We start from the raw sequence: 230,686 nt of genomic DNA, 5'->3' as shown, positions 1-230,686 counted from the left end.
AAATTGCTTTTTATAAAAGGATAGATTTTCTCACCTAATTCCTACCATAGCCATAGCTTCCTAGTTCAAAAGTAAGTCTCGAACTAGGCCGTAAAACAATCTTTCATTCCAATATAATTTTTGGGAATCTGACCTTCCTCCCATACTCTTACGGTTTGATAACCCCCTAGTTCAACATTGGTAACATATTCAGAAAGAATCGCTAGCAATTGACCATCAGCGCCTAATTCTCCGAATAATTTTACGTAGGCTTTTTCGGGACTCATAGAAAGCTCACTTAGCGTAGCCAAAATATAAAAGAGTACGTCATTGGTCGACCTTGTCGGAAATCTATTACACAACTGCAATTTTCCATTATTGGTCACCACCACATTTATTGCGTCTTCTTTGATATAGACATACATCGCAGGTTGGAGACGAGACTCGGCTTTGGCAACTTCTAATAATATCTGACAAACAGGGATGTATTGAATCTCGACAAGCGGATACGTTTGTGAAAACCAATTTAATAACTCTGTTTCAACACTAAAAACATGCACTAATCCATAGGCTTCATCCATTTGAGAAAGAATCTGCTCTGAATTACTAATCAACTGACCTTTAGCCAATTGAAGATATTTTTGCAAAAATTCTTTTCTAAAATACGGCAAAGGCACTTGCACAAACGACTGAGAATCGCACTGAATATGAATTGAATGCCATTTGATAGACTTCAAAAATTCATGCGAAGAATAAATAAAACTAATATTGTCCACCACACTCGAATCGGCATCCAACCACGAAAGAGAATATTCTTCGACCCAAATAATTTGCGTTGTCACTGAATCCTTTACCCAAAAACAGAAACTCTTCGAAGAAATTTCGAAGAATAGCTGATAGGTTGGAATTTTCTCAACATCAAAATTTGGGAGAAAAAATTTTCCTTTAGGTTGAATATTTGAAATAATCGCCTCCAATTGTCGTATGGGGTTGAAGAGGGTAAAATCCATCATAAAGTACTAAATTGTATTTTCACTTCCAGAACCACTATCATTATTTCCTGTTATGACAAAATTAAATTTACATTAACAGGGATGCAAAAATACAATTCTGCTTCAAAATATGTGAAGAATTCTATGAATTGCAAACGATTATTCGTAATTTTTACTGACAATCAAGCGATTAGAATTCTGGTCAGTTGTAAAAAGATGTTTTGGCTAAATCAAAGCTGTGTTTATGGCTTTTTAGCACAAAATCCTTTGATAGAAAACAATTCATCCAAAGAGTTACAAAGAGAAAAAACTCTATGTGCTTGTGCAGTTGGCAATTGTTTGATTTCGTCAAAACTCATCCATTTAATTTCTTGAATTATTTGGTCTTTCATCTCTGGGTCAAAGCCCTTTTTGGCTTTTCCTTCTGTTATTTCGACCTTGAAAAATAATTCAATGGCATGAAGAGGAGGCTCTAGGAATTCATTTACAAAAAGCATCTCTCCTATCGATATTTCGGTTTGAGTTTCCTCTAAAAATTCTCTTTTCAGAGCTTCATTCACTGATTCGCCGTATTGAAGCCCCCCACCTGGCGGACACCAAAAGTCTGCTCCTTGCACTACACCAGCGTGATTAATCATTAATATTTTTTGGTCTTGGACACAAATTCCACATACTCTCAATCGTAGTTTTTGAGCATATAAATTCAAGACTTGTTCGTGTGCCACATCCGTAATGGTACTCATTATATTAGTTTGTTAATCAAGTGATTAAGTAAATTATTTATATATTGCTATATATCCATTTTAAAAGGCTTTGTTTCTATCAGTAATAATCAAATAGAGGCACATTTGCATCAGATACACCAAATTAATTAGGTAAAAATACAGCAAAAATTACTAGGATTTCACAAAATATCAGAATCATATTTCCGAATTGACAAATTTCTAAATCGTCATGTGTGATACATTCGTAGTGCCTCCCAAGTCAAGTAAAGATCATTGTTGGATTTTTGGAAAAAATTCCGACCGAGAACCCAATGAGGCTCAGTCGGTTGTCGATATACCTGCGCAAGAACATGCTATTGGGAGTATCTTGAATTGTACCTATCGAAGTGTCCCTCAAGCACGATTTACCAATCGAGTAATTCTCTCAAAACCCTTCTGGATGTGGGGTGCCGAAATGGGCGTCAACGAACAAGGTGTTGCAATTGGCAATGAAGCAGTTTTTACCAAGATTCCACTCAACAAAGAAAATACAGGACTAACAGGCATGGATATGCTCCGAATTGCCTTGGAGAGGAGTAATTCGGCTGAAAACGCCTTGGATTGTATCTTGGAACATCTCCACAATTTTGGACAAGATGCTTGTGGAGGGTATCAAAATCGGAATTTTTTCTATCATAATTCCTTCTTAATCGCCGATGCAGAAAAAGCTTTTGTTCTAGAAACAGCAGGTAAATTATGGGCTATTGAGTATGTAAAGGGTGCTCGTAGTATTTCTAATGGGCTTTCCATCGGAAACAATTATAATGAATTGGCACCTGATGCGATAGATTTTGCCAAAAAGAAAAAGTGGATAAAACCACATGAAGAGTTTAATTGGTCAAAAGCCTTTTCGTCGTCTTTTATGAGCTGGGCTAGCAGTTGTAAAGTACGACAAATACAAAGTACTTCTCAGGCACAGCAAGCTCATTTTGATTTACATCATGGTATCGACCTCTTGAGTTCTCACCATGATGATGAAGATTTTCGGGCGCACAAAGCCACCACCAAAGATATTTGTATGCACGCTACTGGTGTGCTTTGCCCAAACCAAACTGTTGGCTCAATGTTAGCATTTCTAAAACCACGCACCAATAGTTCGGTTTGGGTTACTAATACCTCTAATCCATGTTTGTCAGTTTTTAAGCCTTTATATTTTTACGATAAATCAGAACTACCGCTTCAACCAACGCAATCGGCTGATAATTCGATTTGGTGGCAAGCCGAAAAACTACATAGATTGCTCCTGTCGGGGAAAATTGAAGAACCTCATTTTCAACACATTATTCAAGATATTGCTAAAACGAGAGACACTATCCATCATCAAGCTATTGGGCACGATGTATTGGTAAAACAGGGATTAATGTCGCCCGTTTCAGCCACCCGATTTGCCTTTCAATCATATCAAAACCATTTGAAAGACTGGTTACAATGGGCAAATCAGTCTCCACAAAAGCGTTTGGTATATCCTCCTCTTTATAGTTTTTTCTGGAAAAAACAGGGTAAAAGTGTAGGGTTGTAAATAATTGCAGGGTTTTGGAAAACGAGTCATCTCCAATTTAGCGAATTGAGATTGAGTGATTATTCTTTAAATCTACGTTTCATCAGTAGAGACGCAATGCTTTGCGTCTAAATATGTCATTTTGGAATATAGTATCAAACATGAGTCATCCCTAATTTTAAGATTGGGATTATCCTCCAAGTTTTCATCAAAAAAGCGGTCGGAAAATATTTTCCGACCGCTTTTTGCTAGATATGACTTGGCTTAAGACGCAATCATTGCGTCTCTACTGCTAGAAGACAACATTTAACATAATCACTCATTCGTTCAATCACTCAATCTCTAAATTCAGGATGATTCAACTCACTATGTGCCTTTGTGCCTATTCCCTTATTTACTCCACTCCATGATATAGGTATATGGCGCCATACGTCCAATTAGGTCCTTCAAGATTTGGATAATTATATCTATCCATCATCAAAGCAACATACTTAAAAGGGTATCCATCTGGTAATTGTACAACGTTTGGCCAAACTCTTGTGCCAGCCTTCTCATCCCAAGGTGGCAAATCCATTTTCAACGTTCCTACACTTTGTAAATCTGGATAAGAATAAATAAAGATTTCTCTTTCTTGACTTCCTGAAAAGCAATAGCGCTGGTCACCTATTTTTTGAATAGATGTCCCAGTAGAATTATGACTAACTGGTCCTGCAATTTTCTGATAGTTTTTATTCCAGTCCTTTGACTCAAGCATTACAGCTTTATATCCACCTTGATTTTCACAGGTCAAAATCCTCCATTTCTTAGCTTTTGAATCATACAAGATATGTGGGTCCTCAATATCACCAACAATCCCAAAAGGCGTTGCCTTCATGATTGAAAAACCAAATCGAGGGTCTTTGGTACTTTCGATTGCGAGCAGTTGTTTCTTTTCTTGAGGATTGGCATACGCACTAAACCCAGTTGTCAAGCCACGCCATAATTTTTCTTTTCTATCATAAAAAATATGTGAAGCAATTTCATTGCGGAGTAAACCGTCATTTCTATCAAAGAGTACGATTCCTTCGAACTTTAGGTCAAACAAACTTGGATTCATACTGAATACGCCTTGAATATGATGAGGCAATGCCCTACCACGTATCGACATTGTATACCACAGACGTCCTTGGTCGAGCATAGGCTCTCCGTCTTCGTAGGTGATGGCTCGAATATCGGCAAGTCCCATACCCGCACCCAATACCGAACTTACTTTATTGACCTCTACCCTACCCGATTGCAAAGAGACAAACAAATGACTTTGATAGGTATGAAGACATTCTTTTTTTCGTAAATCCAAATACTGACTAAAATCGGATTGTCCAATCGGCATAATTTGTCCCTCCGACTGTGCAAATAAGGTCAGTCCGCTTCCTAGCATTTGGAGGATAATTTTTTGTGGTATCCCTCCTTTCTTAAAACCTTTATTGGTAATAGCCTCCTCTGACAACGTTTTGCCTTGGCTAATAATTTTTTGCTGAACTCCTGCTATTTGGTTATTTAAGAATTGAATTTTTATCAAAAATTGCGACGTTCTTTCTTGATTAGTAAACTCAAATCCAACGTCGCCATTGCCCTCCAAATGCCCTAACTCAATGCTGTAGGTAGCAAAAGGATTAAAACCTCCAAACCAAATAGAAGTTTGACTTTCGAGAGTTGATTGCAAAATTAACTGTTTATTTTTGAGCAAAATCTCTGCCTGAGTAGACAAATGGTGCTTCACAGGGTACATCGAAGGCATCCCGATTATTTCCTCAGGAATCAATGAGGCTAAGGGGAGCGCCAATTTTTCATCAAAAATAAATCTACGAACACCTTGTCGGACAAATTTGATTTTTTCTGGTGAAGGCGCATTTTGTGCTTGAAGATTTACAATAGAAAGCCAGAACAGCATCCAGATGGGTAATAATTTCGAAATTTTCATAGAATTGGGATAGTCGCAGAAAGGCCGTTAACCTTTCTGCGATTTGACATTTGTACTATACTACCGAAGTTATGGAAGACAAATGAGGTTTGGTAACCTTGTTTACACTGTTCCAATTCAAATGATTTTCTTAGAAAAGAGGTTTATTTTTCAAGAATCAACAACTCTGTGGTATCCTTTTTTATGCCACTGGCTGTTGTAATCTGAAACTGATATTGCAGTCCATTTTTGGTTAAGGAAAGTTTGCCTTCTCCCGTAGCTAACCTGCCATAGTCTCTTACTCTACCATGTACTTTCTCAAAAATCAAATATTTTTTTTCAGCTACTTCATATAGAAAGCGGTGTTTGACAATACCTTTTTTCCGATGATACAAATTCAAATTGCCATACTGTGAGGTAAGAGAATCTTGAAAAAAAGGAAAAAGAAATACCGTTGCCAGCAAATACACATACGCGCTTTTCAGGGTATTCAGCAATATAAAAATCAATCCTCCCACAAGGTAAAACATGTAATAAAAAGTAATCGCTCTGAGGGGTTTAACATGCAAGACAAATAATATAATTCCTGAACTGTAAAGCCCTAAATTGAGGATATAACTCAAGCTCGCATTCAATCTGTAGGTGCTAAAGTGTAACAGAAAGTTACACACAAATACTAGCAATAATCCTAGATGTAAAGTAGATAGTTTATTTAGGTGTTTCATAATATGTATATTTTAGTGTAAACAAATACTTTTTAAATTGATTTTAGTATCAAAACTGCCGCTTTGTCCTTCCACGGTGATTGATATGATTTGAACATCTGATAATCCGTTGCTTTTTCTTCCAAAGTCTCCCCTGTGAAGATATTAAACCATTTCGCTTCAAATTTGCCCTGAGATTGTTTGGGGACAACCACGTTGATTTGATAATTTTCGGCAGGAACAAAATACAAGTATAGACCTTTTCCATCGGTCAAAGGATACCCACTTGTCGAAAAATTATCATTTCCTATACGACTATTAATGGTTAATTTGGGTTTATAAGGTAACAAAGTATTGTAATCATACTTTGTAAACAGACTTTGGAGATGTTTGTAATAGTCAAATCTTGGGGTAGGAAATGGCTGTTTTCCGTTTAAAGCATCATGAATAACAATATCCCAAGAAGTGTTTTGCCAATAATAACTCGAATACACTCCTGCAAAAACACATTGATAGTTTCTGGTCAAACACACTTCTGGATTTACATAATTGCCTACAAATGACGGATAAGGTGCTTCTTCATAACCTCCATGCTCGATATTCATAACAGGTTTAGATGGATGTTTTTGGTAAGCTTCCAAACTAAGCGAATAGAGATCTGAACGCCAATTTTGTATTGAAATAATATCAACTTTATCAGGTTCGCGGGCACAATATTCGTAATCATGCACTGTCAGAAGATGTTTGTAAGCATCATTTCGGCGAATCCGCTCTATGCGCTCATTGATATAGGGTATATCGCAGCGTCCATAATCTAAAGCTTCTTTGGACACATCCCAAAGTACATTTGGATAGGCTTGATAACGCTTAATGACGTAATCAAAATACCGATTATCTTCGGCAGAATACATGGTTGGCCAATTAACTTTTTTATTCCAAACATAAATCATTAAATGTGCCACAATACCATTTTCATGCAAGTGCTGAATCACTCGGTCAAGATGTTGAAAAAAATCTGTATTAAGCTGACTAAAATCTGGATTTTCGTTGGTGCCTTTAAAAACGGTGTAAGGGGGCTTTTTGTAGCTATACTGTGAGGGTACATTATCAGGAACTTTCCAACCAACATCGTATGCATACACATTCATTACCACTTGATTAAAGCCATTTTCTTTGACAGAATGGATGATTTCTGTGGTTTTTGGTAACTCGTTTGTATTGTTTTTGTCGAGCGCAAAAAGCCAATCTAGTTCAAACGCTAAAGCAAAATAAGGCTTCCCGTCTTGATAAATCATTTTTTGTGGATTTTCGGGCGAAATAGCTATTGAACTGTGAATATTTTCGTTTGTGTTTTTCTCCGCCTTTATTGTACCTCTCAAGCCTGCAAGCGAATTTACCGTTGAAAAAGTTTGATATTGAAAAACGCCTATTTTTTCAGGAGTAAAGCGTAAAACATACTCTCCATTTCCATGATAAAATCCTTGAATCGTTAATTTTTTATTCGTCTCATCAGTAAATTCAGCGCCAAACGTAATATCGAAAGGATTTTCGGTAGGTAGTTTAGTGACCTTGAAAACAATATCCACAGGCTGATATTGGCTAGCAGTAAGCTTGGTATTTTTTGAATCGAATGCTACTTTTTTTTGACCAAAAATTGCTGATGGTAAGAAAAGTAAAATGGTTAATACAACCTTTATTAATTTCATAGCTGGTTATAAATTAGATACTAAAAATACAAACATAAGAGTTTGTCCATATTTCCCAATACAATTGAATCATTCAATAGAGAGGAAATTCACTACAAGTTTATCTCGTTTTCATATTTGAAGATATACATTTTGTCAAAAGCTGGGATAAGCGCTTTCTCGTCCATAAATTTCTTTTAATTTTGGCCTGACAACAATCCCTCCTCATGAACGCAGTTATCGACCATTTTCAAAAATATATTCTTTTAAATGACGAAGAAAGGAATCTTATTCTTCCCAAAGTTTCTCACAAAAAAGTAAAAAGGCGCCATACCATTCTTCAAGAAGGAATGGTGTGTAAGCATTATTCTTTTGTAGTAGGAGGCTGTTTTCGGATGTATGGTATCGACGATAAGGGCTACGAACATAATATTCAGTTTGCAGCCGAAGGAGATTGGATTTCGGATATAGGGAGTTTTCATTCGGGCAAAACGAGCCAGTTATATATCGAGGCAATAGAGCCTTCCGAGGTGATTCAGATAGAACAGCAAGATTTGTATTTTCTGTATAATCATATTCCCAAGCTAAATCGAATTTTCAAGGTTATCATGGAAAATAAATTCGTTGAGCTTCAAAATAGGGTGCTTCAAACATTTAGTTCTACGGCAGAACAACGCTATCTAAGTTTTTTGGAACAATATCCCAATTTATCAAGTAGGTTACCAAATACCCAAATTGCCTCGTATTTGGGTATAACACCAGAGTTTTTGAGTAAAATTCGGAAAGATATTACCAAAAAATAACAGAAATATATGAGTGCTGAATGATGAGTTGTGAATTTTGAATGTACTTTTAATTATCAATACTTTACATTCACAAAAAAAGCTAGTTCGAGATTACGTCTCGGACTAGCCAATATGTTTTGCCTACTGCCTAAAGCTTACTAATACAATCTTATTTTGCATCGTATTTCGTTACTTTCAAATCTTTGAAATATCCTTCTGTCCAGTTTCCTACCCAAAGTCCAATGCTGCCAGCGTTATTTTCCCCATGTTTTAAATCATTGACAATCAAAGATGGTTGTTTGTTATTATTCAAAAATAATTTTGCTTTTACCCCTTCAACTTCTATTCTCATCGTAATCCATTCGTTGAGTCCCATGTCAGCATAAGATTCGTATTTTTCTGGAGCTTCCTTTCTGAAGCGATCAAAGTCGTAATCTGGAAATGAGAAATACTGTATGCTATGATTTCGGCGAACTTGGTCGTCTGCTCTCCCATTCGTAGGACGAATATATATACTTTCGAATTTGCTATGATTTTCATTAATTCTAAAAGCCAAACCGATAAAACCTCTCGAAGTAGATGGAGCGTTTTTCATCAATCGACTCAAAACTTTTACCTCGATACTTCCATTTTTGAGCATCAAACCCTTCAATTTAACAAATGTTGGTTGGTCAGCTCCTTGGGTTGTAGTGTCATATTCTACTTTCACAACATCTTTACCTTGCATTTTCACCAAAGACAAATACACCTGACTAGGTTCGAGATTTTCCTTACTTAATTTTATATTCTGAGCTAAAACACTCATACTGAACAAGCTAATAATGAGGAGCAAAACACTTTCTTTCATAGTCGTTATCAACGTTTAGTTTTTCAAAAAAGGGACAATACTTGCCCAAGTTGCAGGAAAGTTTTCCGAAAAACAAACGTGACCCGTGTTAGGAATAATACTCAACTGAGCATTGGGAATCATATTATAGGCATTAATAACCGTAGGTAAAGGGGCATTTCTATCCAATTCGCCTGCCATTAACAACACAGGGCACTTAATAGAGGCAAACAATTCTTTACTGGCGGTCATTGTATTATAAAAAGTCTCCATACCAGCCCAGAACTCTTCTAATCGCTGAGGTTGTGGCATTAAGGCTTTTTGTTGGGTCCAATATGGCGGGTCTAAAGCAAGTAATTCTTTAGGATTGAAAACTACTTTGCGAAGCCCAGGAATTTGTTCGCCTGCTCCTATAGCAATCATTTTTTTGATACGCTCTGGATACATACTAGCCACTTTATAGGCCGTATATGCCCCATCACTAAAGCCCAAAATAATGGCTTTGTCGGGAGTTACGGCATTGATAACGGCCATAACATCATTGGCTTTTTTCTCATAAGTAATAGGTAACGAGCCAATTTCTGACTTTCCATGCCCACGAGTCGAAATTGCAATTACTTGAAAGTTCTGTTTCAAACTGTCAATAAAATTAGCCATTTCGATGGTTGAACCTAAAATCCCTCCATGTAGAATAACAATGGGTTGCTTTTTTCCGTGAGTAGCACCGCCATAAACTTCGTAATAGATTTTGGCATCGTTTGCTTGGACATAATGACCCGCAGAAGGATTATTGCCGTAAGGAGTTTTATGAATAGTATTGGGAGCTTGCATCGCACCTCTAAAAGGAGCTTGCGCTAAACTACTAAATCCACTCAATATGAAGAGTATTAGGATTGTTAATTTGTGCATATTCATGGCTTTTCAATAAATCTATTTAAATATCATTTACCTTTTCGCTCGTCTTCTTTAGCTTCAATGCTCTTTTCGTTACTTTCAAATCTTTAAAATAGCCTATTGTTGCAATATCAACAAATAATCCGATGCTTCCCTTTTTTGATTTGCCTAACATTTTATCTACAATAAATGAAGAGTATTTAAGATTGTTGATAAACATTTCAGCAGACTCACCATTCACTTCGATTCGCATTGTAATCCATTCATTCAAGGCCACTGGAGCAGAACCTTCATATTTGAAAGGAGCCATTTTTCGCAGCGTATCAAACTTGAAATTTGGATAAGCAAAATACTGAACTGTATGGCTCCTATACAATTGATTATCTGACCTTCCTACTTTTGGACGAAGATAAATAGACTCAAACGCCGAGTTGTTATCTTGGATTCTATAATAAAGCCCAATAAAACCTGCTGCTCCAGCAAATGGCGACGGATTTTGAATTTGACTATACATTTTTACTTCAATCGTGCCGTTTTCGAAATCATCCAAACCTTCAAGACGAGCATAATGAATATCGTCCACAGTAGCTTCCAATCGGTTTATATCAAATGGAAATGCTTTTAAATCTCTTTCGATTTTTAAAACATCTTTACCTTGAAATTTGACTACTTCTCCAGTTACATTAAAGAGCTTAAAGGTTTGCTTGCCAAATTGGAGGCTTTGTCCAAAACTATTAAGAGTAAGAAAATAAAATAAGCTATACAAAACATATTTTTTCATTGTCTGATTTATTTAAAATACCACGAATAACCTTTTGAAGATATTCGTGGCAATATAGTGATTGAGTTAAAACAACTTCTCCTGTGGAGGTTTCACACCAGCCAAACGAAGATAAACGGTAGATTGTCCTCTTTGGTGCGTTTGATGTTCAAAGCTTTTTTGTAAAACCATTTCTTTGGTCAAATCAAATCTACCAAAGAGCTTAATGTGTTCATTTAGTTGAGCTGGTGTCATGGTTTTGATGGCGGCAATTACATAATCATAGCCTTCCAAAACCAATTTGCTTACGTTAGCTTTTGATTTATCTGCTGATTTTTCTAACCCTGCAACTCCTTCTGGACTTTTTACCCCAGTCGCTGCCGATACAAAAGCATAATCTGTATCGGTCAAGTGCAACATTTGTTCAGCAAATGAACGCATTTCAGGTGTAGGTTTGAAAGCATATCCTGACTCAGGCATAGCATCCAAATATTCTTTGGTATATGCTTTGGCTCTTTCCCATTCCTTTACTATATCGTTGGTTGTTGTTTGCGCTTGCGAAAAAATTGTGCTTCCCAAAAGAAGGCAAATGGTGATGATAGATTTCATATTTGTTCGTAAAAAAGTTTGTTATGTTTCGTTCTAAGACAGCCTAATGATTATATCTTACTTTTTGCTTCTGCTATTGTAACGGTTTTTCCCAATGCACCAAACTCATGCAAATCGCCAAAAACCTCAATACGAATCGATTGGTCTAAACCTCCTACCCTTACAGGAGCAAAGCCATTGTCAAGAATAAGTTGTTCGACTGAGAAGTTAATATTGGTATCGTCGGTAGCATAAAACAGTACCGCTGCATCAGGCTGTTGGTTAGCAGAGTTTGCCAACGAAGCTGCCCCTAAAGTTCCCAAAGCTTTGGCAAGTTTGGAGCCATTAGGTAAAATAGAAGCATTGATAAGACCTGCAGACTCATTTTCTCCAATGATTTTATCAAAACCTCCTTTTTCATTTGGAGCAATAGGATTGGAAGGATCAATCACAATTTTACCTTGAAATAGAGATTCATATTGTTGAAAAAGCTCTTTAATGGCACTAAACCAAACCGCCAAAACAATTATATCTGCTTCTTTGATTGCCTCCTCAATACTCGAAGGCTTAGCCAGCGTACCTAACTCTGTCGCCAATTGTTGTGATTTTTCAAAAGTTCTATCTGCAACAATGATAGCGCGATGATGGTTAACAAGATTTTTTGCCACCACTTGACCAATATTGCCAAGCCCAATAATGGCTACTTTTGAAGGATTAGAATTTTCCATTGTCGTATATGTTTTGATTGATTGACAATGCAAAATTAGGGAGAAGGAGCAGCAGCCACCCTTAACCTATCTTAGGAAATAGGCTTAAACTAGATTAAGGGTAAATTTTAGTGCTGAATTGTGAGTGGTGAGCTGAAGTTAATAAAATTCTCTGTCGTGCCTAGGGAGCATCCATAAAGGAAAATAACATTTAAAATAATTTCAACTATTTGATAACCAAAACATTAAATATAAAATTACAAATCTCATCACTTCTCAAAACTTACAAAAAAAGCCTTTGGAGTTTCCAAAGGCCTACATTTTAACTATTATTTTTTTCACCCAAAAATGGCTGATTATAGTATCGCTTACCAGTCGACTTGTACAAAGCGTTGGCAACAGCACCAAATACAGGTGGAAATGGCGGTTCCCCAAGTCCTGTAGGATCTATGTCATTTTGAACAAAATGTACATCTATTTTTTTAGGTGCTTCGTTATGGCGAATCATACGATAGTTATGGAAATTGCTTTGTTCTGCTGCTCCATTTTTATGCGTTAAAGCCCCATAAAACGAATTACCAATCCCGTCAACTACTGCCCCTTGTATCATGTTGATTGCGGCATCGGGGTTTACAACCACCCCACAGTCGATGGCACTAGTTACGTGCTCTACATAAGGTTGTCCGTCACGTATTACCATATCAACCACATGACCTGCATAGGACGCATGGCAAAAGTAGGCGGCTACACCTCGTTTTTTGCCATTATTTTCGGGTTTGCCCCAGCCAGATTTTTCTTTGAGTAATTCTAATACACCTGCATATCTGCTAGCGTCATACTCATTATTTTTTCCTACGGGGTTTTCTTTAGCACGTTTTAGTAAATCAAGACGAAACTCAATCGGATCTTTTCCCATTGCTTCTGCTACTTCGTCTAAAAAGGACTGTTCTGCCGCAGCATTGAAGTTGGAACGAGGAGCACGAAAAGCTCCAATGGTAATATTGGAAGGAATTTCCCACCCTTCAACTAAGTAATTATCGACTGCTCCAGCGGGAAAACGATTGGCATGGATAGGATTTTCAGGAATACCTCCTCCTATTATATGAAACCCAATCAAATTTTTATTGGCATCCAACGCTGCTCGATAGGTTGCTGTGTACATGGGGCGATAAATGCCGTAAGTCATATCGTCCTCACGAGTATAGATCAATTTTATTGGCGCTTTCAATCGTTGAGAAATACGAGCCGCTTCATAGGCATATTGTGCATACGCTCTACGACCGAAACCTCCACCCATTCGAGTCATTTGGATTTCAATTTTATCGGCAGGTAAGTTCAGAATTTTTGCTAAAGTGGGCTCTGTCCAACCAGGTGCCTGTATTGGTCCTGCCACTAAGGCTTTATCTGCTTCTACATGAGCAAAGAAATTCATAGGTTCCATGCAGTTATGTGCCAGAAATGGCGCATTATAGGTACGCTCGATTACCATTGCTGCATTTTTGAAAGCCGTTTCGGGGTCGCCATCTTTACGATATTGCTGTGCTGTTTTTGCGGAGTGCCGCCCATTAGCATATTCAGCCATTAATGCCAATTGGTCACTTGTGGTTTCTAATCTGGCGGGAATGGTTACTTCTCTCTTACCGCCTCGTCCCATCATGGTTTCTTTGATCTCGCCAGTGGGTTCCCATTGAACTTTGAGTTTTTTACGAGCGTTCATTACTTCCCACGTAGATTTACCCACAATGGCAATCATTTCGTTGGAAGTACGAGTATCAAAACCTGCTTGTTCAAAACCATCATCGTATAGTTTAAAACTAAAAATGTCTTTGATTCCTGGCATTTTTAAGGCTTGAGAAGCATCAAAAGATTTGAGTTTCATCCCAAAAGCAGGTGGATGCTGAATCATCGCAATCAGCATTCCATCCACATGATAATCCATTCCAAAAAGTGGCTTACCTGTTACCACTTTCAATCCTTCTGTGTTTTTCTTTGAATTTCTTACAATAGAAAAATCTTTAGGCGATTTCAACTTTACATTTTTGGGAATAGGAATGCTTGAAGCTTTACTAGCCATTTCACCATATTTTGCCGATTTACCGCTTGAGTGAGCTAAAATGCCTCCTTTGGTTGTAATTTCAGAAGCTGGTACACCCCACGATTGGGCAGCAGCTTCAACGAGCATTTCTCTGGCAGTTGCCCCTGCATTTCGCAAAGGGTTCCAATACATTCTCACAGAGTTACTTCCTCCTGTAAACTGTGCTCCGTATTTTACATTATCATGAGTACTCATTTCTACCACGACGTTCTTCCAATCTACATCGAGCTCCTCTGCAACAATCATGGGAAGTGAAGTCATCACATTTTGCCCAAATTCTGGATTCGGACAAAGTATTTTGACTGTATTATCAGGAGTAATTTTGATGTATGCTGTTAATTCGTTCCATTGCTCAGCGTTGTTTAATGTGTGTTTTTTCTCAGCAGCTTTTGCTTCCGCAAACCAACTAAAACTAAGCATCAAGCCACCTCCTGCTAATGCAGAAGACCGTAAAAAATCTCTTCTACTGTGTGATTGTATATTTTTCATAGTCTTTTCTTATTTAGCATTTGATGTTTTAGCTGCCGTTTTGATTGCTTCTTTTATTCTGAGGTAAGTACCACAACGGCAAATATTTCCGCTCATAGCATTGTCAATGTCTTCATCAGTTGGCTTAGGATTACTTTTTAGTAAAGCTGATGCCGACATAATTTGTCCACTTTGACAATAACCGCACTGAGCAACATCGTGTTCGAGCCATGCTTGTTGAACAGGATGCTTACCAGTTTCAGATAAGCCTTCAATTGTAGTAATAGCAGATTTACCAATGGCTGATACAGGTAATACACATGAACGAGTTGCATTTCCATCCAAATGAATGGTACAAGCACCACACATCGCCATTCCACAACCAAACTTTGTACCTGTCATTTTTAGATGATCTCTCAACACCCAAAGAATTGGTGTGGATGGATCAACATCTATCTGCTGAGTTTTTCCGTTTATTTTTAGAGAATATTTTGCCATAATGCTAGTTAATTACTTTAGATGGATGATTAACAAAACTATACGATAAAGTCAAGGTTAAATAATGCTATTCAAATAAAAACTTACAATTTTCAAACATTCTGATGTATCTAAAATTATAAATTTTTACTGAGAAGTTTACAGTAAAAACACTTGTCTCTTCCACTGGATAAGGAATGGTACGATTCCTTACAAAAATTGTTGTTCGAATACCTAGATGATCTCCCCTCTTCTTCTTTATTACCTAGTATTTGCCATATTCAAATACCATTTCCTCTATTTTTCAATTTGATTTCGCTACACCTTTAGTTATATAAAATATCCAAAACACACAATATGTTAAAATAGCTTAATGATTGGTTAATATTCTTTCCATGGGATTTTTGTAATATATTTTCTTTGTATCATTCAATTTCTCAGAATCAAGGCCTTGTCAAAGTAATTGAATATTTCAAAGTAATCATTTGAAAATCAGCATTTTTCATTTATTGATTAGCAAAGTAATTCTATGGAGAACAAAATTTTACGTCATTGGAATGCTCTGATGCGATCATCGGTTGTAGTTTCATCACTAGCTTTAACCGCAGTGCCCTCAATAGCATCTTCTCTTAAAAAACCTTATTATGATAATAAGATTTTAAACACTCCTTCACAGGCAGTCCAAGACCGTACCGTTACAGGTAAGGTAGTTGACGAATCAGGTCAACCTTTGCCAGGGGTGAATATTAAGCTCAAAGGATCTAGTAAAGGAACTAGCTCAGATAATAGCGGAAACTTCAAAATTGTAGTTTCTGAGTCTGCCACTACAACACTTGTATTTTCTTACATTGGTTATAATACCCAAGAAGTTATTGTTGGCTCCAAAACGAGTTTAAACATTGTTTTAGTTTCGGCTAATAAAGCGCTTGAAGAGGTAGTGGTTGTGGGTTATGGTACCCAGAAAAAAGGTGAAATGACTGGGTCTATCGCCATCGCATCTGGAGAATTGTTGAATAAAAGAATTGCCACGAACCCTGCTACGATGCTTCAAGGACAACTACCTGGTTTGCAAGTAGTACAAGGTTCTGGAGAGCCAGGAAATGAAGGTGTGAGCTTACGTATTCGTGGTGTAGGAACGTTTAGTGGTGCTGGTAACGACCCGCTTGTCATTGTGGACGGTTTGCCAGGAAGTCTTACCTCTATCAACCCGAACGATATTGAATCCGTTTCGGTATTAAAAGATGCTTCATCTGCTGCCATTTACGGAGCTAGAGGGGCAAATGGTGTGTTACTCATTACAACGAAGAAAGGGAAATCTGGCAAATTGGTTTTCAATTATACCTACAATAATGGTATTACAAAAGCCACCAAACTTCCTGACCTAATTACGAATTCGGCTGAATTTATGGAGTTGAATAATGAGGCTAGAGTCAACTCAGGCTTGAACCCTATTTATTCTCAATCTACTATTGACTTGTACAGAAACGCCACTGACCGAGAGAAATATCCAAATCATAACTGGTTAGACGATGTTTTCAGAACGGTTAATGTTCAAAACCATTATTTGAATGTAAGTGGTGGAAAAGAAAATACCAACTACAGTGTAGGTTTGGGCTATACTAGCCAGCCGGGTGTGATGAAAGGTTTTGATTACAAAAAGTACACCCTACAGTTTAACCTCAATTCCAAAGTGAATGATATTATTTCATTCGGTACGAATACGCTACTCCGTTATGGAAAGCGTGCTGGTGCGAGACAAGGTTCTGGAGACTTATTTCTAGCAACCTTGGCTCAGTCACCACTATACAAGCCAAAGCTGTGGGATGGTAGCGGTCGTTATACTTACCGTGCTTTTGCGAACGAAGCGGGTAACAAAAATCCAGTGGCAATTGCAGAGAACGTAAACGCTACAACTGATGATTACTATGCGCAAGTAAACGGCTATGTGAATGTAAACTTGGCTAAAGGCTTGGTGTGGGAAACACGTGGTGGAGCAAACTTCAGCTTTTACAAAACATACGATTTCAGACCGAAAATTCCGATGTTTCTTTACTCTGATTTGAGTTCAGCAGGTAGTGTCGATGTTGGTACTTTAGGTTTGTACGTAGCACAAGGAAACAGCTTATACACAGTGGTATATAGTCAATTGAATTACGATAAAACATTTGGAAATCATCACATTAATGCCTTGTTGGGTACACAGCAAGAACAAAATAAAGATCAGTTTTTAAGCGCCTTTAGAAGAGAATATGCTTCCAATTTGGTACAAGAATTAGATGCCGGACCTGCTGAAGGAATGAACAACAGTGGTACTGCTTCAGAATGGGCTATTAGATCTTATTACGGTCGTTTAAACTACGATTACAAAGGGAAATATCTCCTAGGCTTGAGTACTCGTTACGACGGTACATCACGTCTTCCTACAGATACTCGTTGGGGTTTATTCTATGCGGTATCTGGTGGTTGGAGAATTTCAGAAGAGGCGTTTTTGAAAGATGTGAGCTGGCTTACAGACTTAAAATTGAGAGGCTCTTGGGGTAGATTAGGAAACCAAAATATCGGTACATATCCTTATCAAAGCGTATTGACTTCAACAGCTTATCCATTTGGAAGTTCACTTACCACGGGTTACTATGCAGGTGGTTTGGTAGACCCATCACTTACTTGGGAGACGACTCAAACCTTAGATTTTGGTTTGGATGCCTCATTATTGAACGGTCGCTTAAACATTACGGCAGATTGGTATGACAAACAAACTTTCAATATCCTTCGTAGCTATCAAGTACCGCTTTATGTTGGTCTAGGAGCACCTACAGTAAACAATGGTCGTGTGAAAAACACAGGTTTTGAATTGGATATTCAGTATCAGGATAAAATCACAGATGACTTGAGTTATAAAATTGGTGGTAATATCCAAACTTATAAAAACACGTTAGTAGAATATGGTGCTCGCGAAATCGGAGGTAATACCATTCGTGAAGAGGGTCGTCCTTTAGATGAGTTCTATTTATACCAATGGGATGGAATTTTCCAAAGTCAAGCTGAAATTGATAATTCACCTGCGCAACCAATTACGCCAAAACCAGGAGATTTGAAAATTAAAGATGTCAATGGCGATGGAAAAATCGATGCAAATGATAGAACGTACACACCAGGTCGTTACCCTATTGCTTCTTATAACTTTAACGTAGGAACTACTTGGAAAAACTTCGATTTATCAGCGCAGGTATTTGGTTCGTTCGGACAGAAAATCTATGTTTCTGGTTGGGGAGTAGAACCATTCAGACAAGGATCTGTGCCAACAACAGATTGGAGAAACAGATGGACGCCAACAAACCCATCTACCACGATGCCAAGAATTTATATTGCAGATGGTTATCCAGCAGTACAAAACTATGCTTCGACATTCTATCTGAAAGATGCTTCTTTTGTTCGCTTGAAGAATATCCAAGTAGGTTACAATGTACCAAAAGCAATTCTTGATAAAGTTAAACTTCAATCTTTACGTGTGTATTTCGCTGGAGATAACTTGTTAACTATCAGTAAATTTCCTGGACTTGACCCTGAACGTACTAGCATTAGCGGTAACTATGTGTCATATCCTCAAAATCAGGTATTTACATTTGGTCTAAATGCTCAATTCTAAAATTCGATTTTCCATTATGATGAAGACATATAAAAAGGTATCTTGTTTACTTGCATTATCGTTTACTTTACTTCAATCTTGTAAAGAAAACGCCTTAGAAGTAGCACCCCTTGATAGGTTATCGACTTCTGTTTTCTGGAAATCAGAATCAGATGTTCAAGCTGGCTTAGCCGCATGTTATGCTTTTCTAAAAACTGGCGGAGCTCCAGTATCGCTCTATTACCCAACAGGTTGGGATGCACTAACTGACGACGCTTTTAGCCAGTATCCTTGGGATGCTGCTATTCAAGACATTAGCTTTAGTGGTCCTACGCCAAGTACTGGTGGCTATGTGTACAACGTGTATTCAACTAATTACCAAGCCATTGCGGCAATCAACAATCTATTGACCAACGCAGGTAATATTCCGATGGATGCCACAGCAAAAACGAAGTACTTGGCAGAGGCTAGTTTTTTACGTGCTTATTTTTACTTTCAATTAGCGCAACTTTACGGAAATGTAATTATTACAACCTCTCCCGAGTCGACTACTTTTAAAGAGCCAAAAGGTAAATCTACCAGAGATGAAGTGTTGGCATTAGTAATACAAGATTTGGATAAAGCAATCGCTGGTCTACCTGACCAAGCGTACTCGGATGGTCATGTGGTAAAAGGTTCAGCACAGACTTTGAAAGCGAGAGTATTATTGTTCCAAAAGAAATATGCTGAAGCTGCGGCAATATCTAAAGCAGTAATTGATGGTGGAAAATTCAAATTGTCGGCCAACTTTAGTGAGATATTCTATAAACCCGGTCAAACAGGGAATAACGAAATTCTTTTCTCGGTGAAAAACTTACCTCCAAACTCCTATCCAGTACAAGGGATTGACTTGGTGATTGGTAACTGGCTTGCTTTACAACCAACGTTAGACCTAGCGAGCGAATTTGAATGTAAAGATGGTTTACCTACTTCATCGTCCCCTTTGTACAATGCTTCGAAGCCTTATGAAAACCGTGATCCTCGTTTGAGAATGACTGTTTTTGTAGACGGAGATGATGACTCGAAAGGTTGGAAAAAATACAACGGTTCACAATCGGTTTTCAAAGCTTATACCAATAGTAATACAACTGGTTTAGCCATTAAAAAGACCTTGGATCCAACACAAAGTGACCCAGGTTATAGTACAGTGAGTAGCCAAGACATCGTTTTGATGCGTTATGCAGAGGTGTTACTGAACTATGCGGAGTCAGAAAATGAGGCGAATGGTCCAGCGAATGCTTACTCAGCTATCAATCAAATTCGTGCTAGAGCAGGTATGCCAGCGTTACCAGCAGGCTTGAATCAGGCACAAATGAGAGATAGAATCAGACACGAGCGTCGTGTGGAGCTAGCACTTGAAGGATTCCGCTATTTTGACTTGAGAAGATGGGGAACTGCTGTACAAAAACTGAATGGTTTTGAGATTGTACCAGGAAATACCAACTTGAAAAAGAAAATTTACAAAACTACTTTTGACTACTGGCCAATTCCTCAAACAGAAATCGACCGTACAAAAGGTTTGGTTCAAAATACAGGATACTAGGCATTTACATAGAAGTGTTAGTAGGGAATTGTCCGGATTTCCTACATATAATTGATACACTATTCTTTTACCTAATTCTTTTACCTTTTCTTTCATTTGATTTATACATAGCTGACATTATTGTCAGCTATGTATTTTCTATTTGGAGGTAAGAAATAATTGAGAAAGAAAGTAATCATTAAATGCTCTAAGGCAAAATGCTTCTACTATTTGACTATTTCAAGATTTAGACTTGGACTAACGATTTAACAGGTTAGAAACAGATAAACACGCTAAGTATCGAACTAGATAATGCTACTTTCCATAAATTTTCAAATAGTTCAAAGGGCTAGAGCCAGTCATCAGTTTAAACTTCTCATAAAAACAAGTAAGATTGTTAAAACCACTTTCATAACATATTTGCTTGAGAGTCAAATGACCATTGAGTAACAATTTACACGCATAACCAACCCGCACCTCCAACAAAAACCGAGAATACTGTTTTCCTGTTATTGATTTAAAGTACCTACAAAATGAATTAGGTGCCAAACCAGCCAGCGACGCTACTTCTTCCAAACTTATTTTATTCTTAAAATTTTGTAGGGTGAAAGAATAAATCATGTTTATTCTTTCATTCTCACGGTTGGTAATTTCATGCCTAAATCCCATAGAAGCTAGAAGGCTTTTTTCATCTGTTTGATTTACAGTAAGCAGACATTCCATTAATAAAATGAGTCTGTAAGCACCTTCGGCTGTATAGAGTTTTTCGATAATTTGTGCTACTTTTTCTTTTAAACTATTGTCTAAAAATATGCCCCGCTTTGCTTTTTCTAGCGTATTTTTGATATGTTGGTTTTCAGGTAAATTAATAAATCTATCTCCCCAAAAATTTTCGGAAAAATGAATTACCGTAGCAAAAGGTTCTTCACTATAATTAGGTTCGTCTTCTAGTTCTTCATAGTGCCAATAATGAGGAAGGTCAGAGCCAATCAATACTACATCGCCAGCCTTAAAGTGACGAATACTATCACCCACAAATTGAGTTCCACTGCCTCGGTGAAATAAAACAATCTCCACTTCCGAATGACAATGCCAGCGGCTATTGACATTCGGTACCATTTCCTGACGAATACTAAATGAGCGATTGGGAACAGTCGCTACTTGTAAAAGATGAGGTTTCATAGCTTACAAGGGGTTAAGAAAATTTGACTAATAATTCGCTTGACCAACTTGCCTTTTAGACAATTAATCATTTGAATAGTGCAAATCTAAGGGGTGTATTTTCGAAAAGTCGGGGGGATATTATTCAAAAAGGCAGGGTAAATAATACCGATTCTGTTTTAATGGTAAATAATTGGAAGGAGTGACGACGGAAGTATCTCACTCGCATGAATAATGCAAGTTCATGAATTTAAAATGGTCCTTTGGGAAAAATTGGAAGTCCTATTTGATCGAAAAGCTTATATAAAAACTGAATATTTATGGCTCACGAATGGAAGATCGAGTGAAGTATGTTACCCTCACTCCTATATAGCTTTATTCTTTAGCTTTTTTGGTTTTAGCAAATTCAGAAGGAGCCATACCAAAGAGTTCTTGAAAATGTTGACGGAAGTATTTCAAATCCTCAATTCCTACCATGCTCGCAACCTCAGAAACTCGATAACTGGAAGTTCCTAGAAGCTGTGCTGCACGTTTTAATCGAATATCACGAATGAATTCAACACCTGATTTGCCAGTTATTCCTTTGATTTTTCGGTAAAAAACAGGTTGACTCATCCCCATTTCTCGTTGTAGGGCTTGCACATTAAAGGATTCTGTTTCAAGATTATCTTCCACAATTTTCATGGCTTTCTCCAGAAAAACTTTCTCCTCTTGAGGAATCACGACCTGTGTGGGTTCTTGCAATAATTGTTTGCTGTAATACTCTCGCAATCTCAATCTGTTTTGTAAAAGCATAGTAACTTTTGTCAACAAAACATACGGATTAAATGGCTTATGGATATAATCATCAGCACCAAGCTCTAAACCTTCAATTTCATGTACCGAAGCAGTCCGTGCCGTTAATAATAGTATGGGGATATGACTGGTTTTCGCATTTTGTCGTAAGGTTTTACAAAGTTCCAACCCATTCATTTCAGGCATCATAATATCGCTTAATACAACATCAGGTATCAACTGAAGCGCTTTTTCAACCCCTTCTCTCCCATTTGTAGCAACGGATACCTTGTACATTTTTTCAAATAATACCTGCAAGTACAAGCGAATCTCAGCGTTGTCCTCTACAATCAAAATATGTAAATCGTGATTAGGGGTATCTTGCGTTAACTCAATATTGGCTTGTGGTTGATGAAACACCTCCGTATTAGAGTTTTGCAAAAAAGACTCTTCTTGGACAAACTGATTTTCTGCAATACGTTCATTCTTAAGTGGAAGTAAAACCGTAAAAGTTGTTCCTTTCTGTGGCTCACTATGTACCTGAATGTATCCAGAGTGGGCATCTACTAATTGTTTTACCAAAGATAATCCAATCCCAGTACCAGTAACTTTGAGCGAATTACTATGAAGTGCTTGATAATAAGGGTCAAAAATTCGCGAAAGCTCAGTATTATTTATTCCGGTACCTGAATCTTGAATTTTAATAGATAAATAAGTCTCATCGTTAAGTATTTGTGTCTCAAGACTCATCCTGACAGAGCCATTCGAAGGCGTAAATTTGAAAGCATTTGACAACAAATTGATGACAATAATCTCCAATTTATCTTTATCTACCCAAATAGGAATTTCTTCTATTTGGCTGTTAAAAGTATATTCTATTTGATGTTCTTCTGCCTTTAGTTTAAATATGTGAAATATCTCTGAAAGAAAACTGACAGCTTTTACCTGATGATAAACGAGCGTAATTAATCCCGACTCCGCTTTACGAAATTCGAGTAACTGATTTACCAAATCCAATAGCTTTTTGGTTTGTTTTTGTACCAAATGTGCTTTTTCAGATAGACCTCCCGAAGTTTTGATAGCACTCACCAGCTCTTCAATAGGACCCAAAATAAGGGTCAAAGGAGTGCGAAGTTCATGAGAAACATTCGTAAAAAAGGTAAGTTTCATTTCAGACAACTCCTTCTCTTTTTCATATTTCATACTCTCCAGCAACACCTGATTTTTAAGGTTTCTTTGGGTTTCTTTCTCTTTGAAATAGTATCTGATAGAAAAGAAAATAAGGCTAAAGTAAAGTAAATAAGCCCACCAAGTTTGCCACCAAGGAGGTAAAATAATGATTTGAATGCTTGCCACTTTACTTGACCAAACTCCATCGCCGTTGGCTACTTTTACTTCAAACGTATATGTACCAGCGGACAAGTTAGCAAAATTGACAAGTCGTTGCTGCTGAATCGTAATCCAATTATCACTATTCCCAATTAGTCGATAAGCATAAATATTCTTGTGAGGATTGGCATAATTGAGACCTACGAATGAAATTGCAAAATCGTTTTCATCATGATGTAGCGTAATGGAAGTATTATTGTGAAATCTTTCGACCAATAAAACTCGTCCATCCAGTGTATCACCTGGGTTTATTTGTTGGTTTCCAACTCTCATCCCTACAATATGCGGAATAGGCGCACGCCTATCTTTTTTGATAACATTAGGCTGAAAATAGGATACACCGTTGATACCTCCAAAAAATAGGGTTCCTTGTGAGGACTGCCATGCAGCCCCAATTTTGAAAGAATTGCTTTGAAGTCCATCATTTATATCATAGCTAATATATTGATTAGAGCTAGGGAGAAAATGGTACAAACCAGTACCTCCAATCCAAAGTTCATTATTTCCATCCACTAGAATAGATTCTACATCTTGTTCTGGAAGCTGTTGATCATATCGGTAAATAAAATCCTGACCTTTCTGATTGGTGGTAAGTTTATGCAAACCACCTCCAATGGTTCCAATCCATAAATTTCCTATTTTGTCTTTACATAAAGCCCAAATGTAATTCATTTTCAAGGAGTTGAGATTTCCTTTTTCATGAATAAACTTTTTGACTAATACCACTTTTCCCAACCCAATTTGGTATTTCAATAACCCATTTCGTGTAGCTACCCACAAAATTTGCTTTTCTTGATCTACTAATAGACTGTTGATGATACCTGTTTGCGTTTCGATACCAATCTGTTTTCCTGAAAGTATAGTTTCCTTAGAAGGATTAAATAAGCATAATCCCAAGGTATTGGATGATATCCAAATTTGCCCTAAATGGTCTTGTGCAAGTGCAGAGATATTACCGATGGTAGTGGTCGACGGAATTACATGAAACTTATGATCTGAACCTAATTTTAGTAAGCCAGCAGTATATGCACTCACATATAAGCTACCGTTTTTGGCCATGAGTACGGAGGCAATATCTGGGTTGAAAGTTTGCGTAGAAGTATTGACAGCCTGATATTTTTCATACGAGTGATGTAGCATATCGTAAGAAATCATTCCTGACCAAGTACCCAACCACAACTTTTGGGTGGACTCATCTAGATAAATCGCTTTTATATAATGTGATGATTTGAAGGCTAAACCAGTTGTATTATCTGGGCAGATATAGCCAAACTGTTTTTGCCGTAAATCTAACCTACTCACTCCAACGGCCTGTGAAGAAATCCAAATAGTTTTGGAGGAGTCTTCATATAAATCACGAATTCTTTGATGGTGATAGCTTCCATTTCTCTGTGTCAATTGATTAAAACGAATGACTTTTACCTCATCAACAGGCAGTTCACCTGCAGACTTAGAGGTTTTTGCAGGTATCATAATAAGTCCCTCTGATTCGCTAGCAATCCATAAATTACCATCACTATCGGCGAGAAGATTTTGTACCTCAGGATACGAACCTTGTAATTTAACAGTTTGCCTAGGCGAAATCCAATAGAGCTGATTTTTTGAGGCTACCCAAATATTACCCGATTTATCTAAGGTAAATTGCTGGAGATTATCAAAGGAAAGTTGGTACGGAACATAATTTTCGACAGAACTTTTGCCAAAAAATAATCCACGCTCTGTCGCAATCCAAACTTGTTGAAATCGGTCTACTTTAAGATTAATTATGGGAAATGCTTCACTCGCTTGATTCCCTAATTTAGGACGGCTTATATCTGTAATATGACCTTTTGAGTCTAACTTTAATTTGAAAAGTCCCAACCTATACGTACCCACCCATAAAAAACCATACTTATCTGAAGCCAGGCTGCTGACATCAGCCCTATTGAGTACCTTAGCAATAGCTAGTTTTGAGGCTGATAAATCGCTAAAATCAAGGGTACAAAATTTATCTAATTTGCTATCGTACACATACAATCCATTACTTTCTGTACCCGCCAACAGTTTACCATCAGAACTGACATGCAATGTTTTTATGCGGTCATTGGGTAAGGCTAGTTCATCATCTTTGGGTAAAAGATAGTTTTTTAAACTATAACCATCATATCGGCAAAGACCTTTGTTAGTTGCAATCCAGATAAAACCTTCCTTATCTTGAACGCTCGCAAGGGCATCACTGTGTGGTAGACCGTCCTCTACCGTGAGTTTTTCAAATCTAAATTTATTAGGGTCAAATTGAGCAGAAGAAGGTAATACGCTCAGAGAAGCGCCAAGATTAAATATCAAAAATATAAAGCTGTAAAATCGTCCAAGTTTCTCACACATATTCTTCTCTGTTTATGAATAAGAAGCACAAAAGAGACAATTATACCTATCTTAGAATGAAATACCCATCTCTTTTGGATAATACTGCCCCTACTTTGAGAAGTACAATAAGGTATTTTTGCATAATTCTAATATAATACAGGACAACTCCATTTGTAGTAAAAATTACTTACCTCAATTCCATATCATGATATTTTACCCAAAAACTAAAAAAATGTTTTCAAAAACCCTCTTTTCTTGGGTCGTGTTGATAGTTTTTTCCAATCAAATTTTTGCTCAGCAAAGTAATCCTCCTTTATATGTATGGTACAAACAACCTGCCAATGCTAAGATAGCCGACGTAAACAAAGGATGGAACAATGACCCCGAATGGCTTAAAGCTTTCCCCATTGGAAATGGCTTCTTGGGGGGAATGGTATTTGGCGATGTCAATCAAGAACGTATTCAACTTAACGAAAAAAGCTTGTGGTCGGGTAGCCCAAGCGACAACAACAACCCCGACGCATCGGCTTATCTGAGCCAAATCAGACAATTACTTTTTGAAGGTAAATACAAAGAAGCCAACGAATTAACGAACAGAACACAAATCGCTAAAGGGGCTGGTACGGGCAAAGGAAATGGTACAAACGACCCTTATGGAAGTTATCAATTATTAGGCGATTTACAGCTTGATTTCGAGAAGAACACACCCTATACTAACTATACTCGCCGATTGGATTTAAGCAAAGGACTTGTACAAATTCGCTATAGCCAAGACGGTGTTGATTTTACAAGAGAAATATTTGTGAGCAACCCAGACCGTGCGATGGTCATTCGGCTGACAGCGAACAAAAAAGGAGCTTTGAGCTTCAAATCATCCCTCACACGTCCAGAACGCTTTACGATACAAACCCTCAAAGACCAGTTGTTGATGACTGGTAGCATGCATAATGGCAACAAAGGCGATGGCATGAAGTATGCTACTCGTTTGAAAGCCCTTAGTCAAGGTGGAAGTATCACGTATCAAAATGGTGTATTAGACGTAAAAAATGCTAACGAAGTGACGTTGTATGTCGTTGCTTCTACCGATTACAAGCAAGTGTATCCTACTTTTATAGGAGAAAATCCCGTAACAACTACGCAAAAACAATTGGCTCAAGTAATAGCCAAACCTTATGCTTTGGTGCTAAAAAATCATACCCAAGATTTTTCGTCTTTGATGAGCAAAGCGAGCTTAAACTTATCAAACCTAACCACTGATACCATTCCAACAAATGTTCGTTTGACCAATAATGCTTCGGGCAACGACTTACATATTCAAGAAGTATATTTTCAGTTTGGGCGTTATTTGTTGGTGTCGTCTTCAAGAAAAGGAAGCTTGCCAGCCAATTTGCAAGGAATGTGGTCGAATAAAATTCAAACGCCTTGGAACGGCGACTACCACGTGAACATCAATGCACAAATGAATTATTGGCCTGCCGACGTGACAAACCTTGCTGAATGCAATACGCCTTTACTCGAATTGATTCAATCGCTTGTAAAACCCGGCGAACGCACCGCTGCCATTCAATACAAAGCAAAAGGCTGGATTGTACACCCTGTAACAAACGTGTGGGGCTATACATCACCAGGCGAGCATCCAAGTTGGGGTATGCACATTGCCGCTGGCGGTTGGGTTTCTCAGCACTTATGGCAACATTATACTTACACCAAAGACAAAACATATCTTCAAAAAGTATATCCTGCTTTGCTTAAATCGGCTGAATTTTACTTGGATTGGTTGGTAAAAGACCCACGCACAGGAAAACTTGTTTCGGGGCCAACTTCTTCGCCAGAAAACTCTTTTTATGCTCCCGATGGCTCGGTGGCTTCGATGAGTATGGCACCGAGCCATGACCAAGAAGTGATTCAGGAAATTTTTAGTACTGTGTTATTGGCAGCCAAAGAACTCCAAGACAAAGACCCTCTTTTAGTCAATATCCAAACGGCCCTCGACAACCTTACACTTCCGAAAATTGGAAGCGATGGCAGATTGATGGAATGGACTGAAGAATTTAAAGAAAGAGACATCACACACCGCCACGTATCGCATTTGTATGCACTTTATCCGGGTTCATGGATAGATGCCTACAAAACACCAGCCTATGCCAAAGCAGCCCAAAAGTCCTTAGAAGTACGTACAGATGCGGGTACAGGCTGGAGTTTGGCTTGGAAAATTAGCTTTTGGGCGAGATTAAAGAACGGAAATAAAGCACACGTTTTATTACAAAATCTTTTAAAACCAACCTACAACAACAGCATCAATATGTCGGATGCTGGAGGAACGTACTATAATCTTTTCTGTGCCCATCCGCCTTTCCAAATTGACGGTAATTTTGGCGGAACGGCAGGGATTGCCGAAATGCTGATGCAAAGCCACAGCAACGAAATAGAATTATTACCCGCTTTACCAGAAGTATGGGCAAAAGGGGAAGTGAAAGGCCTAAAAGCTCGTAATGGCTTTGAAGTAGCGATTCAATGGGAAAATGCAAGCTTAAAACAAGCTACCCTCAAATCATTGGTGGGCGAACAATGTGTGATTCGTACTCAATCGCCAGTGGCTATCAAAGGACTTTCCGTAAAATCTGTAAAAGATACCTTTGGCTATACCACCACTTTTAACACGATTAAAGGCAAAATTTATTTTGTTACAGCAAAATAAAGATGTGTACTGAATAGAGGTGTCAATATTACGATTGGCACTTCTATTCAAGTATTTTTCCAAAACTAAAACATAGGCTCACTAATAGCTCCCATTTTTTGTTAACGATGAACTGTAATAAACACTTTATCCCTAAAATAGGGATTATGGCATTATTTTGCCTTTTTTGTGGCGTTTTAAACGCTCAATCGGTCAGAAGTAAAATCAATATCAACCGAGAATGGAAGTTCTTTTTAGGAGATACGACACAAGCCGAAAAAACAGCGTTTAGCGATAAGGCATGGAAAAATATCAATCTTCCACATAACTTTAGTTTACCGTATTATCAGGAAGCTCGTTGGTATGTTGGGTTTGGTTGGTATCGCAAACATATCACTATGCCAGCTTCTTGGAAGAACAAAAACGTTTCTTTGGAGTTTGAAGGAGCCTTCCGTGAAGCCGAAGTGTTTGTCAATGGTACATTGGTAGGTACACACGCCAGTGGCTACACGGGTTTTACATTCGATATTACCAAAGCCCTTAAAGTGGGTGATAATACCATTGCAGTTCGATTATCGAATCATTGGAGTCCAAGAATTGCCCCTCGCAATGGCGACCATAATTTTACAGGAGGTATATACCGTGACGTTTCGTTGATTGTCACCAATCCTACGCACGTAACATGGTATGGAACTTTCGTTAAAACACCGAAAGTTTCGGCAAAAGAAGGCCTTGTATCGGTTAGTACCGAAGTAGCAAACAAAAACAATAGTCCTAAAAAAATAACCCTTCGCACTTCAGTACTTGACCCAACGGGCAAGGTTGTAGATACTTTTTCGTCTAATCAAACGATTCCTGCCAACGGCGTAGTAACTTTTGAACAAACAGGCAATAGCATTCCTCAGCCCAAACTTTGGCATCCAACGCATCCATTTATGTATAAATTGGTGAGCAAATTGTATGAAAACGGCAAAGTATTGCTTGACCAGTACGAAACACCTTTTGGGTTTAGATGGGTTGAATGGACAGCCGACAAAGGATTTTTCTTAAATGGCGAACATTATTATTTCAAAGGGGCAAACGTACACCAAGACCACGCAGGTTGGGCGAGTGCCGTAACGAACACTGGTTTTTACCGTGATGTACAATTAATCAAAGACGCAGGATTCGACTTTATCCGTGGCTCACATTACCCACACGACCCAGCTTTTGCTGACGCTTGCGATAAATTGGGGATGTTGTTTTGGTCGGAAAACAACTTTTGGGGCGTTGGTGGAGCAACAGGCGAAGGCGGTTGGTTTCAAGGGCCTGGTACTTATCCTTACTATGACGAAGACAGCAAGCCTTTTGGCGAAAGCTTGAAAACCAGTTTAAGAGAAATGATTCGTGTCAATCGTAACCACCCTTCTATTATTACTTGGAGTATGTGTAACGAGCCTTTCTTTACACACCAAAGCACCATGCCAAAAGTACGTGAACTATTGAAAGAATTGGTAGCGTATAGCCACGAACTCGACCCAACACGAGCGGCGGCTATCGGTGGTTCGCAACGAGGAGAAATTGATAAATTAGGCGATATAGCTGGCTACAATGGCGATGGTGCAAGGTTGTTTATCAAACCAGGCGTAGCAAGTGTTGTAAGTGAATATGGTTCGGTGATTGATTTTCGTCCGGGCAAATACGACGCTGGTTGGGGCGATATGGAATCTCAGCCACAATTTGAATGGAGAAGCGGCCAAGCCATTTGGTCAGGTTTTGATTATGGTACGCACGCAGGTCAGTTAGGACAAATGGGAATCATTGATTATCAGCGTATTCCCAAAAACAAATGGTATTGGTACCGTAAAGCATACAGAGGCATAGAACCGCCAGCTCCGACTGTGGCAGGAACACCAGCCAAACTCAAATTGAGTGCTGATAAAACCGTGATTCAACAAGCCGACGGAACAGACGACGTACATTTATTAGTAACAGTATTAGATGCACAAGGAAGAGAATTAAGCAATTCGCCAGAGGTTACTCTTAGCTTGGTTTCGGGACCAGGTGAGTTCCCTGGGGGCTCGTCAATCACTTTCTCTAATCAATCTAATATTGCCATAAGAGATGGGAAAGCAGCCATTGAGTTTCGTTCGCATTATGCTGGTACGTCGGTCATCAAAGCATCAGCGTCGGGCTTAGAAGATGCCTTCATTACGATTGTTTCTAAAAATGCCCCTGCATTTTTGGCAAGTACGACGCCAAAAATCACTGAACGCCCTTATGTGAAATATGACGACATCGTACCTGCCGAACGCAAAGGAAAAGTCAATTTGGTATTTAACCGCCCTACTCGTGTATCAAGCGAAGAAGCCAACCATACAGGTCGCTATGTGAATGATGGGTCTTTACAAACCTATTGGAAAGCCAAGACAACAACGCAAGACACCTGGTTGCAAATCGACTTAGAGAATACTTACAAACTTACAGAAATAAAAGTCGCTTTCCCGCAAGATGGTATCATCAATTATAGCGTTGAAATCAGCAATGATGGCATCAACTGGAAAACTATTTCGACACATAACACAGAAGTACAAAAAGAAACCTTGCTTACGCATACGTTCAAAGAACCAACCAAAGCAGGGTTGATACGAATCAAATTTGACAGAAGAAATACGATTTCACTCATAGGTTTATCTGAGTTTGAGGTCTATGGGAATTGAAAAATGGAATTGAAAATTGGGAGACAAATAGGCTACGGGTTATACCTGTAGCCTATTTTATTGAAGTAGGATTTGATTTGTAGCACCATTCATTTTGAATATTGGGTTTCGAAAATACAACCCACTTTCCTAAATTGCATTTTACTGAAAATCAATCACTTTTCAATATTTTCAAAATCATTTTACTGAACAATATTGAAGTTCCTCGTTCAGGACTTAGTCTTAGACTTACTTTTTTAAACAGTTTAAAACTGTTTTGTGAAATTCAGTAATGCAGTCCAAACTCCTGAAGAACTCGTTTTGTCCAGTAATCAGATCCAAAATAAAATATATTTTATAATAACTACTAGAAAAAGGTTATCTCCCACCCTAAAAAATCTCTTATACTCAGAAGGCATCTGAATGCAAACTCGAATATCTATTTAATGTATCAATGATGAAAGTAATGAGGATTTTTTTGGTGAATATAATCTTATGGGTATTCTCTCAAATGACATTGAATGCGCAAGTATGGCAATGGTCAACAGTAGTACAAAACCCTGCCAGAAATAAAGGAACAGCAAAGGCTTATTTATGGATACCCGAAAAATGCAAACAAGTAAAAGGTATTGTGTTGGCACAGCACAATATGGAAGAAATATCGATTCTAGAAAGCAAAATTTTTAGAGATGCATTAACAAAGCTGGATTTTGCCGAGATTTGGGTTTCACCTTCTTTTGACCCTTTCTTTAACTTTGAAAAAGGTTCAGGAAAAACATTGGACACTATTTTGGCATATGTGGCTAAAATTTCTGGTTATGAGGAATTAAACTTCGTTCCCTATTTGGCAATAGGGCATTCAGCGGCAGCAAGTTGGCCTTATTATTTGGCGGCTTGGAATCCAGAAAGAACCATAGCTGCACTATCAGTAAGCGGACAATGGCCCTATTTTAGAGGAGAACCATTTGCTCCCAATATTTGGGGAAATCGCACTATTGATTTTATTCCCTCGCTTGAAACCATGGGAGAATATGAAGTCGCCGAAACATGGGCAAACGAAGGGTTAAAAGAACGTAATGAGCATCCTAATATGCCCTTGAGTATGCTAGCTTGTCCTGCTGAAGGGCATTTTGCTACAAGTGATGAAAAAACTTCCTTTCTGGCTTTTTATATCAAAAAAGCCGTACAGTATCGTTATCCCCAAAATTATAATGGGAAAATACCAGCCAAACTTCAACCCATCGATCCACAAAAGACTGGCTGGTTGGTCGAACGATTCAGATTGAATCGAGAACCTTCTGCAAAAGCAGCTTCCATATCAACTTTTCAAGGAAAAAAGGAGGATGCTTTTTGGTTTTTTGATAAGCAAACCGCAAAAGCGGTTGAGCAATACCAAGCTCGTTTTAGAGGTCAAAAACCAGCTTTAGTTGGAGTAGAACAAAATGGCGCTACCATTGCTCAACAGAATACTCATCAACAGCTTGATATATCCTTCCAGCCTCTTCAGGATGGAATATCGTTTCAATTAAAACCAACTTTCTTGGATACTGTTCCAGCTATAAGTCCGCGACTTGTCGATTGGACTAAAATGCCTGCGGGAGCTCCGATAAATCATCCAAATGATGCCTCCAGTATTAAATTAGAAAAGATTGCAGGTCCTTTTCGACAAATAAATCAAAGAACTTTTCAGGTCAGTTTTGAACGTGGCTACAACCATGAAACGGCTCATGATTTGTGGTTAGCTATTAAATATCCAGGAAATTCTACTTACAAACCAGCAGTACAACAAGCTAAAATTCGGATTCCAGCTAAGAATCTAGAAGGTATATCTCAGGAAATCACCTTCCCTAAAATAGAAGACATACCCACTTCCCTGAAATCCTTTGCACTAAAAGCTACTTCAAATGCAAATTTGCCAGTTCAATATTATGTAGAAAGCGGCCCTGCGAGGATAGTAGGAAATCGAATATTTATTACGGCAATCCCTCCCAAAGCGAAGTTTCCTATCGCTGTGACAGTGGTTGCTTGGCAATATGGTCGTACGCATTCGCCAAAGGTTAAAACTGCAGAATCTGAAAGTCAAACCTTTTATATCCATCAAAAATAGTTCTCGGTCATGCTTCATTTCTTACGCTTTATCGAAGGCTGTAAAAACTAAGACTATTCGTTATATCATCTTATCTCATATTAAACTTAGTATTAACTCATGAAAAAAATACTCCACCAACTTATCATATTTGGTATGATTGCCTTGATAGGACAGCATGCTGGGCTGTCTCAGACTTACAGGCTTGCTTCTCCTTCAAAGAAGACCGTAGTCCTAGTCAAAGTCAATGACAAAAAAGAGTTAGTTTATAAAATAGAGCAACAAGGTAAACCCATTGTCGATTGGTCAAATATGGGGCTGGGACTTCAAAAACAAGTCCTAGGACAACAAGTGAGTATTCTTAAACAACAAAAGCGTACTGTAAATGAAATGATTCAATGGAGATTAGGCGAAAACGCAAAAATTATGAATCATTATCATGAGCTAACGCTAAATTGTCAATCTAACTCATACCCTTTTCAGGTCATTTTTAGGGCTTTTGACAGCAGTATCGCATTTCGCTACGTACTTCCCAAGCCCACCAAAAATCAAGTAGAGGTGATTAAAAAGGAATATACTACCTTTAATTTGATTCAAAACTTCACTCTATATCAGTATAATGAAGAATCTGTTTTTAAACCTACGCTTATTGACTCTCTGACTAAAACCTCTGATTTTCCATCAACTCTGACTCACGAAAAAAAGTACTTGAGTATTGGCGAGGCTGATAATCGCAGCTATACCAAAGCCGAGCTTTGTAAAGGAATGGAACCTCATTCTTTAGGCATCGCATTTAGAAAAGATTCTGTTGTTTTTGACCGTGAATTTACTACGCCTTGGCGAACTATCAGCGTGGCTTCTTCGGCTGTAGAATTGCATCAATTTAGCGATTTAGCGTTCAGACTTACAACCGCTTACAACGACACTATTCCAAACTGGATAAAACCTGGCAAAGTACTTCGTTTATCACTTAATACGAAAGATGGACTTGCTGGAGTAGATTTTGCCGCAGCTCACAATTTTCAGTATATCATGTTTGATGCAGGTTGGTATGGCGCTGAGTTTAGAACTTCCTCAGACCCAACACAAATTATTCCTGAACTCGATTTGCATCAAGTAATTGCCCATGGAAAAGAGAAAGGCGTTGGCGTGATTTTGTATGTCAATAAAATAGGCTTACTGGCTCATTTAGACGAAATTTTACCGCTTTACAAAAAATGGGGCGTTGCAGGATTTAAGTTTGGTTTTGTAGATGGTTTAAGTCAAAAAGGAATTACTTGGCTGAACTATGCCATTAAAAAAACGCTTGATTATGGTTTTATCCTCAATATACATGACAATTACAAACCCACAGGCTTGAGTCATTCTTACCCAAATTTGCTCACACAAGAAGGTATTCGAGGCAACGAAAATGCACCCGATGCATTCCATAATATGGTACTTCCTTTTACCCGTTATTTGGCTGGCGCTGCTGATTATACGTACTGTTATCCTAATAGCATAAAATCTTTTTCTAATAAATTATTGGTAAGCAGAGGACAGCAGTTGGCGTTGTCGGTAGTATATTTTAGTCCCCTCCAAGCCATTTTCTGGTATGGGAATCCCGCAGACTATAAAAACGAAGGTGAAATAGAGTTTTTTACGCACGTTCCTACTGTTTGGGATGAAAGTCGCTATTTACAGGGTGAAATTGGTCAGCATATTAGCGTAGCCAGACGCAAAGGAACAACTTGGTTTGTAGGAACAGCAACAGGCTTCAACGACTGGTCAGGAAAGTTGACCTTAGACTTTTTATCTGCTGGGAAAAAGTACAAAATGTCAATCTATGAGGATGATGAGAATTTCAAAACGATTCATAAACGAGTGATGACAATACAGAAAAACAGTGTAGTTCCTTTTAACATCAAAGCCAAAGGCGGACAAGCCATTATACTGGAAGAAATCAAGTAGATGAGGTATTTCAAGCTTCAATTTTGGTCCATCTTAAAATTTAAAGAAATCTATTTACAGAAAAATCATGCACTATATACTATTAGCAAAGCAAAGACTTCTTGGAATATTTACCTTGGGATGGTTCCTTCTATCTCAAACTTTAAGTGCTCAAATAAGCATATATTCAGTACCAAAAGCTTTGTATTATGGAGCTCACAATGATGACTTTACCGTCCGAGTTCGTTCAAAGGGAGGGCAATGGCAAGATCTTTACGAGTATAAAGTCAAAGTAGATGCCGATAATGTGCAAGAAGCATCAATGGTATATTTTGATTTTGAAAAAGAGGTAGAAGTTGCGGTTACAAAGAACAATGGCAATATTCAAACGCTTAACATCCGACCAAAACCTAAAGGATTGAACTACAAACTGGTGAATAATACTATATTTTTTCACTTAAATTCACCCGCAAATTTGTCGCTGGAAATCAATGGTGATAAACTTCACAACCTTCATATTTTCGCAGGCAATCTCTTAAAGGACATTCCTCAATCGACGGATAAAAATGTCCTATATTTTGGACCTGGTCTACATAACCCAACAGATTCTCTCAGAAAAGGGTTTGTGATTCCAAGTAATACAAAGGTATATATTGATGGTGGAGCAGTTCTGAAAGGTAAACTCATTTGCGATAAGGTAGAAAATGTAAAGATTTTTGGAAGAGGAATCATCGATAACCCACATCGAGGTTTGGAAATCACCTTCAGTAAAAACATCGAAATTGAAGGCATCATTTTTAGAAACCCAGATCACTACACGATCCTTGGCGGACAAAGCAAAGGGATCCGTATCAAAAATATCAAATCCTTTAGTTGTCGAGGCTGGAGCGATGGTATAGATTTAATGAGCTGTTCAGATGTGAATATTGATGGTATTTTTATGCGAAATTCAGATGATTGTATTGCCATTTACGGTCATCGATGGGATTATTTTGGGAGCGCAAAAAATTATACTATTACCAATGCCACGCTTTGGGCGGATGTAGCGCATCCCATTAACATCGGTATTCACGGCGACACTTCCTATGCTGGAGACACCATTGAGAATATTCATTTCAAAAACATACACATCCTTGAACAGGATGAAGATGACCCCGATTATGAAGGATGTATGGCAATTACTGATGGCGATTTTAACTTGGTAAGAAATATTTCATTTGAAAATATCTATGTAGATGATTACCAAGAAGGGCAATTATTGAATCTGAGGGTAGTGTACAATGCAAAATATAATACTGGAGTGGGCAGAGGAATTGAAAATATCTCTTTCAAAAACGTTTTTTATAATGGGACAAATTTGAAGCCCTCTATACTAGAAGGATACGACAAAGACCATTTAGTCAAAAATGTCATTTTCCAAAATATCTATATTAACAAAGTCAAATTAGACCAAAAGCGTTTCAAACAAGAAATCATACAAGGCAAATATACCCAAGGTGTACTTTTAAAAGAGTAGAGATATATTTATCAGCCAATTTAAAAGATATTAGAAATTAGTTTCCAAGCGTATCTTCGTGTCCTAAAATCCAAAACGACTCATCTTGTAAGGCTTTGATGAAAAAAATTAGTCATTTATATATTGAGTCTTACTGCACTGATGACTGGAAGTCTTATCAGGACACTTTATCAAAAGCATATTCCACCTTAAAACATATTATCGCAAAAGCAAAGACTACTCACATTGAGAGGTAAAACAGAGATTTTAGGACACACTTAAAAAGACTTTGCCGAGAAACAGTTTATTATTCTAAAAAGATGATATACATTCTAGAATCATGAAGGCTTATATTTTTCTCAGAAACAAGTTTGGCTTGCTTGTAAAACAGAATATACATTTTAAATCAATCCCAATCATTGAGAGCTAAAGCTAAAATAAGGGCTTTGCGAGATGAACTTTGATAGTTTTTTGAGGATGTACCTGATTTTCGTAAGAAAAGGCGAAAAAGACACGAATTAATTGACATCTTAACTATTTCGAATTGTGTTGTTGTTTGCAGAGCGAACGATTTTGAAGAAATTGAATTTTACACACGTTTTTGGAGCTGCCCAATGGCATTCCATCACACGATACGTTCAATAGTGTCTTTAAATTTTTGAATAAAAAAGTTTTCAGATAGCCATCATCGTTGGTCAAGAAAGATTTTGGCTAATCTCAACGAGCATTTGACGCACATCTCTATTAATGGTAAGGTACTTTGTGGAACGGTAACATCAGGTTGCAAAAAGTCAGGCATTTACATTGTGAATGCATGGGTTTCAGAACATCAGTTGGTGTTAGGATAAAAAAAAACAGATGCCAGACGGCGATTCCCGACCTGCTCGAAAGCCTTGTTGACTTTAACAAGAGTTTGGTAACGATTGATGTCATTTCTTGCTAGCAAAAAAATGGCAATTACCTATTGGCATTGAAAAACAACAATAAGCAAATCAACTAACAAGTCAGTGACAGAATTACTTAAATAAAAATTTATCACCTAACTATCAACACATTGATTTCGGTAATAATCGTATTGAAACCAGAACTTATTATGTCGAAAAAAACTTGAAATTTTATGATGATTTAGTAAATTGGCAATACCTCAAAAGCATTATTATGGTCGAATTCAAACGAGAAATCAACGGTAATGCCACCTCTGAATATCTGTATTACCTAAGTAATTTACTCCTTGAACCAAAAGAATTTAATACTTTTATTCGTAATCATTGGCGTATCGAAAACAACCTTCATCACACGGGCGTTCCGTAGCAATTAGACGTAACTTTCTTGGAAGATACTCAAAAGACAAAATCTGAAAATGCCCCTGAAAATTTTGCAACGATTCGTAAAATAGCTTTACAGATTTTAACTAAAATTCCAGACAAAGAGAGCATCAAAAACAGAAGAAAAATCACTAGTTGCAATAATAATTATATCATCAATACGCTTCTTTGTATTTAAGTGCATTTAACCTGATAAATAATGATTAATACTTAGTTTTCCATTTTTTTACTTCAAAAACTGCTTCTTAATAGTAGAATCTTTGACCCGAGCATACCTTGACAGTTGTCTACTGTCTTTCCAGCCAACAATAGCCTGAATTGTACTTTCTGGTAAGTTGAGTTCATTTATACCATTATCTACAAAGCTCTTTCTTGAAGTATGAAATGTTAGATACTTATTTATCTTTGCTTTCTTTGCAATCTCCTTAATATGTACATTCAATTTAGAGTTTGACATTTTGGGAAGAGTTTTCACATCTGATCCATATCTGTTGAATATATTCATCGCCTTTTCATTAAGAGGCACACGTTGCCTAGTATCTGTTTTATCCCTACCCAATTTTATCCAGAGGGTATTATCAGAATCAATTTCAATATCCTCTTCACATAGCGTATCATAATCCGTAAAGCTCAAGGATGTTTCAGCACAGAAGCGATATATATCAAAAGTCCTCCTATGACTATCTGGCAATCCCATTTTATCAATTCTGTCAAGCTCCTCCTGAGTAAGTGATACTGGGTCTTTGGCTTTAGCCTTATCAACTCTATATTCCTCAATTTTTCGCTCTTGGGTATAGTATAGCCTTTAGATACGGCGTATCTTGCCACTCCCTTTATAATAAATAGGTATTTTCAATCGTACTATCTTCATATTTGGAAATATTTAGGTAGAACTTAAAATCCTCAAGAAATACATGGTCTATTTCATCCATTCTAATTTGCTCTAAAGATTTCTTAATCAAGTATGTTTTAATTGTTTCAAATTTAGACTCTTTACCAGTAACAGATTGCCTCTTGAGTTTCCCCGCTTTAACCAATTGATTTTGATCGTGGAGAAACTCCTTGAAGATATCCATAAACGTAAAAGCTTTCTTTACCACTAGCAATCCTAATGTCTAAGAAGGATTTCATCAGATCTAATTGGTTCGTTGGGTTTTTCAAAACTAATCTCATTGTAGATTTGGGTAAAACGTAATTCATGGTTATCCATGAGCTTTTGATTTTTTGCAGCCTCTTTGCCTTGAAAACACTGTTCTTTGGGATTCCATTGTTTGCGGTTTAACTTGATTTTAGTAGAAATTGGAACGGACTTTTCACCATCAACCCGAATTTCGCAGGAGATTGAACCAACATCTTTGGTTTTACCTTCACGAAACCAGTAATAGAATGATAACATGTTGATAGGGGTGTAACTTACATTTCTAGGTGGGTAGTTGTTTAATTTTTTAACATTTGGTAAAACTGTGTATTAAATAAGAAATTATAAAAGTTTAAACACAGGTCAAAAAGTATTCCAAAAACCACAAAAATGAAAATGTAAGTAAAAATGTTAGTAAAATTAAAAAAGTGCCTTGGTTGCAAGTAGAGGGGCTTTTTGAGGTATTTCAGACGATTGAAGAAAATCCGTTATAAAACAAAAAAGCGAGCTAAATAGCTCGCTTGCAAGTCCTTAAGTATCTGGGTTGTGGTCTCGTAGGGATTCGAACCTTGTTGATTTTCAGGGCATTACAAGTCTAAACTTGCAACTGTTAGTAAAAATGTTAGTAAATGGGGCAAAAAAAAACCTATGCCACACTAGCCAACACGCCTTGTCTTCTACTAACATACTTAAAATTTCCGCTTTGCGTCAATTGGGATTCAGCTTTGTAGGCTCTTATTTTCCATTGATTTAGTTCTTCCATTGTGTCCTCAACTAGCTTCTTCCAAAAGCCCTCAGGCTTAATATCAACTTCTAAGAAATATGTAATTGGTAACTGTAGCTCTTCACAAATTCTTTCAAGTGTCTCAACCTGAACAGAACCATTTGCAATCATCTTAATGAGTCCTGCTTCTGACATTCCAATTCTTACAGCAAGTTCTTTCTGCTTGACACCCTTGTCTTTAAGAGCTTTTTTCAATTTTTCTGCAAAATTTTTCATGTGATTATGAATTAAGTTTTCAAAAAACTAAACTTTTTGTCATTTTTCTTTGACAAACAAAAATAAAGTTTAATATTTGCCAAGAGTTTAGATGAAAGCTAAACGAAAGTACAACGAAAGTTGTAAAATAGTGTTGTTTTTATGTTAAAATTTTATTTGAGATGTCAAGATTAGCAGAAATTCAAAAAGCGTACAATGAGAAATCCAGACCTGATAAAGGGATTGTCTTAAAGAACATTGCTGGCAAAATTGGAAAAACTGTTAGGTCTGTTCAAAATAGACTCTGTGGATACATTGTTATCACTGAAAAAGAAGAGTACTATTTCCTAAAAGAACTCAAATTGTTATAAAGTTACATCAACTTTACTTTAAGACAACTTTAAATCCTTATACCCTTATTAATTAAGTTCCCTTAAACTGTTCAACATAGGGAAATCAAGGAAGACTTTTACGGGGTGGGGTTTAGAAGTTTGCATTTTTATTACCACCCTTGTCCTCTTTGACCAATTACGCAATTTATTTTACTCGATTAATAGTTCATTACATTCATTTAACCCTTTATTACACCATGAATATACCTGAATTAGTTCGCTCTTTGTCCGCCGACCCACTTATGCAGTTTATACTTGCAATGTGTATGGGTGCTTTTTCAATCTCGATGTTGGGTGAAGTACTTAATCGTTCTGAGTTTTTGAGGGATTTGCTTTACGGCAAAGACACCGATGAGTAAACAAGTAAACGTCCCAACAAGTTGGTATTCGACTGATGAGTTGATTTTTACTTAATTTTGTCATTTTCAACTCTAATATTAAGCTCATGAATAGCGACTTTCACATTTATGCTGGCTTCGTAATCGGAGGATTACTGATGGCTTGGTACTTTAAGAACAATAGACGACCACCTACTAACTGTTTGTAAAATGTCTGTCTTATTTGATTTAGTTTGTTTGGTTGTATTTGGGATGTGGCTCTACGAAAGAGCCACTGACAAGATTCCTTAAACCTATGAAACGTCCGAATATCCTCAACAAAGTCTATGACATCATGGATGCTAATCAACAAGAATCTTTTAGGGTAAAACTAAAGGAGATAGGGTTGAACCCTAGGGTTTTCCATGAAAACTACAAGCTTGATACTTGTAAAATTAATGTAATGGACTGTTATGATTTGATGGTAATAATTCTAGCACCTGACCGACAATTTGAGCATCCCTATTACGTGCTTGACTCGATTTTGAACCCTAGAAAAAAGCCTGCAAGAATAGCTCCTCCAATAAAGCCTGAGCCACGAAAAAACGTAGTAAAGCAGATTGATTTAGAAGAGATTATTGAGGAGAGAAAAGAGGAACTAAAAGAAGTTGACCTGTCTAGTAAAATCCAGAGGATTGCTTATTCGGGTTATTCTATGCAACAATTGTTATTGACTGACGGCTCGCTCGTGAAAGTTGACCCACGATATGAGTACCATTATAAAAAAGATATTGCGGGCTATCGAATGGTAGCACCCACAATGAAGTAAGTTTAGAGAGAGCATCATAAACACCCGACTCGCTTGGGTTGGGTGTTTATTTCAACATTGTTGGCTTTATCAAGAAAGTATCCTTGGTAAGTGGGTTCGATTCCCTGTGTTGAACTAGGCGTAAGCCTTTTGTAAGTAACCTTTCATCTTTAAAAATTCCGTTTATGGATTCATCCTAGACAATCACGTATATAGCGACTCGTTAATTCTGCCTGCGTAGCTAACAGGGGGATTTATACACTTTTTTCCAAACATAATTTTGTGTTAGGGTGGGTAAATATTGCCTGTACTTTAGCAGTTTTTTTTCAGAGTCGCGCTCTGTTATTCCATAGTTATTCATTATGTTATTCTAACATTTCTTGTTAATCATAGTAGCATAACATTTTAGTTAGAATAACTCTTAACGTGTTTTTTTTAGATTTTATTACTGTTCCCTAACAGAATAACAGATAGGACGCCCCTGCCTGAATGGGAATTCTTTGCTCAAAACTAAACTCACAAAACAATGTCAAACTTTCAGATTCCTCAAAGCCAATTCGCTAGCATCGCACCACGTAAACTTTATGGTAACAAACAAGAATCAAGCTTCTATTGGGTGATTCAGTTAGACCCCACTCAGAATTCAGCACAGGAAATGGTTGGATACTCTATGCTGAATAACCACCGTGAGAACGAAGATAAGGTCTATGTACTTTGTCAAAAGCTTACCATGCTATTTACCAAAGGCTACGTGTTTAGATGCCTCAGAATCGACTTTTATAGCGTTTTGAACCCTGACACCACTCCATTCTTAACAATCTCCCCACAAGGCTTCAATGGCTCTGAAAAGATAATGAAGCACCCTATAATCAATACTATTCTCAATAAGCTTTTTGATACCCATGTCAGATGCGTTGAGGCAAAGCAAAACCCTAATTTTGAAGCAGTATTGTATGCTCAGTTTCCAGACAAACAAACCAGAGGTAAAAAGTACAAAGAAGAGCTTGCTAATGTGAAGCTCCCACGTAACTACAATTTCTTCAAAAACTACGAACATCTATGCGAATATATGTTGACCCTTTCTAAATCAAATACAGTCCCACAGGAACGAATTGACGGCTATTTCAAGGATTGTGTTAAGGTTCGATTCCCTAGTTATGATGGAACAAATTTTAACAATAAAATAGCAAATGTTCCACAACCTGCCGCAACACCAACCCACGAAGAAGCCAGACAAGCCAAAGAAGCTCGTATTGAGAGACAGCAAAGAACCAGAGAGGAATTTGAAGCGAAAAAACGTCAAATCTACGGCATCAAATAGCTAAAAGAAGGAATTGAGCGTCTGCCAATTTCGGACGCTCAAATTTTGATAGCAAATTAAAAGACCAGGGAATTAATGCAGCTCGCTTTTAAGCAAATTTTGATAGCAAAATTCAAAGCTGCTCACACAGCTCAGGCAAAAGTCCACTCTAAATTGATAGCAAAATGAAATTTCAAATTAAAAAGACCTCGATTGTCGGAGCACTTATTCTACTGGCAGTGTTGGCTTTTTCACAAAGAGAATCACCTTCCATTAAATACAGGCATATTCTACCCTATCAACAAATTCAGCATGGAATTTCTCTGATAGAAGTTGATAGTTGCGAATACATTCTTGTAGTGATCAATTACAACATCCAACTTACGCACAAAGCCAACTGCAAAAACAACGCTCACAAGCTTCTCTAACAATGAAAAGAATCAAAGAACACCTAGAAGTCGAACTGCTGGCAGAAACCGTCGCAAATGTATTTACAGCATTTTTAGTCATCATCTTTTTAATCCTATCCAAATGAAACAATTCTCAACAATGACCCTACGTGGGTTAGACAACAACGAAAATGCAGATTTGGTTGAAATAATGAATCAAGTCATGCAGAAAGAAAATATTAAAACGGGACAATCTGTCTTTGAATTTATCCTACGAGATTACAGAGAGAAAACAGAGGAATTACAAGGGCTTAGACAAACCTATAATTCTCACAGACACAAGTCCAACAAAGAAATAGAAGAGTTACAGACTGAGAATAAAAAGCTCAAGCAAGCCATCAAGGGATTCTGTCAATTTATAGAAGTAGCAAACCAACTAGACAAATGATTAATCTTATTTATCTCGACATTGACCTATATGAGTATCAAGTTCTCAGAATTATTAGTTATCGACAATACCAATTGATTAAAGCACACTTTCGAGTCCAGAAGTCAGTAACAATCGAACCAGCATTGGTAGTTGCTACACTTTATACCAATTGCTTCTTGGTTAGTCCAGAGCTCATTAAAATAAAGAAGAATGGATTAAAAAGGCTAAAGCTCCAATACTACGAAGCGCAAGCACTATTTAATATTTTGGGTTTAGACAGTAGCAATGCTTCACAAAATATCAGAGATAAACTCGACCAAGAAATTACTGACTGGAAGCCATCGTATAGTAAGAACTGTCAGGATTGGTATAACGAATCAGGACTAGAACCAGCATGGGGGAAATTTGAGGAAATGACTGAGGAGATGGCTGAGGCGGTTGAGGAGTTTTACAATAAGAATTTTTTGGATAATGGATGATTTGAATTACTTATTGAGTGGTAACTTCGGTTATCACTTTTTTTTTACCTTTGTGCTCGCTTCAACGTTTATATATGTAGTTCTATAATTGTGGAGTTCTCAGCTAGTATTCAATAAATCAATTAATAATTTACAACCTAATAATTTTACACAATGAGAAAACTATTTTTACTATTTGCTTTGTTAATTTTCAGCTTCGCTATTAATGCACAAGACACCTTATTTCTTAAAAACAATACCAAAGTCGTGGCAAAGGTTTTAGAGATAAACGACCTTGAAATTAAATACAAATCCTTTTCAAACATTGATGGACCTCTCTACATAAAGAAAAAATCAGAAATTGTAAAAGTGAAGTATAAATCTGGTTCTGAGGATGTATTTCAAACAGATTCAAAGCCAAATAGTAATGCAAACTACGTAAGTTCTCCAGTTCCAACACAAACTTATGTTAAGGAAGAACCTATGTCAAAACAAGACTATGCGGATATGTTTAGACAAGGGAAAAGCGATGCAAAAATATACTACAAGGGTTATAAGGGCGCAGGAACAGGTACATTTTTAACAACCCTATTTTTGGGACCATTAGTAGGACTTGTTCCCGCCATAGCGACGTCAGTTTCAACGCCAAATGAAGACCACTTGACATTCCCAAATGTAGCATTAACCAAAAACCCTGACTATGTTACAGGATATACACAGGAAGCAAAGAAGAAGAAATCAAGAAAGGTTTGGGGCAATTACGGCATAGCAACGGGTATTATCGTTGTTTTGGTGGGAGTTGCTGCAGGTAATGCACGATAGTAAAGATAAAGGGAGTTCAAATGAACTCCCTTTGTTGGAATTAAGTAATTAAATAATTATATCGTAAACAATATATCTTATTATTGAAATTACCTATGTGTCTTAGTATTTGCCTGCCTACACATTAAACTTTGTAGATATAATCTATGAATTAATCAATTCTCGCATTAATATTAACTTCGTATTTTCTTTTAAATTAAATAGTATAGGATTGAAATTAGGGGAGTTGTCAATTATACTCAATGCCTGCTTTGCATAAAATTTATCATTTTGACTTTTCAATTTATGCCATTCTGTAATTGAACCAAAATGAGCTACAGCATTTCTAAGACTTAGCCACATACGTACATTTTCTAAGGTTATTTTTGGGGTACCTAAAGAGTGCTCTTTAAATAAATTGAAAACTATTGGAGCTGCCCCTTTTATTTTTTGTGGAATCGGATTATTGTTTTTGTCTAGTTCAATACATCCATTTTTTTCTATATAAATCTCAGTACCATCAAAGTCTCTTAAGTTATCTTTTTCATTATAGTTTTTACTTTCGGCAAGTATTTCGAGTATACCCCAATATCGTAAGAATTTAAAGTCTATATTTTCTTCTGCAAGTGCTTCCTTGTGTAACGAAACTAAAAACCTTTGGTTCTTGGAACATTTTTGTGGACTAAATGTTTTTTGCTAAAACTCTTAACCTCAAATGCTCAAAATTAGGCATACCGAACGATATTCTTTTGATGCGCCGAATGAGATTATTGAGTCCTTCGGTTACTGCATTGGTGGCAAAAGTATTCGCATATGAAGCAATATTTGTCATCCAATTTTGGAGTGTTTTAATAAACTTATTGGTTTTAGGATGCTCTAATTTAGTAGCTTGTTCAATCCAATCATTAAGTAAATGAGTCATATTTTCAGCATCAGTAGCACACTGGTAAATGGTATGGAATCGGTTACGTTGTATATAAAACTGGTGTAGAGTGGGGCTTTTTTCAAAAGCCAGGTTCAATAAATGAGTTTGTTCTTCTGTGCAGTTTTGAGCTTGCTTAAACAATAGCCATTTAATGTTTTTGAACTCTTGATGGGTTTGATAAGCTTTACGAAGCGATTTTCTGACCGCATCGAGAGATTCATTAAGGGCTTTGACAATATGAAAATGGTCTAATGTAATCTCCGCATTGGGAAAACATTGTCTGGATGCCAAAATATAGGAGTCCCAAATGTCACAAGACACAACTTGGATTTGCTGACAAATTCCAGCCCCTAAATCATTAAAATAAGCGATTATCGTTTCTTTTTTTCGATCAGGGAGAATGTCTAAATGAGTTCCTCGTTCTAAATCGGTTAAGACACAACAGTAGTCACCTTTGCCTTTTCGGTGTGATAATTCATCAATACCAAGTTGGCGAACATTTTTAAAACGCTCTTTTACTTGTAGGCGTTTGCTAACATGCTCATAATAAAGATGTTCAACCGTTTTGTTACTGAGGTTTACCAAAGCCGCTACTTCTGTGAAGGGTTGCTGGCTACAAAGTTCAAATATCCACTTGGATTGACGATATGTATAGCTTTTATTGGCATCCGCAAAAGGTAGCTCATAACTGAAATAACGATGACAGTTTTGACACTCGAATTGTGGTATGCGAATTTTTAAATACACTTGTTTGCCAACTATGGTCAAGTCTTGTAAAACACGTTCAGTATATTGATTAATGCTTGTTGTCTTTTGCTGACAAACAGGACATTGACCTGTCTTCACCGATAGATGACAGTGAATAACTAACTTGGAGGGTAAGTGCTCTATTGAGTCGACCTTCAAATCTGGCAAGGATAGAAGATTTTCGTAAAAACTGTTTTCCGACATATATTTAACTTTCCACAAAAATATTCAAAGAACCAAACCTTTTAAATAAGTCTGTCTCAAGAGTTTCTATAGACTTTATTAAATTTTGGGGATTTTCCCCAGAAAAATTACCTGTTAGTAAATTTCCGACATATCCTTTTTGGAAGAAATACCTTGTTCCATTTCCGCTCTTTAAATCAATACATACTATGTCGAAAACATCTCCTGTTGCACCCCTTGTCAGAGAGAATGCTTGTAATAAGAACGTTGTTTTAGTTAAAGCAAAAGCTTTGGCGTCATCGGGATTATCAGCGATTATATTTGGGAAATAAACTACACTAACAGGGTTTCCACTCTGAGAATGAAGCGCCATCGTTTCATTATAAGGAAAATCAAGATTGAAACTTGTAAAATCCTTTAAAAATGAGTTAGTAAAGCAGAGTTCGTCTAGAGTATCAAGTCCCCTATTTAGAGGAATAATTTCAAACTTGTCAAATCTATAACGTGCCCCAATTAACAGTCTCTTTACTAAAATAAATACAGTAAATGAATTTTTAAAAGTCTTACTTATATCGATACCTTCTGTAAACTTTATTTGATTTTCTATTTCAAAGTTTATTACTTCGTTTTTAATTTCACTACTTGTTTTAACTTTATCATTTGCAGATATAACTTCAAAAAAAGTTCTATTAAAGTCACTTCCAGCATTAAAAAACAGTTTATCATCTAGTTTATGCTTTCCTGTATGTAGTAGTATATGCCGTATCTCATATATACCCAAAGCTAAATCGTTAGTATTAAAAACAACCTCATAATATCCATCAGCTACTTGCTTGGGCGATGTTCCAAAACCAAGCTTTGAAGTTGGATTAGGTTCTTTCGTATCAAAAATCTCAACTTGTACCTGCTCATAATGGTCAATATCAGCATGCTTTAACGTCATTGTCACTGTTTCCCCTTTCACACTAGATGTTTTGTTCAATGAAATTTCCATATAAAATAAGTGCTGAGTTATGAATAATGATTGCATTTAAAATTATCTCAAATATACTGATAAATTTAGTTGAGTTTTATTTTGCACTATTACTTAGGTTGTATGTTAATTTAATGACTCTACTTTCGATTCAGCTAAACACTTATTACTTTTCTCATTACTTGCGACCATAACCTACTTTTTTATTTTTGAGCTAATAGACTTTATCACGGTTTGTAACAAGTAGGTTTAATTAATGATAATGCTTACAGACAACTCCGTCTATTTTGATAAGTAAAAACCGTAATTTAGCGAAATTCAAGGCATTTATATATCCTTAGAAAATCAATGCAGATTACGCTCTTATCCTATAATAAATAAACCGTGATAAAGTCTAATATGTAACTAAAACAAACCTCTTTTAATCGCTTTAAGGAGGTCTTGTTTCAAATTCATTTTTAGAACTAATGAATTGCGTAATATCTTCCACTGTTGTACTTCGTTCTCATTATCTGTAAGTTTATTTACTATACCTAGTGCAAAGTTTGGCCTATAAAATCGGGCATTGTAACTTGACAATGAGTGTTGATGCTAGTCCATATTTAATTATTTAAGTAATATTCTAAAATTTCGTTTATTAGTTCTGAAAATTTTGAATCAGATAATAGTTCAAAATCAGTTTGCAATGCTTTCCTGTATTCTACTTCTGGTTCAAAAAGAGTCATTTGGTCTGTTTCGGTATCTAATCCATTTTTACTGTTGACATAATCTCCCATGCCCTCAAGACCTTTAATAAATCGCTTTAAAATATTATCAATTGCTTCAGAACTGTTGTCTATTCCAATCCATTTTCTTCCAAGTTGTTGAGCTACGCCTAAAGTTGTTCCTGAGCCCGCAAAACAATCTAAAATAATGTCACCTTCGTTTGATGATGATTCAATGATTCGTTTTAAAAGGTCTGGATTTTTCTCTGTTGGATACCCTGTAATTTTGATGCTTTGATTTAGTGAATCTTGTGTGTCAAGCCAAATGTCTTGGACAGGAATACCCTTATCTGTATCTAAATACACCTTTCTTCTTGGGTTCCCATTTGCAGACCAATAAATATCACCATTTCGGTCAAATTCATCGAGTTTATCAGGTGTGTACTGCCAATGCTTCCCTGGTGGTGGCAACATCCCTTTCCATTGTTTACCTGTTGCTCCATTTCTAATTCCTGGTGCGTGAATAGGTACTTTCTTATAACGTCTTCCTGTTGCTTCGTCAATACAAGGATATTCTTTCAGAATCTTTTGGTCGGTCCAAACCGTTGTTGCTCGATGCCAAGTAAAATTATCTGATTTAGAATAGAATAAAATATAGTCAGAAATATTACCGTAGGTGTTTCTTGTTGAGTTTTTATTACTACACTTTCTTCTTGTAATGAAACCTCTAAAGTTTTTTGAACCAAATACTTCGTCCATTATCACTTTGATTTGAGATGTCATATTACTATCGAGATGGACGTAGATAGATCCATCCTCACTTAATAACTCACGCAGTAAAATCAATCTTCGTCTTATGAATTCAATAAAATGACTTCCGACTAAATCATCTCGATACGAATCTTTCTGATTTCGAGATTGGAAAACACTATTCGTACCATAGGGGGGGTCAATGTAAATTAATTTCACTTTCCCTTTAAGATTTTTATTACTTTGTAATAAAAATCTTAAAACATCTAAATTGTCACCATAAAATAATTTGTTCTCTTTAAATTCACCGTAAAGCGTTTCGTATTTCTCTGAATAAAGTGTATTTATTATTTCCCTTTCAGGTGTTTTCCCTTTATAGAATATCTCATAATCAGTTTCAAATGAAAAATGCTCTGATGAGATAATTTGTACCGAATCCTTCCAAAATTTATTTGTTACTCCCGTTGCCATAGTTTTAACTATTTAACCATTCAAGTGTAATTCTTTCCGTAATCATTCTTAGCGTTACTACCTTAATATTGTCCGAAGATTCTTCAATATAACTGTAGTCATCCCACATTGAACCAAGTAACAATCCTGGACCATCATTTACAAAAATAATTTTAGTTCTCAAATCTTTACCTACCGCATAGTCAAGTAGCTCTCTCGAAGCGTTAGAGTAACCACCTGTTCTATCATCTTCCTGTGCTCCACCTCTATCAGAATCATATCTTGCAAACCCAACAGCTAAAATAGTTTCTCCATTTTTCATAATAAAATCCGCTGGTCGGTCTGGTTTTGGATAATCCTCAAATACTTCACCTAGTAATATGTCTCTACCAGCTCTTTCAGGGCCTAAAATTTCAAAATTTGGGAATTTACCTCTTAGAAGTTCAAACATTCTTTCAGTCATGTCATAACCCTTTTGACCTCTGTCCTTGTACTCCCATAAAACAGCACATAAAGCCTCGTCTGGCATAGGTCTTGATAAAAATGCTTTTTGAACTTCTACAACAGGTCTAAAACCTTTTCCAAATTCTCTACAAATCCATTGTGCTTTTCCTTTTTGTTTAAGCATCTCTACTGGTGTATTAGGGCTTACATATTTTCTAAAAACCCTTGCTAGCTGAATACGCATCCATGGCTGATTTACATCTACAGTTTGTAGAAATAGCTTCTCTGAACTTTCACTTGATTTTAGTAATTGTCCAAAAAGTTCAAGAACAGGTTTATATAAATTACAAGCATCAATTAGAATATCAGGATAAAACTCTCCCGTTGCTAATGTAATCCAATTGGCATTATCTGCCTTATAGTCTCGAAATGTCTTTGTCATATCATTTTAATTGCTTGTAATATTTAATTTTTTCCTCAGCTATTTTGAGTATTTTGATTCCATCATCTTCTTCTAAAAGTTGATATGTAATCTTATCGCTCAAATAACGAACTTTTAAGTCTGACTTTTTAATATGAAACATTCTTGAAATACCATCAATAATTTGTTCGTTTACGTTTCTTTCGTTTTTTTCGATCTTGCTAAGTGTCGAGGTGTCAATCTCCAACTCAGCAGCAACCTTTCTCAATGGTAGATTTGCACTTTCTCTGAGTCTCTTTATGCATTCTCCAAATGTTATAATGTCTATTTTGGACATATTTGGCCTTTGCAATTTTTGTCCAAAAATAAAGAGTTAATTTTTATTCCGTTCAATTTGTTTTGTCTTTTTATTTATATCCTTGTTGGTTTAGAATCTCCAAATGCTTCTTTTTATAGCGTTAACTTGTGTATCTGTAAAACCAAACATTGAATTTTATGACGTAAGTAAAAAGACATTCAGAGTATTTTAGCGATTTGATTTCACTTGCAGCTAACTATTTATCAAAAGTGTATTGTAAGCTTCCCCAAAAAACAGCCCTCTTTTAAAGTACTTTAAAAGAGGGCTGGAAGCATATTTTTATAAGAGTCTTTTTAGAAAGGTAAGCTGTGCAGAAGCTACAAAAGTTGTATGAAGTATTATTTTTGTAGCTTGTACTTCAAATAATCATAAAAACAAATTAACTTTCGTAAATGAGTATCTAATTTGTCTTTTTTAATTTTTTTAGATTTTAAAAAAGAATGTAGTTCATTAATATCGACATTTTTAATATCTAATAGTGGTATATACAGGATTTGGTGTACTTCATCTTCATGAGCAATTAGTTCACTTAAAGAAGAGTATTGTTGATTTATTATATTCTTTTTCTTCAAATATGAATTTGTAGGATAAAAATCGTTGATTTTTATATTATTGATTACATCGATAAAGTTTGGTACCAATTCTTTTGTATCGTCAGAACTTGGAATATTTCCTAAATCGTCTAATAAATTGGCACTTCTTAAATATTTAAAATATGGAATGTACTTACCTTGTATTATTGGTAACGCATTTTTTGAAATATTTAGTGGGTCAGCATTGAGATTGCTTTCAATACAATCTATTAATAAATCTCTTGAATCAATCCCTTTTACCCCTCTAGAAGACAAGCTTTCCTTAATACCAAAACCATAAACAAATTGAACTTTTTCTAAATCCAACTCATTTATATTCTTATCATCAGCAAGATAAACATTACTTTTTGATTTTGAATTTTTCACAAAATCAAAAACCATATGTTTCATGTGTCTTAATATTCTTAAAGGTAGCCTTCTATTGTTATTTGCTAAAACTTTGTAAAGATCCGATAATGATTTATATCTAATTTTTTTTATTGGTAAATTGATTTCACCTTCACCTATCAAATAGTTTCCATCAGATATCGTAGTTTCACTTAAAGTGTTGTCTCTTAAGCAAAATATTAACCTATCTTTTAATTTTTCAATATTGTGCTCGTCTAATATTTTAATTATTGAACTTAATATTTGATGTATATTAGAGTCTCCAATTTTATAGCCAAGAAAAATAATTGGATGCTCCATAAAAATAGTCAGTAATTTTGCGGCTAAATATGGATTTTTCTCGTGAAAAATATTGTAATCATTTTTAGTCACAACTAGACTATTAGGATTACTAATACATCCGTGAATTTTATAAATTTCGCCAACATCTATAGAATTATTAAAAATCAAATTCTCTTGTCCCACAAAAACATTAAAATTTGGAAATGTATTTTCTAAAAGGTTATCCCAATTTGTTGTAATAATTCCTTCAATATTGATTTTTTTAATTAAACTGTATTCATCTTTATATTCCTCTTGAATTGTATGTGTATTTTTCTTAAGATATTTACAAATTTCATATTTAAATGGACTTTCTTTATTTATAGATGATTGTTGAAAATCTATTCGGCTACCATTGAATTTTTGATTTTTCCACCAGTCTTCAAATAAATCTTCTGCCATATATGTTGCTACTTGAGGTAAATCATTTGTAGATTTAGAATTATAATAGTGAAAATTATTTGGTAATCCAATTTCATTACACACATTTCCTAATAATGATGCCCATCCCTCGCTATTGATGTATCTGGATGAAAAACCAGAACCAATAAACAAAAATGGAGATGTATTAAAAGATTTTAAGTGTGACTCAAATTCTGTTTCAAATTGACTTTTCATTTATATTTTGTCGTTAAAATATTGTATAATAATTTAAATACGCAATATAATTAAAATTTATACCTTGTGAGGATTACAAGTATTTGTTACAATTTTATTAACCAAAGTCAATAAATAATAGTGTATTGCCCTGAACTACAACAAAATAAAAAGGGAAGCCTATTTGATTTAGACTCCCATTCCTATCAATAAACAAGTACATACTCTGGAGATAAACTATACCTCATAATCTCCTCTGGAGTTCCTTCGTAGAGGTAGTATGTGTAAACCATTCTGCCATCCTTTAAGAAACCTACTGCATAGTTTCCTACTGCTGTTTTTCCTCCTTTTCTGAGGTAAATGTATTCTCCTTTCTCAGTCCAATAATCATAAAACTTGCTGGTATCCACTACGTCAGGGTTTGTTCCTTGTACATTGCCTTGTGTGTTGCTAGAACCTGTGCTATTGGAGTTGTTACCAGCATCGTTATTGGTTTGGCTACTGCTTGAATTCTGAGTCGTGTCTGAATTATCGAGCTGGTTACTGGCTGTTGAACTAGTGCTATTCTTCGGCGTTTTGCTTAGAAAATAAGCAACTATTATTGCCGCTATTATGGTGACAATTACTATAAGCTTTTTCATAGATTATTGATTAGGCCTAACAAGTTTAAAGGTTAGAAAGGCAAGAAATATAGCACTTATGGAGATAAGTAAAACTCTTATCGTTTTCCCTTGCTGAACTGTTACACTCGATGCGTAAGCAGAATCACTACCGTATTTTTCTGCATCGGTTTCTAATTGAGTTCTATTGGTTTTGCCTGTTTCGGTTACTTGGAAAACGCTTTTGACTGCGTTGCCTAGAGATGATATGCCAGAATTTATGATGTTTCCAATATCTGCGATGTTTGCCATATTATTTCCTTTTGAATAGTGATACGCTTAAAACTGTGATTCCTATGGCAAAAGCAATCAGGAGGTACGTTGTAAGCTTTTTGTTTTGTTCGACTTCTTTTTGATAGGCAATCCCATCATATTTTGTTCCTTGTATGGATAAATCGGTAGTGTTGTCTTGTGACTGACTACCAAACAGACCTCCCACAAGGTTGCCGACTGTGCCAATTATGTCATTCATATTTATAGGTTTAGTGCTTGAGAAATTTTGATAGCAAAACATACCCTTTTCCCCGGTGTGAAGTTGGCAGCTCTATACCATTTTGCTATCAATTTTATGATGTCGACTTAGACCTTGGGTACTGCTCCAGAGAGAGCTGGTAAAATTTTGCTATCAATTTTAAAAGCTTCAGGAGCGGAGTAATGAGCGCCGATAGAATTTTGCTATCAAAATTTGATAAAAAGTGAGCTGAAGTAATTCCCTGGTCTAAACATTTGCTATCAAAATTTCCATCCCCATGTCACAGACTTGTTTCCCAAGTAGAACAAGGCTGCTCCCAACAATGGAGTCCTAACCTTTAGCCAGATAATCTGAAATTTTTGGTTCTTGATGGTTTTGGTATCTAGTTTAATGATTTTGGAATAGTCACGAGCGTTCTGGTCTGCTAGTTCGAATGATTGAGTGGCTGCATCAATGGCTGGCTCAATTACTGTTTGATTATTACGAATGAGGGCATTGTATCGAACTAACAGTGAATCATACCTCATACGGTCAGCCACGATATTTCGTAGCTGTAGTGGCGTTATCAGATAGTACTTATTTGTAAACCGTGATTGGCTTAGGCTGTCCGTATTGGTCTGTGAATAGAGCTTCAATGGTAGAATCAGGTAGAGCAAGGAAATACACATTGATATTGCGTTCGTCTTCATGGTGCTTTTCTTGGATTTGTTCTTGGGTAGAAAGTCCGTTTTTGAATGCTTCGTAGGCAATCTGTTGGAGTGTGGTCCTTTGTTGCTCTCGATGGGCGATTCTCTCATTGATTTCTATTTTCTGTCCTTCGGCTTTAGCTACTTGGGTATCCTTCTGATAATAGAAATATCCTACCGCAATGAGTAGGCATACAAACAAAAGAGCTCCGCCCTGTAGAAGGCGTACCTTCCAGAGCGGGAGCTTGATGGGGAGATAGAGTTGACTAAACATTACAAAAGTTCAAGGATTCTATACTTGAGTAGGTTGGTCATGGCTTCGTCTTCTTCTACGAAGTTTCGTAGTAAGCTAACATCTGAAGCGTCCAACTCCAACTCGTTTCCTTTGTAGATGTCAAAGCCCAAAAACATGAGTTTTCCAGCACCTCTGTTACTGTAGGCAATACGTGAGGCTAGGATTTGTCCGATGTTTAATTCTTGAGCATTTTCTACAACTGCCTTGTCATCTAATCCCTTGAAAGGGATATTGAAGTTTATCTTTTTCTTATTCATTGGTCTTAAAAGTTACAAATTGACCAGATTGAGGATCAACTTTTTGAATACTGGTGAAAGTCAAACCTAGGTTCTCCAAAAGGTATTCGACCAAAAGGGTATCTGGTTCATTATACCAATCGTCGAATAACTGACCTTCGGCTCTCCAAATCTTATTGATTTGTGAGATTCCTTCGGCTTGAGGGAAACGAACTTTATCTACAATCTTGGAAATGTCGATGACCTCTGCATACGAGATTTCAGCCGTTTGCTTCATTTCTGAAATGTTGTCATAGTTCACTAGAATTTCACTAATGCCCTTTACATTGGGAGCTAATAGGATTTTGTACATGAGGTGTGTGATTTAGAGGGTTAAAAATTAATAAAATGAGTTGACGAAAACGACTCTGTTACCATCGAGCGTCAGGTAACCAGACGGAGCACTTGACTTGGCATACGAAGGCGTCATGTTAAGACGAAGGTCATTGGTTGATATACCATTTGAGCCTATAACTTCAGAACTGATATTGTGAATATAGCTCATCCCTTCCATCACGCATCCATGTTTGGAATTGAACCAATAGTTGGTTGAAACAACAGATGAACCATTACTGTTTATCGAGAATTCAAAGGGTTTGCCATCAATGTTATTCCAATGATGATTATGCCCAGTAGGATTAAACTCAGAGGGTTTTCCTGAAATACTATCCCAACTGTGTCCATGTCCCCAGTCAGCTTTTCCATCAAGTTTGGATTTGATAAGGTTGGTAGCTATAGGATTGGGACACCAATCTGCCCAACGGGAATTGTCTGTGACGACATCACAATGATAGCGAATGGTATTCCCATCTACCTGAACAATGTTATAGGCTCCATTAGAAAAGTTAATGGCCGAATCAACACTTCTGTCTCCTCCATTTTCTCTTAGAAGTACATTGAAAGCACCAGGCTTTCCATAAATGCTGTCCCAACTATGACCATGTCCCCAATCAGCCTTACCATCTAACTTGGATTTGACAAAACTGGTTGAAATAGGAGATGTTGTAGTGCCGTTATATCGTGAGTCGTCATTAACCACATCGACGTTAAAACGCACTTGATTTCCAAATACTGAAGCGCCAATAAAGCTACCATTACAAAAGTTGATATTTGTGTTATTGCCAGATTTAACTGTACCGTTTTCTTCTAAGTTAATCCCTGATATTTTGGTATTCCAACTTGAAATTTGACTATCTGTCACAAAGCGTTTATCGCTTGATTCTGTCACAAAAGCTGCACTAATAGCTTTCTTTGCCAGTGTCCCATCGGCTGCTGCAACAACGGGAGCATCTACTACTCCATTGTTAAAATCTGTTATCTGAACTTTCTTCGTCTGGATTTTTCCAGCTCTGGTATCGAAAACAATATTGATCGTGTTATAGCAAGTGTCTTTAAAGGCAATTCCCCACCAAGAGGCAATTTCAAGGTTGTATGTGGTACTATTTGCACCATCACCTGTTCCTTTGCTAATCGAATTGTTCCCATAGGTATTGAATCGAACAGCTCCACTCATAGAGCCACCTGCCAGTGGAAGATAGTTGTTTAAATCTGTCGCATTGGCTTTGGCATTCCATGCCGATATTTGCGAATCCGTTACGAATCTGTTGTTACTATCTTGAGCAATCAAAGAAGGTGAAAGTGAACCTACGGTTAAAGCTCCAATTATCATTGCCGAGGTAAGTGCTTGCCATATCCCATCATAATCTGTCGCAGAGCCTTTGACAAAGAGCATATTGGCAGCACCTCCCGTAGGAAGTGTGCCAATAACTTTTTCAGTAGAAACCCCACTCGTTGATTTAAAAAGGACTTTTTCTTTCATTAGAGTGCCGTGGTTATAATCGACTGCCCAAACTCTAAATGAATAGAGGTCGATGACAGTGCTTTCCCAATGAACTGGCTGATTTTACCAGCAACGTTATCTGGTGGTGTGGCAATGGCTGCACCTGAAGAACCCAAATAATAGCGTGTACCTTTAGCAAACGTTGAACCCGAAATTGTTAAACGACCTGCTATGGCTACTAACATTTGTTGTCCAACAGTGCCTGCTGTCAAAGCCACACCCATTGCCTCTCTGGCAATAGCACCATTATCAGCCAATACAAAGCCTGTGGAAGTCAAGGCAACGAGCTTTCCAGCGGTAATACCAGCCTCAGCACAGTTGTCTTTGAGTACAAAGTTTGAAATCTCATTGGGCAAAACAGATTCATCGAGTACCCCAACACCATTGAGCATAACATATTCACCAGCATCTAGTGCACCTACAGAGGTGTCGGTTGCTACTACTGCCTGAAAGTCGCCATTGGTGTTTTTTGAGATTACTTGCTTTTTTGCCATGATGAAAAATAGGTTTAGGGCTTAGAAAAAACCTAAGCCAATGATGAGGTAATAATAGGTTCCGAAATCTCAAGAACCAGTTGAGTGGCAGCTAATGCTTTACCTACTCTTTGTGATAACTTGTTCGCAACATTGTCTGGAGGTGTTACTGTTACATCTCCTGCTGCTCCTAAAAAGTAGTTTGAACCTTTGGTAAATGTTGCACCTGTGATGGTAAACTTGCCACCCGTCAAAACGGACATTTGAGCACCGTTAACGCCAACGGTTACGGCGATACCGATAACATCTTTGGTCAAAGTGGCATTATCCGCCAACACAAAACCTGTTGAAGTTAGAGCAACCATTTTTCCTACGGCAATACCACCTGTTTCTACACAGTTATCTTTGATTAGAAAACCTTTCATCCAATCTGGAATTACGGAATCATCAACGATACCTGAGTCGTTGAGTAACAAAAATCGACCAGCGTTAGCAACTGTTCCGTCCGAAGTATCCGTTGCGACGTTTACTTGCATTTTACCGTCAGTGGTCTTAATAATGGCTTGTTTTTTAGTTGGCATTTTAAATTAAGGTTTAGTTTTAAGTGATAATTTGATTGATAATGGAAACTGAGAAATCAATGTTGAGCTTTTCAGGCGTAAGTGACAAGCCAACACTTTGGGTTACACCTTGGGTAGTACTTCCATCAGGTGCGGATGGCATCAATTGTCCCGCAGGACCAGCATAGTAATTAGTATTGACTGCAAGTCCCCAATTGGCAATTTCAACGACTCCTTCGACTTGAATGTGGAGCGTTTCACCTACTGGAGCATTGTCTAAACTAATTCCTGTTGCTTTGAGATAGTTTTCCTCCAATAATGGATTGAAGTGATAGGCAAGACCGTTTTTAATGGTGATTAAGCGACCTTTTACGATATATTCACCTGCTAAAACCTCCTGAAAATCGACTCCTTTGTAGACGGTTGTATTATAGTGATTGTTGACCTCACCATCAGGTTTAGTGTCATCATTCTTGTCATCTTTGAGTTCTTCGATTTTCTGAGAGAGATTCTGCATCGCCAATCTATCCTTGGCTAATACTTCGAGTAACAAATCGGTATCCTTGTCTATTTTGGCATTGGAGGCAGCCAATTCCTTTTGCGCTTTTTGGGTAAAAAACAACATTATCTTATCCCAGAAAAGCCATATTGCTGCTAGTATGATCAGAAAGATGCTCCAAAGAGGATATTTGTGTTGTTTCATGATTCAACAAGCCTTGACTGATTTGCCAGTCAAGGCTATTTAGGTTTAGTGGCAATTACTTGTTGTAGACTTTCTTAGAAGCAGCTTTTAGGGTTTTACCCCATGTTGGCATCGGCTTTCCTGCTTTGCCAGCTTCGTAGATACTTTTCACAGCTTCCAGATTGACTTGTTTTACCTTCTTTTGAGCTGCTTTTTGAGCAGGAGAAAAGTTCCTTTTAGGCTTCTCCTCTGACTTGTTTGGGGTCTTTTTCATAGGTTATTGAGAATTTAAGAGGTTTTTTTACGAATAAGGATGTAGATAGCAAAAGTGAGCAAAATAACCGCACTTGGAATAATCCAAGCCAGTGGGTTATTCTTAGTTTCACTGGCTACAATTGAACCTGTGAGCTTTCGTATCAGGAGCTTCCCTTTGGTTTTGACAGCTTGCCAGTATTCACCTTGAACACTGAGCCAACTAATATAACCACCTTCATACAACTCACGGGGTCTTTTCAAAAGTCCTAGAAAATCATACTTGATATTCTCGACATGAACCTTGTTGAACCAGTCAGGTGTAATGAAGTTGGAAACTTCAATGCCATCAATGAGATAGCCTTTCCCGTCCGTAGCATCAGCGACTTCCTCAACATAGAGTGGGTCATCTTCATTTTCCTTAAACCCTGTAGTTTTTCGAAACTTCTTGAGATAAGGATTATGAACCATTTCCAGAATCTCATGTGAAAGAACATAGCTGACTTTACTCGAATATCTGACCTTCCCAAATGGAATACCATCGTCATCGACTCCATGAAAACCACCAAGGTCTTCGCCAATGTCATATTCGATGGTCACAGGGAAGTAACCTTTTGGTATCGAGTTGGTACTACTAAAAATCGTAGCTTGTGCTTCAATTGCCCAATAGGGTGCAAAATGTAGTGCCAATTGTTTGTTGATGGCTGCTACGATTTTTCGTAGTTGGTCTAACTCTATTTCCTTTACTTTCGATACTACTCCGATTTTAATCATCTTTCTTTTTGAAATAGATAACAATGGCAGTGCCTATGCCCACAATCGCCAAACCAACTATCCAAAGGATATTCTGACCTGTTCTTTGCAACTGTTGTTGCTGGACATTCGGGTCAGGTTGTTGGTTGTTGAGGTTAGAATCCTGATTGATGGCGTTTGGAAAAATACTGGTAAAAAGTAATCCCACACCTGCCAACACTCCGCCCCAATTGGTATTGGTTTCCTTCTGAGCTATGACATTGCCTTGGTTGTCTTTTACCTGCAAAGTCGTCCCATTGGCAGAAACAGGATTCTGTGTTTTTCCTGTAAAAATACCTTTAATCCCTCCCCAAATATTGGAGATAGCTTGACCGACCTTGGTTTTGCCGTTTTTATCCGTATTTGTCTGGTTTGAACTATCCGTTTTGGAAGTATCCAAACCCTGTGAAGTGTCCGTTGGTGTCTTTTTCATTAGTCTTCTTTTTTACGGATAACAATTGCCCAAATCGTGACACCAATCAATACTACACCAGCTATCAGGCCAAGGATTAAACCTGTTTTTGAATTTGTCCCAGCACCTGAGCCAGCCGCAGAGGTTGGAGGTGTCAATCCATCCTTTTTCTCTCCTTGATTTTGGGGTGATTCGGGATTATTGAGGTTAGATTCGTTTTCTTTTTTCTCCAATTCTGCATTCTTACTAGCCTTTTCCTTGTAATCTTTGTCGGTCATTACCTCTGAAGCTTTTACCCAATACAGGGCTGTTTTTAGAAAACTATCTTTATTGACATAAGGGTTATAAACCCAAAGTGAACCAGATACTTGATAAAAAAGGATGCCACCTTCAACTTCTGAACGACCTGTAGCAGTACCAACGTCAGAGAAGATTCCTGCCCACAACTTCATAACAGATTGCTGTGGTGGGTTAAGCGCATCTCCAACATAAGCATGAAGTTTATTGTTGGGGTCTGGTCGGGAGTTGCTATCATTCAAAATCCAGATAGGTTCATCTTTGGACATGAAGTCATAGTATTCTCCATTAGGACCTTTAGCTGCGAATGCGTAAACATTCTCTTTGTTGGTTTTTAGCAGCGTACCAGCTTGAATACTCATAATAATAGGTTTAGCGGTTATTCGTATTTATTGATTTTTCGAAGTTCTTTTTCCTTACGAAGCTGGATAAAATTGAGCATCATTCCTGACACATAGAAACCAGCGATACATAAGCCAACAAAGAAGCTTCCGAGTTTTAAGAGTTTGTTAAACATCGTTTCAGGGGTATATTCGTGGATAGAGTTTTTGAATCATTAACCGCAAATCATTCGGAGAAACACTCTCAGGGTCATGACTTGCTAACGGTACACCTGATTTACAAAGTGCAACATAACAGAGGTCAGCACAACAAAAACCGTCTTGACTCAGCCCCATCGGATACAACATACTTCCCAAGACCCCACCCCAATTATAGGGTTTACCTACCTTTCGTGCTACGTATTTTCGTGTCTCGACTTCGTAGTACCACGGAATTTCGTAGAACTCCCAATAAAACGGGTTTCGATTCTGGTCTTCTGCAAAGATGTTTACACCTGTAAATTCATTTGAAGAACCGACCTTACCATCTGAGAAAACTAGCTCACAATGAATAAATTCACTTCTTAGAAAAGTCTTCATCAATTGATTGTAAAAGTCTTTTCCGTCGTGTTGATAGTGCTTAAAAGCAATCATGAATTTTCTCATCCTGCAACGACTTCTTCTTCCTTAGGTGGTAGTTTGGGATTTACGCCAGCATCTACGGCTTTGTAACCTAGATATGATTCAAGACCTGCTTTGGTAAGCTCCAGCTTTTCGTGCATCTCAGGAATAAACACTTTGATAATTTCGCAAACGAAAATTCCCAAACCTGCAATCGTAGTTTTGGGGTTATCGACCGCCACCTTGATAAAAGCTTTTAAGCCTGATACATCAGACTTCTGCGCATTTGCAGGATTCTGTTGAGCGACCATTTGCTGCATCACCAAGGTGTTTTGATGGAGTGCTGCTAATATTTCATCCTCATACTTTGCCATAATGATTGTTAGTTATCGTCCTCGTTGTCCTCTATTACCTTTCCAGACTTCATGTTTTCATGCTTAAGCTTCTCATTCTTGATTTTCCAATACACATAAATGGCGGATAAAAGAAAGAAGCCTGCTTGTGCCAAATCTGAAAAGTCATGAATGATAAAGCCCATGACTGGTATTTCTAAGAGCATATCGGAATCGGTATAATATATGTTTCTAAAAACGTTTAAGTTCATTTGAAAACCTTGATGGTTTGTTTGAAAAAATCCTTTATGAGCCCTTTTAATGCTTGCCATGAGTCGGGACGCACGATAAAGTAGCCCGTTGCTACAAAGAAGCTAATCCCTAGGATCCACAACAAAGCCCTGCCAGTTTGGGAACTAATCGACCCTGTCGTTAGATTTGTTTTGTCGTAGCCGACTGGCAAGGCTTTGTTTAGGAATAGTTTCACTTCTGCCACTGTCACCACGCCATCTGAGTTGTAATCAAGTGGGTTGCTATTGTAAGCCGTTGAACCTTTACTGTAAAGCACAGTATTGTCAGATTTGCCGAATGCTATGGGAAAGTGTACCAAAAAATAGAGCTGATAAGCATCTTTAGGCACACCTCTTTCCTTGATTCTTCGTTTGAGGTATTCTCTCACATAAGGCAATTGCTGGACATGGTTCATCTTGTACAGTGCTGCGGTACTTGTCCCTAGGTCTTTGGCTGTACTTTCTAAAAACTGAATTAATCCTGTAGCCGTCCCTTTAGGGTTTCGAGCTTGTGGATTGAGCCTTGACTCTGCCCACATGACAATCATGAGCCAATCAGGATTTTTGATACCTAGGTCTGAACAAATCGCCTTAACCGTATTCTCAAAGGCTGTCCGTAGGTTTGAGGGTATTTTTTCAATATAAACTAAGCTCATAACCAAACGGAATTTTGTCTTTGTATTCAGGTAGTTTCTTGTGGAGTTTTACGGCATTTTGGACAGACTTTTTAAAGAAGAACTTTACATCTAATACTTCCAGTTTGCCGTCTCTATCACCATAAACCGTATCTAGTACTTTATTGTATTGGTAGGCTTTTTCACGCTCGTAGGCAATAACATAGCCATCACCTTTACCAAGGGCAGCGGGATGGAAAACGGCTAGATACACATCATAGGCTGAGTTCATCTTCCCGATATAGGGTTTGAGATAAGGATACACCAAGTGCTCTAATTGCCATTCTCCAAACTTACCCCTGACTTGCCCTAATGAATAGCCCAAACGTCTTAGCGTACTTGGCAGGCATTGAATCAAGCCGAATGCTTCTGAGAGCTTATTTTCTGCTTGCGAGCTGTGCTTACTTTCTACCCAAATGACCATCATCAGCCATTCAGGCTTGATTTTGAGTCTTTGGGCTACGTCTCGAACTTTGGAGATATAGCCGTAAGGGTTTCGGTATGTGAGCCATTCAAAGGGTAGCATATATTAGTTGTTAATCCACTTTTTCAAAAAGATTGAGATAAGAATCAGGAGCGTACCAGCCCCTAGGGCAGTAGCTCCAAGTTTTAAGGCACTAGGCACATCAAATTGTACATTGATATTGGCTGTACCTAGATTGCCTAATAATCCACTTTGGTTATTCATTAGTAGTTAAGTTTTAGGGCAATCATGCGCTGTTCCATTCGAGTTTGCTGGTCGCCATTCCATGAGAAGAGAATTTTCTTCCAGCTTGTGACTCTAGTCCAAAGGGTTGCAGCATCCTTTTTACCGTATTTGGCATTATAGGTCTGAACTAGGAGATGGAATTGGTCATTGGTCAGTGAAAGAGCTTTGATATAGGCATCTCTCAAATCATCACTATTGCCAAACCATGAGTCAAAGTAGGCATGGAAATCTTCTACCAATGGGTTAGGATTCCAGTCTTTGGGAAGCCCTGAGCCTGAATTAGGAAGTGGGAGTTCCAGAAAGGTTTCCTCTTTGGGCGTTGTCAATCGCTTGTAGGCATAAAAGGCAGCCGCACCAAAGACTACGTACCAGAATACACTCGATGAGGTGAGTTTATTGACCACCTTGAGGAAAGTTCCCCATGCTAGGCTTAGTGCTTTCATTAATCACCTTTGAGTTTAAAGAGTTTACCAATGAGTTTAATCGCTAAAAAGCCTGCTACTGCACCGATTGCGCCTTTGATGATGACTTCCTTTACTGTCCAGCCTTCGCCTGTGTCCACTTGAGTTACTACGACCTCTTTGCTTGTTCCTGTAGTAGTATCTGTTTTAGTGACCGTCTTTTTGACAGGTTGTGAAGTGACAGGTTTGACCGTCGAACAGTATTGAACTGCCACATAACCCACACCACCCATTGCCAAGTTGAATTTCAGAAAGCCATTGACACTTTTACCATCGGACTGACCAATCAAATTACCTTTATTGACGGCTGATTTAATGGCTGAGGTTAAAGATGCCCCTGTTCTGATTCTGACACTATCGCCAGTGCAATAGTAGTTCTTCGTTCCAGAAACCACCGTTGGCGTTGAAATAGTGGTAAGGTCAGACAAAGGAACAATGGCGTTGGTACGATATTTCAGCATATACAAAATAGGTTTGTACAACTGAACCAAGGCTAGTTTGGAATCTTCATAGACATCTTGGATAATCCCCAATTGAAGCCCATTATTCATCTTGCCAATCACACCACCAAAGTTTATCTTGGTTGGATTATCTTCATCCCAATCGGCAGTATCATACAACTTCACGTAACCGTATTTAGGGGATGTTACCTTAACGGACATTCCTATACGAACATTTTTTATATCAATTGCCATTGTGTTTGAGTTAAGACCAGACAGCCTATCAATGATAGGCTGTCTAGCATGATTATCTTAGTCTTCGTCCTCGTTGCTAAAAGACTTCCAAGCAAAGTAGCCAGCCAAAATGGCTAATCCAGCCAACACGTAGTTGAGTGGTTTTTTATAGAATGGAGTAGCTGCCTCTGGAGAACCTTCAGTAGAAGCGCTCACGCTTGAACCACCCAAGACTTCTTTAATGATGTCAGAAGTATCTTTTGCTGCAAATGGAACATTCGAAATAGCTCCTTTACCATCCGCATACAAACCGATTTCCTTGTCAGAGACAGTGTAAGTCATACCAACGGTTTGCGTTGCTGGTAAAGCAAACGGTTTCAATGATTTGGCATATTCAGCAATACCAGTTTCATTGAACCAACCTGAACCTTCTAATATGGTTGGGTTCATAGGTTCAAATGTGCTACTGCTCGTATGTTTGGCAAAAAGGACTTTTTGTGAATTGATTTCACAGATAGCAAGTGTCCAAGTACTTTTTTCGTCGAATTTAAAGGCGAAAATTACGTCACCTTGTTTAATTGCACCAGGTGCATGGATATTGATAATAGATGCCATTTTCTTGTGTTAAGAGGTTTGGAGTTAAAAGAAAATTTGAATAGTGATTAGGATTTACTTAAAGCCCTCATAAGGGATTTTGCGAGAATCAAGAATGTTCTGTAGCTTTTTCGAGTATGCCATCAGCCTTACAATCAATTCATTGTCGATGGCTACTGGAGCTGGCTCAATATAACCTTCAATTGGAAAATCCACTAAGTTCTGCTGGGTGTACTGCATTGGCGTTGTGCCTGTTTTAAGACCCACTGCCACCAAGTCTGCATCCGAAGCAAGTAGGTTGGCATGCTCAGTATTAAACCCATTGAGAATACTTAATTTGGGAATGATAGTTGCATGAGCAAAATACTCTTTTCCTACTGGAATTAGCTTGTCAGGCGCATTACTGGCTGCAATACAGGCAAAGGTTAAACCCAAGCGCCGAAAGATTTTGATGTTTCGAGTAATATCATCGTTGTAGTTGACACTAGCGATAATATCACCGTTTTGATACTGTTTTGCGAAATTCATGTTGAATGGAGATAATATGAGAACCTAAAACGAAACAAAGAGCACTAAGCCTTACTCAGCATAGTTTACTTCAACATCTACCGAAATAGATTCAAGAAGTGGCAAAATAATATGCTTGTTCAAAGTGATGTGCTCGTTGACATGATAGATAAAGGAATCCCCCCCTTCATGTTTGGCTTCAATCTCACGGGTAGTGGTTTCACCTTTTCGAGAAGTAGTGTTTACCTCTAATTTCTTACTCATTTGAGCGAGCTGGTTCAATTCAGATTTTACCTTCACACGAATACTTTCAATCGTTGGAGGATACACGTAATCAAAATCCTGTACGTGGTCTAAGAGAATGCCCTCTTCAGGTGTTGCCGTGATTTCGGTATCGTTATCGACTGCTTTGAACGTCCCATCGGTGACATAGCGACCATTCAAAATATTGCCTAAGCGAAGACCAGGCATGAGGCAGACTTTAGCTTCTGTTTCACCGTTTTGTAGGTTGTACTTCACGCTCTTAGACGGCGGAGTGCTTTCCTGACTAGGGTTTAAATCAATAATGTTTGACATGATAAATAGGTTTTGTTGCTAGGTTGATTTTTCCTTGTTTGCAGCTACAAAGTTACGATGGCTTTTTAGGGCGTTGGAGGTAATATGGTGGTAGTAGGGAGTTAAAAAAGTGTAGTTGTAGGGTAAGAATGACTCAGGTTTAAGTTTTACTTAGTTAGGTTATTGACTAAATAAGATTTTTCCGAAGCGAATCACTTTAAAAACGGAAATCAATATCTATTCATTTACATTTTTTTTAAGATTATCATACTTTATATTATTACTTATTGGTCAAATAATATAGATTGATATAAGTTAGACATAATCCAAAAATCTTTTTAGTTATTAAATTATCTTTTTGCATATTTACTATTCTCATCTTTTGTGCTCTCTTTGTATTATCAAAACTAAATAAAAAATTGCTATTATTTAACTCGAGTATTAGAATTACCAATTTCATTCTCTCTCTTCTTTCTTAATCTTATTGTAGTAGCGTTAACTTATCAAGATAAACGACTAATTACATACATGATAAAATACAGCCATCTCTTTAAACAACTTGAAAATATAGGTTGTGGGTATATTCTTTTAACCTCTAACTGGACCATAATAGAGGTTAGTGATGAAGCACAGCATTTATTAGGAAACATTAAAATAAATGATTTAGCCGATTTTTTTATCCTAAATTATGGAATAAACATAGAATATGTTAGACATAAAATAAAAATAAATTCAGGTTTTTTTAAAATAGCATGTTCTTACACTCCCTTGAACACGGAGCATGAACTATGCTTTTTTTCGGACGATGATGAGATTACATTGTTCATACGAGAATTATCTACTTCCTCAGAAACACTACTGAAAGAATTATTTGATCTAGCACCAGTTGCAATGATGGCGTATGACTTTGAAAGAGATAAAGTCTTTGTTAATGATGATTTTAGTATGCTTATAGGCTACCAGAATCAAGATTTAAAGTCGATGAATGAGTGGTTATCTTTGGCATTCCCCGAAGAAAGCTACCGTCAGGAAATTTATAATCACTGGTTTGAGGGAATTTCGAATGTACTGGCTGGCGAACAAACCTTTGTACCTTTTGATTCTAAAGTCAGATGTAAAAATGGTACCTTTAGATACTTTGATGTTTCTTTCAAATTACTTAAGCAATTTACAATTCTGTCGTTTATTGATGTTACAGATAGAGTTCTCACTCAAATTCATTTGGAGGAAAGTCGTAGAGACTTTCAAAGTATCACAGAGGAAATTAATGAAATCCTATGGATTACAAACAGCTCTAATGATGAGGTATTATTCATAAATAAAAAGTGTGAGAAAATTCTATCAGGATATTCTCAACATTTACCAACGATAAACGACTTTCATTCGATTATACATCCAGAGGATTTACCTAAATTATTGGATGCTCAGCAAGCTTACCTCAATAATACCTCCATTCCATTAAGAATTGCTACAAGAGTTATACTATCCGACGGAATTTGTAGATGGTTTGAGCTTGTAAAGTTTCCTTTATTAAATGAACAACTCCAAGTTTACAAACATGTTGGTTTAGCCAATGATGTAACTTCCAAAATAGAAGAACAACTTAAGTTTGAAAGATTAAATCAGTTGCAAAACACATTAGCGAAACTTGCCATTACTTTTATTAATAAACCTTACCAAGATTTTCAAAGTGAATTAGTCAACATGCTTGAAACGGTCGGAAAATCAACACAGACCTCAAGAGCTTTTATCTATAAATATGAGCAAAATCAGGAAAAACTTATAAAGACGCATGAATGGGTTTGTCCGACCCAAGTCATTGAGAGTGATGACCAACTTCTCGAGATAGCTATATCTGAGGCCGAACCTCTTTTCAACAGACTCATTGAAGATAAAATATTACATGTCTACGACATAGACGAGCTAAGCTCATTCCCTCGAATTTTTGGTGCTTTATTGATGGAGTCAGTAGGTTCGATTGTGGTATTACCTTTTTTTGAAGGTAATGTGGTGATTGGTGTGCTCGGACTCATGACGTCGAAGGAGCAACGAACGTTTGGAAAGGATGAAATAGAACTTCTAAAAGTTGTGGCAGAACTTATTCAAAACGTTACAATAAGGTATAATGTAGAAAACTCTTTAAGAGAGCGAGAGCGGGAGTTTCGTGGAATTTTTGAAAACCTCTCAGAGGGCATTGTCTATCAAAACCGTGATGGTTCAGTTATTCGAGCCAATAGTAGCGCTTCCAAAATTCTCGGAATCGATCAGATTAATACAAGAACAATATCACAGCTATTCAAAGAAGTTCAATTTTTAGATACAAACAAAGATATTATTGACTTAAACCTTTTACCTTTTGCAAGAGCTCTTTCCTCAGGAAAACCTGTCATTGGAGAAATTGTTGGAATTAAGTATCAGTCAAGTGACCAGGAAAAATGGTTTCGTGTAAATGCAATACCTGAATTTAAAGAAAAGGGCTCTATCCCCTTTCGTATATTCTGTACGTTCATTGATATTACTGAACAAAAAACTACTGTTGATTCCTTAAAAGAAAGTGAGGAAAAATATAAACGACTTACAGAAAATATCAAAGATATTGTCTACAGAATTGAATTAATACCTCAAAAGAAATTTACCTACGTTAGTCAATCTGTTCGCCAAATTATCGGATATGAGCCAGATGATTTCTACAACAGTTTTCAACTAGCATCAAATGTTATTTGTAGCGATGATCGGGATCAATTTTTAGAATTGATGGAAAAGAAAAATTTCTTCAATACCCCTATTATGTTGCGATGGGTAAAGAAAACTGGAGAAATTGTATGGGTTGAACAACGGAGTGTACCTATCTTCAATTCATCTAACGAACTTATCGCTGTAGAAGGCATCATTAGAGATATAACGGATACGAAAAAGGCTTTTGATAACTTACATTATTTAAGTCGCTTACAAGAAATACTTATGCGAGTATTCTTGGATTACATTAGCATTACTTCAAGTGAAGCCGACGCAAAGATTAATACAGCTTTGGAAGAATTAGCGAAATGTATCCAAGTAGAACATCTGTTTATTGCAAATTACCGAGACTCTCATTCTTCATTTGACATAAAAAATGAATGGAGGAACTCTATTCTTGATACAACTATCATCATTGCTGAATTGGAACAAAGAGTAGAGAAAATCTACGAACAGCATCTCAAAGGAATACCATATCATTTGAAATTAGAGCAAGTTAGTATTGGCCTTGAACCAATTTTCGCCGCCAATGAATTGATTGGATTTGTTGGTATCAAGATTAGTACAATAGTAGAAAGAGACGATAAGTTTGATGGTCAAATACTTAAAATGTTGGCTAAAATGTTAACCAACATTTTAGAAAGACAAAAAATCATCTCTGAGATAGAAGAAAGCAGACAATTACTTAACAATATCATAAATAATAATGGCTCAGTTATTTATGTAAAAAATCTTCAGGGAGTTTATCAAATCGTTAATTCAACTTGGGAGTCTGTTCTGAATATTAGTAAGTCACAGGCATTGGGAAAAACAGATTTTGATTTATTTTCAGAGGATTTTGCCAAAGAATTTACCTCAAATGATCTTAATGCACTCAATGGTGGACAACCACTTTATTTTGAGGAGAGTGTGATCATTGATTCAGAAAAACGTGATTTTATTAGTGTAAAATTTCCTGTTCGAGACTCTGCAAATCAATTAATTGGTGTAGCTGGGATGAGTACCGATATTACAAGGATTCGTAATATAGAAAAAGCCTTGAGAGAAAGTGAAGCTAATCTAAAGGCAATACTTGATAGCTCTTCTGAAAGTATTTGGTCGATAAATACAAATTTTGAAATTATTTATGCGAATAAAGTTGTTCGTAGAGACTACCTTGAGTCATTTGGTGTGGAGCTCCATAAGGGGGTAAATATCCTTGATGCCTTACCCGAAGTTGTACAACAAGAATGGAAGAGCCGTTATCAACAGGTCTTTGAAAATAAGGTTATACAATTTAACGATAAGATACCCACGCACAATAAGACTTATTACTTAGAAATTTCGATGAATCCTATTTTGCTAGATGATCAAGTGGTAGGTGTATCCGTTTTTAGTAAAAATATTTCAAAAGAAAAGTATGCTCTTAATGATGTACTCCGATACAATAACATATTTGAGAATCTGCTTAATGAAATTTATTTATTCGATGTTCATACCTTAAAGTTTTTGGGAGCTAATAAAGCGGCTAGAGAAAACATTGGATATAGCGCAGACGAGCTCGCTTGCCTTACTCCAGTTGATATAAAGCCTTTGATAGATCGAAATGAATTTCTTGAATTAGTAAATCCTTTGATTACTGGCCAAAAGAAAAAGCTTGTTTTTGAGACTATTCATCGTCGAAAAAATCTAACTCAGTATCCTGTTGAGGTTCATCTTCAGATAGTAGAAATTGAGCAAGAACGTCAATTTGTTGCGATCGTAGTAGATATCACAGAGAGAAAGACTGCCTCTTTGGCACTTATAGAAAGTGAAAATAGATTTAGAAGATTATTCCAAAATAATGCATCTATCATGTACATTATCAATCCCGACAACGGGCAGTTTGTAGATATGAATGATGCCTGTATAAACTTTTATGGATGGTCACGTGATGATTTTAGCCAACTAAATATTTTAGATATTAATATTTTTGAAGAAGATGTTACTCAAAAATTTGAACTAGTTTCAAAAAGCACTAATCTGGTATTCGAAACAAAACATAGAAATAAGTATGGAGAAGTATTCGATATGGAAATCTATAGCTGTATGATAGAAATAGGAAGCCAAAATCTAATATTTGAAATTGCTCATGATGTAACAGATCGAAACAAATACTTCAAAGCCGTCGAAATACAAAACAAAACATTGAAGGATATTGCTTGGGTGCAATCTCACGTCGTTCGAGCACCACTCTCAAGATTGATGGGGTTGGTTTTATTACTAAAAGAAGGCACTGAAGATGCTGAAATGCTTGAACAATGTCTAAATCATATTATTAGCTCAGCATTTGAAATAGATCAAATTATAAAAGATATTACCAATAAAACTTACAGTGTAAAAGAACTTGAAATGGATATAAATAATTCTATCGCAACCAAGCATAAAAAAGTACATGTATCAATAGTTGATGATGATAGTACTGTTCAATTATTACATAAGCTTTTAATTGAAAAAGTTGGTATAGCTACTACTCCCAACCAATATTTGAGTGGGTTAGGTATGTTAGATTTTATAGTATCTCATGATTCTCAAACGAATGTACATATTGTATTTTTAGATATCAATATGCCAGAAATGAATGGTTGGGAGTTTTTGGAAAGCCTCAGTAATAGGTTCCTTTCCTGCACTGTGAAAGTAGTTATTGTTTCATCATCAATCGATCAAGCAGACTATAATAGAGCTTGGACATACCCGTGGGTGATTGAATTCCTTAGCAAGCCACTCGATTTGAAAAAGTTGAGCGCGTTAAAAGAACATGTGGATTTAAGAGAGTTCTTTAAGGAAAATAGTAAAGAATAGAATGATTTTTTTTCATCCTAAAGAGTCAAATAAATGAGAACACAGTTAATAGGTTGATTTAGTAGCTATTGATATATTAAAGTCTATTGTAAACATAATTTCGGCAGTATCGATTTACTATTGAAGCTTTAATTTTAAGAGGTTGAATGGTTACAATTCAACCTCTTAAAATATTTATTAAAAAAGACCTAAGAACTTCTTGCGTTTAGGCATTTTACCCAAAGACTCCCATTCGATATTGGACTTTTTAGCAATCAGCTTCAATGCACGCATATCTTTTTTGTGAATGGAGGTCAGTACCATTTTCTGATACGTGAGCGCTTGAGCTTCCTTGAACTTGGTTTCTGCATCCGTCCCTAAGCGTCCCATTCCTCTGATTTCCTGTAAGGTGGTTGTGCTGATTTTATAAAGCTTTCTAAGCGCTTCTGACTCAGTTTCTACCTTCTTTTCAAGCTCACGAATACTTGCTTTGGTTTTACTGATTCTTTCATCCAGCAAAGCAATTGGGGCAGGTTTAAAGCCTTCAATGGATTGGTTTTTCAACATCATTCCATCTATTTCCTCTAATGAAACGGTATTTGACTTTGCATTTGTGACTAGAAACAAGAGCTTACCTCTTTTCACTAATTGCCCTTCTTCAAAAGGACTTTTAAGGTGTATCTCTTTAGCTTTTACTTTTTGTACTGGTTTTATTACTACAGCCTCTTTGGTATCATCGACCAAAAGTACACCTTCATATTGGTTTCCGTTTACGCTTTGAACCTTGAGTGTTTTATCCAACTCTTGGTCCTTTACAATATCCCCTTCATCAAGCGTCCCTTTAAAAAGCTTTTTGACAGAAGAAGGTTTACTTTTGGGTTCAGGTTTGGGAGCTGCCTTTTTTTGCTTTGAATTAGCAAAGGCTTTTCCTTGCTCTTTGTTGTCTTTGGAGATACCTAAAAGAGATTTTGCTTTGGATACTTTCTTTACCTCTTTGGAACTAGGCTTTTCTGGTACTTCTTTGGGTTTGGCTTGAGCATCCAGCGCTTTATTGATTTGTTCTAAAATTACATCAATAGATTCATCGATTTCAGGGTCAAGACCATATACCTCTACGGTATCTGTTGTAAGCCCTTCTACGATTTCAACGAGTTTTTTGTTAGAGTTTTCTAAAAGATCTGAGCGCTTTGAAGCGTAATTGCTAACGGTAATTTTCATGGTTAATTAGGTTTAGTTTAAGTTTAATGCTTGTGCCTTGAGTTTGAGTAATTGAAGCTTGATTTTAATCAAGCGAATGGACTTTTGTTTTTCAGCTGCATCGTTGGCATTCTGTTGCTGTACCTGAGCGTTCACAGAATCTTGAATCATTTTAAAGTCAGTAGCACTTAGGTTAACTGACGCTCCAAATCGCTCGGTCAAAATCCTACAGACCGTCTCAAGGTTTGAATCATCGACAATTCCCACCATCGTACTCGACACTGAATTGAAGTTGCCTCCATCTACGTATTTGAGTAGTTCCGCATCCGTGTAAACATCGCCTCCTTTACTTTTGGATAGTGCGGTAATCATTCTAAACTTGCCATTTTGTCTAAAAAAGGTAGTTCCAATGCTAGTTGATACCTGACCTTTACTTCGAATGATGGGTACTGCTACTGTTAGTGGTGCAATGACATTGGCAGTATTGCTTTTCCAATTAGATTCCCTCAAGTAAGAATTTGGTAGTAATAAGCCTTTCTTGACGCTGCCATCTTGCATCGTAAAATCAATCAAACGTCCCTTGGCAAACTTATCATTGGTATAGGCTTGTAAAATGTTTCCCGTAACAATTAAAGCTGAAACACGGTCTTTGGATTGTGAAGTAATCGCTCGTTGCCACTGTTCTAATACATTATCATTGGACAAAAACTTTGATTGACTCATGATTCCTGAGAGCTTGCCAAAATCATTGCCTGTGATGCCAAAGGTTTGCTTTTTGACCCCATTGGAGACGGCTATATCAATTTCAAAAGTATTCAATTGTATTTGACCATCTTCGTAAGGCTTGATACCCAAACAAACCCCTGTGACGTAGCTATTGTCGGATTGTGGTACATACAAAAGCCTTCCTAGTTTGAAAAAGTCAATCAGCTCTCCGTATGCTCGTTTGTTTCCTTCCTTGCCAGAACTATGATAGGCTATGGCTTCTTCACGTTCTTCTAAGAGTTCCTGTAGCTTGGTTTGTAGCTTTTGCTGTTGTTCCTCAGTCTTATTTTTGAGTGCCTCAAACCATGAAATTGTCATTTCTTTGTCTTTCTCATAGTCGGTTTGTGCTCTGGTGATTCTGGATTGCGTTTGTTGCTCTAATAAACTCAAAACAATCTCTTTAATGCCATCCTTTTGTACCTTTTCACGCTTTTTAAGTTCTTCTTGTAAGGTTGTGACCGTGTAGGGCTTTCGTAGGTTGTTGATTTCATATAATCCCACGTATGTAGGTCCCGAAAAAGGTGAATCCGTGAAGCTTTTCCCTAGTACTGCGATATTGGGTTCTTCGATACTAGCTGCCTTTAAGTCCATCGTTTCGACTTCAAGGTCATACTCATCCAAGGCAATCTTTAGCTCCACGAAGGCTTGATACTTTTTGACCATATCGGCATAGAACTTTTCTTGTTCCTTGGTATTGAGTAAAGCCACTCGACCAGATACGCTTTTCGCTAAGTTTTCAATATACTTTTCGGACTTTGCGTTCGTCTGTTCTGCATCTTCATCACCATGTTGAGCATCATAGAAATAGCGTTGGAGGTCTAAGCGAGTGTAATAACTCTTTTCCAAATCCTCATTTTTATCATCTTCAATCAAGGTTTTCATCACGATGTCTCCATATTTATTCAAAAAGTCCTCAGATTGAATAAGGTCTTTAGAGGTCTTTTGGGACGAAGTGGTATTGGCATCCAATGATTTAAGCTTTGATTTTAGCATCATCACTAAGCGCTTTTCAGCAGGAATGTCAGAGCTGAGATAGTCATAAATCGGAGGCAAGATTTGCCCCGTTCGGTTGATACGACCACGCTTTTGAATCTCGGTGTTAATATCAAGCTCTGGTTGCCAAACAATCATCACTCGTTGCTTTACCTCATTGGCTGGTACTTTCTTCGTAGGAATAGCATGAGCAGACTTTCCTGTTGAACCGCTTTGATTAATCATCAAGCAGTCAATTTGATTATCCTGAAACTTTTGAAAAGTATCAGCCGCATTCTCTTTGCGCCTAGTTTGCACTCGACCAGTCGTGACAGCTGCACTCATTCTCCCTAAGCCTTTGGGTAGGTATTCATAGATAACCTCCAAGTTTCGACCAGTCACCTCACCAACTTTGTAGCCCTCAGCTTCAATGCGTTGTTTGACATAATCAATTGGTGAAATCATCACACCCGTTTGAATCGTTTTGATTCTACTCAAGATGTAGTTGTATTCAAAAACGGCATTACTTCCTAAGGTATCCAATTCGATTTTCTCAAAATGCCTTTTACCCCAACCGTCATTGATTTGGATTCTGAGTACACCTTCTAAACCTCTGGTTAATACTTGTGAAAAGTCAGTATTTACTTTGCCTGTTGAATCAATGTCGAGTTCCTTAACAAAAGCTTCCATCGTATTTGCAAAGGCAATCACAGGCTTTTTACCTTCTTTGAGACGTTGAATGGCTCTATCCGCTACGGCATCAGCTTTGATTGCCAAAAGCATTTGAGAGACGATTTGGAAGACTTTAGAAAAGTATGGGGCATTGCGTACCCCTAAATCAGCCGTTCCACTCGCCAAAGCCACTTCACCTTGTTCATCACGCAAAGTTTGATTCATGTTTTCTACCGTGCCTTTGACATAGTTTCGCTGGAAAGCTACAATCATTTGCATAATGTCGGTGATGTTGTCACATATCTTTCGGTGCAAAATAGAATAATCCTTCATGCCAAAAGTGGTAGCAGTTTTATCCAGCACAATCCAGTTGACAATCGCACCTGTGTTAGCCATGCCTCTTTCGTGTCGAATAAGTTGTCCTTCACTTACCAAGTTGGCTGAGATGATTTCTTGCAAAGCCACACCACCCATTTCAACGGCATTAGCCATTTGCTCAGAGGACATATTGGCTTCGCTAAGGTCAGTTTTAAGACCATACAAAGCCATGTTTTCACTACGTTTGGCAAAAGTGGCAGAAAGGAAAATCGTACCTTTGGATTCACGGACAATATCTCTCATGATGATACCCGTAGAGGAACTTCCCCCTGAGGCATTATGCGATTCGTCCAAAATCAAAATATTACCTTTTGCCTGTTCATACAGGAATTTAGCCTTTTTACCCTTGATAACGTTCTTTTTACCACCATTCCAAATAACTTTATTGCCTGTAGCTACTTGTGAGTAGGTCGCTAAAATAAAATCATATTCATCGGGTAAAACACCTGAGTCAATGACGCCATCTTGTTCTAATTTTTCAGGAGCTTTGTAAATGATATTCCCTAAGTCATCCTTGATATGCGAATCAGCATCCCTCGTATTGACGATAAATGGTCTGATATGTTTCCCCTTTGACAAGTCATAGTCAGTCGTGTTTCGTTTGTATTTAAACACGCTTTTGGTAGGATTTTGCTCTTTAAAAGCTTCGTAGTTTTCGGGATTGTTTTCGTAGCTGCTTTTCTCTTCTTCGCTCAATTCATCCCATGTATCATACTTGATTTTATGCTCGACTTGACCAATGGCGATTTCTAGTTTTTGAGAACCATCTTCCATCCCCACCCCGATAAGGTCACGATAAAGGTCGGTAAACAAAGAGGGCTTTTCTGTGATAACAATGGGCTTCCTTCCTTTGTGGTAGGCATAACGAATCATGGCCGCATTGATACGCCCTTTTCCAATGCCTGTTTGATGGGCGATAATGATTCCTTTGCCTTTTTCGACTTGATAGATAGCCAATGCGACCGAATCAACCTGCTCGGCCGCCAGTGCATTCGAGAGTTCATCGAGTGATTTGTAGCGCAGGTGCATCTTGACGTATTCATCGACCGTCATTTCGTCGCCATACTCATTTCGGAGGTATTCTTTGAGTTTAGAAAGGGCAATTTGTCCCTCAAAAAACATAGAATCAGGGGTTTCAACGGAAAGAGATTTCATTTTGGAAGCGGGACGATACATTTCGCCTAATCCTTCCACTTTCTTCTTTTTGGATTTAAACAATTTAATCATGGTAGAGGTATTTATTTTGATAGCAAAATGAACTTCTGCAGCTGGAAAAAGACCAGGAGAAAAGCGGATTTTGCTATCAAATTATTGAGAGCTTTCGCCTGAGCAAGGTGTCGACACACAACAGTGTGTAGTTTTTTGCTATCAAATGGCTAATGCCAGCGCTTTAAGCTTGAGTAATTGTAGTTTGATTTTGAGTAGTTCATGGGGCTTCCTTTCAGCTTTTTGATAGGTAGTCATAATCCTTTCATAGAGTGCATCAAAGGTTTCAACCACCGTTTGATTGACATCTTCCGCCATCGGGGCAAAACCAGAGGGTTCTTTTTTGACGCCATCCACTAAGACCACACGAACATCAAATTGTGTTCCTTGGCGAGCGTAGAGCTCTCCATCGATACTAATCACATCGACCACATTGTAGTAATGGTGTAGATAGTTAAAAAAGAAGCGGTCGCCCACGGCATGATTCCCTCGATTTCGACCAGCAATCAATCCCTGAGCATTGTAATGAGTATGCCCACCAAGGATAAAAGCTGCTTTGCCTGCTGGCTTCATGGTTTCGAGCGCATACAATGCCATCAAATGGTCAAGTTTATGAACTCTAATAGGACCTACATTCACTCTTTGGGGTAGCAAACCAAAGGGAGGATTGGAGATAACGGCATCAAAGCTACGTTGATACTCAGGCATCTTTAAAGAAGCATCATTCTTCGTTACTAACTTAAAGCCTTGAGTCAAGAGATTTTTATATCGTAGCTCAGAGATTTCGTTAACGATAAACTGTCTTGGTTCAGCGGCAATGGTCAAAAGTCCGTTTCCTGCACTTGGTTCAAAACCTTGTTTGTTTGGGTTATCAATCCCACACCAAATCCCCATCAAAAAAGCAATAGGCGCTGGAGTGGAATACTGTTGAAGCATAACACTTTCAGAGGTACGATGATTGAGCCGAACTTGATTTTTGTAAAGATTGACAATACTCAAGTATCGCTCTAAAATGCTGGTATTGGCATGAGCATATTCCCTTGCCGTGCGAACAATGGCTAATTCGGTAAGTTCTTTAACCTCTGATTGGTTGGTGATACCAAATTGGCTTGCTAGTTTTTGGGAAGTAACTTTATTGTCCTTTTGACCATCCTTAAGCCTACTTGCGATGGCATTCACATATAAAGATGAATTATCTATAACCAATTTACCGATACCCTGTAAATGGGAACTTACTTCAAAATCGGTAAAAATACCAGCTTCTTCAGAGTTGAAAACAGGATTGCATGGGTCAAGGATAAGAGGTTTATCCAGCAAAATCACCAGATAGATGTGTGATGTATTCTGTGAAGGATAGGTCGCCAAACGAACTTTAAAAGGAATCCTTAAATTTAGTAGTGCTCCTCCTAAAAAAATTACAAAATCTTCACAATCTATACCTGTATGTCGGTCTGCCCATGAGGCGTTAGGCAAACGAATGATTTCCGCTGAGTCTGGATAACCATCGTATTTGTAAAGGAATTCTTTTCGGCAAAAGTCATGCAAGCGCCTAATAGACTCTCGGTGCGTATTATACTTAAATCTGTTTGCAAAAGCTTTGGTTTGTACTTTGGCTTGAGGTATGTATTGACTAGCAATTAAGCTAGCTAGCTGTTGTATATTGGGGTTTTCATGGATGATACGGTCGTGTTTGGTGGGGGTCTTAAAAATTGAGCTTGTTTTCAAAATACTTGATGTTAACTATCATATAATATTGAAAACAAAGGTATAAATAAGAAGAAAAGTGGACGGAGGTATAAAAGTGGTAGTATAGGTGTAGTATACACATATTAACGGGTTACTTTATTGACATTTTAGTAACATAATTATTATCAGTGTAATTAGATTCAGCATCCGATGAGTCAGCATTAGCAATGATATCAAATGTATAATCTCCTTTTGCTTTTACTTTAGCCTTCAATGTACTCAGGTAATAACCGTATGTATCTATCTGTCCAATATCTTTTTTAGCATCTTCAAATATCGTTTGCTCATTTACGACTTTCCCATTTTCAACTTTTACTACTACATACATCTTGGTTTTAGTTACAGGTCGTGCTGTGTGTAAGAAGCAACTCAAATTATTACTCCGCACAAATACACAGTTATATACGTAAATTTCTTCATTGTCACTTAGTGGTCGAAAAATTGAGTTTGGCTCTTTTGTGTCAAGAAATGGCACAAAACTAGATTGCCAATATATACTGTATTCTATTCCTGAATAGGGATCCTTCCTTTGGACACTAAAAAATTCATTTTTCGAGTTTGGAAAGATATTAACAGTAGATTTTGGTGGAAAGAACGTGCGATTTCCAAAAGAATCTACATAAATCAATATGTTTTGCTCTACTTTTAAGGTTATTTGTTGATTTATGTTATTCAAAAAAGGAGGAATGAAATAATTTTTATCTCCTTCTTCACAACCACAACTGGTTGAAAATAAGCAATAAGCGAAAAACATTACATTTATTGCGATAAAAGTTATTTTCATAGTTAATTATCTTAATATGTAAACTTCATTTCCATTTTGATCAATCATTGGTTTCGTTCTTCTGCCAGTAACCTGTATTACTAAAACAGGAGCTGAAGTTTTGGCCTCATAAGACAACCTTTTCCCTGTAGTTGTTATATTCTCGTTATTATCTTCATTTCTTTCTTTAACAGTATTAGTTACATCCGCATCTCCTACTATTTTATAATAACCGCTAACAATAAAAGCTAAACTATCATTCACTGATTGACTTTGACCACTGGAGAGGGAATTTATTTTATAAGATTTAACATCAACAGTTTTAGGATTGGAAAAATTATTACTGCTACTGTAGGATATTACTTGCTTATAAGTACTTTCATCAGCAGAAGTTTTATTTTTTTTACATATTTCATCTACCACATTTAATATACTGCTACCTATCACATAGCCATCTGAATTTAGAATTTTTTCATTTTTTGTAGCCTTTAATACATCTACTATCAAATCGGCATAGGGTGTTAGAGAGCATGGATCGTTAGTTTTACAACCTGAAAAAAGAAGGATTGTTGTAGCAGAAAAGAATACTAGAGAAGTTGTTATTTTCATGATTAGTACAGTTTTAGTTTTCAGCAAAGTATATCAAAAAAACACAAAGCTCAATAGGGGGAATATCTTTTTTATTATTCGGTAATATCAAGATTAACAACTCCTTAAGTCCAAATATTAAAAAACTCAAAATGTTCTTATTTGAAACACATTTTTGTAAATATAATCAATGGCAGGATAAGGCAATTTCCTTCGTAAAGCAGGTTTATCAGGGTCAAAGCCCAAAGACTTTAGTTTTTCTTTATGAGCATCCACCTTCAAACACGAAAGAAGATACTTCACATCAGCTCTAAGGTTTTTGCCTTGTCCTGTGGTAATATTTAGCTCTTTGCAAATATCGGTTAGTGTTGAAGGTGGATAGATTTTCATCTTACTTATGCTTTAAAATCGGTGTGAACCCAATAGGTAATTCTTTAACTTCTTTTCGAGTGATACCTCTACCTAGTTGTAGTTCTGGATTGAGGGTTAATTCTTGCTTGTCACAGTAGACTTGCATGGTGTTTTCCATCTGTGGTACTAACATAGTTTGAGCGTTGAAGGTTAGTTTGTAGCGGCCTTTTCTCTGGATTAGGGTTCTTACTATTGCTCCTAGACAAAAGACCACCAAAAGAACGAGTAATAGGTTTAGTGTAAACATGGTTTAAAGAGGTTTGTAGGTTATGCCATGATGACCTGAACAAAGAGTCTTTTGCTAATGGTAAAACTGTTACGGTAGCGTGTGAACTCTTTGATGGATTCAATGGCAGCATCGAACTTTGCCACATCATTAGTTTCGACTTCGATGAGTAGCTGACCTGAGAGATTGAATTTCTGAGATAGCTTCTTAATGGCTTGGAGTTGGGTTAAAATCTGTTTTTTCATAAAGGTTGTAAAAAGTCTTTGATTTCTTGCTCTGAGAAATACTGTTCCAGTTCTGGGGTTTCATTTCTTTGGAGCATGGTGTGAAAGTCTGGCAGCTCTCTAAAATAGTCGAGTGGCGGTAAGACTTCTCTTCTTGCTTGAATAGCCAGACAGTATTGGAACTTCAAAAAAGTGGTTTGCATCATTACCATGTTTCTAAAGCTACGTACCTCTGTCTCTAGCTGAAGCTTTTGTTGCTTGACTTTTTTGCGATGGGTCTGAAACCCAACAAAGAAAATTACGCATAGGAATACTAGGTCTAGGGTGTCACGAAGGGTCATCATTTTCTAAGGTTTTCCAGTTGAGTATTGCGAACTGCGAGTCAATATCTAGGCTTTCGTAGATTTTCTTGTCGTGGTTGATAATTTGCACTAACTCTGTTACTTCATGGTTGTAAAGTGCCTTAAATGGCTTGTTAAAGTGTTTTTGAAGTAACTCATACAAAATCACAGAATCAATTTTGATGGTATCCTCAAACTGTTGTCGTAGAACGGCTGATTCTTCATTGGCTTGCTGAAAACCGATAGGTTCTGATTCGTCCAACTCAAATTGCTCACTTATCAGCTCATTCAGCTCTGATTTGTCTAGCTTTATGGGCATTATTGTGGTATTCTGTGTTTCGGTGGGTTCTTCAACCTCTTTGACGTTGAGTGCAGTGTCCTTTTCAGTCCTTCTTCTCATCAGCAAGCTCATTCCCAATATTACCATGCCTACGATGGCACAAATGAGCAAAAACAACTTGGCAATTAATCCGTAGTTGGCATTTTCTGATTCATCTTCAAAATCTAACATAGGTGCTATTTGGGGTTAAATTCTAGTTTCTGTTGTGCAAAGGGAAAGTACTTTTTCCCATCAATCCAATCTACCTGCTCGGTATTTCGAACGCCTACACGGTATTCCTCTTTGTCAAAGTATCTGGTTGTCCATTTCTTGTTCTCAGGAAGCTCTGTGTTTTGAACAGCAATGTCATACATCAAATAGGCAATCTCTTTTCTCGGTTGAACCTTCGTAGGTAGGTCATTGAAATCATCACCTGTTTCCTTCAAAACCAACATATTCATCATTTTCAGAAGGTCTGGTGAAACCTCCGTGCCTCCGAAATAGTGAAATTGAAGTAGCAGCTCTAAGCCGTTATTTTTCGGTGTTTTCAAAAGCTGCTTTTGTGCTTTTGTCATCGTTCCTGAGCCAAAGAATGAGCCTGCATCGTCATAGATTACCACCGCATTTTTGACATAATTGCTACAGTAGTACGAAAACTTGTCATAATCGTCTGATTGAAGCTTGACCACTGCATTTTTTGGCATCGGTCGCTCCAAATCTTCGAAGGTTACTTTCTTAGTGATTTCCTTGTAGCTGGAATTATTCGAATGGTCAAAGACAATGATTCTTTTGGGGTTATTTTTGAAAGCTCCGACTCGAAAATCGAGTGAGAGTTGTAAGGCTTCGTAGGTCTTTCCTGTGTTTCGAGTACCAAAGAAGCCCCAAACGTTTCCTTTGGGATTCATATCTAGGTGATTTTTGCTTTGATTTTCTTAAATACTTTTACGGTAAAATTGGAGAGTGCCTGAGGATTATGAGCGATGATATTCGAACCCATCAGTACCACCAAATCGTAAATCATGGCGGATTTACTTGGGAGTCTATATCTACCTTCACGTGCCTTTTTCTTCAAGTCTTCCAGAATCACCAACTTGACAAACTTTCGGATAGATTCGGTATCTTCTAATCCTTCATCTTGTTGGATTTTTTTCTTTTGCTCCACTCGTTTCTGAGCAGCCTTGACTTCGTCACTTAATGGAATAAGGTTCGCTTCAAAATCTTCGACTAGCTTTTCGTCACCATTCTCGGTTGACATCTCTGCCACGATATTTCGTAGCACGCCCGTACCCGTTTTTACGTAGGAGAAAATTAGCTCGGTCTCTAATTCTGCATTCCCATCCAAAATCACTTGGTCGATGTTGGGCACATATTGAGGTGTGACGACCTGTTGGGCTACAACTTGAGGCTTGAAAGGATTATCAAATAACCCTTCCAATTGTTTGGGAGCTGGTGGCTCTTCTACACGTTCGGGTGGTGAACTCATCCCCGTGAGGATGGAATTGCCTATTTCAGCACCCTCTGTGATTAATCTTAGTTTTTCTGAAAAAATCATGGTGCTACTTTTTTACGTATTGGACGCCCTTTGCTAGACCCTTGCCAGCATACTTTAAACCAAGGTTGACAAAGAAGGACGCTACTTTCTTTTTACCTGCTTTGAGTTGGGCTTTAACTTTTCCCATCAAGGTTTTTCGTTCTTCCCATTCGATAATCAGTTTTTCGAAAACAGGACGAAAAGCGGGTTCAAAATCAATCGCTCCATCGGCTCGAAAGCATCCCATTGCGGTCATGTATTTTCCAATCATATCGAGTTTGAGTTCGTTGTTGATAACAGCAGCATCATAAGTTTTTTTCTTGGAAAGTAGAGCCAGAGCCTCTTCGGAAAATGCTTGAAATTCTTCAAGTGTCATTTCCCCGTGACTTTGATAGCTTACAATTTGTCCGTTGGTGTCTAGGGTGAGTGTAGCGAGTATTTGTTTCATGGTTGAGTAATTTCTTCAAAGCCCTTGATATAGTGGTTTTTCCATACTCCAGCGCCAACACGAACAAAAGCCTTCTTTTCAGAGAATCGAACAGCCTCAGAAATCAAGTTATTGAGACCCGCATCGTTAGCTAGTTTAAAAGTTTTAAACTTATCCAACATAGTGTTTTCGTTGTTTTCATCACGCAAACGGGTGTTTTCAAGCTGAAGGGCTTTGTTTTCGTTTTGTAGCTGAATGAAAACAGGATTGTTTTCAATGTTTTCAGACTCAGTGCTGATGTTTTCATGATTCTTGAAAACATTGTTTTCGTTTAGCAGACGTTTGTTTTCATCCTGTAATGCAATGTTTTCACTTTGAAGCTGAATGAAAACAGGGTTGGTTTCAATGTTTTCAGACTCAGTGCTGATGTTTTCATGATTCTTGAAAACATTGTTTTCGTTTAGCAGACGTTTGTTTTCATCCTGTAAAGCAATGTTTTCACTTTGAAGCTCAATGAAAACAGGGTTGTTTTCAATGTTTTCAGGCTCAGTGCTGATGTTTTCATGATTCTTGAAAACATTGTTTTCGTCCAACAATCGTTTGTTTTCAAGTTTCAACTGAATGATTTCATCCTTTAGAGGATTGATGTTTTCATCCAACAAGGTTTGGAACTGCGCTCTGATTTCAACTTCTCGTTCAGGTGTGAGTAGGCGTTCATCGTTTTCGTTTAAGCCAAACGTTAGACCGTTGAAAACATAATGAGCCAAGGCAGATTGAAGAATGTTTTCATGGGTTTTTAGCTCTGGATTTTCTTCGAGTAGGGTATCAAGTTCACGAAGCTGCTCAGGTGTGAGGTGTATGAAAACAGCGTTTTCATGCTTAGGGGTATTGCCAGCAAAAGTGTTTTCAAGAATCTCATTAAGGAAATCACTAACGTTTTGAGAGCTTCTTAACCAGTCAGCAATTTCAGGTCTTACTCTTGCTCCAATCTGGACGGTACGTGCAATGTTTTCAGCCATGTTTTCAATGTTTTCATGAATCAAGACCGATGTTTTCGTTTGTTTTCATCGGTGTTTTCATCATGAAATTAGTAGGCTATTGACGAAAACATGATGTTTTCATGCGAGCACAGTTGATTTTGTCCGTATATATCCGTTTTTATCTCTTTTTTGCACAAGTGATTTTTAGTAAATTTGTATGAAAACCTAAAACGAAAACATTGGATTTATTATGGGAGCTTCTACAATAGTTAATTCTGCAAGCATCGCTCAATTGATGGGCTGGACAAAGGAATATTCGGCAAAGAAAATCAGACAGGTAAAAAAGGCAACAGGTTGTGCATACGTCACCTTCGCAGACTGTGCCAAAGCTTGGAACGTGTCAATGTCGTAAAACAAAGCTCTCTTCTAAATACTACTGATATGCAAACGCCCACCAATTGTGAATTGGTGGGCGTTATGTATTCACAGGGATTGAATTAGGAAGAATAGCTTGGATTAAACTACGTATAATAAATAATTATTATAAAAATTTAAAAATTGAGAGATTCTCCTCAAATTTGAATTCAATTCTAAATAAACTAATTTTTAAAAAATTCTACTAGTCAAGATTACTTCAAAATAATTGTGAACCCCAAAATCATTTTATTATGCAAAAAATCATTTCCACACTTATTGTTTCTACATTCCTATGTTATTCAGGATTTTGTCAGGAAATAAAAAAAGAAGCTGAAACAATAAAAACCAAAATGGATTCATTCAGCTCAAAAACTGGCACCATAACAAAATACATAGATACTAAACTACCAGCCCTAAAGACATCATTCGGAGGTGAAGAAACACGAATCAGAAAAATAAGTAATGGTATCACCACGGCATTCTTTTACCAAATAGAGAAAGAAGGGAAGTATAGTTCTAGTACCGCATCTATTGAATATTCTGATTTGATAGAAGTTCTGAAAGCGTTAAAGGTTCTAAAGGCTGAGGTCAACAAAGATATAGCACTTAATCCTGACTACCTTGAAAATAAGTTTATAACAGTAGATGGATTTAAGGTAGGTTACTTTGTAAATAAAGGCAGTGCGACTTGGTACATAAAATTAGAAAAGTACGGTTCTGATAATACACTCTTTGTAGATAATGGTGAAATTATCGAAACTGCATTTCTTAATGCTAAGAATAAAATTGATGAGTTAAAATCTAAATAATTACTCGCTATTTAAGTGTAGCAACTTTGTTAAACAGTTCAGTGTATGAGTAACAAATATATATTTTCAATTTCATATCAAAACAGCAAAATCCTTGCAGATTCATACCTATATGGGCATAATCTATCGATTGTTAGAATAGAAGATGATGATATGCCACCTGAATGTTATTTTACATCACCACATCTTAGCAGATTGGAAGACCCTAACGAAGTTTGGTCAAGAGCATTAAGTCTAATAACGATGTATAATGGAGTATGTAATTTAGATTTTAGATCTAATAATGAAAATAGTCAGATTTCTAAATTAGGACTCGTTAGACTATTCGAGTGGGATAGTTTTGAAGATATTACACCCAATAACTCATTAGATATAGCACCATCTAATCCATTTGACGAACAATTGACACTTAATAATACATACGTTACAAAATCACATAGATTAGCCTTTCTTACTGAACTAGCAAAAAATAACGATGATATTTATCACATATTAACACAGTTAGGGAATGGGTTAAATTGGAGAAACTTATATGCAATTTATGATACGATAGTTACAGTTTCTAACAGATTGGAAAATAGCAGTTTCCCTACAGTATTAAGTAATACATCTTTTAGTAATACTGATGTTAACGCATTCAAAGCTACGGTTAATAATTTCGGATTACTGGGTGTTGAGGCTAGGCATGGTGAATTGGGATTTAATACACCCAAAAAAACTCTTAATTTACCTGATTCTCAGAATCTAATTCTCGAATTGTGTAATTCATTTATTAGACTGAAGTATGAGTAAATTAAAAGATTATTAATCAGATCTAAGCTTTTATTAGGGCTGATTAATAATCTTTTTCCCTTATTTAAGAAACTGCTTCTTAATTGTTGAATCCTTCATGCTGGCATATCTTGTAAGTTGTCTGTCGTCTTTCCATCAAACAAACGCCCACAATCCGAGTGATTGTGGGCGTTTGTTAATTTAGACCCTTGACATTTGGATACAACGTTGGATAAAACGGGAAATACGCGTCTGTGCTTAAAACTGGCATATCTTCATAGATTGACTGTACGATGATAAGTAAGTCAAATGGGTCTCCATGAGGTTTTGAACTACTTGCCTTTGGAAATACCTTTGGCACGTTAATGATTTCATTGATATGCTCGTTTTGACTGGTAATACTTGTACCCTTTTTAGTAACTCTTTAATAGCATATTTGTATGGAAAATTGAAAGGGTGTGATTATGATATGGAACTAAATCACTCTGTATACCTCAACACTACAGTTTGAATCCTTCCAGCATTTTTTTAGTTTCTAATATTTTTAATTTCAATATACTCGCACCTACCTTCCTAATCTTTCGAAGCATCTGCAAGAATCAAATCACTATCTCGTAAATACTAAATAATTTAATATAATAAGATAGTATTTTTAATACACTGGATTGTTTATCGGAAAATTTGAGTCTCATAAATACTTTGTTCTGAAATTAAAGTTTAAGTCTAATTTCAGAACACTTTATTCAATTTTTTAAGTTTTTGATAAACAGAATTACTAAACTTCATTTTTGCAATTTTACTTTTTCCATCTTCTAATGATGTAGGTTTTTCGGGACTTTCGTGGTCTATTCCCCCACCTTGCCAATCACCAGTAACAGTCCAATTTTCATAATGATATAGCCATTCAGACGCCCATGGGACAATAGTTTCTGCAATCCATAAATCACCATGCCATTCCTTGTCAACTGGATAATATAGGCAAAGTTGTTTTTTAGTTTGTGAGTAAACGTGAGGTAGCTTTTTCCCTTCATGTATTACTAATTGTGGTGAAACTACCTTTGTGGTTGGGTGTTGTCCATACCAAAAAACAATTCTTATTCGATAGTTTTGACATATTGGTGTAGGTTGTATTTCTCCTTCCCACTGAATTCCCTTTCCATGCTCCAATATGGTAAATTCAGAATTAGGGAAAAGTGTTTTTAACCTTTTCCCTTGCATGATTGGTGATTTACTGTTATTCTTTATCGCTCCCATAATTTCTATGTTGTGGTACTGGAATACTTTTGGGAGTATTTTGCGTACTCAATATTCCTGTACCTGTTTGCATAAAAAGTTTGTTTTCCTCACGTTCCTTCAGTGTTTGGGCTGCAACATCATTGAATGCCTTAGAAACTATGCTTTCCCCAAAGTATCGTTTTAAAGGTTTTGAAACCTCAAGAAGTCCTTCTCCTTTTTTATTAGCAAGCATTTTAAAATCGGTTATAGCATCTTCCAACCATTCAAAAAACAGGGTAGCTTTTCTTGGGTTTTCATTCCATTTATCTGCAAAGTTTTCGGATGGATTTACTGGATTTTTGATTAAATATTGACCAGAACTGTCCTTCTTAATAAATGAATACATTTTACTCAATACATTTTGCAATGCCAATAATGTATCAGCTTCATTTTCATAAGCTAGAGCTGAAAGTGTTGTGATGATTATGGATATAGGTTTATCATTATCTTTACCATAACGAATATCTCGATGACGTTTCAATAGTTGGACAACTCTTTGCAATGGGGTTTTAACTTCAAACTCAGGCACTTCTTCTACACTCATTTTTAATGATTCCGCCAATAATATTTTCTTTCTTTGAAATTCAACCTTCATTTGTTCATAAAACCAAAGAGCATATCCTTCTGGATTACTTTTAGGAAAATCGGAAGCATAGTCCCAAGTCTCATTATCAGTTATGCAGAGAGCATTGTTTGCAATGGCTTTGGAAACACCTTTTGATTCCAATAAAACTATCTCTGTTTGAACGTCAGGGATTGATGGCACAATATCCAGATGAAAACGGAATACTTCGGCATATTGCAATCGCCAACACCTTCTTTTCTCGGGAGCAAGCATTCTTCTATAGTCTTCGTTTTCTTTCAAACGGTCACCTACTATTTTTTTAAGTTCCTTCTGAGTGATGAGAGATTTATTAATAATCAGTTTACAGGTTAAATCAACATCATATTCTTCATCTTCTGTAAGCGGTTTGATCACCGTTCCAAGACGAAAAGACCCTTGTGGTCTAATTTGAGGTTGGTATGCTTTCAAGGCAGAATTATCGGCATCAAGCCAATTTCCAACGGCTTGATAGCGTTCAACCGCCAGTTTATGTTGGGTTGGAGAAATGTCTAATGTTTTAGCAATACTTTCGAGAAGTTTATTAAACTCTCTGTCTGTTTGTGGAGTCATTTTTATTCGATTTTAAAAGTTTCGTAGAAACCCATATTGGGGTTCTGATAATTTTGGTCATAAATTAACAGTGGCAAATCAGCTTTGGGCATTCTTACTCGACCTAATTCAACTGCCGTTGAGATAGGCATAGCAGGAAAAACATGGATAATATTATCTTGACCATGAACGGTTTTTATCTCATTCATTAGCAGCCTAATTTGTTGCCTAAATCGTTCCAAGTGCTCTTTATTTCTTATCAAATCATTATGAGGTGTATTAACTGTAAAAGTCCAAATAGAACAGTCTTCGCCTAAGACCTTTACTATTCTATCATCAGTGATGTTTGCACTTAAAGCAATTTTCAAGGCAATTTTAGTATGATTTTTTTCAGGACGTTTTATTTCATAAATAAGTGGATCCGCTTCATTTAACCATTTCCAAGTTTTAGGTTCTCGATGTAGTTGATATACCTCTGTGTGATGTATATCTCCTAAAAGGCTTCCTAATAATATTAATAAAGGTTGTGGGGCTAAACAGAAAACAGATAGGTGTTTTATAATACCTGATTCTCTTTGGTGTTTTATTTTTGTGTCAAAATTTGCTATCAAATTTGCATGTTCCATAAGCCAGAACTCCTTACGATGGTCAAGAACTCCACTATTTAACAATCCTAATTGTATTCCATACTGGCTTGCAGGATAATGAGAATCAATAATAGTTTCGTGGGCGCTATCATAAAACAAGGGTATTCCTTGCTTTCCAATGTTTGCACCAAAGAGTAAGATTTCAGTTTCTTTTTTATTTTTGAAATTTGTTAATCGCTCCATCAATGATTCATGGCTTCGTTTCATTGAAACGAGTCTTTCAACTGAATGACCTGCAATATCTTCCCTATCTATCAAACGATGATGCCTATCACATAATAACATTAGATTTTCAAAATCTTGACAAAGTCTAGGAGATAACGCTTCGTCTCCTCTCGGACCATTCGGTTCAGCAGCAACAATATGGGCAATATAAGCAGTGTTATAATTTTTTTTTGTCAATATATCTTTTGTCAGGACTTCATTACATCCTTCATATTGACATCTTCCACATGACCTTGCTAAAAGCAAATTCACTACTTTAGGCGGTAGCGGTTTCCTTGCTTTTTCTTTTGCATCATCTTTTTTTTTCATAAAATTAATTCCAAAGGCTGTTTAAGATTTAAAATGGGTTGACTCAAATAGATTTAGCTCTTTATTGTATCAAATCATTAAGAATGATTTAAATAATTGGAAGGAACAATGTTATAATTTAGAAGTGAGTAATCTAGGTTGCATATTAGTATGTTGAGGCTCGCAAATTAACGTACCATTAAAAGTAATTTTTAAAAAACTACAGTCTATTTTGTTAACAAAAATAACAAACTAATTAATTCCCTATTAAAAAATAAATGCCACTTGGCAGAATTTCCCAAGTGGCATAAGAGAGTAATTACTTCAAAAACTGCTTCTTAATAGTTGAGTCCTTGACTCTGGCATATCTAGAAAGCTGTCTACTATCTTTCCAACCAACCATTGCTTGAATCGTGCTTTCTGGTAAATCAAGCTCATTGATACCATGGTCAACAAAACTCTTTCTTGAGGTATGAAAGGTAAGATACTTGTTTATCTTAGCTTTTTTAGCTATCTGTTTAATATACTTATTCAGATTAGTATTTGACATCTTTGGGAGGGTGTAAATATCGGAGCCGTACCGTTTAAAAATTTTCATGGCTTTTTCATTTAGTGGCACTCGTTGCCTAGTATCAGTTTTATCCCTCCCCAATTTAATCCATACAATATTCTCAGCGTCAATGATGATGTCATCTTCACAAAGTGTGTCATAATCAACAAAGCTCAATGAGGTTTCGGCACAAAAACGATAAATATCAAAGGTCTTTCTATGCGTATCTGACAAATCCAAAGCATCTATTTTGTCCAGTTCCTCCTGTGTGAGTGATACAGGATCCTTTTCTTTGGCTTTCTCCACCTTATAACTCTCTATTTTTCGGTCTTGAGTGTACCCTTTAGATAAAGCGTACTTTACAATCCCTTTAATAAGAAATAAATACTTTTCAATGGTGCTTTCTTGATACTTCGAAATTTTAAGATAGAATTTAAAATCCTCCATGAAAACATGGTCAATAGAATCTATGTCTATTTGCTCCAGTTGTTTTTGTACCAAATAGGTGCGGATAGTCTCAAATTTTGACTCTCTACTTACTACTGATTGCTTCTTAAGTTTTTCGGCTTTGACCAAGAGATATTGATCTTTGATAAATTCTTTGAATACATCAATAAAAGAGGGTACTCTTTTTCCTTTTCTTACTAATCCGTGAGAGACTCTGTGCCTTTCTAGGATTTCATCTGGTCGGATTGGCTCATTAGGTTTCTCAAAACTGATTTGATTGAAAATTTGGGTAAAACGTAATTCATGGTTATCCATAAATTTTTGATTTTTGGCAGCCTCTTTACCTTGAAAACATTGTTCTTTGGGATTCCATTGTTTGCGGTTTAATTTGATTTTAGTAGAAATTGGAACGGACTTTTCACCATCAACTCTAATTTCGCAATAGATAGTACCAAGGTCTTTGGTTTTACCTACACGAAACCAATAATAGAAGGACATCATGTTGATAGGGGTGTAACTAACATTTCTAGGTGGGTAGTTGTTTAATTTTTTGACATTTGTAAAACTGTGTAAAATTTAAGTAATAATAAAAGCCTAAACACAGGTCAAAAAGTGTTCCAAAACCACGAAAAATAAAAATGTTAGTAAAATTGTTAGTAAAATTAAAAAAGTGCCTTGGTTGCAAATAGAGGGGCTTTTTGAGGTATTTCAGACGATAGCGGAAAATCTGTTATAAAACAAAAAAGCGAGCTAAATAGCTCGCTTGCAATGCCTTAAAAATCTGGGTTGTGGTCTCGTAGGGATTCGAACCCCAAACCTTCTCATCCGTAGTGAGATGCTCTATCCAGTTGAGCTACGAAACCGTTTCCTTTGTAACAGCGTTGCTGTGTTTCGGGACTGCAAAATTAGAAGAATGTTTTTAAAATCCCAAATCAAACAAGCATTTTTTGCGATTTTTTTTTTAAATAAATCATAAGTCGCTAATCTTCAAGGAAGTAAAATTTGTTATTTAGCAATCATTTTAACAACCGCATTACCAGTTTGTCCCATATAACTCACATTCCCTTGAATATCGAAGTTTGTATCATTCAATTGTATTAACGTAAATTCACCTGAAAGAGCAAGTCCACCTTGAATAGTCACGTTTGTTAGCACAACTTTACTTTGATCAGAATTAAACGCCCACGTACCTCCAGTGATAGCAGTACCGTTGTTATCGGTACCTGTAACGGTACCATTGCTATTTAAATTGAATGTTACTTTCGATAAATCATACAAGTTTTGCGTATTACCTTTTTGGTACAACATAATGATACCGTTTACTGTAAGATTATCAATAATCCAAGTTTTGGCAGAGATGTACTCTGTCTTAGTTTTAGTTGGAGTCGGATTGTCATTACTTTTGCATGACGAAAACAACGTTACCAATACTGCAAAGCAGATAAATAGATTTTTCATGAGAGTAGGGCTTTTGTGTATGATACAATAAATAAAACACGCCCACAAAAGTGGGCGTGTCAAGGAATATTAATAAATGGCTTCTTTCTGTGCTTTCACTTTTTCGTCAGCAATATAATCATCAAATGTCATCAACTTATCCAAGAAACCTTTTGGCCCAACTTCTAACATACGAGTGGCTACCGTTTGAGTCAATTGGTGGTCATGGCAAGTAAACAACATTGTTCCTGTAAAATCAACCAAACCGTTGTTCAGAGCAGTGATCGATTCTAGGTCAAGGTGGTTGGTAGGCTCATCAAATAATAAAACGTTGGCTCCAGACAACATCATACGACTAAACATACAACGTTGTTTCTCTCCTCCTGATAACACTGTACATTTTTTCAAGGCTTCATCTCCTGAAAACAACATACGGCCTAAGAAACCACGAATAAAGCTTTCGTCTTTTTCTGTTGAATATTGTCTCAACCAGTCAACCAAATTTAAACTTGCATCAGCAAAGTATTTGGCGTTATCGTTTGGCAAATAAGCTTGTGTCGTAGTCACGCCCCATTTGAATTCACCGCCATCCGCTTGACGTTCGCCAGTTAGGATATCCAAAAGTGCAGTTATTGCCAATGAATCGCGAGAAAGCACCGACATTTTATCGCCTTTATTTAACGTGAAAGAAAGATCTTTGAACAAATATGTTCCGTCTTCAGACTTCGCCGAAAGGTTTTCTACAGTCAATAACTGATCTCCTGCTTCACGCTCCGGTTTGAAGTTGATAAATGGATAACGACGAGAAGATGGTTTTATGTCATCAACTTTCAATTTATCCAACATTTTTTGACGAGCAGTTGCTTGCTTCGATTTCGCTACGTTGGCAGAGAAACGGCGAATAAATTCCTCTAATTCTTTACGTTTCTCATCATTTTTCTTGCTTTGGTCAGCACGTTGGCGAGCTGCTAATTGAGAAGATTCGTACCAGAACGTATAAGTACCGCCATACAATTGAATCTTACCATAGTCAAGGTCTGCGATGTGAGTACACACATTGTCCAAGAAGTGACGGTCGTGCGATACTACAATGACAGTATTTTTAAAATTTTGCAAGAAGTTTTCCAACCACATGATCGACTCGATATCCAAGTTGTTGGTAGGTTCATCAAGCAAAAGAATATCAGGTGCACCAAACAACGCTTGTGCTAGGAGAACCTTCACTTTATCAGATCCGCTTAAGTCTTTCAACAAAACATAATGCAAGTCTTCTTTGATACCTAGGCCACCTAACAACATTCCTGCGTCAGATTCTGCTTCCCAACCATTCATTTCTGCAAACTCAGCCTCCAAATCAGCTGCACGATTACCATCTTCTTCCGTAAAATCTTCTTTCAAGTAGATAGCATCTTTCTCAAGCATGATATCGTACAGGCGTTTATTTCCCATCATCACAGTTTGAAGCGCAGTTACCTCTTCGTATTCGAAGTGGTTTTGCTTCAAAATGGACATACGCTCTCCTGGATTCATAGAAACAGACCCTGTTTGTGAGTCTAATTCACCAGAAAGAATTTTCAAGAAAGTTGACTTGCCAGCACCATTAGCTCCAATTAAGCCATAACAGTTGCCTTCGGTAAATTTAATATTAACATCTTCAAAAAGTACCCGTTTGCCAAAACGGAGTGATACATTCGATACGGTAAGCATTCCTTAGTATATGAGAATTATAAAATGAGTTAAAAGTCAAAAGAATGGGCATTTTTTGCCTCTATTATCTTAACAAAGTGCAAAATTACAAAATGATTCTGACAACTCAGATTTTAAAGTTGGGAGATTTGGAAATGTAGCTATTTTGAAATAAAATTAAAACAAATGTTAGGACGTAAGGAGAACTGAAAGTTTTAAATGATTTTTGATTCGACTTTGTTTATCACGCAGGATAATTTGACAAAATCGAATTCAAAAGTTGTTAAATGCTGGATATTTTAGGTTCACAAGAAATTTTTTTACGTTTTTTTTCTGAGCATAGTGGTTTTATTAGTGTGAAACTAAGCAACTGAAAAATAAATAATTACTACATACATTATGATGAAGAAAACATCTTTATTAGCCGAAAAAACGAGGGTTTTTACATAAAAAAATAGATTTTTTTTCCTGAAACGTTTGTGTTTTTAAAAACAATCTTCTAATTTTGCATCACAGAAACACAGAGACACTGTAACAAAATAAAGGTTTCGTAGCTCAACTGGATAGAGCATCTCACTACGGATGAGAAGGTTTGGGGTTCGAATCCCTACGAGACCACAACCCAGATTTTTAAGGCATTGCAAGTGAGCTAATTAGCTCACTTTTTTGTTTTATAACAGATTTTCCGCAATCGTCTGAAATACCTCAAAAAGCCCCTCTACTTGCAACCAAGGCACTTTTTCAATTTTACTAACAATTTTACTAACACTTTTATTTTTCGTGGCTTTGGAATACTTTTTGGTTTGTATCAAACTTTTATAATTTCTTCACATATAATAGTTTTTACAAATGTTAAAAAATCTGCAACACCACCTAGAAATGTTAGTTACACCCCTATCAACATGATGTCCTTCTATTATTGGTTTCGTGAAGGTAAAACCAAAGACCTTGGTACTATCTATTGCGAAATTTCCGTTGATGGTGAAAAGTCCGTTCCAATTTCTACAAAAATCAAATTAAACCGCAAACAATGGAATCCCAAAGAACAATGTTTTCAAGGCAAAGAGGCTGCCAAAAATCAAAAGCTTATGGACAACCATGAATTACGTTTTACACAAATCTTCAATCAAATCGGTTTTGAAAAACCCAATGAGCCAATCAGACCAGACGAAATCTTAGAAAGGCACAGAGTGTCTAACGGATTAGTACGGAAAGGAAAAAGAGTACCATCTTTCATTGATGTATTCAAAGAGTTTATTAAAGACCAGTATTTGTTGGTCAAAGCCGAAAAGCTCAAGAAACAATCTGTAGTAAGTCGAGAGTCAAAATTTGAGACTATTCGAACCTATCTGGTACAAAAGCAACTGGAGCAAATTGATATTGATGAAATTGACCATGTTTTCATGGAGGATTTCAAATTCTACCTTAAAATTTCAAAGTATCAAGAAAGCACCATCGAAAAGTATCAATTCCTTATTAAAGGTATCATTAAGTACGCTGTATCTAAAGGTTACACTCAAGACCGAAAAATTGAAAGCTATAAGGTTGAGAAAGCCAAAGAGAAGGATCCTGTATCACTCACACAGGAGGAAATGGACAAAATAGATGCCTTGGATTTGTCTGACAAGCATCGAAAGACCTTTGATATTTATCGTTTTTGTGCAGAGACCTCACTGAGCTTTATTGACTACAATACGCTCACAGAAGATGATATCGTCATTGACTCGGATGAAACCGTCTGGATAAAGTTAGGAAGGGACAAAACGGATACCAGACAGCGAGTGCCGCTAAACGAAAAAGCCATGAGTATATTCAAACGTTACGGCTCTGATATTTACTCACTCCCGAAGCTATCAAACACTAAGCTCAATAAATACATCAAGGAAATCGCCAAAAAGGCAAAGATAAATAAGTATCTAACCTTTCATACCTCCCGTAAGAGTTTTGTTGACCATGGTATCAATGAGCTGGATTTACCAGAAAGCACGATTCAAGCAATGGTAGGTTGGAAAGATAGCAGACAGCTTTCAAGATATGCCAGAGTGAAGGACTCGACTATTAAGAAGCAGTTTTTAAAATCCTCATAAACAAATCTGAATATTGACGAGCTTTTTTGATTAAATAATTTAGTATATTTATAAAATGATTAATTCCTTACATCAACCATATTATTATGAATATACCTGAATTATTCGTTAGCTATGATGTTTATAACCTTTATTATTCAGAGCAGGTTTTCATGGCACAATCCTTACAAAATCAATCCGTCCTTTTTGAAGAATCCACGGTTGATATAATTCAAAAAAAATCTCATCAGTTGGATTGTAAAATTTACAGGGCTTCAGCAGAATATTACCAGAAAGCTAGAAGTAATAAAAATAGGGAAATATTAAAGAAGGTTATATTGTTAATGGGATTGTCCTCTAATATCAATTTAGATGATTTAACAGACTCAGATGTGATTAAACACATTAATAACCTACGAAATCAATATGATTCTATAAATTCAAATTGAGGTTAGTATTTGAAATGATTTATTATAGAGAGGTACGCAAGTGCCTCTTTTTTAGTTTAGAGAGAGTAAGATTAACAAGAAGTTGACACGTTCCAGGCCTCCATACAGTCAGCCAGAGTAACGTAGGCAAATCCCTTCGCTTTTTTGACAGCACATATTTTCTTCTGTGCATAATTTTTAGACCATCCCATTAGTTGAGCAATTACCGAAGAATTGACGATTGTAGAAGCACTCATATAATTTGTATGTTAAAGTTTGACAGTTTACAAAGTTATCATTTTTGAGTAAGGAGAAAAAGGATGAAAACAGGATAAAAGGGGATATTTTAGGCTCTGTGTTTTCATGCCTTGAATTTATGTTTTCATAAGGTGCTAATTTCATCATGAAAACAAAGATTTGGAGTATGAATGAAAACAAAGTAAATAGTTCTCGCACCGTTCAAGTAGGTTGCCGTGTGCGTCCAGAGGTATCCGAATGGCTGAAAACATCTGGCAACGTGAGTGATTTCGTCAATGAAATCCTAGAAGACCGTTATGAAAACAAAGTTATTGTAGTCAATGAAAACATGATTGTTCTAAAGCTGAACGATGGTGAAATCATAGACTTGAAAACATTGCTCAATGAAAACCCTGAGTATGAAAACATTGAAAATATCGCCAAAATGGCACTTTCAAAGCACGTTTTCAATGTTTTGACTTATGGTTTGGATGAAAACGACGAACGCCTGCTCACTCCTGAGAGAGAGGCTGAGGTAAAAGCACAGTTTCAAACGTTACTGGATGAAAACATGAAATCAATCAAGGATGAAAACATCCAATTGGTTAATGAAAACAGAAAGCTACAGGATGAAATCAATGTTTTCATGAATCGTGAAAACGTTGAAAGCATCTCTGAAAACATTGAAAACAACCCTGTTTTCATAAAGCTACAGAATGAAAACAAAAAGCTTCAGGACGAAATCAATGTTTTCATGAATCGTGAAAACGTTGAAAACATCTCTGAAAACATTGAAAACAATCCTGTTTTCATCAATCTACAGAATGAAAACAAAAGGCTTCAGAATGAAATCAATGTTTTCATGAATCGTGAAAACGTTGAAAACACCTTTGAAAACATGGAAAACAATCCTGTTTTCATGAAGCTCAAAAGTGAAAACATCCAGTTGACAAAAGAGAATCAGCGTCTTGCAATCAAAAACATTGAAGACAACCCAATTTTCATTAACATTAGTCATGAAAACCAAAGGCTTCAGGACGAAATCAATGTTTTCATGAATCGTGAAAACGTTAAAAACATCCATGAAAACATTGAAAAAAATCCTGTTTTCATAAAAATATGGGATGAAAACAGAGCTTTGAAGTCTGAAAACGCTCGATTGAAAACAGAGGACTTGGATACTGTCTTAGCTGAAATCACACGATTTAAACTAGCTAATCAGGCAGGTTTGGATAATATGGTCAACAAAGCCCATGATTTCATGAAAAAGTATTCTGTGAAAACAGTCAGCACCGAGAAATTGAAAAGTTACTACATCGAAGCCTTTGAAAACTATGAAGCAAATACTGGCAACAGTGACCCTAGATGAGCATGAAAACATTGTAAGTTATCATAGTCATGGGGCAATGACCTACGAAGAATTCCAAGTGTTTTCAGACGATGCCTTAGCACTTATGGCAAAGCGAAAAGCCTACGAAAACGCTGTTTTCAACAATGAAATCAAACTAGACATAATTGGTAGATACCTGAGTCTTTCGGGATGCCTCCGCGAAAACGGGATGATTGATTTTGAACCTGCTTTGCGTCCAGTTTTTGAAAAGTTTATCATCGAATGGGAAGGTAGGAAAACATTGATTGGTCAAATGAAAACATGGATTTCAAATAAGAGAAAGCTTGTGTTTTCATTTTTCCTCAACCTTGGATTATCTAAGGTAACTACTTATTTAGGTAAGAAAGGAGTCAACCACGTAAAATCGTAGCTATGAGTTTTGCAGACGAATTAAGAAAAATAAATGAGGGATTAAGAACGGGAAATAGTATTCTGACCTCACTGAATTCTACCCCTGAAAGAGTAGCAGAACCTCCTGCACCTTCCGTGTCAGAGGGTATTTTTGAGAATCCATTTAAGCCACCTACGCAGATTCTCACACCTTCATACGTGCCAGTGATTGAAAACTCGATTTTGGAGGGTAACGCTGAGTTAGAAACAGAGTTAATCTTCAGCTACGTAAAAACGGGTACGGGTGTGCTACGAAATGTCGTGGCTGAGATGGCTACCGAAAGTGGAGATGAAAAGCTTGTTGAAGATTTTGAATCGGGAAAGATTCAAATGAGCGACGAAGTAAAGTCAGCACAGAAAAGAGTCGAGCAAAAGAAGAACATCTTAGCAGATGAAGGACTGGAAGATACTGACGTGATTCGAAAGTTTGTGAAAACAGTCATTTTGGAAGACCTCAAAAAGAAAGCTCGTGAAGGAAAATACCGATTGCCTTCAAAATCTTCCATGATTAGAGATTTGGTCATTATGATGAGTTCAAGCCTTATCGCTCACCATCCAGAGGCTTTATCCAATTTCACTGTAAAGGTATTTCGTAAAATTAAAGAAAAAATCACCTAGATGAATCAGAAGGGAAATGTTTGGGGCTTCTTTGGTACTAGAAACACAGGTAAAACCCATGAAGCCCTAGAATTATCATTAGACTTTCGAGTCGGTGCATATCGTAAAAATCCCAAACGGATTATCGTTTACGACCACTCCAATAATAGTTCGTACAGTGACATCACCAAGGTGATTCAAATGGAAGATTTGCAGAAAACTTTACCCAAAGATGCGGTCGTAAAAATCCAAAGTGATGACTATGACAAGTTTTCTCACTTCTGTTCGAATTATGTCAAAAATGCGGTAGTGATTTACGATGATGCAGGGAGTTTCTTTGGCTCTGGTACAATGACCAAGGCACAAAAACAGCTTCTGAAAACACCCAAAAACAATGGTCTGGAATTGCTATTACAGTTTCACTATTTTGGAGGTACAGAGGTTTCACCCGATTTGCTCAAGATGATGAATATGTTGGTCCTTAAAGAGACCAGTGATGATTTCAATGACTTGCCAACCAAGGTGCAACCCCGCAAAGAAATTGCCTATCTGTTATTTGATATTGCGAAAGAAAACACGAAGCGACCAGAGAACCAAAAATGGACTACTCGCTATTTTGACAAAGAAGAATATCGGGTCGGCATTCGCAATGAAAACACGGTAGAATGGCTCAATGGAAAAGAGTATTTTCCATTTGCCAAACAGAAATTAGAGTTCAATCCTAAATAACACCTATATGAGTGCATTTCAAGACGAAGATGAAGGCTGGAATTACGGCTTTATCTCCAAAATACTACTGATTGTTTTTGCCATTGTAGGAATAATCGTCCTTACGTTTTCAGCGATTTTTGGTCATTTGAAACGAAAACGTGATGAAAACAAGCACGAAAACGTGAACGAAAACATTCTTGAAAACATCCAGAATATTACAACAAGCCACGAAAACATCAATCAGGAATCCCAAAACACAACCATTGGGTTCGTAATCATGAAATCATGTGAGAAACGGGATGTTTTCTTATCTCAAGTAGGAATTGACGAAGGTATTCTGGATTTGGTCGTTGAAGAAAACTTTGATAAACCTTTTGAGGAATTTGAAAACATGGATGTTTTCAGACTTGCAAGTATCATCCAAAAGGACAAAAGTATATACGATGAGCTTGATATTGATTCAAAACACGCCATCCTTGAATTAGCAAGGAATTACGATGAAAACTAAAAAGATTCTACCCAACAAGTCCCCACCTGCAAACGGCTTTGGAGACGAAAACACGAAATCATAAATTGAAAACACGATGCTAAACCTATTGCTCATTCTTTTTGTAGTCCTTTCTCTAGGGTATATAGTTTGCCAATTGGCAGAAAGAAAGGACTCTCGCTCACATCTAATCAACCCAAGTATGTTTAGAAACCCCTATTCCCTTGAAGCACCTGTCCACAATACAGAGCAATCTACTATGCAGCACTATTGTAACCGTCGGGGTCTCAAGCTCAATGAAGCCCGATACGGAAACGGAGGCTTAACCAGAGACGAAGTTTCCAAACTTGATATTGGATTTACGCCTATTCTAAAATCATAAAAAGAGTACCTAACCACTATGATTAGTTTTCAACCCTCAACGCTCACAGATATTTGTAAGAGTTTGAACATAACGACTGGCTCAGATAAAAACATCAAAGCCGATATACCATACTTGATGGATTGTTTGAGGGTTGATGCTCACTCAGAGAAACTAAAAAGCCTAGGCTTTGACCCTGACAATCCACAGTTAAGAAAAAAGATACCTTACCCTGCCATGTATTATATCTATACAGAAGTCTTTCGGATTCCTGATAGTAATTTTCTCACCAAGTAGTCTTCTCGAAAAGGAGCTGTCTAACCACTAAAGTGTTTTGCTATCAAAAAACAGCTCCTTTTCCTTCTGCAGTTTTCCCTGGTCTTTTATTTTGCTATCAAATTTCCATTAGGATTTGACAGATCCACAGCTGAGCAGACAACAGTGCTCAAAATATTGCTATCAAAAAATTAACTCCCTATTACATCGCATTTACTCCAGACTAGATACTTCGAGCGTCGTACTAGGGCGTTTTTGTCCTTTTGCCCCCTTTTACCATTGTATCTTTGTCCTGTTCATTTGAAAAAACAAATCAATTTTAAACCTATTTTTATGGAAAATGTAAACCTATCTCCATCAGGGGAAAGTGCTTCAGACACCAACAAATCCTTAAAGTACAAGTTGAAAAACTCAGAGGGAGACTGTAATGTTTGCCTTATTGGTGGTTTAGCTTCTAAAAATCTTTTAGTTGGTAAAGTGCTGACCGATGGGGCTTTTAAAGCTGTGGACGGTGATTCTGAAATTACGGCAACTGCTTTGGGAGAACTAATCCAACACACCTTGGATTATGATTTAGCCTATCCTCCAATGATTCACGGTGTTCGAATCAGAGTCAAATCCAACTTCAATCAACTCAAACAGATTGAGCAAAAGTTAGTCATTGAAACCGTTGACCGCTTCAAAAAGGCTCAACGTGTGGAGATTGAAGCCGTACATGAAAAAGGTGGCTCTTTCATCTATCCAGTAAATCAAACGATGACTCCAGACAAGGCGATGTATTTGAAATTGCTTTCGTCAATTGAAGTCGAAATCGAAGTGGTTTACGCTTAATTGCCCAATTATTCATCTATTAACGATTAAGATAATGGTTTTCGCAAAACAGTATCAAAATCAAGACACTGTTGCTAGTGTCAACTACAACGATGGGGTGGCTCGTACTATCAAAATTGTTCGAAAGAACGGCTTGTATGTAGCCCTATTGTTTGCCAGTAACCTAGCCAACAAACTTGTACCCGTAGGCAGAGAGTATTTTACTCACTCCACTATTGTCAGTAAGGTTACTTATCTCAATGGCTTTACCTCAGGTGACCTAACCAAATTAGCCAGTGACTCCGAGTTAATTGCGGTAGGGTTAAAAGCCACCGCAACGGCAATGGAATACACCCAATTCAACTCTACTGAGTTTGATGCTACGGGTTATATAGAGCCTCAAGCTCAATTACAGGACACTACCTTGATTAGAATGATTGCCTACGCTAAAAAACTGGTAAACATTTTAGAAGACAACAACATTGATGTCCCCGCACTTTAAACAATTTTCAATTTCAACTTTTAAATTCTAAACCTATAATGGGAACAGCTTCATTAATTAACATTCACGCTTCAGGTTCAGTGAAGCAAGGCGAAGTACTATTTGCCTGTGATTTCGGCGACAATTCCGTTTGGACTTACGCTTTAGTAGATTTTAACGGTACTAAAGTATCATTCGCAAAGCATAGCTCAACCAACGCATGGGGGCCACTGACACAGGAGATGATTACAGGCTCTGGTTGGTTGGATATGCCAGCCATCAAAGATTACATTAAGCAAATCCAAGTGTATGCACTCAACCAAGTTGCATCAGTTGGTAAAGTTTACGCAATCGATACAAACAAGGAAATCGGTATCTACACCGATGGTAAAGGTAACATCTCAAATGTTCCTTTTACTGAAAAATCAACAGAGGACACTTTAAAAGAACTTTTTGGTGGTTCATCCAAAGGTGGCTCAGAAACAGGTAGTGGCTCAGATACAACAACCCCATTCTACAAAAAGCCAGTTAACTGGTTGATTGCAGGTGTAGTAGCAATTGCAGTGTACTTTGGCTACAAAGCTTTGAAGTCAAACGACGAAGATTAATAAAACCTTGGAAGGACTCTGTAAAAGATAGAGTCCTTCTATTTACACAAAATCAGTATGGCAATTGATGTAAAGAGTGTGCGTATAGGAATGTCCGTCAAGACGGCATCTCCCAATTACGGATACGTAAAATTGTATGATGGTGCTGATTGGGATGAAGATTCTCCAACGAAAATTGACTTTGGTAATGTAGTCAAAAAAATGAATAATGGGCTACAGTTGGGTATTATCCAAGATGTATATGAAGAGTCAAAGTTGGTAAAAGTACAGTTGTACAAACCCATTCTTTATATGCTCAAGTACCGTGCTAACGTCATTGTTCCGTTATCAGATATTTCAGCCATTTCGACACCAACAGTCGTTTCAGGTACTAAAAACTACTATTGTACAGGTGATTCAGTACGAATCCGAAACGGTGCGAGTTTGACGGCTACTATCAAAAACCAAGTCAACAAAGGTGATTTGATTGGTCAGAGTGATGGTAAGGCAACAAATGGCTTCTTAAAGTTCAATTTAGCGTTAGGTGGTGTTGGTTATGTGTCCGCTCAGTACTGTTCTTTAGTTAAACCAAGTCCAACGGTACAAGTAGTCAAAAAATCGGTACAGAAAACCACTTCAACTGGTGAAACCAAAACAGTAGAAGTATCCAGTGTTTCAACGGGTGAGGGATGGTCAGTAAAAGAGCTTATTATCAAGGGAGCAATTACTGCATTTGTTGGTTTTGTAACCGTTAAACTATTGAGTGGAATCTTTAAAAGGGGAGGTAATTAGTGAAAGGAGCTTTAAAATCAGCCGTAGATGGCATTGGTACAGGAATTAAATTCCTTACTGCATCAAGGTTCTTTTGGTACGTATTGTTTGCCTTTATTGCCTATTTAGGCTATCAGAGGCTAACCAAACCCAAAGAAGAAACCTATCTCGAATTACCCTTGCCAGACTCAGGAAGTGGAATTCCCAAAGGTTGGAATCCAAACCCATTAGTAGAAGAATTCCACGCCTATTTTGATAGTTGGTTTGGTAATTCGGATGACTTGCGAGATTCCTACATTAAAGCTTTGTCTTTGACCGATGACCAATTTCATACTATGGTGCAAACCTACAATGCCAAATATGGCAAGAAGGATTCGGCTACCTTATGGACACGTGTCACCAGTTGGAAAAAGATTCTTTTCTCATGGAGTGGAGACCAACAGCAACGCATGGAGAATCGTATGATTACCTTAAAACTCAATTATTAAACTATGAATAACCAATCTGGAATTTTAGGGAATCTAGGTACTGTAGGCGCAAACATCAACGTACAATTTGACACAGCAAGCACCTTGAAATTAGGTGCTACGGCGCTAGGTTCAGGGATTTTGTTGATTGTGTTCGCAAGACTAATTTCCCGTTGGATTTAATATGGAAATACTACCTTTCGAATGGCTGACGTTTAGAAATCCCTTTGGGTTTATCTCGAAAGTTCGAGAGGTGTCAGCCAAACTACAAATCAAACCTGAATGGCTCATGCTAGTGATTTGGGTTGAATCAAGATTCGATTCACAAGCAACGAATAAAAGTAGCAATGCCTTCGGACTCATTCAGTGCTTACCATCGACACTTGCAAGGTTAGGTTACACATTGGACCAGGTAAAAGGTAAATATGGAGAGTGGCAATTAGAACATTTAGTATTGCCTTATCTCAAACCCTACGTGGGGAAAATGAATTGTGCCTACGATGTGTATTTAGCTGTTTTCAGTCCTGTTTGTTTGGGCAAAAGTGATGGTTATGTCATTGCCTTGGAACACGAAAAAGCGTATCGTGGCAACAAAGTACTCGATACTGTTTATGGTGACCACGATGGTAAATTAGAGGTAATTGATGTCAAATGCTTTTTTAAGCAATCAGTTACCAAGGCAATCAAATTGCACAAGAAAGACCGTAAATACGCTAGTAAAATACCTATTCTTTATGAGCCTAGTCTATATTGAGAAAATCCCGTCATCCCTACGCACTGCGTTTGAAAATACAGTCAGAGCGATATGTGATGACTTGGGAATAGCCAATCCAGACTGGCTCATGATAGTGATGTGGGCTGAATCAAGACTGAATCCACAAGCAAAGAACCCAAGCAGTACCGCAACGGGTTTGATTCAGTTCCTAGAGGCAACCGCACGATCCATCGGCACGACAACGGCGGCACTGGCAAAGATGAATCATGTACAACAGTTGCCATTTGTCAAAGCCTATTTACAACAAGCTATCAAAAGCAGAGGAGTACCCAAGGACGCTTATCAGTTGTATTTCTTGGTTCATTTTCCTTCTGCTTTCGGTAAATCAGATAATACGGTTCTATACCGTGCAGGTTCGTCTGCATACAGCGCCAATCCGCTCGACTACAACAAAGATTCAGTGGTCACGGTGGCAGAAGTAAAAATATTCCTACAGAAGGCTTGTCCAGTCGGCTACGACATAAACAATTTAGAAAAGAAAGGGTCGCTTAGTTCCCAAACTGGCAAGCTTCTTTTGTGGGTGTTAGGAATCTCATTCTTTGCATTAACAGGCTATTTCATGTACAAGCCCGATTCATGGGAATCATTCAAAGAATGGATTAAGGATTTTATCAAACATTCCATTCGAGGAGTACGACATGAATTTAGCTAGGACAATTTTATACACCGACTCAGATATGCTACTTGAAATCCCGTTTTTGGGTTTTATTATGCACGATTTCTCAGACTTAGCCCAAGGAGGCTTTTTCCTACTTTCAGCGGTATATGTTTACTGGAAGATAAAAAATGAAAAGCTCAAGCACCAAAAAATCAAGGAAGGAGAACACCTCAATGAAGAACCAACAGACGACTAAACCGATGAAAAATACAGAACAGTTGACACTGGAGATTCAGGAATTAAAAATGTTGGTGGAAAAGCAAGCCCAACAAAATCAGAATTACCAACAGGTTACTGATAAGAATGGACTCCAGAAGTTTTTCCAAGTAGCCTTACAAAACCCCAAAACCACAGTGGCAGGTTTAGGCGTTTTAGTGCTTCAGCTCGTAAAAGTATTTATGCCAGAAATGGCAGAAAAGGTTGAGATGACCTCAAAACTTTTAGAAGGTTACATTGGAGTTCAAGCCTTGGACGCTTCAGCTAAACCAAAGCCAGAAGCTCACCAAGAAGAAATGTTAGGATAGTATGTTTTTGATTGCATTCAAAGATTATCGCCACGACAACGAAATTACCGACAAGGTAATGAAGGTATTTCTAAGGTCAGAAATCATCCACTGTGAGTTGATTTTTTCAGATGGGAAAGTTGCTTCATCCGATATGTATAGAGGCGTAGGGATTTACGAAGAGGATAAAAACCGCAACCACGATTTTTGGGAGTACTACGAAATTCCGTGGTTCTATGAAACAGAGGCACGAAAATACGTAGCACGTAAATACGGAAAACCGTATAACTGGGCAGGGGTACTTGGAAGTATGCTATATCCAATGGGTTTATCCAATGATGGTTTCTATTGCGCTGATTTATGTTATGTAGCACTTACCAAGGCAGGCATGGACTTGCCACACCATGACCCTGAGAGTGTTTCACCCGATGATTTGAGAATAATGATTCAGAAGATTTGTAAACGTTATTACCCCAAATAAAACTATGTATCTCACACTTGTTCGCATAGGTTCTTTTCTGGTTGGATTGTCAATTGTGCTTTTCTACGTAAGTGGTACAACACTCAACTTTATCCAACTGAGAAAAGAAAAGGAGTTGCGAAAATTAAACAAATATGAATAATGGCTAAACTTACGATTGGCGAATTATTGCTCACCAACAAGGAAAATATCTACGCTTATGCAGCCAAATTACCGACAGGTCAAAAGTATGACTTTATGGCAAAAGACGAACCTATTTGGATTCTTAATTCAGAAAGTTGTATTCCTGACCCAGATGTAAAACTTCATGCTTATGTAGGCGATGCTCTTAACGTACCCGAACAGAAAATTATGAAGATGTGGTCAAAAACCTATAGTTACGTTGGGACATACACTGGGCGAACAGAGATTGTTTCAGGTGTCGTATTTCATCAGGTTGAAGGCTCGCTTTATGTGTACAATCCTTATGTAAATCAAGACTCATTTTTGAAAAATGCACTCTATTGGGTAAAAGCTTCAGAGGTTTTGGGAGAAAATGAATACAAAGAACGTGCCTTGACCAATGCAGAAATGGAGAAGCAGAAAAACCAAGCCAATACAGATAACCCTGAAGCACCCAATAACCAAAAAGGTATTGGCAGTTCAGGAACAGGAGGTTCAAGTGATTCAAATGGCTCAGGTCAATCTAGTAAAACAGGTCTAATCATCGGTATTGCTCTTTTGGTGGTTGGTGTTGGTATCGCAGTTTGGGCTTTTCTTAGAGGCAGAAAGGAGGAAGCATGAAAAAGAAGGTAGATACCTCACAAGGCTTGAATACATCGTCTGAAAGCCAGACTACAACGCCTCAAAACCAGAAGACCAAGGCAGGACAGGCTATTTCGTCCATCTGGACAGGAATCAAGAATATCTTTACAGGAAAAAAAGCCTCACCCGTGACCGCCACAGGCACAACCCTAGAAGTAAAAGACAATCAAGGGAATGTGGTAGCTAGTAAGAATACCAACACCAATTGGGGCGGTATTTTGGCAGGTGTGGGACTTTTGTTTACCTCCGTCTTTCCAAATGCCATCGACACAGGAACGACTACTACTCAACCAGACCCAAGTGTTCAACAGAAGCAATTAGAGCGAACAGGGCAAAACGTAGTAATAGTTGTAGTACTAGGAGCGGTGGCATTGATTGGCGGTTTGATTTACGCATTCAGAAAAAAGGATGATTAAGATTGCCGTAATTTCCAATGTCAAAGAGGTTCAGGGAGATGGGCTTGATAAGATGGTGAATGCTATCAACAAGCAACTCTCCCTACATTTTGCGCCAGTGTGGGCGGTAGAATCTCAAGCGGTGGTTTTCCAAGACGTAAAGACCGCAAAAAGCCTTGGTTATTATCCAGTCACCATCCAATACGAAATTGACGAACCTACCTTGGGAGGCTATCACGCCGTAGGTGATGATGGCATTCCGTATGGACTAGTCAAATACTCAAGTCGAACATCCTATGTACTGAGTCATGAGATTATGGAAATTGTTCATAATCCTTTTTTGAAAAAGTTCAGAAAGACCACAGGGTACAAAGAGAATGAAGATGATCCATTATTTGTCGAAGAAGTAGCAGACGCAACCGATGGAAAAGGATATTTGATTGATGGTTTTGAAGTCTCGAATTTTATTACTCCAGACTGGTTTAATAAAACTCATCAAGAAGGCATCAAATATGACTATTTAGGTCTTTTGAGTCGACCAAGGGAGCTTTACGAAGGTGGTTATATCAGTTGGATGAATGTTAGAGGTGAGTACTGGCAAGCCGTTTTAACAAAAGGCAAACTCCTTTATCGAAAGCTTACAGGACAAACAGTAGCAAGCCAGACGAAAGATAATCCAATGGTTTATGTATTGGGATTGTTAGGGCTTTGCGCTCTTTATTTAGTTTATCGTATCATCAAAAAATCTAAACCTATTTAATCTATGGCAAAACAAGAAAAGCCAAAGGCTAAACCAAAGGGCAAAATCATCGAATTTAAGCCCGATAAAAAGAAAACTAAGCCCAACTATACCCCAAGCCAGAAAAAGGCTCAGGAAAAGGTAAAAAAGGTTAATTTACTGGCAGTAGAAGAAATTTATAATGCTGGTAAAGTGGGTAAGAAATCTCCCACATGGGGAGAAGCTCTTCGCAAAGCCTCCAAGAAAGTCTATAAATAACCAATTCTAAACCTATCAAGAAGCCTTGTCCAAAGATTGGGCAAGGCTATTTTTTATCATGAGAAAGAAGATGATTTATGTTTTACTACTTGTGCTACTGATTTTGACGGCAATAGCACTAGCCTTTAAGAAGGTATTTGAGCGTTTGGATGAGAAGGTTGAAAAGCTTGATACAGATAAAATACCCTTACAGCCTTCTATTTTGTACGTTCCAACCTCATCAAATGATTCATCCCTTCAGGCAAAGATTTCAGAGCTTGAAAACCTGACAGAAATCGCTTTGAGGGCAGGGGAAAACATTGGTTTTGGCAAAGTGGTAGCGATTCAAAACGGAACTGTTTGCCTGTTTGACCCTACCGATGAAGATATGTACAACCTAGCTATTGGAATTGCCAAAGCAAGCGCCGTTTCAGGCAACTTGATTCGTGTAGCCTTAGCAGGGAAGATAAGCGGATTTACAGGCTTAGAACCAAACAAAACCTATTATGCAACAATAGCAGGTGGAATGTCTACCAATGACCCTGAGAGTGGAATGCTTCGAAGCGTCGGAATAGCCATTAGTCCCTCAGATTTGTTGATTGACTTTTCACAAAAGGTAGAATTATGACGAAAATACTAGCATTAACAGCAGGGAAAACAAAAACCTTGAGCGAACAAGAAGCAAAAGAGTTTGTATTACCTATCGCAACACTAAACCAAATTTCTCAAGCTACTATTCGACAATGTAGTACGGATTTTTTGCAGATGCAGAAAAGATTTTGGATGACAGACAAAGGAAAGGAAGGTGCATGGTATTTTGATCCAAATGATGTGGATAGCCTAGACAATATAGGGACTTGTATTGTTACCAGTGAAGGTGCAAGACTAAAAAGAGAGTTTAATGATTTTCTTTTACCCGAGTGGTTTGGCGCTGTTGGTGACGGAATAACTGATGATACAATGGCGATTCAAAGTGCCTTAACTGTAAATACTCATCCTGTTCTTTTACTATCTAAAACATATCTTGTAACGGGAGATATAGTTTTAAGAACAAACAATAGCCTTGTAGGACAAAATATCTACAAATCAGTACTTCTTCTCAAATCTAACAGTAACCCAGAAGCTATTCTAAAAACATTAAATGATTCTCAATATCGTATTTCAATCAAGAATCTTTCAATACACGGGAATAGGTTATCTCAGTTGTCCAATACTGCAGCTATAGCTTTACGAAACAGATTTGTTGATGAGTTAGGGAATAATGCTTATGAACCAAAGAATAGACTTGAAAATCTTTTTATCCGTGAGATAAAAGGGGATGGACTTTATCTTTCAGGCTCTGGGGATAATATCTTTTCTAAGATAATTGTAGAAAATGTCACAGAGAATGGTTTGATCTGTAACACTTGGGATTCTAGTTACTCTGAACTGACTCTAGGACACTGCTTTAATGGAGATGGATTAAAGGTCATAAATGATAATGGTGGCGGAACGTCAAACAGATTTTCTAACATCAAATGTTGGGGTTCTGGAGGTGGAATTTCTGTGAGTGGATTGTTTAATAACTTTTCGGTAGTCAATATACAGGATTGCTTTAATTATGGGTTAAGAGTTACCAACCGAAATAATACATTTAATTCACTTGACATAGATGCAATTGGTTGGGACTTCACAACATCAACGCCAGTGACAAATTCTACGGCTATTATATTGGAGGAAAATGCCAATAACACCATTATTAAAGGACGTATTTATGATAGAGCTCAGTACTCTATTACAGGTTCTATAGCATACGGTATCAAGTGTCTTACTAATAACGCTGTAGTTGACCTTATAGTAAGTGACGTATTGACACATCCTGTTCGTAACCCTGAGTTGATTCCTTCTACAAACATCATCCGTGTAAACGGTAATATTAGAAATGGAGGGAATTTCAAATATGTGTTTCCGAATGACGTATCATCAAACTACCCTTTTGGTGGATTCAAGACAGCCAATTATGTAGCGACTAATCTTGATTGTGCATTATTTGCAAATACAGCCTCTAACAACGTAACTATTACATTACCAACTACAAATGTTAAAGATGGTAAGTTATTCGTGGTAGCAAAGAGTAATAGTTCAAATCTAGCAATCGTAAATGTAGAAGCAGGTGGTACTATAAACGGTTCTAGTACTTATACTTTACGAAACGTTAAGGAATCTGTTTTGTTGATGAAAACTGGTGCTTCATCTTATGCTATAATCGCTGAAAGTGATGATAGTGTTATGTTTGGTAGCGGTTCTCCAGAGGGTGTGAGATGGGGTGAGAGTGGTAATATTTATTTGCGGTCGGATGGTGGTTCGGGTGAACAACTATACGTGAAAGAGACCAATAGTTCTAATTCAGGTTGGAAACCAGTATTTATTAATGGTCAAACCAAACCTCTATTGGTAAATACAACCACTGATAATGGAGTTGATAAACTACAGGTAGGGGGAAATATATATTTTACTGGCAAAATGAAGATTGCAACTGGTACAAATGCTAGTTGTGGTTTTGCCACATTAGTAGGTGGCTCAGTAACCGTCAATACCAATGCTGTTTCTATTACTTCAGGAATCAAGATTTCTGTTCAAGAAATAGGACAATACAATGGTAGAATTAGAATAACTCAAAAGGTAGCAGGTAGCTATTTCACAATCTCCTCTTCTGATACAACCGACAACTGTGTGGTATATTGGGAATTAACAAATTAATACAATGGATAAAAGATTATATCAAGCGGGAATCATAGCTATTCCTTTACAAACCACCTCCAATGAGGTAAAACCATTTCCCAATTTTCTAGTAATAGAAAATCAATTTGGGAAAATTAAAACGATGTCTCCTAACCTTCAAACAGGACAACTTGAAAAAACTAATTGCGTAAACTCTATTTACAAACTTGTATTTAGGGAAATCTTGACGGAAAGTTCATTATTTCAAGAAGAGTTTTCTGAAAAGATATTCATCAACTTAGAAAATTTGGCATTACCCATTCATCTTTTACCCAGTCTAGCATCCTATCAAGATTTAAAAGAGAATCTTGCATTAATAAATACTGCCTTATCTCATTTTCAATTTAGAGGCTCCCTAGCTGAATTGATACTGAGTGTAGACGAGAATATTTTAGACAAAATCATTGCGCAAGAAAGTATTGAAGCTAATGCTCAATAATCTACACATTCCCATCAAACTACTCCTGTGGAAGCTGAGGCTTTTACAGGGGATAGTTATTTTACTCGTTTGTTCTACGCTCTATTTGATAATTGGTAGTCGTTCCACTGAAAAGTTGGAGGGGCAAAAGATAGAAATCAATAAGAGAATTCAGGAAAGAGACGTTGAACGTACCACCATGCAGAAAATAGCCAATGAGGCTTTTAAAAATGGACTTTCTAACACTGAAAAAACACAGGAAAAGCACCTACAAGATGAAAAAGATATTAAGGTTATCATTATTCATATGCCTGATTCTACCATGGAAAAGCTTTTCGAAAAGCACTACGGACAGCTCCAACCAATCAACAGGTAAACTCTACCAAATCACAGCCATTCAACTACGAAATATCGTATCTGATAGAATGAAGTATGATTCGCTCTTGGTTCGATACAATGAGCTACTATTAATCCATGCCAACTATCAAAAAGGCATAGAGGCAAGCCAAAAGGCATTTGAACTCAGTGACCAGAATGCCAATGATTATATCAGAGTTGCCGAAATAGACAACAAAGTCATTCGAAGAAAGAATCTTCAAATTATCTGGCAGAAAGTAAGAGCACCTGTTTTGGGCATTGCTCTTTTTTACTTGGGTAATAGGTCTGTAAGTTGGGGGATAGCTTTTTGATGGCAAAATAAGATTTATTTTACCTACCAACATGCAATCTTTCCAACAAAGTAACCAAAATAAAGCCATTTTCCTGATTTATGTTTGAAAGGGATTTGTTGAAAACAGTATGATAAAAGCTTGTATTTTCGTTATATCAATAAAACAAATAGACATTATGATGCAGAATTTAAAAAAATACTTAGGAGCTATCGCTTTACTATCCTCCATAATAAGCAACAGTTATAGTATGGATTATAGCTCAGATAAGTTTTTGTCAGTTACTTCATACTTTTACAAAGTAGTACTACATGATAACAATAGATTTGATGTTATTGGTGATACCCTAGATAAGAAAGTAGACAACTCAAAAGCATATTCCAAAAAGGACGTTGAGACGCTTTTATCTAACAAAGCTGATTTTACACAAGTAAATAAGTCTTTTACTGGTTATTCTATTAGTGAATTACGGGCTTTGAGTGATTCTCGATTTTCTTTCATTCGTACTTTTTTTTGTAATGAGGTTGGTAAAGAAGGGTCTTGGCGGTACGATCCAGCAGATAACACAAGTTTAGATAACAGTGGTACTATTATCGTAACAAACTCAGGTAAAAGAATAAAAAGAGTTTTTGATGATTATATATTAGCGGAGTGGTTTGGGGCAGTAGGTGATGGAATTACAGATGATACGGAGGCTATTCAAAAAGCATTGTCGGTAAATACACATCCTTTGTTGTTATTATCAAAAACGTATCTAGTCAGTGGTAATATTAATTTGGTCACTAACAATAGTATTGTTGGTCAAAATGTCTATAAATCAATTCTTCAATTAAAAAGTAATTCAAATTGTGAGGCTATTTTAAGAAATCTAAACAATTCACAGTATCGAATTACTCTAAAAAATTTCACGGTTAATGGGAATCGCTTATCACAAAATCGTAACTGCACAGGCATTTCCCTAATAAACGGTTTTGTAGATGAGTCTGGAAATAACGCCTATGAACCCAAAAATAGACTAGAAAACCTTTTTATCACAGAAATAAAAGGAGACGGGCTTATCCTCTCAGGTTCGGGTGACAATATTTTTTCTAAAATAATTGTAGAAAATGTCACAGAGAATGGTTTGGTCTGTAATACTTGGGATTCAATTTATTCAGAACTTACACTTGGACACTGCTTTAATGGAGATGGCTTAAAAATAGTAAATAACGGTGGCGGAACGTCAAATAGATTTTCAAACATCAAATGTTGGGGTTCTGGAGGGGGAATTTCTGTGAATGGATTGTTTAATAACTTTTCGGTGGTCAATATACAGGATTGCTTTAATTATGGGCTAAAAGTTACCAACCGAAATAATACTTTTAATTCACTAGATATAGATGCCATTGGCTGGGATTTTACAACCACAAAACCTGTTCCAAATTCTACAGCAATTTTATTGGAGGAAAACGCCAATAACACCATCATTAAAGGACGTATTTATGATAGAGCGCAGTATTCTATTAAAGGTTCCATAGCCTACGGTATCAAATGTCTTACAAATAATGCTGTAGTTGACCTTATAGTTAGTGATGTATTAACACACCCTGTTAGAAACCCTGAGTTGACTCCCTCTACAAACATCATCCGTGTGAATGGCAATATTAGAAATGGAGGAAACTTTAAGTATGTTTACCCCAATGAATTATCTTCAAACGTACCCTTTTCTGGCTTTAAAGTAACTAATTATCAGGCTACAAATTTTGACTGTGCTATATTCGCTAATACAGCTTCAAATAATGTTACAATAACCTTACCTACTTTAGGTATAATGGATGGGAAGATATTTGTTGTATCCAAGAGTGAAATTCAAAACTTAGCAATTGTAAACGTAGAAGGTGGCGGAACGATAAACGGTTCCAGTGCTTACACTTTACGCAACGTTAAGGAGTCTGTTTTGTTGATGAAAACTGGTACCAAAACTTATGCCATAATCGCTGAAAGTGATGACAGCATTCTGTTTGGTAGCGGCTCACCAGAGGGAGTGAGATGGGGAGAAAGCGGTAATTTATATCTGCGGTCGGATGGTGATTCAGGAGAACAATTATATGTAAAAGAAACAAATAGTTCTAATTCGGGTTGGAAATCAGTATTTGTTAATGGTCAAACTAAACCTCTTTTGGTAAATACAACTAATGATAATGGGGTAGATAAATTACAGGTGGTAGGAAATATCTATCTTACTGGCAAAATAAAGATTGCAACTGGTACAAATGCGAGTTGTGGTTTTGCCACATTGGTAGGTGGTTCAGTGACAATAAATACAACCGCAGTTTCGGTCAATTCAGGAATCAAGCTCTCTGTTCAGGAGACAGGTCAATATAATGGCAGAATTAGAGTCACCCAAAAGGTAGCAGGTAGATCTTTCACGATATCTTCTTCTGATAAAACCGATAATTGTGTGGTATTTTGGGAATTAACGAATTAAATTACTGAATAATGTTATGTCTAGCCGTTCTCTTGCAAACTACCTAATTGAAGGAAAAAGTAAAAGCACCTGTTTTGGGCATGGCTCTTTTTTATTTGGGTAATAGGTCTGTAAGTTGGGGAATCTCGTTTTGATAGCAAAAAACTAAGAGCTTTTCATCTGCAGATAACAGGCACTCAAAATTTTGATAGCAATATCAAAGACCAGGAAAAAAGATATCAGCTCTAAACCTAAAAAATTGATAGCAAAATGTACACCGTAAGACGAAGTGAAGTCGTAAGACTAGAAAAGTTGAATCAGGAAGATTCAGCAAAAGAACCAATAACAGTTTCAGAAGATGCTACACCTGTTGACTCAATGTATCAGGGCTTTTTCGTGTATGCCTCACCAGCCTTGATATTGCTTGAAAATGTAGTTTTCCTTTACCTGATGTATAGATTCATCAAATGGCTAATTAAGAAATAATGAAACTAATCTCACCTGTTAATAAACAACCATTCCAACGGAATGCACAAGACAAAGCTACCATTTTGGTAGAAGGATTGATTGAGAAGGGTAACAAACAAGTTACACTTTCGGCAGTTCCGCTCAAGGGAGGCATCTCCAAAACAATAACTACTACGGTAGAAAATGCCAATTTTTCTATTCCTTTTTCTGTGACCAAAGGTTACTACACTTTGTCGGTTTCCAACGATTCTGAATCAGTCAGTGTAGTTGTTGCCATTGGTGACATTTTTGGGATAAAAGGACATAGTTTCACTGAGGGTTTAGGGACGAAGTTCTGTAAAGATGAAAGGGTTATTATTCCTGCTTCACGTTTTGAAGATATGACCGACACTACACTTTATCAGAAAACAGGCTTTATCTCAATGACTGAGTTTTCGGCAAGTACCGCCACTGATTATACCTCAATTGAAGACCATATCAACTTTGCTATTAATCGTGGGATATGGGGAAGATTAGGGGATTTATTGGTTGCACAAAATGATTGTCCAGTAGCATTTTACCATGCAGGTTTTGGCGGTTCTACCTTGGAGCAATGGGCAAAGTCAGCCCGATTCGAAAGCTTTGAGCATTCATTTGTCAATTCATCCAAAAGAATGCCGATTATCAAACTTCTCAATACCCTCAAATTCCTTGTACCAAGGACGGGAATTCGTGGAATTTTAAGCATACATGGAGACAACGATAAATTTATCACCAATGACCCTAATGTCATAGCCGATGAATACAAAACCATCATTGATACGGCTCGAAATGAATCAAATCTTCCAAACCTACATTTTGTCCTTGCGCCATCAATAACAGACTATCAAGAACACCTTGGAATCATTGATGGCACAATTAAAGCAGTGGTAGAAGGTACAAATATCTCAATGGGGCCAGATATTTATTTGTATGACAATTCTCTAAGGCTGGAAGATAAACTTCATTTGAATGAAAAAGGAGAACAAAAGGCGGCTGAAGATTTCGCAAAAGTTTTGGGTAGTACATATCTAACCAAAGCACAACCATTTACCATCAATAACAACCTAAATGAGCCTACGAACATGGTTGTATCATCATCCTCAACGGTTGACGAAAAGCCTAATACAACTACACAAAAGGACTCAGATGAAGTAACAAAGATTCTATTAGGTATCCTAGCCTTTGTCCTTACATTCACCTTTTTAAAACTTTTGATAGCAAAAATTCAAAGCTCGAGCTAAAAAGCCTGGTGAAATTTGGCAAAAATGATAGCAAAAAACAAAGCACTGTTGTGTGGCCACACCATGCTCAGGGAAAACACCTTAAAAATTTGATAGCAAATGGGAAGTATTTTAACATCTATAGGGAGTGTAGTGGGTGGGATATTTGGTTCTTCAGATACAAATAATCAACTACAGCTTCAACAATCACAATATCAAGGTATCCAATACCAGAAAGAAGCAGAGGCAAATAGGAAAACTATCACCTATTTGCTTATAGCGCTTTTCGTCGGTGCAATAGTACTAATATCATCACTAAACAAAAGAAGCAATGGCAACTAATATTTCAGCAATAGGCAATGTGATAACCGCAGGTATTTCTTCACTTGGTGATGCAGTTGCCAAAGTATTTACAGTAACAGAAACAGGAAAGACAAACAGGACACAGCTCGAAACAGACGCTCAAAAGTATGGCAGTGATTCACAATACGCTTCCAGTCTTGCAACTCAACAGGGTAAAACGATTAGAGTTATAATTATCGCACTGACAGTGGTTATTTTAGGTTGGGTTGGTATCAATTTTATAAAGAAATAAACATCATGAAAAAATATATTATTCCTTTTGCCTTAACTATTGGGGCTATTGCACTTTATCTAACCAGTAAAGCACAAAAACAAACCAAAAATAGTTCTTCAGTAACTAATCAACCCTTTAGTATTTTAAGAACGACAACGACCACCACTACAACTAAAACCATATCGGATTCAGGCTCACAAAGCTCTGGGAATAATCAGGGAAGTACAACCAATCAAGACGTGGTTGATACTAGTCAAATTTACGACTATTGGCAACAAAGAGGAGAGTTTATTTATCTTCGAAAAGGAGGAAAAACAGCGACTGGAAATTATTCAGTAGGCTTTTTGAAGGATGGAAGAACCGTTTATACTAATTACCAGAACGAAGGAACTCCAGAAGAAACTATGCTTTATAGCTTGTCTCCAGATTATGTATTAACCTACTAAAAAAGGGAGTTCAAATGAACTCCCTTTTTATTTTATCTTGCGTTACCTGCGGCAACACCTACCAAAACAACGATTATACCCGTTGCAATACCATAATTCCCCCAAACCTTTCTTGATTTCTTCTTTTTTGCCTCCTGAGTATATCCCGTAACATAATCAGGATTCTTAGTCAATGCCACATTAGGGAATGTTAAATGGTCTTCATTAGGCGTTGAAACTGATGTTGCTATGGCGGGAACAAGACCTACAATTGGTCCCAAAAATAGTGTTGTTAGAAATGTACCCGTTCCTGCACCCTTATATCCTTTGTAATAAATTTTCGCATCGCTTTTACCTTGTCTAAACATATCTGCATAATCTTGTTTTGACATAGGCTGTTCTTCTTTCACGTATGTTTGTACTGGTGCAGGAGTACTTGCATAACTTGTGTTACTACTCGGCTTAGATTCAGTTTGAAATACATCCTCTGTGCCAGTTTTATACTTCACTTTTACAACCTCTGATTTTTTCTTGATGTATAGTGGACCATCAATGTTTGAAAAGGCTTTGTACTTAATTTCAAGGTCATTTATCTCTAAAACCTTTGCCACTACTTTGGTATTGTTTTTAAGAAATAAGGTGTCTTGTGCGTTAGCAGTGAAGCAGAAAATTGATAAAGCAAATAGTAATAATAGTTTTCTCATTGTGTAAAATTATTAGGTTGTGAATTATTAATTGATTTATTGAATTCTAGCTGTGAACTTCATGTAAATGTTAGAACTATGAAGTAAGCGCAAAGGTAAAAAAAAAGTGATAACCGAAGTTACCACTCAATAAATAATACAAGTTGTCCATCATTCAAGAAATTAATATTTTAAAACTCCTATATGGCTTCAGATATTTCAATGCTCAGTCGATTACTTTGCTAAAGAGTACATTCCCTATTTTATCTATAAAGCTAACCTGAATTCTATCGTTCAATACTTTTATTAAAGTAAAACTTGGAGAGGCCGTAGCAAATAAAGCTGGGTAGTCTTGCTTTATAAGTTCGTCAGTCGATGACCCAGCACCTGCCACGATGTAGTTTATAGAACTATTAGCATTTTTGATAAACTGTGAACTGTGACTATGTCCGCACAGATATAAGTTTACACCATATTTTTCAAGTAAAGGTTTGAGAGTAGTTATTAATTCTGGTTGGTCTCCATGACCAAATCCAGCTGAATAAATAGGGTGATGACCTACAACAATTTTATATTTTTCATGACTGGATGCCAATACACTATCAATCCACTTAAGTTGCGTTTGGGTATTTTGTTGAGCAATATCCGAATATAAAGCCTGCTTACTTTGATATTCAGAGATAAAAGGATTAGTATCTATAAAAAGGAAGCGAATACTTGCTGAAGAACTATATTTTTGAGAAACGGTAAAATATCTATTAGGCATTTTCCATCTATTACTTTTTTGCGTATAATCAATTTGGGCATTTACATTTCCCTGATAATCGTGGTTGCCAAGTACGATAAACCAGTCTTTTTGTAATAAATTACCTTTATATACATTTTCAAAAGACAAAGACCAATGTTCGTCGGTCAGACCATTTACCCCTGTTTCATAAAAATTATCGCCTGTAGAAATCACAAATTGAGCATTTTCGGCTAAAGAAGTCTGAGACATTTGGTTGGCTACCTCTTGTTGATTAGACTGTCCTTTTCTTCCCCAATCGCCAACAACCAAGAAGCTGTAAGTCACAGGATTAAGGGGATTGCTAGCGCTAGTACACCCAAAAAGCAAAAATGCAAAGCATAAAATAATATGGAAGGAATTAGTGAAAAATTCGTATTTAATTTTCATAATATTGTGTCTATCTAAATATTCGTACTAAATGATAGATTTATCAAGTAGGCGCAAAGGTAAAAAAAAAGTGATAACCGAAGTTACCACCCAATTACTATTTCAACTCACCCATTATTCAAATAATTCTTATTGTAAAACCCCTCAATAGCTTCAGCCATTTCCTCACTGACATCTTCATATTTTCCCCATGCCTGTTCTAAGCCTGAGTCTTTGTACCATTCTTCACAGTTCTTTCTATACGTCGGCTTCCAATTGGTGATATAATGGTCAAGTTTGTCCCTGATGTGCTGTGAGGCGTTGCTTCCTTCCAAACCCAAAATATTGAATAGTGCTTGTGCCTCATAGTAGTGGAGCTTTATTTTCTTGTATCCATTCTTTTTCAGCTTGATGAGTTCAGGACTTACAGAAAAAATAGTGCTATAAAGTGTGGCCACAATTAACGATGGGTCGATACTCGCAGACTTTTGAACTCTAAAATGTGCTGAAATTAGTTGGAATTGCCTGTAGCAAACTATTCTGAGTACTTGGTATTCATACAGGTCAATGTCTAGTTCTATGTTATTTATCATACTTCTTTACCATTTTGGAAAACTCATTGAATAGCTTCATTGTATCCTTCATGCCTTTATTGTCCTCTTTGAGAGTTTTAATCTCCTTTTCAGCATTTTGTCTATACTTAGTAAAATCTTCCTTGACGTTGTATAGCTCATTCTTTTTTCGGATATAGTCTCGAATGATGAATTCTATAACAGATTGACCCGTTTTGAGACCTTCTTTGTCCATGACGTTGTTCATAATCTGAACTAAGTCTTCGTTTTCGACGCTGTCTAATGCTCGGAGCGTCATTGTAGTAAATTGTTTCATCGGGTAAGTGCTAAAAAGAGTAAAACAAGAAGTGCGGTAATGATATTGGAGGCAGATTCTGCAAAAAGCTCTATGTTAAAAGCTTCATTGCGAGCAGTTGATTTTTTCATACAAGTTCGCAAGTATCGTTTATGTAAAAAGTCCAATTATCACCTGCTTGGTCTGTGAAGTAGACTCTGTTCTTGTCAATCTCTCCAGTGTAGATACCACCGATTTCTAACTCGCTTTGTGAGCTTCTACTATCTTCGAAGCGCAATACTTTAAAAGATACAAGTATCATGTTTTTAATATTAAAGGTTTTTTCTGAGTTGTTGTTTATGTTTATCTAAACCATTCATAGATTAATAGAATAAACATGGTAAGAATGGGATAATAGATAAATAGCATAATTATTAAGCCGATTATCCCAATAATCATTGTTGCTCTCATAGATTTCTTCAATCGTTTGAGGAACAATGATTTTATTCGATTTTTCTTTAGTTGAAAAATGCCTTGATTATTCTCTAGCTTGTAAGGGAAGACTTGTTCTTCATAAATTTCATGAATAATAGACCTCTTCTCCGCTTTGTTAACACTTTCCATTGTTGATTGCTTTTACGATTTCTTTGGTATTCTTTAATTGCTTTTTATCGACCATTTGGGGATAGTGGGCTTTCAAACACTTTTCACAAGCCCATACTTTACACTTTTTACCAAGGGGTACAGTTCTTGAAAGGAATGGAGCTTCCTTTTTGCATACATTACATTCCATAATTTGCTATCAATTTATAGTGAAGATTTAACGGATCTGTTTGCGTTGACACAACAGTGCTTTAATTTTTGCTATCAATTTTTAATCTCTCGAGAGGATATCTAAATTCCTGGGCTTTCATTTTGCTATCAAAAGTTTCTCGTGAAGTAATATGCCAATATCCACACTTGTCACACTCATAAGCTCGTACAGGCTTTTTGTGATTTTGTTCCAAATATTTAATTGACTCAAGGAACTTATTAGCCTCCTTTTTCGAAATATAAATAACCTTTTTGCATGGGAAATAGACTATTGGTGTTGGTATGATTCCGTCCCGTCGCTGAATTATTCTCTCAAGATTATTGATAATGTACTCTTTGAGTTCAGCATTAAAATAGCTCTTTGCTTGATGTATTCTCAATAGATACTCTGGTGGTACTCTACACAATTGAGTGAATTTGTATTTCCCAAAAGTCAAAAGTGTTTGGTCAGTGTACATAATTGATTGGAGTTAAATCAATTAATCTTGTTCTGTAGAATTCTGAATGTCTTCAAATGCACTCTCTAAGTTTGATATGGCATCCTCCAGATTAGAAAGAGAATTTTCCATTTGGCAATACCTGTCACTATTTTGTAGATTTTCAGGCATATTATCTAATTTATCTTGTTCCTCATCCCTGATAGTCTCTACTCTATCTTTGATTTGAGTAATTTCCTCAAGGATTTTGGCTAGTTCTTTTCTTTGATTCTTGTTCATCTTAGTTAAGCGTTTAAATTGGAATTGCAGATAAATTGGTTACTAGCACATAAGAAACCTCTTTAAAGTCTTATCGTATTGGGCAATCATTTTACCATTGAAACCTACTTCGTAAATAAAAGCATTGTCGATGGGGTCTTTAAATCCGCTCACAAGCTTAGAGGCTGATTTGAGACGTTCGGAACTATTTCTACCAAAGATGATTAAATCAGATGCTCCTTTGGTTGGAAGCCATACTCCGTTGGGTAAGATGTACTTTAATTTCCATTTCACTACTGGTGCTGATGTTGTTGGTTGCATGGTCTTAGAAAGTTAGTTGTTGTTAGAAAGTTGTTGAATTTTTGTACATAGTCACTATTGGTTTTTACGCTCAACTTGCGATTAAAATATTGTGCTAATTGGGCAATATCCTTGATTTTATTTCCTTGACCACGTGGTACAACACCCGTCATTGGGTATTGCATCATAGTCAATTTGGCACGCTCAAGCTCTTTTTCGAATTCTATCTCTTTAAGTGACTTTTCGGCTTTCTTAGCCCATTGCAACACTACCAAGAATCCTTGTTTTTGGTGTGTTCCATAGTCTTTCGAGAAGTATTTTGTTGGGTGATATGCCTCTCTGTCCTTACGAGTGTCAAAAGCCTGCTTTTTATCTGCCCAATACTGTAGCATCATGCTATAAATCTGCCAGAATTCGAAGGTATTCTCCTTTGGATTCTCATTTTTAAAGCCGTTAAACACGTCTCTGTGAATCACTTTCTTGATTTCTGACTCAATTGGGGTATAGTTGCGTTGTGGGTAGAACACATCTTTCACATATTTCCAGAAATTGTTTACAATCGTAGCCTTTTCAAGGTCAGTTAAGCCCTTTGGCTCTGGTTTTGGTGCATTTTGGTAACGAATCTTGTTGAGAGTGCCTTTGCGATAAGCTTCAAAACGTTCGTCTGAACTGATGTAAGAATTTTCGGCGCCCCCCGTGTTTTTTTCTTGGCAGTTTTCTTGGTCAATTTCAAGGTTTTGGGCTATTTCTTGTTTTTCTTGGCAATTTTCTTGGTGTCTTTCTTGGGATAGGTTTTCCACATCTTCCGCTATATATGAATTATTTAAATTTTCTATTTGGTTAGTTAAGTGTGGCAAAGTTTGCACCTCATAGGGGGCAAAGGCTTTCAAAATTGTAGTAGGTTTTTCAGTCCAACTTTCGATTTTTGGCTTGAACTGGTCGATTCCGAGCAAAATCCACAGGTTTAGAGCTATCTTATAGCCATTAACTCTACCTTCCTCAAACTCCTCTACAGTAATCACCCCAAAGGTGCTTAGACGAGCCAAATGGTCTTGTACAGCCCTGCGACTGCAACCACATAAGTTTGCCAAATCCCAACGTGTAACTTGTAAAACTGGCACACGGTCAGAATCAGCCCACAATGGACTATTCATACAGTTCCAGAATTGTTTTAGATACAACGATGCAATGGATTTCAGCTTTGATAAATGTGGCTCACGCAACATGGTGCTTTTGGTTACAAACTGAACATCGTTATGCTCTTTCGCAAAAGCATGATACCTTTCGATTACCTTTCCAAATTGGTGACTAAACGTTTTTTCAATTCTCATGGTTGTTTTTGGTATGTAGTGACAAAACTTCGCTTGTCAGGGCTTAGAATCATCACTACGCTATTTCCCGTTGCTTCTGTCAGAGAGTCGAACCCTGAGGGAATCCTTAAAGAAAACCCTTTCCAAAACAGATATAATATTGATAACCTATTACATTATACGTCTAAAATCAGCTCATATTCATGAAATAAACACCCAACCCAAGCGAATCGGGTGTTTATGATGCTCTCTCTAAACTTACTTCATTGTCGGTGCTACCATTCGATAGCCCACAATATCTTTTTTATAATGGTACTCGTATCGTGGGTCAACTTTCACGAGCGAGCCGTCAGTTAATTTCAATTGTTGCATAGAATAACCCGAATAAGCTATCCTCTGGATTTTGCTCGACAAATCCACCTCTTTCAACTCCTCTTTTCTCTCCTCAATAAGCTCCTCTAAATCAACTTGTTTAGCTACGTTTTTTCGTGGCTCAGGTGTCACTGTTGAGGCTACTTTTTTAGGCTTTTTCCTAGGATTCAAAATCGAGTCAAGCACATAATAGGGATGCTCAAATTGTCGGTCGGGTGCAAGTATCAGCACCATCAAATCGTAACAGTCCATGACATTGATTTTGCAGGTATCAAGCTTGTAATTCTCATGGAAAACCCTAGGATTCAAGCCGATTTCCTTCAGCTTTTGCCGAAAGGTTTCCTGCTGAGAATCATCCATAACGTCATAGACTTTTGAAAGGATATTCGGACGTTTCATAGGCAACTGGTCGGAGGTCTTTTGTTGTTTCGATAGTACCATGCCACTAGCAAAGCACCTATCGCAAATCCTGCGTATATATGAAAATCGTTAGGCATTCTCGTTGTCCTTTCCAATCAATAAATCTCTGAAAAACTTCGAGTTGCAGAGAAGCTCACCAAAGAAGGCCATAAACAAACCTCCCAAACACATGGCAAAGAAAAACTGAATAAGTGGGTCACTCGACAAAGAACGGACGAACTCTGGAATATTCATGGTGTAATAGAGGGTTAAATGAATGTAATGAACTATTAATCCAATCAAATAAATTGCCTAATTCAGTAAGGAAGACAAGGGGTGGACCACATTTTCTCATTCTACAACCACCCCGTAAAAGTCTTCCTCGAACAAAAACTATGGTAACAACCATCGTTCAGCATTTGATACGTCTGCTGATAAACTCTGACGTATCCTCAAAACTGAGTAAAAACACCATCTCTATTCTGAAAGCAATATCTTTCGGACTTACTGTTTGGATGCTTTACAAGCAGTTTTACCAAAAAAAATCTAGTTTCTAGACCTTTTTTGTTTCCCCTACGCTGAACTGTGTAGGGGAATTTTTTTGTGAACTCTCAAAGGCAACAGTAGGGAAACACACTCCCTACCGTGCAAGCATTTGGTTTCTACACCATCATTTGCCTTTTGGGCAGTATCTACATGGTTGGTAGTTGTAATTTTCGATTTTACAACTGCAACTACTATCTGAATCACCAAAACTTGAAGAAAAAAACAATAGAAAAACAAAAGTCCAGAACATGATTTCTTCAAACATAGTCATAAAATTTAGGTTCAGATGTTTGTCAATTTTTAAGGGTATAAGGATATAAAGTTGTCTTAATAATGAATCCTAAATACTTTGTTATGCGCCATCAATTTCAAGTAAACTTTTCAAAACTCCTATCTCAGCTTTCGACCAATTATATTCACCTGACATTTTTTCTTGGAAGTTTCGTTCCTTGTATCCAAAAGTATTACATACAACATCCTTTATCTGTTTTCGGTCAACTCGTGTCAGCGAGCGATAGGCTTTTTTTATATCGTCCTTCGAAACCATAAAGATTAAATATTTAATAGATTTTAGACTAAAAAATCGAATAAATCGTATTAAATTCGGATTATATTCGTTTTTAATGCGTTTTGTACGTACAAATATCAGATATAAATCCGAATTAACAAATAAATCAGACAAAAATATGAAAAATTTTTCTGAAAAATTAAAAAAAGCCTTAAAAGCCAAAGGAATGACTCAAGGCAAACTCTGTGAAGAGATAGGAATGTCAATGGATGGATTTAAAAGAATGGTGGATGCTGATAATATAAAGGTCAAAACATTAGAGCAAATTTGTGAAGTGTTGGGAGTACCTTTAAATTACTTTTTAGAGATTGAGCCTGTAAAAACAGAACCAGTTGGTTTTTGGAAAAGACTGATAGAAGAAGCTACTATGGAAGCACAGAATTGGAAGATTCGAGCTTATCAATTGGAAGAGCAATTGAGCAAGAGCGGAAATTTTAAGTATGTTAGTAGAAGACACGGCGTGTTGGCAAGTGTGGCATAGGCTTTTTTTTTGCCCCATTTACTAACATTTTTACTAACAGTTGCAAGTTTCGACTTGTAATGCCCTGAAAATCAGCAAGGTCTTAATCCCTACGAGACCACTGAAAGCGAGTCGTATGACTCGCTTTTTTTGTTTTTACGCCTTATTATTTTGCACCACTATCTGTATTTGACCAGATAATTTCCCCTGTTGTTTCAAAAACTCCAACATTCCCCTTTGATAAAAAAGAAGCCTTGAATTTCTCTGTACTTGTAAAAACTTTCAACTCCCCAATCAATTTTTCTAATAATTGCTCTCGTGACGAATCTCTAAAATAATTTTCTGGAAGGGGAAAATATATATTTGTTGGCTCAAATTCTACTAGATTTACGATTGTGTATTTATCCTTTTCGTAAGAGTTGAATCCTGCCAATGTTAGTGTGTATGATTGCTCTGATTCAAAAAGTCCGATTCGATATTCATCAATTGGTTTTTGAGGGAAATCTTCATCGCAAATACTACCTAACCATTCTTCTATTGAAATAAAATTTGATTTTAAATCTGAGGGTGGACTATCAATATCGTCTTCGATAACTGTAAAAGATCCGTGTACTGTAATGTCAGACTCTTCTTTTTTGTATTCTTGATTATGTGCCATAAGTGAAGGGAAATTTATGTGTCTATTTGACTAAATATACCAAAATTAAATTTAGTTTTAAAGTGTTGTATGTAAGCTTCCCCAAAAATAGTACGGATTAAAAGTATAAAAGGTGTAATATTTTTTAACTTTAAGTATGTATTATGAAAATCAGCAAATTTGATCCAACCGAAATTGCTAAGATTCTTAAGGAATTTGAATCTGGCAAGTCCTTAGACACCATTGTTCTCGAATATGGCGTCAGCGTTATGGTGGCATGGAAGCTAGTGAGCTCAAGAAGGTTAAACAACTTGAAGAAGAGAACGCTAAACTCAAGCGCATGTATGCTGAACCTGCCTTGGAGTTGGATATGGCAAAATATGTCATAGAAAAAAAGCTCTAAAGCCTTGTGTCAAGCGAGCACTTGTGCTAGAGTTGAAAGAGCTATATCCAAGAGGCATTAGCAAGGCATGCCGTATCTTCAAAACGAGCCGAAGCAGTTTAAGCTATCAATCTGTTAAGGACGATAAAGTGTTAATGGATGAGTTATCTCAATTGAGCAAAGACCATCCTCGTGAAGGCTTTTGGAAGTTTTACTACCGTATGCGCAATGCGGGTCATCATTTCAATCATAAGCGAGTGCATCGGGTGTATGTTCAAATGGGTCTTTCTATTCGTAGAAAGGCTAAAAAACGTCTTGTGGCTAGAGTAAAAGATCCCTTAGAAGTTCCCCAAAGCTTTACTCAAACTTGGAGCATAGATTTCATGAGTGATGTTTTGAGCAATGGGCGTTCATTCCGAAGTTTTAATGTGATAGATGATTACAATCGAGAAGTACTTTTCATAGAGACTGATTACTCGCTCAAGAGTAGTAGAGTGATTTATATTCTTCGTCATTTGGTGAACAAATATGGCAAGCCTACTAAGGTTAGAATGGATAATGGGCCAGAATTTGTAGCAAAATTAGCGCAAGAATGGAGTCAGATGAAGACATCGTTTTTCATTATATTCAACCAGGGAAACCAACGCAAAATGCCTACATTGAGCGATTCAACCAAACTTACCGCAGACATGTATTAGATGCTTATGTATTTGATTCTTTGGAGGAAGTACGCCAAGAAACAGATCTATGGATGAGCGATTATAATTTCGTTCGTCCACATGTCTCTTTGGGAGGTATGAGTCCTCTAGATTATAGAATGAAAAAACAAAACAGCCTTCTTGGGCTTCGTTCCGCTACGCTACACTCAGCCCAAGAAGGAGTAAATACATAATCAAAGCAGACAGATTATGCATATTTTTAAACTGTACTAAAAATGGGAAGCCCACATCATCACCGTAAAATAAATCAATGAGTCCTTGCTGAGCAAGTTGCTCTAAGTTGGCAATTAACTCTATTTTGAAAGCATAAAAATTGGGGTCTGGCTTACCTTTACAAAGAAGTCTGATTCGTTTGTATCGTCCGTCAAGGCTTTTAAAAAAACTCTTAATGTGCTAAGACTAACAGACCTACCAGATTCTTTTTCCCATTCCGCTTTGGCGGTCTGGATGCGTTGGTGGTGAGCTTTTACACTTTTCAAAATAGATTCCTTATCTGTTTCTTTGTCAAGTATTCGCTTACGTCCTCGACCAGGTTGAGTTTGTAAACCTTCAATGCCAAAGTCTTTATATCTTTTGACCCAAGCATTAACGCTTACGTAGATCATTCCTGTAATCTGACCTACTTCATCAGACTTGCGTCCTGTTGATTTTAAGAGAATTACAAGTACACTGCATCCGATATGAATGCACTGTACTTGTTTTAAAGTCTTGTTCTAAGGCTAATTTAGCCGATTCGCTTAATATTGGAGTATTGACGCGTCCCATAATACGAAGTTATCAAAAATAACATAAACTATTTTATAATGAGTACTTAAATGGAATTTTCTCATTAAACACTTCTGTAGTTTATATAACCTAGTTTATCGCAGTAGCGTCAAGGCAAAACACTATTCATTGTAAATCTTATCCTTCAAGGATATTTTATACCTCACAAGAATTGAGGATAAAATCCTTGGAAAATGGAGTTCTGGATAGGAATCCATTTTCCAAGGATTTTATTTATTTTCTTTCTTCGGAATTGTTAAGGAAATTCTATTTCTCTTTTCATCAATATCCATAATTTGTACTTCTATTTCTTCTCCTCTAGTGTAGTCCGTGATTGATTTCTGATGTTTCTTTAGTTCTGAAATATGTAGCAAAGCTGTAATACCTTTTCCTAGCTTTACGAATAAACCAAATTCAGCTACGTTAGTAATTTTGCCTTTGTGTATTGATTTCACCTTGTACTGACTACGATCAATATTTTCTCTTGCGGGATCACCTTCATAGATATTTATGATCAAACTTTCGCCGTTTTTCTTTGCAGTAGCTTTGCCATCAACAAACCTAGAAATTTCATCAAAAATACAAGGAGCTGCTATCTTACCATTGTCATCTACATAACCTACCTTGTAGCTAAATCTCGGATAAGATTTGTCACCTCCAATGTATTGCTTGTCTCCATAAATTTTAGCGAGTCCGTCTTCAAATTCATCAATTTCATTATACTTAGGTGGAAGTAGGATATTGCCCTTTGTATCTTTTATACCATACCAATGGTTGGTAATAGTTTCTCCGTATTTACCTACAAATACTTTCGTTTTTTCAAATATTACTATGCCATTACCACTATAGTCAATGATTGAAATCTCATCATTTTTTACTGCTTTCAATTTAGCTTTACTAAAATGTTCGATTGAATCATACTCAAATGGAATGAGCGTTTGTCCTTTATCATCTATATAGCCATATTTTTTGTTCTTTATGGCTTTTGCTTTACCATCATCAAAGTACCACAATACATCAAATTCAAACTGAATTAGAGTTTGCCCTTGTTCGTTTATGAAACCGAATAGATTGTTCTTTTTAGCTCTGGCTATACCATCAATAAAATTCTCTATTAAGTCATACTCAGATGGAATGACTATTATGCCTGTTTCGTCAATGTAGCCATATTTCCCATTCTTTTTCACTTTGGATCGACCCTCAATAAAATCTTCTATTAAGTCATACTCACAAGGAATGATTTGTATTCCTTGCTTATCAATGTAGCCATATTTTCCGTTAACTGTAACTTTAGCTCTACCCTCAATAAAGTCCTCCATTAGGTCATACACACATGGAATGATTGTTATTCCTTGCTCATCAATGAATCCATATTTTCCGTTCAGTCTTGCTTTAACTCTACCTTCAATAAAATTTTCTAGTAGGTCATACTCAAATGGAATGACTGTTACTCCTTGCTCATCAATGTAGCCATATTTTCCGTTTAGTCTTGCTTTTGCTCTACCATCAATAAAATCTTCTATTGACCCATACTCAAATGGAATGATGATTATTCCTTCTTCATCAATGTATCCATCTTTTCCGTTCAATCTAGCCTTGGCTCTACCATTAATAAAATTTTCTATTGAGTCGTACTCAAATGGAATGATTGTTTGTCCCTGTTCATCGATATAGCCATATTTTCCGTTCAATCTAGCTTTAGCTCTACCGCTAATAAAATTTTCTATTGAGTCGTACTCAAATGGAATGATGATTTGTCCATAATCATCTAGGTAACCGTATTTTCCGTTTGTTTTGGCTTTCGCTTTACTATTAATAAAATCTTCTATGTGATCATATTCAAATGGACTGATCAAGAATCCTTCTAAACTTTCTAGTCCCCACTTACCAAACTTTTCACCTTTTCTTATGGTATCTGTTATGAATTGAACATTCTGAATCAATTCATTCCCATTGATGTCTATATATCCTTCGTGAAAATTTCTTCTTACTTTTGCACTTCCATCAATAAAATCATCTATAGAATCATATTTAATTAGAATAATTATTTGTCCTCGATGGTCAATGTAACCATACTTTCCGCTCTTTTTCACTTTTGCTTTACCCTCAATAAACTCCTCAATTGAGTCGTATTCAAATGATATGATTATTTGTCCTTGATCGTCGATATACCCATATTTTCCGGTCTTTTTCGCTTTAGCTATTCCTTCAATAAACTCCTCAATTGAGTCGTACTCAAATGATATGATTATTTGTCCTTGATCATCGATATACCCATATTTTCCGCTCTTTTTCGCTTTAGCTTTACCCTCAATAAACTCCTCGATTAAGTCGTATTCAAATGGTATGATAATTTGTCCTTGATCATCGATATACCCATATTTTCCGCTCTTTTTCGCTTTCGCTTTACCTTCAATAAACTCATCTATTGTATCAAAATCAAATGGAACAATGATATTATCGTCGCTATCGACAATGCCAATTTGAATAATTTTTATGAATTGCTTTTCTTCTTCAGTTATACTTATTCTCTCACCGTTGATATCCTCACACAAGTAATATTCCTTAATTTTGGAAGTTAATCTTCCATTTCTATAATCATAAACTTTGTGATATAAACACTTAGTAATTATATTTCCTACCATAGAGTAAGTAGAAATAGTGTCTATGTGCTCATTTGAATAAGTTCTATACCCTCCATAATTAACACCAGAAAATACCTTTTTTGTAACCCTATGGGTAATTCTAAGAAAATTTTCACTTAATTTTTCTACATCATAACAATTAAGTCGCGAACTGGACTTATTTTCCAAGTCGATAATACACCAATCCTTTTCGAATTTCCCAATACATTTATTTTGGTATATATTAAATGCCTCCATAAAAATTGGGTCAAAGGTGAAGTCTCCAACTCTGTTAATAAAACCGTACTTTCGATTGAATTTAACCTTTGCATAATCAGAATCTGAGAAGTCGGTAATATCAGTATATTTAGGTTCAACTATTTCTATTCCATCTGCTTCATAACCCCATTTTTTACCTTTTTGAAATGGCGTAAGTTTAAATGCACCCTGAATTATCTGTTCTTTTTTCCCTATAATTATTTGATCTTTTAACGCTTTATCACGTTCTCGCTCTCTATTTTTCTTGGCAATTTTTTCTAAACGTACTTTATGTAGATTTTCAAAATCTATTTTAGATTCAAAATAGTCTGACTGATATTCTGCGAATAAAGCATCCGCATCAATGTAATATGGTTTATAAGCATTGCTATCAAATTTTAAATCCGATATTTTAATGTATTCTTCTTTTCTAATGCTCTTATTTTGTTGTATTTCTCCATTTAGAACTGAAGGTTCAAACCAAATACACAACAAGTGTAATTCTCCTGTTTCCTCGGACATGGCTTGAGCTTTTTCGTCAAACACAAAGGCATTTCTTTTATTAGCATAATAAATATCTTTAGCCATTAAATTTTGGAGGTCCAAGTATTCTTTATTGTCAGAGAAATTAAATACCCAAACAATGAAAGTATTATTCATTCTGTAAAATATATCCCTATCAATAATTACACTTAGAAATGTAGTTGATAGTTGTAACTCAAAAACAATACTTTTTCCATCGTACTCAGCATATACGTCAGGTCGTCTCCAAAACAAATAAGGGACTTCACTCGTTAATTTTTTTTCAACTTCCACATTAGATATTGCTGGAGTGGATCTTAAATAATAGGCTAATTTATTTTTTAACACTTTGTGTCTTTCACTTTCACCAACGTTTCCGTATTTAAGTGCTTCAATTTCTTCTTTACTTAAATCACCGTTTGTTTTGATTTCACAATCATCACTGTCATACAAATGAGCAAAAAAAGAAACCTTACCTCGTCTTGTTGGTTTGCCTGATAATTTTAATAACTGATTACAATATGCACACCTAAATTTTGGCGGTTCAAATCCTACTATTGCTTCTTGTAACCTTCTTCTATATGCAATTATTTCAGATTCAGTCTTTTGAAAAAATATTTCTGCCTTAATGATTTCACCGGTCTCAACATCAAGTACCTCGTCTATTGTTCTTTTTGTTTCTTGATCACTCATTTACTTTCTCTATTTATTTGTTTTAAGTGGAACGGAAGTCTTTCTTGTATGTTCTTGCTTTATTATAACAAGCCCTAGCAGGACCGATGATGGCTACAGTGGGGATTCTGGTGTATATCAAGGTCTACCAAGTACAAATAATGTAAGATTAATTTCTTTTGTCATTCAATTTATCTGTGCTATACCAAGAACTTCTTCGCAACTATATTTTTCAGTTGAGTTGCCAATCAAGTCAACTCTAACAACAAAAAATACGGTTCTGTGTAACCTCTTGGGACTTGTGGATGTCCTGCATATGCGTTTTGCAAAATACCACTAATAGTCCTGTTGTTCGTGAGAGTTATTTGAACAAAGTTATTTCCAAATTGTTCAATCACACTTGATACTTCTTGTAATGTCATTTTTATGTTGTATGTTGTCTTTTATGCTTGCCACCAACGAATTTACAACCACAATATAATCTAATCAAATTTCATTCCGCCTATCCAGCCGATATAGAACATTGAACTATATTGATTATTTTATTAACCAAAATCAATATACGTAGATTACCTAAACTATAGCTATAAACAGAAATATAAACCCCATTCTCCTCAGAGGCAAAACTCTTTATGTTATAGTGTACATTTTTTAGATAAAATCACTCAATTAGAACTCACAGTTTCCAGCCCTTTTTTTGCAATTGCTTTTTACAATCTTTACAAAATTCCTTCTCTTCATTCGTAGGATTTTTGCCTTCTGCATCTCTCATAAAACAATGCATTTGTTTACAATGCGGTAATCCTTGAGTATGTCCCAGTTCGTGAATCGCAACTTTAAAAAGTTGTTCTTGTCTCGCTTTTTTATCCAAACGAAAGGTTGAGGCAACGCAGGCTTTTCCTGGAGAATATCCCAGTCCCAAGACACCAAAATCTTTGACCGAACCTTTTGTATTACTAATATCCTTGTTTGTCAAACCAATAAAAACATAATCATCCGCCTTGGATTGACGAAGAAATACTAAAATTGAGTCAGCCCTGTAGCGATTTCTTGTTTTGGAGGGTTAATTTTAGGAAGGACAACTACCTTCGGATAAAATGATTTTATCTTTTGCTCAACATACACTACGTCCTGTTCTGGAATACCTGTAAAAGTTTGAATAGCAATGGTTATAGAAGATTCTGTTTTGCGGTCTTTTTGAGTACAATAAATAAGAGCACTAAAACATAGGATCAACTGAAACGATATTGTAAGGTATTTGAACATAAGTTTTTTAGGAATAAGCGCTTTGAGAATGCTCACTAAGGTTCTAATTTATTCAACACACTTCTTATTTATTAATATTTTTTGGTGTAATGTCAACCGCAACGATTGACACTACACCGATTTTATTTTAATGACAAAGTTCAACCTTCGTACGCTCAAAATTCACAACTCAAAATTCATACTACTGCTTATCTCTTAAACAAATACTTCACAAAATCCACATCAATAAATCCCTTCTCTTGTTGAGTATTGAAACTATAAATACCAATTCTGTCGCCACGATAACTTCCCCAAGTGAGTTGGGTTGGTAATCCCAATGGAGTAAAATCGTTACCGTTCAAACTGTAAAAATATTGGTTTATGCCGTCGTAATTCCAAGTCGATTTTAGCCAAATTACTTTACTTTTAATCTCTTGTCCTACTATCTCCTGATTTTTATAGGTAAACACGATATGTCTTTTATTTCCTCTTTGTTTTACCCCAATATTCGCAATCGAAGTAGTTGAAAAATGCGTTAAACCAGCCTGCTGTCCATCACTCATATTGGCAATATCTACTTTAATCGTTACGGTACATTCTTGTGTTCTAAGACTGCGTTGCGTAAGCGTATTTCCTGCTCTCAGTAGTATATCTATAGTATCTTGTGGATTTATAGGTTGAAAAGCATACAAACGTAAATGTCCTTTTCTTGCACTCAATGACCATTTTGAGGCTCTTGGTTGATAGTTCCATTCCCAATCTGGAGAAAGTATTTTTTCCGAAAAAGACTTCTCTGTTTGTCTTACTAATTTTGTAGTTTGGTGTATGATAGGCTTTTTGCCTGACCATACCATTGTGCCAATTGTGTCAGCACCAACTTTTCCTATAATCGGCCAACCTGCGACCCAGTTTACAGGCAACAAACTAGCGGCTCTTCCCTCCCAATCACCGCGTCCATGATGCGTAAAAAACCACCATTGTCCGTTTTTGAGCTCAATCAACCCTCCTTGATTGGGTTCTTTGTCGAGTTTTTTATCAACATGATTGAGTTGCTTTACCTCCCAAGGACCTGTTAGACTTTTCGAGCGCTCCATCATAATCACACGTCCTTCGGTTTTTACCTCACTAAAAAAATGGTAATACATCCCATTGATTTTATAGAGTTTATTCGCCTCACTTCCTTGCGATTGATAGATTATCCTATCAGATTCTTGGATAATGCTTTTCCCATCAGGTGTCATTTTGAATAAATGAATATTGTATTTTTTGTGGTTGATGGGATCTGGTTCAAAATTGGTAGCGATAAAATATATCTGTCCATCGTCATCACAAAACGAACAGCAATCATCCCAGCCCGAAACCTTCCAGACTTGGTGAAGTGGCTCCCATGGTCCTGCTGGATTGCTGGCTGAGCTCATAAAAAAACCGTCGTCGGGTGTACCAAAATAAACCCAATATTTGCCTTTATAGAAACGGATTGAACCAGCCCAAATTCCTTTGCCATAGCTATCCATTTTATCCCAATTGAGTTTTGGACTTATTTGGGTCAAATCCTTCACCACATGACTAATTACCTCCCAATTGACCAAATCCTTAGAATGTAGCACTGCCATGCCAGGCGAAAATTGCATTGTTGAGGAAATAGCATAAAAATCATCACCCACCCGAATAGCATCCAAATCACTAAAATCGGACGGCAAAACGGGGTTTTGAAAAGTACCATTCGATTGATCACCCCACTTGGCACTAAATTGAGCAAACAAGAACGTATTTGAAGAAAACAGATAGAAAGCAACGATGAAAACAAGCGATTTGAGCATAGATTCAAGGATTTTGTAATATTTCTCTTACATAAAATGTTTAACACAGATGAAAGGTTAAAAAGAGATTTATTACTCAATTCTTTGTAAGAAACAAGAACTATGGTAGAATTCTGAGAAGCCAACCTAAAATACAAACATTTAATAATCAACAAGTTAAAACAAATCATCAAAAAGCGGTCGAAAACAATTTTCGACCGCTTTTTGAATCTCAGCTTTAGATGCAAAACATTGCGTCTCTACTGCTAGAACATAGATTTTAAAAATAATCACTCATTCAACATTCATTAAATTCGGGTTACGTTTACTCCTGCTTTCTTTATTTAAACTTACTGGCGTCTAAATTGAAGAATCTTACCGCATTGTTAAAGAAAATATCTCTTTTTTGGTCTTCTGACAAATAGTTGGCGCTTTCAATTACTTGGATAGAAGTCTCCAACAATTTTGGCCAAATCATAAGATCTGTTCCGTACAAAATTCTTTTTCCAAAACCTGCTTGAACGAGTCTTTTCAAATACGCATGGATTTCTTCTAGAGGATAACTCCAAATAAAACCTGCCAAATCGACATATACATAGGCATTTGCACCCATCAAGGCAATCATTTCATCGGCCATTGGGTAGCCTGCGTGCATTACCCAAATTTTTAATTTTGGATGTTTAGCCAACATATCCTCCAACAAAAAAGGACGCCCCAACGAAGCACGGTATTTTGGATTACTGATATTGATATTGCCGTTTCCACCCGTACCCATGTGAATACCCACAGGCACCCCCAAGCGCTCAGCAACCGCAAAATACTCATCTAGACTAACATCACTCGGAGACATTCCCTGATACTGTGGTGCTACCTCTCCCATTACTTTATAAAAGCCAGCTGTCAACGAATCTTCGAATGCTTTTACTGTCATATCCTTATTGCTACTAATACCTAAAGATGGAATAATACGGTTAGGTGCTGCTTTATGCCAATTATGAATCACACTGGCATCGCCACTCACAATCATCGTAACATTGAGTCGCTCGGCAGTTGCCAACAAGGCATCTTGCATTTCCTTATCGGTTTTAGCAGCCTTCAAGGGATCTGGGCAGTCCAAATTAAAAATTGATGGATTATCACCATGATTATGCGGGTCTGCACCTGGCATATTTTTCAAAAACCAAGGGCAAAGATCTGCCGTATTGGGACTAGCCTTGAACGCATGCACATGTACGTCGATGATTGGATAATGCTTTTTGGGTGCTTGTGCGTACGAATTAACTTTAAACGCTAAAACCATCACCAGCAAAAGTACATTGCGAAAACAATAAAGATATTTCATAATTGGATAGTAAATAATTGAGTAATAAATTTCTAATGTAACAAATTGAGACATTAGACAAATGTAAAACTTTTGTCCTTATTATTACAATATTTTCAATGAAAATTACTATTAACAATAGTTGTTAAATTACTTCCATTTCAAAATTCTCTAACTCAAGTTTTTTCTTAGATAGAATAGCCCAACTCAAAAACATTATTCTATACCATGAATTATTACCTTTGTATTTAACATTAAACTAGGTCAAGATGATTTCTGATAATTTACTCAAGCAAATTGCCTTTATCAAAGAAATTGATAAGGTTAAGTATATTCAAAGAAAAACAAAGCTTTTCAATAGCGATAGAAACGAAAATGATGCCGAACATAGTTGGCATTTGGCGATTATGGCGGTAGTTTTGGCTGAACACTCAAACGAAAATATTGATGTTTTAAAAGTGATTAAAATGCTTCTGATTCATGATATTGTAGAGATTGATGCGGGTGACACTTTTATTTACGATACGCAAAAAAATCATACCAATACCGATGAGGAAAGATTGGCTGCTAATCGTATTTTTGGTCTGCTTCCTGAGGCACAAGCTGAAGAATTAATTGAGATTTGGGAAGAGTTTGAAGCTGGTGAAACTAAGGAAGCTAAATTTGCTAAAAGTATGGATAGATTAGAACCACTATTGCAAAATACTTCCAACAATGGTGGTACTTGGGCGGAGTTTGGTGTTGACTACGACAAAGTGTTCAACAAGAAAAAGGTTATTAAAGAAGGTTCTGAAGTCATTTGGGATTATGCCGAAAATCTAATCAACGAAAGTGTTGACAAAGGTATTCTAAAGAAAATATAGACAATTACAGGGCTACCTGATTTGGGCATTCAGTTTTTGGTAAAACATTGTTTATGAGACCATTTACTGAATGCCAAAATCAAAAATTTGATTTTACAAACTATGAAAAAATCAGCGGCAACACGATTAATGATTTTACAAAAAGCATTTGAATTAATTTATGCAAAAGGCTATCAAACCACTAGCATAGATGATATCATTGCTACGACCAAAGTAACCAAAGGCGCTTTTTATTACCATTTCAAAACTAAAGATGAAATGGGCTTGGCGATAATCAATGAGTTGCTTAAGCCACAACTAACCGCTGGTTTTATTGAACCTCTTCAAAACAATGAAAATCCGCTAGATGCCATTTATCAATTGATGCAACATCTGTTACTTGAAAATGATTTTTTAAAGGTAGAATATGGCTGTCCTGCTGCCAATTTCACGCAAGAAATGACACCTTGGCATTCGGATTTTAGCTTAGCATTGTATGAAATTACTCAGCTATGGAATACTCACATGATTGTGGCCATTGAAAAAGGTCAACAAAATGGACTTGTTAGACCAGATGTGAATGCCCAAAGTGTAACCATGTTTGTGATGTCAAGCTACTGGGGCATCCGAAATTTTGGCAAGTTAGAGAATAGTAAAACCGTGTATCTACCTTACTTAAAGGAGCTTAAGTCCTATCTTGATTCACTGAGATAATTTTTTTATTCAAAAAACATACTAATTAGTATGTTTTTTGAATACCTTTGTTACATCAAACAAATCAAGCGATGTATCAAACACTTACTTTTTATCACAACTTCATGCGGTGGCTCGTTTTGGCGAGCCTAATGCTAGCGCTGTATCGAGCGTATCGGGGCTATTCCACGAAAGCGACTTTTTCAAAAACGGATAATACTATACGACATTGGACTGCTACTATTGCTCATATCCAATTGATGATTGGCATGACCCTATATTTCAATAGTCCTATTGTCAGGTATTTTATGCAGCATTTTAAAGAAGCGGTTCAACGATTCGAAATGACTTTCTTTAGCCTTATTCATAGCACTTTAATGCTAATTGCCATAGTTCTTATTACGATTGGGTCTGCCAAATCAAAGCGGCAAACCACCGATTCCGAAAAATTCAGGACTATGCTTGTTTGGTTTTCGGTATCGCTCTTGATTATTTTCATTGCTATACCCTGGCCATTTTCGCCATTTGCACACCGACCTTATTTCAGGTAGAACTCCTCATCTTTTAATTTTCATCCTATATGCTCACATTATTCAAAACAAAACTTGGACGTATACGCATCATCGGTTTCTTAGAAGGGCTATCTCTTTTGGTGCTCATTTTCGTGGCGATTCCCATGAAACATCTTTTTCATAATCCTGCTCTCTCGAAATTTTTGGGTCCTATTCATGGGGCAATTTTTCTGGTATTTGTACTCAATACAATGAGTTTGGCGATAGAACAAAACTGGAAATTTAGAACAACCACTTGGAAGATCATAGTCGCGTGTTTTATCCCTTTCGGTACTTTTTATATTGACTATAAAATTTTCAAAAACATAAAGGAATCATGAAAATAGCGATTATTGTCACTGTTTCTATCCTTCTTATTTATGTAGGATACCGAACCTATCGTTTCGTGATGTTATCAGAAGGACTGGATAAAAAAATTGCCAATGGCGCAATCATATTAGACGTCCGAACACCCGATGAGTATGCCATAGGTCATATTGCAGGCTCAATTAACATATCTCTAGGCACCATTCGAGAACGATACACAGAACTCGACTCTTCCAAAACCTATATTACTACTTGCTCCCATGGATTAAGAAGTGTAAAAGTTGAGCATATTCTTCGAGAAAAAGGGTTCAAAAAAGTCTTTAATGGAGGAGCCTGGGTAGATTTAGAAAAAATTGTCAACGAACAGAAGCATTAAACATGGTATTTGTTTTTAAAACTAATATTGCTAATCAATTGCAAAAGGAAGGTATTTCCAAGCTTCTGAAAAGGTATTTTCCTACCTGCCATTGGAGTTTCGATTTGGAAGATTGTGATAAAGTTCTGCGTATCGAAAGCTCATTTGAAGTAACCAAACAAGTAATACAACTAATGCAAGAAAATGGATATGATTGTGAAGAACTTATAGATTAGTTAAACCTTTATTTTGTCGTATTTACCCATCAGAATCGACGTAACAATCATGGCATTTTTTTATCTAATCACTTAAATTTGAATAAAAAAACTATGAAAAAATTAAGATTGCAAATGCAAATTTCTGTTGATGGATTTGTGGCGGGTCCAAATGGCGAGGAGGATTGGATGGTGTGGGGAGATACCCAACATTGGCAACTCATCAACGATTTGGCGAATAGCTCAGATACTATCCTTATTGGCAGAAAGATGGCAGAGGCTTTTATTCCTCATTTTGAGAATTTTGAGGAAGAAAATCCCAAAATTGAGTTTGCCCAGAAAATGGTGAATACGCCAAAAGTCATTTTTAGTAAAACCCTTGATGCTCCATTTGGGAAAAATACCACTTTAGCTAAAGGCGACTTAACAGATGAAATTTCTCGACTGAAAAACCATACAGGAAAAGATATCCTCGTATATGGTGGTGTAAGCTTTGTATCGTCCCTCCTTGCTGGTGGACATATTGATGAAATGTATTTATTGGTCAACCCGATTTTAATAGCTAAAGGAATGCGTATTTTTGATCTACTCGAAAATCGTCAAAACCTAACCTTAGTAAGCGCTACCCCTTCGTACACAGGCGTGACGGCTATGCACTATCGATTGGGGTGATGGTGAATGATGATTTAGCGCTGTACGAACGTTTAAGTTTTATTTTTAAAATAAAATTGCTGTAGCGGCAAAAATGACTATGATAAGATGTCTTTAAAACAAGATAAAATCAGTTGTACAACGCTAATGGTGATTTGTAGATTGTGATGTAGCCAATTTAGTTATTTAGACAATTGAGCATAGTTCAATATCTCCATTAACAACAAAATCTCCCTCCATCCACGATTCAGCTACATCATCGATGGATTGGGCTACTTTTTTGGGGTGTTCATTGTGCAATTTTGCATCAACAAAAATGAATAAAACAATGAACACAGAAAATGTATGGTTTGTAACAGGGGCTTCAAAGGGTTTGGGGCTTGCTTTAGTAAAACAGTTATTACAAGAAGGATTTAAGGTAGTTGCTACTACCAGAAGTATCCCAGCTTTAATGGCTGAATTGAATTTTGGTTTAGATCAACTTCTGCCTCTTGAAGTGAATCTGACTGATAGTTTAGATGTAAAATTGGCAATTGAAAAGAGTATTGCTCACTTTGGCAAAATCGATGTCATTGTCAATAATGCGGGTTATGGTCAATTAGGTACGATTGAGGAGTTGACAGATGAGGAGGCTCGACAAAATTTTGATGTAAATGTCTTTGGAGTTCTTAATGTGATTAGACACGCTATGCCGTATCTGCGTGCGCAGCAATCAGGACATATCTTCAATATCGCTTCTGTAGGTGGGTATTTTGGAGGCTTTGCTGGCTGGGGGATTTATTGCTCTACCAAATTTGCAATGGCTGGTTTTACCGAGGCTTTAGCAGAGGAAGTAAAAGAGTTTGGTGTAAAGGTTACGTTGGTTTATCCTGGCTATTTCCGTACCGACTTCTTATCGAAAGGTTCTCTAAAAACGCCTTTAAACTCGATTTTAGCCTACCAATCGGCTCGTGAATCTGAAAATTTGCACCTAAATGCAATTGATGGCAATCAGCCAAATGACCCAGACAAAGCTGCTGCTGCTTTAATTGCGATAAGTAAAGAACAAAAGCCACCAGTACATTTGTTGTTGGGAAAAGATTCTTATGACATGGTACAACAAAAAATCAGTATCATGACTCAAGAGGTAGAGCAATGGAAAGAGGTATCCGTTTCAACGGCATTCTAAATCTTTAAGTAAGAAGACGTTATTAGTTAATAGTATATTCGTTATTTGAAGGAATTTATAATCAGATGATTACATCCAAATAGCACCATAAAATACTATTGATTTAATCTTTCCCACTACTTAATCGCTTTTAACAGACATTTATTTACTATGGAGAATACATTTCGTTTTAATACAATTGCCGAATTTCATTCATTTTGCCAGTTGCCTAATCCTGAGCATCCTTTAATTAGTTTGGTTGACTATAGTCAAGTCAAATATCCAGACTTGGGCGTACAGATGAAATGGGTTCAAAATTTTTATACGATTGGCTTAAAACGAAATGTCTCTGGAAAGTTTAATTATGGGCAAACGCAATATGATTTCAATACGGGTTTATTGAGTTTTGTTGCGCCACTACAATGCTTAAAAGTCGAAATTAATCCCAATGTCGAAGTTGAGCCTACGGGTTGGCTTTTATTAATTCATCCTGACTTTTTGTGGAATACAGGATTGGCGAAGAAAATCAAATCTTATGATTTTTTTCAATATGCTGTCAATGAAGCGCTATTTATGTCTAACCGAGAGGAAGAAATTATGGTGGAGATTCTACGTAAAATCCAAGATGAATATCAATCTGCGATGGATAAATTTAGTCAAGAGCTAATTGTTACCCAAATCGAATTATTGCTGATTTATGCTGAAAGGTTCTATGAGCGCCAATTTCATAGCAGGAAAAAATCTACGTTCGAATTATTAGACAAATTTGAACATATTCTTACCAAACACTTTACTGATGGTAATCTTTCAGAAAAAGGCATACCAACTGTAGCTGATATTGCAGAACAACTCCATATTTCACCCAACTATCTGGGGAGTATTTTAAGAATTCATACCTCACAAAATACGCAACAACATATTCAAAATAAGCTTATTGACTATGCCAAACAATATTTAAGTACCACCAATATGTCGGTAAGTGAAATTGCTTTTTGCTTAGGATTTGAACACTCGCAATCATTCAGTAAGCTTTTTAAACTCAAAACCCAGCAAACGCCTTTGGAATTTCGACAGTTTTTTAATTAGAAATAGCAAAGTTTGTGCAAATAGAACCTCAGAGTATTTCTGGAAACAACCAAACTCATTTTGGAAACATTTCGCAGTTGGGCCTTTTCTAATTTTGTTGAGTAAATTTTAAATCTCAATAAACAATCATGAACAAGACCATTTTTATTACTGGCGCCTCGTCTGGCTTAGGAAAAGCAACTGCAAAATTATTTCAAAGCAAAGGTTGGAATGTTATTGCTACTATGCGTAACATCGAAAATGAATCAGAATTATCTCAACTCGAAAATGTAACGTTACTACCTTTAGATGTTACAGATTTGGAAAATATCAAATCTACTGCCCAAAAAGCGATTGAGCTGGGTGTAGATGTTGTCTTCAACAATGCAGGATATGGCTTGATTGGCCCTTTGGAAGGCTTATCAGACGAACAAATTATTAAACAATTCAATACTAATTTGTTGGGCGTATTGCGTGTTACAAAAGAGTTTATTCCTTATTTCAGAGAGAAAAAAGCTGGTATGTTTGTTACCACTACCTCAATTGGAGGTCTCATTGCCTTTCCGATGGGTTCTACCTATCATGCTACCAAATGGGCATTGGAGGGCTGGAGTGAAAGTTTAGCCTTTGAACTAAATGCATTTGGTATCGATGTCAAAACGGTATCTCCAGGCGGAATCAAAACCGATTTTATGAGTCGCTCGATTGATACTGGCTCAAACTCTGCTTACGATGAGTTGTTTGGTGTAATGCTTCAAAATTCGATGAATATGTTAGAAAATTCTTCTGAACCAATTCAAATTGCGGAAGTGGTATACGAAGCTGTAACAGACGGGAAAAAACAGTTACGCTATGTAGCAGGTGCCGACGCACGTGCCCTATATGCTCAAAGATTAGAACAAGGCGATGAAAAATTTAGAACTTGGATGGGACAAGAATTCTTAGGAAGATAGTCTCTTCGTTGGGGTTATCCAAACATCTCACAGTTGATTTATTTGGATAATCCCAATATCTTAGCCAATTTAGCAAGGTACTTAAGCTTCATCAAAATCGACATAACTCCTTATCTATCAATACTATTATGGAAAAATCTAATCCTATTCGTGTTTCTTCTATTTCGGAGCTTCATCGTTTATTGCAGCTTCCGAAGCCTTTGCACCCCATGATTAGTTTGGTAGATAATGCCAAAATGTCAAGAGATTTTGACTTTATGTATCATCCTTTTTTTCTTGATTTCTACAAAATTTCTTATAAATATTCTACCAATGGTCGAATGGGCTATGGACAAGGGTTTTATGATTTTAGCGAAGGAGGATTGATGTTTACAGCGCCAAATCAATTAATTTATACTGACAACGACCCCAGTGAAGACATTCAGTATTTTGGTTTTACCTTATTTTTTCACCCTGATTTTATTCGAAATTATAGCTTAGGTAGAAATATCAAACGGTATGGATTTTTCTCCTATGATACCAATGAAGCGTTGCATTTATCAGAAAAAGAAAAAAAGGTTATTGTAGGCTTATTAGGAAATATCGACGAAGAACTTAACACTTCTATCGATGAAATAAGTCAAGATGTGCTGGTGTCGTACTTAGAAGTATTGCTCAATTATAGTAATCGTTTTTATAAACGGCAATTTATTACTCGCAAAACGGTCAATCATGACATTCTGTCTAGCGTGGAGCATCTGTTAGACAAATATTTTGCCTCTGAAGAATCGCTGAATAAAGGACTTCCAACGGTAGAATACTTGGCATCACAAGTTAATTTATCGCCCCGATATTTAAGTGATATGTTGCGCTCGTTGACTGGTCAAAGCACACAACAGCATATTCATGATAAACTCATTGAAAAGGCAAAAGATTACATTAGCACCACCAATTTGAGTGTCGCCGAAATCGCTTATCAGCTTGGGTTTGAGCGTCCACAATCATTCAACAAACTTTTTAAAACCAAAACAAATCAAAGCCCATTAGAATTTCGAGCGAGTTTTAACTAATAAAATCATTTTCAAGAAAAACCTAATATGACTATCTGAACGGTGGTTGTATTAGTTTTTTTTATTTTTCCTGTAACCTTTTGCTCCTCCACTGCATCCAAGATAGAAATACCCTTCACCTATCAAAAATAAAAGCATACAACTAAACTTAATTCTTCTCAATCATGAAAACTTATTTTTACACGCTGCTGATTTTATTGACTTTATCAAATTTCAGGACTCAAGCACAGGGAAAAATTACAGGACAAATCACAGATCATAAAGGTAAAATTGTAGAGTTTGCTACAATTACCCTTTTACAAGCCAAAGATTCGAGTTTGGTAAAAGGGGCTTTGGCCGATGCTAATGGAACATTTGAATTTGAAAAAATCAAATTTGGCTCTTATCTAATCGCTATTTCTCAGTTGGGTTATCAGAAATTTTATACGCCCAAGTTTAGTCTTTCATCAGAAAACCCCTCTATCAAACTTTCTAATTTGACATTGGTTGAAGAATCCAAAGAGCTAAACGAGGTAGTTGTTACAGCCAGAAAACCTTTCATTGAACAGCAGATAGATAAAACCGTTGTCAATGTTGAAAATTCCGTCGTTTCAGCAGGAAGTACTGCTATTGAGATTCTGGAAAAATCACCCGGAGTAACTGTCGATAAGGATGGGAATATATCCTTGAAAGGCAAACAGAATGTCATGGTAATGCTCGACGGAAAACCAACGTATATGTCATCGAGTGACTTGGCAAATATGCTTCGAAATATGCAATCGACCCAGTTGGACAAGATAGAAATTATGACCAACCCTCCTGCCAAATATGACGCCGCTGGCAATGCAGGTGTGATTAATATTCGCTTGAAAAAAAATCAAAATCTAGGCTTCAATGGTTCGGCTAATCTTGGATTTGGCTATGGTTTTTATCAATCTTTACCCAAAGAAAATGCGGGTCTAAATATCAATTATAGAAAAGAAAAACTCAATATATTCGGCAATTTTTCAGGAAATGACCGCCACAGTTTTCAATTACAAGAAATTGATAGAAAGTTCTTTGAAGGCGATAAAGTAATATCAAGTTTTAATCAGTCAGCAGATGAGAAACGAAGAATTAACTCGCTGGCTTATAAAGTTGGTCTCGATTATTTCATTGATAAAAAGAATACGATTGGCATTTTGTTTAATGGCATGAATGGTAACTGGAATAACGACAGAAACAACCAAACGGCTATTAAAAACGCCTTGAATCAATTAGATACGACCTCTGTAACGCTAGGTTTTATGAGAAATAAATGGGGAAATTACGCCACTAACCTGAATTTCAAGCATGTAATTGATTCAACTGGGAAAGAAATTACAGCCGATTTGGACTACGCTCGTTATAATGCCGACAACTCGATGAAATACAGAACGTCTAAATTTGATACACAAAATATTTTACGAGAAACCAGAAATGAAGATGGTTTAACAGGCTCAAAAATCAATATCTACTCGCTTAAAGTTGACCTTATTTACCCTATCAACAAGACGTCAAAGTTTGAAGCTGGTCTAAAATCTAGCTATGTTAACTCAAACAACGATATGCGCTTTGATTTCTTGGTCGGGGATAATAACACGCCTGTGCTGGACCCTACTCGTACACGAGATTTTGTTTACAAGGAAAATATCAACGCTGCCTATATAAACTATTCTAAAGAATTCAAAAAGCTGACTATGCAGTTGGGCTTACGCATGGAAAATACCAATGGACAAGGGACTTTATTAGGCAAAGATTTACTAGACAGACATTATACCAACTTTTTTCCTAGTGTGTTCTTCCGTCAAAAACTCGCCAAAAATCATCAATTGGGATATTCATTCAGTCGTCGTATCGACCGACCAAGTTATGAAGACTTAAACCCTTTCCTATTTTTCTTAGACCCTTATACCTACCAAAGAGGCAACGAACTATTGCAACCACAATACACTAATGCCGTAGAAGTGTCGCATACTTACAAAGAGAGTATAACCACTACAATCAACTACAGTAGAACAGAAGGGATAATGACACAAGTTTTAGAGCAAAATAATGCCCTAAAAACCACCAATGTTACCAAAATCAATATTGGCTATGTAGAAAATCTGGGTATTTCGTTTTCGGTGCCAATGCCAATTACCAAATGGTGGTTTAGCAATACCTACTTTAATTTATACAATAATCACTATGTAGGCGAAATTCCGAAAACTACGATTGAGTCTAATGGCACATCAACCACCATTTATCAGCCCTTCGATGCTCGTGCAACAAGTTATAGCGCCAATATGACGCATCAATTTACCTTACCTCGAAAATATTCAGTGGAGTTAAGCGGCTGGTATTTGTCTCCATTTATTGAGGGTCAACTAGCTGGAAATCCGATGGGAGCAGTTTCTTTTGGCATCCAGAAAAAGATGATGAATGACAAGGCATCTATCAAATTAAATATCAACGATATTTTCTGGACTCAACACTTTAGTGGGGCTTTTCTCTTCAACGATATCAATGTTCAGCTCAGAAACAAATGGGAAAGTCGTGTGGTACGTATCAATTTTTCTTACCGTTTTGGCAACAGTAAAATTGCAGGAGCACGCCAAAGAAACACGGGCTTAGAGGATGAAAAAAATCGGGTAAAAAGTGGGGGTAACTAACCAACTAGACTTATGAAACAGGGTATTTGTTGTTAAAATATATCATTGCCAAAACTTTTTTTCCTTCTAGTGGGCGATTCAAATCGCCCACTAGAAGGAAAAAGAAAGTAACTAACCTTGTGAAACAAAGAAAAACTATATTTCAATTTATTGCTAAAATAAGCGCATAGTCTTTATTTTCAAATCCCTCGAACTGAGGCTTCAAAACGATGTACATAGCTGAGTCGGACAATCTATCGCCAAACTCTACAGTTTCGACCTCTTGGTTATGAAACATACGTTTCACCCGTCTGGTCGGCTGATACTCTTTTAAATTATAATCTCTTAAAATTGTATCTAGACATATCTTTGCTTCTTTATTTTTTGCCACAAAAGTGTTCTGAGAACTTGATTCTACAACAAAAAGAACGTCATTCATGATAAAATAGCCACTGAAAGTGACTTTTTCAGTCTTGAAGAAATTGGTACTGGATACCGTTGCATAATACTCTGTGTGGGCTTTACCATTTGGAAGTTTTCTTTGTTCTTCCTTCAAAAGAATAAATTTTGTTTTATCCTTTTTCAAGGCCTTCCAAAGAGGATGATCGTGCAAGGTAATACGGTTATAGTACGCATATATTGCCTTTGTAACAAGCGGATTATCCATGGCATACTCAACCATTTCACATTGAGAAAACGTCAAATATCCGCTGGATAAAAACAGTAAAAGAAACGATAGCTTTTGGGAGATATTTTTCATAATTGTAGTCAACAGGTTTTATTTCAAGAACTCAAACAAGTGATTATCAAATCAATAAAATTTAATACTTTTACCTTATTTCAAGTATTTAGCCAAATAATAGGGTAAATATCTTTCTCCATCTGAAAAAACTTTCAAAATACGCCCTGATTTTGATACGATGATATGTGTGGGAAAACTGTTAAAACCCAAAGTATTTTCAATAAAATTTTCTTGATTAGCCACAGTAGCATAATTGAAACTTTTTTTACTTAAAAACTCCTTGAGTTTTTTTTCATTGTCAAGTGCTAAACTCAAAAAAACTATATCCTTGCGGTGATCAAATGCTTTAACCATCTTATTCATAGCAGGCATCTCTTCCACACATGCATGGCATCGAATAAACCATGTTTTTAACACAAGAATTTTACCCTGAGTGTTCTGATTATCGTATTGGTTTCCCTTTAAGTCCAGCACTTTAAAGGTAGGAAATGGTTTACCTTCATAGCTCATAAAATTCTCTTCGATTTCAGCAAATTGTGCGACTGTTGTGAGAATCTGATCATTTATGGTAGATTTTTCCTTGTCTAATCTGTAAAGCTTATAATAAACCTTACCATTCTTCTCCTCCCGAATAGGTATATATTGTCTTTGGGTTAACGCTTTCAGAAAATACATTCTTTGTATTTGATTACCTTGCTCGTCTAAAGGTATAAAGTCAGCACTAAGTCCTGTATTTTGGTTAAAGTATGTCAAATAGGACATAAAATCCTTCAGAAAGGGATAATTCTGAGGTTTATTTTCGCAACCCAAAAATGAAAGATAGAGTACCAAACTTACATACCTATAGCTTTTAATAAATCGCATATCAATTTTAGATTCAGAAAGTATTTACTACATTCAAATTAATCATTTTTCACAATTAATTCACTAAATTCAGCGATTACTACATTTTATTAACCTTTATCAATCAAATGTCATCAATCCTTACACTATCGTTCCCAGAAGTAGAAAAGCGTTTAAGCCAAGCGCAGAAAGCACTTCTCTTTTGTTTTTCTAAGCACCAACGAACTAATTATATAGATTCATACTTTTTGTGGTACGAGGGCGACACCAATCTTGATAAAATTGATTTAGAATCAGACAATTATGATTTTGAGTTAGCAGGAATCATTGTTGACGGTAACCTCACATGTGAGAAAATATTGAATTATGAAACCGACTACGGAGTGAACTTGATTGTTCTGGGGCATTTAAATGCCGACTTCATTGCAGTTGGTGGGCAGCAAGTTTTTGTTCAGGAAGATTTGACAGTTCAACACCTATTTGTCGGTTCTTATAATCACGGCAACCTTGATGTTCTAGGAGATTTTAATTGCCCAATTGTGGTACTCGATGATTATGATTGTTTAGTTAGGGGAGAATTTTACGGAAATGTTCTCGGTTGGGGAAAAACAATAGAACTTTTACACGACGGTGAAACTCAATATGTTCCAGATGGAGATTATGATTTTGAAGATTTTTTTGATGAACCATACTTGAATGCTTGGGGAAGTATCAACTTTAGTTTAATCGTAAGCGATATTGATCATGATATAGATGTACTCCGAAAATATGTGTTGAATCCAGAAACAGATTCAATCACTCCTGAAATCATAATAGAATCTTCTAAATCGTCTGTTTTTCAAGGAATGAGCACGGACGAATACGTGGGCGTTTATTCGACTCAATATAAGTCTCATATTACTGATAATTCTATGGAGTTATCAATCCTAGAATATGATGACTCCTTTAAATATTCGCTTATTGGAAATCAAGTTTCTGTCTTTCACAAAAATAGCGAGGATACAGAGTTTGTAAAATTGACGCTAGGAAGTAATATCTACCGAAAAGCTAAAAGAGTCCTTTTAGCAATTTGATTTATTTCCTTTGGTGGGCGACTGAAGGCGCCCACCAAAGGAAATAACACTCTATTTTACAATAGTTTACGAATTAATATGACATTTTTGTATATTTAGGTAAATGTATCATTTCATTTCCTAAACCCTACAAATATGATGTTTGGACTTACCTCTCTTGGAATCATTCACACGGCAATCAGTCTGGTAGCAGTTTTTGCTGGTGCTATTTCGCTGATTAAACTAAAAGAAGTCACATGGAATAATTCACTTGGTAAAACGTATGTTATTGCCACAATTCTTACCTGCCTAACAGGTTTTGGTATTTTTCAACATGGCGGATTTGGCAAGCCACATGTACTTGGAATCATTACCTTGGCGGTGTTAGGGTTAGTATATCTGGCACAGAAAGCAAATCAACCGTTGGGTAAATATTCACCCTATATTGAAAAAGTTGCTTATTCACTGACCTTCTTCTTTCACTTAGTACCAGGTGTGACCGAAACCACAACTCGTCTGCCATTGGAGCACCCATGGGCAAGTAGTCCAGATGACCCATTAGTAGCCCAATTAGTCGGTATTTGTCTGGTATTGTTTCTAGTTGGAGTAACGTTTCAAATCATCGCATTGAGAAAAAAGCTTTCACAATAACCCTATCTGTAAGACCCTAAATTCTAGGGTCTTACTTTTTACTAAACGTATTCTAACAACCTCTCTTATACCTACCCTGCCCTATCTGTTAGTCATTTGCATGCAGAACTGAATTTAAGCAAATTGCGTACTCAACCCAATTTTTAAATTCAACCTCACTATGACAAAATTTTCACACTTCCTTTTGCTCCTGATGGGAGTTTTATTGCATTCCATTTCATTTGCCCAATCCAAAATTGATAGTTTGATACCCACTCGTGCTTTTTGTATTACTGCCCCCAAAACGCAACGACTAAACGACTTTATTAAGTTTGTAGAAGATGAATTGGTAACTCGTCAGGTAAATACCCTACTGTTGCGTGTGGACTACAATTACCAGTTTGAAAGCCATCCTGAACTTCGAGACCCAGAGGCGTTATCCAAAAAGGATATTAAGAAATTGGTTGCGGTGTGCAAGAAAAATAATATTCAACTAATCCCACAAATCAATTTACTGGGACACCAGTCATGGGCGAGTACTACGCACAATTTATTGAGAGTTTATCCCGAATTTGATGAAACGCCATGGGTCAAAATGCCAGAAAAATACGTATGGCCAAATGCTGATGGTCTGTACTGCAAGAGTTACTGCCCACTTCACCCAAACGTTCATAAAATAGTCTTTGAATTAGTCGACGAAATCTGTGATGTCTTTGAAACAACTGCTTTTCATGCGGGAATGGACGAAGTCTTCTACATTGGAGACGATAAATGTCCTAGATGTTCGGGAAAAGACAAGGCAGAATTATTTGCAGGAGAAGTCAACGAAATTAGAAATCATTTGGCACTCAAAAATAGAAAACTCTGGATTTGGGGCGACCGACTAATCGATGGAAAAACCACAGGAATCGGTATGTGGGAAGGAAGTTTTAACAATACTCACCGTGCCATTGATTTGATTGCCAAAGATGTAACTATCTGCGATTGGCATTATGAAAGACCTGACCAAACGGCAGTTTATTTTGCGATGAAAGGCTTCAACGTCATTACTTGTCCATGGAGAATGCCGAAGTTCGCTGTGATTCAAACACAAGATATGGTCAGATTTCGCGAATCCTCTACAGCCATTATGAAGCCCCATTTTCAAGGTATGATGCAAACGGTATGGTCTAGTGCAGAATCTTTTATGGACGAGTTTTATGGAAAAAACACTGCTAAACCTTCTGAAGAAAACACCTCCGCCAATTGCTTTAGAGCTATGTTTTCGGAAATGGGGAGATTGGTAAAATAATTTGACTAATGCGATTTGAATAGAAAAACAATTTAACTTTATGCACTCTAGGTCTTAATCCTTGGATAAATATCCAAGGATTAAGACCTCAAAAATACTTCAATTCACCTAAATAATTTTACTATGAAAAACCTCAAACTACATCTTACCCTTTCTATTCTTCTAATTTCCATAACACAAAGTATCATTGCACAAACTTTCTCCTATCAGACTGATTCTGTTCAAAGGAAAAAAATTAATAAATGGGTTAAAAGTGCTCAACATCAATATCCATCTGATCTAAATTGTCAGACTGTTTCAGTGTTTACCAACTTGTTTTGGGGAGATCGCCGTGTGTCGGAGGCAGTATCGAATGGAATGAGTAGTATTTATAAGAGGACTTTCATGAGAAGTGTGCATTCTTTTCAGGGTACTTTCTCTTTTTTAATTTCTTTTGATGAAAAAAGCGAAGTGAAAAATATAGCTTTTTCAGAAAATGTTCCTTCGGAGTTCACATTGGTAGTACAAAACAACTTCATTCAAACCATTGAGGATATTTCCCATTTAGAGCACCTAAAAGGAGCATTTAAAAACAAAAAAATACTTCTTATGCTTCATCTTTCATGGACATTCAATAATAATCCAAACATCATGGGGTATGATGATGACGGAACAAAATCCATGAAATTTAAGGAAGAAGATTTGACTTTAGGAGAAATATTGTTCGCTGAATCAAACTTTATGGCTAGACAATTTTAGCCATTATTTTAAAACCTCCTGATATGGCAATATCAGGAAGTTTTATACACTATGTCTCTTACTTATTTACAAAGCCCGTCTATCCAAGCAAATAGTTCATCGAGGTCATAATCGCCACTATGGGGTTTGTCCCATGGAAATTCCAAATTAGCATCTATACCCTTGTTTTGTAGTGCCGTAGTCAATATCACCGAAATAGCAAGCGAAGTATCTTTGTCTTTGGAGCCGTGTCTGATACGCCAGTGTTTGGCATTTGTCGTATTTTTTTGACCTAAATAATACATAGGATTCATCATTTTCACCAATACTTCATCTACTCTTGAAGCCTTCACGTTAGAGTTTTTTTGCCCAAACTCAGTAAAATGTTGCTTATCAATCATAGAAGTACCAAATAGCATATTTTCTCCAGTTGAAAGATCCAAAGCATCAAAGGCTGGAGGAGTTTTCATGCGCTCCATGTAACTAAGATATGCACCATAATCTAAGTCTGTAACCTGATTACCATTAATTTTCAAGAATGAATAGTTCGACATATCTTTTCCTGAATTCAAAGCTTTCTGAGCCGAAGCGATAACATAATTGATGACTAAATCTTTAAAACTCCCGTTTCCATCAGCATCTAAAGTTAATAGTTTCCCCTTCGTATCTTTTAGTTTTAGGCTGTTAACGTAAGTAGGGAAAAGCGTTTTCAATTGTTCCGATACTTTTATTTGCTCTTCACTCAACATTGAGGGAGCATCGCTATTTTTCGACTGCATAGACCCACCCCTTTTGTAGGTATTGTAGCCACTAAACTGCCATTCATAAGCCATATCAGCATGATCCAAATTGGTAATTGGACAATAAGCAGAAACAGCAAAAACATCGTCTGTTCCATTGGCTGCACCTAGTAGTTGTAAATAAGGCTCGTAGTCTGGATTATTTCCCGTTGCCCCAACTAAAGCCGACATTGCACCGCCTGCACTTGTACCATTCGAAATGATTTTATTGGCATCACCTGGCATAAGTTTATCGTTGAATTTCAAGTAACGTACCGCTGCTTTTAAATCTACAATGGCCGCTGGTGCTTTACCCGTGTATTCGCCATTACTTCCTTTCAATGTACGCCCTCTTGCTCCTGCCGAAGCTACCACATAGCCTTTGGATAACGCAGCAACTACCGTTGATGGCTTTTGTGGCATTGCTGGCACTCCTTCAGGTCTTCTGTCACCCATCGGAGGCATTCCATTCATTGGCGAGCGATTACTTCCCATTCCCATTGGCATTTCCTTGAGGGTTGCAGGTTGTGCAGGCATATATCCACCTACTTTATTGGGAAAGAAAATGGGAGCTGTTTCGGCTGTATAGCCATTCAATTTTTTTCCTAAAAAATACTCCTCTGGGATGTAAATATTCATTTTTTGGTAGACTGTATCTACAGGATTTGTAACATAAATGATATTTTCATAGGCTCTTACTGTAAAGGTTTTTCCCTCAAAAGTAAGTGTTTGAGTAACATACTTTTGCGCTTGAAAACTGAGATCTGGCTTGGCAGAAGTAAACGAACAAAATGCCAAACTGACCATCATACAAAAATTGATAAGATGGGTTTTCATTTATAATGAGTTTATTAAAAAATTAAAATGAATTTGTAAAAGATCCCTTAACAAATATTCCCATGATTTCATAGTCATTGTTGCTACTCTGCTCTTCATGAACCTATATTTAAGCATATCTTTTTCTTGTATCAATATTACGATTTAGCCTAATCTTTTATTGAAAGTAATGACTAGAATAGAAGTGAAGAGGAAAAAAAGGGAAATGAAACGACTTAACTGCTCATTGGATTAGTGTTAAGGCACTTTTGTGGAAGATATATAATGGTTTTGAGCTATTTGCGAGAGAATAGAATATTGACAGAAGAAATAGAAGTTGTTTTTGGAAAATGTGATTTTCCAAAAACATAGTAAATGAATAAAATTTAAGTATTAATGCAAAATAAAATTGCATTAATACGCTCTAGGCTATAAGCCGTAAGCATTAGGCAAAAAAGTTTCTATTACTTCATGAGAAATACTATTTAACTTTTTGCCTAATACCTACCTTACTGCTTAAAGCGTATTAATAACTTATTAATTACGGAACAGTGCTATGCTTATTAACAAGAAGTCACTCCTCGAAGCTCAGTAATATTTTGGAGGACTGTTATTTGAGAAAGGGGAATTATCATCATTCTAGCAAACACGCTTACGTTTACTCAAATGTCCCCTCACTGATCACTACGGTATTTCCCCACTCGGTAATGGCTTTTAATAGCGGAATAAGGGATTTTCCCAAAGTAGTCAGTTCATAAGTCACTCTTATGGGTGGCTTTTCGCCATAGACAGTTCTGATAACTAGACCATCCTTTTCAAGCTGTTTTAATTGTAAACTAATGGTCATTTCTGTAACAGTAGGAATCGCTCTGGATAACTCATTGAAGCGCAAACTCCCTTCTATCAAGTGATAGAGAATAACGGCCTTCCATTTTCCTCCTATTAAATCCATTGTTAAACTAACGGTACAAGGGTACTCCTTCCCGTTGAGCGTAACGGTTTCACTTTTACATTCTGTTTTCATAATCTTTAAACTATCTATTTTGATAGGTATTTCAAATTAAACAAACTAAAACTAGTTTTGCAACTATAATTTTAATAGTATAAAAAATGCAAAATTCAATCATCTGGCCAGAAGGCTATTTACCAGGAACTACAGATAATTTTTGTTCGAATGAAGTAATTGTTTCAGGATTAAGAACCACGGACATTTGGCCTCTATTAGCCAACCCTTTCGAGTGGCCAAAATATTATCATAACTCATCTGACATTGAGTTCCTTAATGAAGAACATAAGCAATTTACCGCAGAGGTACGTTTTCGTTTTAAAACATTTGGTTTTCCGATTGAGGCTCAAGTGACAGAGTATGTTCCTCCTGTGGAAGGAAAGCCCGCAAGATTAGCATGGCATGGTTGGGCTGAGGGTGATGCAGAAACAAGATTGGACGTTATTCATGCTTGGCTCATCGAGGACTTAGAAGGTGGAAGAGTAAGAATCTTAACGCAAGAAACCCAAATCGGAAATCCCGCAAAAGAATTAGCAAAAACAAAACCTAACCCCATGATAAATGGACATCAAGATTGGCTTGAGGGATTAGTAGAATACGCTAAACAGTTGATTTAGTTAATGTCAATCATATAAACCTAAGCTCTCTCAAACATGAGTCATCCCTAATTTAGTGATTGAGCGATTGAATGAGTGATTAATTTAAAATTTGTATTCTGGCAGTAGAGACGCAATGATTGCGTCTTAAGCTGATTAAAATCTATCATAGTTTCATCAAAAAAGCGGTCGGAAAATATTTTTTGACCGCTTTTTTGATGAAAACTTAGAGAATAACCCCAATCTTAAAATTCGGGATGACTCATGTTTGGAATGAATATAAACAAAATAATAATGCTCACGTATTAAAGCGGGTAAGTTTAATTATGAGGCAAAGATTAAGTCTCAAATTAGGTAATTGTGTGATTTCATTTAAAACTTATATTATTGACTATTTCAATATTTTCAACAATTTCCCATACGCCACTGCTGCTTTATGCACCTGCTCTGTCCAGTCTTCCGCAGCATTGTCATCGGCACCATCTGAAATATATTTTAGACACAAAAACGGAATGTTTTCTTTCATGGCAATCAAAGCCAGTGAATAGGCTTCCATATCTACGACATTATAAATGGTTTCGGAATGACCCATTTCAAAACTATCGCCTGTACCACAAATTCCTACTTTTAGTCCGTCCATCTCAAGCCCATACACCAATAAGGGAGGCACGCCAGAAAGTGGGGTTTCGTAAAGTTTGAAGCCTAAGCCTCGTACATCCATATCTCTTTGGACAAATCTGGTACAACAAATCACCTCACCTTTAGCAAAATAATTACTTCCAGCTGTTCCCAAATTAATAATCAAAGAAGGCTTTTGCTGCTGAATCGCTTTGGTTAATTCGTAAGCAGCATTTACTTTTCCAATGCCTGTAAATACCACATTTTGTCCTTCAAATACTTCGGCAGCCTCTGATTCGAGCGCAAATGAAAAGAGGGTATTTTCTAACGAAAAAGTTGTTTCTGAATTAATATGTATCATGATAGTCTATTTAAACAATCCTTAAAAGTCGATGGGACATTAAAATTACAAAAAGAAAAGCTTATCCAATCAACTGAGCTAATTCATGACAAATTTCCTCGCCTTTGTTGTCGTTATACCAATTTTGCAATTTGATTTTAATGGTTTCAAAATCTGCTTTTGCTTCGTGTAATTCTTCCATTAACAGATGAGCACCTTCTGGACGAGGTCCCCACACAAAAAGGTCATTTCCACTCTCGTCTCTCGCAATCAACTTCGGAATACTCTTACTTGTACCGTTTGTTAAATATTTCTCAATAAGAAAAGGCTCGCTATCTCTCAATTGAATCTCATAAGTCAGCAAAGGATTTTGCTCTGTGATTTTTATCAAAAAAGGTACGATATGCGCTGCATCCCCACACCAAGGTTCGGTGATGATAATCCAATGTTGAGGCGATGTAATTTCTTGAAGTTTACTCAAAATCGAATCTGATAATACAAGGTGCTTGTCCCAACGCTTCATGCGTGATTGATTGAGCTTCGTGTAGTTTAGGTAATCAGGTTTGTCGTAAGGAGCGGCAGGTGTTTCTGCTGATAAAATCTCTTCGAATAGGGTTTTATATGCTAGGTAGTTCATGATGTAATTTGGCAATAAAATGGTTGTTTGTAGATATTACAGCCATCAAAGGGCAAAGAGTTCCAATTAAGCATCATAGAATTGATTATAACAAGTATATTGATAACTAACATCTTAAATTAAAAATGTAGTAATGTACTATAATTAACTTATATTTAGCCACTTAAATTAAAACATCTATGAAAAACAATATCGTCTTTATCTATTTTTTAATTATAACCTTTTCTTTGAGTCCAACAGTTTGCATATCGTGTCTTGGGCAAAATGAGATGTCAACAGACACCATAAATATTGAAGGGTTCAAAATTATTCCTCTAAAAGCATTTGACTACAATGGTAATTTAGTGATAAAAGAAGACACTTTATTTCTTGTGACTTGTTGTAATTTCGTCTTTTATCCATTTGGAAAATTAACCGACAAAAACTCCTTGAAGAAAAGTGTATTTAAAAATTGGACCATCAAAAAATACAAAAGAGAGAGCTTTAAAAACACCAACTTAGCCCCACCTGTTTGGGAATTCTTCGAATATGTTCAAGTAACTTTTGGCAAAAATAAGTTAAGTTTTTTCTTCGATAATGATCCCGAAGCCTCAACCCATGGGTATATTAGCAAAGGGGAAATATGGGACAATAAAGTGGAGCTTCTTCAACATATTAAGGTAGGAATGGATATAAATACTTTTTGCAGTAAGTTTTTTGTAAACTACCCTCCAGAATTGTACAAAAGATTTAGGGTTATTTCATTTATTTCATGTATCAGTGATATTACCCAGCATTTTACATTCAAAAATGAAAAACTCTCAAATATTAAGTTTGTTCCTCAACCTTGATTGATATGACTACACAACAAAAATTCAATTCTTGGTTAGACACAATTTTGACAAACGAAAAACCCGAAAAGGATATAATTGGGTATTACTTTGGCTTAGTAACTACAGAGGAGGGCTATCAGGCATACCTTATTGGTTCCAAGACTTTCGACGAGTCAACGGATGATTGGGCATGCAATATAGATTTTAGCCCTGTAAATAAGTATTTATTTCTTGGACAAAAAGATTTGGTATGGTATCAAATACTAGATAATTTTAAAACTTATCTAATTGACTATTCAAAAACTTCTGTCTTTAAAAATAGTTTTTTAGAAAATTCTATTGCTATTGCCTATGGTTTTGATGAAGGCGACCTCTTTAGGCTTAAATAATTTTATAAAAAGCCAATTCAAGAAATATGCTATGTTTGTTTTACCCTCCGCTTAAACTCACTTGGACTAATTCCTCGATATTTCTTAAATATACGATTCAAATGGCTCGCATCACTAAACCCTAACTCATAGACTATCTCGCTGATATTCAAATTAGTATGTATCAGTCTCATTTCTATAATCTTAATTTTATAATTCATCACATACTCTTGCAGACTACTTCCTGTTTGTATTTTGAAATACTCACTAAGATAGGTAGCCGATAAATTGAAGTGTTTGGCAAGCTCTTCGACTCGAAGTTTTGAGGGTTCATAAATATGCTGATGAATATAGTTGATCATGAGCATAGCCGTTTCAGATTTGGGTTTGTCAATATTTATGGGAGTTATCAGCGAAATATTTCTGGCAGCGATGGTAATTATCGTGTTAATCAATTGTTGAATTACCTCCTCTGTATGAGGAAATTGATGATGATGTTCGCGAATAAGCGCTTCAACCAAAGCTCTGACCAAGGGCTTATCAGCTACGGTTTTTAGAATACAACCAGGCAAATGGTTGTGATTATGAAAAATAAACTCCAGTCTTTTGACCCAATCTTTACTTTGTTGATTTAAGTACGCACTATTGAATCTGATAAAAAATAGTTTGCTCGAGGATTGTATTTCAAATCCGTGTGAATCTTGTGGGAAAATCAAAAATAACTTGTCTTTGGCAAATGGCAACCGATATTGATTAATCCACTGAATACCTGTTCCCTCCAACACAAAAACCATTTCAAAAAAAGTATTTTTATGTGGACGAGCCTCATAATGGTCTTTCTCCCAAAGCTCCAACTCAAATGGCAAATATAAATTACGTATTTCCATACCTTTAAACTTACAAATACAACCTTTATTTATACAACACTTCAAACCTATTTTGCCTGCAATTTTGCAAAAAAACAATAAACATTATGAATACTACCTCATTTTTATTACTTCGTTTAGGCATTGGTATAAGTATGTTTGGGCACGGCTTGGTACGTTTACCCAAACTGGCAGGGTTTAGCAAATGGATGGTTACCTCTTTCGAAAAATCCTTGCTTCCTAGCGCTATCGTTACGCCATTTAGTTATGCTTTACCTATTCTCGAATTTGGGATTGGCACGCTACTAATTCTTGGTCTATTGACCAAACAAGCACTTTTGGCAGGAAGCATCGTAATGCTTTTATTATTATTGGGAACAACGCTTATCGAGAACTGGGAAGCGCTTCCTTCACAATTAATCCATTTGGTATTTTTTGCGATTTTGATACAGTTTATTTCATCCAATACATGGTCATTAGACTATTTCCTCTTCAACAAATAAGGTCATGGATAGCAGAAGAAAATTCATTCAACAAAGTAGTGCATTGGGACTTAGTCATTTATTGCTACCTAGTTTTTTAGCAAAAGCTTCAACAAAAGAAAATACACCTAGCTCAAAATGGGCTGATGGTTCAAGATTAGTGGTATCTATTTCCATGCAATTTGAATCTGGAGGTGAGCCAGAAAATGCCGAAAGCCCTTTTCCACAAAATCTAGAAAAAGGGTACCGAGATTTGCCTGCCAAAACTTGGTATGAATACGGATACAAAGAAGGTATTCCAAGAATGTTGGACAATTGGGATAGGCTCGGTGTTAAAGTTACTTCTCACATGGTCGGTACTGCTGTTTTAAAAAATCCACAGCTTGCAAGTGAAATCGTAGAGCGAGGTCACGAGGCTGCCGCGCATGGGATGAATTGGAGTTCACAATACAACTTGCCTTATGAGCAAGAGAAAAAGTTTATCAAAGATGGTGTAGATGCCATTAAAAACATCACAGGCTTTAACGCCATCGGGTACAACGCCAATTGGCTACGTAGAGGCGAAAACACTTTGAGTATCCTTCAAGAACTTGGCTTTAAATACCATATCGACGACCTTAGCAGAGATGAGCCTTTTGTCATAAAAGTCAATCAAAAGGACTTTGCAGTTGTGCCCTATACTTTGAGAAACAACGATATACTACTGATTGAAGGCAAAAATTTTTCTACAAACCAGTTTTTCAATCAAGTAAAAGCCGAGTTTGACCAATTATATTTTGAAAGTCAATTCAAACGCCGAATGCTCTCTATCAGTTTTCATGACCGAATTGGGGGCACTCCTCAGATGGTTCAATCTACCTATGATTTGATTAAATACATACAAAGCCATAAAGGTGTTTCCTTCAAAAGAAAAGATGAAATTGCCACCATGGCATTGAATGATGCAAATACTATTCGGGAGTAAATCCATTATCATTAGGGTGCGACTTAAGTCGCACCCTAATGATAATGGATTTATAATTTGCGGATATTTATTAGCAGAATGACACGTCTTTGGACGCAAAGCATTACAACATGTAGGGATTATCTAAACAATCTTGGAGCAAATTCCGCAAGATAAATTCTCCAGTTTTTCCAAATATGTCCCTCTCCTGTTTCCAAATACTCATATTTTAGACCTATACCATCTAATTTTTTCTTAAAATCAATATTGGCTTGATATAAGAAATCGTCTTTACCGATGGCAATCCAGTACAGTTTCAGACCATTGTTTTTTTGTACTTTCAACGTTTCATCAAGGTTGCTATACACTTTACCTGTCGCATCTTCGCGAGGCATAATTGCTGCCGAAAATAAGCCTACATAATCGAAGGTATTCGGATAATATCGGCTGATGTGCATCGTATGAAAACCACCCATCGACAAACCTGCGATAGCACGATTTTCTTTGTTATTTTTTACTCGAAAAGTCTTTTCTACATAACTGACAATATCCATAAAGTTAGCTTCATAAACGCCATTCATCGATTGAGGCAATAGAAATTGTGGCTTATAAAAACCATCTTTTCCATAACCATAGCCAGCGTCTTGTACTACATTACCATTTGGCATAACCACAATCATTGGTTTAGCCTTACCTTGAGCAATTAAATTATCCAAAATTTGTATCGCACGTCCATGCGCAGCCCAAGATTCCTCGTCGCCACCAGCTCCGTGCAAAAGATACAAAACTGGGTATTTTTCACTGGATTGCTCATAACCTGCTGGCGTATAAATAGTCAATCTTCTATTCATTTTCAACCCTGCGGACGGATACCAATTATGTGTCACGGTTCCGTGTAGGACATCATTAGTTTTGTACAAATCTGCTCTACCTTTATCAACGATAAAAATATTGGTCATCGAAGCTGAGTTTCGCAAAGCATAAGGACTATTGGGGTCGGTTGTTTTTATTCCATCTACCACAAAAGAATAGCTATACAACTCAGAATCCAATGGTTTGGAGATATATGACCAAAGTCCATTTTTATCTTTAGTCAAATTAATAGTACCTGGCCCATCTACTAAGCCAAAGCGACTCATCACTTTTACAGGTGGCAAAAAATCTGACGTGACTTGTACGGTGTCTGCCTTAGGAGCAAAAAACCTAAATGTAACCGTACGGTCAGCATTGACCTCTGGCGAAATAATATTCTCTGGTTCTTTGGGTACTTCTTGGGCATAACTTGATTGAAACCCAACCAGAATTAGGCATAACAAAAAGAATACATTTTTCTTCATCATAAGTATATTGGATAGTATAGTTGGAAATTGATAATGCTTAGGTCAAAAAACTCAAAACCTCCTCCCATACAGTCGCAAGTACAGGAATCCCATGTTCAGCATTTTTTTTTCGAGTCGTTAGTACACGCTCGCCAGGATAACTCACAGAGCTACCTTCCTGCATCGGGACGGAAGTTTTATAATCATGAATTATACTTTCTATGGTTTGAGCAATGCTAGAATGATTGGGAAGTTTGGATAAATCAATGGCAATAAAAACTTGAGAACAGGCCATCTCTGCTGGTTTCTGGCTAATTTGATGGGTAGCCAAACCGTTTGAAAGAATCGTCGTCAGTACATCGAGCAAAAAGGATAGCCCTGCCCCTTTCCAGAACCCTACGGGTAAAGACCTCCATGAGTCCAGAATCAATTGAGGCTCGTTGGTTATATTTCCTTCTTTATCATACCCTCCTACTACTGATAAGTTTTCGCCCCTCATGACAGCCAACTCCATCGCACCAAACGAATACTGAGACATAGCCATATCTAATACCAAGGCATCTTCTCCGTAAGGGGTTGCAAAAACAATTGGGTTGTTTCCCAACTTAGGATTTGTAGCGCCCCAAGCAGGCATGTTTGCAGTAGTGTTGGTCCAGCCAATAAAAACAAAACCTTCTTTGGCAGCCTGCCAGCCATAAGCACCTCCACGCATCCAGTGATTTGTATTGGCCATAGCCACGCAACCAATCCCGTGCTTTTTAGCCAATTTCATAACTCTCTCAGTAGCAAACTTTGCGTTGTTGGGACCAGACCCTAAATTTCCATCCCATTGCTCAATTCCGCCAAATACATGAGAACGAGAGGGTTTATTTTGGGGTAAAACATAGCCTTTTTGAATATATTGTACAAAGCGAGGGAAACGATTGACACCATGAGTATAAATGCCATCAAGGCTATTTGTGGTAAATATAGTAGCACATTCCTCCGCTTTTTTTAGGGAAAACTGATGTTTGAGAAGAATCTTCTTAAATGTCTGCTGCATTTGCTCAGCGCTAATAAAGACTTGCTTTATTTCGGTCATGTTTGTTAATATTTGAGGAAAAGGGGATTTCTGATATGGGTTACTTTTGTACCAAAACAATCAAACTAGGTAAGTTGGCAAAATTAATTTACTTGCTTCAAGCTCTAGGCTTTGGTATTATACATCCAAGATATATTTCCCTAAAGCCCCTATTCTACTCAGTGTTTTTTCGGTGATATATCTTTTTTGGTCAATTTGCTGAGGTTGCTCCCTCGTACAGAAATAGCTATGGATACTTCGACGATCTCGATTTGTATAATTTGTTGTACCGCCATGCCAAACATGGGAATTGAATATAAAAACGGAACCCGCAGGAGCGATAATACGGATTTCATCTGGATGCTTGTCATTAGGATCTGTCATGACCTCTTCTGGAAGCACAGAGGAGCGATGTGTTTTGGGTACAATACGGGTTGACCCATTATTTTCAGTAAAATCATCCAGTAACCAAATGCTGTTACAAACCTTAAATACACCTTCACTTACCGCATTTTTCCAGTCAACATGAAGTTTTTGAAGACCTTTACTAGGTTTAGCGGCTCGATAGTTCAATGAAGAAAGCTTGAATGATTGACCTAAAACGGCTTCAATGCCAGCTAGTACGCGAGGGTGTGTATAAAATATGTCGAAAATTTCACCTTTGTTTACTAAATCTGCCAGACGGTCGGCGCCTTCTTCTTTGGGGTGACGAATATATTTGGAGTCTGCAAGTTCAGCACCTGCATTTTCACCCTCTTGTGTCATGAGCTCTTCAAGTCGCTGGTTTATTTTCTGCACCTGTTCTGTCGACAATAATTGTCCAAGATTCAAATATCCATTTTCATCCAAAAAGGTAACTTCTTCCTGAGTAAGCATAAGCAAGGCCGTTTAATTTATGTCTAACCAATACTACTTTTAAAGTCAAAAGGAAGCGCTTTTTACCTTAAAAAACTTATTTTTTATACTTTTCTTATAAAAAACCAGAACATTCTGTTATTGCGATAAATTTTGAGTAATATCTCTGACTTTTTTAAGTCAAAGAAGAGAAACCTTATTATGGGTATAATTAAGAAAAAAGGTTTAGCGAATTGATAAATTATATAAGCTCAAAAACGATGAATAGAAGGCAGCATAAATCATTTTAAGTAAAAAGTGTATAATTATCATTACCAAACTGTCTCTATCGAATAGTTTGGTAATGATAATAAAATCAAGGTTTTGCCACCAATCGAGCACTAATTAACTTTATAGGCAATGACTTTATTCTTCCAGAAAGTTGGAACCAATAATATTTTTTGGCTAGGAATATATTCAATATCTGCGGTATTCATTTTGGCTTCTACGGTGTCCAACAACAATTGGGTCTTGCCTTCTGGATTGATATGCCAAATTTTGCCTCTCCATTCGGTAGCGAAATAACCTTTTTGTCCGTCTGATAAAATACCGTCCAGTCCTCCCATTCCTTCGGCAATTGTTGCATATTGTTGTGTTTTTAAATCTAGTGCAAGGATTTTTCCATCGCCATTCCCAATAATCAATTTATCATTTTCAAAAAATACGCCATTAGGTGTTTTTAAAGGAGCGCCTTCTGCCACTTTCACCAATTGTCCTTTTTCTAATTTCCATAATCTATCCGAACGCATATCAGTAAAGTACACGACTTTGTTCTTCTGATCAACACTTACACCATTCAAAAAAGTAGCATTTGGTACTTCATACTTATGGAGTACTTGTCCTGTTTTAGCATCAATTTCTACTAATTTGAAAATCTCTGCTACATAAATCTTGCCGTCCAATACATCCAATCCCTTTACAGCATGCAAATTCTCCGTCACTTTTAATTGGGTAATTTTGCCGTTTAAATCTAATTTTGAAATAAAACTTTTTTCATTCGTTGCTGTTGGTGCACCATTGATGCAAGCAACGTATAAGGCTTTTGATTTGGTGTCAAAAACCACCGATTCTGGCGTTGAAATTAGGGTATCTGTCTCCCAGATTTTGGTTAGTGTCTTTTGAGAAAATGACGTTGAAACTATACCAGTAGATAATAGGATTGACAAGAGGATTGTTGATTTTTTCATAAATGATTTTAGATTTTTTATAATTGTTTAAATGAATTAATTCAAACTTAGAGACATTTTATCAGTAATTTCAAGTCCCAATCGAAAAAATTGTAATTTCGAGCTTTTGACCTATATAACTAAAGAATTATACGATTTTGGCTATCTAATCCTACATCTCATAAAACTAAAAGAGGCTTGATTTTTACTGTTTTTATTCAAAATATTCAACTATGGCAATCACTAAAAAAGTAACTGCATACTACCCTAATGCAAAAAGTGGCGATGATATTACGGAAAGTTATTTGACTTTGCTGGAAAAAGAATACAATTCAGACTTGAAAAAAATGCTTTTTGCCACGTCTGTTTGTTCTGATGACGTCAATGTATCGACAGACTTTCGTCGCGTATTATCACGACCGTTCACTATGGGCGGATTAGGAGGTTTGCCTTACTCTGGCTTTACAGGCATGGTAGCTTTTTCGCACCATATTCCTGATGGCGGTGATGCTTTTATTTTTTATGGTCCGCATATCGGCATAACCGATGAGGGTGAATTAGGACGAATGCGACGTATTGGTCAAAAACGATTGACCAATAGCTGTGGGGCTTTGATGTTGGCGCTCGAACGTTTCCAGAGTGACGATGATGTAGATACGTATGTGCCACAAAGTGTACATTATGATTATCAGCAAATTCAATTGGAACAAACGTTGATGCCGTTTAAGAATAAAATTCTTACTGCTGATAATCCCAAAAAAGCCATTACAGATTACACCTATACTGCTATAGACAAGCAAATAAAAAAGCTCGTAAGTATGAGCTTAAATGAATTTCATTGTGAGCGTATTTTCTTGTTGGGGGGCGTTATTATCAATACCAGTGAGGAATATAATGACTATGTAGATATTCGTAATTTTGATGTAATCGAAACCAAAAGTCTTGAACCTTTCAAACCAAAATCGATTTTGGAATTGGATGCCTTTAAGAATTTGTAAAAATATGGTTGAGCTTAAAAATGTGATTTACAATTAAGCGAATGAGTGATTAATTTAAAATTTGTATTCCATCAGTAGAGACGCAATGATTGCGCCTCAAGCTGAGTCAGACATAGCATAGCAGTATCAAAAAAGGGGTCGAAAAACAATTTTCGCCCCCTTTTTTAATGAAAAAAATATAGAATCGTCCTAGTTGCAAAATTCTAGATGACTCATGTTTAATACTACATTTTAAAATGATACATCTTAAGACGCAATCATTGCGTCTCTACTGGTGAAAAAATAATCACTCATCTACTCAATCTAAACTCACTCAATTTGTATTACTTATTTCTTTTTCAGTTGCCAATAAATCATATATCTGGCATCATGTAATCTGTAAAATGGGATAAGCTCCAAATTTTTGTATTTCGCTGGACTAATTAGCTCAGGGGCTACAAACGTTTGAGACTTGCCTGCTACTGGCTTTAAATAAGTAGCCAGATTCGCATTTTCAGTTTGTAATACGGGCATCGTTTCGAATGGATAAGTTTTCCCTCTAGCACGATAACCCCCAAATTGATTGGCGTCACCAATCAAATTATCTAAGTCAGTGGTATCTGTTTTAGCGGCCAACACAATTGGACCATGTAAAAAAGCCACATAGTTTGAACCGTCTGGTAAGCCCTCCGTAGTAATAGTCATTGGAAGCTTTATGGATATTTTATCTCCTTTTTTCCAAACTCTTTCCAAGCGAATATAAGTATCTGGTTTAGCGTCGATAGCCTCTTTTTTACCATTGATTACTATTTGAATTTTTCCAGCCCATTGAGGATAACGAATCATAATGCCATACGTTTTGCCACTGGTATTTTCCACCGTTAGTTCGGTAGTTTCAGAATCAGGAAATCTAGTTTGCTGCACAAGTGTTACACCCTCCGCTTTCCATACCAAACGAGAGGGAATAAACAGGTTGACGAAAATATCATTTCCTTTATGACTATAAATCAACTCGCCATATTTACCATGGTTTTCCATACCCGAACCTACACAACACCACATACACTGTTGCGCCTGCGAATACACTCGGTAATGTCGTGGACGCATAGAGGTATAATACACAAATCCGCCATGAGTTGGATGCTGACTCGAAAGAATATGGTTGTATAAGGCTCTTTCGTAGTAGTCCACATAAGTCAATTGTTCAGAAGTCTGAAACAAAGACTTGGTCAGTTTGAGCATATTATAGGTATTACAGGTTTCGGGACCAGCTATATCATTAATCATAGGCGAAAAATCATTTGCTGGGTGAAAATGCTCTGAATTACTATTACCTCCGATTACTACTGTACGATTTTTCACGACTGTTTCCCAGAAAAATTGAGCAGCTTTTAAATAATCCTCATCTCCACCAACCTCTGCAATGCGCTTAAATCCTACTGCCTTTGGTATTTGCATATTGGCATGTAAGCCTGTCAGTTGGTCTTGTCTTGCCAACAAAGGTTCAAGGATTCTACGATGTGAAAACCTTTTTGCTAATTCAAGATATTTTTTGTCGCCAGTGATAGCTGCAACATCTGCAAATATCTCGTTCAAACTGCCGTGCTCTGACACTAGCATAGTTTGAATTTGTTCATCAGTCAATTTATTGGCGATGTTATTGATAAAATCTGTCAAACGAATAAGCATTACTTTTGCTGATTCTTTGCCTGCAATGAGATAGGCATCTCGTAAACCAGCGAATAATTTATGAAGATTGTACAATGGCACCCATTTGCCATTTAAAGCAAAATCATCTGTAATAATTTTCCCTTGCTCAATATCTTTCCATAGTGCAATACCTCCTGGCATTCCACCCAAATAGCCTGTACCAATTTTATCTTGACAGCGCTTGAGCTGTGCCAACATATACTCAAGTCGTTGATTCATTCGAGCATCTCCTGTAGAGGCATACATATTTGACAATGCCGACAGATAATGTCCTCCAATGTGCCCATCCAAACCTGTATTTTCCCAGTTGCCGTAATTTGCTTTTAAGGTGTCGAGTCCTGCGGCTTTCAAATAAGGAGCCAGCAAACGGTCTGTATCAAGCGACAACATATAGTTGAGGTCGATCTGCTGAGCACTTTTAAAATCACTAGGTAAAAGCTTCACCTGCTGTAATTTAAAGTATTGGATACTATTTTGAGCCTTCGTGTGGAAGCATGTAAAGCTCATCAACCCGATTGTTGCCAATGTCAGGAGCACCGTAAAAAAAGAAGATTTTTTCATAGAATTGTTTTGAAAGGTTATTGTGTCAAAATTACACTAATCTTTTAATTCTATGAATCGTGAATAGAGAAATATGTTTATACCTATCAAATTTCACACCTTACTAATTCCCACATTTGCCCTGTTATACAGCTCTGGTTTTTGAATAATGCTACCCACAAACGATGCTATACTTTTTCTTGAAACTGCCCCTCCTACCTCTGGTTCGCCTTTAAAGGTAACGGCATAATCAATTTCGTCTGTGTCGGTAAACCAATCTGGACGAATAATCGTATAATCTAATGCCGAGGTTTCTACGATATCTGCAAGTTTTCTGTAAGGTACTAATACAGAACGAAGTGGCATATTATAAATACCAATGGAGCTAATGGCGATAACCCTTTTTACGCCTGATTCTTGCATAACTTCGACGATATTTCTTCCCATACTTTCCAAATCTCCAGCCAGATTAATATACACAAGGTCTTGACCTACAATCGCACTTTTTAGCTCTGATTGATTTAATGCGTTACCTTCAAAAACGGTACAACCATCCGAAATACTTTTAGGGAGACGTTTGGCATTTCTGACCAATAACGATAGGTCGATATTCCCTTGATTTTTCAATTCTGCAATGACATACTTGGCAAGGCTACCACTTGCTCCTATGACTAATACTTTCTTCATTTGTATTTCTAAGCAATATTAAATATGATGCGCTAGATTACTTCCCTACTCTATTTTGTAAGTGTTGAGGGTATCTTGCGCCTTGTACTTCTATTTTATTGGCGGCTTCGGTGATTTGTGCTAAATTCTCTACAGACAATTCGAGGTTGGTTGCGCCAATGTTTTCTTGTAATCTGTGCAGTTTGGTTGTGCCAGGAATAGGTACAATCCAAGGTTTTTGGGCTAATAGCCAAGCCAAGGCAACTTGCGCTGGAGTTGCACTCATTTCAGTTGCAATACTTTTTAACAAATCAACTACTACCTGATTTGCCTTGCGGTTTTCTTCAGAAAAACGAGGAACGATATTTCTAAAATCAGTACTATCAAACTGCGTATTTTCATTGATAGCTCCTGTTAAAAATCCTTTTCCAAGTGGACTAAATGGGACAAAACCAATACCTAATTCCTCTAAAGTTGGGATAATTTCGTGCTCTGGTTCGCGCCACCACAATGAATATTCGCTTTGTAATGCCGAAACAGGCAAAATCTCATGCGCCTTACGAATTGTTGTTGCGCCAGCTTCTGACAGTCCCCAATATTTTACTTTTCCTTCTTTGATGAGGTCTTGTACAGTACCTGCTACCTCTTCGATAGGAACGTTAGGATCCACTCGGTGCTGGTAGTAGAGGTCGATATAATCCGTTTTTAATCGTTTCAATGCGCCTTCGGCAACTGCTCGGATATTTTCTGGGCGGCTGTCCAAACCTTCGTTGGGTAGACCATTTTTAAACCCAAATTTGGTAGCAATTACCACTTTATCACGCATCGTCGAAAACGCTTCTCCTAACAATATTTCATTTTCATAAGGTCCGTAGGCTTCGGCTGAGTCAAAGAATGTAACTCCAGATTCATACGCCGAAAGCAATAATTTGATGGCTTCTTTTTTATCGGTAGCTGGTCCATAACCAAAGCTCAATCCCATACAACCTAATCCCAAGGTCGAAACTTCCAACCCTTGAGTACCTAATTTACGTGTTTGCATTGCTATTATTTTTTTAAATGATTTTACTCAAAATACTTGTTTTGTTGTCTTTACCGACCTTATTCGCAATAACTCTTTTGTATATACGAAAGCATTATAAAATTCAAATAAGTCGACTACTTGATAAGATTTGATAAAATTTGCTAGGCACTTCTAAATCGGCTTGGCGTTTGGGCTGAATATTTTTTGAAGAAATTGTTAAAATGAGTAGGTTCTTGAAATCCCAGCGAATCTGCAATTTGAGCAATCGTCCACGAGGTATGTCGCAATAGATTTTTGGCTTCTTGCAAAATTCTTTCAGAAATCCACTGACTGGTAGTTTTGTCTGTAACTTCCTTCACTGCTCGATTTAGATGGTTGACATGGATATTCAACTGCTCGGCATACTCTGAAGCCGATCTGTATGGAATTGCTTGCTGGATTTCTTCGATGGGAAATTGTCGCTCCAATAACTCCAAGAAAAGTGCTGAAATACGTTGAGATGAATTGACTTTTACCTTATCCAACTGTGTGGAAGTTTGGCTTTTCATAGCAAAATGTAGCAACTCCATTACCTGCGTTTTTAGCACATCGTATTTATAAATATACTCAGAATTGATTTCCTGAAGCATTTTTTGAAAAATAGACACCACAAAATCAGCTTGATTATCGGTCAACTCAAAGATATGAATACCTGTAGGTTGAAAAACTGAATATTGATTGAGATTGGTATAGTTTTGAAAAAAATGTTGGTTAAAAATACAAAACATCCCGCCTTGCACTTCTTGCGTATTTTCCCATTTGTAAGGAATCAAAGGGTTAGAAAAAACCAACGCTTGCTTCTGAACCTCCACGATTTTATCAGCATAATGCACTCTTCCATTGCCTCTCAAAAAGGTAATTTTGTGATAGTCTCGTCGTCGATAAGGCACAGGTTTAGCATTTTTTCCAACATAAGGGTCTAGTTGAAAAACGTTGAAATGACCAATATCTTTACGCAAGGAATCTGGAATCCATTCAAACTTCCGTTCGTAAAAATCTTCTAAAGTTTCTGCTTGTTCCATCCGCTGTGTCGATTGCTTAATTTGATAGTACAAATTTCGCTCTTTTTTACAGTTGGACTTTAATGCAATTCAAACAGAAGATTACGAAAATCAAACAATTTAACGGTTTGATTTTCACAACCCCGTTTATGCTACTTTCCCAGAACGATATTTTGAAGGAGTCGTTCCTGTATGTTTCTTGAAAAAACTATTAAAATTAGTGACCTCATGAAAGCCTAAAGCATCCGAAATTTGAGCAATATTCCAATTACTTTGTTTGAGTAATTGTTGAGATTCTTTCAAAAAACGCTCCGCAATCAATTCTGAGGTAGTTCTTTCGCTTGATTCCTTCACCACACGATTGAGGTGATTGACATGGATATTCAATTGTTCGGCAAACTCCGATGGTGCTTTTACTTGAACTTTCTGGTAAATATTATCAATGGGAAATTGTCTTTCCAACAACTCTAAAAACAAGTTGTAAATCCGCTGATTGGAATTAGCCTTTGTTTTTTCGAAAATCAAAGCTGGGTGTGAACGCATCACATAGTGTAAAATTTCGTACATGATTGTCCGTAACACATCAAATTTGAATTGATAATCCGTTTGGATTTCTTCCAACATTCGTAAAAAATGTTTTTCTAGTAATAAATACTGCTCTTCATCTAATTCGAAAATATGTACGCCACTTGGTTGAAAAACGGTGTATTCATTGATATTTCCAAATTGGTTGAAAAACATACCACTAAAAATACAAAAGTAACCATCTTGCACTTTGTCAGTATTTTCCCATTTATACGGAATGTTAGGATTGGTAAAAACGATGGCATATCGCTCAACAGAGGCAGTTCTGTCGGCATAATGTACGTTTCCACTCCCTTTCATCAGGGTAACTTTATAATAATCCCGTTTACGATATGGCAAAGGATTCGCATATTCACCTACAAATGGTTTCAAACTAAAAACATTGAAATGTCCATTTTTTTTATCTACAAATTCGGGCAATTGATTAAACTTCTGAAGATAGAAATCTTCAATTCTCTCAGAGGTCGGCATAATAAATAGGGCAATACAAATCGTGTACTAACGTGGTATTGCTTTAAATTTTCTCTTATTGATTCATTTGAATACCCTAATATACCAATAAAAATCAAATTAGGCTGGTCGAAAGTTTCAACCAGCCTAATTTCACTATTAACTATCGATTGGAAATAAATTTCTGCTTGACATTTCTATAACTTTAAGGTAGCGCTCAAATAGTAAAAACCACCAACACTAGGTCCTGCCAAAAAGTTATAATAATATTGATTGAGCAAATTGGTTGCACCTAATTTCAACTCAATGGGCTGACTTTTGAGTTCATAGCTCACTTGTCCATCGAGTGTACTGTATGCAGGAACTGTGCCTGTTGCTAATGACGATTGCCAGATGAAAGCATCTTGCCATTTGTAATTGAGTGCCATACCCCAACCATTACCAAGGTTGCGATTCGAAAGCCCCACATTCAAAATCCATTGAGGGGTATTAAACGCCTCCTCCAAACCGTCATTGGTTTCTTTCCTGTCTAGTTTGGCATAAGATACATTACTATTAATCACAAAGCTTTTGTAAAACTGATAGCGTGCGCCAAGGCTAGCGCCGTAGTTATAAACCTTACTTTTAGAGTTAGTCCACAAACGATAACGGTCTTGCTTGGTTCGGTCATTGAGATAATATGCCAAAGAATCACCATTCGTAAAGCCCGATTTAATCGTTGACACTTCTACCTGAGCCATGAAGTTTTGATAAACATTGTAATAAAAATCTGCATCAATAAAGAGTTTTTTATCCAAAAATTGACCCTTATATCCTATTTCAAAACTATTGACTCTTTCGGGTTTGAGATAGGTGTAATCATTTTTTTGCACTAGCCCTTTATTCTTTTCAATAGCCTGTGCCACAGTTAATCCCTTCGTGTTTACGTCGCTCGTTACTGCAGTTTGGAAAGCATCTATGGAGGTTTTATAATAAGAGTTTTCGAAAATACCCTTCGACATTACTGGCAAACCACCCACTCGCTTGACACCTCCGCTATTGACATTCGAAAAGGCTTCAAATAAGCTTGGAAATCGGTATCCATTTTGGAATGAAACACGAAAATTTTGGTCATCTGTCGGCGAAAACACCATGGCTACCCTTGGATTCCACTGCCAGTCAAAATACTGGTTTTTATCAGCACGAATACTTAGATTAACCTGTAATTTATTATCAAACAATGACTTAGTAATCTGCGTAAAAGCGCCATATTTGTAATAAGTCAAATCTTTCCCTGGCTCTACAGGGTTAATAAAATAGTTACCATCAGGATATACCTGATACATGCGATAATCAAAGCCAGACAAGATATTGATTCCGTATTTTTCTTTCCACGAAGCTAAAGCTTCCTCTGTCAAGTTGTACTGTCCTTCGGCATGATACATCCATGACTTGACACGCAAGGCAGCGCCAACATCCCAGTTATTGATATCGCCTAATTTTTTAATCAAGGCATCAAACTCAGCCGTATGCGGTTGTGGGCGACCTGCATCGGCTTTTACTCTTGCGTCTTTCAATGCTTGAGTGGCAGTAATACCTGCTTGCGTACTTGCGAGAAATGCGGTGCTAAAATCCTTAAACCATTGCGTATCTGTCTTAAAACTACGGTCGATATTTTCGGCCATCGAACGAATGTTATAGGAATCTCCCGTATTTTCAGTCGTCATATAACCACGAAGAATCAGAGACTTGTTTTTGAAGTTCAGAATATGCTGAGATACCCAATAATTATCTAATCTAAAACGATTGGTACGTTGATAAATATTATTGAGATACCCCATTCTGAAGGTATAATTCAATTCAGAATGGGCGCTCGGTTTGAAAGCAAGGGTCAAATCAGCCTTGAGGTTTTGAATAGAAAAATCAGCAATATCCTTTTCGGTGTAACCTGTACGGGCAACAGAATAGCGCTTGCCCCCAAGTGTTAAAGTCTGGCGGTTAGACGATTCGTTACCATAAGAATTGATACCATCGTAAGCAGGATTGTCTGAGCCAAGCAAGCCCAGTGAAGCGTTACCATTGGGATTCAAATCTTGATTATTATCCGAAATCCAGTCGTTTCCTTTCAGGTAATTAAGATTTAGTTTTACAGCCCATCGATTATTCCAAGCCTTTGCCCAACGCAGAGAGGTTTCTGTAAAAAGTTGTGCTGAAGCATTGGCATCGCCCAAATGATTAACCCCTGTTTTTTGTTGAAAAGAAAAACCTTGATATTCAAAGGGGTTTTTGGATAAAATTTGTACCATGCCATTCAAAGCATTCATTCCGTACAGTGCCGAAGCCGTTCCTGGGATAAGCTCGACACGGTCAATATCCAAATCGGTTGGCGCCAAAGCACCACCAATCGGTGCGCCAATATGAGGCGCTTGGTTGTCGGCACCGTCTACCAATTGCACAAATCGAACATTGGTCGGATTCGCAAATCCGCGAGTATTATAAACCTTAAATCCCAAACTGGAGGTAAGCAATTGTACACCCTTAAGGTTTTCGATTGCCTCAAAATAGCTAGGTGCAGGAGACGATTTTATCGCACGAGCATCCAATAACTCGATACTTACGGGCGATTTCATGATAGACATTGGCAAACGAGATGCCGTTACCACCACTTCCGAAAGATGTGTGGTGGTATCTTTTGTGGTTTGAGAGAATGTTTGATAAAAGCATAGTAAACTAATTATGGTAATCAGTTTTTTCATATCGTTATAGTTTATAGAATATTTCGATGAAATTAATTTTTACCTGTATTAGGTTCTAATTTTTATACAGTTAGCTAAAAGTTGAAAAATGTTTCATATAAAATAATGTAGACTTTTTGCCTAGTGCCTACAGCTTATTGGACTAGTTCGTACTTTTTATCATTTTTTGCACATAATTGTTATATCCTTAGGAAAATAGCGAATATCAAAAAAAAGCCTTTGAAGGCCGATTATTCTTTACAAATATAGAAGTCATCTTGACTTTTGGTAGAATTGCATAGAAATAAAAAAGGTTGCCGATATTTGTTTTGCGAACCATACCAAGCAACCTTTTTATGTACTACGTACTCAGCAAAGATATAATAGAATCAGAAATAATTGGTTATTTACCTGAAAGAAAACGAGGATTTAAGCCACAAGTGCCTCTTTGTGAAATAATTAACTGTATTCTTTATAAGTTAAAAAGCGGAATTCAATGGCATTTATTACCTGTCAAAAGCCTATTTAGCACTCGTGCTCTTCATTATAAAACTGTTTTCGGACATTATCGGCGTTGGTGCAAGGAAGGTATTTGGAAAAAGTGTTGGATAGAACTTTTAAAAAAATACAAGTCTTCCTTCGACCTCTCATTGGTAAATTTAGATGGAAGTCATTCGTCATGTATTCGAGGTGGCGAAGAAGTTTCTTATCAAGGTAGGAAGAAGAGAAAAACTACCAACTCACTTTACTTGACTGATAAACAAGGGCTTGTGTTGGCTATGTCAACGCCAGTTTCAGGCAATCATAATGATTTATTTAACATTGAGCAGACATTTGAAGAACTTACTACCATGTTAGAGGATGCTACTATTTCAGTTGATGGGTTATTTTTGAATGCCGACGCAGGTTTTGACGCAGATAGCTTACATCAATTATGCCATCAAAAAAACATTATCGCCAATATTGCTCCCAACAGAAGGAACACTACTGGCGATAATGTGTCTAGCGCTATTGACGATGATCTCTATAAAGAAAGATACTCTATTGAAAGAACTAACGCATGAATAGATAGTTACAGGTCTTTGTTAAATCGATTTGATACAACCCTTTCAAGTTGGATAGGATTTCACTTTATAGCTTTTATTATCATCGCAATGAAGAAAATTAAAAAGTCAAGATGACCTCATAGAAAACAAATTAGATGCAAATCATCAATAATTCTAAAAAAATGTCATATCGTCTCTTTCACTTCAGAAAAGAGATTTGTGAGTAGCAAATGTAAAAGCGCCGTAGGAGCGACACAAAGCCAAAATCTTGAAGTCTTTCGCACCTGCGGAGCCGATGAAAAAATTGGTTTCTTAAAACCCTAATAAACATTTTGGCTCGTATCAATGAGCTGTAGGCATTTGGCAAAATGCATTCATGATTTCATTAAAAGTACTTTTGAACTTTCGGTTTACAGCATATTGCCTAGAGCGGGTAAAATCAATTTGATTTTGCCCATTAACGTATTAATTTCTGAAAATTTCTGTTAATTTATCCCTATAAACCTCCACAAAGATGATACACAGAAAAACCACCCTATCAGAAAATATAGTTGCATTTTGTAGATTTCTCAGAGAACATGGTTTTTCTATAAGTGTGCAAGACGAAACCACTGCTCTGGAGGCTCTTTCCTATATTTCTTATCAAAACAGGCTCGATTTTCAGACAGCCTTAGCCATTACACTTGTCAAAAAAGTCCAACAATTAGAGGTCTTCAATCGACTATTTGATGATTATTGGAAAGAGCTTGAAAAAGCACTAGATTCCAAAATCAAAGATGGGAAAAGCAGGTCTAATCGCCCCATCAAGAGTGAGGAGCAAGCCTTTAATTCCCTAAAGTCTTGGCTCAATGGTAACCGACAAAGCAAAGAGGAACAAATGGCATCTTACAGTCCTAACGAAAGCTTAGGGCAGAAAAATTTTGCCAATATCCCTGCTGATGAGATTGCCGATATGATGGTAAGTATTCAAACTCTCTCACGCACCCTCGCTAGAGCAATTGCAAGGCGCGAACAGGCCACAAGAGCCAGAAAACAGTTTCATTTTGCAAGAACCATCCGAAAAAATATGCGCACTGGTGGCGAGTTGATAGAATTAGCATTCAGGAAGCCTAAAAAAAATCGTCTAAAATTGGTATTACTTTGCGATGTAAGCAAGTCGATGGATTTGTACTCGGCTTTTTTTATTCAGTTTATGTATGCTTTTCAGAAAGTATATCAAAAAATTGAAACCTTTATTTTTAGTACCCAAATCGCAAGAATTACAAATGAGCTAAATACTAATCATTTCAATGAAGTGAAAGCGAATTTTTCAGAAAAAATCAATATTTGGTCAGGTGGCACCAAGATTGGACAGTCTTTGACACAATTTAACCAAGAGTTTGGGAAGAGATACGTAAACCATCAAACGGTGGTCATTATTCTCTCTGATGGATGGGAAACGGGAAATCCTGAAATATTAGCCAATGCTATGGAAACACTTCATCAGCAAGCGTATAAAATTTTATGGCTCAACCCGCTTGCTGGTAATCCAAACTTTCAAGCAAATACCGTGGGTATGCAAGTGGCCATGCCATATATCAGCCACTTCGCCCCTGTCCATAACCTCGAAAGTCTCAAACAATTGGGAAAAATGATTTGATGATTTGGCGTTTAGAGAAACTCAAATTGAGCGAATGAGTGATTATTTTAAAATATCTATTAAAAAATAATCACTCATTCGCTCAATTTGGGATGACTCATGTCGTACTGTTACGATTATTACAAAAAAACTATTTTGACAAATAGACTTTATCAATTAATTCTTGGTATTCAGATTCAGCATTAGCAGAAACGGTAATACCTCCTCCGCTTTTAAAAAGTATTCCTTGTTGCGTATTCTCGATAAAGCGAATCATCACGGAGCTATCTAAATTTTGTCCATCAAATATTCCGAAAATACCTGTGTAATATCCTCTGTTATACCCTTCAGCCTCTCTGATAATCTCTAAAGTCTGTGGTTTCGGCGCCCCTGTAATAGACCCAGCGGGAAGCATTTTAAAGAGTAATGTACCTATTTTTTGTGCATAATTATCAGGCAACTTTCCACAAATTTCTGAGCTTACTTGTAACAAATCACCTTCGTTGGTAGCAACTCTATCGATATATCTAAACCGCTCTACCCATACTTTTTCGGCTACCATACTAATATCATTTCTGATTAAATCCACAATAGTAGCATGTTCTGCCAACTCCTTTTTATCCTCCAAAATAGTCGTTTCTGCATCAGGAATATTGGCAGAAATTGTGCCTTTCATCGGATGGGACGAGATAATCCCCGACTTAATCTGTACGAATGTTTCGGGTGAAAATAGGACAAACTGATTTTTAAATAACAATTGATAAGTGGCTTCACTACGTTCAAATATCTCTCTTAAGGATAAATTTACCCGAATAGGAGTCGGTTTGGTAAGATTTACTAAAAAACTATCTCCTCTCTTTAAATGGTTTTGAACTAGTGTAAAAGAGTGTTGGTATTCATGAAAACTGATTGGGTATTTTTCAAAAACCACCTCCGTATTTTCGGTAGTTTTCTGCTTAAAATGGTAATTCGTTTTATCTCCAATTTTGTAGAATATTTGGTGCTGTGCAACCTCCTCCAAAGGAATCACCAAGGGCTTTTGCATCAGATAGTCAATCACAAAGAAAAAAGGCTTTTGAGATTGACCAAACTGATTCATTCGCTCAATAGCAACCAAAGCGGCTGGAGGAAGTGAATGTTTTTTATAACTCATGATTGAGAATGAATGATGAAGAAAAACAGGGAATTAAGAAGTCTTTTGAATCAAAACACAAAAACTCTATTCTTTTCTCCCTTTTCTTGTAAAAAAATCACCCCTCAAGAAAGTTTCTTGAGGGGTGTGAAATATTCTTATGCTAAAAAACGCTTATGCGTTCACAAAAGTTTTACCTTTTTCTATCGCTTTAGCCAAACCACTTACGTCCGAACCACCCGCTGTTGCAAAGAATGGCTGACCACCGCCGCCTCCTTTCACTTCTTTGGCCAATTCACGAATAATTTGTCCCGCATTTAAGCCTTTGTCTGCTACCAGATTATCAGCAATCATAACTGCCAATTGTGGCTTACCAGCGATTTCAGCACCTAATACGCAATACAAATCACCCACTTTTGCTTTTAATTCATAAGCCAATTGTTTCAAAGCATCTGCCGAACCAACTTCAACAACTTCAGTGATAGCGTTGATGCTACCGTAAGAAACGATTTTGTTCAACAAACGTTCTTTGGTTGCTTGAAGTTTTTCTTGTTCAAATACTTCGATTTTCTTCGCCAAAGCATTTTTCTCTTCCAACAACGAAGCCACTGCTTTTACTAAGTCTTTTGGCGCTTTCAACAATTGATTCAACTGGTCAAGAATAGCCTCTTGTTCACGAAGAATTTCGAACGCTTTTTCTGACGTAACCGCTTCAATACGACGAACACCCGTTGCTACTGAAGTTTCAGTGATAATCTTAAACAAACCAATATTACCTGTTGCAGGCACGTGTGTACCACCGCAAAGTTCTACCGAATAGTTTTTATCGAAAGTAATCACTCGAACGAAATCACCATATTTTTCACCAAACAATGCCATAGCACCACGTGAAGTTGCTTCAGAAATAGGAACATTACGTTCTTCTACCAAAGGAATATTTTCACGGATTTTTTGGTTTACAATCTCCTCAACCTGAGCAATTTCTTCGTCGGTAACTTTCTGGAAGTGAGAGAAGTCAAAACGTAAAATTTCGTTATTTACTAATGAACCTTTTTGGTTTACGTGACTTCCCAAGACTTGCTTAAGCGCTGCCTGCATCAAGTGAGTAGATGTGTGGTTGTTGTTAGTCAACTTTCTACGAGCTAAATCAATACTTGCTTTTACCGGTTCGTCAGAAACCAAAGATTCAAAACGCTTGTCGCTGATAAAATGCACGATAAGGTCGTTTTCTTTTTTGGTATCTACTACTTCAATCGCAACTCCACCAAAACTAATCGTACCTTTATCTCCAACCTGACCACCTGATTCGGCATAGAAAGGCGTTTTGTCCAAAACCACTTTATATTGCGTACCTTGTTTGTTCTGAACTTTTTGGTATTTCACTACAGAAGAAACCGTTTCGAATTCATCATAACCCACAAATTCGATTTTATCTACTTCTTGTAAAATCACCCAGTCTTCAGCAGAAGTAGAAGCATCCTTGCGTGAACGCTCTTTTTGTGCTTGAAGGGCTGCTTTGTATCCTTCTTCGTCGATTGACAAACCATTTTCACGAGCGATAAGGGCAGTTAAGTCAACAGGGAAACCGAAGGTATCATTCAACTCAAATACTTGCTCACCATTGATCACTGTTTGATTATTAGCTTTCAAATCAACAGTGATTTTATCTAATAATTTCAAACCATTCTCAAGTGTACGCAAGAAAGAGTTTTCTTCTTCTAAAATAACTTTTGCTACAAAATCTTGTTGAGAAATCAATTCTGGGAAAACACCGTCAAATTGTTCTGACAACAATGGTACAATCGAGTGCAAAAACGGCTCACGGAATCCTAAATAAGTATAGCCATAACGTACCGCACGACGCAAAATACGACGAATTACATAACCAGCCTTGTTGTTTGAAGGTAATTGTCCATCGGCAATTGCAAACGCGATAGCACGAATGTGGTCAGCAATAACACGAAGCGAAATATCTGTCCACTTGTCTTGACCATACACTTTGCCAGCTTTGTCAGCAATAAGTTTGATCGTACCTTGGAAAACGTCAGTATCGTAGTTCGATTGTTTCCCTTGGATTGCCATACACAAACGCTCAAAGCCCATTCCTGTATCCACGTGCTTCGAAGGAAGTGAGACCAATGAACCATCTGCCATACGCTCAAATTGCATGAATACGTTATTCCAGATTTCAACAACCTGAGGGTGGTCTGCATTTACTAGCTCTTTTCCTGATTTCAATGCAACCTCTTCAGCATCACGTAAATCGATATGGATTTCTGAACATGGACCACATGGACCAGTTTCACCCATTTCCCAGAAGTTATCCTTTTTATTTCCTAGAATAATGCGCTCTTCTCCAACGATAGCCTTCCAAATATCCCATGCTTCTTGGTCAAATGGCACGCCATCTTTTTCATCACCTTGGAACACCGAAACGTAGATACGATCTTTTGGTAACTTGTACACCTCTGTCAATAACTCCCATGACCAAGCCAAGGCTTCTTTTTTGAAATAGTCGCCAAATGACCAGTTACCCAACATTTCAAACATCGTATGGTGGTATGTGTCAAAGCCTACATCTTCAAGGTCATTGTGTTTTCCTGAAACTCTCAAACATTTTTGGGTATCGGCAATACGCTTTGAGGGCGGAGTTCCGTTACCTAAGAAAAAATCTTTGAACTGAGCCATACCCGAGTTGTTGAACATCAAGGTTGGGTCATTTTTGGCTACTAATGGAGCTGAAGGAACAATTAAGTGACCTTTCGATGCAAAAAAGTCCAAGAACTGTTTTCTAATTTCTCTGGAAGTCATTGGTAATTATATGGTTATGTTTAGGGCTGAAATGACTGACAAATGTCATTCCTTACACTAAATATTTTTTTGTACTAAATAGATTCCTGATTTTTCGATAAAAATTTTATCTTTGCTTAAAATCATTTTTTTGCAAAATTAGTTGTTTTCAGGCTCAAGAACGATAATGTTGAAAAATCATTTTAGCTAATTATCGAATTTCAACACACTACGACTTTATTAATAGCTAATTATCAGACACTTAGCCGCCAACTAAAAACTAACACCCTCATAGTTTTGTAATAAAATTTTTACTTTGGATTGGGAGAACACATACTATTTAGAGTATAAGGTCCTAGGTTTCTCTCGATTTTTGAATATTATGCAGCAGAATCTTACTAAACGTTATTATTCCATATCAGAAGTTGCAGGCATGTTTAACGTAAATATTTCAAAATTACGTTATTGGCAGGATCACTTCCCGACGATAAATCCCAAGCGTGATCGAGCTGGGGATAGAAAATACACACAAGATGATATTAAGGAAATTCGAGAAATTTTTGTTTTAATCGAAGAAGAAGGACATACCATTGAAGGTGCCAAAAATGCCCTAGAAAAAAAGAGAGCTCGCAAAAACGCCAACCAAGAAGTAGTAGATACTTTGGTAGGCTTACGTGATTTTCTTAAAAAAGTAAGAGATTCTCTCGAACAGGGAGATGATAGTTCGTTATAATTTGATTACAAAGTACCACTAGCACACCTGAAAATCTACCCTTGAAAACTCGGTCCGAGTTATTTAATCTTTTTCTATACCATCATTATGCAATTTACCTCAGAAAAGGTATATCAGGTAGGTCTGTCACTTATTCCCAAAATTGGAGACATTTTAATCAAACAATTGGTAAGCTATTGTGGCTCAGCCGAAAATGTATTCAAATCCCCCAAAGTTAAACTTCTCAAAATTCCGAATATCGGAGAAGTTCTTGCCCAAAATATTGTCCAACAAAAGGTATTAACACTCGCTGAAGCTGTTGTAAAGCAAGCCGAGAAAGAAAACGTTCATATCCTTTTCTATTTAGACAAAAACTATCCTCAAAGACTCAAATCTCTATATGATGCCCCCTGCATTTTGTATTATAAAGGTAATCCAGAGGTATTAAACCCTCAACGAAGCATCGCCATTGTAGGAACTCGTCAAATGACCGACTACGGGCGTGTGGTAACAGAGCAGATTGTTTCACAACTCAAAACCTTCAACTGTGTTTGCATCAGTGGATTGGCTTATGGTATTGACATTTGCGCACATAAAGCCAGCGTACAATATCAAATTCCAACGATTGGTGTGATGGCTAACGGAATAGACAAGGTATATCCTAGTCAGCACAAGCAAACCGCTATACAAATGCAGCAATTAGGTGGCGTTATGTCTGAGCACCCCTTTGGAGTAATTCCAGAGGCGCCATATTTTCCTAGAAGAAATAGAATCATTGCAGGTATGTCCGATGCTACGATTGTAGTAGAAGCTGCCATTAAGGGTGGAGCCCTTATCACGGCCGAATTTGCCAATAATTATCATCGTGATGTATTTGCAGTGCCAGGTCAGCTTGGCAAAAGTCATTCGGAAGGTTGTAATTTACTTATCAGAAAAAATAAAGCACAGATTTATACACAGGTAGAAGATATTGTAGAATCTTTAAACTGGGATTTGGTACAGACCCATGAGTCCTTGGCAAAGGCGATTGATTTTTCTGGATTAAGTACAGAGGAAAGTCAAATTTTGGCACTATTGCACCAAAAAGGGCCATTACAAATTGATGAAATTAGTTGGCAATCTCAAATTGTAATGGCTCGTTTGGCTTCTCTCCTTTTACACTTGGAGTTTCAAGGATTGGTAAAAGCATTACCGGGGAAAAAGTTTTGTTTGGCTTAAGCTGCCTCTTGATTTGGAATAATGGCAAGTTCAAACACTGCACCACGGTCATTTTCTACTTTGTATTGTCCTGATACTTGTTTGCTCAATGAAACGATAAGTTGCTTTCCAAAAGAACGACGACCTTTGCTATTCCATTTGTCCATGTCGATACCAGCACCATTATCTTTAACTTTTAAATAGATACCACCTTCTGTTTTGAATTTAATTTCCAAGGTTGGATCAGGGACTTGCTGATAGGCATATTTAAACGAATTTGTGACCAATTCATTCAAAATCAACCCGATAGGAATCGCTAAATCCACATCAATTTCAGTTTGTTCTATATCTAGTAACAGATTGAAATTCTGGCGAGAATATCCATAACTTTCCATAATATTTTCAACCAAATCAGTAATGTACTCTTTGATATTCAACGCAGTAGTATGACTTGTCTGATATAATTTTTGGTGAATCAAAGACATTGCCTCGACCCTCTTTTGACCTGTTTGCACTGCTTTTATGGCATCTTGGTCGGTAAGCCCATACGTTTGAAGGTTGAGTAGACTTGCCACAATAGACAAATTATTTTTGACACGGTGATGAAGTTCTTTCATCATCAATACAAGTTTGTCTGACTGCTCCTGAATTTTCGCATTTTGGCTTGTCAACAAATCGTTGTTTTGATGAATAATTCTGTTTTTACGAATAAGTAAAAAACCCGCAAGAACCAACACGGCAATTAAGACAAGCCCGAAAAAAATGATATTCTGTTTATTTTTATTTTGGTAGTTTAGCTCCTTTATCTGAGTTTCTTTCTCGATGGTTTTATTGCGTTCTTCTAGTTCAACCACTTTCGACTTGATTTCCAGATTGGTGATACTATCATTGAGGGCTACGTGGCTTTTGTAGGCTAAATAGGCTTTATCCCATTTTTTTTCACCTTCATAAAGTTTTGCCAAAACGTCATAGGCATCTGCTTGAAAGTATTTTCTTTCAGGAATATTATTGGCATATTCAATCCCCTTCAACGCTGAACTGATACCTTCTTTGTAGGATTTTTTGCCATTGTAGGCCCATGCAAGATTTATGTAAATGGCGGCTAAGCTAAAAACATCTTTTTGAGTTATTTCAAGGCTTAAAGCTTCTTCATACATCTGAATTGCTTTATCAAATTGTCCTAAATTTTTGTAGTGTATACCTATATTAACTAATCCAGAAAGATAATCATCCGACATCTTCGCGGATTTAAGGTATTTTAAACCTATGAGACTCAAGTCTAAGGCTTTTTGAGATTGACCTCTTTTGTCGTAAATAATACTTAAACTATTGTATGAATAAGCAATGAGTTTGTCATTATGTAAATCCTTTCCTATTTTTTGGGTCAATACATACATGCGTTCTGCCTCATCCAACCTATTTTGACGTTCAAAAACATTACCTAATTGAATATAGGTCGTTGCTACCCAATAGAGATCTTTTTGGACTTGAAATCTATGAAGCGCTGTATTAAAATTTTCTAAAGACTTTACATAATCCTCTAGCCCATAATTGGTTTGTCCTAGCTTATAGTACAAATGTCCCACTAAGGTATCGGCAGAGTTTTCTGGAATGAGATTAATTGCCTCTTGTAATAAGTCACACTTTACTTGATCTTCGAGGTTACCTTCCTTACAAAATTGATATATGGCTAAGGCTCTTTTTTCATTTGAAGGTAATTTGTTCCATTTTTCACGAGCACTTTCCAAATTTTGGGCTTTCGCACCAATAAAAAAGGATGATAGTAAGAGGAATACAAATAATGATTTTATATGATTCATGGTAAAATGTGTGTCAGCTTTAAGATGTTTTCAGATTCTTTGACAATGCTAATACTAGCAGAGTTTAGGCTTATACGAGATTTACTTACAAAACAGTATTCTTCGAAATGTGGCAACACAATCCTAAAAATAGGCCTCTGAATTTGAGAAACCTATCCATTCTTATTCAACGGTAATTGATGAAGATATATAAATTAAAACTATAGTGTATTTCAACTAAAGTGAGTTATGAAAGCAATTCTTATGGAGACAACTATGGTAAACAAACTCTTAAAGAGTGTAGAAAGAGGTAAAATTTACTGCTAGAAATTTTAAACCTAAATGCAGTTAGAGATTCTTTTAATAAAGTGAACGGTCGATAGAGTTTATCGACCGTTTTGTTTGAGCTGGTTAAAACCAAACTATATCGAATTAAATATTCCAGTTAGCAGGATCATGACGCCACTCTTGAAGCGTAATCATCTGACTTTCTGTAACATAATTTTTCTTTTTAGCTTCCTCTAACAAGGTTTCGTAGTCGCTTAATGTATAGAATTTCAAACCTTTTTCTGCAAAGTTTTGACTTGCTACGTTGAAACCATACGTAAAAATGGCCACCATACCCAATACATTTGCTCCTGCATCACGTAAGGCTTCAGCGGCTTTCAACGAGCTACCGCCAGTAGACACTAAGTCCTCTACTAATACTACTTTTTGTCCAGCTTTGATTTCGCCTTCAATTTGGTTGCCCATACCGTGTTTTTTAGGCTCAGGGCGTACATAGCAGAAAGGTAAATCTAAGAAATCAGCTACCAAAGCACCTTGCGCAATACCTGCTGTAGCTACACCAGCAATAATATCAACCTCTGGCCAGTATGCTTTTACAGCAGCAGCCAAGCCGTCACGAATCGCAGTACGTACCTTTGCATGAGAAAGGGTAATACGGTTATCACAATAAATAGGAGAATTCCAACCTGAAGCCCATTTGAAAGGCTTATCTGGGCTTAATCTTACGGCTTTTACGTCCAGTAGCATCGAGGCTACAGTTTGTGCAAGTGTTGCTTGTGTCATTGGATTACAGAATTTGTATAGGGCGATGAGATTTCTTTGTCTGTTTTGAGATTGTATTCAAGCAAAGAAGGCAAATTTGGTTGCCGATTTTCAACTTTTATGCAAAAATAGGAAGAGTCGGGCATGTTTTACTAACAAAAATGTAATTTTGCTTTTACAATGCAACAATATAGGTGGCTCAACTCGTGCTACGCAGAACCAAATATTTAAAGATATCTATTCACTAAGATGATCATTTTCATTGACGACAGACCTATCAAAGTGATAAGTCAAAAAAAAGCTAAGTCTCTGACAACCACAGATTTTGAACACTTGATAGACGCAAAACTTGAAAGTATTCGTCCTGAGAAATTGCATGGCCATGTCTTGATATTAAACGTAATTTTACCAACAATCAATAAACTTTTTACGATTTTAAAAGAACACGATTTACCACACTTTCAATCTATCACATTGGTAACAGCCGACAGAGATTTGACTGAAGAGCAAATTAAAGCACAATACAAAGTGATTAAAGCGGCAGGTGGTGTAGTGCGAAATGAAAAAGGAGATTTATTATTGATGTATCGTCTCAAAAAATGGGATTTGCCTAAAGGTAAACTCGACAAAGGCGAAAAATCTAAAAATGGTGCGGTACGTGAAGTGGAGGAAGAATGTAATGTAAAAGTTCGTTTGGAAGAAAAAATCTGTACAACCTTTCACACTTACACTTACAAAAACGAACACATTCTCAAACAAACTAAATGGTATTCGATGGAGATTTTAGATGCTTCTAAAATGAAACCACAAATTGAAGAAGATATCGAAAAACTAGAATGGATGGACCGTAAGCAAGTTCATACGGCGTTGATTAATTCTTACTCTTCTATCCGTTATGTTGTAAAAAGGTATTTTTACGAAGGCGAAGACAAATGGGAGATTTAAAGTGATGAGTTTGGAGTTGGCAATTAGAGCTGTACGAAGGATTTCAAACAATTTCAGATTTGGGATTTCTGATTTCGGAAATATAGTAAAATACCTTTTTTTTTACAAAATAATAGAGGCTTACACTTCCGAAATCCAATATCCGAAATCTGAAATAAACAGTTTTCATAACCCTTCGTACAACCCTAATTCATCATTCACAACTCATCACTCACAACTCAGACGGTCTTCAACGCTTGCTCAATATCTGCTTTAATATCGTTGATATGTTCAATTCCTACAGACAAACGTAGTGAAGTTGGTTCTACGCCAGCAGCTAATTGTTCGGCCTCTGACAATTGCGAGTGCGTAGTCGAGGCTGGGTGAATAATCAGGGTTTTTGAATCGCCAACATTCGCCAAATGACTAATCAACTGAAGACTATTTACAAACTTTTCTGCACGAGCTTTGTCTCCTTTTAGTTTAAATGACAAAACACCCCCAAAACTACGATTCAAGTATTTTTTCGCTAGCTCATGATATGGGCTACTTTCCAAACCAAGATAATTTACACCTTCCACCTCTGGATGCGCCAACAACCACTCAGCTAGCTTTTGAGCATTTTCACCAATTCTTTCTACACGCAATGACAAAGTTTCTAAACCTTGTATTAATAAGAATGAGTTGAATGGACTTTGTGAAGGACCCCAATCGCGCAAGCCTTCTACCCTAGCACGAATGATATATTGAATATTGCCGAATGGTCCACCGATACCGAAAACATCATTGAGCACCAAGCCATGATATGACGGCGAAGGCTCTGTAAATTGAGGAAATTTACCATTACCCCAGTTAAATGTACCGCCATCGACAATTACTCCGCCCATCGACGTTCCGTGTCCGCCAATCCACTTAGTTGCAGATTCTACCACCACGTGCGCACCATGTTTGAGCGGTTGGGCAATAGCACCACCTGCCCCAAAAGTATTATCAACAATCAATGGAATTTCGTATTTGTTCGCCAAAGCAGCAAATGCTTCAAAATCGGGAACGCTAAAACTTGGGTTTCCGATGGTTTCCAAATAAATCAATTTGGTACGATCATCAATCAATTTTTCAAAGCTCGATACGTCGTCGCCATTAGCAAAGCGAGCCTCTACACCAATATTTTTGAAGGAATTTTTGAACTGATTATACGTTCCGCCATACAAAAACGAGGTCGTAACAAAGTTATCTCCTGCTGTTGTGATGTTATTAATCGCCAAGAACTGCGCTGCATGTCCTGAACTAACTGCCAAAGCCGCTACACCACCTTCCAACGCTGCAATTCTTTTCTCGAATACATCGTTGGTTGGGTTCATAATACGTGTGTAAATATTACCAAACTCCTTCAAAGCAAAAAGATTGGCGCCATGTTCAGCACTATTAAACGAATAAGAAGTTGTTTGATAAATAGGTACTGCTCTTGAGTTAGTTGTTGGGTCTACTTGCTGACCTGCGTGCAGTTGGAGGGTTTCAAATTTCATATCAAAGGGTTTTTAAGGGCAAAGCCAATAGGTTTCTGTTTTAGAAGTAATTGGAACAACAATACATCTACTGCATTGCCAAGGTTTTGTTTCTTTAGTTTAATGCATTTTTCCTAAAAGAATAATCACAATCAAATATACCTATATATTTACAAAACTACAAAATCTATAGAGTAGAATATATTTAATAGTAATTTCACTCAATAAGTATAAGAAATAAACCAATCGGTAATTATTACCATTAAAACTACATTTCACACCACATATATTTCTTTTTTAACATCTACCTTTGACATCATCAAACGAAGCCAATATAAAGTATGTCAGATAAAAAAATAAATTTTCCCATTTTAGATATTTGCACTTTATCCGAAACGAGAGATGAAGATTTTTTGGTGAGTAGGTTTGGCGCCTATTTGGAGCGACACAAGAACCTTCATCATGCACACCGACATAGTTTTTATCATTTGGTTTTCTTTACGCAAGGTGCTGGTTTTCATACCGTAGATTTTAGCAATTTTGATGTAAAACCTTATCAGATTTATTTTATGATACCTGGTCAGGTGCATAGTTGGAGTTTTGAAGGACCGATTGATGGATATGTTGTCAATTTTTCGGAAGAATTTTTCCAGTCTTTTCTATTAAAGGCAGAATATTTAGCCAACTTTTCATTTTTCAACAATATTGCGCAAGATAGTGTCATTAATTTGAGTTTTCCGCTTAATCAAAAAGTGAAGGGCTTTTTTGAGGAAATCCTTGAACAGGCACAGCAAAAGCAACCTTTTGCCCATGACATGATAAAAAGTTTGCTCATACAAATGTTTATTGCCATTGACCAGCAAACTATTACTGAAAAGCCAAAAAATATTCCTCAGTTCAATTACACCTTGTTAAAGAATTTTCAAAAGTTGATTGAAAAACATCATACTACCCTAAAGTTACCTATGGAGTACGCAGAATTATTATATATTACTCCTAATCATTTGAACGCCCTTTGTAAGGAGCATTTGGGTATGCAAGCAGGCGAGGTAATTCGTAATAGAATTGTATTGGAAGCAAAAAGATTATTGGTCAACAAAAACACGAGTATTTCAGAAATTGCCTATTATCTCAATTTTGCGGACAATTCATATTTCTCCAAGTTTTTTAAAAAACATGTGGGGGCAAGTCCAGAAGAGTTTAGAAAGAAGATTTAAGTTTTTTGTTGAAGGCATAAGGCAACAGGGACAAGGCAAAGAGTGTTAAATCGTTTTTTAGTAACAATAGATATATTTTTACCGAAAGCCGAAAGCTTTATAATTTAATTTTGCCCACTAACTTATTATTTTCTATCTAAAGCCTACGGCATACAGCTTAAAGCACATAAATACAATTTTGTTTCATATAAATATTTTTAGTCATGAACGAATATCAAAATATAAAACTCGATGTCGAAAGAAGTAAAACACGTGCGATGATAGAAATGCGTTGTCCGCAATGTCGCCAAGGAAAAATGTTTAAATATGCTAACTGGCGCGTTGACAAATTTGACGAGATGTACGATAACTGTCCTGTTTGTGGGCTACATTTTGAAGTAGAACCTGGTTTTTGGTACGGCGCTATGTTTGTGAGTTATGGCTTTTCAGTGGCGATTTTGGCGATTATGGGTATCGTAATTTATTGGGGCTTCAACGACCCATCGGTTTTAGGTTATATTATTCCTATTCCAATTGTATCCTTGATTGCGGTACCATTCAATTTTAGAATGTCGAGAAGCGTATTTTTACATCTATTTGGTTTTGTCAAATACAAACCAGAGCAAACTGCATAGAAATCTTTTCCCTTGTTATATCAAAAATGAATCCTCAAAGTAAAGACATAAATCTTTCACTTTGAGGATTCTAAGTTTAAAAATGAGTCCAAGACTAAGTCTTGGACTCGGGTTTACATTCGTTTTACTTTATGTCTATATATCGGATAGGTAAATTCCAGCCTTCAATAGAAATTTGAGTTGGTTGAGTACCTGCTTTTGCCTCTAAAACTACCTTCTTGGTTGTTTTTGGCGTAATCGAAACATAATTATCGTCGTAGAAGGTTGGTAAAATACGCTCTTTACTTTGACTATTTACTAATGAAACTCGGTTGAAGAATGCAATAGTTTTTTCGTCTTTATTCGTCAAGCTTACTTCTATTTTATCTCCTGAAAGGCGTTTGGCAACAACCTCTACATTGGCAGTTGGCATGGTTTGTAAACCTGAGTATTTACCTTCGGCATTAGGATACCAATAGAAATTATCACTTACAATCTTTTGGTTTTCGTCTAGCAATTGCAACGAAAGAAATGAACCATCTTTAGCTCCTAACTCATCCAAGATATTTTTAACTGATAAAATCTTCTTAATGGATGTCGCTTCAATATAGGTAAATACTTTGGTTATAAGTTTGGAATTACCTTTAGTGTCATAAGCTGTAGCCACAAGCATCAAATTTCGTTTTGCAGTAAAATCATTATTGACCATCATCAACATACCATCAATTGGATTTGCCATGATATGCACCAATTCACTACCGCTACGCAATCCATACAAACAAGCATTTGGGTCAAGATAATAGTCATACATTTGTCCACGCATGGCAGTCCAAGGGTTTTGGGTTTTCCAAATGATTACCCCTGTGTACCAATCCCACTGATGCGCACTAAAGCCTTCCATCAAACCACGATATTGGTCGTAGTTTACCAACTGCGCCTTTAAACCAAAATCCTTAATATCTTTTGGTTTACCATAAGGGTCAATAAACTGATTGTATCCCACGCCTGTATAAGTATGGTACGTCCAAACGGTATCTGGCTTTGTTCCAGTATTATGATATGGAACTTTCAAGTTTTCTTCGGGAATAAATCTTTTCAACGATTCATAATCCCCTGTTCCTACCGAACCTACTTCAGAGTTGAATGGGAAAGTACGCTGTTGCCAAAATACCTCCAAAGGTTGAATTCCATAAGGACCGTCGCCGTTACCACCAAGAAAGTTGTAAGACATCGCATCTGAATTAGAATAATCTACAAACCAACGAGTTCCGTCTAGTTCAGGTAAAATTTTGTCTCGCAATGGCACCAAAATATCTTCTGGAGGCGTAATTTCGTTTCCTCCACACCACATAGCCAAAGAAGGGAAATTGCGTACCATTTTAATCATATCCGCTGCCGACTCCAAAAACAAAGGGTGATTGTCTGGATATTTACGGCGGGTCCATTGGTCTTCTTTTTTCATAGGATCAATCCAACGACCATTGCAGTCACCCGACATCCAGAAATCTTGAAATACCAATAAACCGTATTTGTCACAAGCTTCATAAAACTCAGGACGCTCTACTAATGCTCCTCCCCAAATACGAATCAAATTCAGGTTCATATCTCTATGATAGCGAATTTCGGCGTCATAGCGTTCTTTTGAAAAGCGCAACATAGCATCCGAAATAATCCAGTTGCCCCCTTTGATAAAAATCTTTTGACCATTTACCGCAATCTGACGACTTTGGGTTGTTGTATTCCATGAGGTTTGAATTTCGCGAATACCTACTTGTAATTTCTCAAAATCAGATACTTTTTGACCGTTTGGCGTAAAGCTAAACTCTGCATCGTACAAATTTTGCGGACCATAACCCGCTGGCCACCAAAGTTTAGGATTGTTTACAATAAGGTCTTTGATTTTATAAGTTTTGCTCGATTTAGCTGGTAATGTAAGTTTTTCAGAAACAGTTTGTCCATTTAGCTTAAAACTTAAAACTCCCGAAACAGGGCTATCGCTAGTATTTTCCAACTCTGCAGTCGTTTTTACAGTTGCTGGCTGTTGTAAGCCCTCTGGCGTGCGAACACCCGATACAAGCGTGATAACATGTGGGTCTTTGAGGTTGACCAAGCCAGTTTTTTCAATTTGAACTTTATCCCAAATACCTGTATTACGGTCACGAATAGGACGAATCCAGTCCCAACCTGCGGTGTATTGGATAGCTACATTTTTGGCAATAGTTCCATCACCACCTTGACCACCATTGGGATTTCCTGGGGAGTTAGAAGGATATACAATCACTGCCAAGCGGTTTTTGCCATTGCTTGCCAACAAGTTAGTAATATCAAATACTTTGCGTAAAAACATCCCTTCGAATGGCTCTTTATTGACTTTCTGACCATTGACAAAGATTTCACAAGAGTAGTTGATACCTCTAAATTTCAACCAGACTTTTTCTCCTGATGCTGGCTTTTTTTCTTCAAAATCCTTTACAAACCAATAGGTATAATACTCTTTCCCGACATGATATATATCTGGAATTTTCTCATTATTGAGTCCGTAAAATGGATCAGGAATTTCTTTGTTGGCCAACTGAGTAGTTAAAACCGTTCCCGGAACTACCGCAGGTTTCCAAGCAGAAAGGTCGAATTGTGGACTTGAAATCTGCGTACCCGAAGCTTGAACAGTGTTTGCTTTGGTACATTTCCAGCCTTGATTTAGCTCATAACTTTGTTGTGCTATTACAGGCAAAATGCCCGTTGATAGCAAACAAGCCGTAAGCGCAAGTTTGATTTTTTGTTTAAAAGAATACATACATTTAGATTTAAGAAAATTGGGAATTATTGAGAGTGAAACCCTTCCCTTGGTTCGATACGCATTTTTCTCAGTATTATTTTAATATTAAATATACCTAAAAACAGCTTAAGCATCGAAGGCAAGGAAGTACTTCAAATATAGGTATTCGAGAAAAGTAATTAACCTGAATTATCTGGAAAATCTATTCATTTGGTGATTATTAATGTTAACACATGACACTTTTTATCCGAAAAAATGAAACCTTGTTTTCTTAAAATCACTCAATTCTATAATCATGAAACGTATTCTATCACTCATCAGCGCTGGAATTCTTTTGAGCAGTATTTCTTTATTGGCTCAAACGCAAAAACTTCGCTGTGAATACTTGGAAAATCCCTTGGGAATAGACCAAACAGCCCCACGCTTTACTTGGGAGTTTACCACTAAGCAAAATCCTGTCTCTGTCAAAATTTGTGTCGATACCGACTCTCTAGCACTGGTAAAAGGGCGTAATAATACATGGACATCGCGCCAAATTACGTCTTCACAACAACTAGCCATTTATACAGGAAAACCCTTACACTCTTTCCAGAAATATTATTGGAAATTAATCGACAAAAACAATCAAACACTGAGTGCGATTGCGAGTTTCGAAATGGGTTTATTGAATCCTTCAGATTGGAAAGGTGCTTGGATAAGCGATAGCCAAGGCAAAGAAGAAAAAAATGCTCCTTATTTTAGAAAAGCCTTCGAAGCCAAAAAAGAAATTGTTTCAGCTCGCGCCTATATTGCGGTGGGTGGCTTGTATGAATTAAGTATCAACGGACAACGAGTAGGCAATCATCGCCTCGACCCCATGTACACTCGTTTTGACAGACGAACCTTGTACGTAACGTATGATGTTACCAAGCATTTACAACATGGGAAAAATGCCATAGGTGTTTTATTAGGCAATGGCTGGTATAATCACCAATCTACAGCGGTTTGGTTTTTTGATAAAGCTCCTTGGCGTAATCGTCCGACATTCTGTTTGGATGTCCGTATTACCTACAAAGATGGCTCAGTTGAAACCATTAGTTCTGGCAAAGATTGGAAAACTTCAGAAAGCCCAGTAACCTTCAACAGTATCTACACTGCTGAGCATTATGATGCAAGATTAGAAAAAACAGGATGGAATTTACCCAACTACGATGACAAAACATGGAAAGATGTCATTTATCGTGCCGCACCTTCTACCCATATCGTAGCCCAAGCGCTTCATCCGATTAGACATACAAATGAGATTTTGAGCAAAACTTTAAAGACTTTTTCAAAACAAAACTATGTATTTGATTTAGGCGAAAATATCTCTGGCGTTTCTTCCATAACCGTAAAAGGCAACGCTGGAACTGTCATAAGGCTAAAGCATGCTGAAAGAATATTGCCAGACGGACACGTTGACCAATCAAACATTGATGTACATTATCGCCCAACCGACGATAAAGACCCTTTTCAAACTGATATTTTTATATTAAGTGGCAAAGGAGAAGAGACTTTTACGCCAAAATTCAATTATAAAGGTTTCCAATATATCGAAATCAATAGTTCTGAACCGATTGAGCTTACGCAAAATAGTGTGAAAGGCTATTTTATGCACTCAGATGTACCTGCTATTGGCAAAATCACCAGCTCTAACCCAACCCTTAATAAAATCTGGGCTGCTACTAATCGCTCCTATTTGTCTAACCTTTTTGGCTATCCAACCGATTGCCCACAAAGAGAAAAAAATGGCTGGACAGGCGATGCCCATATTGCCAGCGAAACAGGACTTTATAATTTTGATGGAATAACTATCTATGAAAAATGGCTCGCCGATCATCGTGACGAACAACAGCCAAATGGTGTGCTTCCTTCAATTATTCCTACAGGAGGCTGGGGCTATGAATGGGGCAACGGACCAGATTGGACTAGTACGATAGCCATTATCCCTTGGAATATTTATTTGTTTTATGGAGACAGCAAACTGTTAAAAGATTCTTATGAACCCATCAAACGATATGTGGATCATATTACAGATATCAGTCCGAACGGGCTATGCACTTGGGGATTGGGCGATTGGGTTCCTGTCAAATCCAAAACACCTGTGGAATTAACCTCAACGGCATATTACTTTGTGGATGTAACAATCTTGGCAAAAGCTGCCAAATTGCTAGGAAACCAAGAAGATTATATCAAATATTCAGCTTTAGCCGAAAAAATCAAAAAGGCATTTAATCAGAAATATCTCAACGAGCAAACTGGCATTTACGGTGCGGGAGTTCAGACAGAACTAAGTGTTCCGCTTTATTGGGGTTTAGTTCCTGAGGGATTGAAATCAAAAGTAGCGAAAAACCTAGCCGACAGAGTTGCCCAAGACAATTATCACTTAGACGTAGGTTTGTTGGGAACAAAAGCCATTTTGAACGCTTTGAGCGAAAATGGATATGCTTCGGTTGCCTACAAAGTTGCTTCACAAGAAAGTTACCCATCATGGGGCTGGTGGATTGTGAATGGCGCTACAAGTTTGTACGAAAACTGGCCTATTGACGCCAAATCGGACATTTCGATGAACCACATTATGTTTGGAGAGATTGGTGCATGGCTATACAAAGGATTAGCAGGAATTTTTCCAGATGAGCAAGGGGCTGGCTTTAAAAGCATTATTCTAAAACCCAATTTTGTTGAAGGTTTAGCAACATTCTCAGCGGATTTCGAATCCCCAAGAGGTTTGATTCACTCTGAATGGGAACAAAAAGGTAATACCGTAATTTATAAAATCGTAGTGCCACCAAATGCCTCCGCTAAAGTTCAATTACCAGAAGGGTACAAGGTGAAAAGCATTAATCAAAAAGCTATCTCGACTCCACAAGTAGGTCTTTTATCTGCTGGTGAATATACCTTACTCATTGAAAAATAGAGATTGGGCAGAGATATTCTGAACACGCCTAGCAATGACTTAGAAAAATGTGCTACGCATTCATCTCAATGGAATGAAAATAATCCCTAATTTTGTTCTATTCGTGCAAGTCTGCTAGGTGTGTTGTTTTGATTACCAATAATTATGAAGTTTCAAAAAGTTATTTTTAGTACTATATATCTACTTTTGATAGGTCCTTGGCTCTATGCACAAATCAGATTTGAAGTGCATATCCCAGCTCAGGACCGTTCAAAAAATCTTCCTATTTTCATTGCTTGTAGTTTCAATAACTGGTCTCCAGGCGACCCCAATTTTCGGTTAGAAGCTATTGGGAATGACACCTACGCTATTAATCTTCCTGATACACTTTCCTATTTTGAATACAAATTTACCCAAGGTTACTGGACACAAGTAGAGGGCGACTCGCAAGGACATAGCCGCCCGAATCGCATATATGATCGACTGAAAGAACAAAATCCACAACTTTTGAGCCTGCAAATCGAAGGATGGGAAGCTCGTCCTACCTATCGTTTTTACATCAAAAGCCTTCCTAAAAACACGCCACAAGACGCAAGTATTTATATTTCTGGAAATTTCAATAATTGGGATCCGGGAAATGAAAGTTACAAGCTTCAAAAGCAGTTTGATGGCACTTATCGAGTAACTGTTTCTACTGAATTAGAAAAGTTAGAGTATAAATTTACAAGGGGAAATTGGGAAACAGTAGAAGGTCAAGAGAACGGTAAAGCTTGTCCAAACCGCACTTTGTATCGAAAAAGTGACTTTCGATTGGAAGAAATTCCAGTAGATATAAAAGGTTGGGAAGACCTTACGGGTACATTTAATTTTTACTCGATTTACGATTTATTAATTCTATTTTCAGCTTTTCAGTGTATTCTGCTGTTGGTGGCGATTCCAACGATGCAAGACTACAACCGTAAAGCTAATCAATGGCTATTACTTTCGATTGCCTTTACAGCTATTGTACTGATTATGAAAACCTTAATGGGATATAGAGTAGTAGCAGAGCAATATAGTCGCCTACTGTTGATTCCTGATTTTGCGTTGTTTCTATATGCTCCATTATTCTATTTCTATCTACAAAAACTCCTTTTCAAAACACCGCAAATGCCAGTAAAATGGTGGCTACATTTTGTTTTACCAATTGTTCAAATATTGGTATACATGCCATTTATGTTGCTGGATTCCAAAGAGTTATTAATAAAGCTATTAAACAAAGAGCAAGACATTCACATCGTTTCGGTCTTTGCAGGAACAATTTCTTGGTTTGTCAATCTTTTCTATTGGTTTCTCAACTGGAAAACAGTGGAGGGATACAATAAGCAATATCCTAATCAAGCCTCGAACGAACAAAATACTGATTATTTGCATACCGTATTAATACTTCAAGCCATTTGTCTTGTACTTTGGGCTTTTACGGGTTTATTGGTATTTGGGCAACGATTTTTTGACTGGGACACCGTTTTACTCGCCGACAAGAGTATTGATATTATTTGGTTGGCATTTTCGGCAATTCCATACTTCTTGGGGTATTTTGCCATTCATCAACCTGAGATTTTCAAAATTGCCAAAACCAGTCTTACACAGGTCAATATTTTGCCGAATAAGGTATCTACAGAAAATGCATTGGTTTCACCTAAATTACCTGAAGTTTTACCTGAAATAGCACCACAAGCAGACGAAACTCCTGTTCTGGATATTGAAAAAGATGCTAATCACGAACAACTGATTGCCAGCTGGAAGGAGAAAATTGATGAGTTTATGAACTCTGAAAAGCCTTACACCAATGTGGGACTTACTCTAAATGAGTTGGCAGGAATGTTGAAAATAACGCCACACTTACTTTCGAAGGTAATCAATGAGGCGTATCAAAAAAACTTTTTTGACTTTATCAATTCCTACAGAATTGAGGAATTTAAAATTCGTTTTGAAGACCCTCGCAACAGACAATTCACCATGTTGGCGATAGCTTTTGATGTAGGCTTTAATTCAAAAACTGCCTTCAATCGTGCCTTCAAAAAAATGACATCCCAAAGCCCAAGAGAATATTTCTTTGACTCTCGAGCAGAAGAATAATTCATCGGAAACGTTCTTTTTATTCCTCTTTAGAGACGCAATGTTTGCGTCTCTATTTTTATATATCTCTACAAGTCTATCAATAAATTTCCTTCTCTAATTTTTTCCTATTTCTTCCAATCCCATTTGTACAATTCCATCACTTTTTTGTTTTAAGTCGATATTGAAAAATATATCCCGTACCTTTGCAGTCTTTTTCAACTAAAAATGAGAAAAAAATGTCAAAAATAAGTACCATTTTATAAAGTGGAATACCTAAATAGTTATACAAAAGATTGAAATACAACAAGTTAAACTTTATTTTAAAATAAATCTTCAAAAAGTACAAAATACATAAAGTGGGACGACTTGTGATAGTAAGGCATAGTACTTTTGTAAGAAAATATTTGAAAATTTCTCACACTTAGAGAAAATACATTTTTATAAACTAAAACTATTTCTCTCTATTTTGAGAGTAATGTACCAATTAATTATATATGAATTTTATTTACTTCCTCAACGCTATTTCCCCAAAGATGCATAAGTCTTTAGGGCGATTACATTCACGAATTACACTTCATCTTTCCATATTTTTTCATTCCCTATCCCGAATGAAAAGCTTTCATTTTATAAGGTAAAATCTCAAAAACTAAAATTTCCAAAAGGCTTTTGAGATAGTCCAAATTCAATCCAATTATATTTTTCAGTAATGACGGAGTCGGTAAAAGTGATTTTGCTGATAGCTCCTTGATTACCTTTTTTAAACCAATAATCCATTAACCAATTTCAATTTTATGTTTCAACAGAACTACGGAGAAGAATCAAAAAATTCTCGTTCGGAAGCTAGATTTTCTTTCAGTAAGAAACTCTGGCTATTGATGATGTTTAGCTGGGTGAGCGTAGCAGCATTTGCCCAAAACAAGGTGACGGGTACTGTAAAAGATGCCAAAGATGGTTCGCCACTTCCGGGGGTGACTATCCAAGTAAAAGGCCAGACGAAAGGTACTCAAACTACAGGTGATGGTAAATACCAAATCAATGTCGCTGATAACACGGTACTGGTATTTAGTTTCATCGGAAAAGCAACCAAAGAAGTAACAGTAGGTAGCCAGACAGTGATTGACGTAAACCTCGAAGATGATATCAAAACATTGGGAGAGGTTGTGGTAATTGGTTATGGTTCGCAAAAGAAAAAGGACTTGACGGGTTCTGTTGCGGCAATTAACTCAGAAGATTTTAACAAAGGTAACATTGCTTCGCCAGACCAATTGGTTGTAGGTAAAGTAGCAGGGGTTCAAATCACCTCAAACGGTGGTGCACCAGGTGCTGGTAGTACTATTCGTATTCGTGGAGGTGCTTCATTGAATGCCAATAACGACCCGCTTATCGTAATCGACGGTGTGCCTTTGGACAACTCAGGTATTTCTGGTGCGCCAAGTGCCTTGAGTTTGATTAACCCGAACGACATCGAGTCGATGAACATTTTGAAAGATGCTTCGGCAACGGCGATTTATGGTTCACGTGCTTCAAACGGGGTTATTTTGATTACCACTAAAAAAGGAAGCAAAAACGGTGGCTTGAAAGTAAACTTCAGCTCACAAGCTTCATTGGCACAAAGCACAGGCTTCACAAAAGTGCTTTCAGCTGACCAATTCCGCACAATGATTAATGAAAAAGGTACTGCTGCTCAAATCGCTGTTTTGGGAAAAGCAAATACCAACTGGCAAGAGCAAATTTACCGTAATGCGTTAAGTTCTGATAATAACTTAAGTGTTTCGGGTTCTTTAAAAAGTGTTCCTTTCCGTGTATCAGTAGGTTATACAAGCCAAGATGGTATCTTGAAAACTTCAAATATGGGTCGTACTTCTGCCTCTATTGGTATTTCTCCTACCCTTTTGAATAACCACTTGAAAATTGATGTGAATTTGAAAGGCTCAAACGTTGACAATACTTTTGCTAACACAGGCGCTATTGGTGCGGCTATTGCCTTTGACCCAACTCAATCTGTTTATTCAGGCAATAACAACTACGGTGGTTATTGGGAATGGTTAAACTCAGACGGAAAACCAAATACAATTGCACCTCGCAACCCTGTTGGATTGTTGAACCAAACTAGCGATAAAAGTACAGTTCAACGTAGTATTGGTAATATTCAATTGGATTACAAATTCCATTTCTTACCAGAATTGCGTGCTAATGTAAACGCAGGTTATGATGTAAGTAAAAGTGATGGAACAAGATTTGTTCCTGCAACGGCGGCAGCTAACTATAGCACAGCTGGAGAGAAAACGGTATATACGCAAAACAAGACCAACAAATTGTTTGACTTTTATTTGAACTATGCCAAGGAATTGAAAGAAATCAACAGTAGAATTGACGTAATGGCTGGTTACGAGTACCAAGATTTCTTGACTGAAAGTACTAATATTAGAACAAATGCTGAAGGTTCAACGACTTATACCAATAGTCCATATAAGACACAAAACACTTTGGTATCATTCTTCGGTCGTATGAACTATACTTTCGACGATGCCTATTTATTGACTTTCACAGTTCGTAGAGACGGATCTTCAAGATTTAACCCAGACAACCGTTGGGGTACATTCCCATCAGCAGCATTTGCTTGGAAATTGAATGAAATGTCTTTCTTGAAAAACTCGAATACCATTTCTGAATTGAAATTACGTGTGGGTTACGGTATTACTGGTCAGCAAGATATTGGTCAAAACTATGCTTATTTGCCAAGATATACTGCTTCTTTAGACAATGCTCAGTATCAATTGGGCAACACTTTCTATACAACACTACGTGCTGAAGGTTATGATGCTAATATCAAGTGGGAACAAACCGCTACGTCTAACGCAGGTATTGACTTTGCTTTCAAAAAAGCAAGACTTTCAGGTAGTATTGACTATTACTACAAAAACACAACTAATTTGTTGAACGTGATCCCAGTTGCCGTTGGTACAAACTTGACCAACCAATTGTTGACAAACGTTGGTTCAATGGAAAACCAAGGGGTTGAATTAGCCTTAAACTACAACCCAATCCATACAGACAAATTTGACTGGAATGTGGCTTTCAACGCAACATACAATGTTAACAAAATTACAAAATTGACCAACAACAACGACCCTTCTTACCAAGGTGTATTAGTTGGCGGTATTGCAGGTGGTGTGGGTAGTACTATCCAAATCCACTCGGTAGGTTATCCAGCATATTCATATTATGTATTACAACAAGCTTATGATGCAAATGGTAAGCCTATTGAAGGAGTTTATGTTGACAGAAACGGTGATGGTATCATCAACGTCGATGACCAATATCGTTACAAATCTCCAGCACCAAAAGTATTCTTAGGCTTCAACTCACAAATGACTTATGATAACTGGAGTTTTGGTTTTGTATTGAGAGGTAACATTGGCAATTATGTGTATAACAACGTAAAATCTTCGAATGGAGCGTATATCAACTTCCAAGGTTCTAACGGATATATCGCCAACCTTTCACCAAGTGTGTTTGATTCTCAATTTGCGAAAAATCAATTTTTCTCAGATTACTACATGGAAAATGCTTCATTCGTGAGAATGGAAAACATCACTTTGGGTTATACATTCAAGAAATTCTTGGGTAACAAAGTAAATATGCGCTTGAATGCCACTGCACAAAACGTATTTACTATTACTAAATACACAGGCTTGAACCCAGAAGTTTCGGGTGGTATCGACAACAACGTGTACCCAGTACCACGTACTTACTCTTTAGGTTTGAACATTGGTTTCTAATCGAATTCAATCCAAGAGCGATAACAACAACTTAAATTTCCTATTCAAGTATTATTAAGGATACAAAGAAATGAAAACAAGATTTTTCAAAAATATAGCATTATTCGGAGGGTTAGCAGCCAGCTTATTGGTTAGCTCATGTACGGGTGATCTCGACAGAACTCCATTTATTGAAGTAACCTCAGCTACAGTTTACAACGACCCAGCTGCATACAAACAAGCTGCTGCCAAACTTTATGCTGGTCTAGCACTCACAGGGCAAGAAGGTCCTGCTGGAAAGCCAGATTTAGGTGGTATTGATGAGGGCTTCTCTAGTTACTTGCGTCAGTACTGGCAATTGCAGGAGCTTCCAACAGACGAAGCTGTTATTGCTTGGGGTGATGCTGGTTTGCCAGAAATGAACACCATGCAATGGTCTTCAAACAACCCATTCGTAAGAGGTTTGTATAACCGTATTTTCTACCAAATTGCCGCTTGTAATGAATATATTCGTGAAGCAAGCGATGCCAAATTGAGTAGTCGTGGTATTACAGGAACTAACTTAACCGACGTAAAATACCTTCGTACAGAAGCTCGTTTCTTGCGTGCATTAAGCTATTGGCATGCGTTGGATATGTTTGGAGGAAATGTTCCGTTTGTCACTGAAGCCGATGCTATTGGCTCAACATTGCCAAAGCAAACAAATGCTTCTGCTTTGTTTGCTTATATCGAAACAGAACTAAAGGCTATCGAACCAGAAATGATGGATGCTCGTAAAAATGAGTATGCACGTGCTGACAAAGCAGCTGTTTGGATGTTGTTAGCAAAACTTTACTTAAATGCTGAAGCTGCTGGCGTTGGAGCAAAATATGCAGACGCTGCGACTTATGCGAAAAAGGTAATTGATGCTGGTTATACCTTAGAATCGAAATACACAAACCTTTTCAGAACTGACAATAACAATTCTAAAGAAGTTGTATTCCCAGTTGCGTTCGACGGAGTTCACACAAAAACTTGGGGTGGTATGACTTTCTTAGTGCATGCTCCTGTTGGTGGTTCTATGTCGGCATCATCGTTTGGTATCGATGGCGGTTGGGGTGGTTTGCGTACGACAAAAGCTTTTGTAAGTCTTTTTGCTGACCCATCTGGCAAAACAGATACTCGTGCCATGTTCTATACAGACGGACAAAAATTGGAGATTGAAGATTTGACTCAATTCTCGAATGGTTATGCGATTTCTAAATGGAAAAATATCTCTTCGACAGGTGCTCAAGGTTCTGATATTGTTCACCCAGACACAGACTTCCCGATGTTCCGTTTGGCAGATGCATATCTGATTTATGCTGAGGCGGCTGCTCGTGGTGCTGGCGATCGTACTTTGGCTTTGCAATATGTAAATGCACTTCGTACACGTGCCTTCGGAAATACGAATGGAAACATTACGGCTGCCCAATTAACAGCTGACTTTATTTTGGACGAGCGTGCTCGTGAATTATACTGGGAAGGTTCTCGTCGTACTGACTTGATTCGTTTTAACAAATACACTTCAGCTACGTATGTTTGGCCTTGGAAAGGTGGCGTAAAAGACGGTAAATCAGTAAGTGATTACTTGAAATTTTACCCAATTCCTTCGACTGACTTAACGGCTAACCCGAACCTAAAACAAAATACAGGATACTAAGGAGTGAAGAGTTTTGAGTGTGGAGTTTTGATATTTTCACAACTCTACACTCAAAATATCAAAGCTTCAAAATTAAGTAAGAGGAAAGATTAAATGAGTGTCCGACAACTGATACACTATTAACCAATAACTTCCTTTTACTTGAGCATTAGTGCAAAATAAGATTTGATCAGTTTTGAGTGTAAAATATTGATAATTAAAAAATACATTCACAATTCACAACTCGTAATTCAGCACTAATGCTTACCTGATCAAAGTCAACTTTAACATAATTGGACTCAGAAATGAAAAAGATATTTAGTACTTCTTTAATCGTTTTGGCTTCTCTGTTTGTTTTCACTTCTTGTGAAAAAGAAGAAGAAAAAGCCATCTTGAATACGAATGCAGTGCCTTCGATTCAACTTTCAGCAAACACAGTGGTGTTGACCAAAGACAATGCTGATAAAGATGCCGTAACGCTTTCGTGGCCAAAACCAGACTATGGTTTTTCAGCAGCGGCATCTTATACTATTTTGATTGATAAAAAAGGCGGTACTTTCGTGGCTCCTGTTTCAATCATCACCAATACAGCACTTACTAAAACCTTCAAAACGTCAGAATTAAATGCTATTTTGATTAAGTTGGGCTTAGTTGCTGGAACCGCTGGAGATATCGACATTCGTGTAGTTTCTAATGTAGGTGACAATACCTCAAAAACGTCGTTTACTTCTCCAACAATTTCGTTGAAAGCTACTCCTTACTTGGATAAACTAGATTTAACTACTATTTGGGGAGTTGTAGGTAGCGCCGCAGTAAACGGCTGGAATGGTCCAGATATGCCTTTCTACAAAACAGATAAAACAGATGAAATCGTCGCTTATGTAACTTTGAATGACGGCGAAATCAAATTCCGTAGCAACAACAAATGGGATGTAAACTATGGAGATGATGGTGCCAATGGTACACTAGAATCTGGTGGTGCTAATATCAAAGTGACAGCGGGTACTTATAAAATCACCTTCAATACAGCTTCTTTAACTTATACAATTGAGAAATATTCTTGGGGCTTAGTGGGAAGCGCGACACCAAGCGGATGGAATGCACCAGATGTACCATTAACTTACGACCCAACTACTGATACTTGGAAAGCAACGGCTTTCTTGAAAGCAGGTGAAATCAAAGTTCGTAAAAACGAAGATTGGGGTGTAAACTATGGTGGTGCAGGTGGTACTTTGGTACTTGGTGGCGATAACATCGCTGTTACTGAAGGAAATTACAATATTACCATCGACTTCAAGAAAATGAAATTTACCGTTGAAGCTACTAAGCCTTGGGGTGTAGTAGGTGATGCAGCGCCAAACGGTTGGAATGGTCCAGACGTGAAATTCCGTCCTGATTTTGTTACAGAAAATGTTTTCGTAATTGATAATGTAACTTTAGGCACAGGCGAAATCAAGTTCCGTTACAACGATGCATGGGCTGTGAACTATGGTGATGATGGCGCCGATGGTAGCCTAGAAGCTGGCGGTGCAAACATTAAAGTTACAGCAGGCAAATACCAAATCATTCTTGACTTGTCTAATGCTAGTAAGCCCAAATACACATTGACCAAAAAGTAATTTTTACGCTTAGTCAATATAACAAAAAGCAAAGTGATTTAGCTAAAAGAATCACTTTGCCTTTTTGTCCTAGCATATTCTCCCCCCATATCTTTCATGAAAAAGCTATTTTTATTGGGCATTGCTTTGCTCAGTACTTTCAATCCTTTTGCCCAAACCAAAACTCCTGAGGTATGTTATGAGATTTTTGTACGCTCATTTGCAGATTCTAATGGCGATGGAATTGGTGACATCAACGGGATTACTTCGAAGCTAGATTACCTTAAATCACTTGGCGTCGATGCGCTATGGTTAACTCCTGTGAGCAATTCACCATCATATCATAAATATGATGTAACTGATTATAAATCCATTGACCCTGAATTTGGTACCATCGACGACTATAAAAGACTTATTTCGGAGGCACATAAGCGTAAAATCAAAATCATCAAAGACTTTGTCATCAACCATACAAGCGATAAGCACCCTTGGTTTTTAGAAGCAAAAAAAGGAAAATCAAATCCTTACCGTGATTATTATGTATGGATGACCCCAAAAATGATTGATTCATTGGGTATTGCGACTCGTGAACAAGCAGGTGGTTCTTGGGAAGTTACTCCTTGGCACTTTGCCCATCAAGGAGATACAGAAAAGTACTATGCTTTGTTTTGGGGAGGTATGCCCGATTTGAATTATGATAATCCAAAAGTTCGTAAAGAAGTTTACGAGGCTGCCAAGTATTGGTTGAAAGAAGTAGGAGTTGATGGTTTCCGTTTAGATGCTGCGAAACATATTTATCCAGATTGGGAGGCAGAAAAATGTCATGCTTTCTGGCAAGAATTCCGTAAGGAAATGACAGCTACAAAACCTGACGTATATATTGTAGGTGAAGTTTGGACTTCAGCCGACAAAGTTGCGCCATACTTCAAAGGCTTACCAGCAAACTTCCATATAGATGAAGGATTTGCGATTCAAAAAGTGGTAAAAGAAGGAAAGGATGATAATTTGATTCAAAAAATTCTATCTGATTACAAAGCATTTGGCTCACAAAATCCTGATTTTATTGATGCTACTATTATTGATAACCATGACCAAGATCGTATTGGTACGGTCATGAACGACGATGTTAACAAAATGAAAGTAGCCGCACAATTGCTCCTATCCTTGCCGGGTCAACCTTATATTTATTATGGAGAAGAGTTAGGGATGTTAGGCAAAAAACCTGATGAAAATATTCGTGAACCTTTTCTTTGGGAAAAAGAAACTAGCGATAAAGCTCGCACAAAATGGTTGAAGCCTGTTTTTACAACTGAAAAAACAGTCCGCCCACTTTCTGAGCAAATCAAAGACCCTAATTCTGTTTTTAGTACCTATAAAAATCTCATCGCTTTCCGTAAAAGTCAACCAGCGATGCGCCAAGTAATTCGTCCGAATTTACAAGAAAGTACTATCAAACAAGAGGGTATCTTGGCTTTTGTTAGAAACCATACCTCAGGTAATTTGTTGGTGATTCATAACCTAACAGGCAAAGCTCAGGATATTCAATTACCATCATCAGAACAAAAATATAAAGCTATTGTATTTACGACTTCAGGCAAAAAAGGAGCACTAAACTCCACAAAAGTTGCAGTTCCAGCTTTTGGAATGGTGGTTTTGAAATAGTCTTTTGCCCTAAAAAACATAAAATATAATTGGTACAAAAGGAATAGTTCGCACCTTATAAAAAGCCATCCAATCGGATGGCTTTTTGCATTTTTCCAATAAAGCAATAAATCACATTTCAACTATCATTTTGGTGGACTACTAACATAACTCCTCTCCTATTTCACATACAATGTCAAACCGAAAACGTTTACAAAAAAAAATCCTAAAAAATCTCAAAGCAAAGTTTGTTAGTTCTCCATAATTGTCCCAACTTCCCTTAAGAACCTCTCAAAACCGTCTCTAAGGCCACAAAATTTGAGATTTAGTTTCGAAAAACATTTTCAAGAAAATATAACTTTTTTAAGAACCATGAGTATCCTCCAAATGTTTGATTTAACAGGAAAAGTAGCCCTAGTGACTGGCTGTAAAAAAGGTATTGGTAAAGCTATGGCTTTGGCTTTGGCAGAAGCTGGCGCTGATATTATTGGCGTTTCGGCGTCTTTAGAATTAAGTGGTAGCCAAGTAGAGCAAGAAGTAGTAGCTTTGGGACGTAAATTCAAAGCCTACCAAGCTGATTTTGGCAAACGTGATTCTTTGTACAGCTTTATTAGTCAAGTAAAAGTCGATTTTCCTGTCATTGATATTTTGGTGAACAATGCAGGTTCTATTTTGCGTAAGCCTGCCGCAGAGCATCCAGATGAATATTGGGACGAAATCATGGAAATTAACCTTAATTCGCAGTTTGTTATCACGCGTGAAATTGGTAAATCAATGGTTGAGCGTGGTAGTGGTAAAGTAATTTTCACTGCCTCATTATTGACGTTCCAAGGTGGTATCAACGTTCCAGGATATGCGGCAAGTAAAGGTGCAATCGGTAGTTTGACCAAAGCATTTGCCAACGAGTGGGCAAGCAAAGGCGTGAATGTAAATGCAATCGTTCCAGGCTATATTGCTACAGACAATACCGAAGCACTTCGCAACGACCCAGAACGTTCGGCATCTATTTTGAGTCGTATTCCTGCCAACCGTTGGGGTACACCAGATGACTTTAAAGGCGCAACTTTATTCTTAGCTTCTCAAGCTTCTTCTTATGTACACGGAAGCACACTTATCGTAGACGGCGGCTGGATGGGAAGATAATCAAGTGAGGAGTTTTGAGTGATAAGTTTTGAAAAATTAAGTGTTGGAAATCTTATTCAGTAGAGACTCAATGCTTTGCGTCTAAAGATGTGTCATTCAGAATTTTGGGTATATTTATCCTGTTTCTGTTTGTCGGGATTCAGTAAAATATGAGTCATCCCGAATTTTTAGGATTGGGATTATTCTCCAAGTTTTTATCAAAAAAGCGGTCGAAAAATAGTTTTCGACCGCTTTTTTGATGCTTCGATATTAGGTATGACTTGGCTTAAGACGCAATCATTGCGTCTCTACTACGATAATATAAATTTTAACATAATCACTCATCCACTCAATCACTAAATCGCTAAATTCGGATGATTCATATCCAGATATGCCTTTTGGTTAATCTACATTACAACTCCTCCTCCTCACCTGCCAAGCTCCATACCATCGCATAGCAAAAAGCTACAAAAAGACCATACTCCACTACAAACATCCAAGTAATTCGGTAGGTCATCGACCGTAATATATACTCCACAAGAGAGAAAGGCTGGGCAATGATATCCCATGAGTTCCAACGTTCAATTCTTCCCAAATAGATACCATAACCACTCAAAGCAATGGATATGATTAAAGCTATCCAGCTTATCTTTTTTGAGGTATGCTTTGCCCACAATTGTTTGATCCAATACATTGAAACCATTCCTGCAAATAAAGCAGACATAGCATATCCAAAAAAAGTTAACTGTTCATGCCAGTATAACCCAGAATCATATTGTGGAAATAAGTGTACAAAATCTGTAATGATATAAGGTGCATTCGGAAAAAATGCTAACCAAATAATACTAGAAATCACCAATTTAGCTAAACTTACTGTTCCTTTGTCAGACTGCCGTTGTAACCAAATCACACAAAAAAGCGGTACCCAAGCCAGAAATAAATTCCAGTTAATGCCCCACATATATAAATCAGAATATACCACTACTCTAGTAGCAAAAAGCAATACGGCAAAGCCTGAAAGTAACATCAAGGAGAGAATAACTCTCTCCTTGCGTTTTGAAATGAATAATTTCCCAAACATAAATCAAAAGTACTTTGAATTACAAAGTTTATAAATAAAAAAATAGAAAGTGTAAAAAACTAGATACTAGGCTTGCTCAGTCCTTGAAAAAAAGGGATAAGTCGGGCAAAAGTCAAGTGTCTATTCATGAGAACTAAATTGTTTAATCGTGATTAATTGATTGCCAATAAGGCGATAGGGTTCAAACTATTAATATATACATTCAAAGTAGGTGCTTACCAAAATAAGTAGAATATGAAAAGGTGTGTTAGTTTCCAGCAAAAGGGGTTCCAAAAATACCTACTGCCAATTCTACCCAAATCAAGAAAAAGATGATAAATAGAATAGCTCCAGCAATAAACCGCGTTTTGAAAGTTTTAAATTTTCTTAGTAAAAGTTCAAGCGTAACGCCAGTACCACTCAATAAAACACCTGCCACAATAAAGTCAAATACCGACCATTGAACTTCATTGGTAAACTGCATGGCAATCAGAGGAATCAGTAAAATCGATAAAGATCCTCCCAAAATTAAGGCTAATCTCCTCGTTGGAGTCAGCTCAAATACATGGTTCTTTTCCATAAGTGATTGATTTTAAATATATTAAATTAAAGCTTTGTAAGTAGTTCAAAATTAATGATATGTCCGTGTTGTATTGTGGAGGAACCCTATTATTATGAGTAAAATCTAATAACTGATTCCCTATTAACGAATAACTTTTTACTTACTTCAACACTCTCCACTCAAAACTCCGCGCTTATTTCATTCCTTTGACTAATTCTTCTAAAGCTGCCAAATGGCTCTGAAATGCTTCTCTCCCCTCCTGAGTTACCTGAAAGGCTGTATTTGGCTTTTTTCCAATAAAGCTTTTCCGTACTACTATAAACTGCTCTTTTTCTAAAGCAGCAATATGTGAAGCCAAGTTTCCGTCTGTTAATGCCAAGGTTTCTTTGAGTTCACCAAAATCAACCCAGTCGTTTACCATCAATATTGACATTATTCCTAACCGAATCCGACTCTCAAAAGCTTTATTTAACTGTGTTATAAAGTTCTTCATTCTATCCTTCTATCCTAGTTTTCGTACTTACGATAGAGCAAAATTCCATACAAAATATGTAAAACCCCAAATCCAAAAGCCCAAAAGAACAGTCCTATATAATAATCGTTCATAAAACCCGAAATAATTCCCAAAACCACTTCGGCAATTCCGAGGTATCGAATGTCATTGTAGGTGTACTTAGAAGCATTGATTAACGCTAATCCATAAAATAATAAAGTTGCTGAATCTATCAAATGCGGTGCATTCTGCAATAATATAATACAAAATAATCCTCCTGCAACCAAGGGTAACATCAGGTTAGCTAATAATCTTTTAGAAGCTGTATTCCAGAGGGTTTGATTATTTTTCTTAACTCTTCTGTAGGTTAGGACAAAAGCAGCAATCAAGGTCAAAATTAAGGCTGATACCCCAATTTTCACTAAATCTGATAACAGCGCTTGATTTTCGAGCAGACGATTATAGTTGCCATTATAATCCTTTGCAATTCGAAAATAGGCTAAACCCGAGGCAATTAAACCAAACGTTCCTGCAAAAACGCCACTCAGTCCACTCAATGACAAAAATCTAGTGGAACGCTCCATCATAGCTCTGATTTCTGCAATGTCTTCTAAATGTTGATTCATATCTTATTTTTAAAAGTACTTTGTGTTACAAAGTTGATAATTAAAAAAGATTTTCCAAAATTTCAGTTAAATATTTTTCTAAAAATGGAGCGTTTTTTGTTAATCGATACTAAAATTGATACTTTCGAGCTATCAAATCTTGTATTTGTTTGCTCAAACCCTTACCTATATCATGACGATAAAGCAATTTTTCATCCTTACAATTTTGCTCATTACAAGCAATACCATTTTGGCACAAACGCCTAAAAGTAAAAAAGTGATTACCCAATTTTTTGTTAAAGCAATAGACGAACAAACAAAAGAAGAATTACCTGTTGAACTTGACATAAAGCTTTATAAAGCCAAAAAGACCTATCAGGCTAAAAATGAGCCTTTTTTAAGTCCGTTTATGTTTTTACTCTACGAGTCTGATACCGTGGAAGTTAAAAGTAAAGTTGATGGCTATTACTCCTACACTGAGCTTTTGGTGGCTTCTTGTGATACTTGCCCTATTTATCAGCATACGGTAACAATGGAAAAAAGAAAGCCACTTTTTGAAAATGCCAAAGTAAACGACGTAGTGAAATTAGATAAAATCTATTTCGATCAAAGTAGTTTCATCCTGAGAAGTGATTCCTATCCTCAGCTAGAAGAACTCTATAAAGCATTAGAAACAAATCCCAAACTTCGTATTGAAATATCAGGACATACCGACAATGTTGGTAATGCTAAGTTAAATCAACTACTATCCGAAAATCGAGCTAGAGTGATTAACAATTACCTAGTAGGAAAAGGAATTGATGCGAAACGGTTAAAATTTGTAGGTTATGGACAAACCAAGCCTGTATCGCCCAATGACACAGAAGAAAACAAATCCAAAAATAGACGTGTGGAATGTTTAGTATTGGCGAATTAAGGATATCCTAACAAAAGCATTGTTTCCATTCCAAAAATTTGTGAATTCGTCATGTATTGGCTTACCTGTAAAGATAATTTGACTCAAAACTCAAATCTAAAATTTTGCCGTATTAAAGGAGCTTTCGATAGGCTCCTTTTTTTGTACTGAGCATTTTCGATAATCATAAATAATTTCGCACAAATCCCGTTTTTTCTACCTCTATTAGAATATTAATAGGGATAATTAAAATTCAAAATAATCCTATTATATTGCAAAACACTATCAACAGATATTTTTCAGTATTTTTTGCTATTTATGAAAACTCTTAAAAATCTTATTCCATTTCTCTGCTGTTATTTACTAACTGGTCTTTTACTTTCATTTTCTCAAAGCAAAGATTTAGCTACCCAAGAAAATAAATTTGTGAAGCAATTCGCTACGCTTAGTAATGGTTCTGGTGATTCTGAAAAATTTGAAAAAGATTTTAGAAATTTCCTTTCTGCAAATCCCAACTCCCTTGACTTTTCTTTTAACAAGCTGAAAAACAACTCTTTTTATATTACCACATCAACTGATGGCAATTTCCGACACTATAGTTGGGATACTGGTCAAGGTGGCTCGATGCACTTTTTCAATGAAATCTATCAGTGGAGAGTTGGGGGAAAAGTATTTGTTAAACAAGTGCAAGCTTCAGAAGAAGGTGATAGTGGAGAGTTTTCTTCTAAAATTTATACCATCAATATTCAAAACAAAGACTACTATTTAGTCGTCACAAATAGCATTTTCTCTAATCGTGACGCTCGTCAATCAGTGATAGCTTTTGTGATTAACAATGATAAGCTAACTCCTGCCCCAATATTCAAAACCAAAACAAAGCTTCTAAGCAGAATTGATGTTGATTTTGATTTTTTCTCAGTCGTTGACAGACCCGAACGTCCTCTCGAACTAATTACCTTCAATAGCAAGCAGGATACCCTTTTTATTCCTGTGGTCGATAAGGATGGAAAAGTGACCAAACGCAATATTCTTTATGTTTTTAATGGCACTTCTCTTGAGTTTAAGGGTATCAAGTAATAATCTCTTTGAGGTTGGAAATATACCAGCCGACTGAAAGCCCTATGGCAGAAAAACTTTAAATAATCTTATTTTTCAAAAACGAATTTATCTCAAATCTTTCCAACCAAACACATCACCACTATGGGAAACAACCTAAGTAGTAACGGCGGTTACCGTTACATGGCAGCAAACCCTAATGCAGAAGAATTCAGACCTTCAAAACGCTCAAAGAAAAAACTTCCTCCCAAAGTAGACCTCCGTAAATACATGACCAAGGTAGAAAACCAAAAGTCATTGAGTAGTTGTACGGCAAATGCTACCGCTGGGGCTTATGAGTATCTTGCCAAACGTCATTTAAAAAATCGTCAATTTGAAGTAAGTCGTCTCTTTGTTTATTACAATGCTCGATTAAGAGCTAGCAATGTTATCAAAGATGAGGGCAGCCATATCCAGTACGCGGTTGAAAGTTTACATAAGCTTGGCGCATGTACAGAGGATGTATGGCCTTATGAATTGAAAAAAGTAAATAACAAACCTAATACTGCGAGTTATGATGAGGCGAGTTATTTTAAGGTACAGAAATCTAAATATGTACCAACTGACTTAAAATCATGGAAACAAGCATTGGCAGAAGGCTATCCCATTATTTTTGGTATCGCTCTTTTTGAAGGTTTTGATAATTGTCAAAAATATGGCGGTGTAGTACCAATGCCTTCGCCAGATGAGGCTTCTCGTGCTGCTCATGGATTACACGCGATGCTTTGTGTAGGATATTCGGAGGCTGACGAAATGTTCATTGTTCGTAACTCTTGGGGAGAAGAATGGGGAGATAAAGGGTACTGTTATATGCCTTACCAGTATGTAATCAATGAAAAGTTTAACCTCGGAGATAGCTGGCTTATCAAACGTACTGACCCAATTCCAGATTTTGAAGATACTTGGGTAAACGATAAGAAGTCAATTATTGCTAAAAGTGGAGCTGCAAATGCAGCAAGTTTGCCTGTTTATTCGGCTGATGACTACGAAGACTTTGATGTTTGGACTATTTTCGAAGACGAATTAGTAGACGAATATGATGAAGTTGGCTGCGATGAATACGAAGAGCTTGAATACATAGAAAGCGACCTTGACGAAGAAGGTGAAGAGGAAGAGTACGATGAGGAGGAAGAAGAAGAGGATGAAGACTCGGAAGACGAGGAAGAAGAAGAGTCAGATGACGAGGAAGAATACGACGAAGAGGAGGAAGAAGAAGAGTCGGATGACGAGGAAGAATACGACGAAGAGGAGGAAGAAGAAGAGTCAGATGATGAGGAAGAATACGACGAGGAGGAGGAAGAAGAAGAGTCGGATGACGAGGAAGAATATGACGAAGAGGAGGAAGAAGAAGAGTCCGAAGAAGAAGAATCTGAAGACGAAGAGGAAGAAGAATCCGAGGAGGAAGAATCTGGCGAAGAGGAAGAGGAGGAAGAATAGATCATCCAAACTTAGTCACAAGGAAATTTCGTTTTCCAGACAGGGTGCGACTTAAATCGCATCCTGAGGTATTCATTAAAAAGCGGTCGAAAATTGATTTTCGACCGCTTTTTTTACACTAATATGTTTGGTTAGACGCAAAACACACACACCTACCAATAAAGCTGATTATTCGTCTTCATCTTTTCGAGCCTCTACGCGAGTAAGTAGACTCTCTTTCAAGCTATTAAAATCTGATAAGATAAACAATACTGTCAAAAATGAGATAGTTAATTCTAACATTGATAATATTTTGGCAAGCACTGAACTTGGCAATAAATTACCATAACCAAAAAATGTAAATTGTTGTAAACTGAAAAACAAAAACTCAAACAACAATCTTGGGTTGGAGTAATTTACGGGCATTCCTTCATAATTGGCGGGATTGATAAGATATAATCCAAAAAAGTCGAACGTAAATGAAAGAATGAATACAGAAATATTCATACAAGCAAATACGATGAACTTATGAAAAGGTGCATCTTTTATGGTTACATCTATGATTTTTTGATAGCCTACCCAGACGAAATAAATCGTTTTTGAAAAACACAATAATACCAATAAGAACGTCGACATTATTGGGCTAACACCTTCTATTTCGTCAATGTAAAAAAGCCAAATAGCCGAGATTACCACTATCATGCACCTCGCAAATATTCCTAATACACTCTGATTATTGGGATTGAGTAGCTTTATTCCATTCATTTTACTGCCAAACTTATATGTATCAATATGTCCGCAAATGTAGATTAATTCAAAAGATTATTCAATTGGGAATCAAGGATGTTGAGATGATTTTGTAAAATATTAGCTTCACAACCCCATAAAAAGATAAAAACAAAATTTTATTATTGTATTTTTCATCATTGAATTCAGCAAATAATTGGGTAATTTTTCCATAGAACTGCCCTTTATGAATCTGAATAATTACCTAAACTATTTGTTAAAACTGGCAAAGTTCTTCTTAGAAGTTTTCCAATCCTATTTTTATCCGCGACACAACATGAAAACTAATTTATCAATCGATATACTCTCGGCCACAATCAACAGCGTTGCCGAGAACTTTGTACTCATTGCTCCTGACCATAAGGTATTGATATGCAATACTACAATGGTCAAAACATTAGAAATGTTTTTTGGAAAAAAAATCCAAATAGGTGACGATTATCGAGATTTTGTCGTTGAGCCACTGAAGGACATCTATTTTTCGGCGTTTGAAAATGCCATTCAAGGAGAGTCCACCTCGATACAAAAAGAAACTTCGAGCAGCGAGATTCATTTGTGGTTTGAATATAAAGCCAATCCCGTTTACGATGATGCTCAAAACCTTATTGGTGTTGCCATTTATGCGAAAAATATAGATGAGCAGAAAAAAGCAGAACTAGCCATCGAGTATCTAAAAACTACCTACGAGTCACTTATCAATAATATCTCCGACAGTATTTGTTTGCTGGATAAAGATTTTAAATTAATTCAATTCAACACCCATTTTAAAAAGAGTATTTTCCTCAACATGGGAAAAGAAATCAACATTGGTGACGATTTTAGGCAATATTTATTTCCAAAAGAAACAGAGGCTTTTTATACTCAATTTAATAGTGCGATTGCTGGTACAACGGTAGAAGATGAAATATGTGTTCACAATATTCATGGAGATACCATCTGGATTTTGAGTAAAATGTATCCTGTTTACGATAAAAATCAGGTTATCATTGGAGTCTGTTTGGTGGCTATCAACATCAGCGCCAAAAAGAAAATGGAATTATCAATTTTAGAAAATGAACAACGTTTTCGGAAAATTATTGAAACAGCTCCTGTCCCAATCGTCATTGTGGATAAGAAAATGAAAATACAGTTGGTAAACCCTGAAACGGAGAAAATTTTCAATTATGAGTCAAAGGAACTTCTAGACCAAGATATTAATATTCTAATCCCAAAGCGATTTCATGCAAATCATGTTCAATACCAACAGCAATATATTCAAGCACCCAAAATGTACCGAATGGGTATTGGTCGATTTACCCCTGCTGTCACCAAGGATGGTATCGAGAAAATTGTAGAAGTAAGTCTCAATTCATTTAAAGTAAATGACGAAACGTTTATTTTAGCCATTATTCAAGACGTTACAAAGCGAATCGAGCATGAAAATCAACTAGAAAATCAAGTTGAAACCCTCGAAAAAATTGCTTGGCAGCAATCCCACGAAATGCGAAAACCTGTTGCCAATATCCTCGGCTTAGTCCAATTGATTGAATACGATCAAACTTACAACCCATTGCTCATCAACCAGCTTCACCAAACAACGAAAGAGTTAGACGATGTTATTCATAAAATTGTGAATCTTACACATGTAAATCGATAAAAATCAGCTTTCTGTGTGAGTTTCTTATTGTGATTCACACAGATATTTTGGTATCTTCATTCTAAATTATGTTGATACTAACTCACCACTTCCTATCGTGCTTGAAAAATACTATATCTTTGCCCTTTTGGCATTATTTGCAGAAATCATTGGAACGGTTTCAGGCTTTGGGTCTTCTATCCTATTTGTGCCTGTAGCATCCTTATTTTTTGATTTCAAGACCGTTCTTGGCATTACAGCCGTCTTTCATGTTTTTAGCAATGTCTCAAAAATCACCCTATTCCGAAAAGGCATCAACAAAGAAATAGCCCTCAAATTGGGGATTCCAGCGGTTATATTTGTGATGATTGGCGCTTGGATGACGACCTTTGTTCCAACAAAATCCATGGAATTGGCCATGAACATCATGCTGGTGGGCTTGTCATTATATTTACTTTTTAATTTCAATAAAACTATTAAACAAACTGACAGCAACCTGTATCTTGGGGGAATCATGTCAGGCTTGTTAGCAGGTTTGGTCGGCACGGGCGGGGCTATCAGAGGTATCACTTTAGCAGCATTCCAACTTCCCAAAGAGATATTCATTGCCACCTCCGCACTGATTGATTTGGGGGTAGATAGTAGTCGAGCAGTGGTTTATGTAAGTAATGGTTATTTTGACAAGCAATATATTGTACTAATTCCATTTCTAATTGTCATTAGTATTTTGGGAAGTTATATCGGAAAAGTAATTTTACAATATACTTCCGAAACGGTGTTTCGGTATATCGTTTTATCCATCGTCATTCTCACCTCTATCTTCCAAACTGTCAAATATTTTATGAATTAATTAACCCTCACTCCACTATGAAAACTCCTTCCATTGCCATTATTGGAGCAGGTCCTTCTGGATTATCTATTGCTAGAGCCCTAGACAAAGCGCAGCTTCCATTTGTTATTTATGAAAAACACAGTAATACAGGCGGTTTATGGGACATCGAAAATGAAGGTTCGCCCATGTACGAATCAGCGCATTTTATTTCTTCAAAAACCCTATCAGGTTTTCCAGATTTCCCTATGCCTGACGACTACCCTGATTATCCTACTCGCAAGCAGTTATGCGCTTATATACAGGCATTTGCCAAACATTTTGATTTAGAAAAAGATATTATTTTCAATACAAAAATTGAAAAAGTAGAAAAAGACAAGGATGGTTGGAAGCTGACAACGACACAAGGTGAAAGTTATTTTCATCAGGAACTTATCTGTGCCAATGGTACACTTTGGCAGCCCAATATCGCCCAATATCGCGGTACATTTTCAGGAATAATTCGTCATTCAAATACTTTTAAAAAGTCTACAGAGTTTCTTAATAAAAAAATCTTAGTCGTTGGAGGTGGCAACTCTGGAGTAGATATTGCTTGTGAAGCCGCCAGTTTTGCAAACGAAGCCTATTTGAGTATGCGACGTGGTTACTACTTTATTCCGAAACACGTTTTTGGTGTGCCCTCAGATGTTTTTTCCCATGGTGGTCCTAAACTCCCTTTGAAAGTCAATCAATGGATTTTTAAAAAACTTCTCAAAATTGTAGTAGGTGACCAAACCAAATTTGGACTTCCCAAACCAGACCATGAATTGTTTGAATCGCATCCTCTAATGAATTCTCAAATCATGCACCACACTTCACATGGTAATTTGCGTATCAAATCCGACATCGATTATTTTAAAGGGAACAACGTATTTTTCAAAGATGGGAGTTCTATCGAAGTAGATGAAATAATTTTGGCAACAGGCTATAATTATGCAATTCCTTTTGCTGAGGAGTTTTTTGACTGGAAAGACCATCGTCCACAATTATATATGAATCTATTTAACCCCAAACACGACAATATCTATGTGATGGGTTTTGTAGAAACTAATTCGGCAGCGTATGATATATTCACTCAACTAGCGACCTTACTAGCTAACCACCTGAAAGACAAGAAAGAATCGCCAGAAAAAGCAAAGATTTTCAGAAATAAAGTTACCTCCGAAACGCTCGATTTAACAGGTGGCATCAAACTAGTAGCCTCCGAACGTCACACAGGCTATGTTGACAGCGATACAATCAAAGCGAAGCTTAAACAAATTCAGAAGCAAATGGGCTGGAAAAATACATTTTGAAGATGTGATAAATTTTATCGAAATACCATATCTAACATTCATACTTCAATTGTATTTTTGATGATTCAAATCCTTTTATTCGAATTTAGATGATTGACAATATAGAAATACAAAACTTTAAATCTATCTCAAAACTAAATTTAGAGATAGGGAGAGTTAATGTGCTCATTGGGGCAAATGGTTCAGGTAAAAGTAATATCCTCGAAGCTATTGCCTTAGGAGCGGCGTCTACATCGCATGAATTAAGCCGTGAATTTCTCTCAGCAAGAGGAATTAGAGTGACAGAACCCAACGCAATGAGAAGTGGTTTTGATATGGCGAAAGAAAATAATTCTATCAAAATTACTTTCAACGAAAAGGAAACTAAAATTCCATTTGAGTTAAAGCATTCAAATGAACCTTTTTCGGATTGGAATTTAGTACATGATAAAGAATTATTAACTCCAGATAAGCTTGAACAGCTTGAACAGTTAGTGTTAAAACTACATAAAGACACTTTAGAGAAAAAGAATTTCAACACTAATGACAAGAAATGGCTACTTATTGATGATATAATAAAGGATATCCAAGGACAATTACCCTTAATAGAAACAAGAGAAAGGCTCAAAAGCTTCTTGATATATGCTCCAGAAAATACTTTTCTGCGTAAATTTGAAGAAGAATCTCAAATTGAACCATTAGGAATCAAAGGAGAAGGTCTGTTTAAGTTAATTAGTACCATGCAAGTAGAAAATAAGGATGAATTTCAAGAGCTTGTTGAAAATCTTCATCTTATTGATTGGTTTGATGGATTTGAGATTCCCAATGATTTAAAATTTACGGAAAAACGTATTCGTGTTAAAGACAGATTTTTGGAAGAGGGTCTCGAATCATTTGACCAAAGGAGTGCTAATGAAGGTTTTTTGTTTCTTCTCTTTTACTTTGCTTTATTCATATCCAAATATACCCCAAAGTTTTTTGCAATTGATAATATAGATAGTTCTCTCAATCCAAAGTTGTGTAGCGAATTAATTAAAACTCTGGTCAAACTAGCCAAAAAATATGATAAACAGGTTATTTTCACTACACATAACCCTGCGATATTGGACGGCTTAAATCTAAATGATGAAGACCAAAGGTTGCTGGTTGTTTTCAGGAACATGAATGGACATACAAAGATAAAACGTGTTTTAAAAAGAGAATTACCTGAAGGTTCAACACCTATTCGACTATCAGAGCAATTTCTAAGAGGATATCTTGGAGGATTACCCAAATCATTCTAACGCCTATGTCTACAATCGGATTAATTTCAGAAGGTATCACGGATCAAATAGTGATAGAACATATACTAGATGGTCTACTTGATGATGAGGATTTATCGGTTGAACCATTACAGCCAACCAGAGACGAAACAGATGAAAATCTTGCTATCACTGCTGGTAATTGGGTTAAAGTTTTTGAATATTGTGAATCTACCCAATTTCAACAAGCTGTTGAAAACATGGATTTTGTCATTATTCAAATAGATGCTGATATTTTTAAGAAAGAAAATCTTAACAAGAAATATAAAGTTGTTCTTCAAAATTTATCTTCTGAAGAACAATTAGAGGTAATCAAAAATAAACTCATAGAGTTGATTGGTCATGAGCTTGTAGAAAATCACGGCAATAAAATTATTTTTGCCATATCTATCGACTCAATTGAGTGCTGGTTATTACCTATCTATTATTCTAATAAACCTCAAATTGCGTCGAAAGAGGTTAATTGCCTTGAAACTCTTAATAAAGAGCTTATCAAAGTTGAAAATTTCATAATTGACCAAAAAAATCCGAGATACTACAGAAAGATTTGTAAACCATACAGAAAAAAGAAAGAGCTAACAAAATTGTATAAGTTAAACCCTAATTTTACGGCATTCATAGAGGACGTACAATTGAAGATGGTTTTATAAAAGCAAAACTCCCTATCCACCAAGGTCGATAGGGAGTTTTGTTTATTTGCTCTGTAAGAAGTTTTCAAACTATTACAGATTTCTCATGCTTATTTACCTACGCTAGCACGAATAATATTCAATGCACCACCTGCTTTGAACCATTCTATTTGTTGGTCGTTATAAGAGTGATTTGCTACGATAGTATCTGAACTTCCATCCTCATGATTCAAAACAATTTCCAATGGTTTGCCTGGTGCAAAATCTGCCAATCCATTGATATCGATAGAGTCATTTTCTTGGATTTTGTCGTAGTCAGCTTCATTGGCAAAAGTCAAAGCTAACATTCCTTGTTTCTTCAAGTTAGTTTCGTGAATACGAGCAAAAGATTTTACTAATACTGCACGAACGCCCAAGTGACGAGGCTCCATAGCGGCATGCTCACGAGATGAACCTTCACCATAGTTTTGATCACCTACAACGATAGAGCCAATACCAGCTGCTTTGTAGGCACGTTGAGTCGCCGGTACAGGACCATATTCGCCAGTCAATTGGTTTTTAACTTTATCAGTTTTCTCGTTAAAATAATTCAATGCACCAATCAACATATTGTTAGAAATGTTATCTAAGTGACCACGATATTTCAACCAAGGTCCAGCCATAGAGATATGGTCAGTAGTACATTTTCCTTTAGCCTTGATCAACAATTTTAGACCTTTCAAATCTGTACCTTCCCAAGGTGTAAATGGTTCTAACAACTGCAAACGGTCAGAAGTTGGTGATACTTTTACCACTACTGATGAGCCATCTTCCGCAGGTGCTTGGTAGCCAGCGTCTTCTACAGCAAAACCTTTTGTTGGCAATTCGTCTCCTTTTGGTGGATCCAATTTCACTTGCTCGCCTGCTTCGTTTGTCAAATAATCCGTTAATGGGTTAAATGTCAAATCACCCGCAATAGCCAATGCCGTTACTAATTCTGGAGAAGCCACAAACGCATAAGTATTTGGGTTACCATCTGCACGCTTAGCAAAGTTACGGTTGAATGAGTGAACAATAGTGTTTTTCTCACCCTTCTCAGCACCTGCACGAGCCCACTGTCCAATACAAGGACCACAAGCATTTGAGAATACTTTACCGCCAATGCTCTCGAACGTATCGATAAAACCATCACGCTCAATGGTATAACGTACTTGTTCCGAACCTGGGGTAATGGTGTATTCAGCTTTAGTTTTTAAACCTTTTGCTGCCACTTGCTTCACCAAAGACGCCGCACGTGAAATATCTTCGTAAGATGAGTTGGTACATGAACCTATCAAACCTACTTCCACTTTGGTTGGCCAACCGTTTTTCTCAGCCAATTCCTTCATTTGAGAAATAGGCGTAGCCAAATCTGGCGTAAATGGACCGTTTAAGTGTGGCTCTAAGGTATCCAAATCAATTTCGATAACTTGGTCAAAATAAGTAGCTGGATCAGCATAAACCTCTGGGTCAGCCGTCAAGTATTCTTTAATACCATTGGCTAATTCTGCTACATCTGCACGACCAGTGGCTGCTAAATAACGAGCCATTGATTCGTCATAACCAAAAGTGGAAGTCGTTGCACCAATTTCAGCTCCCATGTTCGCAATTGTACCTTTACCTGTTGCTGACATTGAGGTAACTCCTTCTCCAAAATATTCAACCACTGCTCCTGTACCACCTTTTACAGTAAGGATACCCGCTACTTTCAAGATTACATCTTTTGCAGAAGTCCAACCGTTAAGCTTTCCTGTCAATTTTACTCCGATAAGTTTAGGAAATTTCAACTCCCATGCCAAGCCAGCCATTACATCACAAGCGTCGGCACCACCCACACCAATCGCAATCATACCCAAACCACCAGCGTTTACTGTGTGAGAGTCAGTACCAATCATCATTCCACCAGGGAATGCATAATTTTCGATTACTACTTGGTGAATGATACCTGCCCCAGCTTTCCAGAATCCGATACCGTATTTGTCAGAAACTGAAGAAAGAAAATCATAAACTTCTTTATTTTTATCAACTGCTACTGCTAAATCTGTCGCCGACGAAACTTTTGCTTCAATCAAGTGGTCGCAGTGTACTGTTGAAGGCACCGCAACTTTCGGACGACCAGCCTGCATAAACTGTAAAAGAGCCATTTGTGCTGTAGCATCTTGCATAGCAACACGATCTGGAGCAAAATCGACATACGATTTACCTCTTTCAAATGTTTGAGTTGGAGTACCTTCCCACAAGTGAGAATAAAGAATCTTTTCGGTTAACGTCAATGGTCTTCCTACCAATTTACGAGCTGCCTCCACACGTGCGGGCATTCTTTCGTAAACCGCCTTAATCATTTCTATGTCAAAAGCCATGATATTTTATTTAGTTATTAGTTATTGGAATTTTAGATTTAAAGAATGTAATATATAAAATCTGCGTTTTGAAAATTATCAATAGATGCTAATTAATGAACATCCATTTGTCCTATTAGGTTCTTGTAAATTTAGGTGACTTTTGGAATAAACAAGTTTATTGAAGTCTCCAAATGTTAAAAATGCATTTGAACTAACTGCAAGATTATTCCTTTTCCTAGTAAAGTAAAAATACATTACAAGCGCTATTTTTTTGCACATCAATCCTTATAAAAACAAAAATTAATACAAACATATTGCACCTGTAGAGTATGGCAGTTACTATCGGTTGAGCTGGTATTCGGTTTCCAAGAAGAAAACAACGGGTGTTTTCAGCTTATTTTATATAGCTTCTTGCTGTATGATTCCCAAATTAAATATCAATAAAAATAGCCTTCGAGTCTTCATAAACCAAGTTAAGAATCTTTGGAGAATCTACTTGAGAATATTTGTACAAAAAGTAAAACTTTCACACGTAATAAAGTTGAGCCAATTGATATATTTAGAGAAAAAAGCAAGCACGACACAATACAATCGCCTCATTATCAATATCTTAATATTCATCTCAAAATATACTACCTTAATTTCACCCCAATTTACCCACACGCCAATACCAGCTTAACAACAACATAGAAGTAATTTTATATCAACTAAAAAACGTGACTATATTTCAAATTAACCGCTAAAATCTGTAGGCAAAGCCACTAAAATGAATTTAGGACTAATCTAATGTTTACCATGAAAATTAATGAATAAAGCAAATAAAAATTAGACATATTCAAGAAAATATATACCTAAACCGTCTATTCTCTAAAAAATTTTTAATTCGAACTTCGTTTTCATAAATTTGTCAGACAACTTCTTCTCAAAAAAACTAGTATCTATTTTGTAGAAAAAGTTGGTTTAACCAAAAATTACTCACGGATTAATACTATAATAACTGTAAATAATTCAACATGAACTTTTATAACGATTACCTTAAGGAAATTGAGGAAAGAAAAACACAGGGACTTCATCCTAAGCCAATTGATAGTGCAGAATTGGTAAGCGAAATCATTGAACAAATCAAAGATTTGAGCAACGAGCACCGTGCTGATTCACTTCAGTTTTTTATATATAACACATTGCCAGGAACAACTCCTGCAGCAGGTGTAAAGGCTAAGTTTTTAAAAGAGATTATACTTGGTCAGTCTGTTGTAGAAGAAATCACTCCTCTATTTGCTTTCGAATTGTTGTCACACATGAAAGGTGGTCCATCAATCGAAGTATTGTTAGACTTAGCTTTGGGAGAGGACGCATCCATCGCAACTCAAGCAGGAGAAGTATTGAAAACACAAGTTTTCTTGTACGATGCAGATTTGAAGCGCTTGAAAGATGCGTTTGAAAGTGGTAACACAACAGCGAAAAATATCATTGAAAGCTATGCTAAAGCAGAGTTTTTCACAAAACTTCCTGATGTACCTGAAGAAATTAAAGTAGTAACATTTATCGCTGGTGAAGGAGATATTTCAACAGATTTACTTTCTCCGGGTAACCAAGCTCACTCTCGTTCTGACCGTGAATTGCACGGAAAATGTATGATTTCTCCTGCTGCTCAGGCTGAAATCGAGGCATTGAAAGCGCAACACCCAGACAAATCGGTAATGTTGATTGCTGAAAAAGGAACAATGGGTGTAGGTTCTTCAAGAATGTCAGGTGTAAACAACGTGGCACTTTGGACAGGTAAACAAGCTAGTCCTTATGTTCCATTTGTAAACTTTGCTCCAATTGTTGGTGGTACAAACGGTATCTCTCCTATCTTCTTGACTACAGTTGACGTAACTGGTGGTATCGGTATCGACCTTAAAAACTGGGTGAAGAAAGTTGATGCTGACGGTAAAGTGATTCGTGATGAAAACAACGAGCCAATCCTTGAGCAAGCTTATTCTGTTGCTACAGGAACTGTTCTTACCATTAACACAAAAACAAAAAAATTATACAATGGCGACCAAGAGTTGATTGATATTTCAAGATCATTCACTCCGCAAAAAATGGAATTTATCAAAGCAGGTGGTTCTTACGCTATCGTATTTGGTAAGAAAATCCAAACGTTTGCTTCTCAGCTATTAGGTATTGCAATTGCACCAGTTTTTGCTCCTTCTAAAGAAGTTTCAATCGAAGGTCAAGGTTTGACAGCTGTAGAAAAAATCTTCAACAGAAATGCAGTAGGTGTAACGCCAGGTAAAACTTTACATGCTGGTTCAGACGTACGTGTTACAGTAAACATCGTAGGTTCTCAAGATACTACAGGTTTGATGACGGCTCAAGAATTAGAGTCAATGGCTGCTACTACTATTTCTACGATTGTAGATGGTGCTTATCAGTCAGGTTGTCACACGGCATCTGTTTGGGACAAAAAAGCGCAAGCTAACATTCCAAAATTGATGAAATTCATGAACGAGTTTGGTTTGATTACTGCTCGTGACCCTAAAGGTGTATATCACTCAATGACTGACGTAATTCACAAAGTATTGAATGATATCACTGTAGACGACTGGGCAATCATCATCGGTGGTGACTCACACACACGTATGTCAAAAGGTGTTGCATTTGGTGCTGACTCAGGTACAGTTGCATTGGCATTGGCAACGGGTGAGGCTTCTATGCCAATTCCTGATTCTGTAAAAGTTACTTTCAAAGGTAGCATGAAAGAATACATGGACTTCCGTGACGTAGTACACGCTACACAAGCTCAAATGTTACAGCAATTTGGTGGTGAAAACGTATTCCAAGGAAGAATCATTGAAGTACATATCGGTACATTGACTGCTGACCAAGCCTTCACATTTACAGACTGGTCTGCTGAAATGAAAGCTAAAGCATCTATCTGTATTTCTGAAGATGCTACGTTAATCGAGTCATTGGAAATTGCAAAAAGCAGAATCCAGATTATGATTGACAAAGGTATGGACAACAAAAACCAAGTGCTTCAAGGATTGATTGATAAAGCAAATAAGAGAATTGCTGAAATTCAATCTGGCGAAAAACCAGCACTTAGACCAGATGCTAATGCAAAATATTACGCAGAAGTAGTCGTTGACTTAGACCAAATCGCTGAGCCAATGATTGCCGATCCAGACGTAAACAATGCTGACGTTTCAAAAAGATATACACACGATACTATCAGACCGTTATCTTACTACGGTGGCGACAAGAAAGTTGACCTTGGTTTCATCGGTTCTTGTATGGTTCACAAAGGCGATATGAAAATTTTGGCTCAAATGTTGAAAAACATTGAAGCTCAAAACGGTAAAGTTGAATTCCAAGCACCTCTTGTAGTGGCTCCTCCAACTTACAATATCGTAGATGAATTGAAAGCTGAAGGTGACTGGGAAGTATTACAAAAATACTCAGGTTTTGAGTTTGACGACAATGCTCCAAAATCAGCAGCTCGTACTTCTTACGAAAAAATGTTGTACTTAGAGCGCCCTGGCTGTAACCTTTGTATGGGTAACCAAGAAAAAGCCGCTAAAGGTGATACTGTAATGGCAACATCTACACGTTTGTTCCAAGGACGTGTTGTGGAAGATACAGACGCTAAAAAAGGTGAATCTTTACTATCATCTACGCCAGTAGTAGTACTTTCGACAGTTTTGGGTAGAACTCCAACTATCGAAGAATATGTGAAAGCTGTAGAGGGTATCAATTTGACTAAATTCTCTCCATCACACATCAAGTTGGTGAAATAATAGTCTAACATATATAAAAAAGCCTGAGCACACACTCAGGCTTTTTTTATGGTCAATAAAAGCAAAACAAATGGAGTTTGTTGGATGTTTATTTAAACAAATGATCAATTTTGAGTTATTTATACATCATTTTAATAGCAAATAAGTAACCGAATTCGTCAATTTTATGACTGTTATCAAAAAAATGGACTACATTTTGAAATGAAGTTTATATATTTGGCAAAATATAAAAGGTAGTGGCCTTTTATCAACCAAGAGGGCACTAGTATCAATAGATTTGTGCTTTAACGAATAAAATCTGTAAATGATTTCGGTTGTTTACTCCACCAATCAAAATAATTAATGTCAAAAAACTTAGTAATAGTAGAGTCTCCTGCCAAAGCAAAAACCATTGAAGGCTACTTAGGAAAAGATTTCACCGTGAGATCTTCCTTTGGTCACGTGCGTGATTTGCCAGATAAAGGAATGGCTATTGATATTGAAAATGGGTTCAAACCTACTTATGAAGTATCTCCAGATAAAGTCAAGGTTGTCAACGAATTAAAGAGCATAGCAAAATCATCTGAAGAGGTGTGGCTAGCAACCGATGATGACCGTGAAGGAGAATCTATTTCATGGCACTTGAAAGAAGCTCTTGGATTGGCAGATAACACAAAACGTATTGTTTTCCGTGAAATCACTAAAAAGGCCATTCAAAATGCGATCCAAAATCCACGTACAATTGACATGGATTTGGTAAACGCCCAACAAGCACGTCGTTTACTCGACCGTTTGATTGGTTTTGAACTTTCGCCAGTACTTTGGTCTAAAGTAAAGAAAGGTCTATCGGCTGGTCGTGTACAATCCGTCGCTGTAAGAATTATTGTAGAACGTGAACGTGAAATTGAAAACTTCAAAACAAAGTCTTCTTTCAAAATCGTAGCGCAGTTCTTATTAGAAGGAAATAAAATTTTACAGGCTGAGCTTCCTAAGAATTTTGAAACAGCGGGTGCCGCGAAAGAATTCTTGGAAAAATGTTTAGGTGCGACTTTCAAAATTAAATCGCTCGAAACCAAACCTGCCAAAAAATCTCCTTCGCCTCCTTTTACGACCTCAACGCTTCAGCAGGAAGCTTCTCGTAAGTTGGGATACTCAGTAGCATCGACCATGATGTATGCGCAAAAATTATACGAAGCTGGTAAGATTTCGTATATGCGTACTGACTCAACAAGCCTTTCAGAAGAAGCGATTGAAAAAGCCAAAAATGCGATTACAGACCAGTTTGGTGCTCAGTATGTCCAAACTCGCCAATACAAAACCAAAAACGAATCTGCTCAAGAAGCGCACGAAGCCATTCGTCCGACCGATTTCTCGGTTACTTCTGCTGGTGCAGACCTCCGTGAGAAACGCTTGTATGAGTTAATCTGGAAACGTTCTATTGCATCCCAAATGGCTGATGCTCAACTTGAACGTACTACAGCAACCATTGGTATTTCGAGTACTTCTGAGGAGTTAATCGCACAAGGTGAGGTTATCAAGTTTGATGGTTTCTTGGCAGTATATCTTGAAAGTAGCGACGAAGAAGAGGATGAAGAAAATTCTAAAATGCTTCCTCCTTTGAATATTGGACAAATATTGAATTTGGACAATATGAAGGCTACCGAGAAATTTACGCGTCCTTCAGCAAGATATACCGAAGCTAGTTTAGTAAAAGCCCTTGAAGAAAGAGGTATTGGTCGTCCTTCTACCTACGCTCCTACCATCTCGACTATTATTAAACGAGAATACGTGGTCAAAGAAGACCGCCCGGGTAAAGAACGTACTTTCAAAGAAATGGTTTTGAAGAATGAAACTATTTCGGAAAAAGAAGGTAAAGAAACCTATGGTACCGAAAAGGGTAAACTTTTCCCTACTTCAGTTGGTATGGTTGTGAATGATTTCTTAGTCAATAATTTCAGCGAAGTAGTAGACTTTAAGTTTACTGCCGAAATGGAAAATGAGTTTGACGAAATTGCTCATGGCAAAATGGGATGGTCTGATATGATTGATAATTTTTATCAGGGATTCCATAAAACCATTGAGGAAAGTAAAAGTGCAGAAAGAAGCTCTTCAGGCTCAACTCGCGAGCTAGGTATTGACCCAAATTCTGGTAAAACTATCTCTGTTAGATTAGGCAAATATGGTCCTTATGTACAGCTAGGAGATACGAAAGATGAAGAAAAGCCAATTTTTGTCAATTTACCAAAAGACAAATTGATTTCGTCTATTACTTTAGAAGAGGCTTTAGAATTATTTGAAAAACCAAGACTTCCTCGTGAGGTTGGTTTCTTCGAGGATAAACCTGTGATCATCGGTGCAGGTAAACTAGGTCCTTATGTAAAGCATGATGACAAGTATGTTAGTTTGGAAGCAACTGACGACCCTTTCACTATTGAAGAAGCTCGTGCTATAGAATTAATTCAGGCAAAACGTTTGGCAGATGCTGGCGATGCGCTAGGAGAATTTGAAGGAAGCTCAATCACTACTGGGAAAGGAAGATTTGGCCCTTATGTAAAACATGATGGTAAATATTTTTCACTTGCCAAAACTGATTCACTTACCACTATTACCTTAGAAAGAGCCATCGAAATCATTCAGGCAAAACGTAATCAGGAAGCGAATAAATACATTAAAGAATTCCCTGAAAACGAAACCATTAAGGTTGTAAATGGGGTCTATGGTCCATATATTCAAATTGGAAAGCGTAACGTGAAAATTCCAAAGGATATGGTTGCAGCAGATTTAACACTTGAAGATTGTATTCGTTTAGGTGAAGAAGCGCCAGCTCCGAAAGGAAAGAAAAAATAGATAGAGATTTTTCAAATTCAATCTCAACAACAGCACAAAGTTTAATCTAACTTTGTGCTGTTTTGTTTATTCATTAAATACATAATCAAGCAAAATGGCTAGAAAAAAGAAACTCGTCGTGCTTACTGGGGCAGGGATTTCTGCGGAAAGTGGTATTTCTACCTTTAGAGATTCAAACGGCTTATGGGAAAATCATTCTATTGATGAGGTAGCAACCCCACAAGGCTGGCAAAAAAATCCTGGGCTGGTATTAGAGTTTTATAACCAGCGTCGAGCACAATTAGCAGAAGTTGTGCCTAATCAAGGTCATACAATTCTGAAAGATTTTGAAAAGTATTTTGATGTAACCATTATTACACAAAATGTAGATAACCTTCACGAAAGAGCTGGATCAAACGATATTATTCATTTACACGGAGAATTGACCAAAGCGAGAAGTTCGGTATCAGCATCTATGGTATATGAAATCGGTACGAAACCAATCAAATTAGGGGATAAATGCAAGAAAGGCTCACAACTTCGCCCACATATTGTATGGTTTGGCGAGTCGGTACCAATGATTGAAAT

The 230,686-nt window shown here is 36.9% G+C and carries 223 protein-coding genes, 2 tRNA genes and 4 pseudogenes (1 of these 229 running past the window's edge); 109 read left to right on the top strand and 120 right to left on the bottom strand.

The features are described 5' to 3' along the window. Positions 1-83: 83 nt before the first annotated feature. Positions 84-992, bottom strand: a complete 909-nt coding sequence (locus QM481_RS11155) for a DUF3822 family protein (RefSeq protein ID WP_283381832.1) — start codon at positions 990-992, stop codon at positions 84-86. Positions 993-1,213: 221 nt separating this feature from the next. Beyond that, entirely contained in the window at positions 1,214-1,714 is a 501-nt protein-coding gene (locus QM481_RS11150) for an NUDIX domain-containing protein (protein WP_166553138.1), read from the bottom strand. Between the two features lie 211 nt (positions 1,715-1,925). Between QM481_RS11150 and QM481_RS11145 the strand changes: the two genes are divergently transcribed. Further along, on the top strand, positions 1,926-3,254 hold the full coding sequence (locus QM481_RS11145; protein WP_283381831.1) for a peptidase C69 family protein: 1,329 nt from the start codon (positions 1,926-1,928) through the stop codon (positions 3,252-3,254). 373 nt (positions 3,255-3,627) lie between these two features. Here the strand turns inward: QM481_RS11145 and QM481_RS11140 are convergent, their stop codons facing one another. The 3 genes from QM481_RS11140 to QM481_RS11130 form a co-directional block, all read right to left on the bottom strand. Further along, a complete protein-coding gene (locus QM481_RS11140; protein ID WP_283381830.1) occupies positions 3,628-5,193 on the bottom strand; it encodes a hypothetical protein in 1,566 nt (521 codons plus the stop codon). A 143-nt stretch (positions 5,194-5,336) separates the two neighbouring features. Then, positions 5,337-5,897 carry a hypothetical protein gene (locus QM481_RS11135; protein WP_283381829.1) on the bottom strand — a complete coding sequence of 187 codons (561 nt, stop codon included), beginning with the start codon at positions 5,895-5,897 and terminating at the stop codon, positions 5,337-5,339. A 32-nt stretch (positions 5,898-5,929) separates the two neighbouring features. Further along, a complete protein-coding gene (locus QM481_RS11130; protein ID WP_283381828.1) occupies positions 5,930-7,582 on the bottom strand; it encodes a DUF5060 domain-containing protein in 1,653 nt (550 codons plus the stop codon). Positions 7,583-7,788: 206 nt separating this feature from the next. On the opposite strand from QM481_RS11130, the gene QM481_RS11125 reads away from it, so the two are divergent. Then, on the top strand, positions 7,789-8,364 hold the full coding sequence (locus QM481_RS11125) for a Crp/Fnr family transcriptional regulator (RefSeq protein ID WP_283381827.1): 576 nt from the start codon (positions 7,789-7,791) through the stop codon (positions 8,362-8,364). A 151-nt stretch (positions 8,365-8,515) separates the two neighbouring features. Here the strand turns inward: QM481_RS11125 and QM481_RS11120 are convergent, their stop codons facing one another. The 7 genes from QM481_RS11120 to QM481_RS11090 all read right to left on the bottom strand — a co-directional run bounded on the left by QM481_RS11120 (position 8,516) and on the right by QM481_RS11090 (position 15,182). After that, complete coding sequence (locus QM481_RS11120) at positions 8,516-9,193, bottom strand: hypothetical protein (RefSeq protein ID WP_283381826.1); 678 nt, start codon at positions 9,191-9,193, stop codon at positions 8,516-8,518. A 15-nt stretch (positions 9,194-9,208) separates the two neighbouring features. Beyond that, entirely contained in the window at positions 9,209-10,081 is an 873-nt protein-coding gene (locus tag QM481_RS11115) for an alpha/beta fold hydrolase (protein WP_283381825.1), read from the bottom strand. A gap of 25 nt (positions 10,082-10,106) precedes the next feature. Continuing rightward, the gene (locus QM481_RS11110) at positions 10,107-10,847 is read right to left on the bottom strand and encodes a LamG domain-containing protein (protein ID WP_283381824.1); all 741 of its coding nucleotides are present in this window, start codon (positions 10,845-10,847) and stop codon (positions 10,107-10,109) included. Between the two features lie 66 nt (positions 10,848-10,913). Beyond that, positions 10,914-11,435, bottom strand: a complete 522-nt coding sequence (locus QM481_RS11105) for a DinB family protein (protein WP_283381823.1) — start codon at positions 11,433-11,435, stop codon at positions 10,914-10,916. A 50-nt stretch (positions 11,436-11,485) separates the two neighbouring features. Beyond that, the gene (locus tag QM481_RS11100) at positions 11,486-12,142 is read right to left on the bottom strand and encodes an NADPH-dependent F420 reductase (protein WP_283381822.1); all 657 of its coding nucleotides are present in this window, start codon (positions 12,140-12,142) and stop codon (positions 11,486-11,488) included. 301 nt (positions 12,143-12,443) lie between these two features. Beyond that, positions 12,444-14,705, bottom strand: a complete 2,262-nt coding sequence (locus QM481_RS11095) for a xanthine dehydrogenase family protein molybdopterin-binding subunit (protein ID WP_283381821.1) — start codon at positions 14,703-14,705, stop codon at positions 12,444-12,446. A gap of 9 nt (positions 14,706-14,714) precedes the next feature. Beyond that, positions 14,715-15,182, bottom strand: coding sequence for a (2Fe-2S)-binding protein (locus tag QM481_RS11090; protein WP_283327853.1), 468 nt, complete (start codon positions 15,180-15,182; stop codon positions 14,715-14,717). Between the two features lie 508 nt (positions 15,183-15,690). Between QM481_RS11090 and QM481_RS11085 the strand changes: the two genes are divergently transcribed. Both QM481_RS11085 and QM481_RS11080 read left to right on the top strand, forming a co-directional pair. Then, on the top strand, positions 15,691-18,807 hold the full coding sequence (locus QM481_RS11085) for a SusC/RagA family TonB-linked outer membrane protein (protein ID WP_283381820.1): 3,117 nt from the start codon (positions 15,691-15,693) through the stop codon (positions 18,805-18,807). A gap of 16 nt (positions 18,808-18,823) precedes the next feature. Then, the gene (locus QM481_RS11080; RefSeq protein WP_283381819.1) at positions 18,824-20,368 is read left to right on the top strand and encodes a RagB/SusD family nutrient uptake outer membrane protein; all 1,545 of its coding nucleotides are present in this window, start codon (positions 18,824-18,826) and stop codon (positions 20,366-20,368) included. A gap of 294 nt (positions 20,369-20,662) precedes the next feature. Here QM481_RS11080 and QM481_RS11075 read toward each other — a convergent pair whose 3' ends face one another. Both QM481_RS11075 and QM481_RS11070 read right to left on the bottom strand, forming a co-directional pair. Next, entirely contained in the window at positions 20,663-21,529 is an 867-nt protein-coding gene (locus QM481_RS11075) for an AraC family transcriptional regulator (protein WP_283381818.1), read from the bottom strand. A 354-nt stretch (positions 21,530-21,883) separates the two neighbouring features. Then, positions 21,884-26,035, bottom strand: a complete 4,152-nt coding sequence (locus tag QM481_RS11070) for a hybrid sensor histidine kinase/response regulator transcription factor (protein ID WP_283381817.1) — start codon at positions 26,033-26,035, stop codon at positions 21,884-21,886. A 214-nt stretch (positions 26,036-26,249) separates the two neighbouring features. On the opposite strand from QM481_RS11070, the gene QM481_RS11065 reads away from it, so the two are divergent. From QM481_RS11065 to QM481_RS11040, 7 genes and pseudogenes are all read left to right on the top strand, one after another. Then, entirely contained in the window at positions 26,250-28,715 is a 2,466-nt protein-coding gene (locus tag QM481_RS11065) for a glycoside hydrolase family 95 protein (protein ID WP_283381816.1), read from the top strand. Positions 28,716-28,861: 146 nt separating this feature from the next. Beyond that, positions 28,862-31,393, top strand: a complete 2,532-nt coding sequence (locus tag QM481_RS11060; protein WP_283381815.1) for a glycoside hydrolase family 2 protein — start codon at positions 28,862-28,864, stop codon at positions 31,391-31,393. A gap of 433 nt (positions 31,394-31,826) precedes the next feature. Then, on the top strand, positions 31,827-33,479 hold the full coding sequence (locus tag QM481_RS11055; protein WP_283381814.1) for a hypothetical protein: 1,653 nt from the start codon (positions 31,827-31,829) through the stop codon (positions 33,477-33,479). 99 nt (positions 33,480-33,578) lie between these two features. Further along, positions 33,579-35,408 carry a glycoside hydrolase family 97 protein gene (locus tag QM481_RS11050; protein ID WP_283381813.1) on the top strand — a complete coding sequence of 610 codons (1,830 nt, stop codon included), beginning with the start codon at positions 33,579-33,581 and terminating at the stop codon, positions 35,406-35,408. Positions 35,409-35,475: 67 nt separating this feature from the next. Next, the gene (locus QM481_RS11045; RefSeq protein WP_283381812.1) at positions 35,476-36,903 is read left to right on the top strand and encodes a glycosyl hydrolase family 28 protein; all 1,428 of its coding nucleotides are present in this window, start codon (positions 35,476-35,478) and stop codon (positions 36,901-36,903) included. Between the two features lie 461 nt (positions 36,904-37,364). Continuing rightward, positions 37,365-37,544 (top strand): annotated as a pseudogene (locus tag QM481_RS24905) (transposase family protein); the annotation flags it as partial. A 388-nt stretch (positions 37,545-37,932) separates the two neighbouring features. Next, positions 37,933-38,193 (top strand): annotated as a pseudogene (locus tag QM481_RS11040) (ISAs1 family transposase); the annotation flags it as partial. Positions 38,194-38,433: 240 nt separating this feature from the next. Here QM481_RS11040 and QM481_RS11035 read toward each other — a convergent pair. From QM481_RS11035 to QM481_RS11020, 4 genes are all read right to left on the bottom strand, one after another. Then, positions 38,434-38,904 carry a tyrosine-type recombinase/integrase gene (locus QM481_RS11035; protein ID WP_283381811.1) on the bottom strand — a complete coding sequence of 157 codons (471 nt, stop codon included), beginning with the start codon at positions 38,902-38,904 and terminating at the stop codon, positions 38,434-38,436. Between the two features lie 136 nt (positions 38,905-39,040). Further along, positions 39,041-39,283, bottom strand: a complete 243-nt coding sequence (locus QM481_RS11030) for a phage integrase SAM-like domain-containing protein (RefSeq protein ID WP_283381810.1) — start codon at positions 39,281-39,283, stop codon at positions 39,041-39,043. Positions 39,284-39,315: 32 nt separating this feature from the next. Next, the gene (locus tag QM481_RS11025; protein WP_283381809.1) at positions 39,316-39,603 is read right to left on the bottom strand and encodes a hypothetical protein; all 288 of its coding nucleotides are present in this window, start codon (positions 39,601-39,603) and stop codon (positions 39,316-39,318) included. A 388-nt stretch (positions 39,604-39,991) separates the two neighbouring features. Next, positions 39,992-40,345, bottom strand: a complete 354-nt coding sequence (locus tag QM481_RS11020) for a helix-turn-helix domain-containing protein (RefSeq protein WP_283381808.1) — start codon at positions 40,343-40,345, stop codon at positions 39,992-39,994. 568 nt (positions 40,346-40,913) lie between these two features. On the opposite strand from QM481_RS11020, the gene QM481_RS11015 reads away from it, so the two are divergent. The 7 genes from QM481_RS11015 (at position 40,914) to QM481_RS10985 (ending at position 45,240) form a co-directional block, all read left to right on the top strand. Next, the gene (locus QM481_RS11015; RefSeq protein ID WP_166553127.1) at positions 40,914-41,075 is read left to right on the top strand and encodes a hypothetical protein; all 162 of its coding nucleotides are present in this window, start codon (positions 40,914-40,916) and stop codon (positions 41,073-41,075) included. Positions 41,076-41,349: 274 nt separating this feature from the next. Next, complete coding sequence (locus QM481_RS11010) at positions 41,350-41,862, top strand: hypothetical protein (RefSeq protein WP_283381807.1); 513 nt, start codon at positions 41,350-41,352, stop codon at positions 41,860-41,862. A gap of 505 nt (positions 41,863-42,367) precedes the next feature. Further along, positions 42,368-43,162, top strand: a complete 795-nt coding sequence (locus QM481_RS11005) for a hypothetical protein (protein WP_283381806.1) — start codon at positions 42,368-42,370, stop codon at positions 43,160-43,162. 164 nt (positions 43,163-43,326) lie between these two features. Then, the gene (locus QM481_RS11000; RefSeq protein ID WP_283381805.1) at positions 43,327-43,569 is read left to right on the top strand and encodes a hypothetical protein; all 243 of its coding nucleotides are present in this window, start codon (positions 43,327-43,329) and stop codon (positions 43,567-43,569) included. A 103-nt stretch (positions 43,570-43,672) separates the two neighbouring features. Next, the gene (locus tag QM481_RS10995) at positions 43,673-43,978 is read left to right on the top strand and encodes a hypothetical protein (RefSeq protein ID WP_283381804.1); all 306 of its coding nucleotides are present in this window, start codon (positions 43,673-43,675) and stop codon (positions 43,976-43,978) included. After that, positions 43,975-44,439: a hypothetical protein gene (locus QM481_RS10990; RefSeq protein WP_283381803.1), complete on the top strand. Its 465-nt coding sequence runs from the start codon at positions 43,975-43,977 to the stop codon at positions 44,437-44,439. Before QM481_RS10995 ends, QM481_RS10990 begins: the two co-directional genes overlap by 4 nt. 153 nt (positions 44,440-44,592) lie before the next feature. Next, a complete protein-coding gene (locus tag QM481_RS10985; protein ID WP_283381802.1) occupies positions 44,593-45,240 on the top strand; it encodes a hypothetical protein in 648 nt (215 codons plus the stop codon). A gap of 661 nt (positions 45,241-45,901) precedes the next feature. Here QM481_RS10985 and QM481_RS10980 read toward each other — a convergent pair. The 33 genes from QM481_RS10980 to QM481_RS10820 form a co-directional block, all read right to left on the bottom strand. Then, positions 45,902-47,095: an ISL3 family transposase gene (locus QM481_RS10980; protein ID WP_283381801.1), complete on the bottom strand. Its 1,194-nt coding sequence runs from the start codon at positions 47,093-47,095 to the stop codon at positions 45,902-45,904. 4 nt (positions 47,096-47,099) lie between these two features. Then, positions 47,100-48,068, bottom strand: coding sequence for a hypothetical protein (locus QM481_RS10975; protein WP_283381800.1), 969 nt, complete (start codon positions 48,066-48,068; stop codon positions 47,100-47,102). A 581-nt stretch (positions 48,069-48,649) separates the two neighbouring features. Further along, positions 48,650-49,972 (bottom strand): site-specific DNA-methyltransferase, encoded by a 1,323-nt coding sequence (locus tag QM481_RS10970; protein WP_283381799.1) that lies wholly within the window; start codon positions 49,970-49,972, stop codon positions 48,650-48,652. A 4-nt stretch (positions 49,973-49,976) separates the two neighbouring features. After that, the gene (locus QM481_RS10965) at positions 49,977-50,837 is read right to left on the bottom strand and encodes a hypothetical protein (protein ID WP_283381798.1); all 861 of its coding nucleotides are present in this window, start codon (positions 50,835-50,837) and stop codon (positions 49,977-49,979) included. Position 50,838: 1 nt separating this feature from the next. Then, entirely contained in the window at positions 50,839-51,153 is a 315-nt protein-coding gene (locus QM481_RS10960; protein WP_283381797.1) for a helix-turn-helix domain-containing protein, read from the bottom strand. A 359-nt stretch (positions 51,154-51,512) separates the two neighbouring features. Beyond that, a complete protein-coding gene (locus QM481_RS10955; protein WP_283381796.1) occupies positions 51,513-53,093 on the bottom strand; it encodes an SIR2 family protein in 1,581 nt (526 codons plus the stop codon). A 185-nt stretch (positions 53,094-53,278) separates the two neighbouring features. After that, positions 53,279-53,713 (bottom strand): hypothetical protein, encoded by a 435-nt coding sequence (locus QM481_RS10950; protein ID WP_283381795.1) that lies wholly within the window; start codon positions 53,711-53,713, stop codon positions 53,279-53,281. A 3-nt stretch (positions 53,714-53,716) separates the two neighbouring features. Beyond that, complete coding sequence (locus tag QM481_RS10945; RefSeq protein ID WP_283381794.1) at positions 53,717-53,983, bottom strand: hypothetical protein; 267 nt, start codon at positions 53,981-53,983, stop codon at positions 53,717-53,719. A gap of 1 nt (position 53,984) precedes the next feature. Further along, entirely contained in the window at positions 53,985-54,203 is a 219-nt protein-coding gene (locus QM481_RS10940; RefSeq protein WP_095160497.1) for a hypothetical protein, read from the bottom strand. 260 nt (positions 54,204-54,463) lie between these two features. Beyond that, entirely contained in the window at positions 54,464-54,730 is a 267-nt protein-coding gene (locus QM481_RS10935; protein ID WP_283329977.1) for a hypothetical protein, read from the bottom strand. Between the two features lie 49 nt (positions 54,731-54,779). Continuing rightward, on the bottom strand, positions 54,780-55,163 hold the full coding sequence (locus tag QM481_RS10930; protein ID WP_283381793.1) for a hypothetical protein: 384 nt from the start codon (positions 55,161-55,163) through the stop codon (positions 54,780-54,782). Continuing rightward, on the bottom strand, positions 55,163-55,441 hold the full coding sequence (locus tag QM481_RS10925) for a hypothetical protein (RefSeq protein ID WP_166554173.1): 279 nt from the start codon (positions 55,439-55,441) through the stop codon (positions 55,163-55,165). Before QM481_RS10925 ends, QM481_RS10930 begins: the two co-directional genes overlap by 1 nt. Continuing rightward, on the bottom strand, positions 55,434-55,772 hold the full coding sequence (locus QM481_RS10920) for a hypothetical protein (RefSeq protein ID WP_283381792.1): 339 nt from the start codon (positions 55,770-55,772) through the stop codon (positions 55,434-55,436). Before QM481_RS10920 ends, QM481_RS10925 begins: the two co-directional genes overlap by 8 nt. Positions 55,773-55,799: 27 nt before the next feature. Continuing rightward, complete coding sequence (locus QM481_RS10915; protein WP_283381791.1) at positions 55,800-57,278, bottom strand: tail fiber protein; 1,479 nt, start codon at positions 57,276-57,278, stop codon at positions 55,800-55,802. After that, on the bottom strand, positions 57,278-57,793 hold the full coding sequence (locus tag QM481_RS10910) for a hypothetical protein (RefSeq protein WP_283381790.1): 516 nt from the start codon (positions 57,791-57,793) through the stop codon (positions 57,278-57,280). Before QM481_RS10910 ends, QM481_RS10915 begins: the two co-directional genes overlap by 1 nt. A gap of 32 nt (positions 57,794-57,825) precedes the next feature. Continuing rightward, on the bottom strand, positions 57,826-58,353 hold the full coding sequence (locus QM481_RS10905; RefSeq protein ID WP_283381789.1) for a hypothetical protein: 528 nt from the start codon (positions 58,351-58,353) through the stop codon (positions 57,826-57,828). 19 nt (positions 58,354-58,372) lie between these two features. Then, entirely contained in the window at positions 58,373-59,035 is a 663-nt protein-coding gene (locus QM481_RS10900) for a hypothetical protein (protein ID WP_283381788.1), read from the bottom strand. A gap of 55 nt (positions 59,036-59,090) precedes the next feature. Beyond that, entirely contained in the window at positions 59,091-59,288 is a 198-nt protein-coding gene (locus tag QM481_RS10895; protein ID WP_283381787.1) for a hypothetical protein, read from the bottom strand. A gap of 14 nt (positions 59,289-59,302) precedes the next feature. Continuing rightward, positions 59,303-60,040, bottom strand: a complete 738-nt coding sequence (locus tag QM481_RS10890; RefSeq protein WP_283381786.1) for a hypothetical protein — start codon at positions 60,038-60,040, stop codon at positions 59,303-59,305. Further along, the gene (locus QM481_RS10885) at positions 60,033-60,491 is read right to left on the bottom strand and encodes a hypothetical protein (protein WP_283381785.1); all 459 of its coding nucleotides are present in this window, start codon (positions 60,489-60,491) and stop codon (positions 60,033-60,035) included. The genes QM481_RS10890 and QM481_RS10885 overlap by 8 nt, the downstream gene beginning before the upstream one ends. Further along, the gene (locus QM481_RS10880; protein WP_283381784.1) at positions 60,491-61,129 is read right to left on the bottom strand and encodes a hypothetical protein; all 639 of its coding nucleotides are present in this window, start codon (positions 61,127-61,129) and stop codon (positions 60,491-60,493) included. Before QM481_RS10880 ends, QM481_RS10885 begins: the two co-directional genes overlap by 1 nt. A gap of 17 nt (positions 61,130-61,146) precedes the next feature. After that, positions 61,147-61,284: a hypothetical protein gene (locus QM481_RS10875; protein ID WP_166554030.1), complete on the bottom strand. Its 138-nt coding sequence runs from the start codon at positions 61,282-61,284 to the stop codon at positions 61,147-61,149. A 4-nt stretch (positions 61,285-61,288) separates the two neighbouring features. Then, positions 61,289-61,753, bottom strand: coding sequence for a hypothetical protein (locus tag QM481_RS10870; RefSeq protein WP_283381783.1), 465 nt, complete (start codon positions 61,751-61,753; stop codon positions 61,289-61,291). Next, positions 61,750-62,082: a hypothetical protein gene (locus QM481_RS10865; RefSeq protein ID WP_283381782.1), complete on the bottom strand. Its 333-nt coding sequence runs from the start codon at positions 62,080-62,082 to the stop codon at positions 61,750-61,752. Before QM481_RS10865 ends, QM481_RS10870 begins: the two co-directional genes overlap by 4 nt. A gap of 8 nt (positions 62,083-62,090) precedes the next feature. After that, the gene (locus QM481_RS10860; RefSeq protein ID WP_283329991.1) at positions 62,091-62,312 is read right to left on the bottom strand and encodes a hypothetical protein; all 222 of its coding nucleotides are present in this window, start codon (positions 62,310-62,312) and stop codon (positions 62,091-62,093) included. After that, positions 62,309-62,986, bottom strand: a complete 678-nt coding sequence (locus tag QM481_RS10855) for a transglycosylase SLT domain-containing protein (protein WP_283381781.1) — start codon at positions 62,984-62,986, stop codon at positions 62,309-62,311. The genes QM481_RS10860 and QM481_RS10855 overlap by 4 nt, the downstream gene beginning before the upstream one ends. Next, positions 62,967-63,530, bottom strand: coding sequence for a transglycosylase SLT domain-containing protein (locus QM481_RS10850; RefSeq protein WP_283381780.1), 564 nt, complete (start codon positions 63,528-63,530; stop codon positions 62,967-62,969). The genes QM481_RS10855 and QM481_RS10850 overlap by 20 nt, the downstream gene beginning before the upstream one ends. A gap of 3 nt (positions 63,531-63,533) precedes the next feature. Further along, a complete protein-coding gene (locus tag QM481_RS10845; protein WP_166554115.1) occupies positions 63,534-63,692 on the bottom strand; it encodes a hypothetical protein in 159 nt (52 codons plus the stop codon). Then, the gene (locus tag QM481_RS10840) at positions 63,692-64,156 is read right to left on the bottom strand and encodes a hypothetical protein (protein ID WP_283381779.1); all 465 of its coding nucleotides are present in this window, start codon (positions 64,154-64,156) and stop codon (positions 63,692-63,694) included. The genes QM481_RS10845 and QM481_RS10840 overlap by 1 nt, the downstream gene beginning before the upstream one ends. Continuing rightward, the gene (locus QM481_RS10835) at positions 64,156-64,869 is read right to left on the bottom strand and encodes an SH3 domain-containing protein (RefSeq protein WP_283381778.1); all 714 of its coding nucleotides are present in this window, start codon (positions 64,867-64,869) and stop codon (positions 64,156-64,158) included. The genes QM481_RS10840 and QM481_RS10835 overlap by 1 nt, the downstream gene beginning before the upstream one ends. Before the next feature lie 57 nt (positions 64,870-64,926). Next, on the bottom strand, positions 64,927-65,463 hold the full coding sequence (locus tag QM481_RS10830) for a hypothetical protein (RefSeq protein WP_283381777.1): 537 nt from the start codon (positions 65,461-65,463) through the stop codon (positions 64,927-64,929). A gap of 54 nt (positions 65,464-65,517) precedes the next feature. Continuing rightward, complete coding sequence (locus QM481_RS10825; RefSeq protein ID WP_283381776.1) at positions 65,518-65,970, bottom strand: hypothetical protein; 453 nt, start codon at positions 65,968-65,970, stop codon at positions 65,518-65,520. 51 nt (positions 65,971-66,021) lie between these two features. Continuing rightward, a complete protein-coding gene (locus tag QM481_RS10820) occupies positions 66,022-66,525 on the bottom strand; it encodes a hypothetical protein (RefSeq protein WP_283381775.1) in 504 nt (167 codons plus the stop codon). Positions 66,526-67,032: 507 nt separating this feature from the next. Here QM481_RS10820 and QM481_RS10815 point away from each other — a divergent pair. Continuing rightward, the gene (locus QM481_RS10815; RefSeq protein WP_283381774.1) at positions 67,033-72,060 is read left to right on the top strand and encodes a PAS domain S-box protein; all 5,028 of its coding nucleotides are present in this window, start codon (positions 67,033-67,035) and stop codon (positions 72,058-72,060) included. 177 nt (positions 72,061-72,237) lie between these two features. Here QM481_RS10815 and QM481_RS10810 read toward each other — a convergent pair whose 3' ends face one another. From QM481_RS10810 to QM481_RS10745, 14 genes are all read right to left on the bottom strand, one after another. Continuing rightward, positions 72,238-73,257: a hypothetical protein gene (locus QM481_RS10810; protein WP_283381773.1), complete on the bottom strand. Its 1,020-nt coding sequence runs from the start codon at positions 73,255-73,257 to the stop codon at positions 72,238-72,240. Between the two features lie 12 nt (positions 73,258-73,269). Further along, on the bottom strand, positions 73,270-77,250 hold the full coding sequence (locus tag QM481_RS10805) for a strawberry notch C-terminal domain-containing protein (RefSeq protein WP_283381772.1): 3,981 nt from the start codon (positions 77,248-77,250) through the stop codon (positions 73,270-73,272). 141 nt (positions 77,251-77,391) lie between these two features. Further along, positions 77,392-78,954: a hypothetical protein gene (locus QM481_RS10800; protein WP_283381771.1), complete on the bottom strand. Its 1,563-nt coding sequence runs from the start codon at positions 78,952-78,954 to the stop codon at positions 77,392-77,394. A gap of 112 nt (positions 78,955-79,066) precedes the next feature. Continuing rightward, on the bottom strand, positions 79,067-79,759 hold the full coding sequence (locus tag QM481_RS10795; protein ID WP_283381770.1) for a hypothetical protein: 693 nt from the start codon (positions 79,757-79,759) through the stop codon (positions 79,067-79,069). Between the two features lie 6 nt (positions 79,760-79,765). Further along, positions 79,766-80,347, bottom strand: coding sequence for a CARDB domain-containing protein (locus QM481_RS10790; protein WP_283381769.1), 582 nt, complete (start codon positions 80,345-80,347; stop codon positions 79,766-79,768). A 126-nt stretch (positions 80,348-80,473) separates the two neighbouring features. Further along, the gene (locus QM481_RS10785; protein WP_283381768.1) at positions 80,474-80,716 is read right to left on the bottom strand and encodes a hypothetical protein; all 243 of its coding nucleotides are present in this window, start codon (positions 80,714-80,716) and stop codon (positions 80,474-80,476) included. Between the two features lies 1 nt (position 80,717). Next, positions 80,718-80,870, bottom strand: coding sequence for a hypothetical protein (locus QM481_RS10780; RefSeq protein ID WP_283381767.1), 153 nt, complete (start codon positions 80,868-80,870; stop codon positions 80,718-80,720). Between the two features lie 134 nt (positions 80,871-81,004). After that, positions 81,005-81,208 carry a hypothetical protein gene (locus QM481_RS10775; protein ID WP_095167638.1) on the bottom strand — a complete coding sequence of 68 codons (204 nt, stop codon included), beginning with the start codon at positions 81,206-81,208 and terminating at the stop codon, positions 81,005-81,007. Beyond that, the gene (locus QM481_RS10770) at positions 81,205-81,531 is read right to left on the bottom strand and encodes a hypothetical protein (protein ID WP_283381766.1); all 327 of its coding nucleotides are present in this window, start codon (positions 81,529-81,531) and stop codon (positions 81,205-81,207) included. The genes QM481_RS10775 and QM481_RS10770 overlap by 4 nt, the downstream gene beginning before the upstream one ends. Further along, positions 81,515-82,039 carry a hypothetical protein gene (locus tag QM481_RS10765; RefSeq protein ID WP_283381765.1) on the bottom strand — a complete coding sequence of 175 codons (525 nt, stop codon included), beginning with the start codon at positions 82,037-82,039 and terminating at the stop codon, positions 81,515-81,517. The genes QM481_RS10770 and QM481_RS10765 overlap by 17 nt, the downstream gene beginning before the upstream one ends. 5 nt (positions 82,040-82,044) lie before the next feature. After that, positions 82,045-82,752 (bottom strand): hypothetical protein, encoded by a 708-nt coding sequence (locus QM481_RS10760; RefSeq protein ID WP_283381764.1) that lies wholly within the window; start codon positions 82,750-82,752, stop codon positions 82,045-82,047. A gap of 2 nt (positions 82,753-82,754) precedes the next feature. Continuing rightward, on the bottom strand, positions 82,755-83,399 hold the full coding sequence (locus QM481_RS10755; protein WP_283381763.1) for a hypothetical protein: 645 nt from the start codon (positions 83,397-83,399) through the stop codon (positions 82,755-82,757). Between the two features lie 4 nt (positions 83,400-83,403). Next, positions 83,404-83,826: a hypothetical protein gene (locus QM481_RS10750; protein WP_166553936.1), complete on the bottom strand. Its 423-nt coding sequence runs from the start codon at positions 83,824-83,826 to the stop codon at positions 83,404-83,406. Beyond that, positions 83,823-84,824, bottom strand: coding sequence for a hypothetical protein (locus QM481_RS10745; RefSeq protein WP_283381762.1), 1,002 nt, complete (start codon positions 84,822-84,824; stop codon positions 83,823-83,825). The genes QM481_RS10750 and QM481_RS10745 overlap by 4 nt, the downstream gene beginning before the upstream one ends. A 211-nt stretch (positions 84,825-85,035) precedes the next feature. Here QM481_RS10745 and QM481_RS10740 point away from each other — a divergent pair, with 211 nt between their 5' ends. The 3 genes from QM481_RS10740 (at position 85,036) to QM481_RS10730 (ending at position 86,803) form a co-directional block, all read left to right on the top strand. Next, positions 85,036-85,197, top strand: coding sequence for a hypothetical protein (locus QM481_RS10740; RefSeq protein ID WP_166553764.1), 162 nt, complete (start codon positions 85,036-85,038; stop codon positions 85,195-85,197). A gap of 256 nt (positions 85,198-85,453) precedes the next feature. After that, positions 85,454-86,011: a hypothetical protein gene (locus tag QM481_RS10735; protein WP_283381761.1), complete on the top strand. Its 558-nt coding sequence runs from the start codon at positions 85,454-85,456 to the stop codon at positions 86,009-86,011. A gap of 45 nt (positions 86,012-86,056) precedes the next feature. Next, positions 86,057-86,803: a hypothetical protein gene (locus QM481_RS10730; protein ID WP_283381760.1), complete on the top strand. Its 747-nt coding sequence runs from the start codon at positions 86,057-86,059 to the stop codon at positions 86,801-86,803. A gap of 708 nt (positions 86,804-87,511) precedes the next feature. Here the strand turns inward: QM481_RS10730 and QM481_RS10725 are convergent. From QM481_RS10725 to QM481_RS10695, 7 genes are all read right to left on the bottom strand, one after another. Next, positions 87,512-88,036: a type II CBASS E2 protein gene (locus QM481_RS10725; RefSeq protein ID WP_283381759.1), complete on the bottom strand. Its 525-nt coding sequence runs from the start codon at positions 88,034-88,036 to the stop codon at positions 87,512-87,514. Beyond that, positions 88,017-89,231 carry a nucleotidyltransferase domain-containing protein gene (locus tag QM481_RS10720; RefSeq protein WP_283381758.1) on the bottom strand — a complete coding sequence of 405 codons (1,215 nt, stop codon included), beginning with the start codon at positions 89,229-89,231 and terminating at the stop codon, positions 88,017-88,019. Before QM481_RS10720 ends, QM481_RS10725 begins: the two co-directional genes overlap by 20 nt. A 2-nt stretch (positions 89,232-89,233) precedes the next feature. After that, entirely contained in the window at positions 89,234-90,391 is a 1,158-nt protein-coding gene (locus QM481_RS10715) for an SAVED domain-containing protein (RefSeq protein ID WP_283381757.1), read from the bottom strand. Between the two features lie 298 nt (positions 90,392-90,689). After that, entirely contained in the window at positions 90,690-91,868 is a 1,179-nt protein-coding gene (locus QM481_RS10710; RefSeq protein WP_283381756.1) for a tyrosine-type recombinase/integrase, read from the bottom strand. Between the two features lie 288 nt (positions 91,869-92,156). Further along, positions 92,157-92,230: transfer RNA gene (locus tag QM481_RS10705), tRNA-Arg, on the bottom strand. A gap of 142 nt (positions 92,231-92,372) precedes the next feature. Beyond that, positions 92,373-92,825, bottom strand: coding sequence for a hypothetical protein (locus tag QM481_RS10700; RefSeq protein WP_166554107.1), 453 nt, complete (start codon positions 92,823-92,825; stop codon positions 92,373-92,375). Between the two features lie 69 nt (positions 92,826-92,894). Further along, positions 92,895-94,511 carry an ABC-F family ATP-binding cassette domain-containing protein gene (locus tag QM481_RS10695; RefSeq protein WP_283381755.1) on the bottom strand — a complete coding sequence of 539 codons (1,617 nt, stop codon included), beginning with the start codon at positions 94,509-94,511 and terminating at the stop codon, positions 92,895-92,897. Between the two features lie 523 nt (positions 94,512-95,034). Between QM481_RS10695 and QM481_RS10690 the strand changes: the two genes are divergently transcribed. From QM481_RS10690 to QM481_RS10680, 3 genes are all read left to right on the top strand, one after another. Then, positions 95,035-95,108 (top strand) — tRNA-Arg (locus QM481_RS10690). 284 nt (positions 95,109-95,392) lie between these two features. Then, positions 95,393-96,577 carry a tyrosine-type recombinase/integrase gene (locus tag QM481_RS10685; protein WP_283381754.1) on the top strand — a complete coding sequence of 395 codons (1,185 nt, stop codon included), beginning with the start codon at positions 95,393-95,395 and terminating at the stop codon, positions 96,575-96,577. An 86-nt stretch (positions 96,578-96,663) separates the two neighbouring features. Next, positions 96,664-97,005: a hypothetical protein gene (locus tag QM481_RS10680; RefSeq protein WP_283381753.1), complete on the top strand. Its 342-nt coding sequence runs from the start codon at positions 96,664-96,666 to the stop codon at positions 97,003-97,005. Positions 97,006-97,076: 71 nt separating this feature from the next. On the opposite strand, the gene QM481_RS10675 is transcribed toward QM481_RS10680, so the two are convergent. Beyond that, positions 97,077-97,241 carry a hypothetical protein gene (locus tag QM481_RS10675; protein WP_283381752.1) on the bottom strand — a complete coding sequence of 55 codons (165 nt, stop codon included), beginning with the start codon at positions 97,239-97,241 and terminating at the stop codon, positions 97,077-97,079. A gap of 146 nt (positions 97,242-97,387) precedes the next feature. On the opposite strand from QM481_RS10675, the gene QM481_RS10670 reads away from it, so the two are divergent. The 31 genes from QM481_RS10670 (at position 97,388) to QM481_RS10520 (ending at position 118,165) form a co-directional block, all read left to right on the top strand. Then, on the top strand, positions 97,388-98,590 hold the full coding sequence (locus QM481_RS10670; RefSeq protein WP_283381751.1) for a hypothetical protein: 1,203 nt from the start codon (positions 97,388-97,390) through the stop codon (positions 98,588-98,590). Further along, on the top strand, positions 98,556-98,981 hold the full coding sequence (locus QM481_RS10665) for a hypothetical protein (RefSeq protein WP_283375431.1): 426 nt from the start codon (positions 98,556-98,558) through the stop codon (positions 98,979-98,981). Before QM481_RS10670 ends, QM481_RS10665 begins: the two co-directional genes overlap by 35 nt. A gap of 2 nt (positions 98,982-98,983) precedes the next feature. After that, positions 98,984-99,619 carry a hypothetical protein gene (locus QM481_RS10660; RefSeq protein ID WP_283368772.1) on the top strand — a complete coding sequence of 212 codons (636 nt, stop codon included), beginning with the start codon at positions 98,984-98,986 and terminating at the stop codon, positions 99,617-99,619. After that, on the top strand, positions 99,620-100,327 hold the full coding sequence (locus tag QM481_RS10655) for a hypothetical protein (protein WP_283375432.1): 708 nt from the start codon (positions 99,620-99,622) through the stop codon (positions 100,325-100,327). Positions 100,328-100,334: 7 nt separating this feature from the next. Then, the gene (locus QM481_RS10650; protein WP_283381750.1) at positions 100,335-100,817 is read left to right on the top strand and encodes a hypothetical protein; all 483 of its coding nucleotides are present in this window, start codon (positions 100,335-100,337) and stop codon (positions 100,815-100,817) included. Positions 100,818-100,893: 76 nt separating this feature from the next. Next, a complete protein-coding gene (locus QM481_RS10645; protein ID WP_283381749.1) occupies positions 100,894-101,178 on the top strand; it encodes a hypothetical protein in 285 nt (94 codons plus the stop codon). An 18-nt stretch (positions 101,179-101,196) separates the two neighbouring features. Continuing rightward, entirely contained in the window at positions 101,197-101,454 is a 258-nt protein-coding gene (locus tag QM481_RS10640) for a hypothetical protein (RefSeq protein ID WP_283381748.1), read from the top strand. A 312-nt stretch (positions 101,455-101,766) separates the two neighbouring features. After that, on the top strand, positions 101,767-102,264 hold the full coding sequence (locus QM481_RS10635) for a hypothetical protein (protein WP_283381747.1): 498 nt from the start codon (positions 101,767-101,769) through the stop codon (positions 102,262-102,264). Positions 102,265-102,298: 34 nt separating this feature from the next. Continuing rightward, positions 102,299-102,745 carry a hypothetical protein gene (locus QM481_RS10630; protein ID WP_283381746.1) on the top strand — a complete coding sequence of 149 codons (447 nt, stop codon included), beginning with the start codon at positions 102,299-102,301 and terminating at the stop codon, positions 102,743-102,745. Between the two features lie 38 nt (positions 102,746-102,783). Next, complete coding sequence (locus QM481_RS10625) at positions 102,784-103,332, top strand: hypothetical protein (protein ID WP_283381745.1); 549 nt, start codon at positions 102,784-102,786, stop codon at positions 103,330-103,332. Positions 103,333-103,389: 57 nt separating this feature from the next. Beyond that, positions 103,390-104,103 carry an SH3 domain-containing protein gene (locus QM481_RS10620; protein WP_283381744.1) on the top strand — a complete coding sequence of 238 codons (714 nt, stop codon included), beginning with the start codon at positions 103,390-103,392 and terminating at the stop codon, positions 104,101-104,103. Further along, a complete protein-coding gene (locus tag QM481_RS10615) occupies positions 104,103-104,570 on the top strand; it encodes a hypothetical protein (protein ID WP_283343263.1) in 468 nt (155 codons plus the stop codon). The genes QM481_RS10620 and QM481_RS10615 overlap by 1 nt, the downstream gene beginning before the upstream one ends. A gap of 3 nt (positions 104,571-104,573) precedes the next feature. Beyond that, a complete protein-coding gene (locus QM481_RS10610; protein WP_176464459.1) occupies positions 104,574-104,732 on the top strand; it encodes a hypothetical protein in 159 nt (52 codons plus the stop codon). Between the two features lies 1 nt (position 104,733). Continuing rightward, positions 104,734-105,303 (top strand): transglycosylase SLT domain-containing protein, encoded by a 570-nt coding sequence (locus tag QM481_RS10605; RefSeq protein ID WP_283381743.1) that lies wholly within the window; start codon positions 104,734-104,736, stop codon positions 105,301-105,303. Next, a complete protein-coding gene (locus QM481_RS10600) occupies positions 105,284-105,976 on the top strand; it encodes a lytic transglycosylase domain-containing protein (RefSeq protein WP_283381742.1) in 693 nt (230 codons plus the stop codon). The genes QM481_RS10605 and QM481_RS10600 overlap by 20 nt, the downstream gene beginning before the upstream one ends. 25 nt (positions 105,977-106,001) lie before the next feature. Next, positions 106,002-106,178 (top strand): hypothetical protein, encoded by a 177-nt coding sequence (locus QM481_RS10595; RefSeq protein WP_283368784.1) that lies wholly within the window; start codon positions 106,002-106,004, stop codon positions 106,176-106,178. Positions 106,179-106,182: 4 nt separating this feature from the next. Next, positions 106,183-106,506 carry a hypothetical protein gene (locus tag QM481_RS10590; protein ID WP_283381741.1) on the top strand — a complete coding sequence of 108 codons (324 nt, stop codon included), beginning with the start codon at positions 106,183-106,185 and terminating at the stop codon, positions 106,504-106,506. A 1-nt stretch (position 106,507) separates the two neighbouring features. Next, on the top strand, positions 106,508-106,966 hold the full coding sequence (locus QM481_RS10585; RefSeq protein WP_095164486.1) for a hypothetical protein: 459 nt from the start codon (positions 106,508-106,510) through the stop codon (positions 106,964-106,966). A gap of 141 nt (positions 106,967-107,107) precedes the next feature. Further along, positions 107,108-107,749 carry a hypothetical protein gene (locus QM481_RS10580; protein WP_283381740.1) on the top strand — a complete coding sequence of 214 codons (642 nt, stop codon included), beginning with the start codon at positions 107,108-107,110 and terminating at the stop codon, positions 107,747-107,749. Further along, entirely contained in the window at positions 107,746-108,186 is a 441-nt protein-coding gene (locus QM481_RS10575) for an LPXTG cell wall anchor domain-containing protein (RefSeq protein ID WP_283381739.1), read from the top strand. Before QM481_RS10580 ends, QM481_RS10575 begins: the two co-directional genes overlap by 4 nt. After that, positions 108,179-108,925: a hypothetical protein gene (locus QM481_RS10570; RefSeq protein WP_283381738.1), complete on the top strand. Its 747-nt coding sequence runs from the start codon at positions 108,179-108,181 to the stop codon at positions 108,923-108,925. The genes QM481_RS10575 and QM481_RS10570 overlap by 8 nt, the downstream gene beginning before the upstream one ends. A gap of 3 nt (positions 108,926-108,928) precedes the next feature. Then, complete coding sequence (locus QM481_RS10565) at positions 108,929-109,162, top strand: hypothetical protein (protein WP_283381737.1); 234 nt, start codon at positions 108,929-108,931, stop codon at positions 109,160-109,162. A gap of 58 nt (positions 109,163-109,220) precedes the next feature. Further along, positions 109,221-109,769, top strand: a complete 549-nt coding sequence (locus QM481_RS10560) for a hypothetical protein (RefSeq protein WP_283381736.1) — start codon at positions 109,221-109,223, stop codon at positions 109,767-109,769. Continuing rightward, positions 109,766-111,880: a putative phage tail protein gene (locus tag QM481_RS10555; RefSeq protein ID WP_283381735.1), complete on the top strand. Its 2,115-nt coding sequence runs from the start codon at positions 109,766-109,768 to the stop codon at positions 111,878-111,880. The genes QM481_RS10560 and QM481_RS10555 overlap by 4 nt, the downstream gene beginning before the upstream one ends. Before the next feature lie 4 nt (positions 111,881-111,884). Next, positions 111,885-112,340, top strand: coding sequence for a hypothetical protein (locus QM481_RS10550; RefSeq protein WP_283381734.1), 456 nt, complete (start codon positions 111,885-111,887; stop codon positions 112,338-112,340). A gap of 254 nt (positions 112,341-112,594) precedes the next feature. Next, positions 112,595-113,008 (top strand): hypothetical protein, encoded by a 414-nt coding sequence (locus QM481_RS10545; RefSeq protein ID WP_283381733.1) that lies wholly within the window; start codon positions 112,595-112,597, stop codon positions 113,006-113,008. 157 nt (positions 113,009-113,165) lie between these two features. After that, positions 113,166-115,454 carry a putative phage tail protein gene (locus QM481_RS10540; protein ID WP_283381732.1) on the top strand — a complete coding sequence of 763 codons (2,289 nt, stop codon included), beginning with the start codon at positions 113,166-113,168 and terminating at the stop codon, positions 115,452-115,454. Between the two features lie 249 nt (positions 115,455-115,703). Further along, positions 115,704-115,919, top strand: coding sequence for a hypothetical protein (locus QM481_RS10535; protein WP_283368794.1), 216 nt, complete (start codon positions 115,704-115,706; stop codon positions 115,917-115,919). Then, positions 115,919-117,163 (top strand): SGNH/GDSL hydrolase family protein, encoded by a 1,245-nt coding sequence (locus tag QM481_RS10530; RefSeq protein ID WP_283381731.1) that lies wholly within the window; start codon positions 115,919-115,921, stop codon positions 117,161-117,163. The genes QM481_RS10535 and QM481_RS10530 overlap by 1 nt, the downstream gene beginning before the upstream one ends. A 310-nt stretch (positions 117,164-117,473) precedes the next feature. Next, a complete protein-coding gene (locus QM481_RS10525; RefSeq protein WP_283381730.1) occupies positions 117,474-117,737 on the top strand; it encodes a hypothetical protein in 264 nt (87 codons plus the stop codon). A 5-nt stretch (positions 117,738-117,742) separates the two neighbouring features. Then, on the top strand, positions 117,743-118,165 hold the full coding sequence (locus tag QM481_RS10520) for a hypothetical protein (protein WP_283381729.1): 423 nt from the start codon (positions 117,743-117,745) through the stop codon (positions 118,163-118,165). Between the two features lie 32 nt (positions 118,166-118,197). On the opposite strand, the gene QM481_RS10515 is transcribed toward QM481_RS10520, so the two are convergent. The 10 genes from QM481_RS10515 to QM481_RS10470 all read right to left on the bottom strand — a co-directional run bounded on the left by QM481_RS10515 (position 118,198) and on the right by QM481_RS10470 (position 124,970). Further along, positions 118,198-118,848, bottom strand: a complete 651-nt coding sequence (locus QM481_RS10515; protein WP_283381728.1) for a hypothetical protein — start codon at positions 118,846-118,848, stop codon at positions 118,198-118,200. Positions 118,849-119,053: 205 nt separating this feature from the next. Next, positions 119,054-120,001 carry a purple acid phosphatase family protein gene (locus QM481_RS10510; protein WP_283381727.1) on the bottom strand — a complete coding sequence of 316 codons (948 nt, stop codon included), beginning with the start codon at positions 119,999-120,001 and terminating at the stop codon, positions 119,054-119,056. A 107-nt stretch (positions 120,002-120,108) separates the two neighbouring features. Beyond that, on the bottom strand, positions 120,109-120,573 hold the full coding sequence (locus QM481_RS10505) for a hypothetical protein (protein WP_283381726.1): 465 nt from the start codon (positions 120,571-120,573) through the stop codon (positions 120,109-120,111). Continuing rightward, positions 120,563-120,868 (bottom strand): hypothetical protein, encoded by a 306-nt coding sequence (locus tag QM481_RS10500; RefSeq protein ID WP_283381725.1) that lies wholly within the window; start codon positions 120,866-120,868, stop codon positions 120,563-120,565. The genes QM481_RS10505 and QM481_RS10500 overlap by 11 nt, the downstream gene beginning before the upstream one ends. 106 nt (positions 120,869-120,974) lie before the next feature. After that, positions 120,975-121,148 (bottom strand): hypothetical protein, encoded by a 174-nt coding sequence (locus tag QM481_RS10495; RefSeq protein ID WP_283381724.1) that lies wholly within the window; start codon positions 121,146-121,148, stop codon positions 120,975-120,977. Positions 121,149-122,118: 970 nt separating this feature from the next. Then, positions 122,119-122,355, bottom strand: a complete 237-nt coding sequence (locus QM481_RS10490) for a hypothetical protein (RefSeq protein ID WP_283381723.1) — start codon at positions 122,353-122,355, stop codon at positions 122,119-122,121. Positions 122,356-122,397: 42 nt separating this feature from the next. Continuing rightward, positions 122,398-122,655 carry a hypothetical protein gene (locus tag QM481_RS10485; protein WP_283381722.1) on the bottom strand — a complete coding sequence of 86 codons (258 nt, stop codon included), beginning with the start codon at positions 122,653-122,655 and terminating at the stop codon, positions 122,398-122,400. Then, complete coding sequence (locus QM481_RS10480) at positions 122,628-123,965, bottom strand: hypothetical protein (RefSeq protein ID WP_283381721.1); 1,338 nt, start codon at positions 123,963-123,965, stop codon at positions 122,628-122,630. The genes QM481_RS10485 and QM481_RS10480 overlap by 28 nt, the downstream gene beginning before the upstream one ends. Positions 123,966-124,202: 237 nt before the next feature. Then, positions 124,203-124,757, bottom strand: coding sequence for a hypothetical protein (locus QM481_RS10475; RefSeq protein WP_283381720.1), 555 nt, complete (start codon positions 124,755-124,757; stop codon positions 124,203-124,205). Positions 124,758-124,805: 48 nt separating this feature from the next. Further along, on the bottom strand, positions 124,806-124,970 hold the full coding sequence (locus QM481_RS10470; RefSeq protein ID WP_283381719.1) for a hypothetical protein: 165 nt from the start codon (positions 124,968-124,970) through the stop codon (positions 124,806-124,808). Between the two features lie 140 nt (positions 124,971-125,110). Between QM481_RS10470 and QM481_RS10465 the strand changes: the two genes are divergently transcribed. After that, positions 125,111-125,272, top strand: a complete 162-nt coding sequence (locus QM481_RS10465) for a hypothetical protein (RefSeq protein ID WP_283381718.1) — start codon at positions 125,111-125,113, stop codon at positions 125,270-125,272. 341 nt (positions 125,273-125,613) lie between these two features. Here QM481_RS10465 and QM481_RS10460 read toward each other — a convergent pair whose 3' ends face one another. After that, positions 125,614-125,808 (bottom strand): hypothetical protein, encoded by a 195-nt coding sequence (locus QM481_RS10460; protein ID WP_283381717.1) that lies wholly within the window; start codon positions 125,806-125,808, stop codon positions 125,614-125,616. 139 nt (positions 125,809-125,947) lie between these two features. Here QM481_RS10460 and QM481_RS10455 point away from each other — a divergent pair, with 139 nt between their 5' ends. Beyond that, positions 125,948-126,310 (top strand): helix-turn-helix domain-containing protein, encoded by a 363-nt coding sequence (locus QM481_RS10455; protein ID WP_283381716.1) that lies wholly within the window; start codon positions 125,948-125,950, stop codon positions 126,308-126,310. A 145-nt stretch (positions 126,311-126,455) separates the two neighbouring features. Here QM481_RS10455 and QM481_RS10450 read toward each other — a convergent pair whose 3' ends face one another. Next, the gene (locus QM481_RS10450) at positions 126,456-126,947 is read right to left on the bottom strand and encodes a hypothetical protein (protein ID WP_283381715.1); all 492 of its coding nucleotides are present in this window, start codon (positions 126,945-126,947) and stop codon (positions 126,456-126,458) included. 199 nt (positions 126,948-127,146) lie between these two features. Between QM481_RS10450 and QM481_RS10445 the strand changes: the two genes are divergently transcribed. The 4 genes and pseudogenes from QM481_RS10445 to QM481_RS24990 all read left to right on the top strand — a co-directional run bounded on the left by QM481_RS10445 (position 127,147) and on the right by QM481_RS24990 (position 128,200). Then, positions 127,147-127,329, top strand: coding sequence for a transposase (locus QM481_RS10445; protein ID WP_310589663.1), 183 nt, complete (start codon positions 127,147-127,149; stop codon positions 127,327-127,329). A 23-nt stretch (positions 127,330-127,352) separates the two neighbouring features. Beyond that, positions 127,353-128,006 (top strand): DDE-type integrase/transposase/recombinase, encoded by a 654-nt coding sequence (locus tag QM481_RS10440; RefSeq protein ID WP_283381714.1) that lies wholly within the window; start codon positions 127,353-127,355, stop codon positions 128,004-128,006. Then, positions 127,967-128,053: pseudogene (locus QM481_RS24995) on the top strand (integrase core domain-containing protein); the annotation flags it as partial. The gene QM481_RS10440 and the pseudogene QM481_RS24995, both read left to right, overlap by 40 nt. A 6-nt stretch (positions 128,054-128,059) precedes the next feature. Beyond that, positions 128,060-128,200: a hypothetical protein gene (locus QM481_RS24990; protein ID WP_283381713.1), complete on the top strand. Its 141-nt coding sequence runs from the start codon at positions 128,060-128,062 to the stop codon at positions 128,198-128,200. Positions 128,201-128,320: 120 nt separating this feature from the next. Here the strand turns inward: QM481_RS24990 and QM481_RS10430 are convergent, their stop codons facing one another. The 6 genes from QM481_RS10430 to QM481_RS10405 form a co-directional block, all read right to left on the bottom strand. Then, positions 128,321-128,632, bottom strand: coding sequence for a helix-turn-helix domain-containing protein (locus tag QM481_RS10430; RefSeq protein ID WP_283381712.1), 312 nt, complete (start codon positions 128,630-128,632; stop codon positions 128,321-128,323). Positions 128,633-129,022: 390 nt separating this feature from the next. Continuing rightward, on the bottom strand, positions 129,023-132,889 hold the full coding sequence (locus tag QM481_RS10425; RefSeq protein WP_283381711.1) for a DUF6035 family protein: 3,867 nt from the start codon (positions 132,887-132,889) through the stop codon (positions 129,023-129,025). 655 nt (positions 132,890-133,544) lie between these two features. Next, the gene (locus QM481_RS10420) at positions 133,545-133,895 is read right to left on the bottom strand and encodes a matrixin family metalloprotease (RefSeq protein ID WP_283381868.1); all 351 of its coding nucleotides are present in this window, start codon (positions 133,893-133,895) and stop codon (positions 133,545-133,547) included. Next, positions 133,889-134,134, bottom strand: a complete 246-nt coding sequence (locus QM481_RS10415; protein WP_283381710.1) for a hypothetical protein — start codon at positions 134,132-134,134, stop codon at positions 133,889-133,891. Before QM481_RS10415 ends, QM481_RS10420 begins: the two co-directional genes overlap by 7 nt. 188 nt (positions 134,135-134,322) lie before the next feature. Beyond that, positions 134,323-135,933 (bottom strand): glycoside hydrolase family 43 protein, encoded by a 1,611-nt coding sequence (locus tag QM481_RS10410; RefSeq protein ID WP_283381709.1) that lies wholly within the window; start codon positions 135,931-135,933, stop codon positions 134,323-134,325. Between the two features lie 319 nt (positions 135,934-136,252). Continuing rightward, on the bottom strand, positions 136,253-137,254 hold the full coding sequence (locus tag QM481_RS10405; RefSeq protein WP_283381708.1) for an amidohydrolase family protein: 1,002 nt from the start codon (positions 137,252-137,254) through the stop codon (positions 136,253-136,255). A gap of 248 nt (positions 137,255-137,502) precedes the next feature. Here QM481_RS10405 and QM481_RS10400 point away from each other — a divergent pair, with 248 nt between their 5' ends. The 12 genes from QM481_RS10400 to QM481_RS10345 all read left to right on the top strand — a co-directional run bounded on the left by QM481_RS10400 (position 137,503) and on the right by QM481_RS10345 (position 147,732). Continuing rightward, positions 137,503-138,096, top strand: a complete 594-nt coding sequence (locus tag QM481_RS10400; RefSeq protein ID WP_283381707.1) for an HD domain-containing protein — start codon at positions 137,503-137,505, stop codon at positions 138,094-138,096. A 102-nt stretch (positions 138,097-138,198) separates the two neighbouring features. Beyond that, positions 138,199-138,789 (top strand): TetR/AcrR family transcriptional regulator, encoded by a 591-nt coding sequence (locus QM481_RS10395; protein ID WP_283381706.1) that lies wholly within the window; start codon positions 138,199-138,201, stop codon positions 138,787-138,789. A 37-nt stretch (positions 138,790-138,826) separates the two neighbouring features. After that, the gene (locus QM481_RS10390) at positions 138,827-138,985 is read left to right on the top strand and encodes a hypothetical protein (protein ID WP_283381705.1); all 159 of its coding nucleotides are present in this window, start codon (positions 138,827-138,829) and stop codon (positions 138,983-138,985) included. Positions 138,986-139,348: 363 nt separating this feature from the next. Then, positions 139,349-139,660, top strand: coding sequence for a DUF3817 domain-containing protein (locus QM481_RS10385; protein WP_283381704.1), 312 nt, complete (start codon positions 139,349-139,351; stop codon positions 139,658-139,660). Continuing rightward, on the top strand, positions 139,657-140,022 hold the full coding sequence (locus QM481_RS10380; RefSeq protein WP_283381703.1) for a rhodanese-like domain-containing protein: 366 nt from the start codon (positions 139,657-139,659) through the stop codon (positions 140,020-140,022). The genes QM481_RS10385 and QM481_RS10380 overlap by 4 nt, the downstream gene beginning before the upstream one ends. Before the next feature lie 2 nt (positions 140,023-140,024). Continuing rightward, positions 140,025-140,237 (top strand): hypothetical protein, encoded by a 213-nt coding sequence (locus QM481_RS10375; protein WP_283381702.1) that lies wholly within the window; start codon positions 140,025-140,027, stop codon positions 140,235-140,237. Between the two features lie 93 nt (positions 140,238-140,330). Then, positions 140,331-140,888 carry a dihydrofolate reductase family protein gene (locus QM481_RS10370; RefSeq protein ID WP_283381701.1) on the top strand — a complete coding sequence of 186 codons (558 nt, stop codon included), beginning with the start codon at positions 140,331-140,333 and terminating at the stop codon, positions 140,886-140,888. Between the two features lie 307 nt (positions 140,889-141,195). Beyond that, positions 141,196-142,035: an SDR family NAD(P)-dependent oxidoreductase gene (locus QM481_RS10365; protein WP_283381700.1), complete on the top strand. Its 840-nt coding sequence runs from the start codon at positions 141,196-141,198 to the stop codon at positions 142,033-142,035. 150 nt (positions 142,036-142,185) lie between these two features. Beyond that, positions 142,186-143,100 carry a helix-turn-helix domain-containing protein gene (locus QM481_RS10360; protein ID WP_283381699.1) on the top strand — a complete coding sequence of 305 codons (915 nt, stop codon included), beginning with the start codon at positions 142,186-142,188 and terminating at the stop codon, positions 143,098-143,100. A 128-nt stretch (positions 143,101-143,228) separates the two neighbouring features. After that, complete coding sequence (locus QM481_RS10355) at positions 143,229-144,032, top strand: SDR family oxidoreductase (RefSeq protein WP_283381698.1); 804 nt, start codon at positions 143,229-143,231, stop codon at positions 144,030-144,032. A gap of 128 nt (positions 144,033-144,160) precedes the next feature. Further along, a complete protein-coding gene (locus QM481_RS10350) occupies positions 144,161-145,081 on the top strand; it encodes a helix-turn-helix domain-containing protein (RefSeq protein WP_283381697.1) in 921 nt (306 codons plus the stop codon). A gap of 164 nt (positions 145,082-145,245) precedes the next feature. Further along, complete coding sequence (locus tag QM481_RS10345; protein ID WP_283381696.1) at positions 145,246-147,732, top strand: TonB-dependent receptor; 2,487 nt, start codon at positions 145,246-145,248, stop codon at positions 147,730-147,732. A 142-nt stretch (positions 147,733-147,874) separates the two neighbouring features. Here QM481_RS10345 and QM481_RS10340 read toward each other — a convergent pair whose 3' ends face one another. Next, positions 147,875-148,471, bottom strand: a complete 597-nt coding sequence (locus QM481_RS10340; RefSeq protein ID WP_283381695.1) for a hypothetical protein — start codon at positions 148,469-148,471, stop codon at positions 147,875-147,877. 75 nt (positions 148,472-148,546) lie between these two features. Then, complete coding sequence (locus tag QM481_RS10335) at positions 148,547-149,206, bottom strand: TlpA family protein disulfide reductase (RefSeq protein WP_283381694.1); 660 nt, start codon at positions 149,204-149,206, stop codon at positions 148,547-148,549. A gap of 218 nt (positions 149,207-149,424) precedes the next feature. Between QM481_RS10335 and QM481_RS10330 the strand changes: the two genes are divergently transcribed. From QM481_RS10330 to QM481_RS10315, 4 genes are all read left to right on the top strand, one after another. Further along, a complete protein-coding gene (locus tag QM481_RS10330) occupies positions 149,425-150,369 on the top strand; it encodes a hypothetical protein (RefSeq protein ID WP_283381693.1) in 945 nt (314 codons plus the stop codon). 135 nt (positions 150,370-150,504) lie between these two features. Further along, on the top strand, positions 150,505-150,999 hold the full coding sequence (locus tag QM481_RS10325; RefSeq protein ID WP_283381692.1) for a hypothetical protein: 495 nt from the start codon (positions 150,505-150,507) through the stop codon (positions 150,997-150,999). Positions 151,000-151,159: 160 nt separating this feature from the next. Further along, positions 151,160-152,269: a family 20 glycosylhydrolase gene (locus tag QM481_RS10320; RefSeq protein WP_283381691.1), complete on the top strand. Its 1,110-nt coding sequence runs from the start codon at positions 151,160-151,162 to the stop codon at positions 152,267-152,269. A 123-nt stretch (positions 152,270-152,392) separates the two neighbouring features. Then, positions 152,393-153,007: a hypothetical protein gene (locus tag QM481_RS10315; protein ID WP_283381690.1), complete on the top strand. Its 615-nt coding sequence runs from the start codon at positions 152,393-152,395 to the stop codon at positions 153,005-153,007. Positions 153,008-153,069: 62 nt separating this feature from the next. Here the strand turns inward: QM481_RS10315 and QM481_RS10310 are convergent, their stop codons facing one another. Both QM481_RS10310 and QM481_RS10305 read right to left on the bottom strand, forming a co-directional pair. Next, a complete protein-coding gene (locus tag QM481_RS10310) occupies positions 153,070-154,602 on the bottom strand; it encodes a subtype B tannase (protein ID WP_283381689.1) in 1,533 nt (510 codons plus the stop codon). A 637-nt stretch (positions 154,603-155,239) separates the two neighbouring features. Then, entirely contained in the window at positions 155,240-155,605 is a 366-nt protein-coding gene (locus QM481_RS10305) for a winged helix-turn-helix transcriptional regulator (protein WP_166551029.1), read from the bottom strand. 86 nt (positions 155,606-155,691) lie between these two features. On the opposite strand from QM481_RS10305, the gene QM481_RS10300 reads away from it, so the two are divergent. Continuing rightward, positions 155,692-156,204 (top strand): SRPBCC family protein, encoded by a 513-nt coding sequence (locus QM481_RS10300; RefSeq protein ID WP_283381688.1) that lies wholly within the window; start codon positions 155,692-155,694, stop codon positions 156,202-156,204. A 370-nt stretch (positions 156,205-156,574) separates the two neighbouring features. Here the strand turns inward: QM481_RS10300 and QM481_RS10295 are convergent, their stop codons facing one another. Together QM481_RS10295 and QM481_RS10290 are read right to left on the bottom strand one after the other, a co-directional pair. Continuing rightward, complete coding sequence (locus QM481_RS10295; RefSeq protein WP_283381687.1) at positions 156,575-157,162, bottom strand: 5'-methylthioadenosine/S-adenosylhomocysteine nucleosidase family protein; 588 nt, start codon at positions 157,160-157,162, stop codon at positions 156,575-156,577. A 61-nt stretch (positions 157,163-157,223) separates the two neighbouring features. Next, the gene (locus QM481_RS10290; protein WP_283381686.1) at positions 157,224-157,778 is read right to left on the bottom strand and encodes a thioredoxin family protein; all 555 of its coding nucleotides are present in this window, start codon (positions 157,776-157,778) and stop codon (positions 157,224-157,226) included. A gap of 179 nt (positions 157,779-157,957) precedes the next feature. On the opposite strand from QM481_RS10290, the gene QM481_RS10285 reads away from it, so the two are divergent. Both QM481_RS10285 and QM481_RS10280 read left to right on the top strand, forming a co-directional pair. After that, the gene (locus QM481_RS10285; RefSeq protein WP_283381685.1) at positions 157,958-158,608 is read left to right on the top strand and encodes a hypothetical protein; all 651 of its coding nucleotides are present in this window, start codon (positions 157,958-157,960) and stop codon (positions 158,606-158,608) included. 5 nt (positions 158,609-158,613) lie between these two features. Further along, on the top strand, positions 158,614-158,979 hold the full coding sequence (locus QM481_RS10280; protein WP_283381684.1) for a hypothetical protein: 366 nt from the start codon (positions 158,614-158,616) through the stop codon (positions 158,977-158,979). Between the two features lie 29 nt (positions 158,980-159,008). Here the strand turns inward: QM481_RS10280 and QM481_RS10275 are convergent, their stop codons facing one another. Next, positions 159,009-159,845: a helix-turn-helix domain-containing protein gene (locus tag QM481_RS10275; RefSeq protein ID WP_283381683.1), complete on the bottom strand. Its 837-nt coding sequence runs from the start codon at positions 159,843-159,845 to the stop codon at positions 159,009-159,011. Between the two features lie 86 nt (positions 159,846-159,931). On the opposite strand from QM481_RS10275, the gene QM481_RS10270 reads away from it, so the two are divergent. Together QM481_RS10270 and QM481_RS10265 are read left to right on the top strand one after the other, a co-directional pair. Beyond that, entirely contained in the window at positions 159,932-160,327 is a 396-nt protein-coding gene (locus QM481_RS10270) for a DoxX family membrane protein (protein WP_166551034.1), read from the top strand. Between the two features lie 4 nt (positions 160,328-160,331). After that, the gene (locus QM481_RS10265) at positions 160,332-161,270 is read left to right on the top strand and encodes a polysaccharide deacetylase family protein (RefSeq protein ID WP_283381682.1); all 939 of its coding nucleotides are present in this window, start codon (positions 160,332-160,334) and stop codon (positions 161,268-161,270) included. 119 nt (positions 161,271-161,389) lie between these two features. On the opposite strand, the gene QM481_RS10260 is transcribed toward QM481_RS10265, so the two are convergent. The 4 genes from QM481_RS10260 to QM481_RS10245 form a co-directional block, all read right to left on the bottom strand. Beyond that, positions 161,390-162,589: an esterase gene (locus QM481_RS10260; RefSeq protein ID WP_283381681.1), complete on the bottom strand. Its 1,200-nt coding sequence runs from the start codon at positions 162,587-162,589 to the stop codon at positions 161,390-161,392. Positions 162,590-162,626: 37 nt separating this feature from the next. Next, complete coding sequence (yiaK, locus tag QM481_RS10255) at positions 162,627-163,649, bottom strand: 3-dehydro-L-gulonate 2-dehydrogenase (RefSeq protein WP_283381680.1); 1,023 nt, start codon at positions 163,647-163,649, stop codon at positions 162,627-162,629. 117 nt (positions 163,650-163,766) lie between these two features. Then, on the bottom strand, positions 163,767-164,504 hold the full coding sequence (locus QM481_RS10250; protein ID WP_283381679.1) for a phytanoyl-CoA dioxygenase family protein: 738 nt from the start codon (positions 164,502-164,504) through the stop codon (positions 163,767-163,769). A 359-nt stretch (positions 164,505-164,863) separates the two neighbouring features. Continuing rightward, positions 164,864-165,709, bottom strand: coding sequence for an SMP-30/gluconolactonase/LRE family protein (locus tag QM481_RS10245; protein ID WP_166551038.1), 846 nt, complete (start codon positions 165,707-165,709; stop codon positions 164,864-164,866). 212 nt (positions 165,710-165,921) lie between these two features. Between QM481_RS10245 and QM481_RS10240 the strand changes: the two genes are divergently transcribed. Next, positions 165,922-166,686 carry an LCIB family protein gene (locus QM481_RS10240; RefSeq protein WP_166551039.1) on the top strand — a complete coding sequence of 255 codons (765 nt, stop codon included), beginning with the start codon at positions 165,922-165,924 and terminating at the stop codon, positions 166,684-166,686. A gap of 327 nt (positions 166,687-167,013) precedes the next feature. Here QM481_RS10240 and QM481_RS10235 read toward each other — a convergent pair whose 3' ends face one another. From QM481_RS10235 to QM481_RS10210, 6 genes are all read right to left on the bottom strand, one after another. After that, on the bottom strand, positions 167,014-168,936 hold the full coding sequence (locus tag QM481_RS10235; protein WP_283381678.1) for a glycoside hydrolase family 127 protein: 1,923 nt from the start codon (positions 168,934-168,936) through the stop codon (positions 167,014-167,016). 93 nt (positions 168,937-169,029) lie between these two features. Beyond that, entirely contained in the window at positions 169,030-169,602 is a 573-nt protein-coding gene (locus QM481_RS10230; protein WP_283381677.1) for an NAD(P)H-binding protein, read from the bottom strand. 37 nt (positions 169,603-169,639) lie between these two features. After that, positions 169,640-170,623 (bottom strand): aldo/keto reductase, encoded by a 984-nt coding sequence (locus QM481_RS10225; protein ID WP_283381676.1) that lies wholly within the window; start codon positions 170,621-170,623, stop codon positions 169,640-169,642. Between the two features lie 143 nt (positions 170,624-170,766). Continuing rightward, the gene (locus QM481_RS10220; RefSeq protein WP_283381675.1) at positions 170,767-171,666 is read right to left on the bottom strand and encodes a helix-turn-helix domain-containing protein; all 900 of its coding nucleotides are present in this window, start codon (positions 171,664-171,666) and stop codon (positions 170,767-170,769) included. 126 nt (positions 171,667-171,792) lie between these two features. Continuing rightward, positions 171,793-172,701 (bottom strand): helix-turn-helix domain-containing protein, encoded by a 909-nt coding sequence (locus QM481_RS10215; protein WP_283381674.1) that lies wholly within the window; start codon positions 172,699-172,701, stop codon positions 171,793-171,795. Positions 172,702-172,877: 176 nt separating this feature from the next. Then, positions 172,878-175,415: a TonB-dependent receptor gene (locus tag QM481_RS10210; RefSeq protein WP_283381673.1), complete on the bottom strand. Its 2,538-nt coding sequence runs from the start codon at positions 175,413-175,415 to the stop codon at positions 172,878-172,880. 335 nt (positions 175,416-175,750) lie between these two features. Here QM481_RS10210 and QM481_RS10205 point away from each other — a divergent pair. Beyond that, a pseudogene (locus QM481_RS10205) lies at positions 175,751-176,575 on the top strand (IS5 family transposase). A gap of 379 nt (positions 176,576-176,954) precedes the next feature. Next, positions 176,955-178,079: a vWA domain-containing protein gene (locus QM481_RS10200; RefSeq protein WP_283381672.1), complete on the top strand. Its 1,125-nt coding sequence runs from the start codon at positions 176,955-176,957 to the stop codon at positions 178,077-178,079. 130 nt (positions 178,080-178,209) lie between these two features. Here the strand turns inward: QM481_RS10200 and QM481_RS10195 are convergent, their stop codons facing one another. Both QM481_RS10195 and alaS read right to left on the bottom strand, forming a co-directional pair. After that, a complete protein-coding gene (locus tag QM481_RS10195; RefSeq protein WP_283381671.1) occupies positions 178,210-179,211 on the bottom strand; it encodes an aminodeoxychorismate synthase component I in 1,002 nt (333 codons plus the stop codon). 153 nt (positions 179,212-179,364) lie between these two features. Beyond that, positions 179,365-182,001 (bottom strand): alanine--tRNA ligase, encoded by a 2,637-nt coding sequence (alaS, locus tag QM481_RS10190; RefSeq protein ID WP_166551054.1) that lies wholly within the window; start codon positions 181,999-182,001, stop codon positions 179,365-179,367. A gap of 361 nt (positions 182,002-182,362) precedes the next feature. Here alaS and QM481_RS10185 point away from each other — a divergent pair, with 361 nt between their 5' ends. Both QM481_RS10185 and dprA read left to right on the top strand, forming a co-directional pair. Next, positions 182,363-182,713: a MerR family transcriptional regulator gene (locus QM481_RS10185; RefSeq protein WP_283381670.1), complete on the top strand. Its 351-nt coding sequence runs from the start codon at positions 182,363-182,365 to the stop codon at positions 182,711-182,713. Positions 182,714-182,800: 87 nt separating this feature from the next. After that, positions 182,801-183,910: a DNA-processing protein DprA gene (gene dprA, locus QM481_RS10180; RefSeq protein WP_283381669.1), complete on the top strand. Its 1,110-nt coding sequence runs from the start codon at positions 182,801-182,803 to the stop codon at positions 183,908-183,910. Here dprA and QM481_RS10175 read toward each other — a convergent pair. After that, entirely contained in the window at positions 183,907-185,709 is a 1,803-nt protein-coding gene (locus QM481_RS10175; RefSeq protein ID WP_283381668.1) for a histidine kinase dimerization/phosphoacceptor domain -containing protein, read from the bottom strand. The two genes, dprA and QM481_RS10175, sit on opposite strands and share 4 nt — an antisense overlap. 411 nt (positions 185,710-186,120) lie before the next feature. Further along, positions 186,121-186,759, bottom strand: coding sequence for an orotate phosphoribosyltransferase (pyrE, locus tag QM481_RS10170; RefSeq protein ID WP_166551058.1), 639 nt, complete (start codon positions 186,757-186,759; stop codon positions 186,121-186,123). A gap of 228 nt (positions 186,760-186,987) precedes the next feature. Here pyrE and QM481_RS10165 point away from each other — a divergent pair, with 228 nt between their 5' ends. Continuing rightward, positions 186,988-187,683 carry an NUDIX hydrolase gene (locus QM481_RS10165; RefSeq protein WP_166551059.1) on the top strand — a complete coding sequence of 232 codons (696 nt, stop codon included), beginning with the start codon at positions 186,988-186,990 and terminating at the stop codon, positions 187,681-187,683. A gap of 218 nt (positions 187,684-187,901) precedes the next feature. On the opposite strand, the gene QM481_RS10160 is transcribed toward QM481_RS10165, so the two are convergent. Next, positions 187,902-189,188 carry an O-acetylhomoserine aminocarboxypropyltransferase/cysteine synthase family protein gene (locus QM481_RS10160; protein ID WP_283381667.1) on the bottom strand — a complete coding sequence of 429 codons (1,287 nt, stop codon included), beginning with the start codon at positions 189,186-189,188 and terminating at the stop codon, positions 187,902-187,904. A gap of 320 nt (positions 189,189-189,508) precedes the next feature. Here QM481_RS10160 and QM481_RS10155 point away from each other — a divergent pair, with 320 nt between their 5' ends. Both QM481_RS10155 and QM481_RS10150 read left to right on the top strand, forming a co-directional pair. After that, entirely contained in the window at positions 189,509-190,384 is an 876-nt protein-coding gene (locus QM481_RS10155; RefSeq protein WP_283381666.1) for an AraC family transcriptional regulator, read from the top strand. 203 nt (positions 190,385-190,587) lie between these two features. Then, positions 190,588-190,998: a DUF983 domain-containing protein gene (locus tag QM481_RS10150; RefSeq protein WP_283381665.1), complete on the top strand. Its 411-nt coding sequence runs from the start codon at positions 190,588-190,590 to the stop codon at positions 190,996-190,998. Positions 190,999-191,122: 124 nt separating this feature from the next. Here QM481_RS10150 and QM481_RS10145 read toward each other — a convergent pair whose 3' ends face one another. Continuing rightward, complete coding sequence (locus tag QM481_RS10145) at positions 191,123-193,771, bottom strand: glycoside hydrolase family 2 protein (protein WP_283381664.1); 2,649 nt, start codon at positions 193,769-193,771, stop codon at positions 191,123-191,125. A 277-nt stretch (positions 193,772-194,048) separates the two neighbouring features. On the opposite strand from QM481_RS10145, the gene QM481_RS10140 reads away from it, so the two are divergent. The 7 genes from QM481_RS10140 (at position 194,049) to QM481_RS10110 (ending at position 208,570) form a co-directional block, all read left to right on the top strand. Then, positions 194,049-196,688 (top strand): alpha-L-rhamnosidase, encoded by a 2,640-nt coding sequence (locus QM481_RS10140; protein WP_283381663.1) that lies wholly within the window; start codon positions 194,049-194,051, stop codon positions 196,686-196,688. A gap of 144 nt (positions 196,689-196,832) precedes the next feature. After that, the gene (locus QM481_RS10135) at positions 196,833-198,785 is read left to right on the top strand and encodes a helix-turn-helix domain-containing protein (RefSeq protein WP_283381662.1); all 1,953 of its coding nucleotides are present in this window, start codon (positions 196,833-196,835) and stop codon (positions 198,783-198,785) included. Between the two features lie 773 nt (positions 198,786-199,558). Continuing rightward, positions 199,559-202,549, top strand: coding sequence for a SusC/RagA family TonB-linked outer membrane protein (locus QM481_RS10130; protein WP_283381661.1), 2,991 nt, complete (start codon positions 199,559-199,561; stop codon positions 202,547-202,549). Between the two features lie 70 nt (positions 202,550-202,619). Continuing rightward, positions 202,620-204,209 carry a RagB/SusD family nutrient uptake outer membrane protein gene (locus QM481_RS10125; protein WP_283381660.1) on the top strand — a complete coding sequence of 530 codons (1,590 nt, stop codon included), beginning with the start codon at positions 202,620-202,622 and terminating at the stop codon, positions 204,207-204,209. Positions 204,210-204,493: 284 nt separating this feature from the next. Continuing rightward, positions 204,494-205,807, top strand: a complete 1,314-nt coding sequence (locus QM481_RS10120; protein ID WP_283381659.1) for a SusE domain-containing protein — start codon at positions 204,494-204,496, stop codon at positions 205,805-205,807. 96 nt (positions 205,808-205,903) lie between these two features. Continuing rightward, entirely contained in the window at positions 205,904-207,448 is a 1,545-nt protein-coding gene (locus QM481_RS10115) for an alpha-amylase family glycosyl hydrolase (RefSeq protein ID WP_283381658.1), read from the top strand. Positions 207,449-207,805: 357 nt separating this feature from the next. Beyond that, positions 207,806-208,570: an SDR family oxidoreductase gene (locus QM481_RS10110; protein WP_283381867.1), complete on the top strand. Its 765-nt coding sequence runs from the start codon at positions 207,806-207,808 to the stop codon at positions 208,568-208,570. Between the two features lie 391 nt (positions 208,571-208,961). Here QM481_RS10110 and QM481_RS10105 read toward each other — a convergent pair whose 3' ends face one another. The 4 genes from QM481_RS10105 to QM481_RS10090 all read right to left on the bottom strand — a co-directional run bounded on the left by QM481_RS10105 (position 208,962) and on the right by QM481_RS10090 (position 211,290). Next, on the bottom strand, positions 208,962-209,630 hold the full coding sequence (locus QM481_RS10105; protein WP_283381657.1) for a DUF1361 domain-containing protein: 669 nt from the start codon (positions 209,628-209,630) through the stop codon (positions 208,962-208,964). 247 nt (positions 209,631-209,877) lie between these two features. Further along, complete coding sequence (locus QM481_RS10100; RefSeq protein WP_166551072.1) at positions 209,878-210,189, bottom strand: hypothetical protein; 312 nt, start codon at positions 210,187-210,189, stop codon at positions 209,878-209,880. A 175-nt stretch (positions 210,190-210,364) separates the two neighbouring features. Beyond that, positions 210,365-210,664 carry a winged helix-turn-helix domain-containing protein gene (locus tag QM481_RS10095; protein ID WP_166551073.1) on the bottom strand — a complete coding sequence of 100 codons (300 nt, stop codon included), beginning with the start codon at positions 210,662-210,664 and terminating at the stop codon, positions 210,365-210,367. Between the two features lie 14 nt (positions 210,665-210,678). Next, on the bottom strand, positions 210,679-211,290 hold the full coding sequence (locus tag QM481_RS10090; RefSeq protein WP_166551074.1) for a hypothetical protein: 612 nt from the start codon (positions 211,288-211,290) through the stop codon (positions 210,679-210,681). A 172-nt stretch (positions 211,291-211,462) separates the two neighbouring features. Here QM481_RS10090 and QM481_RS10085 point away from each other — a divergent pair, with 172 nt between their 5' ends. The 3 genes from QM481_RS10085 to QM481_RS10075 all read left to right on the top strand — a co-directional run bounded on the left by QM481_RS10085 (position 211,463) and on the right by QM481_RS10075 (position 214,696). Beyond that, positions 211,463-212,185, top strand: coding sequence for an OmpA family protein (locus tag QM481_RS10085; RefSeq protein WP_166551075.1), 723 nt, complete (start codon positions 211,463-211,465; stop codon positions 212,183-212,185). Positions 212,186-212,482: 297 nt separating this feature from the next. Beyond that, complete coding sequence (locus QM481_RS10080; protein ID WP_283381656.1) at positions 212,483-213,241, top strand: hypothetical protein; 759 nt, start codon at positions 212,483-212,485, stop codon at positions 213,239-213,241. Positions 213,242-213,364: 123 nt separating this feature from the next. After that, positions 213,365-214,696: a C1 family peptidase gene (locus QM481_RS10075; protein ID WP_283381655.1), complete on the top strand. Its 1,332-nt coding sequence runs from the start codon at positions 213,365-213,367 to the stop codon at positions 214,694-214,696. A 168-nt stretch (positions 214,697-214,864) separates the two neighbouring features. Here QM481_RS10075 and QM481_RS10070 read toward each other — a convergent pair whose 3' ends face one another. Beyond that, the gene (locus QM481_RS10070) at positions 214,865-215,440 is read right to left on the bottom strand and encodes a hypothetical protein (RefSeq protein WP_283381654.1); all 576 of its coding nucleotides are present in this window, start codon (positions 215,438-215,440) and stop codon (positions 214,865-214,867) included. 298 nt (positions 215,441-215,738) lie between these two features. Here QM481_RS10070 and QM481_RS10065 point away from each other — a divergent pair, with 298 nt between their 5' ends. The 5 genes from QM481_RS10065 (at position 215,739) to QM481_RS10045 (ending at position 221,169) form a co-directional block, all read left to right on the top strand. After that, complete coding sequence (locus QM481_RS10065; protein WP_283381653.1) at positions 215,739-217,097, top strand: PAS domain-containing protein; 1,359 nt, start codon at positions 215,739-215,741, stop codon at positions 217,095-217,097. A 97-nt stretch (positions 217,098-217,194) separates the two neighbouring features. Next, the gene (locus QM481_RS10060; RefSeq protein WP_283381652.1) at positions 217,195-217,926 is read left to right on the top strand and encodes a sulfite exporter TauE/SafE family protein; all 732 of its coding nucleotides are present in this window, start codon (positions 217,195-217,197) and stop codon (positions 217,924-217,926) included. Between the two features lie 17 nt (positions 217,927-217,943). Then, entirely contained in the window at positions 217,944-219,239 is a 1,296-nt protein-coding gene (locus QM481_RS10055; protein WP_283381651.1) for a flavin-containing monooxygenase, read from the top strand. A gap of 89 nt (positions 219,240-219,328) precedes the next feature. Beyond that, the gene (locus QM481_RS10050; protein ID WP_283381650.1) at positions 219,329-220,501 is read left to right on the top strand and encodes an AAA family ATPase; all 1,173 of its coding nucleotides are present in this window, start codon (positions 219,329-219,331) and stop codon (positions 220,499-220,501) included. 5 nt (positions 220,502-220,506) lie between these two features. Then, complete coding sequence (locus QM481_RS10045; RefSeq protein ID WP_283381649.1) at positions 220,507-221,169, top strand: hypothetical protein; 663 nt, start codon at positions 220,507-220,509, stop codon at positions 221,167-221,169. Between the two features lie 89 nt (positions 221,170-221,258). On the opposite strand, the gene QM481_RS10040 is transcribed toward QM481_RS10045, so the two are convergent. Next, positions 221,259-223,526 carry an aconitate hydratase gene (locus QM481_RS10040; RefSeq protein ID WP_283381648.1) on the bottom strand — a complete coding sequence of 756 codons (2,268 nt, stop codon included), beginning with the start codon at positions 223,524-223,526 and terminating at the stop codon, positions 221,259-221,261. 995 nt (positions 223,527-224,521) lie between these two features. Here QM481_RS10040 and QM481_RS10035 point away from each other — a divergent pair. The 3 genes from QM481_RS10035 to QM481_RS10025 all read left to right on the top strand — a co-directional run. Next, entirely contained in the window at positions 224,522-227,293 is a 2,772-nt protein-coding gene (locus tag QM481_RS10035; protein ID WP_283381647.1) for a bifunctional aconitate hydratase 2/2-methylisocitrate dehydratase, read from the top strand. A 342-nt stretch (positions 227,294-227,635) separates the two neighbouring features. Beyond that, positions 227,636-230,119, top strand: coding sequence for a type I DNA topoisomerase (topA, locus tag QM481_RS10030; protein WP_166551084.1), 2,484 nt, complete (start codon positions 227,636-227,638; stop codon positions 230,117-230,119). Between the two features lie 94 nt (positions 230,120-230,213). Beyond that, a protein-coding gene (locus tag QM481_RS10025; RefSeq protein ID WP_166551085.1) for an SIR2 family NAD-dependent protein deacylase crosses the window boundary here: on the top strand, positions 230,214-230,686 show its 5' portion. 223 nt of this gene lie beyond the right edge of the window; the window shows 473 of its 696 coding nt (coding positions 1-473); it begins with the start codon at positions 230,214-230,216; its stop codon lies off the right edge, out of view.

This window comes from Flectobacillus rivi (assembly GCF_030056655.1).
GTDB classification, from domain to species: Bacteria; Bacteroidota; Bacteroidia; order Cytophagales; family Spirosomataceae; genus Flectobacillus; species Flectobacillus rivi.
The sequence above is the reverse complement of the archived record's forward strand: the minus strand, read 5'-3'. Positions and strand labels throughout refer to the sequence as shown.

Excerpts from the sequence above, each read along its gene's own strand:
- QM481_RS10545 (WP_283381733.1), top strand. The coding sequence starts at position 112,595 with ATGAAAAAGATATTAAGGTTATCATTATTCATATGCCTGATTCTACCA.
- QM481_RS10355 (WP_283381698.1), top strand. The coding sequence starts at position 143,229 with ATGAACAAGACCATTTTTATTACTGGCGCCTCGTCTGGCTTAGGAAAA.
- QM481_RS10950 (WP_283381795.1), bottom strand. The coding sequence starts at position 53,713 with ATGAAAAAGCTTATAGTAATTGTCACCATAATAGCGGCAATAATAGTT.
- QM481_RS10410 (WP_283381709.1), bottom strand. The coding sequence starts at position 135,933 with ATGCTCAAATCGCTTGTTTTCATCGTTGCTTTCTATCTGTTTTCTTCA.
- QM481_RS10685 (WP_283381754.1), top strand. The coding sequence starts at position 95,393 with ATGATGTCCTTCTATTATTGGTTTCGTGAAGGTAAAACCAAAGACCTT.
- QM481_RS10200 (WP_283381672.1), top strand. The coding sequence starts at position 176,955 with ATGATACACAGAAAAACCACCCTATCAGAAAATATAGTTGCATTTTGT.
- QM481_RS10585 (WP_095164486.1), top strand. The coding sequence starts at position 106,508 with ATGTTTTTGATTGCATTCAAAGATTATCGCCACGACAACGAAATTACC.
- QM481_RS10775 (WP_095167638.1), bottom strand. The coding sequence starts at position 81,208 with ATGAAAAAACAGATTTTAACCCAACTCCAAGCCATTAAGAAGCTATCT.
- QM481_RS10945 (WP_283381794.1), bottom strand. The coding sequence starts at position 53,983 with ATGGCAAACATCGCAGATATTGGAAACATCATAAATTCTGGCATATCA.
- yiaK (WP_283381680.1), bottom strand. The coding sequence starts at position 163,649 with ATGACCGAAATAAAGCAAGTCTTTATTAGCGCTGAGCAAATGCAGCAG.
- QM481_RS10635 (WP_283381747.1), top strand. The coding sequence starts at position 101,767 with ATGGAAAATGTAAACCTATCTCCATCAGGGGAAAGTGCTTCAGACACC.
- QM481_RS10095 (WP_166551073.1), bottom strand. The coding sequence starts at position 210,664 with ATGAAGAACTTTATAACACAGTTAAATAAAGCTTTTGAGAGTCGGATT.
- QM481_RS11015 (WP_166553127.1), top strand. The coding sequence starts at position 40,914 with ATGAATATACCTGAATTAGTTCGCTCTTTGTCCGCCGACCCACTTATG.
- QM481_RS10630 (WP_283381746.1), top strand. The coding sequence starts at position 102,299 with ATGGTTTTCGCAAAACAGTATCAAAATCAAGACACTGTTGCTAGTGTC.
- QM481_RS10155 (WP_283381666.1), top strand. The coding sequence starts at position 189,509 with ATGTCAGATAAAAAAATAAATTTTCCCATTTTAGATATTTGCACTTTA.
- QM481_RS10560 (WP_283381736.1), top strand. The coding sequence starts at position 109,221 with ATGAGAAAGAAGATGATTTATGTTTTACTACTTGTGCTACTGATTTTG.
- QM481_RS10970 (WP_283381799.1), bottom strand. The coding sequence starts at position 49,972 with ATGGCAACGGGAGTAACAAATAAATTTTGGAAGGATTCGGTACAAATT.
- QM481_RS10360 (WP_283381699.1), top strand. The coding sequence starts at position 142,186 with ATGGAGAATACATTTCGTTTTAATACAATTGCCGAATTTCATTCATTT.
- QM481_RS10670 (WP_283381751.1), top strand. The coding sequence starts at position 97,388 with ATGAAAACAAAGATTTGGAGTATGAATGAAAACAAAGTAAATAGTTCT.
- QM481_RS10320 (WP_283381691.1), top strand. The coding sequence starts at position 151,160 with ATGACAAAATTTTCACACTTCCTTTTGCTCCTGATGGGAGTTTTATTG.
- QM481_RS10045 (WP_283381649.1), top strand. The coding sequence starts at position 220,507 with ATGTCTACAATCGGATTAATTTCAGAAGGTATCACGGATCAAATAGTG.
- QM481_RS10855 (WP_283381781.1), bottom strand. The coding sequence starts at position 62,986 with ATGAGCTTAGTTTATATTGAAAAAATACCCTCAAACCTACGGACAGCC.
- QM481_RS10345 (WP_283381696.1), top strand. The coding sequence starts at position 145,246 with ATGAAAACTTATTTTTACACGCTGCTGATTTTATTGACTTTATCAAAT.
- QM481_RS10715 (WP_283381757.1), bottom strand. The coding sequence starts at position 90,391 with ATGAAAAAAAAAGATGATGCAAAAGAAAAAGCAAGGAAACCGCTACCG.
- QM481_RS11000 (WP_283381805.1), top strand. The coding sequence starts at position 43,327 with ATGAAATTTCAAATTAAAAAGACCTCGATTGTCGGAGCACTTATTCTA.
- QM481_RS10665 (WP_283375431.1), top strand. The coding sequence starts at position 98,556 with ATGAAGCAAATACTGGCAACAGTGACCCTAGATGAGCATGAAAACATT.
- QM481_RS10395 (WP_283381706.1), top strand. The coding sequence starts at position 138,199 with ATGAAAAAATCAGCGGCAACACGATTAATGATTTTACAAAAAGCATTT.
- QM481_RS10280 (WP_283381684.1), top strand. The coding sequence starts at position 158,614 with ATGACTACACAACAAAAATTCAATTCTTGGTTAGACACAATTTTGACA.
- QM481_RS10450 (WP_283381715.1), bottom strand. The coding sequence starts at position 126,947 with ATGGCACATAATCAAGAATACAAAAAAGAAGAGTCTGACATTACAGTA.
- QM481_RS11010 (WP_283381807.1), top strand. The coding sequence starts at position 41,350 with ATGAAACGTCCGAATATCCTCAACAAAGTCTATGACATCATGGATGCT.
- QM481_RS11140 (WP_283381830.1), bottom strand. The coding sequence starts at position 5,193 with ATGAAAATTTCGAAATTATTACCCATCTGGATGCTGTTCTGGCTTTCT.
- QM481_RS10695 (WP_283381755.1), bottom strand. The coding sequence starts at position 94,511 with ATGCTTACCGTATCGAATGTATCACTCCGTTTTGGCAAACGGGTACTT.
- QM481_RS11145 (WP_283381831.1), top strand. The coding sequence starts at position 1,926 with ATGTGTGATACATTCGTAGTGCCTCCCAAGTCAAGTAAAGATCATTGT.
- topA (WP_166551084.1), top strand. The coding sequence starts at position 227,636 with ATGTCAAAAAACTTAGTAATAGTAGAGTCTCCTGCCAAAGCAAAAACC.
- QM481_RS10865 (WP_283381782.1), bottom strand. The coding sequence starts at position 62,082 with ATGGCAAAGTATGAGGATGAAATATTAGCAGCACTCCATCAAAACACC.
- QM481_RS10370 (WP_283381701.1), top strand. The coding sequence starts at position 140,331 with ATGAAAAAATTAAGATTGCAAATGCAAATTTCTGTTGATGGATTTGTG.
- QM481_RS11100 (WP_283381822.1), bottom strand. The coding sequence starts at position 12,142 with ATGGAAAATTCTAATCCTTCAAAAGTAGCCATTATTGGGCTTGGCAAT.
- QM481_RS10725 (WP_283381759.1), bottom strand. The coding sequence starts at position 88,036 with ATGGGAGCGATAAAGAATAACAGTAAATCACCAATCATGCAAGGGAAA.
- QM481_RS10480 (WP_283381721.1), bottom strand. The coding sequence starts at position 123,965 with ATGAGAATTGAAAAAACGTTTAGTCACCAATTTGGAAAGGTAATCGAA.
- QM481_RS11035 (WP_283381811.1), bottom strand. The coding sequence starts at position 38,904 with ATGGGATTGCCAGATAGTCATAGGAGGACTTTTGATATATATCGCTTC.
- QM481_RS10745 (WP_283381762.1), bottom strand. The coding sequence starts at position 84,824 with ATGGCTGAAAACATTGCACGTACCGTCCAGATTGGAGCAAGAGTAAGA.
- QM481_RS11060 (WP_283381815.1), top strand. The coding sequence starts at position 28,862 with ATGGCATTATTTTGCCTTTTTTGTGGCGTTTTAAACGCTCAATCGGTC.
- QM481_RS10980 (WP_283381801.1), bottom strand. The coding sequence starts at position 47,095 with ATGTCGGAAAACAGTTTTTACGAAAATCTTCTATCCTTGCCAGATTTG.
- QM481_RS10810 (WP_283381773.1), bottom strand. The coding sequence starts at position 73,257 with ATGAAAATTACCGTTAGCAATTACGCTTCAAAGCGCTCAGATCTTTTA.
- QM481_RS10285 (WP_283381685.1), top strand. The coding sequence starts at position 157,958 with ATGAAAAACAATATCGTCTTTATCTATTTTTTAATTATAACCTTTTCT.
- QM481_RS10785 (WP_283381768.1), bottom strand. The coding sequence starts at position 80,716 with ATGAAAATCTATCCACCTTCAACACTAACCGATATTTGCAAAGAGCTA.
- QM481_RS10965 (WP_283381798.1), bottom strand. The coding sequence starts at position 50,837 with ATGACAAAGACATTTCGAGACTATAAGGCAGATAATGCCAATTGGATT.
- QM481_RS10225 (WP_283381676.1), bottom strand. The coding sequence starts at position 170,623 with ATGCAAACACGTAAATTAGGTACTCAAGGGTTGGAAGTTTCGACCTTG.
- QM481_RS10135 (WP_283381662.1), top strand. The coding sequence starts at position 196,833 with ATGAAGTTTCAAAAAGTTATTTTTAGTACTATATATCTACTTTTGATA.
- QM481_RS10930 (WP_283381793.1), bottom strand. The coding sequence starts at position 55,163 with ATGTTTAGTCAACTCTATCTCCCCATCAAGCTCCCGCTCTGGAAGGTA.
- QM481_RS10055 (WP_283381651.1), top strand. The coding sequence starts at position 217,944 with ATGAAAACTCCTTCCATTGCCATTATTGGAGCAGGTCCTTCTGGATTA.
- QM481_RS10165 (WP_166551059.1), top strand. The coding sequence starts at position 186,988 with ATGATCATTTTCATTGACGACAGACCTATCAAAGTGATAAGTCAAAAA.
- QM481_RS11065 (WP_283381816.1), top strand. The coding sequence starts at position 26,250 with ATGTTTTCAAAAACCCTCTTTTCTTGGGTCGTGTTGATAGTTTTTTCC.
- QM481_RS10920 (WP_283381792.1), bottom strand. The coding sequence starts at position 55,772 with ATGTACAAAATCCTATTAGCTCCCAATGTAAAGGGCATTAGTGAAATT.
- QM481_RS11155 (WP_283381832.1), bottom strand. The coding sequence starts at position 992 with ATGATGGATTTTACCCTCTTCAACCCCATACGACAATTGGAGGCGATT.
- QM481_RS10955 (WP_283381796.1), bottom strand. The coding sequence starts at position 53,093 with ATGAAAAGTCAATTTGAAACAGAATTTGAGTCACACTTAAAATCTTTT.
- QM481_RS11025 (WP_283381809.1), bottom strand. The coding sequence starts at position 39,603 with ATGTTATCATTCTATTACTGGTTTCGTGAAGGTAAAACCAAAGATGTT.
- QM481_RS10625 (WP_283381745.1), top strand. The coding sequence starts at position 102,784 with ATGGGAACAGCTTCATTAATTAACATTCACGCTTCAGGTTCAGTGAAG.
- QM481_RS11130 (WP_283381828.1), bottom strand. The coding sequence starts at position 7,582 with ATGAAATTAATAAAGGTTGTATTAACCATTTTACTTTTCTTACCATCA.
- QM481_RS10780 (WP_283381767.1), bottom strand. The coding sequence starts at position 80,870 with ATGTTAGTACCACAGATGGAAAACACCATGCAAGTCTACTGTGACAAG.
- QM481_RS10655 (WP_283375432.1), top strand. The coding sequence starts at position 99,620 with ATGAATCAGAAGGGAAATGTTTGGGGCTTCTTTGGTACTAGAAACACA.
- QM481_RS10245 (WP_166551038.1), bottom strand. The coding sequence starts at position 165,709 with ATGAAAAAATCAACAATCCTCTTGTCAATCCTATTATCTACTGGTATA.
- QM481_RS10290 (WP_283381686.1), bottom strand. The coding sequence starts at position 157,778 with ATGAACTACCTAGCATATAAAACCCTATTCGAAGAGATTTTATCAGCA.
- QM481_RS10150 (WP_283381665.1), top strand. The coding sequence starts at position 190,588 with ATGAACGAATATCAAAATATAAAACTCGATGTCGAAAGAAGTAAAACA.
- QM481_RS10485 (WP_283381722.1), bottom strand. The coding sequence starts at position 122,655 with ATGCAACCAACAACATCAGCACCAGTAGTGAAATGGAAATTAAAGTAC.
- QM481_RS10735 (WP_283381761.1), top strand. The coding sequence starts at position 85,454 with ATGCAAAAAATCATTTCCACACTTATTGTTTCTACATTCCTATGTTAT.
- QM481_RS11030 (WP_283381810.1), bottom strand. The coding sequence starts at position 39,283 with ATGGATATCTTCAAGGAGTTTCTCCACGATCAAAATCAATTGGTTAAA.
- QM481_RS10330 (WP_283381693.1), top strand. The coding sequence starts at position 149,425 with ATGTCATCAATCCTTACACTATCGTTCCCAGAAGTAGAAAAGCGTTTA.
- QM481_RS10640 (WP_283381748.1), top strand. The coding sequence starts at position 101,197 with ATGATTAGTTTTCAACCCTCAACGCTCACAGATATTTGTAAGAGTTTG.
- QM481_RS10235 (WP_283381678.1), bottom strand. The coding sequence starts at position 168,936 with ATGAAAAAATCTTCTTTTTTTACGGTGCTCCTGACATTGGCAACAATC.
- QM481_RS10760 (WP_283381764.1), bottom strand. The coding sequence starts at position 82,752 with ATGAATCCCAAAGGAAACGTTTGGGGCTTCTTTGGTACTCGAAACACA.
- QM481_RS10220 (WP_283381675.1), bottom strand. The coding sequence starts at position 171,666 with ATGGAACAAGCAGAAACTTTAGAAGATTTTTACGAACGGAAGTTTGAA.
- QM481_RS11095 (WP_283381821.1), bottom strand. The coding sequence starts at position 14,705 with ATGAAAAATATACAATCACACAGTAGAAGAGATTTTTTACGGTCTTCT.
- QM481_RS10310 (WP_283381689.1), bottom strand. The coding sequence starts at position 154,602 with ATGAAAACCCATCTTATCAATTTTTGTATGATGGTCAGTTTGGCATTT.
- QM481_RS10885 (WP_283381785.1), bottom strand. The coding sequence starts at position 60,491 with ATGAAAAAGACACCAACGGACACTTCACAGGGTTTGGATACTTCCAAA.
- QM481_RS10160 (WP_283381667.1), bottom strand. The coding sequence starts at position 189,188 with ATGAAATTTGAAACCCTCCAACTGCACGCAGGTCAGCAAGTAGACCCA.
- QM481_RS10840 (WP_283381779.1), bottom strand. The coding sequence starts at position 64,156 with ATGAAAGCACTAAGCCTAGCATGGGGAACTTTCCTCAAGGTGGTCAAT.
- QM481_RS11055 (WP_283381814.1), top strand. The coding sequence starts at position 31,827 with ATGATGAAAGTAATGAGGATTTTTTTGGTGAATATAATCTTATGGGTA.
- QM481_RS10805 (WP_283381772.1), bottom strand. The coding sequence starts at position 77,250 with ATGATTAAATTGTTTAAATCCAAAAAGAAGAAAGTGGAAGGATTAGGC.
- QM481_RS10265 (WP_283381682.1), top strand. The coding sequence starts at position 160,332 with ATGGATAGCAGAAGAAAATTCATTCAACAAAGTAGTGCATTGGGACTT.
- QM481_RS10895 (WP_283381787.1), bottom strand. The coding sequence starts at position 59,288 with ATGAAAAAGACCCCAAACAAGTCAGAGGAGAAGCCTAAAAGGAACTTT.
- QM481_RS10720 (WP_283381758.1), bottom strand. The coding sequence starts at position 89,231 with ATGACTCCACAAACAGACAGAGAGTTTAATAAACTTCTCGAAAGTATT.
- QM481_RS10555 (WP_283381735.1), top strand. The coding sequence starts at position 109,766 with ATGACGAAAATACTAGCATTAACAGCAGGGAAAACAAAAACCTTGAGC.
- QM481_RS10065 (WP_283381653.1), top strand. The coding sequence starts at position 215,739 with ATGAAAACTAATTTATCAATCGATATACTCTCGGCCACAATCAACAGC.
- QM481_RS10985 (WP_283381802.1), top strand. The coding sequence starts at position 44,593 with ATGAGAAAACTATTTTTACTATTTGCTTTGTTAATTTTCAGCTTCGCT.
- QM481_RS10100 (WP_166551072.1), bottom strand. The coding sequence starts at position 210,189 with ATGGAAAAGAACCATGTATTTGAGCTGACTCCAACGAGGAGATTAGCC.
- QM481_RS10605 (WP_283381743.1), top strand. The coding sequence starts at position 104,734 with ATGGAAATACTACCTTTCGAATGGCTGACGTTTAGAAATCCCTTTGGG.
- QM481_RS10580 (WP_283381740.1), top strand. The coding sequence starts at position 107,108 with ATGGCTAAACTTACGATTGGCGAATTATTGCTCACCAACAAGGAAAAT.
- QM481_RS10710 (WP_283381756.1), bottom strand. The coding sequence starts at position 91,868 with ATGATGTCCTTCTATTATTGGTTTCGTGTAGGTAAAACCAAAGACCTT.
- QM481_RS11105 (WP_283381823.1), bottom strand. The coding sequence starts at position 11,435 with ATGAAATCTATCATCACCATTTGCCTTCTTTTGGGAAGCACAATTTTT.
- QM481_RS10405 (WP_283381708.1), bottom strand. The coding sequence starts at position 137,254 with ATGAAATATCTTTATTGTTTTCGCAATGTACTTTTGCTGGTGATGGTT.
- QM481_RS10525 (WP_283381730.1), top strand. The coding sequence starts at position 117,474 with ATGGCAACTAATATTTCAGCAATAGGCAATGTGATAACCGCAGGTATT.
- QM481_RS10675 (WP_283381752.1), bottom strand. The coding sequence starts at position 97,241 with ATGAGTGCTTCTACAATCGTCAATTCTTCGGTAATTGCTCAACTAATG.
- QM481_RS10730 (WP_283381760.1), top strand. The coding sequence starts at position 86,057 with ATGAGTAACAAATATATATTTTCAATTTCATATCAAAACAGCAAAATC.
- QM481_RS10270 (WP_166551034.1), top strand. The coding sequence starts at position 159,932 with ATGAATACTACCTCATTTTTATTACTTCGTTTAGGCATTGGTATAAGT.
- QM481_RS11110 (WP_283381824.1), bottom strand. The coding sequence starts at position 10,847 with ATGAAAAAATATGTTTTGTATAGCTTATTTTATTTTCTTACTCTTAAT.
- QM481_RS10890 (WP_283381786.1), bottom strand. The coding sequence starts at position 60,040 with ATGATTAAAATCGGAGTAGTATCGAAAGTAAAGGAAATAGAGTTAGAC.
- QM481_RS10510 (WP_283381727.1), bottom strand. The coding sequence starts at position 120,001 with ATGAAAATTAAATACGAATTTTTCACTAATTCCTTCCATATTATTTTA.
- pyrE (WP_166551058.1), bottom strand. The coding sequence starts at position 186,759 with ATGACACAAGCAACACTTGCACAAACTGTAGCCTCGATGCTACTGGAC.
- QM481_RS10365 (WP_283381700.1), top strand. The coding sequence starts at position 141,196 with ATGAACACAGAAAATGTATGGTTTGTAACAGGGGCTTCAAAGGGTTTG.
- QM481_RS11005 (WP_283381806.1), top strand. The coding sequence starts at position 42,368 with ATGTCAAACTTTCAGATTCCTCAAAGCCAATTCGCTAGCATCGCACCA.
- QM481_RS11075 (WP_283381818.1), bottom strand. The coding sequence starts at position 21,529 with ATGAAACCTCATCTTTTACAAGTAGCGACTGTTCCCAATCGCTCATTT.
- QM481_RS10400 (WP_283381707.1), top strand. The coding sequence starts at position 137,503 with ATGATTTCTGATAATTTACTCAAGCAAATTGCCTTTATCAAAGAAATT.
- QM481_RS10175 (WP_283381668.1), bottom strand. The coding sequence starts at position 185,709 with ATGAATCATATAAAATCATTATTTGTATTCCTCTTACTATCATCCTTT.
- QM481_RS10700 (WP_166554107.1), bottom strand. The coding sequence starts at position 92,825 with ATGAAAAATCTATTTATCTGCTTTGCAGTATTGGTAACGTTGTTTTCG.
- QM481_RS10610 (WP_176464459.1), top strand. The coding sequence starts at position 104,574 with ATGAATAACCAATCTGGAATTTTAGGGAATCTAGGTACTGTAGGCGCA.
- QM481_RS10845 (WP_166554115.1), bottom strand. The coding sequence starts at position 63,692 with ATGAATAACCAAAGTGGATTATTAGGCAATCTAGGTACAGCCAATATC.
- QM481_RS10520 (WP_283381729.1), top strand. The coding sequence starts at position 117,743 with ATGAAAAAATATATTATTCCTTTTGCCTTAACTATTGGGGCTATTGCA.
- QM481_RS10380 (WP_283381703.1), top strand. The coding sequence starts at position 139,657 with ATGAAAATAGCGATTATTGTCACTGTTTCTATCCTTCTTATTTATGTA.
- QM481_RS10475 (WP_283381720.1), bottom strand. The coding sequence starts at position 124,757 with ATGGTACTATCGAAACAACAAAAGACCTCCGACCAGTTGCCTATGAAA.
- QM481_RS10050 (WP_283381650.1), top strand. The coding sequence starts at position 219,329 with ATGATTGACAATATAGAAATACAAAACTTTAAATCTATCTCAAAACTA.
- QM481_RS10130 (WP_283381661.1), top strand. The coding sequence starts at position 199,559 with ATGTTTCAACAGAACTACGGAGAAGAATCAAAAAATTCTCGTTCGGAA.
- QM481_RS11070 (WP_283381817.1), bottom strand. The coding sequence starts at position 26,035 with ATGTGTGAGAAACTTGGACGATTTTACAGCTTTATATTTTTGATATTT.
- QM481_RS10905 (WP_283381789.1), bottom strand. The coding sequence starts at position 58,353 with ATGCCAACTAAAAAACAAGCCATTATTAAGACCACTGACGGTAAAATG.
- QM481_RS10385 (WP_283381704.1), top strand. The coding sequence starts at position 139,349 with ATGCTCACATTATTCAAAACAAAACTTGGACGTATACGCATCATCGGT.
- QM481_RS10795 (WP_283381770.1), bottom strand. The coding sequence starts at position 79,759 with ATGAAAATAACTTTTATCGCAATAAATGTAATGTTTTTCGCTTATTGC.
- QM481_RS10260 (WP_283381681.1), bottom strand. The coding sequence starts at position 162,589 with ATGATGAAGAAAAATGTATTCTTTTTGTTATGCCTAATTCTGGTTGGG.
- QM481_RS10250 (WP_283381679.1), bottom strand. The coding sequence starts at position 164,504 with ATGCTTACTCAGGAAGAAGTTACCTTTTTGGATGAAAATGGATATTTG.
- QM481_RS10620 (WP_283381744.1), top strand. The coding sequence starts at position 103,390 with ATGGCAATTGATGTAAAGAGTGTGCGTATAGGAATGTCCGTCAAGACG.
- QM481_RS10925 (WP_166554173.1), bottom strand. The coding sequence starts at position 55,441 with ATGAATAAGAAAAAGATAAACTTCAATATCCCTTTCAAGGGATTAGAT.
- QM481_RS10975 (WP_283381800.1), bottom strand. The coding sequence starts at position 48,068 with ATGGAAATTTCATTGAACAAAACATCTAGTGTGAAAGGGGAAACAGTG.
- QM481_RS10470 (WP_283381719.1), bottom strand. The coding sequence starts at position 124,970 with ATGAATATTCCAGAGTTCGTCCGTTCTTTGTCGAGTGACCCACTTATT.
- QM481_RS10465 (WP_283381718.1), top strand. The coding sequence starts at position 125,111 with ATGGTAACAACCATCGTTCAGCATTTGATACGTCTGCTGATAAACTCT.
- QM481_RS10600 (WP_283381742.1), top strand. The coding sequence starts at position 105,284 with ATGAGCCTAGTCTATATTGAGAAAATCCCGTCATCCCTACGCACTGCG.
- QM481_RS10415 (WP_283381710.1), bottom strand. The coding sequence starts at position 134,134 with ATGTTCAAATACCTTACAATATCGTTTCAGTTGATCCTATGTTTTAGT.
- QM481_RS10075 (WP_283381655.1), top strand. The coding sequence starts at position 213,365 with ATGGGAAACAACCTAAGTAGTAACGGCGGTTACCGTTACATGGCAGCA.
- QM481_RS10550 (WP_283381734.1), top strand. The coding sequence starts at position 111,885 with ATGGATAAAAGATTATATCAAGCGGGAATCATAGCTATTCCTTTACAA.
- QM481_RS10275 (WP_283381683.1), bottom strand. The coding sequence starts at position 159,845 with ATGGAAATACGTAATTTATATTTGCCATTTGAGTTGGAGCTTTGGGAG.
- QM481_RS10495 (WP_283381724.1), bottom strand. The coding sequence starts at position 121,148 with ATGATACTTGTATCTTTTAAAGTATTGCGCTTCGAAGATAGTAGAAGC.
- QM481_RS10120 (WP_283381659.1), top strand. The coding sequence starts at position 204,494 with ATGAAAAAGATATTTAGTACTTCTTTAATCGTTTTGGCTTCTCTGTTT.
- QM481_RS10960 (WP_283381797.1), bottom strand. The coding sequence starts at position 51,153 with ATGTCCAAAATAGACATTATAACATTTGGAGAATGCATAAAGAGACTC.
- QM481_RS10535 (WP_283368794.1), top strand. The coding sequence starts at position 115,704 with ATGTACACCGTAAGACGAAGTGAAGTCGTAAGACTAGAAAAGTTGAAT.
- QM481_RS10540 (WP_283381732.1), top strand. The coding sequence starts at position 113,166 with ATGATGCAGAATTTAAAAAAATACTTAGGAGCTATCGCTTTACTATCC.
- QM481_RS10455 (WP_283381716.1), top strand. The coding sequence starts at position 125,948 with ATGAAAAATTTTTCTGAAAAATTAAAAAAAGCCTTAAAAGCCAAAGGA.
- QM481_RS10140 (WP_283381663.1), top strand. The coding sequence starts at position 194,049 with ATGAAACGTATTCTATCACTCATCAGCGCTGGAATTCTTTTGAGCAGT.
- QM481_RS10850 (WP_283381780.1), bottom strand. The coding sequence starts at position 63,530 with ATGCTACCCTTTGAATGGCTCACATACCGAAACCCTTACGGCTATATC.
- QM481_RS10315 (WP_283381690.1), top strand. The coding sequence starts at position 152,393 with ATGAAAAACCTCAAACTACATCTTACCCTTTCTATTCTTCTAATTTCC.
- QM481_RS10900 (WP_283381788.1), bottom strand. The coding sequence starts at position 59,035 with ATGAAACAACACAAATATCCTCTTTGGAGCATCTTTCTGATCATACTA.
- QM481_RS10325 (WP_283381692.1), top strand. The coding sequence starts at position 150,505 with ATGATGTTTGGACTTACCTCTCTTGGAATCATTCACACGGCAATCAGT.
- QM481_RS10425 (WP_283381711.1), bottom strand. The coding sequence starts at position 132,889 with ATGAGTGATCAAGAAACAAAAAGAACAATAGACGAGGTACTTGATGTT.
- QM481_RS10680 (WP_283381753.1), top strand. The coding sequence starts at position 96,664 with ATGAATATACCTGAATTATTCGTTAGCTATGATGTTTATAACCTTTAT.
- QM481_RS10515 (WP_283381728.1), bottom strand. The coding sequence starts at position 118,848 with ATGAGAAAACTATTATTACTATTTGCTTTATCAATTTTCTGCTTCACT.
- QM481_RS11115 (WP_283381825.1), bottom strand. The coding sequence starts at position 10,081 with ATGCACAAATTAACAATCCTAATACTCTTCATATTGAGTGGATTTAGT.
- QM481_RS10375 (WP_283381702.1), top strand. The coding sequence starts at position 140,025 with ATGGTATTTGTTTTTAAAACTAATATTGCTAATCAATTGCAAAAGGAA.
- QM481_RS10070 (WP_283381654.1), bottom strand. The coding sequence starts at position 215,440 with ATGAATGGAATAAAGCTACTCAATCCCAATAATCAGAGTGTATTAGGA.
- QM481_RS11120 (WP_283381826.1), bottom strand. The coding sequence starts at position 9,193 with ATGAAAGAAAGTGTTTTGCTCCTCATTATTAGCTTGTTCAGTATGAGT.
- QM481_RS10790 (WP_283381769.1), bottom strand. The coding sequence starts at position 80,347 with ATGAAAATAACAACTTCTCTAGTATTCTTTTCTGCTACAACAATCCTT.
- QM481_RS10835 (WP_283381778.1), bottom strand. The coding sequence starts at position 64,869 with ATGGCAATTGATATAAAAAATGTTCGTATAGGAATGTCCGTTAAGGTA.
- QM481_RS10910 (WP_283381790.1), bottom strand. The coding sequence starts at position 57,793 with ATGGCAAAAAAGCAAGTAATCTCAAAAAACACCAATGGCGACTTTCAG.
- QM481_RS10830 (WP_283381777.1), bottom strand. The coding sequence starts at position 65,463 with ATGGCATCTATTATCAATATCCATGCACCTGGTGCAATTAAACAAGGT.
- QM481_RS11080 (WP_283381819.1), top strand. The coding sequence starts at position 18,824 with ATGATGAAGACATATAAAAAGGTATCTTGTTTACTTGCATTATCGTTT.
- QM481_RS10815 (WP_283381774.1), top strand. The coding sequence starts at position 67,033 with ATGATAAAATACAGCCATCTCTTTAAACAACTTGAAAATATAGGTTGT.
- QM481_RS10875 (WP_166554030.1), bottom strand. The coding sequence starts at position 61,284 with ATGTTTAACAAACTCTTAAAACTCGGAAGCTTCTTTGTTGGCTTATGT.
- QM481_RS10340 (WP_283381695.1), bottom strand. The coding sequence starts at position 148,471 with ATGAAAAATATCTCCCAAAAGCTATCGTTTCTTTTACTGTTTTTATCC.
- QM481_RS10915 (WP_283381791.1), bottom strand. The coding sequence starts at position 57,278 with ATGAAAGAAAAAGTCCTTTTTAAATCAACGAGTGGGGTTTCTACTGAA.
- QM481_RS10755 (WP_283381763.1), bottom strand. The coding sequence starts at position 83,399 with ATGATTTTTTCAGAAAAACTAAGATTAATCACAGAGGGTGCTGAAATA.
- QM481_RS11050 (WP_283381813.1), top strand. The coding sequence starts at position 33,579 with ATGAAAAAAATACTCCACCAACTTATCATATTTGGTATGATTGCCTTG.
- QM481_RS10575 (WP_283381739.1), top strand. The coding sequence starts at position 107,746 with ATGAAAAAGAAGGTAGATACCTCACAAGGCTTGAATACATCGTCTGAA.
- QM481_RS11020 (WP_283381808.1), bottom strand. The coding sequence starts at position 40,345 with ATGAAAAATTTTGCAGAAAAATTGAAAAAAGCTCTTAAAGACAAGGGT.
- QM481_RS10500 (WP_283381725.1), bottom strand. The coding sequence starts at position 120,868 with ATGAAACAATTTACTACAATGACGCTCCGAGCATTAGACAGCGTCGAA.
- QM481_RS11085 (WP_283381820.1), top strand. The coding sequence starts at position 15,691 with ATGGAGAACAAAATTTTACGTCATTGGAATGCTCTGATGCGATCATCG.
- QM481_RS10460 (WP_283381717.1), bottom strand. The coding sequence starts at position 125,808 with ATGGTTTCGAAGGACGATATAAAAAAAGCCTATCGCTCGCTGACACGA.
- QM481_RS10105 (WP_283381657.1), bottom strand. The coding sequence starts at position 209,630 with ATGTTTGGGAAATTATTCATTTCAAAACGCAAGGAGAGAGTTATTCTC.
- QM481_RS10590 (WP_283381741.1), top strand. The coding sequence starts at position 106,183 with ATGAAAAATACAGAACAGTTGACACTGGAGATTCAGGAATTAAAAATG.
- QM481_RS10505 (WP_283381726.1), bottom strand. The coding sequence starts at position 120,573 with ATGATAAATAACATAGAACTAGACATTGACCTGTATGAATACCAAGTA.
- QM481_RS24990 (WP_283381713.1), top strand. The coding sequence starts at position 128,060 with ATGAGCGATTATAATTTCGTTCGTCCACATGTCTCTTTGGGAGGTATG.
- QM481_RS11125 (WP_283381827.1), top strand. The coding sequence starts at position 7,789 with ATGAACGCAGTTATCGACCATTTTCAAAAATATATTCTTTTAAATGAC.
- QM481_RS10035 (WP_283381647.1), top strand. The coding sequence starts at position 224,522 with ATGAACTTTTATAACGATTACCTTAAGGAAATTGAGGAAAGAAAAACA.
- QM481_RS10230 (WP_283381677.1), bottom strand. The coding sequence starts at position 169,602 with ATGAAGAAAGTATTAGTCATAGGAGCAAGTGGTAGCCTTGCCAAGTAT.
- QM481_RS10040 (WP_283381648.1), bottom strand. The coding sequence starts at position 223,526 with ATGGCTTTTGACATAGAAATGATTAAGGCGGTTTACGAAAGAATGCCC.
- QM481_RS11090 (WP_283327853.1), bottom strand. The coding sequence starts at position 15,182 with ATGGCAAAATATTCTCTAAAAATAAACGGAAAAACTCAGCAGATAGAT.
- QM481_RS10935 (WP_283329977.1), bottom strand. The coding sequence starts at position 54,730 with ATGAGGTATGATTCACTGTTAGTTCGATACAATGCCCTCATTCGTAAT.
- QM481_RS10770 (WP_283381766.1), bottom strand. The coding sequence starts at position 81,531 with ATGATGACCCTTCGTGACACCCTAGACCTAGTATTCCTATGCGTAATT.
- alaS (WP_166551054.1), bottom strand. The coding sequence starts at position 182,001 with ATGACTTCCAGAGAAATTAGAAAACAGTTCTTGGACTTTTTTGCATCG.
- QM481_RS10530 (WP_283381731.1), top strand. The coding sequence starts at position 115,919 with ATGAAACTAATCTCACCTGTTAATAAACAACCATTCCAACGGAATGCA.
- QM481_RS11150 (WP_166553138.1), bottom strand. The coding sequence starts at position 1,714 with ATGAGTACCATTACGGATGTGGCACACGAACAAGTCTTGAATTTATAT.
- QM481_RS10565 (WP_283381737.1), top strand. The coding sequence starts at position 108,929 with ATGGCAAAACAAGAAAAGCCAAAGGCTAAACCAAAGGGCAAAATCATC.
- QM481_RS10765 (WP_283381765.1), bottom strand. The coding sequence starts at position 82,039 with ATGTTAGATTTTGAAGATGAATCAGAAAATGCCAACTACGGATTAATT.
- QM481_RS10300 (WP_283381688.1), top strand. The coding sequence starts at position 155,692 with ATGCAAAATTCAATCATCTGGCCAGAAGGCTATTTACCAGGAACTACA.
- QM481_RS10350 (WP_283381697.1), top strand. The coding sequence starts at position 144,161 with ATGGAAAAATCTAATCCTATTCGTGTTTCTTCTATTTCGGAGCTTCAT.
- QM481_RS10090 (WP_166551074.1), bottom strand. The coding sequence starts at position 211,290 with ATGAATCAACATTTAGAAGACATTGCAGAAATCAGAGCTATGATGGAG.
- QM481_RS10880 (WP_283381784.1), bottom strand. The coding sequence starts at position 61,129 with ATGAGTATTCAAGCTGGTACGCTGCTAAAAACCAACAAAGAGAATGTT.
- QM481_RS10740 (WP_166553764.1), top strand. The coding sequence starts at position 85,036 with ATGGGAGCTTCTACAATAGTTAATTCTGCAAGCATCGCTCAATTGATG.
- QM481_RS11135 (WP_283381829.1), bottom strand. The coding sequence starts at position 5,897 with ATGAAACACCTAAATAAACTATCTACTTTACATCTAGGATTATTGCTA.
- QM481_RS10990 (WP_283381803.1), top strand. The coding sequence starts at position 43,975 with ATGATTAATCTTATTTATCTCGACATTGACCTATATGAGTATCAAGTT.
- QM481_RS10210 (WP_283381673.1), bottom strand. The coding sequence starts at position 175,415 with ATGAAAAAACTGATTACCATAATTAGTTTACTATGCTTTTATCAAACA.
- QM481_RS10145 (WP_283381664.1), bottom strand. The coding sequence starts at position 193,771 with ATGTATTCTTTTAAACAAAAAATCAAACTTGCGCTTACGGCTTGTTTG.
- QM481_RS10115 (WP_283381658.1), top strand. The coding sequence starts at position 205,904 with ATGAAAAAGCTATTTTTATTGGGCATTGCTTTGCTCAGTACTTTCAAT.
- QM481_RS10240 (WP_166551039.1), top strand. The coding sequence starts at position 165,922 with ATGGCAATCACTAAAAAAGTAACTGCATACTACCCTAATGCAAAAAGT.
- QM481_RS10430 (WP_283381712.1), bottom strand. The coding sequence starts at position 128,632 with ATGATCTACGTAAGCGTTAATGCTTGGGTCAAAAGATATAAAGACTTT.
- QM481_RS10940 (WP_095160497.1), bottom strand. The coding sequence starts at position 54,203 with ATGAATGACATAATTGGCACAGTCGGCAACCTTGTGGGAGGTCTGTTT.
- QM481_RS10825 (WP_283381776.1), bottom strand. The coding sequence starts at position 65,970 with ATGAATTTCGCAAAACAGTATCAAAACGGTGATATTATCGCTAGTGTC.
- QM481_RS10295 (WP_283381687.1), bottom strand. The coding sequence starts at position 157,162 with ATGATACATATTAATTCAGAAACAACTTTTTCGTTAGAAAATACCCTC.
- QM481_RS10215 (WP_283381674.1), bottom strand. The coding sequence starts at position 172,701 with ATGCCGACCTCTGAGAGAATTGAAGATTTCTATCTTCAGAAGTTTAAT.
- QM481_RS10185 (WP_283381670.1), top strand. The coding sequence starts at position 182,363 with ATGCAGCAGAATCTTACTAAACGTTATTATTCCATATCAGAAGTTGCA.
- QM481_RS10820 (WP_283381775.1), bottom strand. The coding sequence starts at position 66,525 with ATGTCAAACATTATTGATTTAAACCCTAGTCAGGAAAGCACTCCGCCG.
- QM481_RS10660 (WP_283368772.1), top strand. The coding sequence starts at position 98,984 with ATGAGTTTTGCAGACGAATTAAGAAAAATAAATGAGGGATTAAGAACG.
- QM481_RS10195 (WP_283381671.1), bottom strand. The coding sequence starts at position 179,211 with ATGAGTTATAAAAAACATTCACTTCCTCCAGCCGCTTTGGTTGCTATT.
- QM481_RS10305 (WP_166551029.1), bottom strand. The coding sequence starts at position 155,605 with ATGAAAACAGAATGTAAAAGTGAAACCGTTACGCTCAACGGGAAGGAG.
- QM481_RS10080 (WP_283381656.1), top strand. The coding sequence starts at position 212,483 with ATGAAAACTCTTAAAAATCTTATTCCATTTCTCTGCTGTTATTTACTA.
- QM481_RS10750 (WP_166553936.1), bottom strand. The coding sequence starts at position 83,826 with ATGAAACAAATACTCGCTACACTCACCCTAGACACCAACGGACAAATT.
- QM481_RS10645 (WP_283381749.1), top strand. The coding sequence starts at position 100,894 with ATGCTAAACCTATTGCTCATTCTTTTTGTAGTCCTTTCTCTAGGGTAT.
- QM481_RS10125 (WP_283381660.1), top strand. The coding sequence starts at position 202,620 with ATGAAAACAAGATTTTTCAAAAATATAGCATTATTCGGAGGGTTAGCA.
- QM481_RS10870 (WP_283381783.1), bottom strand. The coding sequence starts at position 61,753 with ATGAGAAAATTCATGATTGCTTTTAAGCACTATCAACACGACGGAAAA.
- QM481_RS11045 (WP_283381812.1), top strand. The coding sequence starts at position 35,476 with ATGCACTATATACTATTAGCAAAGCAAAGACTTCTTGGAATATTTACC.
- QM481_RS10650 (WP_283381750.1), top strand. The coding sequence starts at position 100,335 with ATGAGTGCATTTCAAGACGAAGATGAAGGCTGGAATTACGGCTTTATC.
- QM481_RS10570 (WP_283381738.1), top strand. The coding sequence starts at position 108,179 with ATGATTAAGATTGCCGTAATTTCCAATGTCAAAGAGGTTCAGGGAGAT.
- QM481_RS10995 (WP_283381804.1), top strand. The coding sequence starts at position 43,673 with ATGAAACAATTCTCAACAATGACCCTACGTGGGTTAGACAACAACGAA.
- QM481_RS10085 (WP_166551075.1), top strand. The coding sequence starts at position 211,463 with ATGACGATAAAGCAATTTTTCATCCTTACAATTTTGCTCATTACAAGC.
- QM481_RS10595 (WP_283368784.1), top strand. The coding sequence starts at position 106,002 with ATGCTACTTGAAATCCCGTTTTTGGGTTTTATTATGCACGATTTCTCA.
- QM481_RS10490 (WP_283381723.1), bottom strand. The coding sequence starts at position 122,355 with ATGAACAAGAATCAAAGAAAAGAACTAGCCAAAATCCTTGAGGAAATT.
- dprA (WP_283381669.1), top strand. The coding sequence starts at position 182,801 with ATGCAATTTACCTCAGAAAAGGTATATCAGGTAGGTCTGTCACTTATT.
- QM481_RS10860 (WP_283329991.1), bottom strand. The coding sequence starts at position 62,312 with ATGAACTTAAACGTTTTTAGAAACATATATTATACCGATTCCGATATG.